Annotated in this window: 140 protein-coding genes; 54 read left to right on the top strand and 86 right to left on the bottom strand. The window is 53.9% G+C overall.

Going from position 1 to position 168,676, the window contains the following annotated elements; translation table 11 throughout:
• The first annotated feature begins 268 nt into the window (after positions 1-268).
• Positions 269-1,027, top strand: coding sequence for a substrate-binding periplasmic protein (locus tag IE092_RS08360; RefSeq protein ID WP_189356595.1), 759 nt, complete (start codon positions 269-271; stop codon positions 1,025-1,027).
• A 15-nt stretch (positions 1,028-1,042) separates the two neighbouring features.
• Here the strand turns inward: IE092_RS08360 and dinB are convergent, their stop codons facing one another.
• Positions 1,043-2,110 (bottom strand): DNA polymerase IV, encoded by a 1,068-nt coding sequence (gene dinB / locus IE092_RS08365; RefSeq protein WP_189356596.1) that lies wholly within the window; start codon positions 2,108-2,110, stop codon positions 1,043-1,045.
• 168 nt (positions 2,111-2,278) lie between these two features.
• On the opposite strand from dinB, the gene IE092_RS08370 reads away from it, so the two are divergent.
• On the top strand, positions 2,279-2,743 hold the full coding sequence (locus IE092_RS08370) for a thioredoxin family protein (RefSeq protein ID WP_189356597.1): 465 nt from the start codon (positions 2,279-2,281) through the stop codon (positions 2,741-2,743).
• Here the strand turns inward: IE092_RS08370 and IE092_RS08375 are convergent, their stop codons facing one another.
• Positions 2,744-3,754: an AraC family transcriptional regulator ligand-binding domain-containing protein gene (locus IE092_RS08375; protein ID WP_189356598.1), complete on the bottom strand. Its 1,011-nt coding sequence runs from the start codon at positions 3,752-3,754 to the stop codon at positions 2,744-2,746.
• 120 nt (positions 3,755-3,874) lie between these two features.
• Between IE092_RS08375 and IE092_RS08380 the strand changes: the two genes are divergently transcribed.
• A complete protein-coding gene (locus tag IE092_RS08380) occupies positions 3,875-5,467 on the top strand; it encodes a GMC family oxidoreductase (protein ID WP_189356599.1) in 1,593 nt (530 codons plus the stop codon).
• On the opposite strand, the gene IE092_RS08385 is transcribed toward IE092_RS08380, so the two are convergent.
• Complete coding sequence (locus IE092_RS08385; RefSeq protein WP_229793101.1) at positions 5,461-7,005, bottom strand: amidase; 1,545 nt, start codon at positions 7,003-7,005, stop codon at positions 5,461-5,463. The genes IE092_RS08380 and IE092_RS08385 overlap by 7 nt on opposite strands.
• Before the next feature lie 50 nt (positions 7,006-7,055).
• Positions 7,056-7,445, bottom strand: coding sequence for a SirB2 family protein (locus IE092_RS08390; RefSeq protein WP_189356601.1), 390 nt, complete (start codon positions 7,443-7,445; stop codon positions 7,056-7,058).
• A gap of 177 nt (positions 7,446-7,622) precedes the next feature.
• On the opposite strand from IE092_RS08390, the gene IE092_RS08395 reads away from it, so the two are divergent.
• Complete coding sequence (locus tag IE092_RS08395) at positions 7,623-8,456, top strand: D-hexose-6-phosphate mutarotase (RefSeq protein ID WP_189356602.1); 834 nt, start codon at positions 7,623-7,625, stop codon at positions 8,454-8,456.
• A gap of 103 nt (positions 8,457-8,559) precedes the next feature.
• Entirely contained in the window at positions 8,560-11,313 is a 2,754-nt protein-coding gene (locus IE092_RS08400) for a M16 family metallopeptidase (RefSeq protein ID WP_189356603.1), read from the top strand.
• A 219-nt stretch (positions 11,314-11,532) separates the two neighbouring features.
• Here IE092_RS08400 and IE092_RS08405 read toward each other — a convergent pair whose 3' ends face one another.
• The gene (locus IE092_RS08405; RefSeq protein WP_189356839.1) at positions 11,533-12,162 is read right to left on the bottom strand and encodes a YcbK family protein; all 630 of its coding nucleotides are present in this window, start codon (positions 12,160-12,162) and stop codon (positions 11,533-11,535) included.
• Between the two features lie 273 nt (positions 12,163-12,435).
• Between IE092_RS08405 and IE092_RS08410 the strand changes: the two genes are divergently transcribed.
• Together IE092_RS08410 and IE092_RS08415 are read left to right on the top strand one after the other, a co-directional pair.
• Complete coding sequence (locus IE092_RS08410; protein ID WP_189356604.1) at positions 12,436-13,638, top strand: head GIN domain-containing protein; 1,203 nt, start codon at positions 12,436-12,438, stop codon at positions 13,636-13,638.
• 238 nt (positions 13,639-13,876) lie between these two features.
• A complete protein-coding gene (locus tag IE092_RS08415; protein WP_189356605.1) occupies positions 13,877-14,683 on the top strand; it encodes a substrate-binding periplasmic protein in 807 nt (268 codons plus the stop codon).
• On the opposite strand, the gene IE092_RS08420 is transcribed toward IE092_RS08415, so the two are convergent.
• From IE092_RS08420 to IE092_RS08430, 3 genes are read right to left on the bottom strand one after another with little or no spacing between them, the layout of a single operon-like run.
• The gene (locus IE092_RS08420; RefSeq protein WP_189356606.1) at positions 14,680-15,090 is read right to left on the bottom strand and encodes a hypothetical protein; all 411 of its coding nucleotides are present in this window, start codon (positions 15,088-15,090) and stop codon (positions 14,680-14,682) included. The genes IE092_RS08415 and IE092_RS08420 overlap by 4 nt on opposite strands.
• A gap of 1 nt (position 15,091) precedes the next feature.
• Positions 15,092-15,988: a TraB/GumN family protein gene (locus tag IE092_RS08425; protein ID WP_189356607.1), complete on the bottom strand. Its 897-nt coding sequence runs from the start codon at positions 15,986-15,988 to the stop codon at positions 15,092-15,094.
• Positions 15,988-18,033 carry a UvrD-helicase domain-containing protein gene (locus tag IE092_RS08430; RefSeq protein ID WP_189356608.1) on the bottom strand — a complete coding sequence of 682 codons (2,046 nt, stop codon included), beginning with the start codon at positions 18,031-18,033 and terminating at the stop codon, positions 15,988-15,990. The genes IE092_RS08425 and IE092_RS08430 overlap by 1 nt, the downstream gene beginning before the upstream one ends.
• A gap of 121 nt (positions 18,034-18,154) precedes the next feature.
• On the opposite strand from IE092_RS08430, the gene IE092_RS08435 reads away from it, so the two are divergent.
• The 3 genes from IE092_RS08435 to IE092_RS08445 all read left to right on the top strand — a co-directional run bounded on the left by IE092_RS08435 (position 18,155) and on the right by IE092_RS08445 (position 21,453).
• A complete protein-coding gene (locus tag IE092_RS08435; protein WP_189356609.1) occupies positions 18,155-19,618 on the top strand; it encodes a M20/M25/M40 family metallo-hydrolase in 1,464 nt (487 codons plus the stop codon).
• A gap of 83 nt (positions 19,619-19,701) precedes the next feature.
• Complete coding sequence (locus tag IE092_RS08440) at positions 19,702-20,187, top strand: SRPBCC family protein (protein ID WP_189356610.1); 486 nt, start codon at positions 19,702-19,704, stop codon at positions 20,185-20,187.
• A gap of 111 nt (positions 20,188-20,298) precedes the next feature.
• Positions 20,299-21,453: a polymer-forming cytoskeletal protein gene (locus IE092_RS08445; protein ID WP_189356611.1), complete on the top strand. Its 1,155-nt coding sequence runs from the start codon at positions 20,299-20,301 to the stop codon at positions 21,451-21,453.
• A gap of 410 nt (positions 21,454-21,863) precedes the next feature.
• Here IE092_RS08445 and IE092_RS08450 read toward each other — a convergent pair whose 3' ends face one another.
• On the bottom strand, positions 21,864-22,412 hold the full coding sequence (locus tag IE092_RS08450; RefSeq protein WP_189356612.1) for a hypothetical protein: 549 nt from the start codon (positions 22,410-22,412) through the stop codon (positions 21,864-21,866).
• A 573-nt stretch (positions 22,413-22,985) separates the two neighbouring features.
• Here IE092_RS08450 and IE092_RS08455 point away from each other — a divergent pair.
• Both IE092_RS08455 and IE092_RS08460 read left to right on the top strand, forming a co-directional pair.
• Positions 22,986-25,127, top strand: a complete 2,142-nt coding sequence (locus tag IE092_RS08455) for a S46 family peptidase (RefSeq protein ID WP_373295324.1) — start codon at positions 22,986-22,988, stop codon at positions 25,125-25,127.
• Positions 25,128-25,307: 180 nt separating this feature from the next.
• On the top strand, positions 25,308-25,658 hold the full coding sequence (locus tag IE092_RS08460; protein ID WP_189356613.1) for a hypothetical protein: 351 nt from the start codon (positions 25,308-25,310) through the stop codon (positions 25,656-25,658).
• A gap of 3 nt (positions 25,659-25,661) precedes the next feature.
• Here IE092_RS08460 and IE092_RS08465 read toward each other — a convergent pair whose 3' ends face one another.
• Positions 25,662-27,695: a primosomal protein N' gene (locus IE092_RS08465; RefSeq protein WP_189356614.1), complete on the bottom strand. Its 2,034-nt coding sequence runs from the start codon at positions 27,693-27,695 to the stop codon at positions 25,662-25,664.
• 481 nt (positions 27,696-28,176) lie between these two features.
• Positions 28,177-29,268, bottom strand: a complete 1,092-nt coding sequence (gene hemE / locus IE092_RS08470) for a uroporphyrinogen decarboxylase (RefSeq protein WP_189356616.1) — start codon at positions 29,266-29,268, stop codon at positions 28,177-28,179.
• Between hemE and IE092_RS08475 the strand changes: the two genes are divergently transcribed.
• Positions 29,267-29,446 (top strand): hypothetical protein, encoded by a 180-nt coding sequence (locus tag IE092_RS08475; protein WP_189356618.1) that lies wholly within the window; start codon positions 29,267-29,269, stop codon positions 29,444-29,446. The genes hemE and IE092_RS08475 overlap by 2 nt on opposite strands.
• Positions 29,447-29,751: 305 nt before the next feature.
• Here the strand turns inward: IE092_RS08475 and IE092_RS08480 are convergent, their stop codons facing one another.
• From IE092_RS08480 to IE092_RS08605, 26 genes are all read right to left on the bottom strand, one after another.
• Positions 29,752-30,579: a PPK2 family polyphosphate kinase gene (locus tag IE092_RS08480; protein WP_189356619.1), complete on the bottom strand. Its 828-nt coding sequence runs from the start codon at positions 30,577-30,579 to the stop codon at positions 29,752-29,754.
• Positions 30,576-31,043 (bottom strand): CoA-binding protein, encoded by a 468-nt coding sequence (locus tag IE092_RS08485; protein ID WP_189356621.1) that lies wholly within the window; start codon positions 31,041-31,043, stop codon positions 30,576-30,578. The genes IE092_RS08480 and IE092_RS08485 overlap by 4 nt, the downstream gene beginning before the upstream one ends.
• A gap of 60 nt (positions 31,044-31,103) precedes the next feature.
• On the bottom strand, positions 31,104-31,523 hold the full coding sequence (locus IE092_RS08490; RefSeq protein ID WP_189356622.1) for a F0F1 ATP synthase subunit epsilon: 420 nt from the start codon (positions 31,521-31,523) through the stop codon (positions 31,104-31,106).
• A 205-nt stretch (positions 31,524-31,728) separates the two neighbouring features.
• Positions 31,729-32,151 carry a F0F1 ATP synthase subunit epsilon gene (locus tag IE092_RS08495; protein ID WP_189356624.1) on the bottom strand — a complete coding sequence of 141 codons (423 nt, stop codon included), beginning with the start codon at positions 32,149-32,151 and terminating at the stop codon, positions 31,729-31,731.
• A 70-nt stretch (positions 32,152-32,221) separates the two neighbouring features.
• A complete protein-coding gene (atpD, locus tag IE092_RS08500) occupies positions 32,222-33,625 on the bottom strand; it encodes a F0F1 ATP synthase subunit beta (RefSeq protein ID WP_189356626.1) in 1,404 nt (467 codons plus the stop codon).
• Positions 33,626-33,655: 30 nt separating this feature from the next.
• Entirely contained in the window at positions 33,656-34,525 is an 870-nt protein-coding gene (gene atpG, locus IE092_RS08505; protein WP_189356627.1) for a F0F1 ATP synthase subunit gamma, read from the bottom strand.
• 29 nt (positions 34,526-34,554) lie between these two features.
• On the bottom strand, positions 34,555-36,096 hold the full coding sequence (gene atpA, locus IE092_RS08510; protein WP_189356629.1) for a F0F1 ATP synthase subunit alpha: 1,542 nt from the start codon (positions 36,094-36,096) through the stop codon (positions 34,555-34,557).
• A 26-nt stretch (positions 36,097-36,122) separates the two neighbouring features.
• The gene (locus tag IE092_RS08515) at positions 36,123-36,656 is read right to left on the bottom strand and encodes a F0F1 ATP synthase subunit delta (protein ID WP_189356630.1); all 534 of its coding nucleotides are present in this window, start codon (positions 36,654-36,656) and stop codon (positions 36,123-36,125) included.
• Positions 36,657-36,658: 2 nt separating this feature from the next.
• Positions 36,659-37,129, bottom strand: coding sequence for a F0F1 ATP synthase subunit B (locus IE092_RS08520; RefSeq protein ID WP_189356631.1), 471 nt, complete (start codon positions 37,127-37,129; stop codon positions 36,659-36,661).
• A gap of 70 nt (positions 37,130-37,199) precedes the next feature.
• The gene (gene atpE / locus IE092_RS08525; protein ID WP_212688824.1) at positions 37,200-37,445 is read right to left on the bottom strand and encodes a F0F1 ATP synthase subunit C; all 246 of its coding nucleotides are present in this window, start codon (positions 37,443-37,445) and stop codon (positions 37,200-37,202) included.
• A gap of 83 nt (positions 37,446-37,528) precedes the next feature.
• Positions 37,529-38,350, bottom strand: coding sequence for a F0F1 ATP synthase subunit A (gene atpB, locus IE092_RS08530; protein WP_189356636.1), 822 nt, complete (start codon positions 38,348-38,350; stop codon positions 37,529-37,531).
• Entirely contained in the window at positions 38,347-38,691 is a 345-nt protein-coding gene (locus tag IE092_RS08535; RefSeq protein ID WP_189356637.1) for an ATP synthase subunit I, read from the bottom strand. The genes atpB and IE092_RS08535 overlap by 4 nt, the downstream gene beginning before the upstream one ends.
• A gap of 121 nt (positions 38,692-38,812) precedes the next feature.
• A complete protein-coding gene (locus tag IE092_RS08540) occupies positions 38,813-39,409 on the bottom strand; it encodes an RBBP9/YdeN family alpha/beta hydrolase (protein WP_189356639.1) in 597 nt (198 codons plus the stop codon).
• Positions 39,410-39,414: 5 nt separating this feature from the next.
• Positions 39,415-40,308: a ParB/RepB/Spo0J family partition protein gene (locus IE092_RS08545; RefSeq protein WP_189356641.1), complete on the bottom strand. Its 894-nt coding sequence runs from the start codon at positions 40,306-40,308 to the stop codon at positions 39,415-39,417.
• Positions 40,309-40,310: 2 nt separating this feature from the next.
• Entirely contained in the window at positions 40,311-41,087 is a 777-nt protein-coding gene (locus tag IE092_RS08550) for a ParA family protein (RefSeq protein ID WP_189356642.1), read from the bottom strand.
• 49 nt (positions 41,088-41,136) lie between these two features.
• Positions 41,137-41,787, bottom strand: a complete 651-nt coding sequence (gene rsmG / locus IE092_RS08555) for a 16S rRNA (guanine(527)-N(7))-methyltransferase RsmG (RefSeq protein WP_189356644.1) — start codon at positions 41,785-41,787, stop codon at positions 41,137-41,139.
• The gene (mnmG, locus tag IE092_RS08560; protein WP_189356645.1) at positions 41,784-43,730 is read right to left on the bottom strand and encodes a tRNA uridine-5-carboxymethylaminomethyl(34) synthesis enzyme MnmG; all 1,947 of its coding nucleotides are present in this window, start codon (positions 43,728-43,730) and stop codon (positions 41,784-41,786) included. The genes rsmG and mnmG overlap by 4 nt, the downstream gene beginning before the upstream one ends.
• A 229-nt stretch (positions 43,731-43,959) precedes the next feature.
• Positions 43,960-44,718 (bottom strand): TSUP family transporter, encoded by a 759-nt coding sequence (locus IE092_RS08565; protein ID WP_268249273.1) that lies wholly within the window; start codon positions 44,716-44,718, stop codon positions 43,960-43,962.
• A gap of 340 nt (positions 44,719-45,058) precedes the next feature.
• A complete protein-coding gene (locus IE092_RS08570) occupies positions 45,059-46,039 on the bottom strand; it encodes a branched-chain amino acid ABC transporter permease (protein ID WP_189356649.1) in 981 nt (326 codons plus the stop codon).
• A 10-nt stretch (positions 46,040-46,049) separates the two neighbouring features.
• Complete coding sequence (locus tag IE092_RS08575) at positions 46,050-46,934, bottom strand: branched-chain amino acid ABC transporter permease (protein ID WP_189356650.1); 885 nt, start codon at positions 46,932-46,934, stop codon at positions 46,050-46,052.
• 131 nt (positions 46,935-47,065) lie between these two features.
• Positions 47,066-48,274 carry an ABC transporter substrate-binding protein gene (locus tag IE092_RS08580; protein WP_189356652.1) on the bottom strand — a complete coding sequence of 403 codons (1,209 nt, stop codon included), beginning with the start codon at positions 48,272-48,274 and terminating at the stop codon, positions 47,066-47,068.
• 86 nt (positions 48,275-48,360) lie between these two features.
• Entirely contained in the window at positions 48,361-49,068 is a 708-nt protein-coding gene (locus IE092_RS08585; protein WP_189356654.1) for an ABC transporter ATP-binding protein, read from the bottom strand.
• Entirely contained in the window at positions 49,065-49,838 is a 774-nt protein-coding gene (locus IE092_RS08590; RefSeq protein WP_189356655.1) for an ABC transporter ATP-binding protein, read from the bottom strand. The genes IE092_RS08585 and IE092_RS08590 overlap by 4 nt, the downstream gene beginning before the upstream one ends.
• Before the next feature lie 272 nt (positions 49,839-50,110).
• The gene (locus IE092_RS08595; RefSeq protein ID WP_189356657.1) at positions 50,111-51,745 is read right to left on the bottom strand and encodes a GMC family oxidoreductase; all 1,635 of its coding nucleotides are present in this window, start codon (positions 51,743-51,745) and stop codon (positions 50,111-50,113) included.
• Between the two features lie 19 nt (positions 51,746-51,764).
• Positions 51,765-52,799: an NAD(P)H-dependent flavin oxidoreductase gene (locus tag IE092_RS08600; RefSeq protein WP_189356658.1), complete on the bottom strand. Its 1,035-nt coding sequence runs from the start codon at positions 52,797-52,799 to the stop codon at positions 51,765-51,767.
• 53 nt (positions 52,800-52,852) lie between these two features.
• Positions 52,853-54,340: a CoA-acylating methylmalonate-semialdehyde dehydrogenase gene (locus tag IE092_RS08605; protein WP_189356660.1), complete on the bottom strand. Its 1,488-nt coding sequence runs from the start codon at positions 54,338-54,340 to the stop codon at positions 52,853-52,855.
• A gap of 127 nt (positions 54,341-54,467) precedes the next feature.
• On the opposite strand from IE092_RS08605, the gene IE092_RS08610 reads away from it, so the two are divergent.
• The 3 genes from IE092_RS08610 (at position 54,468) to IE092_RS18815 (ending at position 56,832) form a co-directional block, all read left to right on the top strand.
• Positions 54,468-55,376, top strand: coding sequence for a LysR family transcriptional regulator (locus tag IE092_RS08610; RefSeq protein ID WP_189356661.1), 909 nt, complete (start codon positions 54,468-54,470; stop codon positions 55,374-55,376).
• Between the two features lie 201 nt (positions 55,377-55,577).
• Positions 55,578-56,309 carry a substrate-binding periplasmic protein gene (locus tag IE092_RS08615; protein ID WP_189356664.1) on the top strand — a complete coding sequence of 244 codons (732 nt, stop codon included), beginning with the start codon at positions 55,578-55,580 and terminating at the stop codon, positions 56,307-56,309.
• A gap of 79 nt (positions 56,310-56,388) precedes the next feature.
• Positions 56,389-56,832: an FKBP-type peptidyl-prolyl cis-trans isomerase gene (locus IE092_RS18815; RefSeq protein WP_308427122.1), complete on the top strand. Its 444-nt coding sequence runs from the start codon at positions 56,389-56,391 to the stop codon at positions 56,830-56,832.
• 160 nt (positions 56,833-56,992) lie between these two features.
• Here the strand turns inward: IE092_RS18815 and IE092_RS08625 are convergent, their stop codons facing one another.
• The gene (locus IE092_RS08625) at positions 56,993-57,238 is read right to left on the bottom strand and encodes a hypothetical protein (protein ID WP_229793102.1); all 246 of its coding nucleotides are present in this window, start codon (positions 57,236-57,238) and stop codon (positions 56,993-56,995) included.
• Positions 57,239-57,495: 257 nt separating this feature from the next.
• Here IE092_RS08625 and glpK point away from each other — a divergent pair, with 257 nt between their 5' ends.
• The 6 genes from glpK to IE092_RS08655 all read left to right on the top strand — a co-directional run bounded on the left by glpK (position 57,496) and on the right by IE092_RS08655 (position 63,856).
• A complete protein-coding gene (glpK, locus tag IE092_RS08630) occupies positions 57,496-58,971 on the top strand; it encodes a glycerol kinase GlpK (RefSeq protein WP_189356667.1) in 1,476 nt (491 codons plus the stop codon).
• A complete protein-coding gene (locus tag IE092_RS08635) occupies positions 58,968-59,513 on the top strand; it encodes an SRPBCC family protein (RefSeq protein WP_189356669.1) in 546 nt (181 codons plus the stop codon). Before glpK ends, IE092_RS08635 begins: the two co-directional genes overlap by 4 nt.
• 52 nt (positions 59,514-59,565) lie before the next feature.
• Positions 59,566-59,922, top strand: a complete 357-nt coding sequence (locus IE092_RS08640) for a hypothetical protein (protein ID WP_189356671.1) — start codon at positions 59,566-59,568, stop codon at positions 59,920-59,922.
• A 119-nt stretch (positions 59,923-60,041) separates the two neighbouring features.
• Entirely contained in the window at positions 60,042-61,256 is a 1,215-nt protein-coding gene (locus tag IE092_RS08645) for a BtaA family protein (protein ID WP_189356673.1), read from the top strand.
• 17 nt (positions 61,257-61,273) lie between these two features.
• On the top strand, positions 61,274-62,404 hold the full coding sequence (locus tag IE092_RS08650; protein WP_189356675.1) for a GNAT family N-acetyltransferase: 1,131 nt from the start codon (positions 61,274-61,276) through the stop codon (positions 62,402-62,404).
• Between the two features lie 1,014 nt (positions 62,405-63,418).
• Positions 63,419-63,856 (top strand): hypothetical protein, encoded by a 438-nt coding sequence (locus IE092_RS08655; RefSeq protein ID WP_189356677.1) that lies wholly within the window; start codon positions 63,419-63,421, stop codon positions 63,854-63,856.
• Positions 63,857-63,976: 120 nt separating this feature from the next.
• On the opposite strand, the gene IE092_RS08660 is transcribed toward IE092_RS08655, so the two are convergent.
• The gene (locus IE092_RS08660) at positions 63,977-64,960 is read right to left on the bottom strand and encodes a D-2-hydroxyacid dehydrogenase family protein (RefSeq protein ID WP_189356678.1); all 984 of its coding nucleotides are present in this window, start codon (positions 64,958-64,960) and stop codon (positions 63,977-63,979) included.
• Between the two features lie 414 nt (positions 64,961-65,374).
• On the opposite strand from IE092_RS08660, the gene IE092_RS08665 reads away from it, so the two are divergent.
• A complete protein-coding gene (locus IE092_RS08665) occupies positions 65,375-67,231 on the top strand; it encodes a phosphoenolpyruvate carboxykinase (GTP) (protein WP_189356680.1) in 1,857 nt (618 codons plus the stop codon).
• A 631-nt stretch (positions 67,232-67,862) separates the two neighbouring features.
• Here the strand turns inward: IE092_RS08665 and IE092_RS08670 are convergent.
• A complete protein-coding gene (locus tag IE092_RS08670; RefSeq protein WP_189356682.1) occupies positions 67,863-68,180 on the bottom strand; it encodes a hypothetical protein in 318 nt (105 codons plus the stop codon).
• Positions 68,181-68,372: 192 nt separating this feature from the next.
• Between IE092_RS08670 and IE092_RS08675 the strand changes: the two genes are divergently transcribed.
• From IE092_RS08675 to IE092_RS08685, 3 genes are all read left to right on the top strand, one after another.
• Positions 68,373-69,353, top strand: a complete 981-nt coding sequence (locus IE092_RS08675; protein ID WP_189356683.1) for a LysR family transcriptional regulator — start codon at positions 68,373-68,375, stop codon at positions 69,351-69,353.
• 66 nt (positions 69,354-69,419) lie between these two features.
• Complete coding sequence (locus tag IE092_RS08680) at positions 69,420-70,121, top strand: riboflavin synthase subunit alpha (protein ID WP_189356685.1); 702 nt, start codon at positions 69,420-69,422, stop codon at positions 70,119-70,121.
• 181 nt (positions 70,122-70,302) lie between these two features.
• Complete coding sequence (locus IE092_RS08685; RefSeq protein WP_189356687.1) at positions 70,303-71,814, top strand: HD domain-containing phosphohydrolase; 1,512 nt, start codon at positions 70,303-70,305, stop codon at positions 71,812-71,814.
• 11 nt (positions 71,815-71,825) lie between these two features.
• Here the strand turns inward: IE092_RS08685 and IE092_RS08690 are convergent, their stop codons facing one another.
• Together IE092_RS08690 and IE092_RS08695 are read right to left on the bottom strand one after the other, a co-directional pair.
• On the bottom strand, positions 71,826-73,745 hold the full coding sequence (locus IE092_RS08690; protein WP_189356689.1) for an ATP-binding protein: 1,920 nt from the start codon (positions 73,743-73,745) through the stop codon (positions 71,826-71,828).
• A 6-nt stretch (positions 73,746-73,751) separates the two neighbouring features.
• Positions 73,752-74,210 carry an Lrp/AsnC ligand binding domain-containing protein gene (locus tag IE092_RS08695; protein WP_189356690.1) on the bottom strand — a complete coding sequence of 153 codons (459 nt, stop codon included), beginning with the start codon at positions 74,208-74,210 and terminating at the stop codon, positions 73,752-73,754.
• 156 nt (positions 74,211-74,366) lie between these two features.
• Between IE092_RS08695 and putA the strand changes: the two genes are divergently transcribed.
• A complete protein-coding gene (putA, locus tag IE092_RS08700; RefSeq protein ID WP_189356692.1) occupies positions 74,367-78,020 on the top strand; it encodes a trifunctional transcriptional regulator/proline dehydrogenase/L-glutamate gamma-semialdehyde dehydrogenase in 3,654 nt (1,217 codons plus the stop codon).
• 394 nt (positions 78,021-78,414) lie between these two features.
• Positions 78,415-80,478: an NHL domain-containing protein gene (locus tag IE092_RS08705; RefSeq protein ID WP_189356694.1), complete on the top strand. Its 2,064-nt coding sequence runs from the start codon at positions 78,415-78,417 to the stop codon at positions 80,476-80,478.
• A gap of 346 nt (positions 80,479-80,824) precedes the next feature.
• Here IE092_RS08705 and IE092_RS08710 read toward each other — a convergent pair whose 3' ends face one another.
• Positions 80,825-81,598: an L-asparaginase gene (locus IE092_RS08710; RefSeq protein WP_229793103.1), complete on the bottom strand. Its 774-nt coding sequence runs from the start codon at positions 81,596-81,598 to the stop codon at positions 80,825-80,827.
• Positions 81,599-81,805: 207 nt separating this feature from the next.
• Here IE092_RS08710 and IE092_RS08715 point away from each other — a divergent pair, with 207 nt between their 5' ends.
• Both IE092_RS08715 and IE092_RS08720 read left to right on the top strand, forming a co-directional pair.
• Positions 81,806-82,291 carry an asparaginase domain-containing protein gene (locus IE092_RS08715; protein ID WP_189356695.1) on the top strand — a complete coding sequence of 162 codons (486 nt, stop codon included), beginning with the start codon at positions 81,806-81,808 and terminating at the stop codon, positions 82,289-82,291.
• A 27-nt stretch (positions 82,292-82,318) separates the two neighbouring features.
• Positions 82,319-82,813, top strand: coding sequence for a hypothetical protein (locus tag IE092_RS08720; RefSeq protein WP_189356697.1), 495 nt, complete (start codon positions 82,319-82,321; stop codon positions 82,811-82,813).
• 45 nt (positions 82,814-82,858) lie between these two features.
• Here the strand turns inward: IE092_RS08720 and IE092_RS08725 are convergent, their stop codons facing one another.
• From IE092_RS08725 to IE092_RS08740, 4 genes are all read right to left on the bottom strand, one after another.
• Positions 82,859-83,398: a hypothetical protein gene (locus IE092_RS08725; RefSeq protein ID WP_189356699.1), complete on the bottom strand. Its 540-nt coding sequence runs from the start codon at positions 83,396-83,398 to the stop codon at positions 82,859-82,861.
• 130 nt (positions 83,399-83,528) lie between these two features.
• Complete coding sequence (locus IE092_RS08730) at positions 83,529-84,512, bottom strand: DUF6929 family protein (RefSeq protein WP_189356701.1); 984 nt, start codon at positions 84,510-84,512, stop codon at positions 83,529-83,531.
• A gap of 130 nt (positions 84,513-84,642) precedes the next feature.
• Positions 84,643-85,629 (bottom strand): phosphate/phosphite/phosphonate ABC transporter substrate-binding protein, encoded by a 987-nt coding sequence (gene phnD / locus IE092_RS08735; RefSeq protein WP_189356702.1) that lies wholly within the window; start codon positions 85,627-85,629, stop codon positions 84,643-84,645.
• A gap of 224 nt (positions 85,630-85,853) precedes the next feature.
• Entirely contained in the window at positions 85,854-86,366 is a 513-nt protein-coding gene (locus tag IE092_RS08740; protein WP_189356704.1) for a hypothetical protein, read from the bottom strand.
• Positions 86,367-86,578: 212 nt separating this feature from the next.
• Here IE092_RS08740 and IE092_RS08745 point away from each other — a divergent pair, with 212 nt between their 5' ends.
• Entirely contained in the window at positions 86,579-87,424 is an 846-nt protein-coding gene (locus tag IE092_RS08745) for a Dyp-type peroxidase (RefSeq protein WP_189356706.1), read from the top strand.
• Between the two features lie 34 nt (positions 87,425-87,458).
• On the opposite strand, the gene IE092_RS08750 is transcribed toward IE092_RS08745, so the two are convergent.
• From IE092_RS08750 to IE092_RS08770, 5 genes are all read right to left on the bottom strand, one after another.
• Positions 87,459-90,437 carry a bifunctional diguanylate cyclase/phosphodiesterase gene (locus IE092_RS08750; protein ID WP_189356708.1) on the bottom strand — a complete coding sequence of 993 codons (2,979 nt, stop codon included), beginning with the start codon at positions 90,435-90,437 and terminating at the stop codon, positions 87,459-87,461.
• A 403-nt stretch (positions 90,438-90,840) separates the two neighbouring features.
• Positions 90,841-91,905 carry an ABC transporter ATP-binding protein gene (locus tag IE092_RS08755; protein ID WP_189356709.1) on the bottom strand — a complete coding sequence of 355 codons (1,065 nt, stop codon included), beginning with the start codon at positions 91,903-91,905 and terminating at the stop codon, positions 90,841-90,843.
• A gap of 41 nt (positions 91,906-91,946) precedes the next feature.
• A complete protein-coding gene (locus IE092_RS08760) occupies positions 91,947-93,725 on the bottom strand; it encodes an ABC transporter permease (RefSeq protein WP_189356711.1) in 1,779 nt (592 codons plus the stop codon).
• A 76-nt stretch (positions 93,726-93,801) separates the two neighbouring features.
• Positions 93,802-94,896 carry an ABC transporter substrate-binding protein gene (locus IE092_RS08765; RefSeq protein ID WP_189356713.1) on the bottom strand — a complete coding sequence of 365 codons (1,095 nt, stop codon included), beginning with the start codon at positions 94,894-94,896 and terminating at the stop codon, positions 93,802-93,804.
• A 51-nt stretch (positions 94,897-94,947) separates the two neighbouring features.
• A complete protein-coding gene (locus IE092_RS08770) occupies positions 94,948-95,919 on the bottom strand; it encodes a Bug family tripartite tricarboxylate transporter substrate binding protein (protein ID WP_189356715.1) in 972 nt (323 codons plus the stop codon).
• Between the two features lie 402 nt (positions 95,920-96,321).
• Between IE092_RS08770 and IE092_RS08775 the strand changes: the two genes are divergently transcribed.
• From IE092_RS08775 to IE092_RS08790, 4 genes are read left to right on the top strand one after another with little or no spacing between them, the layout of a single operon-like run.
• Positions 96,322-96,999: a response regulator gene (locus IE092_RS08775; protein ID WP_189356716.1), complete on the top strand. Its 678-nt coding sequence runs from the start codon at positions 96,322-96,324 to the stop codon at positions 96,997-96,999.
• Complete coding sequence (locus tag IE092_RS08780) at positions 96,996-98,486, top strand: sensor histidine kinase (protein ID WP_189356718.1); 1,491 nt, start codon at positions 96,996-96,998, stop codon at positions 98,484-98,486. Before IE092_RS08775 ends, IE092_RS08780 begins: the two co-directional genes overlap by 4 nt.
• A complete protein-coding gene (locus IE092_RS08785) occupies positions 98,476-98,787 on the top strand; it encodes a metal-sensing transcriptional repressor (RefSeq protein WP_189356720.1) in 312 nt (103 codons plus the stop codon). Before IE092_RS08780 ends, IE092_RS08785 begins: the two co-directional genes overlap by 11 nt.
• Positions 98,787-99,593, top strand: a complete 807-nt coding sequence (locus IE092_RS08790; protein WP_189356722.1) for a substrate-binding periplasmic protein — start codon at positions 98,787-98,789, stop codon at positions 99,591-99,593. Before IE092_RS08785 ends, IE092_RS08790 begins: the two co-directional genes overlap by 1 nt.
• Before the next feature lie 633 nt (positions 99,594-100,226).
• Here IE092_RS08790 and IE092_RS08795 read toward each other — a convergent pair.
• Positions 100,227-101,753, bottom strand: coding sequence for a B12-binding domain-containing radical SAM protein (locus tag IE092_RS08795; protein ID WP_189356845.1), 1,527 nt, complete (start codon positions 101,751-101,753; stop codon positions 100,227-100,229).
• A gap of 791 nt (positions 101,754-102,544) precedes the next feature.
• Between IE092_RS08795 and IE092_RS08800 the strand changes: the two genes are divergently transcribed.
• On the top strand, positions 102,545-103,183 hold the full coding sequence (locus tag IE092_RS08800) for a LysE family translocator (RefSeq protein ID WP_229793104.1): 639 nt from the start codon (positions 102,545-102,547) through the stop codon (positions 103,181-103,183).
• A gap of 122 nt (positions 103,184-103,305) precedes the next feature.
• Here IE092_RS08800 and IE092_RS19010 read toward each other — a convergent pair whose 3' ends face one another.
• From IE092_RS19010 to IE092_RS08810, 3 genes are read right to left on the bottom strand one after another with little or no spacing between them, the layout of a single operon-like run.
• Complete coding sequence (locus IE092_RS19010) at positions 103,306-103,533, bottom strand: hypothetical protein (RefSeq protein WP_308427123.1); 228 nt, start codon at positions 103,531-103,533, stop codon at positions 103,306-103,308.
• A complete protein-coding gene (locus IE092_RS19015) occupies positions 103,524-104,996 on the bottom strand; it encodes a methyl-accepting chemotaxis protein (protein ID WP_308427124.1) in 1,473 nt (490 codons plus the stop codon). Before IE092_RS19015 ends, IE092_RS19010 begins: the two co-directional genes overlap by 10 nt.
• A 38-nt stretch (positions 104,997-105,034) precedes the next feature.
• Entirely contained in the window at positions 105,035-105,547 is a 513-nt protein-coding gene (locus IE092_RS08810) for a chemotaxis protein CheW (protein WP_189356726.1), read from the bottom strand.
• Positions 105,548-105,863: 316 nt separating this feature from the next.
• Between IE092_RS08810 and IE092_RS08815 the strand changes: the two genes are divergently transcribed.
• Positions 105,864-106,172, top strand: coding sequence for a hypothetical protein (locus IE092_RS08815; RefSeq protein ID WP_189356727.1), 309 nt, complete (start codon positions 105,864-105,866; stop codon positions 106,170-106,172).
• Between the two features lie 115 nt (positions 106,173-106,287).
• On the opposite strand, the gene IE092_RS08820 is transcribed toward IE092_RS08815, so the two are convergent.
• Together IE092_RS08820 and IE092_RS08825 are read right to left on the bottom strand one after the other, a co-directional pair.
• On the bottom strand, positions 106,288-107,322 hold the full coding sequence (locus IE092_RS08820; protein ID WP_189356729.1) for an HDOD domain-containing protein: 1,035 nt from the start codon (positions 107,320-107,322) through the stop codon (positions 106,288-106,290).
• Between the two features lie 93 nt (positions 107,323-107,415).
• Positions 107,416-108,717 carry a glycoside hydrolase family 18 protein gene (locus tag IE092_RS08825; RefSeq protein WP_189356731.1) on the bottom strand — a complete coding sequence of 434 codons (1,302 nt, stop codon included), beginning with the start codon at positions 108,715-108,717 and terminating at the stop codon, positions 107,416-107,418.
• 178 nt (positions 108,718-108,895) lie between these two features.
• Here IE092_RS08825 and IE092_RS08830 point away from each other — a divergent pair, with 178 nt between their 5' ends.
• A complete protein-coding gene (locus IE092_RS08830; protein WP_189356733.1) occupies positions 108,896-109,111 on the top strand; it encodes a SlyX family protein in 216 nt (71 codons plus the stop codon).
• A gap of 14 nt (positions 109,112-109,125) precedes the next feature.
• On the opposite strand, the gene IE092_RS08835 is transcribed toward IE092_RS08830, so the two are convergent.
• Positions 109,126-110,094 carry an MBL fold metallo-hydrolase gene (locus IE092_RS08835; RefSeq protein ID WP_189356735.1) on the bottom strand — a complete coding sequence of 323 codons (969 nt, stop codon included), beginning with the start codon at positions 110,092-110,094 and terminating at the stop codon, positions 109,126-109,128.
• Between the two features lie 250 nt (positions 110,095-110,344).
• Positions 110,345-111,886: a methyl-accepting chemotaxis protein gene (locus IE092_RS19020; RefSeq protein WP_189356736.1), complete on the bottom strand. Its 1,542-nt coding sequence runs from the start codon at positions 111,884-111,886 to the stop codon at positions 110,345-110,347.
• A gap of 425 nt (positions 111,887-112,311) precedes the next feature.
• On the opposite strand from IE092_RS19020, the gene IE092_RS08845 reads away from it, so the two are divergent.
• Positions 112,312-113,694, top strand: coding sequence for a hypothetical protein (locus IE092_RS08845; RefSeq protein ID WP_189356737.1), 1,383 nt, complete (start codon positions 112,312-112,314; stop codon positions 113,692-113,694).
• Positions 113,695-113,922: 228 nt separating this feature from the next.
• Here the strand turns inward: IE092_RS08845 and IE092_RS08850 are convergent, their stop codons facing one another.
• From IE092_RS08850 to IE092_RS08860, 3 genes are all read right to left on the bottom strand, one after another.
• Positions 113,923-114,393 (bottom strand): DUF2721 domain-containing protein, encoded by a 471-nt coding sequence (locus IE092_RS08850; protein ID WP_308427125.1) that lies wholly within the window; start codon positions 114,391-114,393, stop codon positions 113,923-113,925.
• Positions 114,394-114,564: 171 nt separating this feature from the next.
• On the bottom strand, positions 114,565-115,905 hold the full coding sequence (locus IE092_RS08855) for an ATP-binding protein (protein ID WP_308427126.1): 1,341 nt from the start codon (positions 115,903-115,905) through the stop codon (positions 114,565-114,567).
• Entirely contained in the window at positions 115,902-116,621 is a 720-nt protein-coding gene (locus IE092_RS08860; RefSeq protein WP_189356738.1) for a response regulator, read from the bottom strand. The genes IE092_RS08855 and IE092_RS08860 overlap by 4 nt, the downstream gene beginning before the upstream one ends.
• A 285-nt stretch (positions 116,622-116,906) precedes the next feature.
• On the opposite strand from IE092_RS08860, the gene IE092_RS08865 reads away from it, so the two are divergent.
• Positions 116,907-117,431, top strand: a complete 525-nt coding sequence (locus tag IE092_RS08865) for a Spy/CpxP family protein refolding chaperone (protein ID WP_189356739.1) — start codon at positions 116,907-116,909, stop codon at positions 117,429-117,431.
• A 25-nt stretch (positions 117,432-117,456) separates the two neighbouring features.
• On the opposite strand, the gene IE092_RS08870 is transcribed toward IE092_RS08865, so the two are convergent.
• The 3 genes from IE092_RS08870 to paeA form a co-directional block, all read right to left on the bottom strand.
• A complete protein-coding gene (locus IE092_RS08870; protein ID WP_189356740.1) occupies positions 117,457-119,682 on the bottom strand; it encodes a bifunctional diguanylate cyclase/phosphodiesterase in 2,226 nt (741 codons plus the stop codon).
• A 102-nt stretch (positions 119,683-119,784) separates the two neighbouring features.
• Positions 119,785-121,059 (bottom strand): Hsp70 family protein, encoded by a 1,275-nt coding sequence (locus IE092_RS08875; RefSeq protein WP_189356742.1) that lies wholly within the window; start codon positions 121,057-121,059, stop codon positions 119,785-119,787.
• Between the two features lie 59 nt (positions 121,060-121,118).
• Positions 121,119-122,426: a polyamine export protein PaeA gene (gene paeA, locus IE092_RS08880; RefSeq protein ID WP_229793105.1), complete on the bottom strand. Its 1,308-nt coding sequence runs from the start codon at positions 122,424-122,426 to the stop codon at positions 121,119-121,121.
• Positions 122,427-122,585: 159 nt separating this feature from the next.
• On the opposite strand from paeA, the gene IE092_RS08885 reads away from it, so the two are divergent.
• A complete protein-coding gene (locus tag IE092_RS08885; protein WP_189356745.1) occupies positions 122,586-123,833 on the top strand; it encodes a TCR/Tet family MFS transporter in 1,248 nt (415 codons plus the stop codon).
• An 88-nt stretch (positions 123,834-123,921) separates the two neighbouring features.
• On the opposite strand, the gene IE092_RS08890 is transcribed toward IE092_RS08885, so the two are convergent.
• Complete coding sequence (locus IE092_RS08890; RefSeq protein ID WP_189356747.1) at positions 123,922-125,220, bottom strand: dicarboxylate/amino acid:cation symporter; 1,299 nt, start codon at positions 125,218-125,220, stop codon at positions 123,922-123,924.
• A gap of 546 nt (positions 125,221-125,766) precedes the next feature.
• On the opposite strand from IE092_RS08890, the gene IE092_RS08895 reads away from it, so the two are divergent.
• Positions 125,767-128,457, top strand: coding sequence for a TonB-dependent receptor plug domain-containing protein (locus IE092_RS08895; RefSeq protein ID WP_189356749.1), 2,691 nt, complete (start codon positions 125,767-125,769; stop codon positions 128,455-128,457).
• A 299-nt stretch (positions 128,458-128,756) separates the two neighbouring features.
• Here IE092_RS08895 and IE092_RS08900 read toward each other — a convergent pair whose 3' ends face one another.
• Together IE092_RS08900 and IE092_RS08905 are read right to left on the bottom strand one after the other, a co-directional pair.
• Positions 128,757-129,395, bottom strand: a complete 639-nt coding sequence (locus IE092_RS08900) for a hypothetical protein (RefSeq protein ID WP_189356750.1) — start codon at positions 129,393-129,395, stop codon at positions 128,757-128,759.
• A 355-nt stretch (positions 129,396-129,750) separates the two neighbouring features.
• Positions 129,751-131,199: an aminotransferase-like domain-containing protein gene (locus tag IE092_RS08905; protein WP_189356752.1), complete on the bottom strand. Its 1,449-nt coding sequence runs from the start codon at positions 131,197-131,199 to the stop codon at positions 129,751-129,753.
• A 177-nt stretch (positions 131,200-131,376) separates the two neighbouring features.
• Here IE092_RS08905 and IE092_RS08910 point away from each other — a divergent pair, with 177 nt between their 5' ends.
• Complete coding sequence (locus IE092_RS08910; RefSeq protein ID WP_189356754.1) at positions 131,377-131,706, top strand: hypothetical protein; 330 nt, start codon at positions 131,377-131,379, stop codon at positions 131,704-131,706.
• On the opposite strand, the gene IE092_RS08915 is transcribed toward IE092_RS08910, so the two are convergent.
• On the bottom strand, positions 131,703-132,560 hold the full coding sequence (locus tag IE092_RS08915) for a hypothetical protein (RefSeq protein WP_189356756.1): 858 nt from the start codon (positions 132,558-132,560) through the stop codon (positions 131,703-131,705). The two genes, IE092_RS08910 and IE092_RS08915, sit on opposite strands and share 4 nt — an antisense overlap.
• Before the next feature lie 362 nt (positions 132,561-132,922).
• Between IE092_RS08915 and IE092_RS08920 the strand changes: the two genes are divergently transcribed.
• Positions 132,923-134,623, top strand: a complete 1,701-nt coding sequence (locus IE092_RS08920) for a DUF1800 domain-containing protein (protein ID WP_229793106.1) — start codon at positions 132,923-132,925, stop codon at positions 134,621-134,623.
• A 23-nt stretch (positions 134,624-134,646) separates the two neighbouring features.
• Entirely contained in the window at positions 134,647-136,029 is a 1,383-nt protein-coding gene (locus tag IE092_RS08925) for a DUF1501 domain-containing protein (RefSeq protein WP_229793107.1), read from the top strand.
• Between the two features lies 1 nt (position 136,030).
• Here the strand turns inward: IE092_RS08925 and IE092_RS08930 are convergent, their stop codons facing one another.
• The 3 genes from IE092_RS08930 to IE092_RS08940 form a co-directional block, all read right to left on the bottom strand.
• Positions 136,031-136,624: a chromate transporter gene (locus tag IE092_RS08930; protein WP_189356758.1), complete on the bottom strand. Its 594-nt coding sequence runs from the start codon at positions 136,622-136,624 to the stop codon at positions 136,031-136,033.
• Positions 136,621-137,193: a chromate transporter gene (locus tag IE092_RS08935; RefSeq protein ID WP_189356760.1), complete on the bottom strand. Its 573-nt coding sequence runs from the start codon at positions 137,191-137,193 to the stop codon at positions 136,621-136,623. The genes IE092_RS08930 and IE092_RS08935 overlap by 4 nt, the downstream gene beginning before the upstream one ends.
• Positions 137,194-137,268: 75 nt before the next feature.
• Positions 137,269-137,757, bottom strand: a complete 489-nt coding sequence (locus tag IE092_RS08940) for a phage regulatory CII family protein (RefSeq protein ID WP_189356762.1) — start codon at positions 137,755-137,757, stop codon at positions 137,269-137,271.
• Between the two features lie 397 nt (positions 137,758-138,154).
• Here IE092_RS08940 and IE092_RS08945 point away from each other — a divergent pair, with 397 nt between their 5' ends.
• Positions 138,155-138,928, top strand: a complete 774-nt coding sequence (locus IE092_RS08945) for a tetratricopeptide repeat protein (RefSeq protein WP_189356764.1) — start codon at positions 138,155-138,157, stop codon at positions 138,926-138,928.
• Between the two features lie 16 nt (positions 138,929-138,944).
• On the opposite strand, the gene IE092_RS08950 is transcribed toward IE092_RS08945, so the two are convergent.
• The 5 genes from IE092_RS08950 to IE092_RS08970 all read right to left on the bottom strand — a co-directional run bounded on the left by IE092_RS08950 (position 138,945) and on the right by IE092_RS08970 (position 145,829).
• Complete coding sequence (locus IE092_RS08950; RefSeq protein WP_229793108.1) at positions 138,945-141,344, bottom strand: sensor domain-containing protein; 2,400 nt, start codon at positions 141,342-141,344, stop codon at positions 138,945-138,947.
• Positions 141,341-142,612 carry an HD-GYP domain-containing protein gene (locus tag IE092_RS08955; RefSeq protein WP_189356766.1) on the bottom strand — a complete coding sequence of 424 codons (1,272 nt, stop codon included), beginning with the start codon at positions 142,610-142,612 and terminating at the stop codon, positions 141,341-141,343. The genes IE092_RS08950 and IE092_RS08955 overlap by 4 nt, the downstream gene beginning before the upstream one ends.
• 299 nt (positions 142,613-142,911) lie before the next feature.
• Positions 142,912-143,925, bottom strand: a complete 1,014-nt coding sequence (locus IE092_RS08960) for a transporter (protein WP_189356768.1) — start codon at positions 143,923-143,925, stop codon at positions 142,912-142,914.
• A 66-nt stretch (positions 143,926-143,991) separates the two neighbouring features.
• Positions 143,992-144,852 carry a hypothetical protein gene (locus IE092_RS08965; protein WP_189356770.1) on the bottom strand — a complete coding sequence of 287 codons (861 nt, stop codon included), beginning with the start codon at positions 144,850-144,852 and terminating at the stop codon, positions 143,992-143,994.
• 116 nt (positions 144,853-144,968) lie between these two features.
• Positions 144,969-145,829, bottom strand: coding sequence for a hypothetical protein (locus tag IE092_RS08970; RefSeq protein WP_189356772.1), 861 nt, complete (start codon positions 145,827-145,829; stop codon positions 144,969-144,971).
• Between the two features lie 171 nt (positions 145,830-146,000).
• Here IE092_RS08970 and IE092_RS08975 point away from each other — a divergent pair, with 171 nt between their 5' ends.
• Positions 146,001-148,322 (top strand): S9 family peptidase, encoded by a 2,322-nt coding sequence (locus IE092_RS08975; RefSeq protein WP_189356774.1) that lies wholly within the window; start codon positions 146,001-146,003, stop codon positions 148,320-148,322.
• Positions 148,323-148,606: 284 nt separating this feature from the next.
• Here the strand turns inward: IE092_RS08975 and metH are convergent, their stop codons facing one another.
• From metH to IE092_RS08990, 3 genes are all read right to left on the bottom strand, one after another.
• A complete protein-coding gene (metH, locus tag IE092_RS08980) occupies positions 148,607-152,344 on the bottom strand; it encodes a methionine synthase (RefSeq protein WP_189356776.1) in 3,738 nt (1,245 codons plus the stop codon).
• Between the two features lie 338 nt (positions 152,345-152,682).
• On the bottom strand, positions 152,683-153,636 hold the full coding sequence (locus IE092_RS08985; protein WP_229793109.1) for a TerC family protein: 954 nt from the start codon (positions 153,634-153,636) through the stop codon (positions 152,683-152,685).
• 4 nt (positions 153,637-153,640) lie between these two features.
• A complete protein-coding gene (locus IE092_RS08990; RefSeq protein WP_189356778.1) occupies positions 153,641-154,327 on the bottom strand; it encodes a Bax inhibitor-1/YccA family protein in 687 nt (228 codons plus the stop codon).
• 150 nt (positions 154,328-154,477) lie between these two features.
• Between IE092_RS08990 and nhaR the strand changes: the two genes are divergently transcribed.
• The gene (nhaR, locus tag IE092_RS08995; RefSeq protein ID WP_189356781.1) at positions 154,478-155,386 is read left to right on the top strand and encodes a transcriptional activator NhaR; all 909 of its coding nucleotides are present in this window, start codon (positions 154,478-154,480) and stop codon (positions 155,384-155,386) included.
• Here nhaR and IE092_RS09000 read toward each other — a convergent pair.
• A complete protein-coding gene (locus IE092_RS09000; protein WP_229793110.1) occupies positions 155,371-156,300 on the bottom strand; it encodes a LysR family transcriptional regulator in 930 nt (309 codons plus the stop codon). The genes nhaR and IE092_RS09000 overlap by 16 nt on opposite strands.
• A gap of 99 nt (positions 156,301-156,399) precedes the next feature.
• Here IE092_RS09000 and IE092_RS09005 point away from each other — a divergent pair, with 99 nt between their 5' ends.
• Complete coding sequence (locus IE092_RS09005) at positions 156,400-157,287, top strand: EamA family transporter (protein WP_189356783.1); 888 nt, start codon at positions 156,400-156,402, stop codon at positions 157,285-157,287.
• 264 nt (positions 157,288-157,551) lie between these two features.
• Here the strand turns inward: IE092_RS09005 and IE092_RS09010 are convergent, their stop codons facing one another.
• The 4 genes from IE092_RS09010 to def all read right to left on the bottom strand — a co-directional run bounded on the left by IE092_RS09010 (position 157,552) and on the right by def (position 160,408).
• Positions 157,552-158,121 (bottom strand): FlgO family outer membrane protein, encoded by a 570-nt coding sequence (locus IE092_RS09010; protein ID WP_189356785.1) that lies wholly within the window; start codon positions 158,119-158,121, stop codon positions 157,552-157,554.
• The gene (locus IE092_RS09015) at positions 158,118-158,693 is read right to left on the bottom strand and encodes a hypothetical protein (protein ID WP_189356787.1); all 576 of its coding nucleotides are present in this window, start codon (positions 158,691-158,693) and stop codon (positions 158,118-158,120) included. The genes IE092_RS09010 and IE092_RS09015 overlap by 4 nt, the downstream gene beginning before the upstream one ends.
• Before the next feature lie 240 nt (positions 158,694-158,933).
• Positions 158,934-159,887 carry a methionyl-tRNA formyltransferase gene (gene fmt / locus IE092_RS09020; protein WP_189356789.1) on the bottom strand — a complete coding sequence of 318 codons (954 nt, stop codon included), beginning with the start codon at positions 159,885-159,887 and terminating at the stop codon, positions 158,934-158,936.
• Positions 159,887-160,408, bottom strand: a complete 522-nt coding sequence (gene def / locus IE092_RS09025) for a peptide deformylase (RefSeq protein WP_189356790.1) — start codon at positions 160,406-160,408, stop codon at positions 159,887-159,889. The genes fmt and def overlap by 1 nt, the downstream gene beginning before the upstream one ends.
• 154 nt (positions 160,409-160,562) lie before the next feature.
• Between def and IE092_RS09030 the strand changes: the two genes are divergently transcribed.
• The 5 genes from IE092_RS09030 (at position 160,563) to IE092_RS09050 (ending at position 168,536) form a co-directional block, all read left to right on the top strand.
• Entirely contained in the window at positions 160,563-161,687 is a 1,125-nt protein-coding gene (locus tag IE092_RS09030) for a LysM peptidoglycan-binding domain-containing protein (RefSeq protein ID WP_189356793.1), read from the top strand.
• Positions 161,688-161,701: 14 nt separating this feature from the next.
• Positions 161,702-162,796, top strand: a complete 1,095-nt coding sequence (dprA, locus tag IE092_RS09035; protein WP_189356795.1) for a DNA-processing protein DprA — start codon at positions 161,702-161,704, stop codon at positions 162,794-162,796.
• Between the two features lie 57 nt (positions 162,797-162,853).
• Complete coding sequence (locus IE092_RS09040) at positions 162,854-163,318, top strand: Smg family protein (protein ID WP_189356797.1); 465 nt, start codon at positions 162,854-162,856, stop codon at positions 163,316-163,318.
• Positions 163,319-163,480: 162 nt separating this feature from the next.
• On the top strand, positions 163,481-166,054 hold the full coding sequence (locus tag IE092_RS09045; protein WP_189356799.1) for a DNA topoisomerase III: 2,574 nt from the start codon (positions 163,481-163,483) through the stop codon (positions 166,052-166,054).
• A gap of 97 nt (positions 166,055-166,151) precedes the next feature.
• Complete coding sequence (locus IE092_RS09050; RefSeq protein WP_189356801.1) at positions 166,152-168,536, top strand: DUF1631 family protein; 2,385 nt, start codon at positions 166,152-166,154, stop codon at positions 168,534-168,536.
• Positions 168,537-168,676 lie beyond the last annotated feature (140 nt).

A 168,676-nucleotide genomic window follows, 5' to 3' on the forward strand; every position in this document is an offset into this window, starting at 1 on the left:
CTCTGCTGATCTCTTCTATTCCCTGTCTGCCTATTGCACGATCACCACAGTCGTCGCCGGTTCTCCCGCTGAACGCTGCTTTCCAATGTCAACAATTGTCTCCGCTGCACGGAATCAGGTCCGTCCGTCTGGAAGCACAGGCGGGTTTGTCACTAAAATGACATGAAGTCACCCTAAAATCTGGCAAACTTTTTTCAACGGAGCATGTTCTCAGCTCCGCCGGTACAGGCAAGGATCTGCCTGCACACCGGTCAGCTCAGTTACCCATATGAGTACACGGCGTTTTTTGTTGCATCTGATCGGCGGATTCCTGTTCACAGGCAGTTTACTGCCTGCTCTGGCGCAACCGGTGCAATTGCAGCTGGTCAGCGAAAATCTGCCGCCGCTGAATTATGAAGAAAATGGCGTAGCGCAGGGCTATACCGTAGAAGTGGTGCACGCACTGATGAAACAGGCAGGGCTGAACACGCCAATACAGTTTTTTCCGTGGGCACGTGCCTATCAGCAGGCTTTAAACCAGCCGAATACGCTGATTTTTTCTATTGTCAGAAATCCTGAACGCGAAGATTTATTTGAGTGGATAGGTCCGGTTTCACCGCGTCTGATTTATGTCTACAAACTGAAAAGCCGCAGCGATATCGTGGTCCGGTCGCTGGCCGATTGCAGTCGCTACCGGATCGGCGCAGTACGGGAAATGGCTTCCACCAAAGCCTTTGTCAGAGACGCTGCCGTGCCGGAAGCGCAAATGGAACTGGCGCCCAGCGTGGAATCGAATTTCCGGAAATTCCTGATGGGCAGAGCCGACCTGATTATTTCTCAGGACTGGAGTGCCGCATTTATGATGAAGGCGCTGGAAAGATCACCTGACGAACTGGAGCCCGTCCTGTTGCTGGAACAAAATGCCCAGTACTATCTGGCACTGAATAAGCAAAGTGATCCGGCCCTGCTGCTGAAGTTACGCCAGGCTTTCGACAAGGTTCAGCAATCCGGCCAGATGGAAAAATTACGCAATAAATACATGCGCTGACCAGACCCGGTCTGCCTAAAACAAAGGCATCTGCCCTTGCGGCAATTTATCCTGCAAACGCAGTCCCAGACCAATCAGGCGTACCGGACGGTGGCGACGGGCAAAGCCGGTTTGCAGTAATTCCTGATACTGCTGCAAATCCGGCGCACTGCCCACGCATTCGACAGTCGTTATTTTGAAATCCGAAAAGCGCAGCTTGATGTAAAGCTTATGCACATGCGGCAAGGCCTGACAACGTTCCGCACGTGCGATCAGCGCTTCGTACAGCACCGGTAATTCCTGCAGGCAGCTGGCGACATCCGGCAAATCTTCCGCATAGGTTTCTTCCACACTCACCGATTTACGTTCGCTGTCCGGCTCCACGGCACGCTCGTCCTGACCGCGCGACAGTAAATACAGACTGCGCCCCATTTTGCCGAATTGCTGCAACAACTCCGGCAGACTGCGGGTGCGTAAATCGGCGCAGGTGCGGATGCCGAGCTGATGCAGGCGTGCCGCAGTGACTTTGCCGACACCGAACAGGCGTTCCACCGGCAAATCCGCCACAAATGCATCGACCTGCGCCGGCAAAATCACAAACATGCCGTCGGGCTTTTGCCAGTCGCTGGCGATTTTGGCGAGAAACTTATTCGGCGCAACGCCGGCAGACACCGTCACGCCCACTTCATCCCTTACCCGCTGCCGGATTTCCTGCGCAATGCGGGTGGCACTGCCCTGCAAACGTTCGCAGGCGCTGACATCCAGATAGGCTTCATCCAGTGATAAGGGTTCCACCAGCGCGGTGTAATCGCGGTAGATCGCCATAATCTGACGCGATACCGCGCGGTATTTTTCCATGGCAGGCGGCAGGATCAGTAAATCCGGACAGCGCCGCACCGCCTGCGACATCGGCATCGCTGAACGGATGCCAAAGGCACGTGCTTCGTAATTGCAGGTTGCCACCACACCGCGCTGATCCGGTTTGCCACCGATCGCCAGCGGACGACCGCGTAATGCGGGATCGTCGCGCATTTCAACCGATGCATAGAAACAATCGCAGTCGCAGTGGATAATCTTTTTCAACGCAGGCTTTCGGGTTGCCATCGGCAAAACTGTGTATTTATACAGTATTTTATGCAAAAACCATGGTCAGCGGCAATGCGCAACAGCAGATCCGTCAGGCAAACTCTTCCGGCTTGTGGCACTATGATTAACGAAAACGGCACAAACTGAAATGACCGTCCCAATTTCCCTGCCAGAAAAGGAACTTTGATGAAAAAACGTCACTTTTTAGCGGCTGTTACCAGCCTTGGTTTATTACTCGCTTCCGGCTTCAGTCAGGCCGCCGATAAACCGTATGATGAAACGGCCGATGCGCCGGCAGCCGTTGCACAGGCACGCAAACAGGCAGCAGCAGAACGTAAAAATGTGCTGGTGATTTTCGGTGCGAACTGGTGCAAGGATTGCCTGGAACTGGATAAATCCATGCATGGCAAAAGTGCTGAACTGATCAGCAAAAAATTCGTGCTGGTGAAAGTGGATGTCGGTCAGTTCGATAAAAACAAAGATCTGGCTGAAGCCTACGGCAATCCGATCAAAAAAGGTATTCCGGCAGCTGTGGTACTGAAACCGGACAACACCGTGCTGTTTGCTTCCAAAGGCGGTGAATTGTCGAACGCACGCCGTATGAGCGAACAAGGTGTGTACGACTTCTTTAATCAGATCGTCAGCCAGTAATCAGTTCGCCGCAGCCGCCGCCTGACGGCGGCGGTATTGTGCCGGGCTGAGCCCGTGTACACGCTGAAAAGCGCGGCGGAAGCTGCGCTCGTCCGCATAGCCGAGCCGCTCTGCCAGCAGCTCACTGCTTTCTCCGGCCAGCAATGCGGCGCGGGCCTTCTGCATTCTCAGTTGCTCCGTCTGCACTGCAAAGCGCACGCCTTCACGCGCTAAAGCACGGTGAAATGCACGCTCACTCATGTGCACGGACTCTGCTGCCGCTGCCGCAGTCATCCCATCCCAGTGCTCACTGCTGATACGCTGCAACAGCGTCGGCTTTTGTACGCTGTCCAGTTCCCGTATCGCCATTTCACAGCGCTGCTTCGCCTGTGCAGCAGGTGCCGGCGCATTTTTCCGGATTTCCTGTGCGGCAATGCCGGCCGGTAGAACGATACGGTTTTCATCGGCACCGAAAACAATACGGCAGCCAAACAGCTGTTCCAGCGCCGATTGCTCACTCAGTCCGCGACAACGCAACTCCAGCCGCTGCGCAGTCACTGCCGCACCGCCAAGCTGGCGTGCTGTCATCAGTGCTGTCGTCAGATGATCGAGCGCCAGAAAATCTTCCAGCTCCGGATCAGCGAACAAGGCTTCAGCACGGATGATCAGATGTTGTCCGCTGAGTCCGGCATGCAATCCGGTCATGGCACCGGCTACGCGCTGAAACTGCATTGCAAACTGCAGGGCTTCGCCCAGCGTTGCCTGCGCCAGCAAACCTTCGGCCAGATAACTCAGCTGCGGCAAAGCTTTCCTGCTGCCGGACCACAGCGCCAGCCCCCGTCCGTAGCGGGCTTGCAGCATAGTAAGCACTTCCCTCGCCTGCTGATAGCTGATACGTGCCGTACCGTTTCCGGAGTCCGCCGGTAACTGAAACTGCCAGCCCTGTTCACGCGACAAAGCCTGCAAGCCGGCAAAGGCATGCACGGGAAATACCGGATCACTGACAGAAAGCCACGGAGCAAGGCTGGGCATGATGCTGAAATTGGCAGAAATTGTCCTGTTTTTGGCCGCATACGGCCGCTAAGATCAGACACTACACGCGAGACCGGCGCACAGCAAGCCGGCTGAAGGCAAACAGCAACAGGAGACAAAATGGAAGTATGTGATTATCTGATCGTCGGCGGCGGTTCCGGCGGCTGTGCAGTGGCAGGCCGGCTGAGTGAAGATGCGGACAGCCGGGTCACCGTGCTGGAAGCCGGTGGCAACGGCAATAGCTGGATCGTGAATACGCCGGCTGCGGTCATCGGCATGCTGCCGACCCGCATCAATAACTGGGCATTTGAAACCGTACCGCAAGCCGGTCTGAACGGCAGACGCGGATATCAGCCGCGCGGCAAAATGCTGGGCGGCTCCTCCGGCCTGAACGCTATGGTGTATATCCGTGGTCATCGCTGGGATTATGATCACTGGGCAGCGCTGGGGAATGAAGGCTGGTCGTTTGACGAGGTTCTGCCCTACTTCATCCGTTCCGAAAACAATCAGCGTCTGGGCGGGGCTTACCACGGGCAGTCCGGCCCGCTGCATGTCAGCGATCTGGTCAGCGATAACCCGTTCCAGCAGCATTTTGTGCAGGCAGCGCAGGAAGCCGGTTTTCCGCTGAATGACGATTTCAACGGTGCAGAGCAGGAAGGTCTGGGCGTGTATCAGGTCACGCAGTATCAGGGCCAGCGCTGGACTGCGGCGCATGCGTATCTGCGGCCGCATCTGCCACAACGCCGCAATCTGCGGGTGGAAACCGGCAGTACCGTCACCCGTATTCTGTTTGAAAACCAGCGCGCGACCGGTGTCGAATATCTGCAAAACGGTCAGCGCAAAATCCTGAAAGCACAGTGTGAAGTGATACTCGCTGCGGGTGCATTCCAGACCCCCCAATTACTGCAACTCTCAGGCATCGGTGACGCGACGCATCTGCAGGCTATGGGCATTCCGGTACAACAGCATTTACCGGGCGTGGGCGAAAACCTGCAGGATCATCCGGATTTCGTGTTCCAGTACCGTTCACGCAGTCTGGATTTACTCGGCATTTCTGCAGGTGGCACGGTCAGGCTGACCAAAGAAGCGCTGCGTTATCAGCGCGAACGGCGCGGTATGCTGAGTTCCAACGGCGCGGAATCCGGTGGCTTTCTGAAAACCGATCCGGCTTTGCCTGCACCCGACATCCAGCTGCACTTCGTGATTGCGATGCTGGATGACCATGCGCGTAAGCTGCATACCGGTCACGGTTTCTCCTGCCATATGTGTCTGCTGCGTCCGAAAAGCCGTGGCAGCGTGCGCCTGCAAAGCAAAGATCCGCTGGCAGCGCCACTGATCGATCCGGCATTTCTGGCAGAAGAGGAGGATCTGGAAGCGATGGTCAAAGGTTTCCGGCTCACGCAAAAACTGATGCAGGCACCTTCATTACGCATGTGGGCAGACAAAGATCTGCGCACTGCCAATGCTACGAGCGATGACGCTATCCGTGCTTTGCTGCGCGCGCATACCGACACCGTGTATCACCCGGTCGGTAGTTGCCGTATGGGACGGGATGCAATGGCGGTAGTTGACCCGCAGTTACGGGTGCACGGCATCCAGGGCTTGCGGATTGCGGATGCTTCGGTGATGCCGACCCTGATCGGCGGCAACACCAATGCCCCGACCATGATGATCGGGGAAAAGCTGGCTGACTTACTGAAAACCGGTCACTGAGCTGTGACTTTCGCTTCCGGCAGTACCGGTGCCGGAAGCGCCGGTCTGGCGCGTTCAAACGCCGCGCCCAGTTGCAGTAAGCGGTGTTCTGTCCACGCACCGGCGAAGAAAGACAAGCCAACCGGCAAACCGCGCACCAGTCCCATTGGCACCGTCAGATGCGGATAACCGGCCACTGCCGCCGGTGTGCTGGCACTGCCTTCGATCACATCGCCGTTCGCATAATCAATCGGCCATGCCGGACCCGTGGTTGGCGCAATCAGCGCATCGAGCTGATGCCGTTTCAGCAGCGCATCAATGCCCTGCTTACCGGCCAGACGTTTGGCACGCGCCAGTGCCTGACGATAAGCCGGATCACGTAAGCCCGCTGTCGCCTGCGCCTGCTCCATCAGATCCTGCGTAAAGTGCGGCATCACTTTTGCTGCATTCTGCTGATTAAAGGCAATCACATCCGCCATCGTCCGCGGCTTCACGGCAGATGGTGTGGTCGCCAGATAGGCATTCAGACCGGCTTTAAAGTCGGTCAGCAATACTGGTAATTCATCTTTTTCGATGGCTTCCATATGCGGCATTTCCACTGCCACCAGCACTGCCCCCTGTGCCTTTAACAGACTCAGGGTTTGTTCAAATAATGCTTTCGTATCGGTATCGTAACCCTGTGACAGATTGGTCACGATGCCGAGCCGTTTACCTTTCAGCGTGGCTTTATCCAGTCCTTTGGTGTAATCCGCACTGCGACGGCGGTCGGCCTGACGTGTCACCGGATCCTGCGGATCACTGCCTGCCATCGCGTTCAGCAATAAGGCATTGTCCAGCACCGTTAATGTCATCGGCCCCGCTGTATCCTGATTGTGGCTGATTGGCACAATACCGGTACGGCTGACCAGCCCTATGGTCGGCTTCAGACCGACCAGCCCGTTCACTGAAGCCGGACACACCACGGAACCATCAGTTTCTGTACCAATGGCAGCCGGAATCATGCGGGCCGCCACCGCTGCGCCGGAACCGGAACTGGAACCGCAGGCGCTGCGTGCGGGGTCATACGGATTACGCACCTGTGCACCGGCACTGCTCCAGCCACTGGTGGAGCGTGTGGAGCGCAGATTCGCCCATTCGCTGAGATTGGTTTTACCGGCGATGATGGCACCGGCTTTACGCAAACGCGCCACTACCGGCGCATCCTGCTGTTTCAGATTTTCTGCCAGCGCCAGCGAACCGGCGGTGGTAATCGTGCCTTGCGCATCGATATTATCTTTAATCAGCAAAGGCAAACCGGCCAGCGGCAGACGGAAATTTTTCTGCTGATCCGCCAGCAGCGCGGCTTGTTTTGCCTGCGGGTCCAGACTGATCACCGCACCGGTTTGCGGATTCTTTTGCGCGATTTGCTGTGTGTACCATTGCAGCAATTGCTGTGCGCTGAGGCTGCCGTTACGCAATGCCTGTTGTTGTTCCGCCAGTGTGGATGGTGGTGTCTGTGCTGCGGCATGGCCTGCCGTGAAAGCCATCAGCATCAGGCTGGCCAGTAAGCGGGTTTGCATACTTCCTCCGTTCAGAAAAATCAGCGAAGCCGGACCGACCGGCATTCAGATCAGTGCAGAAACAGCCACGGCATCGCAGAATGAAAATGCGCTGCCGCCAGAATATACAGATAACAAACAATCGCGGTGATACTGGCCAACAAGCGGCCTGCCACGGTTTTCGCACGGCGCAATGCCATCGCACCGGCCACGATATAAATGATCAGCGCCAGCACTTTGGCTGTCAGCCAGTGTTGCTGCAGCGGATATAAACCGGATAAATATGCCAGCGTGAGCGCCGATGCCAGCAAGACCGTATCAATCAGATGTGGCAATACCCTGACCCAGCGACGGTTTAAACGTGCGGGCTGCGTCCAGCGCCACCATAAACGCAGAAAAAACAGCAGGCCGGTCAGCACGGCGCAGCTCATATGAAGATGTTTGACAGCGAGGTAAGACATAAGCTCCCGTTTCAGAAATCAGACACGTCCGGATCGGTTCAGATCAACAGCGCGCCTAGCATACTCTGAAACCTGCACGCTTGCTGCCGTGGTTTTGGGACTTGTGGCTTTGCTGTCATACAATAGCCGCTCAGAAAAATGCGTGACGATTTCAACACACAAAGGAAGCGGTTTTCTATGGAAAAAATCACAGTACGCGCTGCCGACGGTGCCAGCGTACAAATGACAGCACAAGGTGCCCACGTCTGCTCGTGGATACCGGCCGGTGGTCAGGAACAATTGTTTCTGAGCAAAACCAGCGAATGGCGCGAAGGCGTTGCGATACGTGGCGGTGTGCCGGTGATTTTTCCGCAATTCGGCGGACTGGGAAACCTGCCAAAGCACGGCTTTGCCCGCACTGCACACTGGACACTGCAATCCTGCAGCAACGATGCGCAGGGTAAAGGCATTGCGGTATTTGTACTGCAGGACAACGAAGCAAGCCGTACTGTGTGGCCGCATGCATTTACGGCGCAGCTGCGCGTGACGGTGCATGCAGATCAGCTGAACATTGCACTGGATATCCGCAATACCGGAACCGACACCTTCTCCTTTACCGCTGCGCTGCATACCTATTTTGCGGTACAGGATATCGCTGCCGCCCGTCTGCACGGCTTACAGCATTGCCAGTACCGTGACAGCATGAACGGCGGCCAGTTATGCACAGAAACTGCTGACAGCCTGCACATCACGGCAGAAACCGACAGGATTTACCTGAATACCCCTTCTGAATTACGTCTGCAGCAGCCGCAGCAAGTGATGCAAATCAGATCCGAAGGCTTTGCCGATACCGTTGTATGGAACCCGGGAGCCACCGGCGCTGTCAAACTCAGCGATCTGGAGCCGGAAGGCCATCAGCGGATGTTATGTGTGGAAGCAGCAGCCATCGGTCAGCCGGTTATTCTGGCAGCCGGACAAAGCTGGTGCGGACAGCAGCAACTGCGGGTATTACCGGCTGCAGACCAGAACTGACCGTCGCTGCAGGTGTAACAGGGACGACGGAACGATCCATTCCGATAATAAAGAAAGCGCAGACCACAAATCTGCCAGTCACAGACCAATACCAAGGACGAGTATGAAATTTTCGAATCTTTCTCTGAGCCCGGTGCTGCGCGCCATGGTGCTCGGCGGCGCCATTTTGTTCACCACCCCGTACAGCCTGGCAGAAAACCTGCCGAAAGGCGTGACGCAGGTCACCACCGTGGAAGGCATTACCGAATACCGTCTGGCTAACGGCCTGCGTGTGTTGCTGATGCCGGATGACAGCAAACCGACGGTGACCGTGAACATGACGTATCTGGTTGGCTCGCGCCACGAAAATTACGGCGAAACCGGGATGGCGCACTTGCTGGAACACTTACTGTTCAAAGGCACACCGAAGAACCAGCATATCGACGATGATTTCAACAAACGCGGCATGCGTTCCAACGGCACCACCAATCTGGACCGCACCAATTACTTTGAACTGTTTCAGGCCAGCGATGACAATCTGAAATGGGCGATTGAAATGGAAGCCGACCGCATGGTCAATTCCTACATCGCCAAGAAAGATCTGGACACCGAAATGACGGTGGTGCGTAATGAATACGAACGCGGCGAAAACTCGCCATTCGGCGTTCTGATGAAGCGCATGCAAAGCGTGGCTTACGACTGGCATAACTACGGCAATTCCACCATCGGTAACCGCAGCGATATCGAAAACGTCAAAATCGAAAACCTGCAAGCGTTTTACCGCACTTACTACCAGCCGGACAATGCTGTGCTGCTGGTTGCCGGTAAATTCCAGACTGCCAAAGTGCTGAACTGGATTTCGGATGCCTTCAGCAAAATTCCTAAACCAACCCGCGTGTTGCCGAAACTGTGGACTGTAGAGCCAACCCAGGATGGCGAACGCAGTGTGATCGTGCGTCGTAAGGGAGATATTCAGATTGTGATGGTCGGCTATAAAGTGCCGTCCACACTGCATGAAGACCGCGATGCCATCGGCTTCGCCAACAGTGTGCTGACCAGCACACCGCATGGCCGTCTGCATAAGCAACTGGTGGAAACCGGCAAAGTAGCGCAGATTTTCTCGACCTCGGTCGGCAATGTGGATGGTGGTCTGAGCCTGATCGCCGCCGTTGTGAAAAAAGGCGAATCGGTGGAAGCAGCACGCGATGCACTGCTGGCCGGTATTGAAGATTTCAAATCTAATCCGCCGACCAAAGAAGAAATCGACCGTATCAAACGCGATTCGCTGAACGGCTTTGAAAAAATGCTGAATAACCACGAGTCGATCGGCGTGGCGATGTCAGAATACATTTCCACCGGCGACTGGCGCACACTGTTCAAAGACCGTGACGACACTGAAAAAGTGACGGCAGAACAAGTTAATGCCGCCGTGAAAAAATACTATGTGCGCGATAACCGCACCGTCGGTATGTTTATTCCGGAAGATAAACTGCAGCGTGCCGATATTCCGGCTGCACCGGCGATTGCCGATGTGATGAAAGACTTCAAGCCAAAAGCCGCTGCACTGAGTGGCGAAGCGTTTGATCCGTCTCCGGCGAATATTGATAAGCGTACCGAAATCACGAACATCGGCCCGCTGAAAGTGGCGCTGCTGCCGAAGAAAAACCGTGGCGAAACCGTGAACGTGTCGATTAACCTGCACTGGGGTAATCAACAAAGCCTGCAGGGCAAATCCACTGTGGCATCGATGACCGGCAGCCTGCTGACCACCGGCACCAGCAAATACAGCCGTGCGCAATTGTCGGATGAAATGTCGCGCCTGAAAATGAGCGGCGGCCTGTATTCATTCCAGACCACCAAAGAAAACCTGAGCAAGGCGCTGGAACTGGTGTCGCATGTACTGCGTGAAGCAAACTTCCCAGAGAATGAATTCGAGCAAGCGAAAAAACGCGCGATTGTGAATCTGGAAGCGTCTGCGAATGAGCCATCCAGCATTGTCAGCCGCGCCATCAATCAGCATTTCAATCCGTATCCGAAAGGTGATATCCGCGCCTTCCGCTCGCTGGAAGAATCGCTGGCCGATATCAAAGCTCTGACCGTGGAACAGGTACGTGAGTATCACAAAGCCTTCTACGGCGCGTCTGCCGGTCAGATCAGTGTGGTCGGTGATATGGATGTGGCAGCCACCAAAGCAGCGATTGCCAGCGCCTTCGGTAACTGGGAAAGCAAAGCACCGTACCAGCGTCTGGTCTCCAAACTGCCGGAAGTGCAAACCGTCCGCAAAACCTTCAACACACCGGATAAAGAAAACGGTGTGGTCTCCGGCTCCATGAGCTTTGCGATGAATGAAGACCATCCTGACTACGCTGCACTGCGTGTCGCCAATTACATCTTCGGCGGCGCCGGTCTGAATTCGCGTCTGATGGAACGTATCCGCCAGAAAGACGGCTTGTCTTACGGCGGCGGTACTGGTGTCAGCGTGGATGAATATGAACCGGTGGCACGCTTCTCCTTGTCCGCAACCGCTGCGCCGCAAAATCTGGCCAAGCTGGAAGCCGCGATCAAGGAAGAGCTGCAAAAAGCACTGAAAGATGGTTTCACAGCGGAAGAACTGGCGAAAGCCAAATCCGGCATGCTGCAGCAACGTGTTCAGGGTCGCACGACAGATGGCGCGCTGGCCGGTGGCTGGAACGGCAATCTGGAACTGGGCCGCACCTGGGCATGGTCGAAAGCCATGGATGACAAGATTGCGGCGCTGACGCTGGAACAGGTCAACGCAGCCTTCCGTCGTTATATCCAGCCGGAACGTATCAGCTTCTTCATCGCCGGTGACGAAGCTAAAGCCGCAGCAGCAGCGACGGCAGCACCGGCAAAATAAGCCGGACGACGGATGCCGGCTGTGCAGAAATGCGCATCCGGCATTTCCTGAGGCCCGGACTTTCTGCCGACGACCGCCGGATCGCTGTGCTGAACACCGCATTTGGGGTGTTTTCGGAGGCTGGCAGGCAGTTGCAGGACATAAAAAAACCGCGATGTCATTATCGCGGTTTTTTTATTGCTGATGCCGGCAACGGCAGGATCAGCAGCAGCCTCAGACTCAGCCTTTCCAGCTGCGCTGCAAACCGGTATCGGTATGAATCCAGCCACCGTTGGCGGTGGCGCGGTAGTAAAAGCCGACGCCGCCCTGACGGAAACTCTGAATCAGTTCGCCCAGCACTTCTTCATGCAGATTCGCAATCCGGATATCTGCCGCCTTGCCATCCATATGCAGCGATTTCCGTGCCGCCGGTACACCCTGTTCAATCAGATGGCGGTTCGATTCCGGTGTACGGTAACCGGACAGAATTTCCAGCGGTTTGGTCATGCCGAAACGGGCGATATACGCTTGCGTCGCCCATAAGGTTTCCAGCAGTTTGGGATCAATCGGCGCGGATTTTTTGCCATTCACATCGCGCAGGATATGACACAGTTCCTGATACGCACTGTCGATCACTTGGCCGTCTTTCCAGTACAGCAGCTTGCTGCGTTCACCGGATTGCGGACGGATCAGATCCAGTGTGCGCGGCTTGACCCAGAAATCAATATCCAGCGCCTGAGAATCAAATAAATCCGGCGGCGGTGCAAGTTCACCGTTTTTGGGTTTGTCACCGGCAAACACGCGGGTTGTGAATAAACCGGCGGCGGTCAGTGTCAGCGTCTGACGAAGAATCTGGCGTCGTGATGGCATAGCAATCTGAAAGTAAAACGAAATCCGTAAATGGCCGGTGTCAGCCTCAGCCTGTGCACCGGTCTGATGCAAAAAGTATACACGGACAATGCCACTGCTGCTGCGCGCTGGCAAGCGCGCAGCCCGTATTTTGCCGGTTTTTCTCTGTGCGGCAAGCTTATCGGCGCTATTTGCAGCTGAGTCTGCAGTTTTTGCAATCTGTCGCAAGCCTCTATGCCTGTGCAGCTTTTGTCCTTACACTGCAGGCATTAAATTATTATGAAAAGAGTCATCATGTTCAGACCTGCCTCTCTCATCGCCGTCATGCTGGTTTCCCTGCTGACCGCCTGCGAAGTCAAAATCAATGGCGAAGAATTAAAGACCAGCGGCAAAACCGTCACCCAGCCCCTGCAAGCCACCGGTTTCACCAGCGTACGCAATGAAACCTTTTTTGATGTCCGCATCACGCAGGGTACGGAAACCAAAGTCGATATTACCGGTGATGAATTACTGGTACCGGAACTGGAAGTCAGCGTGGAAAACAATCAGTTACGTCTGCGTCTGAAAAAGAAAAATTACTCTTTCCACTGGAAACAGCGTCCGGGCACCATCAACGTGACGATGCCGGATATCCGCAGTCTGGTACAAGCCGGTTCCGGCGATATGGATCTGCGCAGCCTGAAAAATGACAAACTGGAAGTCCGTACCGAAGGTTCAGGCGATGTGCGCCTGAGCGGTGAAACTGCAGAACTGGTGCTGACCCATGACAGTAGCAGCGACGTCGATGCCGATACGCTGGCAGTCAAAAAACTGGTGCTGGACAACAATGGTTCCGGCGATATGAGTCTGGGTACGGTTTCAGCCTCGCTGGAAGTGCGCAACAGCGGCAGCGGCGATATCACAATCCGCGACGCGCGTGAAATTCCGGCACGTATCACCATTAACGGTTCCGGCAAAGTGGAAGTGCGCGGCCCGCTGCGTACACTGGAATCCGAAACCAATGGCTCGGGTGATCTGCATCTGAACAATGTAAAACTGGACAGCGCACGGGTGCAAATGAACAGTTCCGGCGAAAGCTTTATCTCCGGCAATATCGCTCAGCTGCAACTGACAGTCAGCGGTTCCGGTGATTTCCGCACTGAACAATCCGTGCTGCAGACTGCCAGTGTCACCATCAACGGTTCCGGCAATGTGCAGCTGGGTAATGTGCAAAGTAAGCTGAACGCCAACATGCATGGTTCCGGCGATTTCACCAGCGCTGCCGATACCAGCAGCGAACTGGATCTGACGCTAACCGGCCCCGGTAACGCCCATCTGCAAGGGCAGGCAAAAATTCTGAAGGCACAAATCAGCGGCAGCGGTGATCTGATCGCCAGCGACCTGCTGCTGAATACCGCGAATGTGCGCGTTACCGGCAGCAGTGAAGCGCGCGTCAAAGTCCGTCAGGCCAATGGTGACAGCCGCAATGTCACCGTGACCCGCGACGGCGCAGTCTGATTTCTTTCCGTTCTGCCATACCACGCGCAAATCCGGCCGGATTTGCGCGTCCTTCCTGCAACAAACCCCGCCACTGCTCCGCTTCCTGCGCCATTTGTGCTGATTTTCTTCTACACTGGAACTGATTCAGCGCCCATTATCAGGACAAATCGTTGTCCGTATACAGCACAGTCAGCGCATGCGGAAATTCAGGTCAGCACCCTGCAGCAATCCCGGTGACAGCACCCGCACAAAGTCTTTGTGTCGTGCTGTGCGGCTGGTATTACGTTCCGGTATTGCAGTGGCTACCGGCATCGCTGCTTTTTCTGCAGTGACCGGCTTGTACAGTGCGCCTGCCAGCGCAGGCAATCCGCCGGTGACGCTGCTGATCAGTGAAGAAGTCGATTTACAGGGCAGACCCTTACCCACCTCACCGGCCACGGCGCAGTTATTCCGTCGCCTCAGCGAAACCACCGGTCTGCAATTCCGCATTCAGCCGTATCCGTGGAAACGCGCGCTGGAACAGGCGTACGAAGGAGAAGGATTGCTGTTCGGCGCCTCACCGACACCGGAGCGCGAGCGCAAGCTGCTGTTCTCTGATCCGGTCTACACCGAACGGGTTTCTATCATCACCCTGTGCGATAAAACCTTTCCGTTCCGCCAGATGCGCGATCTGAAAGGCAAAACACTGGGCGTGGTCAACGGTACCAGTTACGGCACAGAATTTGACCGGCTGAGTCACAGTCTGTTCCGGGTGGAAAACGATACCAGCCGCTTGCCGGGCCGCCTGATGAAACTGACGCAGGGCCGCATGGACGGGCTGGTGATTTACACCTACAGTCAGGATCAGCAAACCATCGCGAAACAAATCAATCAGCAGTTTCTGCGCGCATTTCCGGCAGAGCCTGCGCAACCGCCACGGTTCTGCGTGTTACCGAATCCGGTGTCGTCCGTCAGCATTCATTTTGCGATTCGTTATGAATCGGATCACGGACTGATCCGTGACATCAATCAGGGTTTGAAAAAAATGCAGCAGCAGGGTGTGCTGCAACAAATTTATCCTTAACAGCGCATGCCGCGTGCGCGGTAGCTGTGTGCCAGCACTAAACGGGTACTGGCGATCAGGCTGTTCAAGCCCATCAGCAAAGGCATCAGCTGATCACCGGCCACCAGCCAGATTTGTCCCGCCGGGGCATTCTGACGCGTAACGGCAGTCAGTACCGGTTGCACCCATGCGGCTTCCGGTGTCACATCCAGCAGGATATCGCCGTCGCCATTGGTATGCAGATACAGTTCGCCGCCGTGCACCAGCGTAAAGCAAACACCCTGCCCTTCCGATTGTCGTCCTTCCAGCGCCTGCTGCAATTCACGGTTATACAAATCCAGCCAGGCTTCGGCTTCGTTCCAGTCTTCCAGCGGCTGCCAGCGGATATCAGGGAATACTTTTTGTTGCAGGTTTTCAGGCAAAGTCATCTTATTTCACACGGGTAATACGATAGCCGCGCTGACGCAGCAAATCCGGAATGCTGCGCGCACCGACCAGATGTCCGGCACCGACCACCACCAGTACCTGACGGCCGGACTGCACCAGCTGTTCAATTTTTTCTGTCATCGTGACATTGCGGTCATCCAGCAAACGCTTCAGCATTTTGCGCGAACCGGCATCACGTGCGGCACTGGCGGCAAAAATCTGCGCCAGCTTTTGTTCATCACCGCGCACCCAGGCGGTCAGCAATTGTTCGGTTTCGCGCTTTGCACTGCCGTCACGCACACTGTCCAGCGTCTGACTCAGCATCGCATCGGCTTCCGCATCGCTCAGATCGACCAGCTGCTGGATCTGAAACGCCATGGTTTCCAGTTGCTGCAAATCTTTTTTATCTTCACGGGCACGGCGTATCACAAACAAATCGATACCTTGTGCTGCGCTGTACTGATCTGAACTGAATAATTGAGAAATCAGTGCGGTCGCCACGACCGGTGCACGCATCATCTGAAAACCGGCCGTCTGCCCGCCGGTATGCTGCTGCAGCTTTTTCCAGGTTGCCGGACGCAGATGCTGTTCCAGTTTTTCATTGCCCGGATACACCATCATCGGCGCGGCCTGCATCATTGCCTGTGTATCAGACGGATCCGTTTCCACAACGATGGTATCGGCAGTGCGGTAAGCCTGTTCAAAACTGTCCGGCAAAGGGTAAAAACTTTCACGCGCCAGATGCACGGAGCCAAATAAATACAGGGTTTTGTCGCCGGACTGCGCTTTGAACAGCACGCCTTTGGCGGGTGTATCCGGCACCGCAGCCTGCGCTGCGCTGAGCCATAAAAACGTCAGTAAAACAAAGCTGCGGCGGATGGTTTGCCAGACAGGAGACATCAGTTTTCCTTTCCTTCAGGACGGGGTTGCGCCAGCAGCGCTTTCAGATTGGCAAGCCGCTGTTGCGGACTCAGCACTTCACTTTCTTTCGGGATGGCATCGCCTTCATTCAGGCGCATTTCTTTGATGAAGCGCGAAGGATCACAATTGATGGTAGTACCGGCGCGCTTACGCCGCTTGCACCAGCTGACATGCAAAGAACGCTGCGCACGGGTAATGCCGACATACATCAGCCTGCGTTCTTCTTCGATACGCGCCGCCAGTTTTTCCACCGGCTCATCTTCATCGCCTTTATGCGGCAGTATGCCTTCTTCCACACCGACTAAAAACACATGCGGATATTCCAGCCCTTTGGAGGCATGCAGCGTCGACATGCGCACTGCGTCCAGCTCTTCATCTTTACCGTCCAGCATGGTCATCAGCGCCACCATCTGGGTCAGATCCAGCAGACTGCGGTGATCTTCATCGCCGTCACGTCCACCGCTTCCCTTGGTTTTCAGCCACTGTGTGAAATCCAGTACGTTCTGCCATTTGTTTTGCGCCGCGCGGTCATCGCCGTTATCGTACAGATGCGCTTCGTAATCAATCGCTTCCAGCATCTGATCCAGCAATTCACCGGCATGACCTTCGCGGTGCGCATGCGCTTCGATACGGTTGATAAATTCACAGAATTCGCGCAAAGGCCGCAACTGACGTTCATTCAGCTTCGCTTCCAGCCCGCCTTTCATAGCAGCAGCGAACAGCGAGCACTGCCATTGCCCGGCAAATTCACCGAGCACTTCCAGCGTGGCTTGTCCGACACCGCGTTTCGGCGTGGTAATCGCACGGATGAACGCAGGATCATCATCTTCATTGGCAATCAGACGCAGATAAGCAATGATGTCTTTGATTTCAGCGCGGTCAAAAAAACTCTGTCCGCCGGAAATCGTGTAAGGAATACGCTCACGGCGCAGCGCCTGTTCTATCACCCGCGCCTGATGATTGCCGCGATACAGAATCGCGTAATCAGAAAAATTCGCACGGCGTTCAAATTTATGTGCGGACAACAGCATCGCGATGGTTTCCGCTTCTGCTTCATCATCATGCATGGACAAGACTTTGATCGGATCGCCGAGACCGTGTTCTGACCACAGTGATTTTTCAAACAGTTTCGGGTTATTGCCGATGACTGCATTTGCCGCCTGCAGAATGCGCGTGGTGGAACGGTAATTCTGTTCCAGTTTGATGATGCGCAGGTCGGGAAAATCCACCTGCAGGGTTTTCAGGTTTTCGATGGTCGCGCCGCGCCACGCGTAAATCGCCTGATCATCGTCGCCAACGGCGGTGAACATCGGTTTTTTACCGATGCCGGTGACCAGCAGTTTCACCAGTTCATACTGGCAGGTATTGGTGTCCTGATATTCATCGACCAGCAGATAACGCAGACGGCGCTGCCATTTATCGCGCACCGCTTCATTGTGGCGGAACAGTTCCACCGGCAGCCGGATCAGATCATCAAAATCCACCGCCTGATACGCCGCCAGCGTCGCCACATAGCTGCGGTAGATACGGGCCGCGCTGTCATCGTCCTGACTGGTCGCTTCGCGCAGTGCGCGTTCCGGATCAATCATCGCGTTTTTCCACAGCGAAATCTGATTCTGGATGCCGCGTATCACTTGCTTATCGGTGGTGAATGCCAGATCCTGCACCAGCGAAAAACAGTCATCGCTCGCCATAATCGAAAAGCGGTCTTTCAGACCGAGTGCCTGCGCTTCCTGCCGCAAAATTTTCACGCCCAGCGAGTGAAACGTGGACACAGTTAACTGCTTGGCCTGACGCGGCTCCGCCAGCAGTTTCGCCACCCTTTCCTGCATTTCGCGCGCGGCTTTATTGGTGAAGGTCAGCGCCGCAATATTGCGCGCATCGTAACCGTGCTTTTCGATCAGATCAGCGATTTTCTGCGTGATCACCCGCGTTTTACCCGAACCGGCGCCAGCCAGCACCAGGCAGGGGCCATCCATATACTGTACTGCTTCGCGTTGCGGGGGATTGAGTCCGTGTGACATGCGTTTTCTCTCTGACAAGCGGCCTATTCTAGCCCATCCTCTGCGTTTCTCTGCAAAGCATTACAGCCGGCGGGAACTTGGCTGCGATCACAGGGACTAATGCAGCAATAAAGGAGACACCATGACCCGCACCCCGTTCACCCGCCGCCGTCTGTTGCAGAGCCTGAGCGCCGGCCTCGTACTCAGCCCGCTGGCCAGCCTGTCCGCGCTGGCACAAAAACCGACGCCGCCTGCCCCGCCCAGCCTGCGCGGCTTGTTCACAACTGAAGAAATGCAGACAGCGCACAAACTGCGCGATCTGGCCCTGCGCGATAACCGCAGCTATGAAATGCTGGAACGTCTGACCACCGAAGTCGGTGCGCGTCTGGCCGGCAGTGAAGCGGATTTACGGGCGGTGAACTGGGCGGTTGCCTTCATGCAGAGTCTGAAGCTGGATAAAGTCTGGAAAGAACCGGTGCAGTATCCGGTCTGGGAACGCATCAGCGAAAGCGCCAGTGTCATCAGCCCGTTCCCGCACAAGTTGCAGATCACTGCGCTCGGGCACAGCATTTCCACGCCGGAACAAGGCATACAGGCGGAAATCCTGCGCGTTGCCGATCTGGCGGCGCTGAAAGCTTTGCCTGCCGGTGCAGCGCAGGGCAAGATCGTGTTTATCGACCATAAGCTGCGCAAATCGGCGGAATACGGTGATGTGGCTTCCGGCCGTTCACGCGGCGCCTCTGAAGCGGCCCGCAAAGGTGCTGTGGCGCTGGTTATCCGTTCGGTCGGCACCGACAGCCACCGCCTGCCGCATACCGGCGTCATGCACTACGACGATGGCGCGCCGCAAATTCCGGCGGCAGCCATGTCGAATCCGGATGCCGATTTGCTGAACCGCATGCTGCAGCGCGGCCAGCCGGTGAAACTGGATCTGCGCCTGCAAACCCGCAGTGCACCGGACTTTACTTCTTACAATGTGATCGGCGAATGGAGCGGTACCGAATTACCGGATGAGTATGTGCTGATCGGCGGCCATCTGGATTCCTGGGACCCAGGCACCGGCGCGCTGGATGACGGTGCCGGTTGCATGATTACCGCCGGCGCACTGGATTGCCTGATACGGCAAGGCTTGCGTCCGCGCCGCAGTATCCGTCTGGTGTTTTATGCCAACGAAGAACAGGGCTTGCTCGGCGGCAAGGCTTACCACACGGCGCATCAACAGGAAATCAGCCGGATTCAGGCAGCATCGGAAGCGGATTCCGGTCAGGGACCGGTCAAAAGGCTGGATTCCCGCGTGCGTCCGGAAGCACTGGGTATCGTGCGGCAAATGCAGGAAGTGCTGGCACCGCTGGGCGTTGCTGCCGGTGGCAATCAGGCGCATCCCGGGCCGGACATGGGCGTGCTGCACGATGCCGGCGCCGCGAGCTTCGGTCTGAGTATGCAGGCCGATGACTATTTCGATTACCACCACACCGCCGACGATACTTTCGACAAAGTCGAACCGGCGCGTATCCGCCAGTCCTGCGCTGCGTACGCGGTATTTGCATGGATGGCAGCGCAATCACCGCTGCATTTCGGTTCCGGCCCGGCACTGAAGAAAAGCTGAACTGCGCAGACGGCAGCCAACAGAGTAAACTAGCGTCTTTACGGGTGCCGCGCTCAGGCGCACCCGCACTCTGAAAGGCTTTTATGAAATTCGAACATCTGGTCGCCATTAACGACCTCAGCAATCCTGCGATTCCGGTCATCAGCCGCGCCGAACTGTGGCGCGGTCTGGTGCTGCGTGCGGAAATGCCGAAACTGTTTATTCCGTATCTGGATGATGCACTGATCGAAGACCGCACCGAAGTCAGCATGCAGCGCCGTCTGCGTTACGGCGAACTGGTGGTCAGCGATACCGTCACGCTGACGCATCAGCAGCATGTGCATTACGATGTCCCGGCACAGGGCGAAATTCCGCCATCCACCATGCGCATGACCATTGAAGAACCGCAGCCACTGGCACTGTTTGTGCGCTTTGTGTACGACGACCATTTGCCGGACAGCGATGATGCGGAACAGAAAATGATGAATGATTACCGTCGTTCCGCGTATCAGGCAGCGGATGTCGATACGGTATCGCAGATTCGCCAGCTGGCGGAAAGCGGTCAGTTAGACGGTCATTTCAACGGTTAAGCCTGCGCGTTTCAGCGCAGCGATTTGCGGGTTTGCCTGCGTAAACCCGTGCCAGAGCGCAAGCGCTTCTGGGATAATGCACACACTTCCCCCCACAATCACAGGTGAGATATGGCACGCGCCTCTTCCAGTACCAAAACAGCAAAACCGGCCGCCACCGCGAAAACCGGTAAAACCGTGAAAGCCGCCGCACCACGCAAAACCAAAGCCGTGGCATTGCCTGCGGCGCCGGAACCGTTTCAGGCCGGCAGCTTAAAGCGTAAACAATTTGCCACCACCGGTGACGCGCACATCCTCGGCGATGTGACCATCGCTACACAGTTAGTGGTCGGTGGCGATTTGCTGATTGACGGTGATCTGATCGCAGAAGAAGTGTTTTGCTTAGGCAAACTGACCGTCACCGGCGACATTCAGGTGCAATCGCTGTACATCGGTCAGGCGCTGGATGCCGGTGGCCATGTGGATGTGGAATTTCTGCTGAAAACCGGTTGCCAGCCGGAATGGATGGCGAATCTGCTGGCAGCCGAAGACAGTGATGACAGCGCGGAACACTTGCTGGAAAAACTGGTGCATCCGGCGATTCTGGCGCGTCACAGCCATGCCGATGTGATCGGCGGTTTCGGCGATATTCAGTGTCTCGGTTATCTGACCTGCGGCGATCTGGATTGTCAGGGCAGCGTGCAGCTGGATGAAGATCTGGAAGCCGGTGAAGTGCTGTTTATCGGTGGCCATCTGGCGGCCAGCGCCGTGCATGTGCGTGGTGACTGCAATGTACAGGGCGAACTGTTTTCGGAATCTGATCTGGATGTGACAGGCAGTCTGTATGCCGCTGAACTGCAGGCTCAGGGCAATATCCGCGCCGGCAGCATCGGCACTCAGGGCGATGTGATTGCCTGGGGTTATATCCGCGCAGAAAACGAACTGAGCAGCCTGTTCGGTGAAATCCATGCCGGTCGCTGGATCGGCACCCGTGGCAATCTGTACGCCGCTAAATACATCAAAGCCGGTGAAGCAGTCGTGGCGGAAAAAGGCATGACCTGCGGCAGCGATTACGGCATTTTCGCGGGCTCCATCCTGCCGCGTTCCAAATGGGAAAAACAAGGCTTTATCTCCGCCAGCAGCAAACCGAAGCTGGTACTGTCCGGCGCATGGGTGGAAAGCAAGAAACTGCGTCAGTTAGATACTGCCGAGAAAAAACGTGCGCCGGAACTGGACTGGGAAATCGCCCGTCAGGCCCGTCACGATATGCTGCAACAGGCGGACTAAGGCCGCGCCGGCTGGTGGCTGAGCAGCCTTCAGGCTGATTCACAGCAAATCGCTACCCGCCGGAACTGCAGGACAACAACACCGTTTGCACCCTGTGCAGCGGTGTTTTTTTATTGGCAGCCTCTCAGACTGACAGAGACATCCCTCGCAACACTGTTTTTTGCCTGAAAATGCCTGAAATGCGGACTTGCGCACAGCCATGCGGCGCTCGCCGGCAGAAAGTCCGGACTTCCGGAAATGACGGATGACGATCTTGGCACAGACTCAGGTACGGGCTGTTGTGTTTTCCCTCAGATAATCAGGCTGCCTGCTATCGCCTGTGAACAGAAGCACACTTACACACAGGCAAACAACGCCATCAGCATGACAGGCTGACGACCGCAGCAAACCGCCGCGCTATTCAGGGGAACTCAGCGCAGCCGGTTGGCGCGGATCGCTTTGCGCAGACGCGGGTTGTACAGCAAGGCGGGACAATGCCAGACCGCATCGCCGTTTTGCCAGAAGCGCAGTTCCGGCTGGTCTGCGGGTAACACAGCCCACAGGCTGTTATCCTGCAAAATTAGCAGCTCACCATTCGGTGCAATGTTTTGCAGCCAGTAACCGGGACGGCAGTCTGCCGGTGTTTCGGCATCGGCCGATGGCCGGTAACCAAGCGGTTTGCTGTCCCAGATACGGCAGCGCTGGTCTTCATTCGGCAGCACGATTTCCGCACCGGGCGTCAGAAACGGGCCCGGCGACTGAATCATGACCGGACGACCGCGATACCGCCACAGCCCCGCGCAACCGGTACCGTGCTCAATCTGAAACGCTTCATGATTCTGGCGCACGATCACCAGCTTGTTTTCCCCCTGCGCCGCACTGTTCAGCGTGACCCATTCTTCACCGGCCTGCGCAGAACCGGCCAGCATCAGCAGCGCAAGAAAAAGCACGATTAAAGAATGCAGGCTGATAGCGGGCATAGTGGGTCAGCGTGAAAAGTATGCGGAAAGGTAAAGCAACGGTGCCATGCTAACGCAGTGCAGACCGCGACGGTTGACCATTTCCCGCATCGCCGACAAACACTGAATCTCTGCAACAGTTCACCACCACCAACCCGCAAGACCTGAAAACACCGGAAGTCGCCTGCAAACCACCCAAAATGCGGCATTCCGCACAGTTTTTCAGTGACGTCCGCAGAAACACTGGCGCTCAGGGCAGGTGCTCTGACGAGAACAGCACAGTGGGTGGCTGACTGATGAGGCGGTGACCACCATCAGCAAACATGGGCTGTGATCGTGTCTGTCAGTGAAACCCTGGGATGTAACTGCCATTGGCTGCAGCTTGCAAGCCTGGGTGTGCGAGCCTGATTAATTTGAAAATTTTTTTTCTTTATTTTGCGGTTGACGGAAAATCAACGTATCATTTTTGCGAAAATTCGGGAACTTTCTGCGGTTTTCTTTCGTCTGTAGCAGGAAATCAGCGTAAAGTACCTGACATGGCATACGGGCAACAGGTTTCTGCCCTGGCCTTTGCATTCTGCTCCGGAGACAAGATTGAACAAATTTCTGACTATTCCCGTGTTGCTGGCCGGTATGACCGGTGCGGCAGTCAGCCACGCCGATGAGGGCCAGTGGCAACCGCATCAGTTGCTGCAACTGAAAGCTGAACTGAAAAAGACCGGTATCAGCATTCCGGCAGAAAAACTGGCGGATCTGCGTAAGCATCCGATGTCGGCGATTGTGTCGCTGGGCGGCTGTTCCGCTTCGTTTGTCTCGCCGCAGGGTCTGGTCGTCACCAACCATCACTGCGCTTACGGCGCGGTGCAGCGCAACTCCAGCGCGACGCAAAACTATATTGCGGACGGTTTTCTGGCGAAAACCATGGCAGATGAGCTGCCTGCCGGCGCGGATTCGCGCATGTATATCACCGATAAGCTGGAAAACGTGACCGACCGTATCAATGCCGGTATCACCAAGGGCATGAGCGGCAAGCAGCGTCATCAGCATATCGAGAAAAAAATCAAAGAACTGATCGCGGAATGTGAACAGGACAAGGCTTACCGTTGTTCGGTGCCGAGCTTCCACCGTGGTCTGGAGTATTACCGTATCCGCCAGATGATGATCCGCGATGTGCGTCTGGTGTACGCGCCGTCGGACAAAATCGGCAATTACGGCGGCGAAACGGATAACTTCGAGTTCCCGCGTCATACCGGCGACTTTGCTTTCCTGCGCGCTTACGTTGGCAAGGATGGCAAACCGGCCGATCCGTCTGCCGACAATGTGCCTTACCAGTCGAAAGATTTTCTGGTGGTGTCGGCGCAGGGTCTGAAAAACGGTGATCCGATTCTGCTGGCCGGTTATCCTGGCCGCACCAGCCGCTATAAGCTGCCGGAGGAAATCCGTTTTGCACGCGATATCAGCTATCCGGCACTGGTAGCAGAAGCGAATGCGGATATTGCCACTATCCGCAGTGCGAGCGAAAGCAATCCGGAATGGCAGGTACGTTACGCCAGCGTGGTCAAAGGCATACAAAACCGCCTGAAGAAAACCCAGGGCTTGCTGGATGGCTTCATGCGCAAGGATATTGCAGCGATCAAAGATACGCAGGATGCCGAGTTCCGCAGCTGGATTGCGCAAAACAAGCGTGATGATGCGTTTATCAAAGAGCTGGAAAATGTGATCGCTGCCGATATGCGTTTGTCGGAACGTGAATTCGGCTGGTCAGTTGCGACCAACAGCGATTTGCTGCGTACTGCGCGCACGCTGTACCGCCTCGCACTGGAAAATGAAAAGCCGGATGCAGAGCGCAAAGCCGGTTATCAGCAGCGTGACCGCAGCACGATTGCCGGCCGTATGAGCCGTCTGCAGCAATCCTTCGCACCGGAAATCGATCTGGCCCGCTTCAGTGCCGGTCTGAACCGTTATGCGGCACTCGGCGCTGCCAGCCATCCTGCCGGTCTGGATAATCTGCTGCCGAAAGTCAGTGAACTGCCGGTGATGTACACGCAAACCGGTTTGCTGCGTGCCGATGAACGTCTGGCATGGATGACACGTCCGGTCGCGGAATTCCGCAACAGCGATGATCCGTTTATCCGTCTGGCAGTACGTCTGCACGAAACCGGTATGGCGCTGGAAAATGAGCGCGAAGAAAACGATGGCAATCAGTCGCGCATCATTCCGCAATACATGCAGGCAGTGATCGACTGGAAAAAGTCGCTGGGTAAGCCAGTGTATCCGGATGCGAATTCGACGCTGCGCGTGACTTACGGCACAGTCGCGCCGTACAGCCCGCGTGACGGCGTGATCAAAGGTCCGTTCACGACGGTGGAAGGCATTGTTGAGAAACATACCGGCAAAGCGCCGTTCAACGCACCGCAGGCATTGCTGCAGGCGGTACGCGAAAAACGTTACGGCGAATTCCGTGATCCGGTGCTGGGCACCGTGCCTGTCGATTTCTTATCGAGTGCAGATACCACCGGTGGTAATTCCGGTTCTGCTGTCATGAACAAAAATGGTGAGCTGATCGGTCTGAACTTTGATTCGACTTACGAGTCTATTACCAAAGACTGGTATTTCGATCCGGCAATTACCCGCGCGATTCACGTCGACATCCGCTATATGCTGTGGGTGATGAAAGAAGTGGATCATGCAGATAATCTGCTGAAAGAAATGACGATCCGTTTCCCTAAGCGGTGAGTTTGTCGTTCCTGAGTACTTAGTCTGTTACTGCTATTTCAGCGGAGCCCTTGTGGCTCCGTTTTTTTATGCCGGGAAATCCGGTGTATTCCGCGCTTCCGGATTATGAAAACTGCATAGCAGAGCCTGCCTGTATGCATTATCGTCATCGTCTTTGCCTGTTTCCGGTGGAGACGCTGCATGCACCCCCGCTTTTTTCATTTCCGCACGCTGCATGATCAGCTGGTCCTGCTGTTTGTCCTGCTTTGCGCCGCCGTCTGCACGATATTTCTGACGGCATGGGAATTCAGTTTTCCGTTTGTGATGAGTCTGGATCAGCACGGTAACCCGAATGCTTTTTTCGGATTGCTTTATCTGTATTTACTGATTGCCGCACTGCTGAGGCCATTGCTGTGGCAAATGGGTGGCCACAGCCAGCCCGGCCTGCTGTTCTCTTTGCTGATTTCTGCAATCCTCAGCTATTTATGCGGCTGGACCGGCATCTGCGTGACGGTGATTGTGCTGAGCCGCTATCTGATCGGACGCCGCTGACCGTCAGATATCCACAGGATCGACTTCCACCGACCACTTCACACGGCTGCGCAAAGTACGCAGCGCCGGCAACCATTCGCGCAGAAACGCCTGCAACGCCGGACGCGCCGCCGATTCGATCAGTAACTGCGCACGCTCACGGTTCGCCAGCCGGGTCAGCGTCATCGGTACCGGATCATGCACTATCACTTGCGGATGGCTGAGCAATTCCGAAGCCTCTTTTAAAAAGGCAACTGCCTGCGCCAGCTCAGCAGCTTCAGCACGTAATAAAGCCTGATACACATACGGCGGGAAGCCGGCTTGCTGACGTTCCAGTAAGATGTCTCTGGCAAAACCCGGATAATCATGGCGCATCAGTGCGTGGTAGAGCGGATGGTCAGGATAGCGGGTTTGCACCAGCACTTCCGCCGGTGTCAGATTCCCGCCGGCACGCCCTGCCCGTCCGGCCACCTGCATCAGCTGCGCAAACAGACGTTCACTGGCGCGGTAATCCTGCGAAAACAGCGCTGCGTCCGGATTCAGTGCAGTCACCATGGTCAGACGTTTAAAGTCATGGCCTTTTGCCACCATCTGGGTACCGACCAGAATATCCACCTCACCGTCATGCACCTTGTCAAACGCAGCTTCGGCGCTGCCCTTCAGTCGGGTCGAATCCGCATCAATACGGAATACGCGGGCATCCGGAAACAAGGTCGCCAGCACTTCTTCCAGCCGCTGTGTACCGCGTCCCAGCGGCTGTAAGTCGATATTGCCGCAATCCGGACAGGTGTGCGGAATGCGTTGCTCCAGCCCGCAATGGTGACAGCGCAAACGGTGATCGCGCTTATGCAGCACCAGATTCGCACTGCAGCGCGGACAGGGGCTGACCCAGCCACAGGCTTCGCAGCTGAGCACCGGCGCATAGCCGCGCCGGTTCAGGAACAGCAGCGATTGTTCACCAGCTTCCAGTCGCTTGGTGATCGCCGCAATTACACGCGGACTCAGGCCATCACTCGGGCGCTCGCGCTCCAGGTTCACAATCCGGATCAGCGGCAGCGTCGCATCTTCGACCGCTCGCTTCGTCAGCGTACGCAGTTGATAGCGCCCCTGCTGCGCGGCATACCAGCTTTCCAGCGAAGGTGTGGCAGATCCCAGCAAAACCGGAATCGCACGCTGGCGTGCACGCCAGATCGCCAGATCACGAGCGCTGTAGCGCAAGCCTTCCTGCTGTTTGTACGACACGTCATGCTCTTCATCGATGATGATCAGACGCAGCTTCGGTAGCGAAGCCAGCACCGCCAGCCGCGTTCCCAGCAGAATCCGTGCATGTCCCAGATGCGCGTTCAGCCAGTGCAGGGTACGTTCACCTTCCGACAAACCGCTGTGCAGCGTAGCCACCGGCATCCCCGGAAAACGGGCGCGTAAATGGTTTTCCAGTTGCGGCGTCAGATTAATTTCCGGCACCAGTATCAGAATCTGTGCATCCGGTTCCTGTGCCAGCAAGCGGGCTGCACTCTGTAAATACACTTCGGTTTTACCGCTGCCGGTCACACCGAACAGTAAATGGGTGGCAAAACCATTGCCCTGACACACCGCGTCGACGACCGCCGTCTGCTCTTCATTCAGCACTGGCGCACTGCTGACCTGCCAGACCGGTTGTGCCGGCTGCTTACTGATTTTTTTGAGTGCTTTGTCCAGCGCGACTGTTTTCAGGGCTTTCAGATTTTTCGGCAGGGCCGGCAACATCACTTCACCTGCGGGGCGATGATAGTAAGCGGCGGCGAAACCAGCCAGTGCCAGCCATTCCGGGTTCAATGCCGGTAATTGCGGACGGGTGGCCAGTACATCACGGATTTTTTCCGGTGGCACATCGGTTTCCTGCAAAACTTCCAGCACCATCGCGGCGACTTGCTGACGTCCGAACGGCACTAACACCAGCTGGCCGGGTTGCGGCAGTACCTGCTGTTCCGGTGGCAGTACGCCGGGGTCAAAGCGGTAATCAAACAAACTGGCCAGCGGCGTATCAAGCGCCACGCGCAGATAAATTGCAGAATTCATGCTGGATTTCAGGACAGTTTTTCACTGTCAGATCAGGGATTGCAGAGGATTGTAAGGAAAAGCCGTACATCTGTGGATAACTTTGTGAAAAAAGAGCGCTTGACAGTGGCAAAAGTCAAGCGGGACGCGGCTTTTGTGCGATTTCCGCGTAACTTCGCTTATTTTTTTCTTCTTTAAAATCAAATACTTATAATTTTTACGCAGAAGCAACGTCGTTTTTCTGCCGAATATTCACAGCGCACGGATTTTGTGCATAAGTCACTTATGCACAGTATTGTGACGCACTGCAAAAACCCAGTACTCATGCGGCTTTCCAGCCATTTTCCGTGTAAAAACCGCAATCCTGCTGGGTGTTGCCATGCAACATACCGTATCGGTGTGCTGTCATGCCGGATTTACAAAAAAACAGCCCGCTGTCCGGACGGAACAACGGGCTGCAGATGCTGAATTCTGGTGCAGCTGCACCACGCCGCACAAGGAATCAGGCAGCTGTCTGACGCTGACGACGGCTGTATTCGTGTACGGTTTCCACCAGCACGCTGACCGCTTCCGGCGGGGTATGCTGGGAAATTCCATGTCCGAGATTAAAGACATGACCATGACCTGCAGACGGCGTGCCATAGGCGTCCAGCGTCGCAATCACCTGTTCACGAATCTGCGCAGGTTCTGCAAACAGGACCGCCGGGTCAATATTGCCCTGCAGAGCGACTTTATCACCGGCGCGACGACGTGCATCACCCAGATTCACTGTCCAGTCCAGTCCAATCGCATCCGCGCCACTGTCGGCAATTTGCTCCAGCCACAGGCCACCGCCTTTGGTGAACACGATCGCCGGAATACGCTGACCATCTTTCTCACGCTGCAGACCGCTGACGATACGGCGCATGTAGTCCAGTGAGAATGTCTGGTATGCCCCGTCTGCCAGCGCACCACCCCAGCTGTCAAAAATCATCACGGCCTGGGCACCGGCGTCAATCTGTGCATTCAGATAGGTGGTAACGGCCTGTGCATTCAGCTCCAGAATACGGTGCATCAGATCCGGACGGCTGTACATCATTTTCTTCACTGTATGGAACTCGCGGGAGCCTTCGCCTTCGACCATGTAGCAGGCAAGCGTCCACGGACTGCCGGAGAAGCCAATCAGTGGTACGCGACCATTCAGTGCACGGCGAATCGATGTGACCGCGTCATACACATATTGCAGGCTGCCCTCTTCCGGTACACGCAGGTTCTGCACATCGGTTTCGGTCGCCAGACGACGTTCAAATTTCGGCCCCTCTCCGTCCGCAAAGTACAGACCCAGTCCCATTGCGTCCGGCACTGTCAGGATATCGGAGAACAGAATCGCCGCGTCCAGCGGATAACGGTCTATCGGTTGCAGCGTCACTTCGGTGGCGAAATCCGGATTTTTCGCGAGTCCCATGAACGAACCGGCGACTTTACGAGTGGCACGGTACTCCGGCAGATAACGGCCGGCCTGACGCATCAGCCACAGTGGTGTGTAGTCGGTTTCCTGACGCAGCAGAGCACGCAGAAAAGTGTCGTTTTGAAGCGGAGCAAATTGTGAAGACATGGTATTCCGTCTGGGTTTTCTGGGAAAAATGGCCGGCAAATCCAGTGCTGGCGCGGATCAGCGTACATTATCGCTGATGATGGGGCTATCCACATCTGATCTGACGCAATTTGCCGGAAAAACACTGTCCACAAACCGGCAAATTTCTGTGGATAACTTTGTGGAGATTTTTTTTTGAAAACAGTGTTTTTTACGAACTGTTAACCACTGTTAACAGAAATTTTACGTAACACATTGTTTTTAAAAAGATTTTTTTTAAAGTTACGGTTAACAAAAATATTTCGCCTGTTTTTTAAGCACTCAAATCTGTGCATAAGTCCGCAATCCTGATGAAAAAACCACTGAGCGTTTACACAGCAGGTAAGTGATTGCTACGCGCCGGAATGCCGTTAATACAGACAAGCCTGTTCGCATCGTTCCACTTGCGGGAGAACTGGTCTGCCGTACCTGCATTGCCGTATTGACAGGCCTGACAGAATGTTGTCAGGCAGGGACGCGCAAACTCGCATATTCAGGGTGTGGTGCCGGATACTGCAGTTGCAGGTTATCCAGAATCTCTCTGACAATATGCGCTATCACCAGATTGCGTTGCGTTTTCGAATCAGCAGGTATCACGAACCAGGGCGCATGTGGCGTATTCGTCGCCCGTATAGCGTTTTCATACGCCCGCTGGTATGTATCCCAGTATTCTCGCTCCGCAAGGTCTGAGGGATCGAATTTCCAGTGTTTCTGCGGATCTTTCAATCGCTCTTCCAGCCGCTGTTTTTGCTCCGCTTTGGAGATATGCAGGAAAAACTTCAGAATCACCGTTCCGGTATCTGCCAGCATGCGCTCGAAGTCACGGATATGACCGTAGCGCTGTTCACATTCCTGCGCAGAAATCCAGTCGTGGACACGGGTGATGAGTACGTCTTCGTAATGACTGCGGTTAAAAATCACAATCTCACCGGCACCCGGCACAGCCTGATGAATGCGCCACAGATAATCGTGGTCTTTTTCCTGCTGCGTCGGTGCTTTGAATGCCACCGTCCGTGCACCCAGCGGATTAATATCACCAAATACGGCTTTGACCGTACCGTCTTTGCCTGAGGTATCCATTCCCTGCAGGATGATCAGCAGCTTTTTACTGCGGGAAGCGGTAAACACATCCTGCCATTCCGCAATCTGCTGTGCCAGCTCACGGGTCAGTTCTTTATCCAGTTGTTTTGCATCCGGCACGCCTGCTGCTGCTGCACCCAGTCTGCGCAATGCGGCGTCCTCTTCCCTCAGCGTCAGGTTGTCGGGTGCCCGGAACATCTCAGCGTATTTCATACATGGCTCCTGTTGTTGCGTATTTGCGCAGCGCGCAGACGATGCTCCACCATCAGGCAGGCATCCATCACGACCAGCATACCGGCGGCGCGCGCCGCTTCTGCAGCCGCAGCATGCACAATACCAGATTGCAGCCACAGGCAGCCTCCGCCGCAGGCAATCGCCGCGTCGGTGATCGCGGGTACAGCATCCGGCTGACGGAAAACATCGACAATATCCACAGGGCCTTCCGCAAACGCCGCTACCAGATCCGCCACGATTATTTGCCCGCGCCAGACTTGTCCTGCCAGTCCCGGATTCACCGGTATCACCTTATAACCCTGATCAGCCAGATACGCTGCAACATAATGGGAGGGCCGTTCAGGATTTGCGGAAAAACCCACCACAGCGATGGTTACGGCACGCTGCAGGCAGCACAGTACCGGATCCGGCGACGTGCGGCAGTGACGAATATGGTCGGACATGGGGTATTCCTCAATCAATATGCATTGCAGACCGTAAATCCCTGCATGCCACAGAGTCGGTTATTTTTTCAGATAACGGTGTATGGTGGCCAGCTGCGCAATCGCCGAAGCCAGCTCCGCATGAACTTTGCTGTGATCCACACTGGCATCCCGGCGCGCCAGTTCACGTTCGGCGTGATGACGAGCTTCATTCGCGCGCGCCTCATCGAGGTCACGCCCGCGGATCGCTGTATTCGCAAGAACAATCACTTTACCGGGCTGTACTTCAAGAAATCCTCCGGCGACGAATACCAGTTCTTCGCCTTGCTGCTGCGGCAAGCGTATCCTTACAGCTCCGGGACGAATACGGGTCATCAGCGGCGTATGCTGTGGATAAATGCCCAGTTCTCCGCTCTCACCGGGTAAAACAACAAATTCTGCCTCGCCGGAAAAAATCGCTTCTTCGGCGGAAACCACTTCCACCTGTAATATCTGACGCATGAAAACTCCGTTTATGAAGTATGCCGCGGAAAATGATGGGAATCATCACTGATACGATGCATGAATCATAACGTTCTTTCCTGCATTTCCGGCGAGGTCCGCGCCGGAATTTGCTGCGTGGGAGCGCAAATGCTGTATCTGTTGCGTCAGCCCAAAAGCAAAAGGCAGCCAGAGGCTGCCTTTTGACGTCTTACTCACTGAAAAATCAGCGTTTCTGACGTAATTTCTGAATTGCTGCGAGCTGCGCCACCGCTGCTGCCAGTTCCGCCTGTGCTTTCGCATAGTCGATTTTGGAGTCACGGTTCGCCAGCGCCTGCTCAGCCAGTTTCTTGGCTTCTGCTGCTTTTGCTTCGTCCAGATCATGTCCGCGAATCGCGGTATCTGCCAACACAGTTACGCCATCTGGCTGCACTTCAAGAATACCGCCGGCCACGAAAACAAATTCTTCGTCAGCACGGCCGCTGATCTTGATGCGCACTGCGCCCGGTTTGATACGGGTGATCAGTGGTGTGTGTTTCGGATAAATACCTAATTCACCGGACTCACCTGGCAACGCGACGAATTCAGCCTCTCCGGAAAAAATCGATTCTTCCGCAGAAACCACGTCAACGTGAATTGTGTGTGCCATGTTAGACCCTTTGTATACGCTTGAAAAAGCTTATGCTGCGGTCACGGGTACCGCAGCATGTCTCACTGCATTAAGCAGCCAGTTTTTTCGCTTTTTCGATTGCTTCGTCAATCGTACCTACCATGTAGAACGCTTGTTCTGGCAGGTGATCCAGTTCGCCGGAAGCGATCATACGGAAGCCGCGGATAGTTTCTTTCAGTGGAACGTATTTACCAGGTGCGCCGGTAAACACTTCAGCAACGTGGAAAGGCTGAGACAGGAAACGTTGCATTTTACGTGCACGTGCAACGATCAGTTTGTCTTCAGGAGCCAGTTCGTCCATACCCAGAATCGCGATAATGTCACGCAGTTCTTTGTAGCGCTGCAGAGTACCTTGTACGGAACGTGCAGTTTCGTAGTGCTCAGCACCAACAACTTGCGGATCCAGCTGACGGGATGTGGAATCCAGCGGATCAACCGCAGGATAAATACCCAGCGCAGCGATATCACGGGACAGAACAACGGTGGAATCCAAGTGAGCGAAAGTTGTTGCAGGAGAAGGGTCAGTCAAGTCATCCGCTGGAACATAAACAGCCTGGATCGAAGTAATCGAACCGGTTTTTGTGGATGTAATACGCTCTTGCAGACGGCCCATTTCTTCTGCCAGTGTAGGCTGATAACCTACCGCAGACGGCATACGACCCAGCAGCGCGGATACTTCAGTACCGGCCAGAGTGTAACGGTAGATGTTATCTACGAAGAACAGAACGTCACGGCCTTCGTCACGGAAAGATTCCGCAATGGTCAGACCTGTCAGCGCAACGCGCAGACGGTTACCAGGCGGTTCATTCATCTGACCGTAAACCATCGCTACTTTGGAGTTTGGCAGGTTGTCGAGATCAACAACTTTTGCGTCAGCCATTTCGTGATAGAAGTCGTTACCTTCACGGGTACGCTCACCAACACCGGCAAACACGGACAGACCACTGTGTGCTTTAGCGATGTTGTTAATCAGTTCCATCATGTTAACGGTTTTACCTACACCCGCACCACCGAACAGACCAACTTTACCACCCTTCGCGAACGGACAAACCAGGTCAATAACTTTGATACCGGTTTCCAGCAGTTCCTGGGAAGGAGACAGTTCGTCGTAAGCAGGTGCTTTACGGTGGATAGATGCAACGTGTTCCTGGCTAACAGGACCGCGTTCATCGATAGGGTTACCCAGTACGTCCATAATACGGCCCAGTGTTGCAGGACCGGTAGGAACCATAATAGGTTTGCCAGTGTTAGTAATGATCATGCCACGACGCAGACCATCGGAAGAACCCAGCGCAATCGTACGGACCAGACCGTCACCCAATTGCTGCTGAACTTCCAGAGTCAGCTCGGAGCCTTCCATTTTCAAGGCATCGTAAACCTTAGGCATCGCGTCGCGTGGGAATTCAACGTCCACCACCGCGCCGATACACTGAACGATTTTGCCAGTTGCCATGTTCGTTCCTTCAATAATTTTAGATTCAGTTTAGACCGCTGCCGCACCGGCGACGATCTCGGAGAGCTCTTTGGTAATCGCAGCCTGACGGGTCTTGTTGTAGACCAGCTTCAGTTCTTTGATCACATTACCCGCATTTTCACTTGCTGCCTTCATCGCCACCATACGGGCCGACTGTTCGGACGCCATGTTTTCAGCGACAGCCTGATAAATCAGTGCTTCAACATAACGAATCAGCAATTCATCAATCACGGTAGGTGCATCCGGCTCATAGATGTAATCCCATGAATGGGAAGACTCATCCGCCTTCAGCTTGTCAGAACTCAGCGGCAGCAATTGCTCCAGCACCGGTTCTTGTTTCATCGTGTTGATAAAACGGGTATATGTCAGGTAAACCGCGTCGAGCTTGCCTTCCTGATATGCATCCAGCAATACTTTTACCGGACCAATCAGTTTATCGAGGTGCGGTGTGTCGCCCAGTTGCACAACCTGAGAAACCACTGGTGCACCGATACGATTCAGGAAGCCGAGGCCTTTATTACCAATCGCAACCGTTTCAACTTGTAAGCCTTTGCCTTCGAGTTCACGCAGCTTCTGGGTAACCAGACGCAGGACGTTGGTGTTCAAGCCACCGCACAGACCTTTGTCTGTAGTCACCACGATCAGGCCAACTTTTTTGGCCTGATCTTGCTGAATCATGAAAGGATGCGTGTACTCTGGATTGGCTTGTGACAGGTTCGCAGCGATATTACGAATCTTCTCACTGTATGGACGTGCAGCTCGCATACGATCCTGCGCTTTACGCATTTTCGATGCTGCTACCATTTCCATCGCTTTGGTGATCTTCTTCGTATTTTCTACGCTTTTGATCTTGCCACGTATCTCTTTGCCTGCAGCCATGAGTATTGACTCCTTCTAGCTACAGTCGATTAATAGGCGCCGGATTTTTTGAAATCAGCAATTGCGGCAGCCATGGCAGCTTCGCCATCTTTGTCCAGTTGCTTGGTTTCTTCGATCTTAGCGAGCAGCGCAGCGTGGCTGGTCTTCAGGAAGTTATGCAGACCGGATTCGAACGCCAGAACGCTCGAAACAGCTACATCATCCAGATAACCTTTGTTTGCAGCAAACAGACTCGCTGCCATCAGAGAGATGGACAGTGGAGAGTATTGTGCCTGTTTGAGCAATTCAGTAACGCGTGCACCACGGTCCAGCTGCTTGCGGGTTGCTTCGTCCAGATCGGAAGCAAACTGCGCAAACGCTGCCAGTTCACGATACTGCGCCAGATCGGTACGGATACCGCCGGACAGATTTTTAATAACTTTAGTCTGTGCAGCACCACCAACACGGGAAACAGAAATACCCGCGTTAATCGCCGGACGAATACCGGAGTTAAACAGGTTAGTTTCCAGGAAGATCTGGCCGTCAGTAATCGAAATTACGTTGGTCGGAACGAACGCAGAAACGTCACCAGCCTGGGTTTCGATAATTGGCAACGCAGTCAGGGAACCGGTTTTACCTTTTACTTCACCTTTGGTGAATGCTTCAACGTAGTCAGCATTAACACGTGCAGCACGTTCCAGCAGACGGGAGTGCAGATAGAATACGTCACCCGGGTATGCTTCACGGCCTGGTGGGCGGCGCAGCAGCAGGGAAACCTGACGGTAAGCAACCGCTTGTTTGGACAGATCATCATAAATGATCAGTGCATCTTCACCACGGTCACGGAAGTATTCACCCATCGCGCAACCGGAGTATGCAGCAACGTATTGCATCGCTGCAGATTCAGATGCAGTCGCAGCAACAACAATGGTGTATTCCATCGCGCCGTGTGCTTCCAGAGCGCGTACCACGTTTTTGATCGAAGAAGCTTTCTGACCGATCGCAACGTAGATACAGGTCATATTCTGACCTTTTTGATTGATGATGGCATCAATCGCTACAGCTGTTTTACCAGTTTGACGGTCACCGATGATCAGCTCACGCTGACCACGACCAACCGGAACCATCGCGTCAATCGCTTTCAGACCTGTTTGCATAGGCTGAGAAACGGATTCACGGGCGATAACACCCGGAGCGATTTTTTCGATCGGTGCAGACAGAGCTGCATTGATCGGGCCTTTGCCGTCGATAGGCTGACCCAGTGCGTTTACAACGCGGCCGCACAGTTCAGGACCAATCGGCACTTCCAGAATACGACCGGTACATTTAACGGTATCGCCTTCGGAAATGTGCTCGTAGTCACCCAGAATAACGGCACCAACGGAGTCACGCTCCAGATTCAGCGCCAGACCAAATGTGTTACCAGGGAATTCCAGCATCTCACCTTGCATCGCGTCAGACAGACCGTGGATGCGGCAGATGCCGTCGGTGACGGAAATGACCGTACCTTGATTACGGATCTCAGCGGAATCACCAAGGCCTTGGATCCGGCTCTTGATCAGCTCGCTGATTTCAGATGGGTTGAGTTGCATACTAACTCCTAATATGTATTACGTTCTTACGCTGTCAGAGCGGCCTGCATTTTCTGCAGCTTTGCGCGAACCGACGTATCGAGCACCTGATCACCAACCACTACACGCACGCCGCCGATCAGAGAAGAATCCACTGTGACGGTTGGGTGCAGCTTGCGGCCAAATTTCTTTTCCAGTGTCGCAGCCAGCTCATTGACCTGTTCTGCTGTCATTTCGAAAGCGCTGGTTACTTCTGCATCTGCTGCACCTTCGTGTGCGTTTTTCAGAGCATGGAACTGGAAAGCGATTTCCGGCAGCAAAGTCAGGCGGTCATAGTCAGCAATAGTGTTGATGAAGTTTTTCACTTCAGCGTTTGCTGGCGTTTTGAGCGCAGACAGGAAAATCTCAGCACGCTGTGCGGCCGAGACTTTGGGGTTGTGTGCAAGAGCTTGTACATCGGGATGCGCAGCTACCTGTGCTATTTCAGAAACCAGTTCTGCCCATGCGGACAGATCACCGGCCTGAGCAACACGAAACAGCGCTTCAGCGTAAGGACGAGCGATCGTTGCGAGTTCGGCCATGATTACAGCTCGGTTTTGAGTTGAGTCAACAGATCTGCGTGAGCGGATGCATTGATTTCACGCTTCAGAATCTGCTCTGCGCCTTTCACTGCCAGTACGGCAACCTGGTCGCGCAGCTCTGCACGTGCTTTAGTAACTTGATTGTCAGCGTCTGCTTTAGCAGCAGCGATGATGCGGGCAGCTTCAGCAGCCGCTGCATTTTTCGCTTCTTCGATGATCGCCAGTGCACGCTTTTCTGCGTCGCCAACACGTTTCTGACCTTCTTGCGCTGCTGTTGCCAGCTCAGCCTGAACACGTTTTTCTGCAGCCTGCATTTCTGCACGGCCACGGTCAGCAGCTGCCAGACCGTCCGCGATTTTATTGCGGCGTTCATCAAGTGCAGCGATGATTGGCGGCCATACGAACTTCATGGTGACCAATGCCAAAACAAAGAATACTATGCACTGATAAAATAAAGTTGCATTTAAGTTCACGGTATTTCCTTATCTAAATGGATCAAGCCGGAAGCGAAAACCACTTCCGGCACAGAAAGGAAAAATCGTATTACGCGCCGAATGGTTTCGCGAAAACGAACAACATTGCAATACCAACACCGATCAGGAACGCAGCGTCGATCAGACCTGCCAGCAGGAACATCTTGGTTTGCAGAGTGTTCATCAGTTCTGGTTGGCGAGCAGAAGCTTCCAGATACTTACCACCCATCAGAGCGATACCGATACATGCACCGATCGCGCCCAGACCGATAATCAGACCGCAAGCCAAAGCAACTAAACCCAGAGTTGTCATGATATTTCCTCAAAAAAAATTAAAATGAACCAAAAAACAAAAACACAAGAATGAAATCGCGCTTGCCGCTTATTCTAACCAGATGCTTAGTGCGCATCATGAGCCTGACCAATGTATACCAGGGTCAGCATCATGAAAATAAACGCTTGTAAGAACACGATCAGAATATGGAAAATCGCCCAGGCAGAACCTGCAATCACCTGGCCGATACCGCCACCGATACCAACCATACCGCCAAGCAGTGCGATCAGCAGGAACAGCAGTTCGCCGGCAAACATGTTACCGAACAACCGCATACCCAGGGAAACCGTTTTTGCAGCGAACTCGATCAATTGCAGCAGCAAATTGAAAGGCGCCATTTTAATGCCAAACGGAGCGGACAATAATTCGTGAATAAAACCACCCAGACCTTTGATTTTGACGCTGTAGTACAGCATCAGCAGCAATACGCCGAGGGAAATACCAATCGCGCCGTTCAGATCAGCGGTTGGCACTACGCGGTGGTGCATCTCTGCAGAAATACCCAGCAGAGGGAAAATCAGACCGGAGAACAGATCAACCGGCAGGAAATCGAGGGAGTTCATCAGGGAAACCCAGACGAACACGGTCAGCGCCAGCGGAGCGATGAAACTGCGGTCGCCGTGAACAATCGATTTAGACTGCTCTTCCACCATTTCCACCAGCATCTCAACAGCCGCCTGGAAGCGGGTTGGTACACCGGAAGTTGCCTTGCGGGCTGCAAGACGCATAATAATCAGTCCGAGAATACCGCAGAAAATGGACCAGAACAGCGTGTCCATATTCACGATAGAAAAATCTACGATGTTTTCCTGATGCTTGGTCGATAAATGTCCTAAGTGATGGACAATATATTCCGACGCGGATGGTGCGTGCTCAGTTGCGCTCATGGTCGTTGTTTAAACAATAAAATGAAATAACTTTTCAGTACCAGAATGAAGGCGATCACAAATGCCGCCCAGTTCACTCCCGGATACCAGATCACCACTGCCCCCATCAGGGCCAGGGTCATTGCAATCTTTACAAATTCACCGATGAAAAATGTTACCGGTGATGCTCCGTCCACACGTTTGGTGCCGACATAAAGCCGCAACGCAAAAAACGCATTCGGAACCGCACAGCAAACGCCGCCTGCCAGAGCAGAATACGCTGCTGAAGTATCACTGACGAGTCCGGCCAGCACTGCCACGATGAGGGCTGTTGCCAGCTGCAACAGGACGATCCTGGCCATACACCTTCCTCTTATTCACTAACGAAAGTTGTTTTCGCCGCCGTGTTGCAGAATTATTTTTGGCAGGGAAAATTCTCGTCAACTAAAACCACGGAATTATACGTGTTAGTTCGTAGCAACGTCAAACTTTCGTTACATCGGAATTCGGGGCCGAAATCGGCGTTTTTGCGTCAGTTAACCGAAAATCCAGCCATTCCTGCACAATCTGCCATCCGGCATCCCAATTTCCGAGTCCGGATTCGCTGTTGATATGTCCGCAGTTACCCACATCCCATACCGGCAATTGCCATTTTTCAGCCCATTGCATGGCTTTCTCTGCATCACACCACGGATCATCACGCGAAATAAGCACTTTACCCGGCACTTGCAGCGGAATTTGTGGCACTGGCGCAAAATCCGCTGCCGGAAAACCACGACGCTCAGCGTCTGGCGGTGCAACCAATAGTACACCGCGTATCTGCAGGGATGCATTAAGTCCGGGACAACCTGCACGTAACCAGTGCAACAGCAGAATACATCCCAGACTATGCGCGACGAAAATGACATCCTGCAGACAAAGGCTGACACGCTGGCTCAGCGTCGCCAGCCATTGTGTCAGTTGTGGCTGATCCCAGTTATCCTGCATCACCCTCTGCACTTGCGGGTGCTGCTGTTCCCAGCGGGTTTGCCAGTGTTCAGGGCCTGAGTTGTACAGACCGGGTAATGTCAGAATATGCATGTTGTTTATTGGCCACGGATTTTGAGCAGAATCCCATCCAGCGTGTCCAGATCAGCAAAATCAATGATCAACTGACCTTTTCCGCGCTGGCCCATTTTCAATACCACCTGCGTTGCCAGCAGATCGGCGATCTCTTCTTCCAGGCGCTTTATGTCGCGGGACTTTTCCGGTTTTTCACGGCCTTTCGGCGTACCCGTTTGCTCCGCTGTGGTTTTCGCGACCAGTTTTTCCGCTTCGCGTACCGACATGCGCTTGGCCACAATCTGATTCGCCAGCTGAATCTGGGTTGCCGCATCGGTCGCCAGCAGGGATCGGGCGTGGCCCATATCAATATCCCCTGCCATCAGCATGGTTTGCACCGGTTTGGCCAGATTCATCAGGCGCAACAGATTCGATACGGCGCTGCGTGAACGTCCGACTGACTGGGCGGCCTGTTCGTGCGTAAAGTTGAAGTCGGTAATCAGGCGATGTATGCCCTGGGCTTCTTCTAGCGGATTTAAGTCTTCACGCTGCATGTTTTCGATCAGTGCCATTGCAGCGGCAGCCTGATCATCCACATCTTTCACCAGTACCGGAACTTCTTCCATACCGGCCAGTTGCGAAGCACGGAAGCGGCGCTCACCGGCAATGATTTCGTAGCGCGTTTTGCCACCTTCATTGCCTATCGGTCTGACCAGAATCGGTTGCATCAGACCCTGTGCCTTTATCGACGCGGCCAGTTCCGCCAGCGCACCTTCATCCATGCGGGTACGTGGCTGATATTTACCTGCCTGCATTTGCGAAACTGCAAGCGTAGTCGGGGCTCCGGAGACAGTAGGTACTGACTCAGCAAAGTCCGATGCACCACCGAGCAGGGCATCCAGCCCGCGTCCCAGTCCTTTTTGTTTTTTCACTACCATGTTCAGTTATCCAGCTTTTTAATACGTTCTACCATCTCTGCACCGAATGCGATGTAAGCCTGCGCGCCCTTAGAGGACGGGTCAAACACCACACCGGGCATACCGTAAGAAGGGGCTTCAGCCAGCCGCACATTGCGCGGGATGACGGTACGGAATACCTTGTCGCCGAAATGCTGTTCCAGCTGATCTGAAACCTGTTGCGACAGCGTCATACGCGGATCAAACATCACACGCAGCAATCCGACAATCTTCAGATCCGGGTTCAGACTGGCGGAGACTTTTTTGATGGTATTCGCCAGATCCGACAGACCTTCGAGTGCGTAGTATTCGCACTGCATAGGAATAATCACACCGTGCGCGGCACATAAGCCATTCAGTGTCAGCATCGATAATGCCGGCGGGCAGTCGATCAGTACGAAATCGTAGTCTTTATCGACCGCCGCAATTGCATTGCGCAGACGTTTGTCGCGGTTTTCCAGTTCCACCATTTCGACTTCGGCACCGGCCAGTTCGCGATTTGCCGGCAGTACATCGAAATGTCCGGTTTCTGAACGCTGGCGCGCAGCGCCAATGTCTGCCATACCGAGCAGGACCTCGTAGACCGATGCTGTCAGACGGGCTTTGTTGATGCCCGCGCCCATGGTGGCATTGCCCTGCGGATCGAGATCGATCAGCAGTACACGCTGTTCCAGCTTGGCCAGACCGGCAGCCAGATTGACGGTGGTGGTGGTTTTACCCACCCCACCCTTTTGATTGGCAACGCAAAAGATTTTTGCCATAAAAACCATCCTATGGTGAATTTGTTATTTCCTGCTCATTGTCCCATGATCAGGCAGCAGTTTTCTGTATAAAAATCAGATGTCGTTCTGCGTCCAGCCCCGGAACGGTCAGCGGCCGCACCTCTTTGACTTCCCAGCCTTCCGGTAAGCGCTCCATTTCACCCTGCGGATGTACACCTTTCATTGCGATAAAGCGCCCGCCCTCTGCCAGCAAGTGCTGCGACCAGTTGACGAAATTGTTCAGCTCAGAGAAGGCACGCGAGGTAATCACGTCAAACGGCTGATTCACTTGCAGGGATTCAACACGGGCGCTGTAGACCGTGACATTGTTCAGACCCAGTTCTGCTTTGGCCTGATTCAGAAAGGCGGTTTTCTTACTGACCGTATCAATCATGGAGATTTTCTTGTCAGGATAGCAAATTGCCAGAATCATTCCCGGCAAACCGCCACCGGAACCGACATCCAGCACATTCTGCGCTTCGGTGAAGGCTGGAACTGCGGACAAAGAATCGAGGACATGATGCGTCATCATTTCTTTCGGATCGCGGATGGCGGTCAGGTTGTACACAGAATTCCATTTAGACAATATTATCAAATAGTTAATAATCTTATCTTGTTGTTCTTTTGTTAACTTTATGCAAAGTGCATCTAATCCTGACTCGAGCACGGGTCTCAGATTTTCGATATGGCTTGCTGTCATGCGTCGACTCCGCTTGCAGATGTTTCACGTGAAGCAGACTCAAATTCTTTGAAACCATGCTTCTTCAAATGGATCAGTAATAAGGACATTGCGGCAGGGGTCACGCCGGAAATGCGGCTGCACTGCCCCAGTGTCTCTGGTTGATGTTTGTTCAGTTTTTGCTGAACTTCGATCGACAAGCCTTGCACTTGCAAATAGTCAAAGCCGACCGGCATACGCAAATGTTCGTAGTGCGCCTGACGTTCCACCTCTTTGGCCTGACGGTCGATATAGCCGGCATACTTGATCTGAATCTCAACTTGTTCGCGCACCGCCGGATCTTCTACCGCCGGCAAAGCCAGTTCCTGCCCTTCGGTTCCACGCAGGCTCATCAGGCTGTCGTAAGTCACTTGCGGACGACGCAGCAAATCGGCCAGCGAATATTCGCGTTCCAGTGCCTTACCTGCCACACGTTCTGCTTCAGCTGCACTGACGATGCGCGGGTTCACCCAGGTCGAGCGCAGGCGCTGCATTTCACGTGAAACAGTCTCACGTTTGGTTTCAAACGCTTCCCACTGTGCCTGTGTGACACAGCCCAGCTTGTAACCGGTTTCGGTCAGGCGCATGTCCGCATTGTCTTCACGCAGACTCAGACGGAACTCAGCACGTGACGTGAACATACGGTAAGGCTCTTGCACGCCTTTGGTAATCAGGTCGTCCACCAGTACGCCGAGGTAAGCTTCGTCGCGACGTGGTGTCCACGACTCTTTACCCTGCGTTTGCAATGCCGCATTCAGACCCGCGAGCAAACCTTGCGCCGCTGCTTCTTCATAGCCGGTTGTACCGTTGATCTGACCTGCAAAGAACAAGCCATCAATCTGACGTGTTTCCAGTGATGCTTTTAAGCCGCGCGGATCGAAGTAATCGTATTCAATCGCATAACCCGGACGCAGGATGTAAGCGTTTTCCAGACCACGCATAGAGCGCACCAGCTCCAGCTGCACATCAAATGGCAGACTGGTAGAGATACCGTTCGGATAGAACTCATTGGTGGTCAGACCTTCCGGTTCCAGGAAAATCTGATGCGATTCTTTGCTGGCAAAACGGTGAATTTTGTCTTCAATCGAAGGGCAATAGCGCGGCCCCACCCCTTCAATTACCCCTGTGTACATCGGGCTGCGATCCAGTCCGGCGCGGATAATGTCATGGGTTTTTTCATTGGTATGGGTAATCCAGCACGGCACCTGACGCGGATGCATCGCCGTATTGCCCATATAAGAGAACACCGGCACCGGATCCAGATCGCCCGGTTGCTCGGACAATTGCGAAAAATCGATACTGCGGCCATCGATCCGTGGCGGGGTACCGGTTTTTAAACGCCCCTGCGGCAACGCCATTTCTTTCAAACGGGCAGATAGGGAGATCGCCGGCGGGTCGCCAGCACGGCCAGCAGCATACTGATTCAGGCCTACGTGGATTTTTCCATCAAGGAAAGTACCCGCTGTCAGCACCACCGCGCGGGCTTTGAAACGGATACCCACCTGCGTTACGGCACCGACCACACGGTTACCTTCGAGGATTAAATCATCCACCGCCTGCTGGAAAATCCACAGATTCGGCTGATTTTCAAGGCGACTGCGGATCGCTTGTTTGTACAAAATCCGGTCTGCCTGTGCACGGGTTGCACGCACTGCCGGACCTTTGGAGGAGTTCAGAATTCGGAACTGAATACCGGATTCATCGGTTGCGATAGCCATCGCACCGCCGAGTGCATCGACCTCTTTGACCAGATGACCCTTGCCGATACCACCGATGGATGGGTTGCAGGACATCTGTCCGAGGGTCTCAATATTGTGGGTCAGCAGCAAAGTTGCCTGCCCCATACGGGCGGAAACCAGGGCGGCTTCTGTACCCGCGTGACCGCCGCCAACGACGATCACATCAAATTCTTTTGGATAATACATAGCGCATTCAAACTACTTTTGACGAAAGGAATTTCGATTATAGTTTGTTTTAATTCGCGACCATGTGAAATCAGGAAAAATTAAAGGGTATGTTTCACGTGAAACATACCCTTTATCATGCGTCTGAATGTCTGACCGGAGGTCGGCACCCCGAAAAATCTGACTAAATTTTAAGCAGAATATTGCTGCTTTTACTCCTATGTTTCACGTGAAACATTGCCTTAACTGTTTAACGAAAGAAGGCATCATAGCTGTTTTTTATTATCAAACAAACAACTACCAGTAAGAAGATTTTACGGACAAAACCACTGCCATGACGGATTGCCAGGCGACTGCCGAGCAAGGAACCACCCACCTGACAGGCCGCCATCAGCGCACCAAGTGCCCAGATCACATGTCCGCTGACGCCGAATAACAACAAGGCTGAGGCATTGGTCGCCACATTCAGCACCTTAGAAACCGCCGATGCGCGCAGGAAATCGTAGCCGAAAAAACGGACAAAACAGAACACAAAGAAGCTGCCGGTGCCGGGGCCGAAGAAGCCATCATAGAAACCAATCACCGCCGCCACCGCGGCAGCCAGCAGGATTTCCTGCCGTCCGGCGAAGCGGGGCTTATCGTTCACACCCAGATCTTTTTTGACGAAAGTGTACAAAGCCACCGCGCCGAGGATAAAAGGCAGTGCCTTACGCAGATAGGTTGGCGGCACGATAGTGACCAGCCAGGCGCCGAAAAACGAGCAGACAAACGCTGCCAGCGCACCGCTGAGTAACAGCGCAGGACGGATTCTGACGGTGCGCAGATAGTTTTGCGCAGCCACCATCGTGCCCCAGATGCTGGCAAGTTTATTGGTGCCCAGCAGGGTTGCCGGCACAGAACCTGGCATCACAGAGAACAGCGCCGGAACCTGAATTAGCCCGCCGCCGCCCACCATTGCATCCACAAATCCGGCAAAAAACGCCGCACCGCCTAATACCAGCCATTCGATTCCCACACCCGTTCTCCCTGCAAATGTATGCTGTTGTGTAGTCTGCCCTGTTGCAGACCAGCCTGTCAGCATAACAAGCTGCGCCAGCCTGTCCAGATACAGATAGCCCCGCCGGATCTGCGACAGTGCTGCGAAGCGCTGAAAACACCGGAAAATGGACTGAAATGCGGATTCCGGTCACAAAAAAAGCAGACGTCCGCGAATTCTCTGGCTGAGCGGGCAGGTACCAAATCGCAATCGGCACAATCACAGGCATACAGATGCCGGTCGGTCACAACTGTTCAGGCATAAAAAAACCGCCGGACACAGGCCGGCGGTTGCAGACGAATCAGCGGAACAATCAGCCGGATGCGGCCGTTCTGCGAGACTGCCACCAGGCGACCAGCTCGCCCACCAGCCCGCGCCGGAACAGCAGCACGCACAGTACGAAGATCAGACCGAGCACCATGGTCACCGAATCACCAAGGCTGCGGAACCATTCGATGCGGGTAAGATCTGCCAGCGCCATACCGATTTCGCCCATCTTGTCTTCCAGCGCAATGATCAGGATTGCACCGACCACCGGCCCGGTCAGCGTGCCGACACCACCAACCAGCGTCATCAGCACTACCAGTCCGGACATCGTCCAGTGCACATCACTGAGCGTCGCAAAGCCGAGCACCAGCGCTTTCAGCGCCCCTGCCAGCCCTGCCAGTGCCGCCGACAATACAAAGGCCAGCAGCTTGATCTGATCGGCATGAAAGCCCAGCGAAACCGCCCTCGCCTCGTTATCGCGCACTGCCTTCAGGACTTGCCCGAACGGCGAATGTACGATGCGCACGACCAGCAGAAATCCAGCCACCGTCAGCGCCAGCACCAGATAATACAAATGCAAATCCTGACCCAGATCGATGAAGCCGAGCAGACGGCCACGCGGTATGCCCTGCAAACCATCTTCGCCACCAGTGAACTTCGCCTGCAGAAACACGAAATACAGCATCTGTGCCAGCGCCAGCGTAATCATGGTGAAGTAAATCCCCTGCCGCCGTATCGCCAGCCAGCCGACCACCAGCCCGGTCAGCGCCGCAAACAACACTGCCAGTACCAGCCCTGCCTCTACCGGTAATCCGGCATCGCGCATTGCCCAGCCAGCCACATAGGCCGCGCCGCCAAAGAATGCTGCGTGTCCAAACGAGTTCAGTCCGGTAAAACCCAGCAGTAAATTGAAAGCACAGGCGAACAGGCAGAAGCACAGCACCTTCATCAGAAACACCGGATACAGCAGCAAAGGCGCCAGCAACAAGCCACCCACAACCAGAACAGCAAAAAGTTTTTGTCGCATGGTGGTCTCCTTATTTCTCTTTGCCGAACAAACCGGCAGGCCGCACCAGCAACACCAGCGCCATGATGATGAAGACCACGGTCGAGGAAATTTCCGGATAAAAGACTTTGGTCAGACCTTCAATAACACCGAGCGCCAGACCGGTCAGCACCGATCCGAGGATGGAACCCATGCCACCGATCACCACCACCGCGAATACCGTGATGATCAGATTCGAGCCCATCAGCGGCGATACCTGAATCACCGGCGCTGCCAGCACACCGGCCAGCGCCGCCAGCGAGACGCCGAAACCATAGGTCAGCGTCACCATCAGCGGCACATTAATGCCGAAGGCTTCCACCAGCCGCGGGTTTTCCGTACCGGCGCGCAGATAAGCACCGAGCCGGGTTTTCTCGATCAGGAACCAGGTGGAAAAGCAGACCACCAGCGATGCCACCACCACCCAGGCGCGGTAGTTCGGCAGAATCATGAAGCCGAGATTGGTCGCGCCGCTCAGCGCTTCCGGCACCGAGTAAGGCTGACCGGAGACGCCGTACACCGAACGGAATGCGCCTTCCAGCATCAGCGTTAGACCAAAGGTCAGCAACAGGCCGTATAAATGATCCAGCTGATACAGGCGGCGCAGCATGGTGCGTTCGATCAGCATGCCGAAGGCGCCGACCAGCAGCGGTGCCAGCACCAGCATCAGCCAGTAATTCAGTCCCAGATATTCCAGCCCCATCCAAGCCAGAAATGCACCGGCCATGTACAGAGCACCGTGCGCAAAGTTAATGACATTCAGCAAGCCAAAGATCACGGCCAGCCCGAGTGACAGCATCGCGTAAAACGAGCCATTGACCAGACCGAGCAATAACTGGCTCAGCAAAGCCTGTAAGGGAATCCCGAACAAATCCATTGATGCACCATCTCCGTCGTGCACAATCTGCGACTTGTACACAGCCGCAGATTGTCAGATTAAAAACACTCTCAGATCAGCCGCTTCTCCCCGCCGCACTGCGTTTCACGGCGCAACGGGGATAAGCCGGATTATTTCCACAGGCTGCATTTGGATTCTGCTTTGGTGGTGAACGCCTGTTCACCCGGAATGGTCTGGATCACTTTGTAGTAATCCCACGGTTCTTTGGATTCTGATTGCGGTTTCACCTGCATCAGATACATATCCTTGATCACACTGCCGTCGGCGCGCAGATATCCATCGCGGATATAAAAGTCTTTGAATTTCATGCTGCGCAGTTTGGCCATCACTTTCTCCGTATCATCCGAACCGGCCGCTTTAACGGCGTTCAGGTATTGCATGGTGGCGGAGTAATCAGCAGCCTGCAGACTGGATGGCATTTTTTTCATCTTTTCGAAATAACGGCGCGCCCAAGCGCGGGCTTCCGGTGTCTGGTTCCAGTACCAGCTGTCGGTCAGATACATGCCCTGCGTTGCGTTCAGCCCTAAGGAACGGATATCGTTAATGAACATCAGCAAACCGGCCAGCTTCATGGTTTTGGTCACGCCGAATTCATTTGCCGCTTTGACTGCATTGATCGTGTCACCACCGGCATTGGCGAGACCCAGAATCTGGGCTTTGGATGCCTGCGCCTGTAACAGGAAGGACGAAAAATCTGAAGCAGACAAAGGATGTTTGACGGTGCCGGACACTGTGCCGCCGTTCGCTTTGACAACTTTCGCAGTATCCGATTCCAGCGCCGCACCAAACGCGTAATCCGCGGTCAGGAAATACCAGGACTTACCGCCCTGCTTCACCACCGCAGCACCCGTGCCCTTAGCCAGTGCGACAGTGTCGTAGGCGTAATGCAGGGTGTAAGGCGAACACTCTTCATTGGTCAGCACCGCAGTACCGGCACCGATGGAAATGAACGGACGTTTTTTCTCGGCCGCGATTTTTGCCATCGACAAAGCTGCACCCGAGTTGGTACCGCCGATCAGCATATCCACACCTTCGCGGTCAAACCATTCACGCGCTTTGGATGCCGCGATATCGGCTTTGTTCTGGTGGTCGGCTGTGACTAATTCAATCTTTTTCCCCAGCACCGTACCGCCAAAATCTGCAATCGCCATGCGGATCGCTTCTGCGCCGCCCTTACCGTCAATATCGGAATACACGCCGGATACGTCGGTGATAAAGCCGATTTTCACCACATCACCGGATACCTGCGCCTGTGTGCTGGCATGCACACTGAGAGTGGCCGCGACGGCCAGGCTGAGAACTTTCCATTGCAGTTTCATTTGCTGACTCCAGACTGGGTTAAACAAGAATGTGCACAAGCTGTGCGTTATGCACAGTTGCCGCCGGCGGCAACTGCTTCAAAAATTCAGACGCCGAGTAACTGATGCAGGACGGGCATTTTTTCACTGAGCGCAGTTGCGGCAAACTGTTCGACGATGGTGCCGTGTTCCATCACATAAAAATGATCAGCCAGCGGCGCGGCAAAGCGGAAGTTCTGTTCCACCATCACAATGGTGTAACCCTGCTGCTTGAGCGTGGTGATCATGCGTGCCAGTGCCTGCACAATCACCGGCGCCAGCCCTTCCGAGATTTCATCCAGCAACAGCAAACGCGCTCCGGTACGCAGAATCCGCGCGACTGCCAGCATTTGCTGTTCTCCGCCGGACAAGCGCGTTCCCTGACTCTGACGTCGTTCGTACAGGTTAGGGAACATTGCATAAATTTCATCTAATGACATACCGGCCGTTTCACGTGAAACCCGTGGCGGCAGTAACAGATTTTCTTCAGCGGATAAGGATGAAAATATGCCGCGCTCTTCGGGGCAGTAGCCCACACCCAGATGCGCGATTTTGTGGGTCGCCAGATGGATGGCTTCCTGTCCGTGTATACGTACTGATCCGCTGCGGCGTCCGGTCAGCCCCATCACGGCACGTAAGCTGGTGGTGCGGCCCGCACCATTGCGCCCGAGCAGTGTTACCACCTGCCCGGCTTTTACCTGCATATTCACGCCATGCAGAATATGCGATTCACCATACCATGCCTGCAGATCGCGGATTTCCAGTGCATAGCTCATCCGTGTGCTCCCTGCAGTTCTGTATCGCTGCTGCCCATATACGCTTCCATCACACGCGGGTCAGCGGATACCTCGGCATAGCTGCCTTCCGCCAGTAATGCGCCGCGCTGCAATACCGAGATACGGTCACAGATACCGGACACCACCTGCATATTGTGTTCCACCATCAGGATGGTGCGGCCTTTGGACACGCGCTGTATCAGCTCAGTGACGCGGTGTACATCTTCATGTCCCATGCCCTGCGTCGGTTCATCAAGCAGCATCAGTTCCGGCTCCATCGCCAGCGTGGTCGCGATTTCCAGCGCTCGCTTGCGGCCATACGGTAAGTCCACGGTTTTCACACCTGCCAGTGCCGCCAGATCCACGGTTTCCAGCAATGCCATCGCCTGTGCATCCCATTGTTTCAGCACGTGGTCGCTGCGCCAGAACTGGAAGCTGCTGCCAAAGCGGCGCTGCAAACCGATACGCACATTCTCGAGCACGCTCAGATGCGGAAATACTGCCGAAATCTGAAATGAACGGATAATGCCCAGCCGCGCCACCTGTACCGGTGTCAGCCCGGTGATGTCACGTCCGTTGAATAAGATCTGGCCGGAAGTCGGTGCCAGAAAGCGGGTCAGTAAGTTGAAACAAGTCGTTTTACCGGCGCCGTTGGGGCCGATCAGCGCATGAATATGTCCGCGCCGGACTTGCAGATTGACTTCACTGACGGCGGTGAATCCCTTGAATTCACGCGTCAGCTGACGGGTCTCCAGGATGACATCAGTCATCTTGTCTCCTTGTTGCGAACCACGAATGACAGCACTGAACAGCGCTCAGACATCCTCAGTGCCTACCCACAACAATCACTCTCTGCGGAGTGTCCGGCATTCCGCGCAAAGCGGGAATGCCCTCAGTAAGAAGTTTGAAACCTGAAGCAAACGCCACACCCTTTACTGCCCCTGTACGCCGGAACAATCTGGGATGTGGCGTGAAAACCTTTGTTGATTATCCGGCATGTCACCGCATGCCGGTGCTGGTATTGCGTCAGAAACAACAATTTCTATGCGCCGGACAACACATCCTGCAACATCATTTGTGCGGCTTTTTCCGCAATCATCAGCGTCGGTGAATTGGTGTTACCGGAAGTAATCTGCGGCATTACCGATGCATCCGCGATACGCAAACCACGCAAGCCGCGCACCCTTAAGCGACTGTCAGTGACCGCCTGCGCATCATCTGCTTTGCCCATGCGGCAGGTGCCGGACGGATGAAAAATCGTCGTGCCGATCTCACCGGCGGCATGCTGCAATTCCTGCTCAGTCTGACAATGCAGACCGGGGCGTATCTCTTCCGGCTGATATGCCTGCAATGCCGGTGCTGCAACAATACGGCGCGTCAGACGTAATGCCTGTGCCGCCACCTGCCGGTCATATTCAGTACCCAAATAATTCGGCGCAATCTGCGGTGCCTGCTGCGGATCAGGGCTGCTGATCTGCACCGTCCCGCGTGACGTCGGACGCAAATGGCAAACGCTGGCGGTGAAGGCCGGAAACGGATGTAAAGGATCACCGAATTTATCCAGCGATAAAGGCTGCACATGATATTGCAAATCCGGTGTGGCTACCGATGCATCTGAACGGGTGAACAAACCCAGCTGCGACGGTGCCATCGCCATCGGTCCGCTCTGGCGCAACAGATATTCCAGACCAATCGCCGCTTTATTCCACCAGTGCTGCGTTAATCCATTCAGGGTTGGCACGCCCTGCACCTTGTACACAGAACGCAATTGCAAATGATCCTGCAGGTTTTTCCCGACGCCCGGCAGCGTATGCAGCGGCGTAACACCCGCCGCTTGCAGATGTGCCGGATCGCCGATACCGGATAATTGCAACAGTGCCGGACTGCCAATCGCGCCTGCTGCCAGCACGGTTTCGCGCCGTGCCTGCGCCTGCCAGCGTGTACCGCCGCCGGTGAACTGCACACCGGTACAACGGGTGGCATCGTTGACGTCATCGAACAATAAACGCTCTGCCTGACAGCCGGTCATGATGGTCAGATTCGGCCGGCGCGATGCTTCGCGCAAATAGGCTTTGGTGGTGTTCCAGCGTATACCGCGTTTCTGGTTCACTTCAAAATACGCACTGCCTTCGTTATCGCCACGGTTAAAGTCTTCGGTGTAGGGAATACCGGTTTCAGCTGCCGCAGCACGGAAAGCATCGAGAATTTTCCACGACAGACGCTGCTTTTCCACGCGCCACGGCCCGCCGCTGCCATGCCAGCGATCTTCGCCACCATGATAATCTTCACTGAGACGGAACCATTCCAGTACCTTATCCCAGCGCCAGCTGTCATCACCGCAAACATCTGCCCAGTGGTCGTAATCACTGGCTTGTCCGCGCATATAAATCATGCCGTTAATCGAGGAGCAGCCACCCAGCACTTTACCGCGCGGATATAACAGACTGCGCCCGTGTAAGCCCGGTTCAGCGGCGGTACGGTACATCCAGTCCGTGCGCGGATTGTTAATGCAGTACAGATAGCCGACCGGCACATGTATCCACAGATAATCATCCTTACCACCCGCTTCGATCAGCAATACTTCATGCTGCGGACTGGCGGATAAACGATGCGCCAGCGCACAGCCGGCGGTACCGCCACCGACCACAATAAAGTCATAAATTCCGGCAGACTGCATACAGTTATCTCCCATTGCATCAGGACGACGGATGCATCAGTTGCTGCACCAGTTCTGCCGCCGGCAATCGCTGACAACGGGCGACACCCTGCCCCGCCCACAAGGACATCAGCTCCGGATTGTCATGACGTGCCGCCTCGGCGCGAATCGCGGTGGTCAGCGCATTCTGTACCGGATAAGCCGGAACCTGATCCGCATGCTTATCCAGCAAACGCATCAGCCGGTTATCCAGCCCGCGTGCCAGCCGACCGGAAATCGCGCGGGTCTGGCGTGTGGTATCGCTGCTGGCAGCCAGCAGGCGCTCTTTATACACTTCCGGAATACCGGACTCCTGACAGCACAGAAACGCCGTTCCGAGCTGCGCCAGCGCAGCGCCTTCCGCACGGATCTGCGCGATATCCTGTGCGGACATCAGGCCACCGGCGGCAATCAGCGGTATGCGGATATGCGGCAGACACTGCGCCAGTAATTCGTGCAAGCCCAGCGTTGCGGCTTCCTGCCTTCCGATAAACGTACCGCGATGTCCGCCCGCCTCCGTGCCTTGCAGACACACCGCATCAGCCCCCATCGCCTGCCAGACCTGCGCTTCCGCCAGCGTCGTGGCGGTTCCCACCACCAGAATACCGGCATCATGCAAACGCTGAATCTGACTGCCATGCAGCACATCAAAGGTAAAACTGGCGACGGCTGGTCGCGCGGTAATCACCGCTTCCAGCTGCTCTTCAAAATCCAGACACCAGCGCGCTGGTACCGGTACGCTGTCCCAACCAAGTTCATGACAAAACGGACGCAACAGGGCGCGCGCAGCTTCCACATCCTCGTCTGCCGGACGCGGGCGACAGAGGACGAATAAATTAATGGCGAAAGGCTTATCCGTCAGGCGACGAATCAGTTCTGCCTGCTCGATAATCGCCAGCGGCGGCAGCAATGCAGCCGCCAGCGAGCCCAGCCCGCCAGCCTGTGATACTGCCGCCACCAGCTCCGGTGTGGTTGCACCACCCGCCATCGGTGCCTGAATCAGCGGCAGCGGGCACAGCGAAAGAAAGTCCTGCATGATGTCTCCGAATTGTTAGGATTGTGGTTAAGCCATGCAAACGACAAGAACAATTACTTCGCCACCGGCATCGTAAATTCTGCCCCTTTTGCGATGCTGTCCGGCCAGCGCTGCATCACCGATTTATAGCGGGTATAAAAGCGCACACCGTCTTCGCCGTAAGCATGCAGATCACCGAACAGCGAGCGTTTCCAGCCACCAAAGGAATGCCATGCCATCGGCACCGGAATAGGGACATTCACACCCACCATACCGACCTGTACACGGCGGCTGAATTCACGAGCGGTATTACCATCCGAGGTAAATAAAGAAACGCCGTTACCAAACTCGTGCAGGTTAATCAGTTCCAGCGCAGCGGCAAAATCCGGTACACGTACCACGCACAATACCGGTCCGAAAATTTCTTCACGGTGGATGGTCATGCCTTCTCTGACATGATCAAACAAGGTGCCGCCGAGGAAAAATCCCTGCTCATGTCCGGCGACAGTCAGTTCGCTGCCATCCACCAGACATTGCGCACCTTCTTCTTTTCCTTTCTGAATATACGACTTAATTTTTTCTTTATGTGCAGCTGTAATGACAGGTCCCATTTCGGATTGTTCATCCATGCCATTACCGATGCGTAAGGCTTTTACGCGCGGAATCAGCGCCTGTACCAGATCATCGGCAACAGCGCCGACAGCCACTGCCACCGAGATCGCCATACAGCGTTCACCGGCAGAACCGTAAGCTGCACCCATCAGTGCATCGACTGCCTGTTCCAGATTCGCATCCGGCATCACGACCAGATGGTTTTTCGCGCCGCCAAGTGCCTGTACCCGTTTTCCGTGACGTGTTCCTTCTGAATAAATATATTCAGCAATCGGTGTGGAACCGACGAAGGATAAGGCCGCCACCTGCGGATGACTGATCAAACGGTCAACTGCGGTTTTATCGCCCTGCACTACATTGAACACACCGTCCGGTAAGCCAGCCTGTTTCAGCAAGCGGGCAATCAGTAAAGAACAGGAAGGATCACGTTCGGATGGTTTCAGAATAAAACTGTTACCGGTGGCCAGCGCCAGCGGTGCCATCCACATCGGTACCATGAAAGGAAAATTAAACGGCGTGATACCCGCCGTCACCCCCAGCGGCTGGCGCAGGTTGTAGTTATCAATACCACCGCCGATATTGTCGGAAAACTGGGTTTTCAGCAGTTGCGGCATACCGCAGGCAAATTCCACCACTTCGATGCCGCGCGTCACTTCACCCATCGCATCAGAAAATACCTTGCCGTGTTCTGCGGTAATCAGTGCCGCAATTTCGCGGTGATGCTGATCGAGTAATTCTTTAAAACGGAACATCACCCGTGCACGACGCAGCGGCGCGGTTTCTGCCCATTCCGGTGCAGCAGCTGCCGCTGCCGCAATCGCCTGATCAACGATGGCGGTGTCTGCCAGTACCACCTGTTCTGTGACCTGACCGGTGGCCGGGTTATACACAGGCTGGCAGCGGCTGCCTTCCGGTACCAGTGTTTGTCCGTTAATCCAGTGTCCTATCATCCGAGTTCTCCTTGCTGTTATCCGGTTGAGCTTACGCAAAGGCTTAACAGAAATCCAATCAGTCTTTATCAATGAACATATAAAACATGCTTATAATTACCAAAAAGATACTTTTAACAGGATAACAATGGATCTGATTCAGTTACGTGCTTTTGCCGCCGTTGCCCGTGAAGGCAATCTGACCCGTGCAGCGGAAAAACTGCATGTGACCCAGCCAGCAGTCAGTCTGCAGCTGAAAGCACTGCAGGAAGAATTGCAATTGCAGTTATTCACACGCGGCGGCAGCGGTATGACGCTGACAGAGCATGGTGCGAAGTTACAACCGTTTGCCGAGAGGGCACTGGCCAGCGCACAGGAATTCCGGCAGGCGGCGCTGGCGCTGTGCTCCACTGTTTCCGGCGAACTGGCGATCGGCACCATCCTCGATCCGGAATTCACGCGGCTGGGCATGTTCCTGAAACGGCTGGTAGAAAGTTATCCGCAGTTATCCACAAGACTGCAGCACGGCATGTCGGGTCAGGTGCTGCAAGCTCTGCGACAAGGCCAGCTGGACGTCGGCTTTTATCTCGGCGAATTACCTGTGGATTGCGCGGAGGCTATCCACAGCGTGACGCTGACGCAATTCACTTACCGTGTGCTGGCACCGGCAGGGTGGCAACAACGGGTACAGGGAAAAAACTGGGAACAACTGGCGCAATTGCCATGGATATGGACACCGCCGGAGTCTGTGCATTCGCGTCTGCTGTTACCGATTTTTGCACAAGCCGGCGTACAACCGCATCAGGTGGCACTGGTAGATCAGGAACCGAGCATGCTGGATCTGGTGAAATCCGGTGTCGGATTGAGCTTAATCCGCGAATCGATCGCGGTGCGCGAAGCACAAACCCATGATCTGGTGATTGCCGACAGCGTGAGTCTGCAAACCGGTATGCATTTCATCTGCGATCAGAAACGCGCCGAAGAACCGGTAATCGCTGCGGCGCTGCATCTGATTCAGCAGTGCTGGCACAGCGTTCCCAGCCTGCCTGACCTGTAAGCTTGTGGATTTCTGCCAACATGATCCGCGAATGACTGTGGCTATTTCTGATGAAATACAATGCAAACTGATTCCTCTCAGCAATGCAATTCGCATACACCGCTATAATAATTGCCCGCTTCCGGCGCGCCGCATCCGTCCGGGCAGCGATACCGCGTCGCGCAGTCTGCTGTTCACCGTTACTCAACTATCAGGTATACCGTGCTGAAAGTATTGTCGATTCCCCTTCTCGCCGTTTCCCTGTCTGCCAGCGCCGGCGCACAGGCGCAAAGCATACAACTGTATATTCAGGAATACGGGCCGTTCACTCATACGGATCCGCAAAGCGGTGAAATCCGGGGATTTCTGACGGAAAAAGTCGCGGAAATCATGAAGCGTTCCAAAGAAACACCGGTGTTCACCAGTACCTCACTGGCGCGCGGACTGAATGCTGCGCTGACTGAATCAAATGCCTGTCTGTTCGGTTTCCGGCGCACACCGGAACGCGAAAAATTCTTTCAGTGGGTAGGCCCGCTGACCACAGACACCTGGGTACTGTACAAACGCCGCGACGACCCGCGCATGCTGAAGCAATTTGAAGATGCAAAGCCCTACAGCATAGGCTCGTACAAAAATGCCGCCACCGGCCTGCAACTGACCGAACAGGGTTACAACATTCAATTTGCCAGCACCGATGAAGATAATCCGCGTCTGCTGATTAACAAACGTCTGGATTACTGGATTGTGTCCGAACTGCACGGTATGTTTCTGGCGCAACAGCAAGGCATCGGCAATGACATCGTCCGCGCCGTCAAATACCGCCAGATCGAGTTATACATGCTGTGCTATCCGGGCATGGATAAACAGCGCATCGAGAATTTCAACCGTATCAATAAAGAGCTGGACCACGAAGGCCTGACTGAAAAACTGCAACGTAAATACGGCATACGCTGACGCAATGCTGCTTTTTGCTTTTTGATGGCAGCCGCCTTTTGTACAATGCCGACCTGACCTTCTCTCTGAACGAAAGACCATGATGTACAAATTTGTTGCTCCGTTTGTGCTGGCGCTGGCCAGTCTGTCTGCTCTGCCTGCCAACGCCCAAAGCACCGCACCGGATGCGGCGGCACAGGCCAGTGGTTTGCAAAAGATTGATGTAAAAACCGGTGAAGGCCGCGAACTGCAGCCGGGCCAGACTGCCGTGGTGCATTACAGCGGCTGGCTGTATGACTCATTCGCACCGAGAGAACGCGGACAACTGTTCGACAGCTCATCCGGACGCACACCGCTGACTTTCCGTGTCGGTGCCGGTCAGGTGATTAAAGGCTGGGATCTGGGCGTTGCAGGTATGAAAATCGGTGGCAAACGCACGCTGGTGATTCCGTCTGAACTCGGCTACGGTGCACGCGGTGCCGGTAACATGATCCCGCCGCACTCGACGCTGATTTTTGATGTGGAACTGATTGATATCCGCTGAGCGGATCCTGAGTTCAGCGCTATTGCCAAGACGGTCCGGTAAGCGCTGATTGTGCAGAAGTCCGCATCTGACATTTACGGAGAGCCGGACTTTCTGCCGACGACCGCCGGATTGCTATGCAAAAATCCGCATTCGGGGTCAAAAATGGCTTATCCGGGGCTCAGAGCGATTCTTTCTGATGATCGCTGGTGTACATCACATAGAAAAAGCCGGATAACACCAGTGCCGTTACCAGCGTGCCGAGAATAAAAATCCACTGCTGGGATGCCGGAAAAATGAACACATACCAGCCGTAAATACACTGTCCCATCAGCAGCATGGCCGCAATCCACCAGATCCGTGCTGAACGGCGCAAACGGGCCACGCTCAGCAACAGCAGCGCCAGCAATGCGCTGCCAAAAAACATCAAGCCATCCAATTCCGCCTCCCCCTGCCGGTGAACTTCACCGCCGGACGGACTGCTTACCGCTACAGTCAGCCTGCTACCGGTTGTTCACACTCAAAATTTAACAATAAGTAAATTATCATAAATTCATGACAATCTGGTAAAGCATGTGTAACAAGTGCAAACAGCTGCTTCCTTGCTTGCATTTGCGACGCGCCCTGTTCAGCCGTACAACGGAGCGCTAACATACAAAGTACAAGCAACTTTTTCAGACTGCCATGCCATATCTGTTAGCCCTTGATCAGGGCACCTCCAGCTCCCGCAGCATCCTGTTTAACCTGCAAGGCGAGATCGTTGCCTCCGCACAACGTGAATTCCGCCAGCTGTTTCCGCAACCCGGCTGGGTGGAACACGACCCGCTGGAAATCTGGGAAAGCCAGCTCGCCACCTGTCATACCGTGATACGGCAGGCGGGCATTCAGGCATCCGAGATTCTGGCAATCGGTATCACCAATCAGCGCGAAACCACCATCGTCTGGGATAAACAAACCGGTCAGCCGCTGGCGAATGCGATTGTCTGGCAAGACCGCCGTACCGCAGATCAGTGCGAACAATTACGCGCTGCCGGCCACACAGACATGCTGCGCAACAAAACCGGACTGGTGCCCGATCCGTATTTTTCTGCGACCAAACTGAGTTATTTACTGCATCAGATTCCCGATGGCCATGCACGCGCTGCCCGCGGTGAAATCGCTTTTGGTACCGTTGACAGCTGGCTCTGCTATCAGCTCAGCGAAAAACAGCTGCATATCACCGATGTCAGCAATGCCTCACGCACGATGTTGTTTAATTTACATACTGGACAGTGGGACTCCGAATTACTGGATTTGTTCAACATTCCGGCAGCGGTCTTGCCGGAAATCGTCCCGTCCGCCCACAAAGCCGGAAGCACCCGCCTGTTCGGTGCAGAAATTCCCTTGTGCGGGATTGCCGGTGATCAGCAGGCGGCCTTGTTCGGACAAGCCTGTCTGCGTCCCGGCATGGCAAAAAATACTTATGGCACCGGCTGCTTTATGCTGATGCATACCGGTCAGCGCGCCGCCCTGTCTTCCAATGGACTGATCACTACCGCAGCCTGCAGTGCTGATGGCAATCCGGCGTATGCAATGGAAGGCAGCGTGTTTATCGGTGGCGCGGTGGTGCAATGGCTGCGCGATGGCTTGCAGGCTATCCGTTCATCACCGGATGTGGAATTGCTGGCAGCGACCGTACCGGATTCCGGCGGCGTGGTGTTTGTCCCCGCCTTCACCGGCCTCGGCGCACCTTACTGGGATGCCAGTGCCAAAGGCGCGATACTCGGACTGAGCCGTGGTACCACGGTCGCCCACATCGCCCGCGCCGCGCTGGAATCCATCGCCTTTCAGAGCACCGTGGTATTGCAGGCGATGATGCGCGATGCCGTTGCGCCGCTGGCTGAATTACGGGTCGATGGCGGTGCTGCTGCAAATCAGTTATTGCTGCAGTTTCAGGCCAATCTGCTCGGTATTCCGGTGATACGTCCGAAAGTGACAGAAACCACCGCGCTTGGCGCGGCATTGCTGGCCGGACTCGGCGCGGGCATTTTTGCATCAGAGCAGGAATGTGCAAGCCTGTGGCAACAAGACCGTCAGTTCCTGCCAACCATGAGCCGCGATCAGGCCGGACAACTGATGCATGACTGGGAAACCGCCATCCGCCAGGTGCGCTGCCCATGAAACTCCTGACCCGGATGTTGCTGCTGACCATCCTGCTGCTGAGCATCGCAGCAGGACTGATCGCATTGCAGCCGGATCACTTTCAGGTCAGACGCAGTATCCGTATCCAGGCAACGCCGGCGGCGATTTTTCCGCTGATTTCACGGCCGCGCGCATGGCCGGCATGGACTTACTGGCACCGCGCCGATCCCGAAATGCAACGTCAGTACAAAGGGCCGGATCAGGGTAAAGATGCCGAATGGGAATGGCAAAGCCGTACACAGGGCAATGGTGGCATCCGCTTCACCGAGGTCTATGCAGATCAGGCGGTGTATTACGATATGCATCTGGAAGGTTTGCTGCGTCAGGCCAAAGGCAGTCTGGTGCTGATTCCCGACGGAGACGCCACCACTGTCGTCTGGGAAATGCAGGCCAGCACCGGCGAACGCTGGCTGCTGCGGGCGCTGGTCCCGTTTGCTGACCGGCTGATCGGCAATGATTTCGAAACCGGCCTGCAAAAACTGAAAGTTCTGGCAGAACAAACGCCTGTGCCGGCACACTAAGCGGCTGGCATCCGTTACACTGTGCACTCTGTCCGAACGAAGTATTCCCCCGATGAAATCCAAGCTGATCCTGACGCTGGCGCTGTGCTGCACCAGCCTGACCGCCGCTGCGCAATCCAAGCCTGCCCAGGCAACGGCAACCCAACCGGTATTCGTTGTCACGCAGGAAGATGTCCCTGCATCTGCGGTCAAAATCAATGTGCCGACCATGCCGGAAGCGGAACCTGCAAAACCGGTCAAAGAAGTGACGGCGAAAGATGTCTGGAGCGGTCCGGTCGGCGTACACGGCATACCGCTGCTGCTGATTATGTCGATGCCGGTGATCGCTTCGATGTATTTCGCTTATCAGATCTTTTTATTTTTCCGTAACCGCCGCCGCAAACTGGCGATTCGTCATCAGGAAAGATAAGCATCACCTGTAGCCTGTCCGTTGTGACTGACAGGCTTCACACAATCTTCACCAAACTGTCACCAGATTGTCATTCTGATCTCCTATTGTGTTTTCACACAACAAACAGGAGACTTCCCATGACAAGCAAAGCCCTGATCGACAGCGCCGTCATCAATTCCACTACCGCAGGCAGTAAAGGTCTGGCAGACCGTCTGTTCGCACACTGGTTCAGTCGCCTCGTCTACGCACAGATTTGGGAAGATCCGCAATCGGATATCGATGCGCTGCAACTGGAACCCGGTTCGCGCATTCTGACCATTTCTTCCGGCGGCTGTAATGCCCTGGCTTACCTGAGCACACGCCCGTCGGTCGTGCACGCAGTGGATCTGAATGCCGCCCATCTTGCCATGCTGAACATCAAACAGCAGGCGATCCGCCATCTGCCGGATTACCAGTCAGTACTGAGTTTTCTCGGCGATGCCGGTCAGGAAGATAATCTGAAACGGTATCAGCGCCATATCCGCGAACATCTGGACAGCAATGCCCGTGCATTCTGGGAGAAGCGCAGCATGAATGGGAAACCACGTTATCATTATTTCACCCGTCAGACTTATCAGCACGGTCTGCTCGGCGAATTTATCGGTTTGTCGCACTGGCTGGCACGCCGGCTTGGCGGTGATCTGAGCAAAATGATGGAAGCACGTGATCTGCAGGATCAGGCAAGATTGTTCGATCAGTATGTGGCACCGGTATTCGACACCGCCTTTTTCCGCTGGATTGCACGTCAGCCTGTAGCCTTGTACAGCCTCGGTATTCCGCCATCGCAGTTTGAAGAATTACGCAAAGATGCACCGGACGGTCTGCATTTACTGTTCCGTGAGCGCATGCGTCATCTGGCCTGCGATTTCCCGCTGAACGAAAACTGCTTTGCACATCAGGCATTCGCACGCCGCTATGACACCAGCTGCCAGACCGCATTGCCGCTGTATCTGCAGGAACAGCATTTCCAGGCAATCCGCAGCCATATCGACCGCGTGCATGGCCATCACACCACGCTGACCGCCTTCCTGCAACACCAGCCGAATAACAGTCTGGATGCATATCTGTTTCTGGATGCGCAGGACTGGATGGATCAGGGCCAGCTGACCGGTTTATGGCGCGAAGTCACCCGTACCGCCACACAAGGCGCCCGTGTCGTGTTCCGCACCGGTGGCAGCCAGTCACCGCTGGAAGAAAAACTGCCGTCGGGGATTCTGCAGCAATGGGAAACCGATCCGGAACATAACCGCCGCCTGTACGCGACCGACCGCTCTGCCATCTACGGCGGTATGCATCTGTACCGCAAACGCTGACCCCGACAGGTGCCGAGTTGAATTCGCCTTTACCATCTTCACAGGTGGCGGAGGCTCTGTGGCTGATGACCGCGAAAGCCCGCGGCGGCAGCCACTGGGTCAGTAATGCCGCGTGTCAGATCGATCAGCTGGAATGGGCCGGGCAGCATTTGCCGGTCAGCCTGCTGCAGAAATCTGATGCGGTTACCGCTTATACCTGCAGTCCGTATTCCGCCTGGATACGCTACCCCCGTGACGAACTGCGCCAGCACGTTGCAGCACCTTGGCAAACTCTGGCATCGTTCGCTGCTTCCGTCGCCTTATCACCACTGGCTGCCATGATGTGGCGCTGCAAACTGGATCAGGCGGCAATCATCGGTAACCATCTGGTGTCTACCAATCTGTATCAGCCCTGGCAAGCCGAACAGATTGCCTGTCTGCCAGCAGCCTTGCGACGTCAGTTTCCTGAACGGCCATGGATGATACGGAATCTGTGCCACAGTCTGCATCACGACACCATGCAGCATCTGCAACAGCAAGGCTGGCTGATGCTGCCTGCGCGCCGTATCTATCTGTGCGATCCGTCCGATCCTGCAGTCTGGAAACATAACCATGTAAAACAGGATGCCAAATTACTGAAACGTGCGGAAGTCAGCCTGATACATCATGATCAGTTGCAACCTGCCGACATTCCAGCCCTGCGCCAGCTGTTTCGTCAGGTGTTTATCCACAAGCATTCCGCACTGAACCCGGATTTCAGTGAAGATTTTTTCGCGCTGTGTCTGGAAACCCGCTTCCTGCAGCTTTTCGCCCTGCGTTATGAAGGAAAATTATGCGGCGTACTGGGCTTACAAACCGAACCGCATTCCGGCTGGATAACGACACCACTGATCGGCTATGACACCAGTCTGCCGGCAAAACTGGGCTTATACCGTCATCTGATGGCTTTATTGCTGGATCAGGCCAGAGAACAGCAACTGCGCCTGCATTACAGTTCCGGTGCTGCCAGTTTCAAACTGGCGCGCGGTGGTAAAGGTGAAACAGAATACACCGCCATCCATCTGGCGCATCTGCCGGGTTGCCGCCAACTGACTAGCCATCTGATGCATCGCGTATTACAACAATGTGCACCGGCATTGCTGGAAAAAGCCGACACCATCCACCGCTGAACGTCAGGCAGGCTATCGTACGGCCTGCCTGAAACTGCCCTCATCTCACCAAAAACTCTCCTGAAACCCGCTAAAAAAACAGTCTGTTTTCCTGTGGAAAAGCACTGGCTTTATCCACGGAAAATTTGGGGACAACACTGCATCTTTTCAGGCTGCATATTTTTATCCCGAAACTGCCAGCAATTCTTACATGGCTTATCAATAGCTCTGTACAGGCACTAAGTGACTGTAAACGTGGATGTTTACGTACTTATCCACAACAAACCACCTGCGTTAACTATCTCTACTACAGATATATATATCTATTAAATTCATACAAAAGCATCGGGAAAATTTTTGCAGACAAATGTCTTTTCCAAAAAATCCAACTCAGTCACTTTTAAAACCAGACGGTCTTTTTTTTTATTTTTTCAGCTTGTCTCCAAACTTTCCTTTTTTGAAAAGTTCAGCAATGCACTTTTGATCACTCCTCACCCTGAAATACCGGTTTTTTTTCTGAAGACCATCGCAAAACACCAAAAATGACCGTTCAACATCGTAAACGCGACAAAAAAACGGGCTGGTGAAAAATATTTTTGTGGATAACCCTGCTCATATCCCCTGCAATCTTTGTGATCAACTACTGGTTTACGCAAAACCGGATTTTTTGTTCAGTTAACGTCCGCCCTTTTTACAGACTTTCTGCAAAACCTTATCCTGAAAGTAAACATTTGATTTTGTGGATGTTTACCAAGTTATCCACAAAAAGAACGCCCGTTAACCATTACTACCATTTTTGTATACAGTTATTCATTCTTAAGCTATCCACAGCCATTTTTCAGGCACTCGCTTTTTGCAAAAAAGGGCTTTAGAATCCGTGACTTAGAAAAGCCAGCACGCTAAATGACGATGCATCAGGCAGTATTGGGAGTACTGCGTCTGCAGCTTTTACGTGAATAAACTTGAACTTTTCCACCGGTGAACTAGGTTTTCTCTGTTTGCATTTTTGATTCCTCATCAGGAACGGAGAAAACCATGAAGAAATGGCTGTTTTGTTGTTTGCTGAGTCCCTTATCGGTATTTGCCTGTGATTTTTCGGCCGGAAAATTTCAGAAAATCACCGAATCAGAGTTTTCTGCTGAGCTGCAACTGGCAAAAAACGGGACTTTTACGCTGACACGCGAAAGCTGGATGCCTGGTCAGCATCCTTTTCGGGAGTCACATACCTGGCGTGGCACATGGGAATGCTCAAAAAATAAGCTGACACTTCACTATGCCGGACAAAGTGTCGAAGGTTACTGGGCTGAAGAAAGTTTATCCGGTGCGGGGCTGGCACAAACACCCAAATCTCTGCACTTTTCTGCACAAAATACGCAGGATGGTTTATTTGACGGGACCAGTTTCTGGCCAGAAGCGATCAACCGTCGTTTTGCAGCAATGCAGGCAAAGTTGTCACTCGGTCAGAAAAGCTGAAACAGCAGAAATGCCTGATGCATTTGCCGTGCATTGTGTATCGGAAGAATACTGTAGGAAGAACTGTACTGTGGATATGCGGGCATCTGTCCACAGTACAGTTGCAGTTAGGCTGGAAAATCAGCGACCTGCCGGTGTCAGCAGATTTTCAGGCTGTCCGGCGGCAAACGCCAGAATATTGCTGAAAGCTGCGCGGAAATACAGCTCGTAACTGTCTTGCTCAACATAACCCAGATGCGGGGTCAGCAATACGTTTTCACGGCGCATGAGCGCATCCTGCAATGGCAAAGGTTCGGTTTCAAAGACATCCAGTGCAGCAAAACCGGGGTGTCCTGCATCCAGAGCAGTAAGTAGTGCGCCGGGCGCAATCAGTTCTGCCCGGCTGGTATTGACCAGCAATGCATCACTTTTCATTGCTTGTAAGTCGTCGGTCGTTACGATATGCCGGGTCTGTTCATTCAGGCGCAGATGCAATGTCACCACATCGGATTCTGCAAAAAAAGTCCGCCGGTCCGGCGCGGTTTCCAGGCCATCCGCCTGTGCACGCTGACGGCCGGCTTCGCTGCCCCAGATCCAGACCGGCATACCGAAAGCCCGTGCATAGCCGGCAATCAGTTTGCCGATTTTGCCGTAACCCCAGATGCCGAGCCGGCGTCCTTTCAGAACGCGACCGAGTCCGTTCAGTTCAGGTTTGATCGCAGAACTTTGCCATAAGCCTTGCTGCAGCAGATTGGCATAGTTCGGAATACGGCGGCTGGCCGCCATGATCAGCGCCCAGGTCAGTTCGGCTGGTGCAGTCGGATCACCGACACCTTCCGCGATTGCAATACCCAGTTCACGTGCCGCTTCTACATCAATATTGCCGGATACCTTGCCGGTTTGTGAAATCAGTTTCAGATTCGGCAGTTTATTCAGCACAGCGCGGGTCAGGCGTGTGCGTTCCCGTATCAGGACAACGGCATCAAACGGCGCCAGCCGGATCGCCAGTTGCCCCGCGCCGCTGGCGCTGTGCTGAAACACTTTGACTTCGTGTTCTTTCAGTAAATCAAAGCAGCGTAATTGTCTGACGACATCCTGATAATCATCCAGAATCGCGATTTTCATTGGAGTTTTCCCTCAGTTTGATGGCACATGCACCACAGATGAAAGCATTTCACTTTCAAAAAGCATAGTCGTATGCTAACGAAATTGACATAAAAAAGGTTCTCAAGCGTAGCGACGGGTGTACAATAGCCTGTTAAGTAGCTTTTGATTCTTCTGCCAGCTCCCCAGCAGGTGCTGGTTCGCCGCCCGGATTACCCGTCCGTCCGGTTTATTATCCGACAGAACCGCCGCTAGGTTTCTGCATGCTGGAGCTGGAAAACCCCCGGTTTTCATTGTGCTCGCATCTGACCAACGACGATCCTGCCGTGCCGCTACACAGGTTTTTTATTAAACAGGACTTGCAGGCGTGAACCCTGACCGGTTCTCCGGCCCGTGCTTACGCTGAAAAGTCCGAATGGCATTGGAGGTAGTATCGTGAATAACCCTATCATGGAAGGCGTGGTAGCGCTGAACGCACCCGCATACGTTAAGCACCAGAAACTGTTGAACTGGATCGCTGAAATCGCCGCTCTGACAAAACCGGACAGCATCTACTGGTGCGACGGTTCCCAGGAAGAATACGATCGTCTGTGCGCACAGATGGTTGCTGCAGGCACCATGAAAAAACTCAGTCAGGAAAAACGTCCGAACAGCTATCTGGCCTGTTCCGATCCGACTGACGTTGCCCGTGTGGAAGACCGCACTTATATCTGCTCCGCGAAAAAAGAAGATGCAGGTCCGACCAATAACTGGATGGACCCTGCAGAAATGCGCGCTACCCTGAACCCGCTGTTCGACGGTTGTATGAAAGGCCGTACCATGTACGTGGTGCCTTTCTCTATGGGTCCGCTGGGTTCCCCGATTGCACATATCGGCGTGGAACTGTCTGACTCTCCGTATGTAGCCGTCAACATGCGCATCATGACCCGTATGGGCAAAGCGGTGTACGACGTGCTGGGCGCGGACGGTGACTTCGTTCCTTGCGTACACACTGTCGGTAAGCCACTGGCAGCCGGTGAGCAGGACGTTGCTTGGCCATGCAATAACACCAAATACATCGTTCACTACCCTGAAACCCGCGAAATCTGGTCTTTCGGTTCCGGTTACGGTGGCAATGCGCTGCTGGGTAAAAAATGCTTCGCGCTGCGTATCGCTTCCACCATGGGCCGCGATCAGGGCTGGCTGGCAGAACACATGCTGATTCTGGGCGTGGAATCTCCGGAAGGCAAAAAACACTATGTGGCAGCGGCATTCCCGTCTGCCTGCGGTAAAACCAACTTTGCGATGCTGATTCCGGCAATCAAAGGCTGGAAAGTCACCACCATCGGCGACGACATCGCATGGATCAAACCGGGCAAAGATGGTCGTTTGTACGCGATCAACCCTGAAGCCGGTTACTTCGGCGTGGCACCGGGCACCAATACCGCAACCAACTCCAACTGCATGGCGTCCCTGACCGGCAACACCATCTTCACTAACGTCGGTTACACCGATGACGGCGATGTCTGGTGGGAAGGTATGACCAAAGAAGCGCCTGCGCATCTGATCGACTGGCAGGGTAAGGACTGGACACCGGAAATCGCGAAAGAAACCGGCCGTAAAGCCGCGCATCCGAATGCACGTTTCACCGTGTCTGCAACCCAGAATCCGGTGCTGGACGCGGCATGGGATGATCCTGCAGGCGTACCGATCTCTGCCTTCATTTTCGGCGGCCGTCGTTCCACCACCGTACCGCTGGTAACAGAAGCCCGTAACTGGGTGGAAGGCGTGTACATGGCTGCAACCATGGGTTCGGAAACCACTGCTGCGGCAGCGGGTCAGCAAGGCGTGGTCCGTCGTGATCCGTTCGCGATGCTGCCGTTCATGGGTTACAACATGAGTGACTACTTCCAGCACTGGCTGAACGTCGGCAAAAAACTGGAAGAAGCAGGCGGCACACTGCCGGCAATTTACTGCGTCAACTGGTTCCGTACAGATGAAAATGGTAAGTTCGTATGGCCAGGCTTCGGCGACAATATGCGCGTACTGAAATGGATGCTGGATCGTATCGAGGGCAAAGCAGCGGCAGGTAAAGAACACCTGTTCGGTACCAGCCCTGAATACGGCGATCTGAACTGGGAAGGTCTGAACTTCACTGAACAGCAATTCGCACAAATCACTTCCATCGACAAAGCCGCATGGGAAGCTGAGCTGAAACTGCATGCTGAACTGTTCGACAAGCTGGCTTACAATCTGCCGGCAGAACTGGAACAGCACCGCCAGAAACTGGAAAGCGGTCTGGCATCGCTGTAATCCGCAACACGGTGCCTGCGATTCTGATCGCAGGCCTTGTGAATAAAACCCCTGACAGTGCGAACTGCAGGGGTTTTTTGCTGGATGAATGAAAACGCCGTGGAATGCCTGCGCCCTGCACAAGATATGAATGCCAGTTCAGGAATCCGCAATAGCACTGCAGCAGCCGTGTTCCTGCCGTTTTAAGTCGATCCGGACGGCGAAATTCGTCCATCGTGCGACGCCAGCGCTTATCCCCCTCCCAGTCCGTCCACGCCTGATCAGACAAGCTCAGCGTCAACACATCATGCAGATATCGTCATTTCACAAAAACGGAGAGCCGCACTTTCTGCCGACGACCGCCGGATCGCTGTGCAGAACACCGCATTTCGGTCATTTTCAGCCGGTTTTGGCTTCCCACAGGGCTGGCGCAGGCTGGCACGCTTTGCAGCTAGCGATATACATCCCCGGTAAGCCCCGTGAATTGCGCGTGCTGTTGTCTCTGACTTAGCCAGTGCCATCCTGCCGGCGCATGTTTGTCGCCAGAAAAACAAAAAAGCACCATTTCCCGTTGGGATGATGGTGCTTTTCACTGAATATCTGCACGGCGGCAAGTGGCACGCCGTTCAGATTTTCGTGTTGCGATGCAGTATCAGGTACGTGCGCCCATTGCCTGCAGTTCAGCGGCCATGGCAGGCGAGCTCAGTTCGCTGTCATTTGCCAGACGACGCAGGGTCAGACGGGTGCGCAGCAAACGTTCTGCTGTTTCCTGTGCGCGGGTACGTGCCGGGAACAGGCTGACCCAGAAAGCGCGGGCGATACCGGACAACAGAGGACGGAAAGTGAAAAACACGCTGGTCAGCAATACCAGGCAGGCAAACAGTTGCAGGGTAGTGGTAACGCCGCTGACAACAACATCGGAAGTGGCCCAGCTGGCTGTGGTTGGGAGTGCAATATTCAGGAAAGACATGATGAAATCCGCTTGTATCGTAAGATAATGGGTGCATAATATTGCAACGCAACATAACATTCCAATTCCGATTTCTGATAAATGCTATACGGTTTGTGAATGGAATAAAAAACATCCCCGCAGGACAGTGATAAGAACGGGGAATAACGGTGCCCTCGCTGGCATCACCATTTGAGTGAGCGGAGACTACGCATGAATTTTCTTACCCTGGATCTGAATTTGCTGCGGGTGTTTGATGCGGTCATGATTGAACAGAATCTGACCCGCGCCGCAGACAAACTGGCTATGACCCAGCCGGCTGTATCGAATGCCTTAAAGCGCCTGCGCTATTCGCTGAACGATGAATTGCTGATCCGCACCGCCTATGGTGTGAAGCCGACGCCGCGTGCCGAAGCGCTGTGGCCTGTCATACGGCAGGCTTTATCCACGCTGGAATCGGCGCTGGCGCCGGGGGCCTTCGATGTCTCGCAGGCCGCAGTGACTTTCCGTATGGCGATGGCGGATGCAACGGCCGCCTTGTGGATGCCGACCCTGATGCGGGCGATTCAGACCGAAGCACCGGGCGTCAAAGTGCGCATGATGCCACTGACCACGCGCGAACCGCGTCCCATGCTGTTGCGTGGTGATATTGATATCGCGGTCGGTTTTTTCCCCGGCGTGGTCGCGCAACTGACTGGCGGGCAAGCTGCCGGTAACAGTGCAATCCGCCATGAACGCTTATACACCGGTCATTATGTCTGCGTGATGCGCAAAGACCATCCGCTGGCGCACAGCAAACTCACGGTCGATGATTACTGCAATGCGAATCACTTGCTGGTCAGTTTTTCCGGTCGTGCCCACGGTCTGATCGATGAAATTCTGGCTGCCAGCGGCCGCGAGCGCCGCATTCTGCTGACCGTGAATCAATTCTTCACCGCGGGCCGGGTGGTCGCAAATTCGGATCTGATCACGGTACTGCCGCGCCATCTGATTTCCGCGACCGGTATGACCGATGCGCTGATCTGCAAAGAACTGCCGTTTGAAACGCCGGAAGTCCACGTCGATATGCTGTGGCATGAACGCGATGGCCGCAATCCGGCGCATAAATGGCTGCGTGATAATCTGGTCAACATGACCCATTCGAATCTGGTACCGGAACTGGAACAGGACGTTGCGCCACTGGAAGACGACTGAGGCCGCGCAGAACGGGCGCTCCGATTCCAGTTACAATCGCGGCTGGACTTAACAGGCAGACGAATTATGTTTACAGGAATTGTTCAGGGCGTGGCCCGTATTGCAGAAATCCGCGATGTACCCGGTTTGCGTACTTTCCGCATCGCTTTCCCGGCGGGCTTTGCTGCCGGTCTGGAAATTGGTGCCAGCGTTGCGGTAGACGGCGTCTGCCTGACCGTCACAACCCTGCATGGCGGCGATGCGGCTTCGTTTGACGTGATGCAGCAAACCCTGAATATCACCACGCTGGGGCAGTATCAGACTGGCCAGGAAGTGAATGTGGAGCGGGCCGCGCGCGATGGTGCAGAAATCGGTGGTCATCCTTTGTCCGGCCATGTTGATTTTGCCGCCAGTGTTGCTGCGGTGCGCGAACTGGAAAACAATTACGTGCTGCGTATTGCCGTGCCGCAACAATGGCTGCCATATTTGTTTGCGAAGGGTTATGTCGCCATCAATGGTGCCAGCCTGACAATCGCCGAAGTCAATGTGGCGGAAAGCTGGTTTGAAGTCTGGCTGATTCCGGAAACCCTGCGCATGACGGTGTTCCGTCAGAAGCAAGCCGGTGCGGCGCTGAATATTGAAATCGAACGCAGCACGCAAGTGATTGTCGACACTGTACGCCGCCAGCTGGCCGATACACTGGCGCCATTGCTGCCGGCACTGGAACAGGTGTTGCAACAACAGGGCGGCGCAGATGCGTTGCGCATTCTGACCGGCAAACTGCGCTGATCTTTTGTCCGGAAACTATTGGCTGGCGCTGAACACCATGACATGTCCGCCAGCCAGCATATTGCTTGATACAAATTGTCAAATCAGCAGCGAAAAACTGCACAGTCTTACTTTCCGGAACTAGAATGAAACTGCCCTGATGCCGTCGCAATGATGTGCATCCAGATCTGAGGAGTTTCCTATGCAATTCCTGCAAGCTGAAGAACCGTCTCTGCCACCGTGGAAAGTGCTGGTGGTGGATGATGAGCCGGACGTGCACACCGTGACACGGCTGACGCTCAGCCGTTTCCGGCTGGACGGCCGCAGCCTGCAGTTTCTGAATGCTTACAGTGGTGCCGAAGCCCGCAAAATCCTCGGCGAACATCAGGACATCGCGCTGATCTTTCTGGATGTGGTGATGGAAACCGAAACCGCCGGACTGGATGTGGTGCGCTGGTTACGGGGTGAAGTAGGGAATACTTTCACCCGCATCGTATTACGTACCGGTCAGCCGGGACAGGCGCCGGAAGAAAGTGTGATCGTTGAATACGATATCAATGATTACAAAGAAAAAACCGAACTCGACCGCAAAAAACTCTTCACTACAACTTTTGCCGCGCTGCGTGCTTACCGCGACATCATGGAAGTGGAACAGGCGCACCGTTTCCAGCTCTCTTACCGCGAGGGTCTGGAGCGCGTGATTGATGCGTCCGCTCTTATTTTCCGGCAAAGAAACTTACACGATTTTGCGCAGGGCTTGCTGCAGCAAGTCGTTGCACTGCTGCAGCTGGAACACAGTATGTTGTTGCGGGTACGCGGTGCAAGCGGCATTCAGGGCGCAGACCGCTATGAAATTCTGGCGCGGCTTGGCGATGAAGAACAGGCAACCGAAGCGTTCGACACTGTATTGCTGGAACAGCTGGACGCCACCTGCGTCAATAAAATATCCCATTTATACGGCGACACCTTTATCGGATATTTTCCCAATCGCAGCGGGAAAACATCCTTACTGGTATTGCAGGGTGTGCATGATGTTTCGGAAATTGATGCGAAGCTGCTGGAAGTGTTTTCGTCCGGAGTGGCAATTGCGTTTGATAATATTTTACTGAATCAGGAAATTTCTGATACCCAGGGCGAACTGATTATGCGTCTGGGCGATGTGGTCGAATCACGTTCACATGAAGCGGGCAACCATGTGCGTCGTATGTCAGAAATCAGTTACATGATTGCACTGCAATCCGGCATGGATCCGGAAGAGGCGATGATTTTACGGCAGGCAGCGCCGATGCACGACATCGGAAAAATCGCAACGCCGGATGCAGTTTTGCTGAAACCGGGAAAGCTGGATGTGGAGGAATGGGAAATCATGAAACAGCATCCGGAAGTCGGTATGTCGATACTGGCCGGATCGCAGCGCCCGATATTAAAAGCATCCGCCATTATCGCGCACCAGCATCACGAACGTTATGACGGACATGGTTATCCGCAAGGTCTGGCCGGCGAAGATATTCATCCGTTTGCGCGTATCGTCGCTGTTGCTGATGTATTCGATGCCCTGATACAAAAGCGTGTCTACAAACCGGCATGGCCTGTCGATCAGGTACTGCAGCATCTGGAATCCGCTGCCGGATCGCACCTTGATCCTTACTATGTGAATATTCTGATTAAGAATGTGGATAAAGCGCTGGAAATCAACAGTCGCTATCCGGACTGAGCACTATGGAATCAGGCTTGCGTGCCGGTAACCGACTTGTGAATTTTCGGAAAGCGGATTTCGTAGCGTAAACCCTGATCAGGTGCACTGTGCGCACGAATCTGGCCACCCAGTAAGCCAGTCACGAGGTTATACACAATATGTGCGCCGAGGCCGCTACCACCCTGCCCGCGTCGCGTTGTGAAAAACGGTTCAAACAAATGCTGTAAATTTTCAGCGGACATCCCGCTGCCATTATCTTCGTACTCAAGAAACACCGTTTCCTGATCATGTCTGACCAGCACGCTGATACGCGCATCACTGGTACTTTCCAGACCATGTGTCAGCGAATTCATGACCAGATTGGTCAGTATCTGCGACAGCGCACCAGGATACGTATGTAATTGCAGATTTTCCGGACAATCCAGCATCACTTTTACCTGACGCAGCCGGAGTTTGGGCTGCAATGCCAGCAGGGTTTCATCCAGATAACGCTTCAGATCAAAGTGGCGTGCCGCATCATGCGACTGATCCACCGCAACTTGTTTAAAACTGCGCACCAGCGCTGCACCGCGCTGGCTGTTGGTAGTCAGAATACGCAGCGACTCATCGCAGATTTCGAAAAACTCTTCCAGCATTTTCTGCGTCAGGGTTCCCTGTTGCAGGGCCTGACGTGTCAGCTGCACTTCCTCTGCCAGATGACTGGTCGCCGTCACAACAATCCCCAGCGGCGTATTGATTTCATGCGCGACGCCGGCCACAAGACGGCCCAGCGACGCCAGCTTTTCCTGATGTATCAATTCAGATTGCGCAGTGGTCAGCGCCTGCAGGGTTTCTGTTAATTCGCGGTTGGATTTTCCCAGCGCTTCACTGGCTTGCAAACGCGCCAGTGCCGCTGCCACATGGCTTGCAACAAAGCTCAGTAATTCCAGATCAGCATCGGTGTAGCTGAGATCCGGATGATAGCTCTGGATGATAATCACGCCGAATAAATGCTCGTCGGCGAGCAAAGGCGCGCCCATCCAGCTGTAGGCAGACAAATTGCCGAGAATTTCAATTTCACCGCTGGCAGACATCCGTTCCAGCCGTTCGCGGCTGAATAATTGTGCCTGACGGGACTGCACCACATATGAAGTCAGACCGCGTCCCAGCGGAAAACGGATGCCGGTCTGGTCACCATCAATTTCATCGACAAAATACGCGATGCGGAACTCAGATGTGGCAGGTTCAAATAAAGCCACCATGAAATTCGGTACCGGAATCAGTTGCCCGATAATCTGATGCAGCCGCGCAAATTTGCGGTCACCGACGGAAGTGACGATAGATAATTCCGCGATCTGATACAGCACGCGCTGCAGGGTTTCTGCGCGTTGTTTTTCTTCGATTTGCTGATGCAGGGCCGCTGTGCGCTCGCGCACCAGATGTTCCAGCTGATCCACACTGCGCAGACTTTGCAGCGTGGCGGAAACATGCGCAGCGATCAGGCCGAATAAAGCCTGATCTTCTTCTGTGTATAACTGATCAGCACGGTAACTCTGTATCACCATTGCACCGAATGCATTGCGGAACTGATCGAGTAAAGGATAACCAACCCAGTGTTCAGAACGGGTGCCGTAACCCCAGGCTTTGTGTGAATCCTGTTCCGCTGTCATGACCAGCGGTTTGCGGTTCAGAATCACGGAAGCGGTCGGTGATTCTTCTGCTGACTGCAGTGTGAACCGCTTTTCCGGATCGAGTGGCGCATCGACTTCATCGACTTCATACACGAAGCGGATGGTGTTATCTGTTGCATCGTACAGCGCCACATAAAAATTGGCCGCATACATGATGCGGCCAATGATCTGATGTACCTCGCGCAGAAAACCGGAAATGTCGTTGCCACTGGCAGAGATTCTGCTGATTGCCAGTATTGCGTCCTGAACAGCTTCCAGTCTTTCCAGGCGGGCTTGCATGATCGTTTATTTGATCGGCAGGCAGGTCGTGTTTTTGACCTCTTCCATCACTGCGTAGGTATGGGTTTCGCGCACACCGTTTAACTGCAGCAGGGATTTGCCGAGGAAATCACGGTAAGCGTTCATGTCTTTGACACGGGCTTTGACCAGATAGTCAAAACCACCTGCCACCATATGACATTCCAGCACTTCCGGAATTGCCTGCACACCACGGCGGAAAGCGTCGAACACGTCCGGTGTGGTACGGTCTAATACCACTTCGATGAACACCAGCAGCGCCACATCCAGCAGATGCGGATTCAGTTGCGCGGTGTAACCGAGGATGTAACCGGCTTCCTGCAGCTTGCGCACACGCTCCAGACAGGCGGCCGGAGACAGGTTGACGCGGTTTGCCAGTTCAACGTTGCTGATACGGCCGTCATTTTGTAATTCGGCCAGAATTCTTTTGCTGATTTTGTCTAACATAGAAGGCGATGAAGATGGATCGGATTGGTTTTTAATATTATTTGGTGAGATTTTCTCACAAAAGACAAAATTTTGATATATCCGAAGATTTCCAGAATTAATCCTTGGCGAGCATCTATACAATGAAACGATATTCGTTTTCATGGTTAATTTAAAATGCCCACCAATTTGCCAGTCAATTCTCAGCCGTTTGCTGCGCTGCGCGCAGAGCTGTTGTCTAGTCAGACTTCCCTGCGTCAGGCCATTACTGCTGCATACCGCCGTGATGAAGGTGAAACAGTTCAGTGGTTGTTATCTCAGGTAAATCCGCATACCAGTTTGCAACCGGATGTTGAAAAACTGGCACACCGTCTGGTCAGCTCGGTACGTCAGCAACGTACCCGTGCATCCGGCGTGGATGCGCTGATGCATGAATTCTCGCTGTCTTCCGAAGAAGGCGTGGCACTGATGTGTCTGGCGGAAGCGCTGCTGCGTATTCCTGACAGCCAGACCGCGGACCGTCTGATCGCTGACAAAATCAGTAAAGGTGACTGGGCCAAACATCTGGGCGAATCCCCTTCCCTGTTCGTTAATGCAGCGACCTGGGGTCTGCTGATTACCGGCAAGCTGGTCAGCTCTTCCAGCCAGAATGGTCTGGGCGCAGCGCTGACCCGTCTGATCGCCAAAGGCGGCGAACCGCTGATCCGCAAAGGCGTAGATCTGGCGATGCGTATGCTCGGTAACCAGTTCGTGACCGGTCAGACCATTGAAGAAGCCTTGCGTAACAGCGTTGATAATGAAAAACGCGGTTACCGTTATTCTTACGACATGCTCGGTGAAGCGGCGCTGACTGCCAAAGATGCTGAGTTCTATTACAAAGCCTACGAAACCGCGATCCATGCGATCGGTAAAGCGTCTGCCGGTCGTGGTATCAAAAACGGTCCCGGCATTTCCGTGAAACTGTCCGCACTGCATCCGCGTTATTCGCGAGCACAGCGTGAACGCACGATGACGGAACTGCTGCCATTGTTGAAAAAACTGCTGGTACTGGCAAAGCAATACAACATTGGTCTGAATATTGATGCGGAAGAAACCGACCGTCTGGAACTGTCGCTGGATCTGATGGAAGCGCTGGCATACGACGCGGATCTGAAAGGCTTTGAAGGTATCGGTTTCGTGGTGCAGGCTTACCAGAAACGCTGCCCGTTCGTAATCGATTATCTGGTTGATCTGGCACGCCGCAGCGGCAGCAAATTCATGATCCGTCTGGTCAAAGGTGCTTACTGGGATGCGGAAATCAAACGTGCTCAGGTTGATGGCCAGACCGGCTTCCCTGTGTATACACGCAAGGTCTACACCGATCTGTCTTATCTGACCTGCGCGCAGAAACTGCTGGCTGCCACCGATGTGATTTACCCGCAGTTCGCCACGCATAACGCGATGACACTGTCCACGATTTACACATGGGCGAATGCCGCCGGCGTCACCGATTACGAATTCCAGTGCCTGCACGGTATGGGCGAAACTTTGTACGATCAGGTGGTCGGCAAAGACAATCTGAACAAACCTTGCCGTGTGTATGCACCGGTCGGTTCGCATCAGACCCTGCTCGCGTATCTGGTACGCCGTCTGCTGGAAAACGGCGCGAACTCTTCGTTCGTGAATCAGATCGTCGATGAAGCGGTGCCGATTGAACAATTGCTGGCAGATCCGATCACCGTATCGCGCGAGCTGGGCGGCAAAATGCATTCCGGTATTGCGATGCCGGTCGCAATGTTCGGCAAAGAACGTAAAAACTCCAAAGGTCTGGACTTATCGAACGAGCAAACGCTGGCTGAAATCACCGCGCATTTTGAAGCGGTGGCTGCTCAGCCTCAGCATGCTAAACCATTGCTGCTGAACGCGGTCAGCGCAACGGCCAGCCGTCCGGTCAGCAATCCGGCCAATCTGGCAGATGTGGTCGGCAGTGTGACCGAAGCCGATGCGCAGGATGTACAGCACGCCTTGCAAGCCGCTGCAGAACACGCGCCGGAATGGGCTGCCGTAGCACCGGCACAGCGCGCTGCTGCGTTGTTTGCTGCTGCAGACCGTATGGAAGAACGCATGCTGGACTTCATGGCGCTGGCGGTACGTGAAGCCGGTAAGAGCCTTCCGAATGCCATCGCTGAAGTCCGTGAAGCGATCGATTTCCTGCGCTACTACGCCGCACAAGTAGAACATCAGGCACCGGTGCAGCCGCTGGGCCCTGTGGTCTGTATCAGCCCGTGGAATTTCCCGCTGGCGATTTTCATCGGTGAAGTCAGTGCTGCACTGGCCGCCGGTAACGTGGTGCTGGCAAAACCAGCAGAACAGACTCCGCTGATCGCTTTCCGCGCGGTGGAACTGATGCACGAAGCCGGTATTCCGCGCGCTGCACTGCAATTCCTGCCGGGCACCGGTGAAGTCGTCGGTGCGCAACTGGTGGCAGATTCCCGCGTACGCGGCGTGATCTTCACCGGTTCTACCGAAGTTGCACAAATTATCAACCGCACACTGGCACGCCGTTCTGTGGAAGAAGGTATCGATATTCCGCTGATCGCTGAAACCGGTGGTCAGAATGCGATGATCGTCGACAGCAGCGCCTTGCCGGAACAAGTTGTGAATGATGTGGTGTCATCGGCATTCGACAGCGCCGGTCAGCGTTGTTCCGCACTGCGTATTCTGTGTCTGCAGGAAGATATCGCCGACCGCACCATCGAAATGCTGCACGGCGCGATGAAAGAATTACGCATCGGCGTGACTGACAGACTGGTCACCGATATCGGCCCTGTCATCGATGCAGAAGCGCAGCGTAATCTGCAGGCGCATATCGATCAGATGCGCAGCAAAGCACGCAATTTCCACAGCCTGACGCTGGATGCACAATGCAGCAACGGTACTTTCGTGGCACCGACCGTCATGGAAATCAAAGACCTGTCGGAACTGAAAAAAGAAGTGTTCGGCCCGGTACTGCACGTACTGCGCTATCACCGCGACCAGCTCGGTTCCCTGATCGATCAGATCAACGGCACCGGTTTCGGCCTGACACTGGGCGTGCATTCCCGTATCGATGAAACCATCGACTTCATCGTCAACCGTGCGCATGTCGGCAATATCTACATCAACCGTAATATCGTCGGTGCGGTGGTCGGTGTACAACCGTTCGGTGGTGAAGGTAAATCCGGTACCGGTCCGAAAGCCGGTGGTCCGCTGTACCTGAAACGCCTGCAGCGTCAGCCGCAGATCGGTGTTGGCGGTAATACCGTGTTTGAACGTCAGACTCCGCAGGCACTGAACGCACTGCTGGTCTGGGCCAAAGCACAGAAACTGCCGGTTGTGGCGCTGGGTGAGCAATACGCACACCACAGTCCGTATCAGGTCACCATGCTGTTGCCCGGCCCGACCGGCGAACGCAATACCCTGAGCTTCGTACCGCGTGGTCAGATTTTCTGCGCCGCCAGCAACACCAACACCCTGCTGAACCAGATCGCGGCTGTTCTGGCGACCGGTAATCAGGCCGTGCTGCCACCGCAAACCGCTGCGCTGTTGCCAGCCAATCTGCCGGCAGAAGTGAAGGCGCAGATCGTACAGGCCGACGTTGCCCAGACCAGCGCACAAATCGCACTGGTCGCCAGCGACCTGCTGCGCCAGTACCGTCAGCCATTTGCGGATAAAGACGGCGCGATTGTGTCCCTGATCGACACCAACGAACAGGACACCATCCCGCTGTGGCGTCTGGTCGCGGAACGTGCACTGTGCGTCAACACCACCGCCGCCGGTGGTAACGCCAGCCTGATGGCAATGGCCGCCTGAGGCAGTTCAGCTTCAACCCGAAAGCGCCGGCGTAATCCGGCGTTTTTTTATGTCTGCACCCTCCCCGCTGCAAACTTTCTTCCAACAATACATCAGCGGCAACACCCGCCGTACCTTGCCAGTCACCCTCACATTACTGCTTCAGCCGGTACAGGCCAAAATCCGGCCAAAAAATACCCCCGGGGGTATCTGAAAACCCCCAGTATTCATGCCGACTACCAGCCGGTTTTATCCAAAACAGGGGGAGTATCTGCTTTTCAGTCAGGAAGCATTTAAATTCAGCGAAACAACGATGTTTAAAACACATCAATGTTTCATGTGAAACATTCTTGCTTGTTTTTCACATTGTTAAAAAAGTTTACAATGTTTCTTTTTTGTACAACTCATACACAACATGAATTCCCTGATCAAAACGGCAGTGTGCAGTGCAATCGCAGGTATCTTTCTGGCCGCGTGCGGTGGCGGCGGTGGCGGATCCGCAGACGCAGGAAACAGTGGTTCGGGCAGCGGCAGCGGAACAGGCGGGCCGGTAACGCCACCCGTTGTCACAGCTCGGGCAGACATACTGATGGGTGAAACAGGAGGTGCTGCATATCTTGACGGACAAGGAGACACGGCTCGCTTCTTCTATCTGAAAGATATTACCGCTGACAGCAAAGGTAATATCTATGTGGCTGACGGAAGTACGATCCGGAAAATTACCGCTGACGGCGTGGTAACGACATTAGCAGGCAAGTCTGGAGAGTACGGATATCAGGACGGTACTGGTAGCGACGCACGCTTTAAGGCAGCTTTTTCTGTTGTAGTTGACAGTCAGGATAATGTTTTTGTCTATGACCTGGATTCAATCCGGAAAATTACTCCCGCAGGTATTGTAACGACACTGATAAGCTTTAAAGTAAGTGATCCGAACAGCCCTCTTAATTACTACAAAGAAGACCTTTATACCCAGCCGCCTAATATGGTGATTGATAGTAAAGACAATTTGTATTTTCAAAACTTACATCAACGCGTTATAAAAAAGGTAAGTCCCAGCGGGGCTGTTAGCGACTTTGCCGGACCGGGAAATACATTCATCGGTGGTAAGCCAAACAATATAGGGACAGACTATCTGAGCTACATTGGCCGCCTGAATATCGATAACAATGACAAAATTTATGTGAAAGATTTGCAATACAGTGTCGAGATTTGTATCTCTCAGGATCGTACTTTAACTATCAATAGTGATTTAGATAGAAATCTTTCTTACGATACGCAGGGCTTTCAACGATACGACAAGAAGGGAAATGTTTATCGTACAGAGGGGCACGCGATATTGATGCAGAGTACCGATAACATTCTTAAATTTGTTGCCGGACGGCCGGGTGATGAAGCATCTTCCGATGGTATCGGTATCAATGCTACCCTGCAGAAGCCACTTGCGATGTTTCCAGATGCAAAAGGCAACTTATTTTTTATTGATGGAAATACAATACGAAAGGCTGATACAGCAGGCAATGTATCGACTATCGCAGGTAAAAATATCTTTATTCCTGAACGAAATATACCGTTTGAATCGGCACTGCCAATAGTTCGTTTGACCGGATTGGTAGCTGGCCCTGACCAGTCACTGTATGTTGCCGACATCAGTCCAAGCACTGAGCGGGTACGTAAGTATGATCTTAAAAATAAAGTGTTTACAACGACATACCAAAGTTACGAATGGGAAGACGGGCCAAATAATGTTATTTTCAAGCGCCCTGTCATAAAAATGAGTAACGATCCTTCTGGCAATACCTATCTTGTCCACAATAACAAAAATAGTATTTATCTCTTAGATAAATCGGGAGCTCTATCCCGGATTTCCGGAAAAAATCCGAATGTACAGGACTTGCCTGAAATTAATGATGTAACAGTATCGAAATCCGGAAAGGTATATATTCAATATTCCGGAAATGCGATAGCGCAGTTCAATGCTGATGGAACATATACTGAAATCGCTGGTAATACTGCTTACGCAGCAAGGGTTGATGGTGCCGGGAAAAATGCACGGTTTTCGTCTATCACGGATTTGGTAGCAGACTCTCAGGGGAACGTATTTGTTCTTGAAAATCAAATGGCCGCAATCCGTAAAGTGTCCAGTAACGGACAAACCACTCTGTACGCTGGCTCTTACACGAAAAAAGGTCATAAGGACGGTGTGCTGACAGATGCAGCCTTTCAGTGTCCTGCCAGTATTACGGTTGATGATCAGGACAATCTGTATGTCGCCGACACGTGTGATAACGCTATCCGTAAAATCAGTACAGACGGAAAAGTCAGCACGATTGAGCCGCAATGGACAACGGCTTCCGGCTTGAAGTCTCGTGTGATTCCTGCGCCGCGCCGTGTATTCTGGGTTAACGGCAAACTACATGTATTTGCAGGCGGGGATGCGCGCGAAATTGGTGGTGCCATTTTCCAGTTAACGCTGAACTGATTTCACGCAACTCATTGTTCGCCCGTCATCCCCAACGGTCGGTTACTTTGCTCTCCCTTACAACCCCGCACGCTGTTGCGGGGTTTTTTATTCACAAAGCGTCCAACGTTCTCATAACGGTCATTTTTTGCCCGAAAAATACCCCCGGGGGTATTTTGTGGAGCCCAGTATTCATGCCGACAAGCAGCCGGTTTTGTTAAAAATCGGGGGGAGTATCTGTTTTGTCGTCTGAGTGACGCAGATTTGCGGTGGATATATGTGTATTTGCGCACAGTTCATCCGGTATGGCTGAGCGGAATTCCCGTGCTGATCATGTGCGGAAAGAAGCCGGAAATCTGCGCCCTGCTTACCATTCCATCGGCAGATTCCAGCCGTGGCCGGCGATGTCGTGGCGGACGGTGGCGGCTTGTTGCAGGTGGGTGGACAGATCGCGGGCGGGCCAGCTTTCTTTCCAGCCCGGTGGATAAGTCAGACGATGTGCACAGTCCGGCAGGCGGGCGCGTACCGGCATGGTCGGTAAATACAGCGGAAACGGCAATGTCGCATCGCCGCTGCCAAGGCTGAATGCGTAATCGGGCAAAAGTTGTTCACAGACTTGTGCAAACCACGCTGCGTAGTCTTCATCGCGACCAAGCGCCAGCGCGAGGCCTTCCGGATCAAACCGCGCCAGCGCGTCGATCAGTTCTTCGGTACCGGCGCCGGGCGCATCGCCCCAGCCCATAACGGGATTAAAAATGTAATCGGCACCGCTGCCATACCAGCCCTGCCGTAGCGGACGGTGCAGCCACTGGCGCGGTCCGGCGAACAGATGCCAGCGCCAGTGCAGGCCGGACGCAACCGGAAAGCTGTACAGATACAGGCGCTGATAACCGGCGCTGTGCAAGGCCCGCACCATCGCCATCAGGCGCGCATGCGGCATGCGTTCCGGTGGTTGCAGGCGGAAGCGGATCGCTTCGCCATCCGCATGTTGTAACTGATCGGTGGATAAGTTCAGATCCAGACAGCGTTGTTCCGCACCAAAGCGTGCGCTGACCCAGCCTGTCATCAGGTTAACGGCAGTCAGCACACCAAATCCGCGGTGGCGGTGAAAAATAACGGTTCCGGGGGCAATCGGCTTCATACATCATTCAAAAAAAACCGCAGCGGTCGCAAAAACGACCGCTGCGTGGTGCCGTGTGCCGGAAAATGCCGCTGACTGCGTTCTGAGACAGCGGGCCGGTGCACGGGCGTGGCTCAGCACAGTGTAGCAGCTTTCGGCAAAAGCGCAGGCAGGCTACAATCAGCATCAATTTGCATGACTTTCGACTTATCCACAGACAGGACGATTATGAGCTTACGTATTCTCGCCACCGGCGGCACTTTTGATAAACATTACAATGAAATCGCAGGCAAACTGGATTTTGCGGAAAGCCATTTGCCGGAAGTGCTGCAGCGCGCGCGTCTGACCGTACCGGCGACACTGGAAGTCTGCATGCTGATTGATTCACTGGACATGGATGACAGCCACCGCCAGACCATCCTGAAGGCTTGCCAGAATGCACCGGAAAAAGCGATCGTGATTATTCACGGCACCGATACCATGCGCGAAACCGCAGAAGTGCTGGGCGCGGCGAATCTGGACAAAACTATCGTGTTTACCGGCGCGATGATTCCTTACGAAGTCGCAGGTTCGGATGCGTTTTTTAACCTCGGTTTTGCCTGCGCTGCGGCACAATTATTGCCACCGGGTTGTCATGTCGCAATGAATGGCAAGATCTTTCCGTGGCATGATGTGAAAAAAGACCGTCAGGCTGGCGTGTTTATCAATAAATAAACCGGTATCAATAAAAAGGAGAAACGGATGAAATCGCTGCTGGCTGCCCTCTTACTCAGCTGCTGCACACTGGTGCAGGCAGCAGAAGTCCGTTTTGATAATTTTTATTTTTATCAGTCCGAAGCCGTGATGAACAAAAAAGGCATCACGGTGGATAATCTGGGACGTTATTCACGCGGCGTGCAAAGCGCTGTTTATAAGGCACTGAAAAGCGCCAAACTCTCACCCAGTGCAGGTTATCTGGTAATTGCTGTCCGTTCCGACGGTGACGTTGCCACCTGGCTGGATATGAAACCGGCAGTACACGAGTACTACGACAACCAGATCTACGAAACTGTGCGCCGTCTGCAGCCACCGCTGATCAAAGAAGGTATTTTCGTATTCGCGATCAAAATGGCGATCGATACACCGGTGCACACCAAAAAGGCAGTACCGAATCCGCCGGGCTTTGATGAAGCGCGTAAAAAACTGGCAGACCCGAACAGCATAGAACATCTGGTGCTGTCCATGTGGCCTGAATAACGCCGGACTTATCCACGCCGCGCTGAACAGATCAGCGCAAAAATTTCAGGGCCAGACCAGCGGTTCGCTGCAGTTATCCACCAGTGTTTTTTGCGCACGTGCATCATTCGCGACATACACCTGATTCGTTGCGGATGCCGGTAATACTTCACCACTGGCGCATTGCGCGCTCTGCCCCGGCCCGATCACCACACGCACACCCGGTTTCAGGGTACAGGTTGCTGCCGCATTCAGCGGGCTCCATTCCGGACAAATCGCATTCTCAGCTGCATACTGCGTCCGTGGCCCCACCGGCACTTGCAAAGACCACCAGCGGCCATATAAAGATGCCGGCTGCGCAGCGTTATATACGCGGAACAAGCGCACTGGTTTGTCCACTTCAAACACTTTGGCAGTGCATAAACTGCCTTTACCGGGTTCACCGAGCGTCGCTTTCAGTAAGCTCTCATCCTGTACTTCATGCATACCTTCCGGCGTGCTGATCACCTGACCGGTACAGACTTGTGCAAATGCCGGCAAGGCAGCAAGGCTGAGCAAGGTACTGAGGCAAATCTGTACTGGTGAAAAGAAAAATGGTTTCATCATTAAATAGATAAAAATGTCATTAAGATACAATAACATTGAAAGTAAAAAAGGTGTGCACAGAGCACACCTTTTTACAGCCGTTGTTGCAGCCGGCATCACTGCTGGTTGCGAACAAACCGCAGTGCTGATCTTAGTCTTTGCGACGCAGGCGGAACCCGAAAAATTCGCTCGCACCCTGATCGTTATCACTGACCAGCGCACCGCGCACTTCATGCTCATCTGCTTTCTGGAAAGCAATCGATTCGATTTTGGTCAGGACTGGTTTGCCATTCACTATCACGGGTGCCGCGCTGCGGCTCAGGTCCAGCGTCTGGCCTTCGCGCAACTGGTGCAGCGGAATCACGCCGACGAAACTGCCGAGAATCGCGCCGTCGCCATACGCATCACCGGTGGCTTCCACGGAAGCGGTGTAGACCAGTGCGCGCGCTTCGGGCCAGTAATCGGCGCCGGATAAGCCAGCTTCAAATTTGTCGATGACCGGCAGTTTCACATCGAATTTTTTAACTTCGGCAACCTGTGTGACTTTGCCTGCCAGATAGTCCGACATATCGGACAATTTCACGCGGAAAATCATATTGCTCGCAGAGTTGCCACGGTTCAGGAAGTACATGTACTGGTGGTCAACCGTCAGGCCTTCAATATTGATGGTCTGGGTTGGTGTGAGACCACCCGCCACAAAAAACTGTTTGTACAAATTGGTCAGACGGAATTCGACTTTTTGTTTGCCGTCATAGGACAGCAAAAAGCCATATTCGCGTAAATCCGGTTTGCTGCCGGAACCGATCACCATGCTCCACAATTGCTTGTTCCAGACCAGCGGTGTCATCGCTTCAAAATCTGGTTTGACTTTCTTATCGATGCGGCCTTGCGCATTGACCGGATAGTCTTTGATCAGGGTTTTCTTGACGACCTGAAATTTTGCATCTACTTCGAACAGATACGGCGAATCGTCTCCCACCACCAGATAACGGTGATTAAAGGTCGGGCTCATGCCGGAGCCGGACGGAATGGCAGTATTCAGTACCGGTGCGCCTACTTGTAACTGATAGGTCGGGCCGGCAGCGATGGCCAGACCGCTGAAGGCGAGACTGATCAGTCCTGTTAATAACTTCATGGTTTTCCTCGTGGTCAAGAAGCAGTATCGCAACGTGACGGTATGGTTTTCTGTTGCGGTCTGCTGTGGTGATACCAATCCGGTACGTTTGCCGGATCGGGCTGGCACGGTCTGGCGGATGGCTGCCGTGTTATTGCGCCGCAGCGTCGAGTTTCAGTTTCAGATCGAGTTTGCTGAAGCGGGCAATCAGGTTGTCATAGGTTTTTTTACGTTCGTCGGCAGAGCGGCTGGTGTCCAGTTCATTGGTGCGCAGCAAGTGAAACAGCTCCAGATCCGCAATCGGAATCAGTTGGGCATTGGTGGAACTGCGAAAGCCGGACCAGCCGGATAGTTCATCCAGAATCCGCGCCTGCTTAGGATTGTTTTTTCCGAACTGAAGGAAAAATTTCTCAAGTTTATTTTTGATATTTTCGGGAAGATCGTTGCGCATAATCACCGGATCATTCGGCAGCTGCGGAGATTTCCAGATGACTTTGATTTTTTTCGCATCCAGCGGGCGCTCGGTCTGCATCTTTTCGATGTATTCGCTGCTGTTGGTGGCGACGTCCGTTTCGTTTTTCAGAATAGCATCAAAATTTTTCTGGTGATTGCCAGTCGCGACTGATTTGAACAATTGCTGCGGCGAAGTTTTGTTTTTGGAAAAGACATGAAATGCCGGTACCAGCGATCCGGATGTGGATTTCGGATCACCGTTCATAAACCGGTACTGACCACGCTGCGCCAGTAAATCCGGCAGACTGTTAAGCGGAGTGTCTGCACGGGTGATCAGAACGGAGTGATAGCCGCGTTCGCCATTTTTTTTGACGACTTGCGCAAATACTTTACAAATGCCGCTTTCCACCAGTTCCAGCGACAGCTTATTGCCCATCGAAATCTGAGCTTTGCCCTGACGCATCGCTTCCACCAGTTCGCTGTGTTTGTCAGATACCAGTGCCTGCACCGGAATGCCGGTGCGTTGTGACATTTCCTGCAGAAACGGCTCCCAGTCGCGCTTTACCTGATCCGGATGGCCGGAAGCGATAATGGCAAATGTCAGCGTGGCAGGTTCACTGGCAAGCGAAGGCAGGCACAGGGCAGAAAGCGCAATTGCGCAGAAGTGACGTCGGAACCGGTTCATAGCGATCAGTATTGGGTATGCAGGCAGCCTGTGTATAAACGGGACATCGTCCACAGGCTGAATCACTGGTAATTAAAATACTGATGATATATTTATTGATTGATGAAAGACATGGCAGCGAAGGAAACCCCTAAGTTGTGGTGGATTGCCTTGTTTTTGCGCATGTTTTGTGCACAGGAATGTTGTTATCCACAAACGCAATTTGCTTGCGGAATCGTGCGGCATTATTTCTTCTGATTCTTTTTCTTGTAACGTCCGAGTGTCAGAAAATTCAGCAGCGGCATCAGCAGTAATACCGCGCAGAAAACTTCCATCAGCCAGAACAGCCAGTGATCCGCACCGCTTTCCGCAAAACGCAGACCGGTTTGCGCCGCCATCAGAAATCCCGCCGCGAGGCTCATGGTTTCCAGCCACACCACCAGCGGCGCGCCGGCCGCGATTGCACCCTGCTTCAGATCCAGGATGGTGGTTTTACGTACCGAGAAAATACGCCAGCCGATATAGCCGAACTGTGCGCAGGACGCCAGTGTGTATAAGTCAGTCCATTGCTCCGGCGATTCCTGCATCGCCAGAAAAAAGAACACGGCCAGCAGACTGGCATTTGCACCCAGCAGCCATGGTAACCAGCGCTGGTAATGCAGCCAGTCCACCACGCGGATATAACGCCGGGCCGGTGAAATCAGAAATGGAAAAAACGGGTTAATCCCCGCACCCTCGCGGGTCAAAATCAGAACCATAGACAAACCTTTTGCTTCCCTGAGCAGCGGATGCTGCAGCACTGTCAGTGAACCCGTGGCAGTGCGGGTCAACGGCAGGCAATTCATACGAGTATAGCGGTTTTCCGTCTGCCCTGTTCCGGCTGGCCTGTCCGACACCGGCGTCTTTCTGAGGCATAATGAGCATCTGCCCGCAGCACCATGCGCGGATAACCGATGAAGGAGAGTAAGCAATGTCGTATCAGCCAGCGATTCTGCAGGCCATTCCTGCCCATGCCAGTTATCTGACCTGGACTATCCGTTCCGGTGCCGACCGGACATCTGTGCAGCAAAGTCTGCACGCCTTACTGGCGCTGACCGATGGTGATCGAATTGTTACCGGTATCGGTGCAGCGCTTGCAAAGGTACTGGATTTATCCGTCAGCGGTTTACAGGAATTTACCGGTATTGCGGGCAGTCAGGTCAGTATTCCGGCAACGCCGGCAGCGTTGTGGATCTGGCTGCGTGCCGAAGAGCGCGGAGAACTGGTGCATCAGCAATTGCGTATCGCGGAAGTGCTGACTCCGGCATTTGAGTTGCAGTACCAGACCGGCGCTTTCCGGTACGCAGAAGGCCGTGATTTGTCCGGTTACGAAGACGGCACGGAAAATCCACAGGACGATGAGGCGCTGGCGGTGGCAGTCACGGAAGCCGGTGGCAGCTTTGTGGCGGTTCAGCAATGGCAGCATGATTTCGCCGCACTGGCAGCAATGGCGCAACCGGCGAAAGATCACGCGATTGGTCGTCGTCTTTCCGATAATGAAGAACTGGAAGATGCGCCGGAATCAGCGCATGTGAAACGCACTGCGCAGGAAGATTTTGAGCCGCCGGCGTTTATGCTGCGCCGTTCTATGCCGTGGTCAGAAGGCATGCACGGCGGCTTGTATTTCGTGGCATTTGCGCGCAGCTATCAGGCGTTTGAAGCGCAGTTGCGCCGTATGTCCGGCGCGGAGGACGGTGTAACCGATGCCCTGTTCCGTTTCAGCCAGCCGCAGACTACTGCGTATTTCTGGTGCCCGCCGCTGGGCTGGACCGTCTGAATGTCACTGTGCCGGCATTTGCCGGCACAGATGGTCATAACTTAGGAAGCATTGCAGTACGCCGCTCCCGCACCAGTTTTTCAAATTCCGGTAACGGTAATGGACGTGAGAACAGATAACCCTGAAACGCATTGCAATGATGCGACATCAGGAATTCGCGCTGCGCATCGGTTTCCACACCTTCCGCAATCACGTCCAGTCCCAGATTCACCCCCAGAGAAATGATGGCCCGCACAATCGTTGCGTCGCTCTCATCTTCACTCAGATCGCGCACAAACGACTGATCGATCTTTAACTGTGTCAGTGGCAGCTTTTGCAGATATGCGAGTGAAGAATAACCGGTGCCGAAATCGTCCATCGAAAAGCCGACGCCAAGTTTTCGCAAATCCTGCATGGTACGGATGGTGGTATCAACGTCATCAAGGACGGTGCTTTCTGTCAGTTCGATCTTCAGGCGGTCCGGCGGGAAAGCATATTGCTGAATCATCGAGCGCACTTGCTCTACAAAATCAGACTGACGGAACTGGCGCGCGCTGACATTGACGGCGAGTGTCAGATCGGCAGTCAGCGGATCATGCTGCCACTGGTGTAACTGCGCGCATGCAGTTTCCAGCACCCAGCGGCCGATAGGAATGATCAGACCAGCCTCTTCCGCGACCGGGATGAATTCACCCGGCGAAATAAAACCGCGGTCCGGGTGATACCAGCGCAGCAGTGCTTCTGCACCCAGCAAATCCCCCGCAGCATTGACCTGCACCTGATAGTAAAGCTGGAACTGATCCTGACTCAGCGCTACCCGCAGATTGGATTCCAGCAGCATGCGCACCAGCAGAATGGCCTGCATCGCCGGATCAAAAAAGCGTACTGCATTTTTACCGGCAGTCTTGGCTTCATACATTGCCGTGTCTGCACGTTTAAACAAGTCTTTCACGGTGATGTCCTGATCATTGAACAGACAGACTCCGATACTGCAGGACGCATGGTGTTCAAAATCAGTGAACTGGAAGGGCTGGTTCAGCACGCTCCGGATTTTTTCAGAAATGCGGTCGGTTTGCTGCGCAGCTTCTTCGCGGCTTTCGCTCAGACTTTCCAGTACCACCACAAATTCATCACCACCCAGACGCGCAACGGTATCGCTGTCACGTACCGATTCGCGCAGTCTGCGTGCCGCTTCGATCAGCAGTAAATCACCGGCATCATGGCCACGGGTATCATTCAGGGTTTTGAAGTTATCCAGGTCAATAAACAGAACGGCACTGTGTGCATGGCTGCGCTGGTGCTGGCGCAGTAAATGATCCAGCCGGTCCGTCAGCAAACGGCGGTTAGGTAATTGCGTCAGCGAATCATAAAACGCCAGATTCCGGATTTCCGCTTCATAGCCTTTATGTTTGCTGATATCTGTAAAAGAGCCGACATAATGACTGAGGCGTCCATGGTGGTCATGCAGGGCAGTCAGTGTGATCATGACGGGAAAGCGCTCACCGTTGCAGCGCGTATGCCATAACTCACCGTGCCAGAAGTGCTGGATTGCCAGTGTTTGAACTAACTCAGGCAAGATGTCCTCTGACTGCGCACTGGGTTCCAGTAACGGTGATTTTTCGCCGATCAGATCTGCCGGTGTAAAGCCGGTAATACGGCTGAAAGCGTGGTTGATACGTAAAATACGCCAATCAGGTCCGGCTACGAAAATTGCTTCCTGTGATTCAAAGGTACAGGCGGCGATCATCAGGTCGCTTTCAGCCTGTTTGCGATCTGTGATGTCTGTAATAAAACAATGCCACAGCATGGATCCGTCTTCTTCCGCCTCCGGTAAGCCGTCCAGGTATAACCAGCGTTCACTGCCATCTTTGCGGAAGTAGCGAATCTCACATTGCCACGGCGTCAGATGTCGTGTCGCTTCACGCAACAAAGCTCTGCCAGCTTCGAAATCTTCCGGATGTGCTCTGGCCAGCAAGCGTGTGCCGTCATGCTGGACTTCTTCGTAACTGAGTTCAAACATTTCGGGCAAAGCATCGCTTGCATACGGAACAGTAATACGCTGATCAGCATGAATGCGCCATTGTATTGCCAGTCCAGGTAAGCGCGACGCCAGTTTTTGCAACCTGTTGTACGCCTCATGCATCTGATAACTGAGCGCCTGATGTTCTTTGCGCAGTGCGGTCGTGATCAGGCTGATCATGGTCAGTATGAAAATAAAGCCCCAGCGGGTCAGCAAGCTGATGCCGGTGTATCTTTCAAATACGCCGCTGCCGATAGACGATGCATAAGTAGCGGCAATAACCACCATCAGATTCAGCGTCGCGGTCACCGCAATTTCAAACCGCATTGCAGGCCAGATCATCAGACTTATTATCAGAAATGGTAAATGCAATTCGGGGAACGGCGAGAAAAACACAGCCCAGCTGGTAATGGCAATGACGGACAGTAAACTCAGTAATTCCCGCTTCTGATGGCGCAGAGGCTCGATCGCCAGACGTGTCATGGTCAGAAAAACCGGAGCCGTCAGCATGGCACCGAGCGCATCTCCGCCCCACCAGACCAGCAGCGCGGACAGCGGCGGTATTTCCAGTCCGTTACCGGCATGCCACATGCTGCCGGTAATCGCGGACACTGCGGATCCGGCTGCAGCACCGGCCATCAGGGTCAGTACCTGACGCCGGTTTTGTAAAGCGGGGTCAAAGCCGTAATACTGCAGCAGGCGGCAACCCAGCCAGGGGCCCAGTGTACTGCCTGCAGTCAGTACGGCCACTGCCAGCGGAGAATGTCCCAGATACAAATTCATGATCAGCGCGCCGGCGATAACCGCAGGCAGCATTGCCGTACCCCATCGCAGCAGGGCACCGAAGGCAATGCCGACCGGTAACCAGATCAGGCTGATGCCGGCGTTTTGAAACGGCACAGAAAAACTGTAAAAGCCAGACAGCGCATATAAACCCGTCACCAGCAGTAAGCGTCCGGCCACAGAGCCGGGCGGGGTGGTGGCAGGAAACAGGCGCCGGAAAAAATTCAGCATGGATGTTCCTGTCAAAATGAACCAGACTTCAGACGTGTACACCTGCCTCCGGGTTCCGGCAGACTTTCAGATATCGCATACAGCCGGCTGGTTTTTGCGCATTATGCGGTATTCCGGTTTGCAGAGACAGAGAATTGCAACACACTGAAGATATTTCACCGGAGATGGTACTGCGCCGGTGCGCAGCAAGGTCCGTGAAATACGTCCTTGTATGATAGGTCAGAGATATGACAGCGCAAATATGCATTGCTGTGTAGCAGGTAAGGCATGCATGTGCTGACCCTGATGATATAGTCAGCTTCAGTCTGTGTCCCCATAACACCGTGCGCGGAAAGTACAGCGGCGGTTTGCTGCTGTACGCATGCAAACCGCCGTCAGACTGCTGTGTACAACGCTGGCGTGATCAGTACAGCCAGAGTTTGTCTGCATCCAGTTGCAGCCAGTAGTTACCGGCTTCCAGACGCTGAGGCGCGTAGGCGCGGATCCCTTCACCTGCGTGACCGAACAGGCATTCCCAGCGGTTACCCAGATACATGCAAGTGGTCAGCGGCAATTCGATCGCATTCGCAGAAGGCGTCTGGCTGATACGGACTTTTTCGACACGGATAATCGCTGTTGCATCCTGTGCCATACTCGCACCACGCACTGTGGCATTCAGCTGGCGACCGTTAACTTCGATCACAGCATTGTCGCCGTCGCGCTGCAGTACACGTCCGCGCAGTTTATTGTTGCTGCCCATGAATTCTGCTGTGAACAGGGTATGCGGTGTTTCATACATACTTTGCGGTGTACCTTGCTGCTCAATCACACCATTGTTCAGCAACAGAATCCGGTCAGAGATCGCCATTGCTTCATCCTGATCATGAGTCACCATCAGCGCAGACAGATTCAGACGCACGATCAGTTCACGTAAGAATGCACGGGCTTCTTCACGCAGCTTGGCATCCAGATTCGACAGCGGCTCATCGAGCAGAATCACCGGCGGGTTGTACACCAGTGCGCGGGCAATCGCCACCCGTTGTTGCTGACCACCGGATAACTGATGCGGATAGCGTTCACCCAGATGGCCGAGGCCGAGTTGTCCCAGCACTTCTTTCACGCGGGTAGCGATTTCCGCTGCCGGCATTTTGCGCAGCTTCAGGCCGTAAGCCACATTTTCGTTCACGGTTTTGTGTGGCCACAGCGCATACGACTGAAACACCAGGCCGAGGTTGCGGTGTTCCGCCGGGATTTCAATGTTTTTTGCGCCGTCAAAAATCACACGGTCACCGATTTGTATCATCCCGGTCTTCGGCGATTCCAGACCAGCCACAGCACGCAGCAGCGTGGTTTTGCCGGAGCCGGACGGGCCCAGCAGCGCGACCACTTCGCCACGCTGCAATTCCATCGATACGCCTTTCAGAATCGGGTTGGCGCTGGCGCCGCTGCCATATTCCAGAGTCAGGTTTTTTACACTTAAATCAGACATGATGCTTCTCTCTTTTTCGGTAATGAACAGGCAGCGCTGTATCAGTGATTGAGTTTGACGCCAAAGCGCAGCGCAATGCCGAGGCCGATGGCAACCAGTGTAATATTAATAAACGATAAGGCAGCAACCAGATCAACCGAGCCGCCTGCCCACAGGGAAACGATCAGCGCACCGATCACTTCAGTACCCGGTGACAACAGATACACGCCGGTGGAATATTCGCGTTCGAAAATCAGGAAGATCATCAGCCATGCGCCGAGCAGACCGTATTTGATCAATGGCAGGGTCACATCGCGTGTCACCTGACCACGGCGCGCACCGACTGCACGTGCGGCTTCTTCCAGTTCCGGTCCGACCTGCAGCAATGCAGAAGAAATCAGGCGCAGGCCATATGCCATCCAGACCACGGTGTAAGCGATCCAGACCGATACGATGGTGGAGCGCAGCGCACGCAGTTGCGGAATCAGATTTTCCTGCAGCCAGACGGAAATGCTGCTGTCACTGCCGCGCAGCAGATTTTCCAGACCGCTCGGAACAAACAGGAAGACCCACAGGAAAGCCAGACCAGCCAGCAAGCCCGGTACCGCGCGCGGTACCAGTACGGAGTAATCCAGAATGCGGCTGACCATGTCCGGTTTGCGGTGCATTGCCAGAGCAATTGCGCTGTAGCAAATCACTGCCAGTGCACCACCGATAATGCCGATCAGCACAGTATTCAGAATGCCGCGCATCAGCGATGGCTGTTCCAGAATGTCACGGAAATGCTGCAGCGTCAGCACTTCGCCCAGCGGCACACCTTCGCCCCAGTACGAGACAAACGAACGCAGCGCAATACCGGACAAAGGCAGAATGATGGTGAACAGCAGCCAGGAAGCGATCACACCGAAAGCCAGCCACTTCCATTTACCCAGAGGCAGCGGTTTCTGACGTGAACCTTTACCTTTGATAGAAACATATTTATTCGCGGATTTCAGTAACCAGCGCTGCACCATCACCAGCGGCATCGTTACTGCCACCAGACAGACGGCTGTCGCTGCCATCAGGTGGTAAGACGGTGTGCCGAGTTTGTTGGTCAGTTTATACAGATAGGTCGGCAGCACCAGATGCCCTTCCGGATCACCGAGTACCAGTACCAGTCCGAAGACTTCAAAGCCGAGGAAAAACACCAGCACACCGGCGAATGATAAGGCCGGCATGATCATCGGCAGTGATACATTCAGCGCCACGCGGAATGGCGAGGCACCGGTGACGCGTGCAGCTTCTTCCACATCCGAACCCAGACTTTTCAGTGCGGAGGAAGAATACAGATACACATGCGGTACGTGCGTTAAACCGGCAATGATCACGATGCTGGTGAAGGAATAAATATTCCACGGTTCCACGCCGATAAACTGTTTCGCCCACAGGGTATAGAAACCGACAGGGCCCATCGCCACGACATAGCCGAAGGCCATTACCATCGGCGAGACAAAAATCGGTACCAGAATCAGCGGTTCCAGCCAGCTGCGTCCCGGCAAATCAGTGCGCGTCATCAGGAATGCCAGCATGCCGCCCAGCGGAACCGCAATGGCGGTCAGACCTGTGGCCAGAATCAGGCCGTTGGTGAAGGCCTGACGGAAATCAGGATCGTCGAAAATAAAGCGGAACGAATCCAGCCCCAGTTCTTTGACTGGTGCGAAAAACGGTGCATTTAAAAAGCTCTGATAAAAAATCAGCGACAGCGGTGTCAGGATAGCGATCAGTGTCAGCGTAACGACAAGCGCACGCGTCCAGTGAAAACGCTGCCACCATTGGGGTGCAGTCAGCCCGGGCGTGTTCATAAGCGACCCTTAATATACAAATTAACAGAAAAGATGCCGGGTCAGGACGACCCGGATCATCGGAAATGCATCCGGTTTATTTTTTACCGGCAGTTTCTTTCCATTGCTTCAGGAAGGACAAGCGTTTCGCCTGATCCAGATACTGCAGCAACATAGGATTGACCGGCAGCGGTTTCAGACCGGTACCGATGACTTTGGCCAGTTCAGAAGATGTGGTTTCACCTTTGACATCGGATCGGATTGCATACAGTTTTGCTTCGTTCGCAATCATGGTCTGACCACGCTTGGACAGGGTGTAATCCAGCCACAGCTTAGCGGCGTTCGGATGCTTGGCGCCTTTGCTGATAAACATCACGCGTGACATCACCAGTGTGTAATCTTTCGGAATCTGTACGCCGATGGACGGATCTTTGGCGGCACGCACCAGTGCATACGAACCAAGAATGTTATAGCCAAGCAGGTTTTCACCGGAAGAAATACGTTCCAGCATGGTGCCGGTAGAGGACTGGACGCGCAGCGCAACACTGCCGAAGGCTTTAGCCAGTTCCCAGAACTGTTGATTTTCGCGGCTGTCCTGTGTGATGAACATGAAGCCGACACCGGATTTTTCGATATCGTAAGCGGTGACTTTATTACGGAATTTGTCGCCTTTGGTCGTCAGCAGCTTTGCGAATTCAGCATGGGTTTTCGGTACTTCATCGGCAGCAACCAGACGTTTGTTGTAGACAAAGACCGCCGGTTCGAAGGTTGTGCCGTAAGCGGCGTTATTCCAGACGGCCCATTGCGGCATGGCCGGAATTTCCGGCGATGCATATGTCAGGCCATAACCGTCGGAAACCAGTTTCACTTGCAGATCCATTGCGGAAGACCACATCAGATCAGCGCTGTTACCACCGGCCGCCATTTCGGAAATATAGCGGTTATACACTTCGGTGGAATTCATATCATTGTATTCCACCTGCACATCCGGATACATGGCACGGAAATCCTTGATCATCGGTTCCACGGCTTTCGTATCGGTGGCGCTGTAAATGACCAGCTTGCCTTCCTTTTTCGCACCGTCGATGATTTTCTGGTAGTCCGCAGGGTAGCCGGCCGGAACTTGCGCAATCGCTGCACCGGAAACGCTGATTGCAGCCAGTAAGCCTGTCATAAAGTGGCGTCGTTGCATTTGTCTTCTCCTGTTATTTTCTGGTTTGGTTTTTTCCGGGGTGTTCAGTCTTTATCTGACCATCCCCAGTTCTTTGGCCTGCACCCGGTAACGCTCCACCGTTTGCATCACATAGTCAGTTAAGGCTTTGCCTGTCATTGAAAACGGGTATAAACCCATTGCCTTACGCTGCTCTGTAAAGGCAGGGTTTTCCATCGCTTTTTCGAACTGGTTGACCCAGAACTGGTATTCGTTGTCGCTGATGCCCGGGCTCATATACACGCCGCGGATAATCGGCCAGGTCACGTCATAGCCCTGCTCACGTGCCGTCGGAATATGTTCGAGTGCACCCGGTAAGCGGGAATCTGCCAGTACTGCCAGTACCCGTATTTCACCGGCTTTTGCATGCAGGCTGGCTTCCGAGACATCACCGGACACAATCTGTACATGGTTTGCCAGCAAGGCAGTGAAAGATTCCCCGCCGCCCTCGAAGGCCACCAGTTTCAGCGCCTTCGGATCAATATCTGCGATGCGGGCAATCTGTGCCATTTTCAGCCAGTCCTGGCTGCCCACCGTGCCACCGGCACCGATAGAAAAACGTGCCGGTTGCTTGCGCAGTGCATCAATCAGTTCGCGCAGATTTTTGTATGGTGAATCTTTGCGTACCGCGATCATGCCGTAGTCGGCACCGATTGCTGCGACCCAGCGTACCTGCGTTGCATCCGCCTTACCGAATTTGCCCTCGGCAATATTCAGCAGAGACCCACCGGAAAACGCGACCATGGTGTTCGGCACGGCTTTACGCTGACTCAGCAGCGTGGTCCATGCGACTGCACCAACACCGCCCGGCAGATAGCTAATCTGAAACTGTTGCGATGGCATCGCTTTTTGTACCAGCTTGCAGCTCAGATCCATACCGCCACCGGGTTTCGCCGGAACAATGCAGCGCGGGCGCACTGCATCCGGCGTCTGGAACACGCTGGCGCTGACAGCCGGAACACTGGCTGTCAGCAAGATGCTGCAAATAAGGTGGCGCATGGTCATAAGCGGTCCGGTTTTTTCACATTCAGAGGAATGATGCACAGATCTTAAAAGGGGGAGACTTTCAGCAAGCTTTCAGCATCTGAAAGTCCAGCAAAACAAATAAAACAAGCAACAAAGGAACGTGGCAGCCGGAAACACATTGATCAACAGGAGAAAGATTCGGTGCCGGTTGCCGGTTTCAGTATAGCTGCTGAAAACGCAGGCGCAGCCTGCAATGTGATAGAAACGACAAAACCGCAAACAGATCAGGCTTTCAAATCGCTTTCATTGACCATGCGGATTTCCGAATTGTTTGAATCATGCAAAATCGGTGCTGCGCAGTCGCAATTCCCGATAAAGTGTGCCATTCTGAAACTGCGTTTTACGCAGATAAAATGAGTTCTGACAGATAAGAGAGACGCTATGCGGATATTACTGGTTGAAGATCATCAGGAACTGTCGCACTGGGTGGCGCGTGCCTTGCGGGATGCGCGGCTGACAGTGGAGACAGCGGGTAATGGTGCGGATGCGGATGCCTTGTTGCTGACGCAGGAATATGGTCTGGTGATACTGGATCTGAGTCTGCCGAAAATGGACGGACTGGAAGTGCTGAAACGTATGCGTGCGCGCGGCAGTAAATGTCCGGTGCTGATTTTAACGGCGCGCGGCGGCTTGCAGGATAAGGTACAGGGACTGAATCTCGGCGCCGACGATTATCTCGCCAAACCGTTTGAACTGGCGGAACTGGAAGCGCGGGTCAAAGCCTTGCTGCGGCGCTCACAGGGTAATGAAGCGGTGATATTGCAATGTGGAAAATTAAGTTTTGACACTGTGCTGCGGCAATTCTTTTATGACGGGGCGGCGCTGTCGCTGACTCCGCGTGAATATGCGGTGCTGGAAGTGCTGATCTCGCGTCCCGGGCAAGCGGTGCCGAAAGAGAAATTATTCGATCAGGTGTTTGCGCTGGATGACGATGCGAATGTCGATGCGATTGAAATTTATATTCACCGACTGCGTAAAAAGCTGGAGGCGGTCAGTCAGGGACAGGTCGCGATTGTCACCCTGCGCGGCATCGGCTATCTGCTGGAAGCGCGTGCATGAGTAAGCCAGCACAGCCGGGCAGTCTGCATGGTCAGTTTTTACGCTGGCTGCTGATTCCGCTGGTTATGCTGGTGGTGGTGAATGCGTTTTCTGTTTACAACAATGCTTTAGAAGCCGCCGATCTGGCCTATGACCGTTCTTTGTTGTCTTCTGCACGGGCACTGGGCGAACGGGTCGCGATTGTGGACGGCAAAGTCACGGTCGATGTGCCGTATGTGGCGCTCGACAGTTTTGAAACCGATACGCTGGGACGTTTGTATTACCGCGTCACCGGCGTGCAGGGCGAGTTTGTCTCCGGTTATGAAGACTTGCCGGACTTGCCGCGCAATGCTGCGCGTTCCGATGTGTATCCGGCGCTGGTCCATTTTTTTCATGCTGAATATCAGGGGCAACCGGTGCGTGTGGCGGCGCTGCATCAGCCAGTGTATGACGACCAGATGCGCGGTATTGCGCTGGTGGAAGTGGCGGAAACACTGGATGCACGCCGTGGCTTATCGCGCAAAATTCTGATTGATACATTGATGCGGCAAGCTTTGCTGGTGCTGGCGGTGGCCGGTCTGGTGTGGCTGGCGCTGCACTTTGTGCTGCAGCCTTTGCTGGAACTCAGTCAGCGTGTGGCGGAACGTGAACCGACGGATTTGTCCGGTTTTTCACCGGATCTGGTGCACCACGAAGTGCGCCCGCTGATACTGGCAATGAATGGTTATATGCAAAGGCTGGATCAGTTAATCAGCAGCCAGAAGCGCTTCATCGCCGATGCATCACACCAGTTGCGCACACCGCTGACGGTACTGAAAACCCAGGCTGAACTGGCTTTGCGTGAACAGGATCCGGAAGCGATGCGCCGGATTGTCGAAAGCATTGCCACCACCACCGATACCACCGTGCATCTGGCGAATCGCTTGCTGACACTGGCGCGTACCGGACACGGTATTGCGGCGGCAGAAATGGCGACGCTGAATCTGGCGGATCTGGCCCGCACAGTCTGTCTGGAACTGGCCTTGCCCGCAGTGCGCAAGCAAGTCGATCTGGAACTGGACGCGCCGCCTGCGCTGCATCTGCACGGACATGCGTTGCTGCTGCAGGAAATGCTGAGCAATCTTGTGGATAACGCGATTCGTTATACACCGGCCGGCGGCGCGGTGACGGTCAGGCTGCAACAGGAAGGATTGCAGGCCAGACTGACAGTCTGCGATACCGGCCCCGGTCTCAGTGCTGCCGATCAGGAAAAAGCGTTTGAACCGTTTTTCCGCGCCAGCAGCGCCCAGCATGCCAATCCGGGCGGCAGCGGTCTGGGGCTGGCGATTGTGCACGATATCGTGATCCTGCATCACGGAAAAATCCGTTTATCGGATGCCTGTCCGCAGGACAACAGTCAGGCGCGCGGTTTGTGCGTGACGATACACATCGCTTGCCTGCCAGCGCCGGATTCTGCGATACTCCCCCCAGGTATCACCCCGAAGCCCACAGAACATCATGACATCTGAGCACACCCCCTCCCCGGTATCGGAAATATCAGGCGCGTTGCAAGCGACGCAGCGTAAAGATTTACTGCACCGGCTGGCGCGTGTCGAAGGCCAGATACGCGGCATACAAAAACTGATTGCGCAGGAACAGCCTGCCGATCAGGAACTGGTGGCACAGCAAATGCTGGCAGCGCGTAAAGCACTGGACAAATCTTATGCTCTGCTGCTCAGCTATGCGGTGCAGAATGCCTGCCCGGACGATGCAGACAGCTGGCAGCAACAGCAACAGCGGATTGCCCGCCTGCTCGAAAAGTTTGCGTGATGAACGGGCCGCGCCGCAGCTTGCTTTGTACCTTGCTGGCGCTGACCGGAGTAGTTGTCGCGCGCGAGCAAACGCTGTTGCAAAGCACGCCGCAACCTTTGCTGAAACCTGTCCTGTTTATTCGTGAAAACCGGAATGAAGCCGGGCAAATGCTGCCGCTGCGCGATGAAGTGCGCCGCCTGCTGGATCTGATCGAACAGCGTGCCGGTTTGCAGTTCAGCATTGAACGTTACCCGTATCCGCGCTTACTCGAAAAAACCCGTAACCACGAAGGGATTGCTTTCGGCCTCAGCCTGAATCGCAATCTGAATGAACTGATTCTCAGCGAACCGTTTATGAGCAATCAGGTCTGGATGGTGGTGCGCAGCGATGCAGTGTTTCCTTTCCGCAGCATCGAAGACTTACGCGGTAAAACCATCGGCGTGGTACGTGGTTCCAGTTACGGCGATGAATTCGATGCGCGTCGCAACAGTCTGTTTAAGATAGAAGAAGATGTCAGCTCGCACACCGCGCGCCTGCGCAAGCTGATGAACCGCCGCATGGATGTGATGCTGTTCGGCGATTTCCACACCCGCGCTGAAGACGTCAGCCTGTATCTGCATCAGTTACTGGCTGAGGAAAAATCAGCGCTGAAACCCGGTGAAAATTTCGTGGTACTGGAGCGTCCCTTGCTGATTGATGAACTCTGCTTCGCTGCCACACCGAAACATGAAGAAATCCTGCGCCGCCTGAATCTGGCGATCACTCAGTTACGCCGCAGCGGCGAGCTGCAGCGGGCATTGCTGCCACTGCGTAAACCCACCTGAATTTTATCCACTGGCTGTACAGGATTTATACAGCACTTATCCCTGCGTTTATCCACTGAAAATCAAGCAGTTATACAAACTTGTCCATTACTTATTCACTGCAGATATCGCTTTTTTCACAGGTTTATCCACAACGAGAGTTCGTCCTTTTTTGTGGCGGCTGATCTGTTTGAACACTGTGGATAAGGCTGTGAAAGGAAACTGCCGGCACATGCTTGCTGAAAAAGTCAGCAGCAGGAACGGGATTTTTCCGCTTGTGAAAAACGCTGAGAATATTCACAGTGTGAAGGTGAGATGCCGGATTTTTCCGGAAACAGCACCGGATTCGGGCTGGGTACAGATGCACTCATCAGCTGATTTTCGACTTATCCCGTGCTTATCCCCTGTTTATCCCAATGGCTTTCAACAGAAAATATGGCGTTTGTTCACATACTTATCCACAGTGTGTTCAGGTCTTGTCAGCCGGTGCTGTCTGCGGATACGCAAAATGGCCCGAAAATGGCCTGAATGCGGCGTTCAGCACAGCGATCCGGCGGTCGTCGGCAGAAAGTCCGGGCCTCAGGAAATGCCTGATGCGGACTTCTGCACAATGATGAAGGGAAAAAACAGCCAGCGGGCGCTGGCTGCGGGGACTCAGGCTGCCAGATGCTGGCGCTGGCGTTGCGGTGTGGATTTGCCTTTGGCTTCTTTGGCTTGCTGACCTTTGTGGCTGGCCCCTTGCTGATGCTGGGCACTGCCGGCGTAATCGCCTGCCAGCAAGGCTTTGACTTCCTCGGCCGGCATGTTGTCATGCTGTTGCAGCCACTGGCTGACCAGCGCCGCCAGACGATCAAGCGCGATGCGGTGGGTGGCATCGGTATTCGCAAAAATCCAGTCAGAAAACGCCATGAAGCGCGCAAACGGTGCATCGCCCAGCATCACCGGCAGCGTGTTGGCAAAACGGCCGGAGTTCGCCACCATGTCCCAGTAACGCGCAAAACGCACCAGACGCTGCATGTCAGCAAACGGAATGTCGCGGTTTTCCAGAATCGTGTACGGCGGTTGCGGATCAAAACGCAGCGCGTATTCATCGGTATGGCGGATGATCGGTGTGCCGCGCAAACGCTTCAGAATCCCGAACTGAATTTCATGCGGCCCGACCGCAACCAGATGATCAAAACCCTTGCCGAAGCTTTCCATGGTTTCACCCGGCAAACCGGCAATCAGATCCACATGCAAATGCGCATGGGATTCGGTACACAGCCAGCGGATATTTTCAGCGGCTTTCTGATTATTCTGCTTACGACTGATCAGGCTCTGCACTTCCGGATTAAAACTCTGAATCCCGATTTCAAACTGCAGCGTGCCTTCCGGGAACTTGCGTATGCCTTCTTTCAGCGCATCCGGCAAATGATCCGGTACTACTTCAAAGTGGGCAAACACCGGATCAGCAGGATTGGCTTCCAGCTTATCGAGGAAGAACTGCATGATCTTCAGACTGGTCTTAATATTCAGATTAAAAGTCCGGTCGACAAATTTAAACAGACGCGCACCGCGCTGATACAGCGATTCCATTTCCGCCAGAAACTGGTCAATATCAAATGGCCACGCAGTTTTATCCAGCGAAGACAAACAGAATTCGCACTTGAACGGACAACCGCGCGACGCTTCCACATACAGCGTGCGGTGGCGGATGTCGGTGTCAGAATACAGCTGATAAGGCAGTTTCAGTTCGGTCAGCGGCGGCTGCGCACCGGCATGGACTTTCATCAGCGGTTTCGGGCCGTTCAGAATCTGGCGGCACAGATCCGCAAACGTAATATCGCCCCAGCCGGTAATCACATAATCAGCGAGGCGGATAATTTCCTGCTTGTCGGTTTCATGCGAGACTTCTGGCCCGCCGAGGATGATCACCACTTCCGGTGCCACCTGCTTCAGTATTGCCACGATTTGCGTGATCTCGATCACATTCCAGATATACACGCCGAACCCGACGATCAGTTTCTGATCCGGCTGACGGTGCGCCAGAATTTTTTCCACGATATCGGTCGGACGCAAGCCGATCACGAATTCCTGTATCGTGGTCTGCTCCGTCAGTTCGCCCATATTCGCGAGCAGGTAACGCAAGCCCAGTGCGGCGTGGGCATAGCGGGCATTCAGGGTAGTCAGCAAAATAGTCATGGTACGGCCATCAGAATCATTCAGCCGGTATTGTACGCTGACACAGGCAGCGATCACGCGCTGACACAGAATTTGACCCTGTGTCACGGCGAACGCAAAGCAGGCCACAGCACAAAAACTCGGTGAGAACAGAAAACGCGCGCAAATGCGGTGTGAAAAGCTGGAAAGCTACAGCGCGGGGAAAGAGTCAGAAAGAGGGAAAAACTGCCGGACAACTTGTCACCGGTGCGGAAAGGATGTGACACACATCGCACCAGGATCTTGCTTACAACGCCGCCGCTGTGGACGGGCAACTCTCCGGCGGGAGTCGCTGAACTGAACGAACGTTCAGTGGAAGACAGGAAGTACTACAAACAATAAAGCCAATGTTGCGGTGCAATAATCAGTCAGCCAGAGCAGCAGTCAGAATAGCAATACTTGCAACGATTTGAGCCAGAATCATCAGACTAATCATGGTGTTTTCTCCTTAAAGGGTTGGTTGATTCGATGTGCGTATGATAGAGAGTGGCCGGAACTGAATCCAATGACATATTCAAATAATCAGATATACGTTTTTTGAATGTCATTAGAATTTCACATTTCATATGCTTATTTTTAAATTGTGCACTGCAAAATGCGCACACTGCCGTATTTCCTTCGATAAAGTCTGGTGTTGACTGAATGGAATCATTTTGTAAGTATCTGTTACGGGCAGATTGTTTTATGTCTGTCAGCCTTCGCATGACGAAAAATGCCGCATGATAGGAGGTGAAAAATGCTTACCCTCCACAGACTCGTACAGAAAGTTTCGATTGATACTGCAAACCTTTTCCACTGTTGCACTGATGCACTGGATCATACTGCTTACTCCGGGCGCCAATTTTTTTCTGGTCAGTCAGCTGGCCGCCAGCGGTCAGCGCCGCACTGCCCTGCAGGCATCGCTGGGTATTTGCACGGTAACGCTGATCTGGGCCAGCCTGGCGGTACTTGGCATAGGCTGGGTGTTTCATACCTATCCGTGGCTGCGTATTGCGATGCAGCTGGGGGGCGGTGGTTATTTACTGTGGCTGGCGTGGAAGCTGTGGCCATCGGCTGCGCCGGCTGGGCAGACGGAATCCGCCGCACCTCTGCGTTACAGCGGCTGGCAAGCTTACCGTACCGGTTTTCTGACAAATATTCTGAACCCGAAAACCGCCCTGTTTTTCGGCAGTGTGTTTGCCACCGCATTACCGCATCAGCCTCCGGTCTGGTTGATTGCCTGTACGGTATTGCTGGCATGGATCAATGCGATGACCTGGCATATTTTCATTTCGCTGGCATTTTCGCAGACGCTGATTCAGCGCTGGTACGCACGTTCTGCAATACAAATGACGCGGCTGGCTGCACTGGTGATTGGCGGTTTCGGAATAAAGTTGCTGTGGACAAGTCTGGCGTGGTTCACAGGTGGCTGACAAATCTGAACCTGAACCTTGTTCAGCGTATTCAGCAAAAAGAAAAAGCGCGTCATCTTCCGGTGACGCGCTTTTTTTCAGCATATGCAGAACGCTGATCTGCATGGATGGCAGGGGGCGACTCAGAACTCTTCCCAGTCTCCTGCATCATTATCTTTGGGTTTTGCACGTGCAGGTGCCGGTGCCCGTGGTGCCGGAACGGCTTTTAAGGCAGGTCTGGCAGCCGGTTTGCGTGCTGCAGGTGCCGGTGATGCCTGTGCCACCGCCGGATGGCCAGCACCCGCGCTGAATCCGGCCGTCGCGTTGCCGCTTTGCGGGCTGACTTTGAAACCATCCACAATCACAGACAAGGCATGCGCCTGATCCTGCAGGGCGGATGCTGCCGCTGCTGCCTGTTCCACCAATGCCGCATTTTGCTGCGTTGTCTCGTCCATCTGGGTAACTGCAACATTGATCTGATCAATACCGGCAGTCTGTTCCTGACTGGCAGCAGAGATTTCACTGACCACATCCGATACATGCTGCCCGCCTGACTGACCAGTTCGGTACCGCGCTGCACTTTGCCGACAGAATCATCGATCAGCACTTTGATTTCTTTGGCAGCCGTGGCGCTGCGCTGCGCAAGACTGCGCACTTCAGCTGCCACTACTGCGAAGCCGCGACCCTGTTCACCGGCACGGGCTGCTTCCACCGCAGCGTTCAGCGCCAGAATATTAGTCTGGAAAGCAATACCGTCAATTACGCCGATGATGTCCACAATCTTGCGCGCAGAGTCATTGATTTCATTCATGGTTTCGACGACTTCGCTAACCACGGTACCGCCCTTGCGTGCTGTCTCAGACGCATTGGAGGCCAGCTGATTGGCCTGACGCGCATTGTCTGCATTCTGTTTAACAGTACTGGTCAGTTCTTCCAGCGACGAAGCGGTTTCTTCGAGTGAGCTGGCCTGACTTTCAGTGCGGGACGACAAATCCATATTGCCGGTGGCGATTTCGGTGGAAGCGGCATTGATGCTGTCCGTGCTGACGCGGACGCTGCTGACCAGCGTTGCCAGCGAGCTGTTCATGGTTTTCAGCGAACTGAGCAGTTGTCCGACTTCATCATTACTGCTGACATCAATATTGCGGGACAGATCCCCTTTGGCAACTGTTTCAGCAATATCCACAGCGTATTCGAGCGACGAAACAATTTTCCGTATCAGTGATATACCCATGAACAGGATCAGCGCAATCGCTATAACAGAAACTCCAACGGCAATGCTGGTTGCGCTACCGACAGTGGAACGGGCGGAGTCCGCGCTCTCTTTTCCCAGCTTCACGTTGTAGTCATGACTGGCTTTAAATGCCGCACTCATTTTTTCAGCGATCGCCTGATTCGCCAGAATGTAGTCGCGCGCCTCATCCAATTTTCCTTCTTTTGCCAGCGCTACCGTTTTCTTGCGAAGCTCAGAAAAGTCAGCGTAGGTTTTTCTGATGTCGGCAATCAATTGTTTGTCGGTGTCATCCGACAAGTTTTCTTTCTCATAATGACTAATAGCATTGTCGACAGCTTTATCGTTCTCCGCCATCATCGCTATTATTTTGTCGCGAGTGGCCGCGTCATCCACCGCCATGAATTGCCAGACCCGTAATCTCGTGAGAGCACTGTTGTTCATTGCATCATTCAAATCAATCAGACTTGGTATCGTGTTCACATTGCCATAATTGGCAGCACTGAACACTTTGTTAATCTGAATTATTCCTGCTGCTGTAACAATCAGTAGGCTGGCCAAGCTGGCTGCCATCAGCAGATACAAACGTTTTGCAATAGACATCGTTGTGCTCCCCCGGGTTGCAAGAGCCTGATGCGGGCTTATTTTTGTCCGAACTGTAGTCCCATATCAGGTGTTTTCATGAGTAATGCGATATCGATCAGGATCACCATACGCTGATCCAGTGGTGCCAAACCACGAAGGAAGCTGGAATCAATGGTGGAGCCCAGTTCCGGTGCTGGCTTGATTTGTGTTTCATTCAGGTTGATCACATCAGAGACGCTGTCCACCACGATGCCGACGATGGTATTTTCAATGTGCAGAATGATCACCACGGTGAAGGAATCGTAGGTTGGTTCGCCGAGTTCAAATTTAATACGCAGGTCAATAATCGGCACGATGACGCCGCGCAGGTTCATCACACCTTTCATAAATTCCGGTGCATTTGCGATGCGGGTGACGGATTCATAGCCTCTGATTTCCTGCACAAGCTGAATATCAATCCCGTATTCTTCCTTACCTAAGCGAAAAGCCAGATACTCGGAAGTCTTTAAGCTGGCAGCGTGGTGGTCGTCATTATGTGAATTGGCGGTGGATACAGTGCTGTTCAGCATGAAAATTACCTTTTGAATAATCAAATTGAAGAAAAAAGCGAGCCGGCCTGAGCAGAGTCAGGCCACGCAATCATGATAGTGCTGTCAATTCGGAAATGCCAGCCTGTCAAAGACGAAGCTTGCTCGCAAGCAACGATCCGTGCATTCAGAATAGTGCAAAATACATCAAATGCTTGTTACCTTCACAAAAGTTCACACTCATGCCGCTTTCCCGCACTTCACGCCGCGAAATCTGCACTTTGTCGCAATGCGGTAGATAGACATCCGGTGCTCCTCTACAGTACAGCTATCCGATCACTCAACAAGGAGAACTGAAATGAACACCACTACACTGAAATCCCGTCTGATTCTGAGCGTTGCCGGTTTTGCCGGTCTGATGGCAGTAGCACAGGCATGGACCACACCGGTGCAGACAATGCATACAGCACCGGTCGCTGAACAGGTTGTCACGATCACCGCAAAACGTTTGACGACAGAAGAGAAAATCGCGTTTGACACACAAGGTCAGGTGCCACAGCAAGTGATCATCAGCGCACGCAAGCTGACAGAGCAGGAAAAACTGGCGTTTGATCAGGCACATCCGGCTGAAGTTGCTCAGGCATACCGCGCAAATGATCCGAGCTGACAGGGATTTTTCTGATGTTAAGAAAACAGATTGATAAAAATCGCGTCACGCATATCAGTACCGGGACCAGTGGCAGCACGGAAGGCAGCGCGGGGGATCAGAACACAGTGCTTCGTCAGCGCGGAACATTTTGTTGTGATTCTTCGCCATTCTGCTCCAGTGCATCCATCGCCACCCAGCAACGGTTCAGCGTCGGATAAGGGCTGATCTGGAACAGACATTCGTCACGTTCCATAACACCCGATCCGCACAACTGATGCATACGCGCCAGTTGCTGTGCCTGATGCAGGCAAAGTGACAGGCCTTCCAGGGCATGTTCTGCTGCATCCTGCGCGAGTACAGCTTCTGACACATGTTCAGGAAAATGCCATTGCTGTCCGATTTGTGCGGACAGCAATGATGCTTTCTCATTTAACTGATTCAGAAACTGTGCGGAACCGGGCAGAGTTGCCGTAACACCGGTACGGTCGATCGCACGGCAACAGGCAATCAGTCCGACATTCAGTAGCATGCCTGCCAGAAAGCCATTGAAACTGTCATGTCCCTGCTGTGTGTACAGCAAACTGGTGGCGATACTGGTGCGTTCACTGTGCGCCCAGACCAGCGGTGCGAGCTGACTGGTCAGCAAGCCCTGATCTGACTGGATCAAAGGGCGGAACGCCGTGCGTGCAATCAGAATGCGCAAACCTTGTAAGCCCAGCAAGGTTACCGCTTTATCCAGACTGCGTATGGGCGTCGCCGGACTGTAATACGAAGAATTGACTTCGCTGAGCAAAGCACCGACCAGCACCACATCTTTGGCGATCTGTTGCGCCAGCCCCTGTGCTGTGGCATCAGGATTACGTAAGTCTTTCAGCAATTGCGGCAGGATTGCCGGCACGCGCGGAATCAGTTCCGAACTCTGGCTGTCGGTCAGCAATTTATCAATGGCCGCATTCAGTGTCCGTTCTATATACGGACTTGGCGGCCCCAGCTTATCGCTAAGCAGCCATTGCTGATAGCGTGCGCGTAAGCGTGGTCCGGCGTCCCATTCAAAGCTGACCGTCGGCGTTGCTTCCAGTGCGCCCATGACAGTATGACCGGACTCCGGGGGACCAGTTTCCTGCCTGTTTTTTTGCAGGCCGAGTAAGCGTAAAAGCAGAGATTTCAATCGTTCAGGCTGAGAAAAGGCGCAGGAAAATAAACATTCTGTGCCGGTATGCATACCGGCACCTCTGCACACATCTTAGCTGAAAGCCGGAATTCAGGGGAAGGCTTTCTGCGACAGTCCTTCTGACATCACTTGCAGCAGACTTTCCTGCGGATGATCGCCGCCCAGTTGCCATGCCATTGCACCGGCCAGCCCGTGTTCACGGATATAACGCATTTTGCGTTGAACCACCCGGGCACTGTCGTATGTGATGAATACACGCCGTTCAGGATGCCAGATCCAGCTTGCCTGACTGGCATCTGAAAACAGTGCCTGATAGCCCTGCTTGCTGCGCAGCAGACTGACCAGATCCGCATAATCCGGAATACGCGGATCGCCGCTGCGGGCGCAACTGACGCATCCGGGCAGCAAATCTTTGGGGCCGGTGTAATGATCTCCGGCCTGCGTCACAAATGGCTGAAACAATCCCTGGTTTGCGCTGCCGGTCTGATAAAACGCGCGACCGTAAAACGGAATACCCATCACCAGCTTGTGTGCAGGCACACCACCGGTAAGGTATTGCTGAACCGCAGCGTCGATGGTCATCGCAAACATCGGCGGATACAGACGGTCTTTGTCCGCTGCACTTAAACTTGCCGGTGCCAGCGCACGCAGCGGATGGTGGAACAGCGCCTCATCTTTTTCTGCAAATAAATGCGCCTGATGATGGGTTTGCTGATCCCAGGGGCCGTGTAAGTCATAGGTCATCAGTTGCAGATAATCTGCCTGCTGCGCGATATCGCGCAGATGTGTGTAAATGCGCGATAAACCGAAAGCAGAACCCGGAACTGCAATCGTGATCTGATATGAAGGCATGTTTTTCGCAGGCTGACGTTCCATTTCTGTACGCACTGCGCGCAACAGTTTCGCGAAGTTCAGACTGTCTTCCGGACGCGGATATTCCCAGTCAATATCCAGTCCCTGCAAACCGAACTGCCGCACCATGCGCATACAGGACTGCGCAAAGCGGCGACGCCCTTCTTCTGAAGCAGCGGCATTGCGAAAAAATGCCGCTTCTTTGCTGTCATCGTTGCTGTGTGCCCAGCCACCCACTGACAGTAATATCCGCAGTGATGGATTATCGCGACGCGCTGCCTGCCAGGCTGTTTGCTGTGCTTGCAGGTCTTTTTTGCTCAGCGGCGTTTCTGTCACGCATTCGCCCTGCGCATTCAGGGTCAGAAATGCCATGTTCAGATGGCTTAATTGTTTCGCCTGCTGTGTCGTCAGGCGAAACGCCGGTTTGCCCGGTTCCGGCATAAGTCCGTAAGCCATCACCACATGCGCAGGCGGTGTTGCGGCGGCAGAGAGTTGCGGGATCAGCGTAAGGCTGAATAACAGGGGCAGAAGTCGTTTCATCGCAGACAATCGGGAAGCAGAATCGTAGCTTATGCTCTGTTGTGCGGGACGGGATGGTCAAGACATTTTTCTGCCTGAGCAGACCAGCCATGATTTGCCCTGCGCAGTGAACGATGCCAGTGTTGTACCGCAACGGCACTGGTATGGCATACTGCGCCGCTATCACAGGAGGAATACTATGAAAACGACTGAAGAACGCCTGATTGATCTGGAAAGCCGACTGACGTTTCAGGAAGATTTAATTGATACGCTGAACACAACCGTATTCAGGCAACAGCAGCAGATCGATGAGCTGGAATTACTGTGTACCCGACTCGCGCAGCGTCTGCGCGAAGTGGCGGATCAGGCAGCATTGCGGCCGGCGATCGTTGATGAACGCCCGCCGCATTACTGATTAAAGCGCGCAGCTTATGGTTTAACCGGCGAATAATTGACCGGTGTGAATGCGTAAGCTTTTTTATCGCCGCGAACATAGCCGAGACCGGGGAACGATAAATGTGCTGCACCGATCATGGCACCTGAACCGGCTGCGCTGGCATAGGCTTTTTTGCGCTCGGCTGCAGCGGCTTTATTATCGGTATCAAACTGTATTGTTACCGATGGTTCTGCAAACTGCACAGCAGCCACATGCATCAGATCACCCCACAGCACCAGTTGCTGATTCTGGCTGCTGATCTGGTAAATCGTATGACCGGCAGTATGGCCGTGGCTGGCAATGGCACGGATGCCCGGTTGCAATTCGGTGTCACCTTCAAAGGCCTTGAATTTACCGGCTTTGATATAAGGGTTCAGTGATGCCATTGCCCCCTGAAAGAAGCCTTTCGCATCTGCCGGTGCTTTCTCCAGGTTCGCCTGACTCAGCCAGAAATCCACGTCGTGCTGATCGGCACGTACTACTGCATTCGGGAATACCATCGTTTCGCCATTGATCAGACCGCCAACATGGTCAGGATGCATGTGCGTGATGTAAATTTCATCCACCTGTTCCGGGCTGTAGCCAGCGGCTTTCAGGTTACTCAGCATTTTTCCCAGTGTCGGACCGAACAGGCTGCCGGCACCGGCATCGATCAGTACCAGTTTGTTGCCGGTGTTAATCAGGTAAGCATTGACGCTGGTTTCCAGCGGACTGTGCTGGTGGGCTTTGTGCAATGCCTTCCCGACTTTTTCCGGTGTGGTATTGGTCAGCAATTTATCGACCGGTAATTCCACCGTGCCATCCGACAGTGCAGTCACTTCAAACTGACCCAGTATGACGCGGTAAAAACCGGGAGCACTGGTTTTGACTTGTGGTGCGGCGGCAAAACTCTGGGTGGCCGGAATCGCCAGAGCCGTCAGTGCGGCGAATAATACGGAACGCAGAGAGAGTGTGGTTCGCATCAATATTTCCTTTCACAGAAAAACCGAAAACCGGATTATGCGCCGGTTCAAAAAATGCTGCTGACGGTGAAAAAACACTTGAAGGCTGAAGTAACCGCTTTAACGGCAGGCCTCAGGCAATACAAATAACGACAAACGTCAGGCGTGAACTCCGGAATATGCGCGTATAAAAAAAGGGAAGTCACTGCAGCAGTGCTTCCCCTGACGGATACGAAGTGGATACTGGAAAATGTTCGCGACGGATGCAGCCTCACAGTTTGAATGCAGACACAACCCTAGCCAGCCCTGCCGCCTGTTCTTCCAGACTTTCCGCAGCTGCCGCCGCCTGTTCAACCAGTGCGGCATTTTGCTGTGTCATTTCATCCATTTGTGTAATGGCGCGGTTAACTTCTTCAATGCCTGCACTCTGTTCCTGACCGGCTGCGGTAATTTCCGACATGATATCGGCGACGTGGCGGACGGATTTGACGATTTCTTCCATTGTCTGTCCAGCGCCGTTTACCAGTGCACTGCCGGTATCCACTTTATCAACAGAATTGTGAATTAAAATCTTAATTTCTTTCGCCGCAGAAGCACTGCGCTGGGCCAGACTGCGGACTTCTGATGCCACCACCGCAAAGCCGCGTCCCTGTTCACCGGCCCTTGCTGCTTCAACGGCGGCATTCAGCGCAAGGATATTGGTCTGGAAAGCGATACCGTCAATCACGCTGATGATGTCCACAATTTTGCGTGAACTTTCTTTGATTTCATTCATGGTCTCCACGACCTTGCTGACTTCTTCACCACCTTTTACTGCGAACTGAGAAGCAGAAGTGACCAGCGTATTTGCCTGACGTGCATTGTCTGCATTCTGACGCACAGTTGCCGTGATTTGCTCCATCGAGCTGGCGGTTTCTTCCAGCGCACCGGCCTGATGTTCGGTACGTGACGACAAATCCGCATTGCCCAGCGAAATTTCGCTGGATGCGGTCGCGATGGCATCGGTACCGGTACGCACTTCGCGCACAATGCGGTACAGATTGTCATTCATTTCCTTCAGCGCATTCAGCAGTTCACTGATTTCGTCGCGACCATCACTTTCTTTCAGGTGAGCGAGTTCACCTGCGGCCACCTGTTTTGCAATGCCCACGGCGTCACGCAATGGCCGGGTGATACTGCGTGTCACGAATAAAGAAAACGCGGCACCGGCACCGATCACGATTAAGGATAAAACGATAATGGTGACGCTGAGTTTACGGTCGCTGCTTTCGGCCTGTTCAGCAGCGGCTGCGGTTGCCTGATCCTGAATATCAACCAGGCGGTTCAGTTCGACCAGCGCTTTTTGCTGCAAAGGATCAATTTGCGTCGAGATCAGTTTGACAGCTTCTTCACCATTGAAAGAAGACAGCATTTTGAAGGCTTCTTTCAGCGGCGCATCGGTTTGCTGTGACAGCGAAACGACTTGTGCAATCAGCTTTTTCTCATCATCGCTGATGTCCAGCTGTTCGAGTTTTTCGCGTGCTTCGTTGAAACGACCCTGATAGGTTTTCACCAGATTTTTTTGTTTTTCGATTTCGCCGATATCGGATTGCAGGCCGATATTGCGAATCGCCAGACCACCTTCCAGCAGACTGGTCTTCATGCTGGCCGCCAGCGCCGTTTTGGTTTTGGAGAGATTAAGACCCGTCATCATTTGCTGGCGATTTCGGGTACTCAGGGTATTGCTGACCAGAATCATGATAAACATGCCTGCAAGCACTACCGAAAATCCGGCAACAAGGCGTGAACCAATGCGTAACTGACGTAAATTCATACTCAATTCCTCATCAAAGCTGAATCATGGCGAGTGCAATGAACATACTGGCCAGCTGACACGGTATTGGCCCGGAATACTGAACCCGGACTTCAGAATGCCCGCTGTAGCCTGCAGTGTTTGCATGCGCCCTTAATGCATTATGCGGGTAGTATGCTCATACTATGCCAGTTTGACGGGTGTGCCTAGTTGTTAAAGAGCAACTTATGAGTATGCAATAAATGTTCACAAATTTTTAACGATTGCATTTTCGTTCAGACATGGACGCATGAAAAAACCTCTCGCAAAAATAGTATTTTCACAATTCTGTTTTGGGCTGGCTCGCTTACAATGAGTGATAGTTTTTATTTCATACCTTTCCGAACTGATGCAGTAACAGTCGTTATCAGTCGTAATTTTTTATGATGAATTTGTCAGGAGGTACTGTGTCAACATTATTGCGAGTTGCAGCCGGTGTGGCTGTTGTGGGATTACTGAGTGCCTGTGGCGGCGGTGGTGGCGGAAGTACGACAAGCGCAACGACATCGCCGGTCAGTCTGAATGTTCCGGTGCCGCAAACGGTGTCTACCAGCGATGCGCTGACGTTTACCGCGAAAGCATCCAGCAGCGCCGGTACCATCACCAAAATGTTCTGGCAGATTGAAACCCAGACGCTGGGTGCGAATCCTTTAACCGGTGTGACCAATGCTGACTGCAAAACCGTGACCACCGACAGTTCCGGCACCACGTGTGCATTGCAGCTGTCGCCACCGGCAACACTGACTGCGGATTACACCTACAAAATCAGCTTTTTTGCGTATGACAGCGCTGGTAACAGCAATACCGGCGCAACCACGCTGAAAGTGCTGCAATCAGCGTCAACGACGAATAATCCGGTTGCTAAAACCGGTGCGGATGCCACCGTGACTTCCGGCGATAAAGTCAGCCTGACCTGCGCCGGTAGTGGAGGCACACCGGCCAGTTCCGGCACGCCGTACGCGTATCAGTGGGTGGTCAGCGATGCCGCCGGCCTGACCCTGACACTGGCAAATGCGGGTGCTGCCAGCGCCAGTTTTGTGGCACCGGTGGTCACACAGGCGACGGCGGTGAAACTGCAGTGCCGTGTCACCGATGATAAGCAGCGCACCGGTACTGCGACCCAGACGATTACGATTAATCCGGTGGTGAAACCTACTGTGGTACCGATCTCTTACAGCGGCGGCACAGTGCAGCCGGGTACCGTGGGTACGCTGGATGGCAGCAAATCGGCGATGTATGACGCTAACGGTAATCTGACGACCGGCACGCTGTATTTCCTGTGGCAGTACAAATCCGGTCCGAGCGGCAGCACACCGCTGAGTGTGAATAATGCAGGCAGCGCTGTCGCCAGCGTGCTGTTCCCGAGCGTGGTGACGACCACGTCCACTTATGTGTTTACGCTGAATGTTTCCACTGCGCCGATTGCGCCGGACGGTACGTCAAAAGATGTGGTGAAGCAGCTGGATGTGTTGTTTTATGTCAGCGCCCTGCCGCAGATTACGCTGACACCGGTGCAGCAGATTATTCAGGTGCGTTCCGGTGATGCGGTGCAGATGCAGGTGAATGCAAGCGCATCGAGCAGCGTGCCGGTGTATTACGCGTGGACCCAGATTTCCGGTTCTCCGCTGGTGACACTGGTGGGGGCGAGTTCCTCGAAGGCAGGATTTATCGCGCCGGCCGTCAGCGCCACTACCACCATGATGTTCCGCGCTTCAGCCTCGTATCAGCCAGTGACGGTGTCGAATCCGGGTGATGCCAGCGCTGATCTGATCGTGCAGATTCAGCCCTGAGTCTGCATCGCCGAAACACCGATAAAAAACACCGGCCTGCGTTTGCAGAGCCGGTGTTTTTATTTTCAGAAGCCGGAGCAGGTCTGACATTGCCTGAAACTGCCTGAAATTGCCCCAAATGCGGTGTTCAGCACAGCGATCCGGCGGTCGTCGGCAGAAAGTCCGGGCCTCCGCAAATGTCAGATGACGATATTTGCACAGCCAGTGGTGCTGGCGGGCATCTGCAGGTCAGCGCGACAGGCGGCGGATGCGGTCGCGCGCATGCTGGCGGTGCAGGGTGCGGGTCGCTACGAAGATTTCCCGCATGAAGTAAATGAAGCTGCCGATCAGCGATAACACACCGCAGACGAACAGTGACGCAATCCATTTATCCAGCCCCAGGCCGGTCGCGTCGCCCATGAACAGCAGCGCAATCACCAGACACACAAACAAACCGCAACTGGTGCTTAAGGTGATCGCGCGGTTGATCAGATACGAGCGCTGATACAACTCGTCGAGTTCGGCTTCCAGATTGTCGCGGTCGCGCGGATTGTCTTCATCCAGCAAAGATTCCACGGCCCGCGCACGGTCGATGATGCGTGCCAGACGGCTGGTTAATACCGATAACTTGGTACCGACACCGGTGAGCAGAAATACCGGTGCAATCGACAATTGAATAATGTGGCTGACATCACCAAGCTGCAGGTTGATCAGGCTCATGCAATTTCCTTATACGTACGCTTACTTGCTTTCAATAATGCCGTTGCCTGTCAGGCAAAACGACGAACGGTCTTCACCATAACGTAAAGCAAGTTGGCATTCAAGCACAAGGCTGTGCAGCAGACCGTAAAAAGGCAGCAGAAGCCGCAGATTCTGCGGCAGGAAAAGGAATCAGGCCGTGTGGCGCGGTAAAGTCAGGCGTACTTCCAGTCCGCCGCCTTCGAGGTTTTTCAGACGCAGCTGGCCACCGTGCTGCTGGGTGATGTTTTGCGCAATGGTCAGCCCCAGACCGGTGCCGCCGGAATCGCGCGAACGGGAAGACTCCAGCCGGAAGAAGGGTTCCAGCACCTGTTGCAGGTATTCGGCCGGAATGCCCGGCCCCTGATCCCGCACATAAATATGTACCAGATGCGCTTCCGCCTGTTCACCGGCTTTCAGCCTGACGAATGCAGACTGACCATACTTCACGGCGTTATCCATCAGATTCGTCAGGCAGCGGCGCAGTGCTTGCGGTCTGCCCATGATTTGCAGACCGGCTTGCCCTTCAAAGCGGACGGTCTGGCCTGCATCCTGCGCATCTTCACACAGGCTGTGCAGCAGCGATTCCAGATCGACCTGCACCACCGGTTCCGATGAATCCATACTGCGTGCCAGATCCAGCCCTTCACGTATCATCATCTGCATCGCAGACAAATCGCCGATCAGCTTGTCACGCAATTCGGTGTCCTGCACTTTCTCCAGTCGCAAACGCAAACGCGTGACCGGCGTCTGCAAATCATGCGTAATCGCCGCCAGCATATTGGTGCGCTGACTGATGTGCTGACGGATGCGCGCCTGCATTGCATTCAGTGCATGCGTTGCCTGGCGGATTTCGATACTGCCCTGCTCCCTGACCGGCGGACGGTTAATATCCAGCCCGAGTTCGGCTGCAGACTGCGCCAGATGCTGCAGCGGACGCATCGTCATTTTTGCAATCAGATACGCCAGCACGCCGATGGACACCAGCAACAGCAGCAGGATTTGCATAAAGTCTTGCCGGAACGGTGGCAGCGGTGAGCGCGGTGGTAACACGGTCATGCGCAGATTGGTCCCGTCGTGCAGCGTGATACCGAGTGCCTCGCAGTTTTTGCCTTCCGCGCTGGGCGGACACAGCAAATGATCGTTGTCACTGAGCGAAACCACACGGAAGCGCTTACCGAGCCGCTGGCTGACGGCACGTGCGTATTCCGAATGGGCGCCGCCATTGCTGGCAACCAGTGGCAGCGTCGTGACCTCCAGACCGAGCTTGGGCGCAGTCGCCAGAAACTGTGCACGGTTATCTGCCGGTAATACATCCAGTGCGCGTACCAGCTGTTCTATGCGGTCTATCGCATGGTTTTCACGAAACTGGGTCAGGGTTTTTTCGCGCTCGCCGAATGCCAGCCAGCCGGTCAGGCTTGCGCTGAGAATCACGCCGAGTAAGAGCAGGGAAAACACCCTGCCCCACATCGAAGAAAGAACCGGAATGCTCACTCTTCCGTGCTGACGATCACAGACAGCACATAGCCGCCGTTACGCACAGTCTTGATGATTTGCGGAGAACGCGCATCTTCGCCCAGTTTCTGACGCAGACGGCTGATCTGAATATCAATCGAGCGGTCAAACGGATCGGCATCGCGGCCATGTGTCATGTTCAGTAACTGATCGCGGTTCAGAATCTGGTTCGGATGCTCAAGGAAAATCGTCAGCATTTTGTATTCCGCGCCGGACAGCGACACAATGGTGTTGTCCGGGCTGACCAGATGGCGTGCAGTCGTATCCAGCACCCAGTCACCAAAGCGGAATTTACGCGGTTGTGCGGTTTCCGGATTTTTTGCTGCCTGCGTACGGCGCAACACACTGCGAATACGTGCCAGCAATTCACGCGGTTCAAACGGCTTCGGTACATAATCATCCGCACCCATTTCCAGACCGAGAATGCGGTCCAGCGGTTCCGAGCGTGCGGTCAGCATAATCACCGGCGTGGCAGACTTGCCGCGCAAAGTACGGCACAGACTCAGGCCATCTTCACCCGGTAAATTCAGATCCAGTACGATCAGTGCGAAACTTTGTTGCTGCAGCGCAGCCCACATGGCTTTGCCATCGGCTGCGGTGGTCGCTTTAAAACCATTACCGTCCAGATACTCGCCCAGCAGGGAGCGAATATCGCGATCATCATCAACGATCAGAATGTGTGTAGAAGTATCCATGCAAATATTATGCGTTGGCAGCAGGCGGTTAAGTGGAGGCGGTTTGTATCGCTTTGTTATGATAACGCGTTGTCAGGAAAACTGTGAAACATGGCATTCCGCAAGCCCTGCCAGCTTGTTACTTAGGGATACAATGTCCTGCAAAAATGATATGTTCCGGCGCGATAAAAAAGGCAAACTTCTTTCTGTCACAGCGGAAATGGCCTGATCCCGGAAAACGCCGCGCAGACGCAAACAGTTTCTGACAACCCGGTATGTGCCGGCGTTTATTAAGGAGTGAGGATTATGAAACGTCATCAACAATGGATTATCAGCACTTTGCTGGCCGCAGTCTGCAGCAGCGCAGCATGGGCACAAACGCCACCACCACCACCGCCTGCTGAGCCGGGTCATCCGCATCATCCTGCCGGTCATATGGATATGGAAAAATGGCAGGAAAAAGCCCGTGAACGCATGGCAAAACGTCAGGCAGAACTGCATGATCAGCTGAAAATCACTGCTGCGCAGGAAGGTGTCTGGAAAGCGTTTATCCAGAGCATGGAACCGAAGATGCCGCCGAAGCCGCGTGATCCGCAGGAAATGGAGAAGCTGAATTCGGTTGAGCGTATGGAAAAAAATCTGGACGGTATGCGTGAACATCAGGCGCAGATGCAAACCCGTCTGACAGCCATGAAAAATCTGTACGCGGCACTGAATCCTGAGCAACAGAAAATTTTTGACGAGCAGCACAAGCGTGTCAAAAAAGAAATGCAGGACCGCATGGCAAAACAAATGATGCGTCGTGATCCCCCCGCGCCGGATCGTCCGTAATGTCTGACCATGGCTTCCCGTAGTCTCAGCCGCGGGAAGCTATCCATTGCATCAGATCGTTCTCCAGCATCGGCATTCCGATAAAATAGCCCTGCCCCTCCTGACAACCTGCTGCGCGCAGATAGTCCCAGTGTTTCTGGCTTTCTATGCCTTCGGCAATCACTGCCAGATTCAGTTTTTTTCCCAGCTGTATGATCAGTTCTGCGATACGCGGACCGGCAGCGCTGTCAATTTGCGTGACAAAGGCGCGGTCAATTTTCAGGCGGTCAGCGGGTAATTTATCCAGATAACTGAGCGAAGAAAAACCGGTACCGAAATCATCAATCGCAATGCTGACGCCGAGTTGTTTGAGTTCAGCCAGACGCTGTTCAAACAATGCACTGCCTGCCATCGTGACGGACTCTGTGATTTCGAGTTCCAGACAGGCTGGTTCCAGTCCGCTGTCCTGCAAGGCTTTACGCACGGTCGCGACAAAATCATCCTGCCGGAACTGCACTGCGGAAACGTTGACACCCATACGCTTCGGCGCACATTGCTGTTTTTTCAGACTGGCCATGAAAAAACAGGCGGTACGCATCACCCACGCACCGAGACTGACAATCAGTCCGGAATATTCAGCGAGCGGAATAAATTCGACCGGCGGTATCATCGCGCCGTTGTCGCTGCGCCAGCGTATCAGTGCTTCCAGTCCGGTGAACTGACCGGTACTCAGCTCAATTTGCGGCTGATACATCAGGAATAGCCGCTCCGCATCAAAAGCTTTGTGCAGGTGCTGCATCAGCGTGGCACGTTCGCGGATTTCCGTACCCATTTGCCGCGTGAATACGGTATAGCTGCCGCGCTGCGTGGATTTGCTGCGTTTTAAAGCAATGCTCGCATCTTTCAGCATATCGGCGCCGCCTGTGCTGCCTTCGTAAAGGCTGACCATGCCGATGGAACAGGTAACGGTATGCTGGGTTTCTTCAATCGGGAACGGTTGCGCAAACAATTGCCGCAGACTTTCCGGCTGCAGCAATTCTGCAGGCCCGAGCAGACCAAAGACGTCGCCGGAAATGCGTGCCAGAAAGACCTGTTCGCCGAGTTCATTGCCTAATCTGCGTGCAATGGATTGCAGCAGCAAATCGCCGTAGTGATGGCCAAGCACATCATTCATCTCGGCAAAATCATCAATGTCTAGCAAGGCAACCACTTGCGCAGCCGTTCCTTCTTTCAGCACGGTATCAATCTGTTCAATAAAGCGCAGCCGGTTTGGCAGGCTGAGTAACTGATCGCGGTAAGCATGGTTTTTCAGCTGGCTGACCAGATTCAGATTATCCAGACAGACACCGAGATTGGAGCAAAACACTTCCAGCAGATGACGGTTAATTTCCGACAGTGCAAACGGCAGATCAATATAGGCTGCCAGCGGGCGATTACCCCGACCCGAGAAAAACAGGGTCATATTTTTTTCCTGATACAACGGTTCACGCCGTGTCAGCACATGCAGTAAAGCGTCGCGAATCACAGGATTACTGATATCGGTGATACTTTTATGCATCAGATCGCGGTACTGACCGGCGGAGGCAATCACATTAAACTGTTGCTCATGCACGCCGTCAGCGCTTTCGCCCTGCGCACACAGCAAGCCTTCCGGCGGTACACCGCACAGTGCGGAAATCTGGGTAATCACGCCGGCAGCAAACGCCTGAATACCGTGATCGAACGTAAATGAGGCACTGGATTCGATGATCTGATGCAGGCCGCGCCGGCTCGCATCGATGGTGCGGATCTGATCGTAAGAGCGTATCGCTGCAGTTAATGAAGTCAGCAGCTTTTTGCGGGTGAGCTCGCTTTTGGTTTTGTAATCATTGATATCGAAGTCGCGGATCGCGTCTTCTTCGGGGGCATAACCGGGTTGTCCGGTACGCAGGATAATCCGGGTATCGGACCAGCGTAATTCATCGCGGATGAAGCTGACCAGTTCCAGACCGGCATGTTCGGTTTCCATCACCACATCCAGCAGAATCACGGCAACATCATTCAGTGACGGGAATAACTGGCGGGTTTCGGCTTTGGAGTAAGTGTGGATAAATTCCAGTGGCCGGTTCAGGATGGTGGTTTGCTGCAGCGCGAAGCGGGTGGAACGGTGGACATCTTCATCGTCGTCCACAATCGCGATTTTCCACGGCGGTAAGCCGGATGCATGCGCATTGTCCGGCTGTTTATCGTCGTCATCATCAATAAACAACGTGTCATCTTCTTGCTCAGCCATCTTACCTCCGGTAATGAACTGCACCAGGAATCTTATTCCCAGTATAACCGAAGGTCAGAGGCTGTCATTCCGGAAAACACGGTGCGCAGGCACCGTTGTTGTTTATCCGAAATGTTGTTGCGCCTGACGGGCCAGACCCGCGCCGATGCTGCCGAACAGGTCGCCTTCCACCGCACGTGCCTGCGGTACCAGTGCATGGATATGACGGCGCAAACCGTGGACACCGCTGGCACCACCGGTGAAGTACACCGTATCGACTTGTTCCGGCCGCACACCGGCTTGCTGAATGACCGTGCCGACCGCGGCAGCAATCTGATTACACAGTGTCAGCGTACTCAGATCAAAGCCTTCACGGCTCAGGTTCAGTGCCGGTGCACTGGTTTCCTGCGGCAGCTTCAGGCGGTCCAGTGCTAATTGCAGATTTTCCTGTTCCGACAATGCGATTTTGCTGTGTTCTGCCTGAATCGCCAGCCAGTGACCATCGCGGTATTCCACCAGTTGCAGCAAACGTGCAAATGCCTGTTTATCGGGGCCTGCGGCCAGATCACGCGCTACGTCCTGCAGTTCGCGCCAGACTTTCTGGGTGTAGGCCAGATTAATCGTATGCCAGGTCGCCAGATTGAAATAATACGCAGACGGAATCGCATTGCCGTTGGCCAGTTGTCCGCCGTAACCCAGCATAGGCATCAGGTGTGCAAGGCTTAAGGTTTTATCAAAATCCGTACCGCCCAGATGCACACCGGCATTCGCCAGAATATCCTGCGAACGGTCTTCGCGTTTTGCGGCTTCCGGTGATAAACGGATCAGCGAAAAGTCTGAAGTACCACCGCCGATATCGGCGACCAGTACCAGTTCTTCTTTAGTGATACCGGCTTCGTAATCCAGCGCAGCAGCAATCGGCTCAAACTGAAACAGCACTTCCTGAAAACCGGCTGCGCGGGCGATGTCTGCCAGCGTATCCTGTGCCAGCTGATCCGCCTTGCTGTCATCATCAATAAAATGCACAGGACGGCCAAACACCGCATGGGTCAGCGACTGGCCGCTGGCGCGTTCTGCACGCTGGCGCAGTTCATGAATAAACTGACTGAGCAGCGCACGGAAAGGCAAAGCCCTGCCCTGCACTTCTGTCTGCCCTTCGATTAAAGGCGTACCGAGCAGGCTTTTCATTGAGCGCATTAAGCGGCCTTCATCACCGCTCAGATAACCGGCCAGCGCCGCACGGCCATAACTGACCTGATCTTCATCGGCATTAAAAAATACCGCCGACGGCAGTGTTTGTTTATCCTGCTCCAGCGGCAGCAAATGCGCTGCCGCGCCGCGCATCACGCCGACGGTTGAGTTAGAGGTACCGAAATCCACACCACAGGCATGCACCATGTTTTTCCTTCTTCAAAACAAAAACGCCGCCAGCAGGCGCTGACGGCGCGGTTTTCCGCTTACTGACCGGATGCCGGCGGGCTTTGGCGCACCACCAGTAACTGATCAATCCGGAAATGATCAATATCCACGACTTCAAACTTGTAGTCGCCGACCATCACAAAGTCGGTACGCTTAGGTATCCGCTTGAGCATGGTCATCATAAAACCGGCTATCGTCTCATAGCTGCCCTGCTCCGGCAAGTGATCCAGCCCGAGAGCGCGGCAGACATCTTCAGCGGAAGTCGCACCGTCAATCAGCCAGCTTTGCTGATCACGCTGCACGATCTGGTCTTCTGAGAACGGATGCACCAGATTGCCCATCAGGGTATTCAGTACGTCGCTGATGGTAATCACGCCCACCACCAGTGCATATTCATTCATCACCACCGCAAAATCTTCGCGTCCGGTTTTGAATTGTTCCAGCACATCCGACAAGGTCAGTGTGTCCGGAATCGCCAGCACGGTACGCACTGACAATTCATTCAGGCGGGTGAATGATTGTCCGGTGAGCACACGGCGCAGAATCTCTTTGGACTCGACATAACCGACGACCTGATCAATCTGTCCGTCACACACCAGAAACTTGGTATGCGGATGCTCAGCCACTTTCTGACGCACCACATCTTCACTGTCCTGCATGCTCAGATAAATGATGCTGTCGCGCACGGTCATTGCGGACGGCACCGTACGGCTGTCCAGTTCAAACACATTGCCGATCACATGCTGTTCATGCTCCAGCAGCACGCCGGCTTCTGCACCGGCATCCACCATTGCCACGATTTCATCCGAAGTAATTTGTTCATCGCGGGTTTGCGGTAATTGAAACAGCCGGAAAAATAAATCAGCGAGGCTGTTAAATAACCAGACCAGCGGTTTGAATGCACGCAGACACAGCAGCATCGGACTGACCACCAGTAACGCGACTTTTTCCGGTGCAATCATTGCGAGCCGTTTCGGAATCAGGTCAGCAAATAAGATGAAGATAGACGTTACCGTCATGAAAGAACTGACAAAACTCAGCGTCGGTATCCAGCTCTGATTACCGGCCAGCCAGTAAATGCTTTGTTCGATGTAAGGCGTCAGCGCCTGTTCGCCGAGGATACCGCCGAGTATCGCAACGCCGTTCAGGCCGATCTGCACTACCGTGAAAAAATGGCCGGGCGCTTGCTGCAAGGCCAGCACCCGCGCCGCACGCAGATCACCTTCCGCCTCCAGCATTTGCAGCTTCATTTTGCGCGCTGCCGCCAGCGAAATTTCAGACATGGAAAAAAATGCACTGATCGCGACCAGCAGGCCGATGATCAGTAAATGGTCGATAAATGCCACGGGACAAACTCCTTTCTCATATGCGCAGGCACGCATATGCTTGTCTGCATCATAACGTACTCTTATGACTGCAGAATGGCAAGCAAGAGCAAGACAGCGTATGTGCAGGCAAAGGCGTACTGGCGCATACTGTCAGTTTTTTGCTGACCCTGAAAACCTATGCAAGCCAATCAAGCAGCGACTGACGGGCAAAGCCCGCCGCCTTTACCAAGCTCCGTGCGCTTTGTTTTACTGACCGTGTTTCTGGATATTCTCGGCGTCGGGCTGATCATTCCGGTGCTGCCTTCGCTGGTCGGTGCTTTCGGGCTGAATGCTTCCGATCAGGCGCACTGGTATGGCTGGGTGATTGCGATTTACGGCGTGATGCAATTCTTCTTTGCGCCGCTGATCGGTGCTTTGAGTGACCGCTATGGCCGCCGCCCGGTATTGCTGACCTGTGTGGCCGGACTGGGGCTGAATTTTCTGGCGATGCCGTTTGCCCCCGGCGTGCTCTGGTTACTGGTGATACGCGCCGTCGGCGGTATCACGGCGGGTAATTTATCGGTGGCGAATGCGTATATCGCCGATGTGTCGCCACCGGCGCAGCGCAGTCAGGCACTTGGCAAAATTGGTGCGATGTTTGGTCTCGGCTTTATCTGCGGGCCGGTACTCGGCGGCTTGCTCGGTGAAGTGGATCTGCATTATCCGTTTTATCTGGCGGCGGCCGTATCGCTGGGGAATTTTATTTACGGCTGTATCTCGCTGCCGGAATCGCTGACGCCGGAACACCGCAAGCCACTGCGTCTGGCTGCGGCGAATCCGTTCACCGGCCTGACCGGTCTGGCACATTTGCGCGGTGTCGGGCAACTGGTGTGGGTGTATGCGCTGACCATGTTTGCGCAGTTTATTATTCAGACCAGCTGGGTGTTATCGACCACGCTGCGCTTTGGCTGGACGCCGTTGCAGAATGGTTTTTCACTGTTTCTGGTCGGCGTTTCCAGTGTTGTTATGCAAGGCTTACTGCTCGGCCCGTACATCAAACGGGTGGGGGATGCCGGTGCTGTCACCATCGGGCTGGCATCGTCTGCGCTGACCTTGCTGTGTTACGCGGTCGCACCGCAAGGCTGGATGATGTATGTGCTGATCATTTGTAATCTGCTGGCTTTCGGTACTGGCCCGGCGTTGCAGGCTTACTTTTCGCGCGCGGTGGATGCCCGTTCGCAAGGCGCGGCGATGGGTTCGCTGAGTTCGCTGGCCAGCCTGATGAGTGTGGCCGCTACGCTGACCGGCACGTCTTTGCTGGCGCAGGTCAGCCATTTTCCGGCAGGCAGTATCTGGCTGGGCGCACCGTTTTTTCTGGCATCTGCGATGCAGGTTGCCGCCTTACTGCTCGCACGTCATACCCTGCGCCGCCTGAATCCCGTCTGAATTTTGCCTGAGTCTGTCCGCGCTGCAGACGAAAAAAAACCTCACTGCCGCATTGCCGGGAGTGAGGTAACCAGGGGGAAACTGTTAATCAGCGACCGTCTGTGCCTTCGTTGTAGTCATCACTGTGGGCGACGCGGCCGTTGATCTCCCGGTCGAACACCGCGTGATCCACATCCTTGCCCCACTTACCAACCACAATCGTTGCCACGCCGTTACCGATCAGATTGGTCAGTGCGCGTGCTTCCGACATAAAGCGGTCAATACCCAGAATCAGCGCCAGACCGGCAACCGGTACACCTTTGACCGCGGATAAGGTGGCTGCCAGTACGATGAAGCCGCTACCGGTAATGCCTGCCGCACCTTTGGACGTCAGCAACAGCACCGCCAGCAAAGTCAGCTGCTGACTGATACTCATCGGTGTGTCGGTTGCCTGCGCAATAAACACCGCTGCCATGGTCAGATAAATCGAGGTGCCGTCGAGATTGAATGAGTAACCGGTAGGGATCACCAGACCAACCACAGATTTCTTCACGCCCAGACGTTCCAGTTTTGCCATGATGCCCGGCAGTGCGGATTCCGAAGACGAAGTACCAAGTACGATCAGCAATTCTTCTTTGATGTAGCGGATAAACTTGGTCACGCTGAAGCCGTGCAGGCGTGCAATCGTACCCAGCACCACGAAGATAAAGATCAGGCAGGTTGCGTAGAACGTACCCATCAGGAATGCCAGCGACGACAGGGACTTCACACCGTATTTACCGATGGTGAACGCCATTGCGCCGAATGCACCAATCGGCGCCACTTTCATGATGTAGCCAACCATGGTGAACAGCACGTGCGAGAATTTATCGATCATCAGGAAGACCGGATTATCGCGGCCACCTAAGCGGTGCAGTGCAAAACCGAATAACAGTGCGATCAGCAGCACTTGCAGAATTTCACCTTTGGCAAACGCATCGACGAACTGACTTGGAATCACGCCCAGCAGGAAATCGGTGGTGGTTTGCATTTTGCCCGGTGCGGCGTAGTTGTTAACTTCTTTGGTATCCAGCGTGGTCACGTCGATATGCATACCGGCGCCGGGCTGAATCACATTCACCATCACCAGACCAACGATCAGTGCCAGCGTACTCACGATTTCAAAATACAGCAGCGCCATCCCGCCGGTTTTACCGACCTTCTTCATATCTTCCATACCCGCGATACCGGTGACCACGGTACAGAAAATAATCGGGGCAATCATCATCTTAATCAGTTTGATGAAGCCATCGCCGAGCGGCTTCATCGCAGCGCCGGATTCCGGATAGTAGTGACCGAGGCCGACCCCGATGAGGATGGCGACAATCACCTGAAAATACAGGGATTTATAAATGGGCTGCGCTGACATAGGCGTCTCCGGTTGTTGGTTTTAGTCAGAATAGTAAAAAAGGGATTTATCCACAGGAGATTATTGAAAAATGTTTGCATCAGAACCATTGGTGTTTTCCACAGCTGTGGAAAACACGTAGGCAGGAAAGGAGGGAAAAAGCAGGAAAAAACTGAAAAGTTCCCGCGGGAGATGCGCCGATATGCGCACAGAAAGCCAGAAAAGCGCGAAATAGAATGTTGCGTTGAACAAAATTTACGCACTTATCGGTTTATCAGTGATTTGTTCGATTCAGGTTTGAATTTAAACGATATATCCTTGATCTGCTTTTATCCTCAGAAGTTTTTTGTATATCAGTTTCTTTTTAGAAATATTCATTCTGCATCGCATATAATCCATTTCCCCTGAAATTTAGTGATAAATCTGCATATCTGAGAACATCTTTTTTGTTCTTTCCGGTTTGCCGCTGAAGCAGGGGAAAACAGGCCGGCCGGCGGCACTGAGCGGGGCATCCGTACAACAGTGTTGTTCAGCAGGCCACACAGCAAACACTGAGGATAAGCAAGAATGAAAACAATTCAGGAGAAATCCTGCGCCCGTGCAGTCCGTATCGCTTGCGGTCTGCTGGCTGGCGCAACCCTGCTGACGGCGCATGCGCAGGAAGCAGAAAAAGCACAACGTGTTGTGATTACCGGTTCCAACATTTCCCGTATCGACGTGGAAGGCCCGACCCCGGTAGAAGTGATCAAACGTGATGCGATCGAAAAAACCGGTGCAGGCACCGTCGCTGAACTGCTCAGCAAAATCCCTTCGATGTCGATTGCACTGGACGGTACATCGACTTCCACTTTCGCCGGTGGTGCAGCCTCTGCGCAATTGCGCGGTCTGGATGCGAAATACGTGCTGGTTCTGCTGAATGGTCGCCGTCTGGCGAACTACGGCTTTGCTGATGGCGCAGAAAACACTTTCGTGGATCTGAACAGCCTGCCGCTGGCAGCGATTGAATCGGTAGAGATTCTGCGTGACGGCGCGTCCGCGATTTACGGTTCTGACGCTGTTGCCGGTGTGATCAACTTCAAAACCCGCAAAAACTATCAGGGCGCAGAAGTCAGCGCCAACGTCGGCCAGAATGAAAAAGGCGACGGCGGTTCTTACAACGTCAGCCTGACAGCCGGTTTCGGTGACATCGATAAAGATGGCCAGAACCTGTTGCTGACGATTGATGCATTCAAACGTACCCCGCTGTGGAGCAACAAACACGCTTACTACGCGAATCCGGATCACCGTCAGTACGGCGGTTCCGACGGTCGCAGCACCAGCCTGTATCTGGGCAGTGTGCGTGACTTCGACAATGGCGAACCGGGTTATGCCATTCCGGGTTGCCGTGGCACCGTGGGCACCAGCGCCGGTACCGGCGATCAGGTTTGCTTCACCAGCCCTGTGAACCAGATTTCTCCGCATATCGAACGTCTGGGCGTTTCCGCGATTTACACCAAACAATTAAGCAACGGTAACGAACTGTTTGCGGAAGCCGGTATCACCACCAGCAAAACCACCGTACAGCAAAGCTTCCCGCGCTTTAACAGCGGCTTCCTCGGCAACACCGCCGGTTCGACCAACCCTGGTCTGGCAGGTTTGCCGGGTCCTAGCGCAGACGGCAGTCTGGCAGGCTTCACCATGGGTGACCGTCTGCAGGTTTTCCGTGATATCTACGAAGCAGGCCGTTCTGAACAAGTGCTGGCCAGCGACACCGTACGCTTCGTCGGCGGCTGGCGCGGTACGATCGGTAAATGGGACAGTGAAGCAGCGATCAGCCTGAATCAGAACCATGTCACCGACACCACCAGCAAACAAGTACTGAAAGATGTGTCCAGTGCTTCCCTGCAGGCAGGCTTGCTCGGTCAGGCCGGTGGTTACGATCCGTTTGCATACTGGAATCCTGCCAGCGTTGTGAACCCGATGCTGACCACCACCGTGCGCAGCGCGACTTCGCGTCTGGGCATGCTGGAATGGAAAATGTCCAACCCTGAACTGTTTAACCTGGCTGGCGCACCGGTCGGTTTTGCATGGGGCGCACAATTCAGCCGCGAAACCATCAACGACGTACCTGATCCGGTAATGGCAGCAGGCAATATCGCCAACTACGGTGCGGTATCGTCCAAAGCCAGCCGCAGTGTGGTTTCTGCTTACGGTGAATTCAATATTCCTGTTGGCAAAACCATCGAAATGCAGGCTGCGCTGCGCGGTGACCACTACAACGATTTCGGTAACTCCGTGAATCCTAAGCTGGCGATTGCATGGCGTCCGACCAACACCATCATGCTGCGTGCTGCTGCAACAACCTCGTTCAAAGCACCAACGCTGCCGGAAATCAATTCCACCACCACCGCTTATGTGACAGTGGCTGACTGGGCACGCTGCGGTCCGCTCGGTTACGTTGGCCCTAACTGCTCTTACAGCCCGAAAGCTTACCTGAAAGGTAATCCGGATCTGAAAGCAGAAAAAGCGAACAACTTCTCTGCCGGTATCGTTCTGCAACCGGTCAAAGATTTGTCCGTGGCGCTGGACTGGTATGCGATTAATCAGCGTGACACCATTCAGGCACTGGATGCACAGTACCTGCTGGATAACGAAGACAAAATCGCCGGCTTCGCAGCCCTGATCGGCCGTGATCCGCGCAATGCAGCGCTGGAAGCGAAATACCCTGGCCTGAACAAAGGTCGTATCAACAACGTGACTCTGCCGTACATGAACGTTGGTAAGACACAGATTCAGGGTCTGGATCTGGATGCGAACTACACGCTGAAACTGGCGGAATTCGGTAAAGTGAAATTCCGTGAAACCCACAGCCACTTCCTGAGCTACAAGCAAAGCATCGCTCCGGGTCAGGAACCGACTTCCCGTCTGGACGGTGTGTATCATCCGAAGTGGAGCAACTCCTTCCGCGTTGCGTATGAATACAAACAATATGAAGGTGGCCTGACAGCACGTACTTACGCCAGCACCAAAAATATTGATGATCCTACGCACAGCCAGGACCCTGCTGTTACTAACAAACGCATTCCTTCTTACACCGTATGGGATATGAACTTCAGTACCCGTCTGCGTGCAGGCTGGAGTGTTAACGTCGGTGTTAACAACCTGTTCGACAAAGGTGTTGTGTACGCAAACGCAGCCAGCATCGATGCACCGGTACAATCGAAGAGCGATCTGGTTGGCCGTTACATCTACGCGAACATGCGTTATGCATTCAAATAATCCTGTCTGAAAAAAACGGGATGATTTGATGCGGTGACACACTGCGCAGCGCTGGCAACCAGCGTTTGCGCAGTCTCACCGGAAAATAAAAAGGGATGCTGTCACGGCATCCCTTTTTGTTTTTTCGCACGATTTTTCCGCAAATTTTGCCACGCATTGTGCAGAGATCCGCATCCGCTGTTTTCCGAGCCCCGGACTTTCTGCCGACGACAGGCGCATCGCTGTGCAGAACACCGCATTTGCGGCTAAAAACGGCTTTCAGAGGCTGATACGCAGCCTGCGGGTCATATCTTGCTCAGTCAGTGCAATTGCGGTGCTTTCACACCATGTGTCATGGAAAAATGCTGTAACTGATCAACGATGTGCGGGTTGGAGACCGGTACGCTGATCACGCTGTTCTGGGTATGTTTCAGCCAGAATTTCACATGGCCGTTTTCCTTTGGACTGAATACCAGATTGCGCAGCAGGCCGAATACAGTGGTGCCGGTGGCGAGGCCGATGGCGGCTTTTTTTGCCAGTGCGGCGGCATCGCCCTGCCCTTGTAAAACTTTGACCAGCTGACTGGCCGGATAGTGCATTTCCCAGTGCAGGATATCGTCCGGTGTGGCCGTGGTGCGGCGTTGGCCGTCGATCAGGTAAATGGTTTTCTGCGCGTAGTTCAGTGCAATCGCGCTGCCGTCGCAGACATCGACACAGGTTTCGTCGCTGACTTGTGAAAACTGGCTGATTTCCGTCAGCATTTGCCGGCGCTCCCGCTGGCGCGTGGTCAGGGCGCGATACACGAAATACACAAAGCCGAAGAAAAACGGGTAAGACAAAAAGTTCAGCACGGATTGCGGCAAAGGCAGCCAGTTCAGCAGCCAGTAGACGGCAATTGCGATCAGTATCACGCGTAACAGCGGACGTTTGGCCAGGGCATTTTGCAGAGTGGTGATCATGAGCAGCTCGCGGGGTCAGGTTGTCACTACAACCAGTCATGATAGAACGGAATGCCGATATGTCAGCGGAATATGATGTCGAAATTGTAATGAGACGTTACGGCTGATACAGAGCAGATGCACGCGGGCTGAATGCTGGTGTTCGGGTAGCTGAGGTGCAGGCCGCTGAGGGCCGCAGAAGGGCATTTTCCGGCTCAAATGCGGTGTTCTGCACAGCGATCCGGCGCTCGTCGGCAGAAAGTCCGGTCCTCAGAAATCATCAGATGACGATATTTGCACAGTGGATAATGTCGGCGTTGTCCACAGCGACGTTTCCGCCGCTGTGGTTCCGCTTTCATCGTTTATTCGCCGAGGCTCAGGCGGCGCGGCGTTTTTGCTGATTCGCGATGATGTGGCCCAGCGTGCGCATTGCATCGTCCAGTTTGTCGGAATACGGTGCGCCGCAATTGATGCGCAGGAAGTGATCGAAGCGGTTGGAGTTTGAATACAGCAGGCCGGGCGAGATCAGGATATCGCGCTCCAGTGCTGCATCAAACACGGCCTGCGATGAGCATTCCGGTGGCATTTCCACCCACAGCGATACGCCGCCGTCCGGCATGCTGAGGCGGGTCTCCGGCGGAAAATATGCAGCCACGGCTTCGGCCATTTTTTCGCGCTGCTGCTGCAAATGCTGACGCAGGCGGCGCATATGGCGCTCGTAATGGGTCGACTGTAAAAAGCTCGCCATCATGCGCTGCGATAACTCTTCGTTGTAACGGGTTTGCGCGTATTTGAACATGCTGACCCGCGCTTGCCAGCGCCCTGCCAGCATCCAGCCGATACGCAGACCGGGCGCGATGATTTTGTGCAGCGAGGCGCAGTAAATCACATTGCCGGTTTTATCCCAGTGCTTGATCGCGGTCGGAATTTTGTCGCCATTGGTCAGCGCGCTGTACGAATCATCTTCAATCAGCGGAATCTGATGCTGCTCGCACAGATGCAGTAAGCGTTGCTTATGGCTGTCCGGCATGATGCTGCCGAGCGGATTCTGCAAATGCGGCACCACCACTACCGCTTTGATATTCGGATAGGTTTGCATCGCCAGTTCCAGCGCTTCAATCGAAATGCCGGTATGCGGACTGGTCGGAATTTCCAGCGCCTTCAGCCCCAGACTTTCCAGCACTTGCAGCAAGCCGTAAAAGGTCGGCGATTCCACCGCGATCACATCGCCCGGATGCGCAACCGCGCGCAGCGCCAGATTCAGCGCTTCGATACAGCCATGCGTAATCACCACTTCACTGGCGGCGGTACTGATGCCGACATCCAGCGCACGTTTGGCCAGCGCCGCGCGTAATTCCGGATTGCCGCCCGGCGAAATTGCCTTGGTCAGCAGCGTAGGATGCTGGCGCAGCAGACTGGTGGCTAACTGACGCAATTGCTGATGCGGGTACAGTTCCGGCGCACCGGTCGCACGCGCCAGATTGACACTGACTTTGCGCTGCCCTTTGGCGATGATGGCCGAGACTTTTTCATGGATGCCGACATACTGGGCCGGATCAATCTGGCGCACCGTGGCCGGTTCCGCTGCCGGTGCCAGCACCGTTAAACGGCGCGGAGTGCGGATGAAATAGCCGGAACGCGGTCGCGCTTCCAGCCAGCCCTGGGCTTCCAGCCAGCGGCACAGTTGCAGGGCGGTCGACAGGCTGACTTCATGCTGCTGCATCAGTCTGCGTACCGATGGCATGCGCTCGCCGGGACGCAGGGTGCCGGACTGGATCGCACTCAGATAATGTTCCGCTAACTGGCGGTATAAAGGCGTGTTCATGCGTGTATCTTGCTCCTGCCGGGTCAGACTCACCAAGATACAGTTATCACAAAAAAAAGCAATAACAGATGCAAAATCCCGGATGTGCTGCGATACAGAGCCTGAAGCTCTGTGCCTGTTGTGGTGGCTTGGAGGCTTCTATCATGTGCTGCATACAGGCTCACCGGGAGAAACCACATGGAGCAATTGCAGCTGGGGCCACGCCAGTGCTGGTATGGCTATCTGGAAAAAGGCTGTCTGATCCGCGCAGGGCAGGGCGTTTGCCGTCTGCGCAATCTGAGTGCAGAAACCGACGGCATGGCGTATTTTGCCTGCATACGGCCGGATCAGCCGCATCTGGTATTCCGTTCCGGCTGGATGATGCTGGAGCCGGATGGTGAGCAGCGCTGCCAGCTGACGATGCGTTATCCGTGCGCTTTCTGGCTGCGCTGGTCACCGCTGGTCTGGCTCAGAGCCCGTTTGCAGCAATGCCGCCTGCGCTGGCGCTTAAAGCAGCAGCGGACTTAACCGAAGAATTCTTTGATCAGGAAGGCTTCCAGTTGTGCGCTGTCTTCCTTACGGGCCGACAGCGTGATGACTTTCCCCATGCGGCGCGATTCCCAGCGGAAGTCACCCTGATAGTGTTCACGGATCAGATCAATCATACGGCGTACCATCGCCAGTTCCACATTGCCGCCCAGACCGGCATCGACTTCAATCACTTGCTGAATCTTACGGTTGGAATTCGCTTTCCAGCCGTTAAATGCAAAGCGGCCGACGCGGGTGGATTTGTCCAGCACCTGAAACACGCCGCTGGTACCGTCATCACCGGCAGCCTGACGCATGCTGCGGCGGATATTTGCTTCCGCAATTTCCTGTGCTGACATCGGGCGCGAACCCTGGCTGGCAGCCTGATTTTCTTTGGCGGCGCTGTCTTCAGCGGCTTTCCGTTTTTCACGCGCCGCATTCAGCATTGCCAGCATATCGGTGGCCGGTGCCGGTTCTGCCGGCGGTGGCGGCGGTGCCTGCACGACGGAAGGCTGCTCAGTGACGGCAGGTACCGGTGATGGCTTGGTGACGGATGGTGTGCGCGGTGCCGGTTTCGGCGCTTTCGGACGCGGTGCGGCTTTCTGCTTTTCCGGCTGGCTGAGTTTCGCCATGGTTTGCTTGTCCAGCAGCAGGGTTACGGCGCGGGAACCGGCGTCGTCGCCTTTTTTCTTCATCTGTTCCAGATGCTGATTCAGTAAAAAGTACAGCAGGACCGCATGCATCAGCACGACCAGCAGAATGCCGCTCAGGTTCGCCGGGCGAAAACGGATATGCAGATGAACTTCACCCGGAAGTGCTACTTCCTGTTCGTTTTTTTCAATACTGAACTTCATGTACGGGTTTCAAAAAGACGCATCAGATTACGCAAAGCCACAGGCCGGTGCAAAGACGATAAGGATACTGCATCCGCTGCCTGCCTCTGTAACAAAGCGTGGATTCCGCATAAAAAAAAGTGCAGGGCAGCAAGTTGCCGCTTTAGTATCTTCTTACGCTACTTTTTGTCACTGCCGGGTTTGAAATGTGTAACAAATGTTTACCAGTGTAATATGATAAGTCATTGTTTTTAAACGATAAAGAGAAATTTTACAGGATATTCAGAGACAGCTTTCCGGCTTCTGCTACAGAGCCGTCATAGGAATAGCAGGGTATTTCCTCTATGCTCTGTTCTCATCCGGTATGCATATTTATTGAGGCAATGATGGAAACAGAAGCAGAGCGCCCGCAGGCGCAGGATCAACAGGCCGCTTCCGTCCGCGGCGCGCTGGCGGTTGCTGCAGCGACCGCCGCACTGGCGGCATGCGGTGGCGGCGGTGGTGGTGCGGGTGACAGCACCAGTGGCAGCGGTGGTGGTGTTACGCCGCCCAAAGCCCCTTCCGAAAACGAAGCAGCACGCTTTCTGAGTCAGGCAGCTGTCGGGATTACCCGCGCCCAGATTGCCCGTGTACAGGCCATCGGTTACTCAGCATGGATTGATGAGCAAATGACGATGGCTGGCTCCGGTACGCGCTGGGACTGGCTGAAGGCGAAAGGCTATGACGCCGCTGCAAATATCTTTACGCAGAATGGCTTTGACAGCGTGGTCTGGAGCAAACTGATCAGTTCGCAGGATACGCTGCGTCAGCGCGTAACCCAGGCTTTGTCTGAAATTATTGTGGTCGGTATTGATGGTCTGGTCGGCGCCGGCTGGCAACCATTTTCCGCCGCCGCTTTTCTGGATTTACTGGAAACCAATTGCTTCGGTAATTTCCGCACGCTGCTGGAAGGCGTTTCCACCAGTGCCGCGATGGGGCAGTACCTGACTTTCCGTGGCAATGTGAAGTTCAATGCCAAAACCGGTGCACTGCCGGACGAAAACTATGCACGCGAAATCATGCAATTGTTTTCGATCGGTCTGATCCAGCTGAATCTCGATGGCACGCCGAAACTGCAAAACGGCGTGCAGCAGGAAACTTATACCAATGATGATATCGGTGGACTGGCCCGTATCTTCACCGGCTGGGATTTTGATCTGAGCACCAGCGACACCACCACACCGGAATTTTTGCGCCGTCCGATGACGCAGGTGGCCGCGCGCCATGAAACCGGCGCATCGACTTTCCTCGGCAGTACCGTGCCTGCCGGTGCGGATGGTGTCGCGCATCTGAAAGCAGCACTGGATATTATTTTTGCGCATCCGAATGTTGCGCCGTTTATTTCACGCCAGTTGATTCAGCGTCTGGTCACCAGTAATCCGAGTCCTGCGTATGTACAGCGTGTGGCGACGGTATTTAATGCAGATAGTAAAGGTGTCAAAGGTAATCTTGCGGCGGTGGTGAAAGCGATTCTGCTGGATGATGAAGCGCGTAATATGGCCAATGTCGTCAATCCGCAGTTTGGTAAGCTGCGTGAACCGATTTTCCGTTTCCTCGCCTGGGCGCGGGCATTTAACGTTCAGTCTCCCAGCGGTTTATGGAATGTGGGGAATACCAGCAATCCAGCCAATAGCCTGGGGCAAAGTCCGTCGCGCTCCGGTTCGGTATTTAATTTCTTCCGTCCCGGTTATGTACCTCCGAACAGTGCAATTGCCGGCGCGTCTCTGGTTGCACCGGAATTTCAGATCGTGAATGAATCGACGGTAGTGGCATACGTGAATTTTATGCAGCGTATCGTTACCGGGGGCAATACCGATCTGGTACCTGATTACAGCAGCCTGATTCCTATGGCAACCACCAGCAAAACTCTGCTGAATGAACTGAATATTCTGCTGGCAGCCGGCCAGCTCAGCGATGTCACGATCAATACAATTACCGCGGCAATCGACAGCATGCCTTCGGATACCGATGCCCGCAAATTAAGCCGGATTTATGCAGCACTGTTACTGGTGCTGGCATCGCCGGAATTTATCGTCAGTAAATAAGGAATAAGATGATGGATAAGACGATGAATGTATCCCGTCGCGCATTTTTGCAAAAGGCCGCCAGCCTGTCTGTGGCCGGTGTTGCGACACCGTGGGCAGTTAATCTGGCTGCGTTGTCAGAAGCTTCTGCTGCGACGGCCACCGACTACAAAGCCATCGTATGTGTATTTTTATATGGTGGAAATGATTATGCCAATACCCTGGTGCCTTACGATACCAGCGGTTACAACGCTTACGCTGCACTGCGCCCGTCACTGGCATTTACCCGTGATGCACTGACGCCAACTGCGCTGAAGGTTGCCACCGATCCGCGCGACAGTGCCGGTTTTCCGCACCAGTATGCGCTGGCACCGAATCTGGCGCCGCTGCTGCCATTGTTTGATGCCGGTAAGCTGGCACCGGTGCTGAATGTCGGCACCCTGATTCAGCCGACCACCAAGGCGCAGTATCAGGCGAAGTCCGTCAAGCTGCCGCCGAAACTGTTTTCACACAATGATCAGCAATCGGTCTGGCAATCTTCCGCGCCGGAAGGTGCGCGCTCCGGCTGGGGCGGCCGCATGGGAGATTTGTTCCAGTCAGGGAATGGTAACGCTACATTCACTTGCGTGAATGTGACTGGTAATGCAGTGTTTTTGTCCGGTGCAACGTCAGTGCAGTATCAGGTGACTACATCCGGCTCGATTCCGTTTTCCGGTTTGCAATCGAATTTATTCGGATCATCCGCCTGCTCCGCGGCTTTGCGCACACTGATTACGCAAAACCGTAGTCATTTGATGGAAGCAGAATACACCCGTGTGACCCAGCGTGCGATTGATGCGAATGTGACGCTGAGTGCTGCGCTGGCCAGTGCACCGGCTTTCCAGACCGTGTATCCGACCAAGAACAGCCTCGGTGACCAGCTAAAAATGGTTGCAAAAATGATTGCAACGGCGGACACGCTGAAGGTCAAACGACAAGTGTACTTCGTGGGTATCGGCGGCTTTGATACGCATGACGGACTGGTCAGCAACCATCCGGTGCTGATGAAAACCGTGGCGGATGCAATGGCTGCGTTCTACAACACGACAGTCGAACTGGGTGTGGCGAATCAGGTCACGACATTCACAGCTTCCGATTTCGGACGTACCCTGAGCGGCAATAACGACGGCTCTGATCACGGCTGGGGCAGTATGCATTTTGTGATGGGCGGTGCGGTGAATGGTCAGCGTTTCTACGGTACGCCGCCAGTCGTCGCAGCGAATGGCCCTGATGATGTCGGGCAGGGGCGTTTGCTGCCGACCACGTCGGTAGACCAGTATGCAGCAACGCTGGGTAAATGGCTGGGTGTATCGGATTCCGATTTGCTGATGCTGTTGCCGAATCTGGTGAATTACAACGCCAGTGTGCGTACGCTGGGTTTTGTCTGATTCAGATCCAGCCCAGAATACCCGCCAGTGCGCCTGCACCGAGCAGCCACAACAGGTGCAGGCGGGTATGCCAGACCACCAGTGCGCTGATCGCTGTGATCAGCCATAAAGGCCAGTCGCTGCGCAGATTCTGATGCGCAGCGGCCATAATCCATCCGGTTGAGACCAGCAGACCAATCACCACCGGTGCCATGCCGAGCTTGAAACTGCGCACCACCAGTAAATCCCGGTTGCGATGTCCCCAGCTGGCTGCAAGATACGTCAGCGTTGTACTTGGCAACAGGATACCGGTCATGGTGACCAGAACACCGAGCAGCCCCAGCCATGCGCTGCCGCAATTCATGCCGATATTCCATCCCATCAGCGCAATGAACAGGACGTTCGGCCCCGGTGCCGCCTGCGCTATGGCGACGGAGGCATTGAACTGTGCATCGGTCAGCCAGTGCTGGCGCTCCACCAGATAGCGGTGCATGTCGGGTAAGGTGGAAATCGCGCCGCCGATCGACAATAAAGACAGCATCATGTAGTGCAGCAGCAAGGCCAGCCAGTCGCTGAACTCAAGATGAATATTCAGAAAATGTTCGTGCCCGTTCATCGCAGTCTCCGGGCAACCCAGATCCAGCAACCACCGCCGAGTACCGGTAAGACATAAAACAGAGGAATACGGAATACACCGACCGCAATGAAGCATAAGGCGGCGACACCCAGCGCTACGGGCTTACCCAGCGGATGCTGGTCCAGTGCAGAAATCAGCCGGAGACCAGTCGCAATAATCAGACCTGCAGTGACTGCGCCCATGCCGCGCAGTGCGGCAGCAACTTGCGGATGTCCGGCATACTGCGCGTAGACAACGGCCAGTAACAAAACCAGAATCAGCGGAATCGTCAGCATGCCGGCCAGCGCAACAACTGCGCCGCGTACGCCGAAGTAACGGCTGCCGATAATCATGCACAGATTGATCACATTCGGACCCGGCATGATTTGCGCCACCGCCCATTCTTCCACGAATTCTTCCGGGGTCAGCCAGCGTTTTTTCTCAACGATTTCGCGCTGCGCAACTGCCAGCACGCCGCCGAAGCCCTGTAGTGCCAGCCAGGTGAAAGAGAGAAATAAATCGGTGAGAGAGGCCGGACGCGGGCGGTCGGGAACAGATTCGGCATTCATGGCAGGCTCTGATGCAGACAGAAGCCTGTCATTGTAAAGCACTGCCTGTGATTTGTCCGGCGCAGCTTTGGTGGCTTAATCCTGTGCCTGACGGTGTGCGCGGATACGCGCACGCCATTCACCTAGCGCGGTCAGGGCTGCCTGAAATTCCCGTTCGATCAGGTCGGCCTCAGCGGCCGTGATCACGCCGTCGAGCAGGGCTTCCGAAACTGCTTCAGCAACGTCGCCAACCTGACTCATGACTTTACACACTGTTTGCGACAGGTCATCTTTACTGACTTCGGACGGTTCCGGTACCACGAACGCTGCCAGGCCATGACGTCCGAGCAGTGCATGCAGTGGCAGATGCGCATCTTTGACGCCTGCCTGATGGCACAGCTCGATAATCACGGACAATTCTTCAAACGACGGATAGTGCGATTCAATCGCCGGTGCCAGCTTGTTTCGTAAAACATTGACGGACATTCCCATCTTGGTGGCCAGCGCTTCCAGTCCGCCCGGGTAAGCCCGTGCAACTTTGTACAGTGCGTCGTGCTGGTTCATATCAGAATATTTACGGGTCATGTTCTGTCCTTGATCGTTTGTTAGTGCCGGCAACTTCTGTTGTCTCTGCTGCCGCAATGCAGCACGCATTGTACCGATTTGACAATTATTTGACAGCAGAAGCGACGGGTTTTGCCCGGAGTGTGGCGAAAACCGGTGCGTACATTGTAATCCGCGTTACTGCAGCTGCACATAGCTGAAGCAGGTTTCGCATATATCGCTGTCAGTTCTGTTTTCGTGCGCTCAGGAAAGAAATTTGTAAGCAGGTTAAAATCGTTTCTGAACCCATTGCCCTGTTGCAATGTCTTAAGACGAAACAAGTTCTACAATTCGTTACCTGAGAAGAAAGCAAAGAAACATGCACAGGGGATTCAGCGATTAACATGTGTCCGTCTGAAGCTGTATTTTCATCCATGCCATGATCACGAGTAAAACATTACGCCGCATTGTGCTTGCCTGCAGTATCGCCGCTGTGGCACTGACTGCCAGCGGGGATGATGATCTGGCAGATGATGCAATGTTGCTGCAGCACTGGGCGCTGCAGGGCGATATGCAGGCACAGCATACACTGGGCATGCTGTACCTGAACGGTGAACTCGGTATTCAGAGTTTTGATGAGGCCCGCTACTGGTTGCAGCGGGCTGCAGATCAGGGACATGCAGGAGCGCGTACGAATCTCGCGCTGATGTATCTGACCGGCGAGGGCGATGTGCATGATGTGCCGACCGGCAGTACTTATCTGGCGCAGGCAGTCAGTCAGCATTTCGCACCGGCTGCATTTCTGATGGGATATTTATACGAAACCGGCGAAATCGTCGAACGTGATTATCAGCGTGCCAGCCAGTATTATCACGAAGCAGCCAGTCACGGAAATGCGAGCGCACAATTTCATCTGGCGATGATGTATCGCGACGGACACGGCGTTCAGCAGAATCCGGCGCAAACCGTTTACTGGCTGAAGCAGGCCAGCGAACAGGGGGTGGTGTCTGCCGAGTTTCAGCTGGGTCTGCATTATCTGTACGGAGATGGTACGGAAAAAGATGTATGGCAGGCCTACCAGCATTTACTCCACGCCAGCCTGAATGCCGGACTGAAAGCCATGGACAGTAAAGAACTGGTGAGCACCAGTCTTACTGCAGAGCAAATTGAAGATATTCAGAATCAATCCGGTTTATGGCGCGAAGCCGGCTGACGCTTGTAATTATTCATTAAGCAGGTGTCAGCATTGCACCGATCTGTTCGGGCGGTAACGCTGCGGAATACAGATACCCCTGTACTTCATCGCATCCCAGTTGCAATAACAAATCGCGCTGACCGGCTGTTTCCACCCCTTCCGCAATGACGCGCATTTTCATCGCGTGAGCAAGATGAATGATGGCGGTGACGATCGCGATATCGCTTTCATCCAGCGGCAGGTCTTCCACAAAAGAGCGGTCTATTTTCAGCTTGCGAATCGGAAAGCGCTTCAGATAACTGAGGCTGGAGTATCCGGTGCCGAAATCGTCAATCGATAAGCTGACGCCGAGTTGCGACAAGGCTTCCAGTTTCTTCAGGGTTTCTTCGGCATCCCGGATCAGCACGGATTCGGTCAGTTCCAGTTCAATCAGATCCGGCGGAATTCCTGCTTCACGTATCGCTTCGGCCACACCGTCAACAAAATTGGTTTGCTGAAACTGCAGTGCAGACACATTGAAACTCATACGCAGTGGTTGTCCTGCGGCGTACCAGCAAGCTGCCTGCGCAATAGCAGTACGCATCACCCATTGCCCGATCGGAACAATCGCACCGGATTCTTCTGCAATCGGAATAAAGCGGGCTGGACTGATGTCACCCAGTTCTTCATCGCGCCAGCGTATCAGCGCTTCCACCCCGAAAATCTGACCGGTGTTCAGATCAATCTGCGGCTGATAGTGCAGCCGGAATAATTGTTTATCCAGTGCCTGCCGCATCGCATGATCCATTTTCATGCGGGACAGCAAGCCGATATTCATTTGCTTCTGATAAAAACGGAAGTCAGAGCGACCGCGTTCTTTCACGTAATACATGGCGCTGTCTGCATTTTTAATCAGATCATCCATGTTATTGCCGTCAGCCGGATACAGCGCAATACCGATACTGGAGGTGATGGTGAATTGCATACCATCCAGATCGACCGGAGCCGACAATTCATCCAGTACCCGGCGCGCGCAGATTTCAGCACCCTCCGCATCTGCTTCGTGCAACAGCAGCACAAACTCATCACCGCCGTGGCGCGCCGCCGTATCGACCTGACGTATGCATTTTTTCAGGCGTCGTGTTACTTCCAGCAGCACACGGTCGCCGAACGGATGGCCGAGCGCATCATTAATCTGCTTGAAATGATCCAGATCGAGGAACAGCAGTGCAAAACTGCCATGACGGCGGCTTGCCACGCTGATGGCTTGCTTGATACGTTCAGCCAGTAATAAGCGGTTCGGTAATCCGGTCAGCGCATCACTGAATGCCAGCTGTTCAATCTTCTGTTTTGCGGCATGCGATTCCGTGCGGTCTTTACAAAAGCCGATGAAGTGAACGGTTTGTCCCTGTGCATCCGTCACTTTGACCAGTGTGACCATGCTCAGATACGCATGGCCTTCTTTATTACGATTCCACAGTTCCCCTTCCCAGCATGCGTTTTGTTCAAGCTGGCGCAGAATCTGATCGAGTTGGGCTGCTGGTGTTTCGTGATCGAATACCTCGCGCAGTGAGCGTCCTTTCATTTCATCTTCTGAAAATTTGCTCAGTGATGAAAAGCTGGGGTTGACGGTAATAATGCGCTGGTCTTTATCGGTAATAAAAATTGCGTCGGTACTGGATTCAAACACCTTTGCCGCCAGCTGCAGACGCGCTTCATCTTCGAGTTTTTGCGTGATATCGCGATAGGAATAGACGCGCCCGATCGGGCGTCCGCGCGCATACTGCGGCAGCGTAACACGTTCCAGAATTTTGCCGGAACGCAGCACCAGCACATCAGTGGCTTCCATCAGCGGTGAACGGGTAATCGTTCCCAGACGCTCTGCATACCGTTCGGCATCGACGATTGCCTTATCCATCCAGCGGTAAATCGCACCGTCATCGCGCTGGGTCAGCAATTCGTCCGGCAGACCCCACAGCTCGGCAAACAAATGGTTATAGCTGCGGATGCCGCCTTCCAGGTCCGTGACCAGAATACCATCTGCGGTGGATTCCAGTGTGGCGCGTAATTCTGCAATCAGTTTTTCCAGTTCCTGTTCAACCTGACGCTGGTTGGTGTGATCGCGGATGGCGACGACAAATACCGCGCTGTCGAGGCCGGTTTTCACCAGCGTTACCTGACGCTCAACATGGATCACAATATTGTCTGAACGTCGTAACAGTGTTTCCGAATGAATGTTATCGGATAAACCCGCCGCCACGTCTTCCCAGAAAAAAACATCTTCCGGTGCGGCTGCCAGATCAATCATCGCCTTTCCGGGCAGACTGCCTGCAGGCAGTCGCAACAGACCGTGCATGGTGCGGTTCGCTGCAATGATCTGCAGGGAAATCGGATCGACAATCAGTACAGCATCCAGCATGCCTTCAATCAGGCTGTGCAATTGTTGCGGACTCACTGATCACCTCCGCGTTCCGGACTCAGTTCCAGCCCGCGCTCAAAGAAATAGCAGAGCCTTTTGCGGGGTGACAGATAGTCAAATGCTGCTTTCGGTAACTGCAGGGGTTTCAGACTTTTGTGTATGCCCAGATGCGGTTCGTGTTCCAGATTGATAACCAGTGCCTCTTCGCGCGGTACAGAGGTGTCGTGAATCACGACACGTGGTTTAATTGGCCGGCTGGAATTGACCGAGACAACCATGGCAAAACGCTCATCGGTCAGCTGAACGACGGAACCCGGCGGATAAATACCCATCATGCGGATAAAAGCCGTCATGGTCGGTGCATGAAAACGTGCTTTGTACTGCGTGAAGATTTGTGACAGCGCTTCATGCGGTGTGATCGCCAGTGCCGGATTGGCCGGGTTACACAGGTTATCGTAATAATTTACGAGGCTCAGTATGCGGCTCGGCAAATTCAGACGATCACCACTGGCATGGCTGGGATAGCCGCTGCCATCAAAATATTCATGATGCTGACCAATCAGTAATTGTACCGGCGCAGGCAAGCCCATTTTGCGTGCCAGTTGCACGCCATGCGCAACGTGCTCCTGAAATAATTGTTTTTCAGAATGATTGAAGTGTTCATCAACCCAGCGCAGACGGTCCGGCAGCATCATTTTTCCCAGATCGTGCAGCAGAGCGCCGATTCCGAGATGCAGCATGTCTGATTTACCGAGTCCGAGCGCCTTTCCCAGTAACAGAGAAATCACCACAACATTAATTGCATGCAGTGAGGTTTTTTCTCCGGCTTTTTCGGACAGCAAACGAATCGCTGCTTCATCTTCCGTCAGAATATCACCGAGAAAGCCTTCAATCAGGCTTTCTGCCAGTTCCCGTGCGGAACCGGGCTGCGCATGCATTTGTTCATGAATGCTGCGAAAAGTTTGGGCAGCGTGACTGAATTGTTTTTCACAATGCTGGAGGCTGGCGGCCTGTGAAGCCAGCAGTTCGCGGCGCTCGCGCGCTGCACGCGTTGCCGGATTTTCCGGCTGAACTGGTTCAGGCGTGCCGGAAGTAATGACAGCGACCGGTTCCGGATCACTTTTGGCCGGTGCATAACGAATGCGCTCAAGTCCCAGCGAGCGGATTTTATCGATTTGTTCCTGATGGCTGATACGGAAATTGCTGACAGGAAAAGGATGCTCCATCCACCCCATATCGAGGTAGACAAACATCCCGATACGCAGCTGGGAAGTGTCAATAAATTGCGTGTGAATATCTGTCATGCTGTTGTTTTGCTTACCCGGTATTTGCCGGGGAGGGAACCTGTGTTTCCTCTGTCAGAAAAAATCGTATCAACATGCTACCGGAAACTGCGGTAAAAGCCAGCCATCACTAATCGGGAAATCCGGTTTTTATGACAAAAATCATGCATCCCGTCTTGTCTGTCCGCAATTCCGGTATTCGCAACTGCATCGTTTTTCATCATAGGATGGAAACACAGCTTTGACGGTTTGTGTTGAGAAAAAGTCTTTGAATGTGGTTTTCAACGCAAGCCACAGACGGTGTTGCATGACAGTACCAGTCAGGCATCCGGATCGCGGCGGCGAAACGCCAGCCAGGCTGCGATACCGGTAGCTATTGCCAGCATCAGCACCACGATCCAGAAACCGTATTCATTCTGCGCAAACGGGATACCACCCACATTCATTCCCATCAGGCCCGCGGTCAGATTGATCGGTAATGCCAGTACAGTAACGATGGTCAGCACAAACAGAGAACGGTTATTCTGTTCATTGACGACAGTTGCCAGTTCTTCCTGCAGCAACTTAATCCGCTCCTGCAGCGAATGCATATCGCGCAGAACTTCCGCGAATTCCTCGGTCGCCTGACGTAATTCCTGCCGCGCATCATCACTCATCCAGCGCGGGGGTTTTTGCAGCAGACGGAATAAAGCCGCTGGCTCCGGTGCCAGTAAGCGCTGCAGCCTGACCAGCACGCGCCGCTTCTGTCCGAGACGGGCGCGTTTATGATTCAGCCGGCCTGCCAGCAGCGCATCTTCCGTATCATCGACCTGCCGGTTTAACTGACGCACAATACCAGTCAGCACATCGGCCTGATCGTGCAGTAAGTGGCTGAGTAATTCTGCGGTTGACTGCAGTTGTGCTCCCTGATTCACTGCTTGTCGCAGGCGGTCAACTGACTTCAGAAATGTGCGCCGGACAGTAACAATCAGATTTTCGCTTGCGCAAACCCACAGCGTGGAGATATCACTGGCTTCGTAGGAAAAATCATGGACCACGTCATTGATGATCGCAATCAGATGCTGATCCGCATGTTCGATGCGTGTTGAGCGTGAACCTTCGTGCAGCGCTTCATAAAACTCGACCGGCAACTGCAGGTGCTCACGCAGCCATTTTTCGGTCGCAACATGACTGAGGTTCAGATGCAGCCAGACAAACCCGTTCGATTCGTCATGCTGAAGACAATGCAGTGCTTGCGTGCCGGAAACCTGCCGCGCAGGAGAGTCCGGGCAAAACTGATACGCGCAGATGAGGCCGGACGCATCTGCGCCATACGATTCAGGAGGATTCAGCATACAAGACGGTTATTCTGAATCCGGCAGAATAACAGTTTTGTTGCTGCCGAACATGACAGTTTGATGTCAGGCGCGGGAATCGTAATTCACGCGGTGGGTGACGCTGCGGAGTCCACGGATTTCACTGTATTTATTCAGCGAACTACTGACTGTGCCGGTGACGTAATTTGTCCATGTGAAGTCAATTGTGCAGGTGGATACCAGTGCAGTATTCGGATTGTTATTATTTTTTGCCTGACTGCGTGCGTTCAGTACGGCATCCAGATCCAGCGTATCAATGCGGTAAGCATCCGGATCCAGTTTGTGATTAATATCCGTGCTGTCTGTGAAACTGCTGCCGTCGGTACGGTTGCAGTTTACAGACATCGATGCATACACGTAACCCGGCATGGCGCGGCTGAACTGTACGCGCATTTTGACCGCACTGCGCGGCAGATTTGATACGGCGGCAGGAGTTGTAATGCTGAATGCAGAAGGGATGGTTACAGTAGCCGGATAATTGTCTGCACCGCGCTGCAGGCTGACAGTCACCACAGGTTGTGCGCTGTTGTCATTGAACTGGCCGCTGTATTTTGTGCGCATACCGCCACTGTTGTCCGATAACACGATACTCTGCCCGTTACCGCTGGCGGTGATTCTGTCATTGCCGCTGGGACGTACTGTGGTGAATACATTGGCGCTTTGTCCCAGCCCGGCGTCAACTTGCACCACACCATTATTCTGACTGACGGAAAAGCGGGTCGAAATGTCAGTAAGTGCCAGATCAGATGATTCTTTACAATTAAGTACACCGCAGACTAAACCCTGCCCAATCGCATTGCCAATGTCTTCGCCGGGATTGCCACCGCCGCCGCATCCGCTGAGGATGAAAACACCCATCGCACTGATCAGTTGCAGCGTACGTGAATTTCGGAATCCGGGTTTCATCTTCAGCTCCTTAATTTTAGGGTGGCAATGGCATGAAGTTGGCATGATAGCAAAAAAATATGTGCAGGATGACAGTATTTTCGCCGCCGATGCGCATCAGAAATGACTAGTCAACGTCAGGCACGGGCATCGTAATAGACGCGCTGGGTGACTGCGTACTGACCGCGGACAGAGCTGTATTTGTTCAGTGCGTTGCTGACATTGCCGCGCACATAGTTTGTCCAGTCCATATCGATGTCACAGTTTGCGACCGCTGCAGTCTCCGGCTTCTGATTGTTTTTTGTGCGGCTGCGTTCGTTGAGTAGCAGATCCAGCTCGGCGGTATCAATCCGGTAAGCATCGTTATCCAGTCTTGGGTTGAAATCTGTGACGTCGGTAAAACTGCTTCCGTCCGTACGCCGGCATTGAAGAGAAAGGCTGATATAAACACCATTGCTGACATCGCGGCTGAGTTGTACGCGCAGCTTTCCTGCGCTGCGGTTCAAATTCACCGGGCCGGAAGGCGACAGTATGCTGAAGGGCGCAGGTAACGTAACGCTGGCAGGAAAATATTCGTTGCCACGCTGAAATTGAATATTAGCCAGTGCTTGCGTACTGGCATCCGTCAGCAAACCGCTGAACTTCAGTCGTTCCCCCTGACTGATATCGCTCAGGGGAATATTTCTGCCATTCAGACTCACTGTGATGCCATCTGTTTGACTGAGGCGTACTGCTGTGAACACATTCAGACTCTTATGAAGTGTTGCAGTGACGCTGATTCCGTTCATTTTTTGCGTGACATTCACATCAATTGCAATTTCACCGGGGCTTAATTCTGCGGATTCCTTGCAATTCGTCAGACCGCAGCTAATCCCTTCGGCAAACCCTTTAGCGATTCCGTCAAACGGATCGTAACTGCCACCACAGGCAGTGAGCAACAGAACGCCGGCCAGTCCGGATACAGAAACCGCGCGTAAAGAATTGGTGCTGAAGATCATTGTCGATTCTCCGAAAAGAAAGATACATTCAAAGAGTTATTATCTTAGCAAATAATGCTGTTTGCATAACAATATTATTTGGAAGTTAACTTCTTTTAAGCGACGGGAACTTTTTTCTTCTGCTAATATCCACTAGATATATTTAAAGAATATTTTTCAGGAGATATCAGATTGAAACAGACAACCAGAACAAGTGTCGTGTTGCTCAGTACGGCGTTGTGGTTCAGCCCGCAACTCAGCGCTGCCACACAGACTGCATCGCCAACCGCACAGCAATATGCGCTGGCAGAGCGCTATCTGCCGGAAAATATAGCGAAACTGGCTTACCGCCTGCATATACAGCCGCAGTGGGTGCAGGGCAAAAGCGGGGTGTTCTGGTATTACCGTGATGATGCGGAGCAGCCGCGTTACGAACTGGTGTTTGCGGCCGATAAAAAGCGCGAAGTCTTGTTTGATCATGCAGCGCTGACGCAGGCGCTGGCTGCGGCCAGCGGTAAGCCGCAGGAGAATCTGCACTGGCGGCTTGCTGCGCTGAAAGTGGCGGATGACTTGCAAACCCTGGAATTTCGTTATCAGGGCAAGCGCTGGGAATGGCAGCGCAAAGAAGGCAAGCTGAAAGAAATTTCCGATACGCCAGCCGCCGCACTGGCGACCCGTTCACCGGATGGCAAATGGGATGTGGTGGTGAAGGCCGGGAATTTGTGGCTGAAAGAAGTCAGCAGCGGTAATGAACGTCAGCTGACCACCGACGGCACGCCGGAAATGCCGTATGCGCAACCGCTGATGGACCCGAAACTGATTATCGACGGCAAACACAAACAGGCGTCTGACGTGACGGATCTGAGCTGGTCACCGGATTCCACCCGCATCGCCACCTTCCGCATGGATTTGCGCGATGCGGCAACGCTGACGCTGATGCAATCCAGCCCGCCGGATGGCAGTCTGCGTCCGAAGACATTTACTTATCCGTATGCACTCAGCGGTGACACCCGCACCGCGACGGCGGCGCTGACGATCATCCGTATCGCGGATGGTCAGCAAATAACCCCGCAGTTAGCGCCACAAGCCATGCTGTATTACGGCGATCCGGATTACCGCTGGAGCGCTGACAGCCGCCACCTGCTGCATTTCCGTCCGGCACGCGGATACGCCAGCATCGACCTGTTCAAAATCGATGCAGACACCGGCGCCGCGACCTTGCTGGTGCAGGAAAAAGCTGAACCATATGCCGACTATTACGGCCATCGTTACTGGCTGCGCGAACAGCAGAATGAAATTTACTGGACCAGCGATGCCGGCGGCTGGAAGCACTATTATCTGTACGATGCGCAGAGTGGCAAACAACTGGCGGCGCTGACCAGTGGTAACTGGCGCGCCGGTGACATCCTGCAGTTTGATGATGCAAACAAACAGGTGATACTGACCGGCATGGGCCGTGAACCGGCGCGCGATCCTTATCTGCGTCATGTGTACCGCGTCGGTAAAGACGGTTCAAAACTGCGCTTGCTGACACCGGAAGCACTGGACCACGATGTCAGCGTGTCGCCGGATACACGCTATCTGGTCGATAACATGTCAGCCGTCAATCAGCCCACCCGCACCGTGCTGCGTGACGGCGACAGCGGCAAAATTCTGATGGAGCTGGAGCAGTCCGATATCAGCCGCCTGCTGGCCACTGGTTTCCGCTTGCCGGAACCATTCAGCGCCACGGCGGCTGACGGCAAAACACCTCTGTACGGCGTGCTGTACTACCCGGTTCGCGCCAGACAGGGAAACCGTTATCCGGTGATTGATAATATTTATACCGGACCGCACACCACCTATGCACCGAAGTCGTTCGTGCGTGCTTTGCGCAGCAGTGCACTACCGCTGACTGCACTGGATTTTGCTATTGTGTATGTCGATGGTCGCGGTACCACGCGCCGCAGCCGTGAATTTCTGAATTACGCATTTAATAATCTTGGCGCCAATGGCTACGAAGATCATGAAGTCGCGATCCGTGCACTGGCTGCACAGAAGCCTTTACTGGATGTAAACCGCGTCGGTATCTTCGGATTTTCTGCCGGTGGCTACGATACGGCACGTGCGATGTTCACCCGTCCGGATTTTTACAAAGTCGGCTGGGCGGCATCCGGTAACCATGATCACCGTTCCGATAAAGCCGTCTGGAATGAACAGTGGATGGGCGGCCCGACGCTGGGTGCACACTATGACCGTGATTCCAACCTGAGCGCCGCAAAAAATCTGAAAGGCCGCCTGATGATTGCGCATGGTGAGCTGGATAACAACGTGAACCCGATGGCCTCACTGCAACTGGTGAATGCCCTGATCAAAGCCGGAAAAGATTTCGATATGCTGATTGTGCCGAACGGCGATCACTTCCTCGATGACAGCGCGTATTACAACCGCCGCCGCTGGGATTATTTCATCCGCCATTTGCAACAGCGTGAGCCTTTGCCACTGAATACACCGGATACAGTCAGCGTTAAGTAATTCTTCATTCTGATTTGCAAGTTGTCTTCAGCCGTGTTTTGCCAGCACTCCGGTGCTGGCTTTTTTATTTCTGCGCGGCAGCTGAGATTGCGGATGACGAATGCCGGTGAACGACGAAAAGCAGTGATGCGTCGTCTGACATGCCGGAAAGATGCGAAACGCATGCAAAATGCGGAGTTCCGCACAGAAAAAAGCCGTTTTTCACGGACGTCCGCGAATTTGCTGGCTGAGCGGGCAGGGCAGAAATCGTGCGATGACGATTTCTGCCGCATGAGGGAAGGGAATTACAGGTTCGGTGCGAGCCAGCGTTCGACTTGTTCTTTGCTGACGCCGCGACGGTCGGCCATGTCGCTGACCTGATCATTGCCGATTTTGCCGACGCTGAAGTATTTCGATTGCGGATGGGCGAAGTAGAAGCCGGATACGGCGGCGCCCGGAATCATGGCGAACGATTCGGTGACCTGCATCTCGATTTCTTCACACTGCATGACGCGGAACATATCGGCTTTCACGGTATGTTCCGGGCAAGCCGGATAACCCGGTGCCGGACGAATACCGCTGTAGCTTTCAGCGATCAGCGCTTCATTGCTCAGTTGTTCATCGGCGGCGTAGCCCCACAAATCTTTACGCACACGTTCGTGCAGATATTCCGCAAACGCTTCTGCCAGACGGTCCGCCAGCGACTTCAGCATGATGCTGCTGTAGTCATCGTGCGCCGCTTCAAAACGCTGTTCGTGTTTTTCGATCCCCAGACCGGCGGTGACCGCAAACATACCGATGTAATCCTGTACGCCACTGTCTTTCGGTGCGATGAAATCGGCCAGACACTGATTCGGACGCTGCACGCCGTCGATCACCGGTTTTTCAGTTTGCTGGCGCACACCGTAATACGTGAACGCGACTTCGCTGCGGCTTTCATCGGTGTAAATTTCGATATCGTCGTGACGCACGCTGTTTGCCGGTAACAGCGCAACCACGCCGTTCGCCGTCAGCCAGCGGCCTTCTATGATTTTCTTCAGCATGGCCTGACCTTCGGCAAACACTTTCGTTGCCGCTTCACCGACGACTTCATCGGTCAGAATCGCCGGGAAAGGACCGGCCAGATCCCAGGTCTGGAAGAACGGGCCCCAGTCGATGTAATTCGCCAGCAAGCCCAGATCCACATTTTTGAATACGCGGCGGCCGATGAATTTCGGACGCACCGGCGCGGCATCACCGCTGAAGCTGACTTGCATGCGGTTCGCGCGCGCCTGCTCCAGCGTCAGCATCGCAGCGGCTTTTTTACCGGCATGCTGTACGCGGATGCGTTCGTAATCGTTCTGCATTTCCTGAATGTACTGCTCGCGTGATTCCGGTGTCAGCAAAGACTGCGCAACCGAGACCGAGCGCGATGCATCCGGCACGTACACTACCGGCCCTTCGTAATTCGGTGCGATTTTGACGGCAGTGTGGGCGCGGCTGGTGGTGGCGCCGCCGATCAGCAGCGGGATTTTCATCATGCGGAAATGCGGGTCACGCTGCATTTCTTTGGCGACATACGCCATTTCTTCCAGCGATGGTGTGATCAGACCGGACAAGCCGATGATGTCAGCATTTTCCGCTTTGGCTTTGGCCAGAATTTCGGAACACGGCACCATTACACCCATGTTCACCACTTCAAAGTTATTACACTGCAGCACGACAGAGACGATGTTTTTACCGATGTCATGCACATCGCCTTTGACGGTGGCGATCACGATCTTGCCTTTGGACTTGGTGTCGCCGCTGCGCTTTTTCTCTTCTTCAATAAACGGCACCAGATGCGCAACTGCCTGCTTCATCACACGCGCAGATTTCACCACTTGCGGTAAGAACATTTTGCCCTGACCGAACAGATCTCCGACGATATTCATACCGTCCATCAGTGGGCCTTCGATGACCTGAATCGGACGTTCAAACTGCTGACGTGCTTCTTCGGTATCTTCCACAATCCATTGCGTGATGCCGTGAACCAGCGCATGCGCTAAACGCTTTTGCACCGGGTCGTTACGCCATTCCAGCGAAACTTCCTGTTTCTTGTCACCGGCTTTCAGGCTGGCGGCAAATTCAATCATGCGCTCGGTGGCATCGTCGCGGCGGTTCAGAACCACGTCTTCCACACGCTCACGCAGTTCCGGGCTCAGTTCACTGTAAACACCGATCATGCCGGCGTTCACAATGCCCATGGTCATACCGGCCTGAATCGCGTGATACAGGAAAACCGTGTGAATGGCTTCGCGTGCCGGATCATTGCCACGGAAAGAGAAGCTGACGTTCGACACACCGCCGCTGATTTTTGCGCCCGGCAGGTTGTTGTGTATCCAGCGGGTGGCTTCGATGAAATCGACGGCGTAATTATTGTGTTCTTCAATACCGGTCGCGACTGCGAAAATATTCGGATCGAAAATAATGTCCTGTGGATCAAAACCGACTTTATCCACCAGCGTGCGGTAAGCGCGTTCGCAGATTTCGATTTTGCGCGCATAGGTATCCGCCTGACCGGTTTCGTCAAAAGCCATCACAATCACCGCTGCGCCGTAACGTTTGCACAGCGTGGCCTGACGCAGGAATTCCGCTTCGCCTTCTTTCAGCGAAATCGAGTTCACAATCGCTTTACCCTGCACGCATTTCAGACCGGCTTCAATCACGCTCCATTTGGAGGAATCGATCATGACAGGGACGCGTGCGATATCCGGTTCCGATGCAATCAGATTCAGGAAGCGCGTCATCGCTGCCTGCGAATCCAGCATCGCTTCATCCATATTGATATCGATGATCTGCGCACCGTTTTCTACCTGCTGACGCGCGACGCTCAGCGCTTCATCGTATTGCTCGTTCAGAATAAGACGCGCAAAGGCTTTGGAACCGGTGACGTTGGTACGCTCACCGACGTTCACAAACAGTGATTCCTGATCAACGATGAAGGGTTCCAGACCGGACAGGCGCATCGCCGGTGCGATTTCCGGAATCTGACGCGGACGCTGGGAGCTGAGGATATCGGCGATTGCGCGGATATGGTCCGGCGTGGTGCCGCAGCAGCCACCGGCCACGTTAATGAAACCGGCTTCGGCAAATTCTTTCAGCAATGCAGAGGTATCGGCTGGCAACTCATCGAAACCGGTATCGCTCATCGGGTTAGGCAAACCGGCGTTCGGGTAAATACAGACGAAGGTGTCGGCGATTTTGGATAATTCTTCTGCGTACGGACGCATCAGCGCCGCGCCCAGCGCGCAGTTCAGACCGATGGTCAGCGGTTTGGCATGGCGTACGGAATGCCAGAACGCGGTAACCGTCTGACCGGACAGAATACGGCCGGACGCATCGGTCACGGTACCGGAAATCATAATCGGCAGGCGCTGACCGGTTTCTTCGAAATACTGGTCAATCGCGAACAGTGCGGCTTTGGCGTTCAGCGTATCGAAAATGGTTTCGACCAGCAGCACATCAGAACCGCCATCCACCAGACCGCGTACCTGTTCATGGTAGCCCGCGACTAACTGATCGAAGCTCACGTTACGTGCACCGGGATCATTCACATCCGGCGAAATCGACGCAGTTTTCGGGGTCGGGCCCAGAGCGCCGGCCACGAAGCGTGGTTTATCCGCTGTGCTGTATTTGTCACAGGCGGCACGTGCGATACGCGCCGACGCCAGATTCATTTCATAGGCCAGATGCGCCATATGGTAATCCTCCTGCGCGACCGACGTCGCACCGAAGGTATTGGTTTCGATCAGGTCGGCACCGGCGGCCAGATACTGTTCATGGATTTCCGAAATCACATCCGGACGTACCAGCGACAGCAATTCATTATTCCCTTTCAGAAATAATTCGCGTTGCGTGTCCGGGCCACGGAAGTCAGCAAAGCGTTCGCCACGGTAATCTTCTTCGGTCAGTTTGTAGCGCTGGATCATGGTACCCATCGCGCCGTCCAGTATCAGAATACGTTGTTGCAGCAGGCTGCGCAGGCGTTGTTCGGTATCAGAAACGGGGAGGGATGCATTCATGGTGTTGGCTCACTTCGGCAGGGACAGCGGGCATATTGTCTGTCCGGATAACAAAAAACCCGATCGGCTTATGCATGCAAGCGGATCGGGCGTGGTCCTTTTAGCAGCATTTATTACGCGCCCGCAATCTGAATCTCAAATCGGCGCTGATGTGCTTAATTATACGGCAAACGCTGGATGAAAACTGGCCTCAGCTTGTCGTGGTCTGACAATATTTATACATTTTCGTCAGATCGATATGACATTTTTGCAGAGCAGAAATAAAAAAAGGCGTCAGCTGTAACCAGACTGACGCCCAAAGGGAATACCAGAGAACTCCGGTACACGAGTGAAATATTTCAGTGCTTCTTCGGTTTGGTAAGCAGGCTGGCAACAATCGAACTGCCCAGCACTAAACCGATGACCATCAGCGAGACATTGGTCGGTACATGCATCCATTCCACGATGAGCATCTTGATACCGACAAACATCAGCACAAATGCCAGACCAAACTTCAGCAGATGGAAACGGTCTGCCATGTCAGCCAGCAGGAAATACAGTGCGCGCAAACCCATGATCGCGAAGATATTCGAGGTGAACACGATGAAAGGATCGGTGGTCACTGCGAAGATCGCCGGAATCGAGTCCACAGCAAAAATCACATCCGAGATTTCAATCAGAATCAGCACCAGCAGCAGCGGGGTGAATACCCGTTTGCCGTTTTGGATGATGCTGAACTTCTCGCCATGAAACTCTTTGGTGAACGGTAAAACTTTTTTCGCCAGTTTCAGAACTGGATTGGCTTCGATATCCGGTTCCTGTTCATTTGCTACCAGCATGCGCAGACCGGTGATCAGCAGGAAGATGCCGAACAGGTACAGCACCCATGAGAATTGCGAGACCACCCAGCTGCCCGCCAGCACCATGATGATGCGCATGACAATGGCACCCAGTACGCCGTACAGCAGCACTTTGCGCTGATACTGCGGCTGCACGCCGAAGTGGCTGAAGATCATCAGGAACACGAATACATTGTCGACAGACAGCGATTTCTCAATCACATAGCCGGTCAGGAATTCCATGGCTTTGGCAGTGGCTGCTTCGCGGCCGATGGTTTCGGTCAGGTAAATCCACAGACCGTAATCGAAGCCGAGTGCCAGCAATACCCAGACAATCGACCATGCCGCCGCTTCCCTGACGCTGACTTTGTGGGCGCGCGAACCACCCAGAGCGAGCACGTCCACGGCCAGCATTGCGAGCACAAATCCGATAAAAACTGCCCACATCCAGGGTTGAGCGACGGTATGGATCATGTCTTTACTCCTTATCCATCACACCCAGCAGATGCAGCAGGCTGGTGAACAGGTTGAAGATGGTCACGTACAGGCTGACGGTCGCCATGATGTAGTTGGTTTCGCCGCCATTGATGATGTTGCTGGTTTCAAACAGGATCATGCCTGCCATCAGCAATACCATCACTGCAGAAACAGCCAGTGCCAGTGCCGGAATTTCAAAGAACATCGCACCGAGGCTGGCCAGCAGCGCAACGATCATGCCCGCCATCAGGAAGCCGCCCATGAAGCTGAAATCTTTTTTTGTGATCAGCACAAATGCCGACAGCGACATAAAGATCAGACCGGTCATGCCCATCGCCATCATTACGATGGAAGAACCGCCCGGCATGCTCAGGTAACGGGTCAGTATCGGGCCCAGCGTGTAACCCATGAAGCCGGTCAGCGCAAACACGCTGACGATGCCCCAGCCGGAATTACGCAGCTTGGTGGTGGCAAACAGCAAACCGAAATACACCACCATGGTGATCAGGATGCCCGGACCCGGCACAGCGAACATCACGCTCAGGCCTGCGGTCAGTGCAGAAAATAATAAAGTCATCGACAGCAGCATGTAGGTATTACGCAGCACCTTGTGGCGTGCGATACCGAAGCTGTGTCCGAACCCGAACGATTCAGCGTTCTGAGTCTGGTTACGGTCGAGGTAGTTCATAGCGATCTCCTTAAAAAACTGTTTCAGTCTGCAAATACTGCTTTGCATCCCTTTACAGGATGCCTGCAGTGTAGTTGCAAGCCTTTTGAAAGAAAAGTCGAATATACTTGATGGAAATATCGAAAAAACCGATGATTTAAGGCAACCCGTATGGCAGCACTGAACTACAAGCATTTGTACTATTTCTGGGTGGTGGCGAAGGCTGGCAGCATTGCGCGTGCCAGCGAACAATTGCATCTGACACCGCAAACCATCAGCGGTCAGCTGACGTTGTTTGAAGAAATGCAGGGGGAAGCGCTGTTCCGCAAACAGGGCAGAAATCTGGAGCTGACCGAAGCCGGACGGCTGGTGCTCAGTTATGCCGATGATATTTTTGCACTGGGGCGCGAACTGGAAGAAGTGCTGCATCACCGCCCCGGCGAACGCACTCTGCAATTCCGTGTGGGGGTGCTGGATGCCTTGCCGAAAGCGGTGGCTTACCATTTGCTGGAACCGGCACTGACCATGCCGCAAACCCTGCGCATCAATTGCCGTGAAGGCAAACTGGAATTGCTGCTGGCGGAATTGTCGATGCATAAACTGGATATCGTGCTGTCAGACAGTCCGATGCCGGTGACGGCGAATGTGCGCGGCTACAGCCATTTACTCGGCGAGTCAGGCATCAGTTTTTTTGCGACCGATAGTTTGCGTGATCAGTTGCAGCCCGGTTTTCCGCAATTGCTGGAGGGTGCGCCCATGCTGTTGCCCGGTGAAGATGCCGCCTTACGCAGCCGTTTGCTGCAATGGCTGGACAAACAAAAGCTGCGGCCGAAAATCGTCGGTGAATTTGATGACAGCGCACTGATGAGCGCCTTCGGGCAGGCCGGTGCCGGTGTGTTCGCCGCACCGAGCGTGATCAGCGAACGCTTGCGCCGCCAGTATGAGGTCGAAGAAATCGGACGTACGGACACGATCCGCGAACAGTTTTATGCGATTTCGATACAACGCAAACTGACGCATCCGGCGGTGCTGGCGATCAGCGATGCCGCCCGTTTATTTTCCGTTCAGACTTCGGTCTGATTATTCTGATGCGTCTGATGGTAGGGATGGGCGCTCAGATAATCGATGAAGACCCGCGCCTTCAGTGGCAGGTGGCGGGTAGGATGCCAGGCAGCGACAATATTGCGCGGCGCGTAACTGTGCTCAAATTCCCAGTCGTTCAGTAATTGCTGCACTTTGCCGGACGCCAGTGAGTCGGCGGCGATGTAATCCGGCAGCAGACTAATCCCGCAGCCCTGTTCTGCAATCGTCAGCATCGCCAGACTGTTATTCACCGTCATGCGCGGCTCCACCTGCACTTTGACTTTCTCCCCGCTGGCAGAGCGCAGCAGCCAGTCACCACCGAATTCGCCGTAACCGAACAGAATGAACTGATGCGCCGCTAACCCGGAAGGATGCTGCGGTACGCCTGCCTGCGCCAGATAATCCGGTGCAGCAATCAGGATGTAGCGCACCGGCTGCAGCGGTCGCACCGCCAGTCCGGGAGGTAAGTCGCGGCTGATGCGCAGGACCAGATCGTAATCTTCCTCAATCATATCCACGAAGCGGTCCAGCAGATTCAGCACCACAGTGACTTCCGGATATGCACGTGAAAAACCGGCCAGCAGCGGTGCAACCCAGCGCTGACCGAGTGATACCGGTGCGGAAATCGTCAGCCGCCCTTGCGGGGTCTGGCGATACTGGTTGCTGAGTCCTTCAATATCGCGCGCTTCCTCGACGATGCGCTGACACAGTTGCGCGACCTGTTGCCCGAGTTCGGTCGGTGCCAGCTGGCGCGTGGTGCGTACCAGTAAGCGACCGCCCAGATGTTGTTCCAGCCTTTGCACATGCCGACTGACCGCCGAGGTGGTCAGCCCCAGTTCTCTGGCGGCGGCGCTGAAACCACGGGTTTGTACCACTTTGGCGAATACCGCCATTTCATTCAGCAGATACATTGTTGCTCCTGCTTCAAAGATGATTTGAAATTTCACTATATTGTTGCGTATATGTGCGGGGATCACAATACAGGGCATCTATCTGAACGGAGTGACATCATGCGAATTTCTCATCTTGCACTTGCCCTGCTGGTCACCATGATCTGGGGCAGTAATTTTTCTGTGATTAAGTGGAGCCTTGCCGGCACCGATCCTTTGCTGATGGCGGCATTGCGCTTTACCCTGTGCGCGCTGCCGGCAGTGTTTTTCATACCGCGTCCGCAAGTCCGCTGGTCATATCTGATGACTTACGGCGTGTTGTTCGGTGCCATGGTCTGGGGCCTGTGTAATCTGGGGATTGCGGCCGGATTGTCAGCCGGACTGACCTCGCTGGTGGTGCAGGCCTCGGCATTTTTTTCAGTTGGCCTGAGTGCTTACCTGTACCGCGAAACACTGGGCTGGCATCAGAAGCTTGGTGGTGTGCTGGCGGCAGCCGGTTTGCTGCTGATTTTTCTGGTGACAGATGGCAGCGTCACGGTGAAGGGAGTGTTGCTGGCGCTGGCGGGGGCATTTTGCTGGGCGCTGTCGAATTTTGTGGTGAAAGAAGCCCGTACGCCGCAGATGCTGGGTTTTCTGGTCTGGTCCTGTCTGTTCGCGCCCTTGCCGCTGTTCGGCATCAGTTACTGTCAGCATGATGCTGTGTATATCGTGAGTCAGATTCAGCAATTGCGTACGCCGGTCTGGCTGGCGCTGATGTATCAGGTATATGTCGCGACGTTGTTTGGCTATACGGTGTGGAATGCGCTGATGCGGCGCTATTCCGTCAGTCAGGTTGCCCCCTTATCACTGATGGTGCCGGTGTTCGGCATGAGCTTGTCGGCATGGCTGTTTTCGGAAGCGCTGGGAGCACAGAAATTGCTGGCGGCAACGCTGGTATTGCTGGGTTTGCTGATCAACGTGTTCGGCCCGCGCTTGCTGAACCGTCTGCTGCAGCCGCGCAGCGTCTGAAATTGTCCGAAAATGCCTGTTTTGCGGAGTTCTGCACAGCGATCCGGCGGTCGTCGGCAGAAAGTTCGGGCCTCCGTAAATGACTGATGCGGATATCTGCACAGTCAGGCTGGCCGGGTGAGCTGCGCTGCGCCTGAGAAATCGTCGGGCTGAGTCAGATATATATAAAGTGAGCGCCCAGCAAAAAAGCCATTCTCCGGGGGGGACGAATGGCTTTTTTGCCTTACACGCCACCGTTGCAGGCAACGATGGTGTTTCAGAGGATTAACGACGACCCAGCAGTGATTTCACAGTGCGGTCCATCGGAACAGCGTAGTCGTAGGTGCTCAGCACGATGTTGTCACCCGGGCGGATCAGCTTCAGGTTCACAAACACCATTTTTTCGCTTTCCGCGTAAGTGCCGACGATCACAGCCTGTGCATTGTGGGTTTGTGCCACGTCTTTGATTTCACGGGTCAGCAGCAATTCGCCGACGTTTTGTTTGATGAAGACGCGGTCACGGAATTTCATTTCCACCATCGCATAACCGGAGCGGGTGAACTGACCCGATACCTGTTCAGCCACGATACGGCCGAATGGCGAAGATTCTTCCAGCGCATTGATATTCGCCAGTGTCGCCACGATGATCGGACGGTTTTTATCCAGTGCGCTGCCCGCGCCGGTAATCAGCGCATTCGCTGCTTTCTGATTGGTCGGGATGAATTCGTTGCTTTCCGCATCTTTCCACGACATCGCAGTCGAAGAACTGACGGTGTTGCTGCCACCCAGATTCAGGCTGGTGGCGCAGGCACTCAGTAACAGGCCGCAGCCAATTGCCAATGCTAATCTTTTCATGATGGACTCCCGGTAACTTTAAAGTTGTAATCGGTTCCTGCACTGTACAGGGAACTGTCGCCGTCACTGACTTTGAAGGTATCGGTGCGGCGGGTGACGTACTGAGAATTCTTGATCAGCGACGTGGTGATGATCAGTTCAGACACCGGTGCGGCTTCCGGCGCAGAGCGGAAGAAGCTGCGGGTGGCCGGCTTATCGTCACCAAATCGGACCAGGTCAGCACTGATTTCAACAACCTGTGTTGTGCGGTCATTCATACTGCGCACCAGCACACCCTGACTGACCAGTGCGGTCACGATCTGAGTATGCAATGCCTTACTGAAATGGCTGGGTTTGCTCACCGGTGCAACATAAACCGGTGCACCAATGGTATCGGTCGCGGCCTTAATCTGTGTTGCGATCGTGTTCGCAATCTGTATCCAGCTGGTAGTGCCCGGTGCCGGTGCAGCAACAGGAACAACGGCTGGCGGAACAGGCTGTGCTGACCCGCCGGACAAGGATATTTTGCTGCCTAAGCCTGAACAACCGGCCATCAGTGCTGCGGCGATAGCCACTGGAACGATGCTCTTCATTCGTTAACCCTAATTTCAGATGACATGGTGTTGAATCTGCGCTTCCGGACCCCCGGTCCGGCTCAGAGAATCAGCGTCAGAGAATACAACAAGTATTAAAGTAAGCGTAAGATTTTGCGCCGGACGGTGGCGCAGTCGGAGTATTTTCACAGGAGATCCGTGGAAATCGCACCGGATTGATCAAAGCTTGTCGCTTTTTTGCTGCAACCGGTGCGAATTTTGCGGTTTTTACGCCGTTTTTCAGCTGAACAACAGCTCAGAACGGAACTGAAAACCCTTCAGGAAATCACCTGCCGGTAAGCGTTTGCCGCCCGGTTTCTGCAATTCCAGTAAGTCCAGTGCCCCTTCACCGCAGGCAACCCGCACACCGCTGGCATCTGCCGATAACAGCGTGCCGGCCGGTTTGCCATGCGCCAGCGCGACGGCGCGTGCGGCAGAAACCTTCAGCATTTGTCCGTCATACTGAACCTGTGTACCGGGAAATGGTGAAAAAGCCCGTACTTTGCGCGCCAGCACAGCTGCCGGCTGGCTGAAGTCGAGTTTCGATTCTTCTTTAGTGATTTTGGCGGCGTAGCACACGCCTTGCTCAGGCTGCGGTGTCGCCGCCAGCGGACCTTGCTGTAAAGCCTGCAGTGTGCGCACGATCATATCCGCCCCCTGCGCCGCCAGCTTGTCATGCAGACTGCCGGTGGTATCGGTATCGCTGATGGCCTGCGCTTCCATCATCAGCATGTCGCCGGTATCCAGACCTTCATCCATTTGCATGATGGTAATGCCGGTTTCCGCATCACCGGCTTCAATCGCACGGTGTATCGGTGCCGCACCGCGCCAGCGCGGTAACAGCGAACCGTGAATATTCAGGCAACCCAGGCGCGGAATGCTCAGAACAGATAAAGGCAGAATCAGGCCGTAGGCGGCGACCACCATCACATCATGTTCCGTTGCCTGTAATAAAGCGTGCGCCTCGGCTGCCACTTCAGGATATTTTCCGTTCAGGCGCAGCGACACCGGCTGTGCCACCGGAATACCGTGTTCCAGCGCCACCTGTTTGACGGCGGAGGCCTGCAGTTGCATACCGCGTCCGGCCGGACGATCCGGCTGAGTCAGTACCAGCGGTACTTCAAAGCCGGCTTTCAGTATCGCAGTCAGGGCCGTTGCGGCAAATTCCGGCGTACCGGCAAAAATCACCTTCATTAACGACCTGCCTTGCGTTGCTGTTCGCGTTCTTCTTTCTGCAGCTTGGTTTTGATACGGTTGCGTTTCAGTGGCGACAGATATTCCACAAACACTTTACCGTTCAGGTGATCAATTTCATGCTGTATACATACAGCCAGCAAATCTTTGCAGTGCATTTCAAACGGCTGACCGTTCGCATCCAGTGCGCGGACTTTCACTTCGGACGGACGTTCAACGCCGTCGTAGATGCCTGGTACAGATAAACAGCCTTCATCATAGACGCGCTTTTCTTCGCTGGACCAGATGATTTCCGGATTAATAAAGGCGATCAGCTGATTACCTTCTTCGGAGACGTCGATGACGACCAGACGTTCATGGACATCCACCTGCGTGGCGGCCAGACCGACGCCCGGTGCGTCATACATAGTTTCTGCCATATCGGCGATCAGCGTTTTCAGGCGCTCATCAAAAACAGTGACAGGTTTCGCGATTTTGTGCAGACGCGCATCGGGATAGCGCAATATATTCAGTTTTGACATAAGACATTTCACAACAAGCCCGAATGACGTTCGCGCTGTTTTTCTTGCTAGTTCAGGGAATTGTGGGCAGAATTTGCTTCAATTTGGCAAGTTTTGCAAGCTGAAAAACGCCTGCTGCCCTGCTGTTTGCTGCTATTTGCAACGGATCTGATTCATGAAAAAGTTTAGCACAATCGCCGCACTGATCGCTGCCGGCCTCTCTTCTGCCAGCCTGACGGCTGCAGCCGCTCCCGCTGATGCCACCATCGCGCAGGCTCAGGCCATCGCTGAAAAGTCGCAGTGTGCTTTCCGTGCGGATGCTCCGGACAAGCATGTGGTAGTGCGCGGTGACACACTGTGGGGTATCTCTGCGGTATTCCTGCAAAACCCGTGGTGCTGGCCAAAAGTCTGGGGCATGAACCGCGAAGATATTCGCAATCCGCACTGGATTTACCCGGGCCAGATCGTGTATTTCGATCGTGCCAACGGTCGTCTGCGTCTGGCGAATGTGGCCGGTAACGGCACCGCCAGCGGCGGTGTCCCGACGGTCAAACTGTCTCCGCGTTCCCGTGTGGAAGGCCTTGGCGCTGAAGCGATCCGTTCGATACCGGCTTCTGCGATTGAACCTTTCCTCGCACAACCGATGGTCGTGGACGTGAATACTCTGGAACGTACGCCGCGCATCGTATCTGCGACAGAAAACCGGGTTAATCTCGGACAGAATGAAAAAGCGTATGTACGTGGCGAGCTGGAAGGCAGTACCTCATTCCAGGTTTTCCGTCCGGGCGTGCCGCTGAAAGATCCGGAAACCGGCAATGTCATCGGCTACGAAGCGCGTTTTGTCGGTACGGTGAAGCTGGAACGTGAGGGCGATGAAAATAATGATGTCCATACTTTCTCCGTGGTCAATACCAAGGAAGAAATGTCGGTTGGTGATCGCTTACTGCCGGTTCCGCCTACGCCGATTATGAGCTATGTTCCGCATCCTCCTTATGATGATGTGAAAGCCCGCGTGGTCAGTATTTACGGTGGTGTATCCGTCGCCGGTCAGAATCAGATCATTTCGATTAACCGTGGTCGTGAACACGGACTGGATCTGGGAACCGTCTTGTCGCTGCAGCGTTACGGCGAAACTGTGAAAGATCGTACGGATAACAATCGCCTTATTAAGCTGCCAGACGAAAAATACGGCTATGTCTTTATTTTCCGTGTGTTTGATACCATTTCTTACGGACTGGTCATGGAAGTGACGGACATCGTAAAAGTTGGCGATAACGTCATTTCGCCGATTCAGCAGTAACAATTTGCTCAGGCATGCACGAGTTCGCGAACTGGTTGCGCCTGATGGAAACGCCGGGGGTAGGGAATGAAACTGCCCGCCGGCTGCTAAAGGCTTTCGGATTACCGGAAGCCATTTTTTCTTCCTCGCTGCAATCATTGCAGCAAGTCGTCAGCCCGCGTATTGCACAAGCCTTGCTGCAACCTGTTTCCCCCGGATTGCAGAACCTGATCAGTAAAACTGCTGACTGGCTGCAGCAGCCACAATGTCACTTACTGACACTGGCAGATAGCCGTTACCCTCCCATATTGCTGAATATTCCCGATCCACCAGTATTACTGTATGCAATCGGCGATTTGCAGTTTCTGAATCAGACAATGATCGGTGTAGTGGGCAGCCGGCACGCAACCAGTCAGGGCATGCGTCATGCACATGATTTTTCAGCTGCGCTGAGTCAGGCGGGCATCACCGTCAGCTCAGGTCTTGCGGCCGGGATTGATGCTGCTGCGCACCAAGGCGCGCTGACCGGCTCTGGCAGTACAGTCGCCGTCGTCGGTACCGGGCTTGATAAAGTGTATCCGGCAAGGCACAGAGAACTGGCGCACCGTATTGCTGCAGAGGGTTGCATCATCAGTGAGTACTCACTCGGCACTTCGCCGGTTGCCGCCAATTTTCCGCGCCGCAACCGGTTGATTTCGGGTCTGGCGACAGGCGTGCTGGTGGTGGAGGCTGCAGCGCAATCCGGTTCACTGATTACAGCGCGTATGGCGGCAGAGCAGGGGCGTGATGTTTTTGCGATTCCCGGTTCAATTCATGCACCATTATCAAAAGGTTGCCATCAGTTGATACGTCAGGGTGCCAAGCTGGTGGAATCTGCAGCAGATATTCTGGAAGATTTACCGCAGCTTTCCCGGCCTGACGTCAATGCGCAGCCCGGTACAGACAATCGCCATCATGATTCCTCTGAAGAAGCATGGGCCGGGCTACTGGGATATGACCCTGTTCCGCTCGACATACTGGCGCAGCAGGCGAGATTGAGCATTGCGGACTTGCAGGCACAACTCCTGATGATGGAGCTGTCAGGGCAACTTGAAATGTTGCCGGGTGGTTATGTACGTCGCCTGGCCTGAATGTTTGCCGGGGTAAAAAGGCTTGTATCTGCACGGACCTGACGGTACAGTAGGGGCATGTTTGATATTCTTGTTTATCTTTACCAGACGTATTACCGTCCTGATGCATGTCCGGAACCCCCTGTTTTGATGAAAAAACTGGCGGCTGTCGGTTTTGATCAGGAAGATATCTCTGATGCACTGACGTGGCTGAGTGGCTTATCTGAGCCCGTTACTGTCGTACAGGCGCCATCCGCACGGCATCCTTCCCAACGTGTTTATGCTGAGCCGGAGGCGCATGCGCTCGGTGAACAGGCGATTGGCTTCATTCAGTTCCTGGAGCTGGCGGGTTTGCTGGGTTTTGCAGAACGCGAAATTGTGATTGAACGGGCACTTGCCGTAAATGAATCACCGCTACCCCTTGATAAGCTCAAAATCATCGTACTGATGGTGTTGTGGAGTCAGGGGCTGGAGCCCGATATGCTGATGCTGGATGAACTACTGTTGTCTGAGGACGACAATCAGCCCCGTATCCTGCATTAAAACTTGTCAGAACAAAGAATCCCTGACTGAATCAATATCACGTTGCGGTTTTTACCCGGCAACGTATATCATTCCGCGCTAATTTGATTACTCTTATAATTAGTTTGCTAGAATTGTTGACAATTAAACATTTCTGGACCTTCAAAGCCCGAGAATTCTGAAATGACCAAAACGCTCATCATTGCTGAAAAACCATCTGTCGCCGCTGACATTGCCAAAGCACTGGGTGGCTTCACCAAGCATGATGACTATTTTGAGTCAGATGAATATGTGCTTTCATCCGCTGTCGGCCATCTGGTGGAAATTACTGTGCCGGAAGAGTACGACGTCAAGCGTGGTAAATGGAGTTTTACTCATTTGCCGATGATTCCTCCTCACTTTGCGCTGAATCCGATTGCAAAGACAGAATCACGCCTGAAAGTGCTTGCTAAGCTGATTAAGCGAAAAGATGTCAGTGCACTCATCAATGCATGTGACGCGGGCCGCGAAGGTGAACTGATTTTCCGTCTGATTGCACAATACGCAAAAGCGAAGCAGCCAGTGCAGCGTCTCTGGCTGCAATCGATGACGCCCGCAGCGATACGTGATGGCTTTCACAAACTGCGTTCGGATGCCGACATGCTGCCACTGGCGGATGCGGCGCGTTGCCGCTCCGAAGCGGACTGGCTGATCGGTATTAACGGTACCCGCGCCATGACGGCGTTTAATTCCAAAGACGGTGGCTTTTATCTGACAACGGTCGGGCGTGTACAAACGCCGACACTGTCGATTGTGGTCGAACGTGAAGAAAAGATTAAAAAATTCGTTTCACGTGATTTCTGGGAAGTGCGCGCTGAGTTCGTTTGTGCCGGGGGTATCTACGAGGGCCGCTGGTTTGATCCGAAATTCCGTAAAGACGAAACGGATCCTGAAAAGAAAGCTGAACGTCTGTGGAGTAAAGCGGCAGCCGAGTCCGTGGTTGCCGCTTGCCGTAGCCGTCAGGGGACTGTCTCCGAGGAATCAAAGCCGTCGACACAAATGTCGCCAGCATTGTTTGATCTGACCAGCCTCCAGCGCGAAGCGAATGCTAAGTTCGGTTTCTCCGCTAAAAACACCTTGGGGCTGGCGCAGGCGTTGTATGAAAAGCACAAAGTCCTGACGTATCCGCGTACGGATTCGCGTCATTTGCCGGAAGATTACCTGGCAACGACAATGCAGACTCTGGACAGTATCTCCGCAATTCCGGCATTCCAGCCGCATGCACGTCAGATTCTGAATCAGCAATGGGTGCGCCCGAATAAGCGTGTCTTTGATAACAGCAAAATCAGCGATCACTTTGCGATTATTCCTACGGGTCAGGTACCGAAAAACCTGTCTGAGCCTGAACAGAAGTTATACGATCTGGTGACGCGCCGATTTATGGCAGTGTTTTTCCCGGCAGCAGAATTTCTGGTAACAACACGTATTACAGAGGTATCCGGTCATCAGTTCCGTACGGAAGGAAAAGTGCTGGTTAATCCGGGATGGCTGGCTGTTTATGGACGTGATGCGCTGGAAGAAAAAGACGGAGAAGGCCGCGGTACGCTGGCCCCAGTTGCAAAAGATGAAAAAGTACTGGCTGACCAGGTCGCCGTTCATGAGTTGGTAACGAAACCGCCTGCCCGCTATTCTGAAGCGACTTTGTTATCTGCAATGGAAGGTGCTGGCAAGCTGGTTGATGATGAAGAGTTGCGTGAAGCAATGGCCGGTAAAGGGCTTGGGACACCTGCGACACGTGCAGCGATCATTGAAGGCTTACTCACCGAGAAGTATTTACTGCGAGAAGGTCGCGAACTGATTCCGACTGCAAAAGCGTTTCAGCTGATGACTTTACTGCGCGGACTTGGTGTTGATGAACTGACATCTCCGGAACTGACCGGTGAGTGGGAGCATAAGCTTTCATTAATGGAAAAAGGTGGTATCAGTCGCGAAGCTTTCATGCGTGAAATCGCACAGATGACACAAATCATCGTAAAACGTGCGAAAGAGTACGACAACGATACAATTCCCGGTGACTATGCGACGCTGGAGACACCATGTCCTCATTGTGGTGGCAAAGTGAAAGAAAATTATCGTCGCTTTGCCTGTACACAGTGTGAATTCTCATTGCCAAAAACACCGGGCAGCCGTCAGTTTGAGGTTGCCGAGGTGGAAGAGTTATTACAGAAGCGCGAAATCGGACCTTTACAGGGCTTCCGCTCAAAAATGGGACGTCCGTTTGCCGCAATGCTGAAAATTGTGCCTGATACGGAGCACAATAATCTGAAGCTCGAGTTTGATTTCGGACAGGCGCAGGAAAGTGATGAGGATGGGGAGGAACCCGACTTCAGTCAGCAATCGTCACTCGGCCCTTGCCCGAAATGTGGCAGTAATGTTTATGAATTGCCGCTCGCATATATTTGCGAGAAAACGGCAGCAAAACCGAAAGCTTGTGATTTCCGCAGCGGCAGAATTATTTTGCAGCAGGAAATTAGTCCGGAACAGATGCGTAAATTATTGGTCGAATCGAAAACTGATTTATTGCCGGGCTTTATTTCTCAGCGTACCCGTCGTCCGTTTAAGGCTTTTCTGGTACGTGGTAAAGACGGAAAAATCGGATTTGAATTCGAGGAAAGAAAAGCCAAAGCTCCTGCGGCAGGTAAAACCGCCAAGAAAGATGCCGCAGTGCAGGCCGATGCGCCCAAGAAAACCGCCGGCAGAAAAAAAGCGACTACCTGAACTCGCCGGCTAGCATCCTTTTAGGATGCCCTTGTGTGCGCGTCAGCTTGTTCCTGCAATTTACTGGAACCCAGTTATGACACCGCGTGAGGTTTTATTGCTTGCCCGTCAGACGTTTGAGCGGGCTGTCGAAGAGCATTTGCCAGCCTTGTTTCCTACGGCGACGGAATGGCTTTTTGCCAAGGCAAATCAGTCTGATAATAAGCCAGAGCAAATTGCTGCACATCAGGCACGCTATTATTTGCAGGAGCGTAAAGAGCTCCTGTCTCCCAAAATCATGTTCTTTTTACGAGGCTTGCTTGATCGCAGCCTCGACACCGCATATCAGCAGTTTCAGACAAAGTCTGCATTGCAGTCGACAGGGTTGTCTTTGCTCGGAGAGTCTGAGTTTGAAGGCACACTGAGTTTTATGAACATGATTCAGCGCTTGCGCGACTGTGGTGGTCAGGAGCTAAACGAACTGAATCTAAGGATTACCGGATTATTCGGGCAGAGCGAAATTAAAGAACGCGAAAACCCATTTCGCCCCTATATTCTTGCCAATAGCCTTTCCGAGGCGGTGGAAACCATGCGGTTTGAGCCGCTTGTTTCCAAAATATTGAAATTTGCGCTGGCAGAGTCGATGGCGCAACATGTCTCGTCTATATACAGGCATACCAACCATATCCTGCAAGCGCAAGGTGTCGAAGCAAAACTCAGCCTGCGTATCGCCAAACAGGCAAAAGCATCAGCTGGCAGTGGTGTAGTTTCTGTGGCGCACTATAAAAATCAGAGTGAAGCTGCTTTCACAGGGGTGCGCGAATTGCATTTACATGACTGGCTGGCTGCTATCGGTTCGGATCAGATTTCGGACACAGAGAAACAGTTACCGGCACCGTTGATGTGGCTGTCACCCCATGCAACACTTGGAGAGGCAGTGCGCAAAGCATTCGGTAAGGCTGACATTAAATTTTCCGACGGTAATGCACAGTCATTTTTAAGATCAGACGCTGCGTCTGCTGGTGGTGCTCAGGCTTTGCCGGAGCGGCTGATGCCATATTTACGGGAACTGCAATCGCAAGGTGCTTTTACTTCTATGACGCCGGCGCTTGTCAGTCGTTCTGTCTTGGTCAAACTTCTCGGGAAGTTGCATAAAAAAAATTCAGCAGAGGGAAGTTCACGTATTCGCAAGCTCAGGGAATATCGTGATGACCTGACGTTATTGTGTGAGCGATCTGAACAAAAAATGGCGCTGGATGTTGTGATTGCGCTGAGTGAAGCCTGGCAGAGAGATCTCAGAATTCCGGAGTTGTTGCGTGAGAAACTGAATACCTGTGACTTCCTGATTGCTCAGCTCGCGCTGATGGATAACAGCTGGTTTCTTGCTGCCCGGCATCCGGCACGTTTGATGCTGAACCGGATCGCGTCAGTATTGACCGGTGTTCGTGGCCTGTCAGGACCGGAAACCTATTTTCAGGACGAGGTAAGTAAAATATTTAAGACGCTGGCACGTCATGATTGTGAGGTTCCGGGGTTGTTTGAGCGAATATTCGCTCGTCTGGATGCATCTCTTGAAAAGGATTTACGTAATCTTGATCGCCTTAGCCGGCGTTCTGTCAGAGTGCTTTCAGAAGCGCAGCTGCGTTTTTCTGACAGTCAGCGCCTTCGTCAGGAAATCGCTGATGTGCTAAACGCTGTACCTGGCTTTTCGCAGCAGTTCCGCAGTTTTCTTGAGAGCGAATGGGTGCGGGCGATTGTGATTGCCTCACGTAAAGATACAGAATTATTACGAAGCTTTTGTGAGTTTGTTCCCTGGATTATCTGGGCTATTCAGCCAAAATCAGATGATGCACAGCGAGAGACTTCCCGATCGTATTTTCCGGATTTGATGCACATCTTGCGGCAGGGATTCGGCCTGCTTGAGTTAAACACCTTCCGTCAGAACGCGTTATATAGCTGGCTGAATGATATCCATGAGCGTAATGGGCAGCAGCTTGACAGTGCAGCATTAACCTTTGATGACTGGCAGTTGCGGTTCACTGCCGTCAGAGAGTTTCAGGCGCACCTGCGGAACGAAACAGATCTCAGGCTGCATTTTTCTGACGTGCAGCCATTTATTCAGGTGGCTGCAGATGAAATTGAGTTACCGGTCCGGTACTTATCAGAAGAAAATCAGCAGTCTCAGCAAATGACACAATCGCCCTTTATGAAAACGAAGAAGGCCGCAGAGGCTGAAATATGGCTTGATCGATTGCAGCCTGGCTGCAGCTTTGAGTTATTCCAGGCTGGTGAGTGGCGTCGTATGTGTGTCATCTGGAGAGATCAATTATCTTGCGCCTGGCTTGTAGTGGAAGCTCTGCAGCCTCATCCGTGTCTGGCAGATTTTGCGTTGATTCAATCGGCATTTCAGCGTGGAGCTGCCAGGCTGACAGAGCCGGAGGAAATGATGGAGCGCTCTATTCAGAGGATCATTAGTGCCGCAGATACTGCAGAGTCGACATAACTTGCCGTCAGAGGGTGTTGACAAAATCCGTGCGCTTCTTCATAATCTCGCTTCTCTGCTGCTGACGAACACAACGCTTCGCAGCGATAGCAGAAAAGAATACAGTTCTTTAACAATCAACAGCCAATAAATGTGGGCAC

Origin of the sequence: Cognatundibacterium squillarum (assembly GCF_014652435.1) — a bacterium.
GTDB lineage: Bacteria > Pseudomonadota > Gammaproteobacteria > Burkholderiales > Burkholderiaceae_D > Undibacterium > Undibacterium squillarum.

Coding starts and splice junctions, on each gene's coding strand:
- IE092_RS08360 (WP_189356595.1), top strand. CDS start 269: ATGAGTACACGGCGTTTTTTGTTGCATCTGATCGGCGGATTCCTGTTC.
- dinB (WP_189356596.1), bottom strand. CDS start 2,110: ATGGCAACCCGAAAGCCTGCGTTGAAAAAGATTATCCACTGCGACTGC.
- IE092_RS08370 (WP_189356597.1), top strand. CDS start 2,279: ATGAAAAAACGTCACTTTTTAGCGGCTGTTACCAGCCTTGGTTTATTA.
- IE092_RS08375 (WP_189356598.1), bottom strand. CDS start 3,754: ATGCCCAGCCTTGCTCCGTGGCTTTCTGTCAGTGATCCGGTATTTCCC.
- IE092_RS08380 (WP_189356599.1), top strand. CDS start 3,875: ATGGAAGTATGTGATTATCTGATCGTCGGCGGCGGTTCCGGCGGCTGT.
- IE092_RS08385 (WP_229793101.1), bottom strand. CDS start 7,005: ATGCAAACCCGCTTACTGGCCAGCCTGATGCTGATGGCTTTCACGGCA.
- IE092_RS08390 (WP_189356601.1), bottom strand. CDS start 7,445: ATGTCTTACCTCGCTGTCAAACATCTTCATATGAGCTGCGCCGTGCTG.
- IE092_RS08395 (WP_189356602.1), top strand. CDS start 7,623: ATGGAAAAAATCACAGTACGCGCTGCCGACGGTGCCAGCGTACAAATG.
- IE092_RS08400 (WP_189356603.1), top strand. CDS start 8,560: ATGAAATTTTCGAATCTTTCTCTGAGCCCGGTGCTGCGCGCCATGGTG.
- IE092_RS08405 (WP_189356839.1), bottom strand. CDS start 12,162: ATGCCATCACGACGCCAGATTCTTCGTCAGACGCTGACACTGACCGCC.
- IE092_RS08410 (WP_189356604.1), top strand. CDS start 12,436: ATGTTCAGACCTGCCTCTCTCATCGCCGTCATGCTGGTTTCCCTGCTG.
- IE092_RS08420 (WP_189356606.1), bottom strand. CDS start 15,090: ATGACTTTGCCTGAAAACCTGCAACAAAAAGTATTCCCTGATATCCGC.
- IE092_RS08425 (WP_189356607.1), bottom strand. CDS start 15,988: ATGTCTCCTGTCTGGCAAACCATCCGCCGCAGCTTTGTTTTACTGACG.
- IE092_RS08430 (WP_189356608.1), bottom strand. CDS start 18,033: ATGTCACACGGACTCAATCCCCCGCAACGCGAAGCAGTACAGTATATG.
- IE092_RS08435 (WP_189356609.1), top strand. CDS start 18,155: ATGACCCGCACCCCGTTCACCCGCCGCCGTCTGTTGCAGAGCCTGAGC.
- IE092_RS08440 (WP_189356610.1), top strand. CDS start 19,702: ATGAAATTCGAACATCTGGTCGCCATTAACGACCTCAGCAATCCTGCG.
- IE092_RS08445 (WP_189356611.1), top strand. CDS start 20,299: ATGGCACGCGCCTCTTCCAGTACCAAAACAGCAAAACCGGCCGCCACC.
- IE092_RS08450 (WP_189356612.1), bottom strand. CDS start 22,412: ATGCCCGCTATCAGCCTGCATTCTTTAATCGTGCTTTTTCTTGCGCTG.
- IE092_RS08460 (WP_189356613.1), top strand. CDS start 25,308: ATGCACCCCCGCTTTTTTCATTTCCGCACGCTGCATGATCAGCTGGTC.
- IE092_RS08465 (WP_189356614.1), bottom strand. CDS start 27,695: ATGAATTCTGCAATTTATCTGCGCGTGGCGCTTGATACGCCGCTGGCC.
- IE092_RS08475 (WP_189356618.1), top strand. CDS start 29,267: ATGGTATTCCGTCTGGGTTTTCTGGGAAAAATGGCCGGCAAATCCAGT.
- hemE (WP_189356616.1), bottom strand. CDS start 29,268: ATGTCTTCACAATTTGCTCCGCTTCAAAACGACACTTTTCTGCGTGCT.
- IE092_RS08480 (WP_189356619.1), bottom strand. CDS start 30,579: ATGAAATACGCTGAGATGTTCCGGGCACCCGACAACCTGACGCTGAGG.
- IE092_RS08485 (WP_189356621.1), bottom strand. CDS start 31,043: ATGTCCGACCATATTCGTCACTGCCGCACGTCGCCGGATCCGGTACTG.
- IE092_RS08490 (WP_189356622.1), bottom strand. CDS start 31,523: ATGCGTCAGATATTACAGGTGGAAGTGGTTTCCGCCGAAGAAGCGATT.
- IE092_RS08495 (WP_189356624.1), bottom strand. CDS start 32,151: ATGGCACACACAATTCACGTTGACGTGGTTTCTGCGGAAGAATCGATT.
- atpD (WP_189356626.1), bottom strand. CDS start 33,625: ATGGCAACTGGCAAAATCGTTCAGTGTATCGGCGCGGTGGTGGACGTT.
- atpG (WP_189356627.1), bottom strand. CDS start 34,525: ATGGCTGCAGGCAAAGAGATACGTGGCAAGATCAAAAGCGTAGAAAAT.
- atpA (WP_189356629.1), bottom strand. CDS start 36,096: ATGCAACTCAACCCATCTGAAATCAGCGAGCTGATCAAGAGCCGGATC.
- IE092_RS08515 (WP_189356630.1), bottom strand. CDS start 36,656: ATGGCCGAACTCGCAACGATCGCTCGTCCTTACGCTGAAGCGCTGTTT.
- atpB (WP_189356636.1), bottom strand. CDS start 38,350: ATGAGCGCAACTGAGCACGCACCATCCGCGTCGGAATATATTGTCCAT.
- IE092_RS08535 (WP_189356637.1), bottom strand. CDS start 38,691: ATGGCCAGGATCGTCCTGTTGCAGCTGGCAACAGCCCTCATCGTGGCA.
- IE092_RS08540 (WP_189356639.1), bottom strand. CDS start 39,409: ATGCATATTCTGACATTACCCGGTCTGTACAACTCAGGCCCTGAACAC.
- IE092_RS08545 (WP_189356641.1), bottom strand. CDS start 40,308: ATGGTAGTGAAAAAACAAAAAGGACTGGGACGCGGGCTGGATGCCCTG.
- IE092_RS08550 (WP_189356642.1), bottom strand. CDS start 41,087: ATGGCAAAAATCTTTTGCGTTGCCAATCAAAAGGGTGGGGTGGGTAAA.
- rsmG (WP_189356644.1), bottom strand. CDS start 41,787: ATGACAGCAAGCCATATCGAAAATCTGAGACCCGTGCTCGAGTCAGGA.
- mnmG (WP_189356645.1), bottom strand. CDS start 43,730: ATGTATTATCCAAAAGAATTTGATGTGATCGTCGTTGGCGGCGGTCAC.
- IE092_RS08570 (WP_189356649.1), bottom strand. CDS start 46,039: ATGCGACAAAAACTTTTTGCTGTTCTGGTTGTGGGTGGCTTGTTGCTG.
- IE092_RS08575 (WP_189356650.1), bottom strand. CDS start 46,934: ATGGATTTGTTCGGGATTCCCTTACAGGCTTTGCTGAGCCAGTTATTG.
- IE092_RS08580 (WP_189356652.1), bottom strand. CDS start 48,274: ATGAAACTGCAATGGAAAGTTCTCAGCCTGGCCGTCGCGGCCACTCTC.
- IE092_RS08585 (WP_189356654.1), bottom strand. CDS start 49,068: ATGAGCTATGCACTGGAAATCCGCGATCTGCAGGCATGGTATGGTGAA.
- IE092_RS08590 (WP_189356655.1), bottom strand. CDS start 49,838: ATGACTGATGTCATCCTGGAGACCCGTCAGCTGACGCGTGAATTCAAG.
- IE092_RS08595 (WP_189356657.1), bottom strand. CDS start 51,745: ATGCAGTCTGCCGGAATTTATGACTTTATTGTGGTCGGTGGCGGTACC.
- IE092_RS08600 (WP_189356658.1), bottom strand. CDS start 52,799: ATGCAGGACTTTCTTTCGCTGTGCCCGCTGCCGCTGATTCAGGCACCG.
- IE092_RS08605 (WP_189356660.1), bottom strand. CDS start 54,340: ATGATAGGACACTGGATTAACGGACAAACACTGGTACCGGAAGGCAGC.
- IE092_RS08610 (WP_189356661.1), top strand. CDS start 54,468: ATGGATCTGATTCAGTTACGTGCTTTTGCCGCCGTTGCCCGTGAAGGC.
- IE092_RS18815 (WP_308427122.1), top strand. CDS start 56,389: ATGATGTACAAATTTGTTGCTCCGTTTGTGCTGGCGCTGGCCAGTCTG.
- IE092_RS08625 (WP_229793102.1), bottom strand. CDS start 57,238: ATGTTTTTTGGCAGCGCATTGCTGGCGCTGCTGTTGCTGAGCGTGGCC.
- glpK (WP_189356667.1), top strand. CDS start 57,496: ATGCCATATCTGTTAGCCCTTGATCAGGGCACCTCCAGCTCCCGCAGC.
- IE092_RS08635 (WP_189356669.1), top strand. CDS start 58,968: ATGAAACTCCTGACCCGGATGTTGCTGCTGACCATCCTGCTGCTGAGC.
- IE092_RS08640 (WP_189356671.1), top strand. CDS start 59,566: ATGAAATCCAAGCTGATCCTGACGCTGGCGCTGTGCTGCACCAGCCTG.
- IE092_RS08645 (WP_189356673.1), top strand. CDS start 60,042: ATGACAAGCAAAGCCCTGATCGACAGCGCCGTCATCAATTCCACTACC.
- IE092_RS08655 (WP_189356677.1), top strand. CDS start 63,419: ATGAAGAAATGGCTGTTTTGTTGTTTGCTGAGTCCCTTATCGGTATTT.
- IE092_RS08660 (WP_189356678.1), bottom strand. CDS start 64,960: ATGAAAATCGCGATTCTGGATGATTATCAGGATGTCGTCAGACAATTA.
- IE092_RS08670 (WP_189356682.1), bottom strand. CDS start 68,180: ATGTCTTTCCTGAATATTGCACTCCCAACCACAGCCAGCTGGGCCACT.
- IE092_RS08675 (WP_189356683.1), top strand. CDS start 68,373: ATGAATTTTCTTACCCTGGATCTGAATTTGCTGCGGGTGTTTGATGCG.
- IE092_RS08680 (WP_189356685.1), top strand. CDS start 69,420: ATGTTTACAGGAATTGTTCAGGGCGTGGCCCGTATTGCAGAAATCCGC.
- IE092_RS08685 (WP_189356687.1), top strand. CDS start 70,303: ATGCAATTCCTGCAAGCTGAAGAACCGTCTCTGCCACCGTGGAAAGTG.
- IE092_RS08690 (WP_189356689.1), bottom strand. CDS start 73,745: ATGCAAGCCCGCCTGGAAAGACTGGAAGCTGTTCAGGACGCAATACTG.
- IE092_RS08695 (WP_189356690.1), bottom strand. CDS start 74,210: ATGTTAGACAAAATCAGCAAAAGAATTCTGGCCGAATTACAAAATGAC.
- putA (WP_189356692.1), top strand. CDS start 74,367: ATGCCCACCAATTTGCCAGTCAATTCTCAGCCGTTTGCTGCGCTGCGC.
- IE092_RS08705 (WP_189356694.1), top strand. CDS start 78,415: ATGAATTCCCTGATCAAAACGGCAGTGTGCAGTGCAATCGCAGGTATC.
- IE092_RS08710 (WP_229793103.1), bottom strand. CDS start 81,598: ATGAAGCCGATTGCCCCCGGAACCGTTATTTTTCACCGCCACCGCGGA.
- IE092_RS08715 (WP_189356695.1), top strand. CDS start 81,806: ATGAGCTTACGTATTCTCGCCACCGGCGGCACTTTTGATAAACATTAC.
- IE092_RS08720 (WP_189356697.1), top strand. CDS start 82,319: ATGAAATCGCTGCTGGCTGCCCTCTTACTCAGCTGCTGCACACTGGTG.
- IE092_RS08725 (WP_189356699.1), bottom strand. CDS start 83,398: ATGATGAAACCATTTTTCTTTTCACCAGTACAGATTTGCCTCAGTACC.
- IE092_RS08730 (WP_189356701.1), bottom strand. CDS start 84,512: ATGAAGTTATTAACAGGACTGATCAGTCTCGCCTTCAGCGGTCTGGCC.
- phnD (WP_189356702.1), bottom strand. CDS start 85,629: ATGAACCGGTTCCGACGTCACTTCTGCGCAATTGCGCTTTCTGCCCTG.
- IE092_RS08740 (WP_189356704.1), bottom strand. CDS start 86,366: ATGGTTCTGATTTTGACCCGCGAGGGTGCGGGGATTAACCCGTTTTTT.
- IE092_RS08745 (WP_189356706.1), top strand. CDS start 86,579: ATGTCGTATCAGCCAGCGATTCTGCAGGCCATTCCTGCCCATGCCAGT.
- IE092_RS08750 (WP_189356708.1), bottom strand. CDS start 90,437: ATGCTGAATTTTTTCCGGCGCCTGTTTCCTGCCACCACCCCGCCCGGC.
- IE092_RS08755 (WP_189356709.1), bottom strand. CDS start 91,905: ATGTCTGATTTAAGTGTAAAAAACCTGACTCTGGAATATGGCAGCGGC.
- IE092_RS08760 (WP_189356711.1), bottom strand. CDS start 93,725: ATGAACACGCCCGGGCTGACTGCACCCCAATGGTGGCAGCGTTTTCAC.
- IE092_RS08765 (WP_189356713.1), bottom strand. CDS start 94,896: ATGCAACGACGCCACTTTATGACAGGCTTACTGGCTGCAATCAGCGTT.
- IE092_RS08770 (WP_189356715.1), bottom strand. CDS start 95,919: ATGACCATGCGCCACCTTATTTGCAGCATCTTGCTGACAGCCAGTGTT.
- IE092_RS08775 (WP_189356716.1), top strand. CDS start 96,322: ATGCGGATATTACTGGTTGAAGATCATCAGGAACTGTCGCACTGGGTG.
- IE092_RS08780 (WP_189356718.1), top strand. CDS start 96,996: ATGAGTAAGCCAGCACAGCCGGGCAGTCTGCATGGTCAGTTTTTACGC.
- IE092_RS08785 (WP_189356720.1), top strand. CDS start 98,476: ATGACATCTGAGCACACCCCCTCCCCGGTATCGGAAATATCAGGCGCG.
- IE092_RS08790 (WP_189356722.1), top strand. CDS start 98,787: ATGAACGGGCCGCGCCGCAGCTTGCTTTGTACCTTGCTGGCGCTGACC.
- IE092_RS08795 (WP_189356845.1), bottom strand. CDS start 101,753: ATGACTATTTTGCTGACTACCCTGAATGCCCGCTATGCCCACGCCGCA.
- IE092_RS19015 (WP_308427124.1), bottom strand. CDS start 104,996: ATGTCTATTGCAAAACGTTTGTATCTGCTGATGGCAGCCAGCTTGGCC.
- IE092_RS08810 (WP_189356726.1), bottom strand. CDS start 105,547: ATGCTGAACAGCACTGTATCCACCGCCAATTCACATAATGACGACCAC.
- IE092_RS08815 (WP_189356727.1), top strand. CDS start 105,864: ATGAACACCACTACACTGAAATCCCGTCTGATTCTGAGCGTTGCCGGT.
- IE092_RS08825 (WP_189356731.1), bottom strand. CDS start 108,717: ATGAAACGACTTCTGCCCCTGTTATTCAGCCTTACGCTGATCCCGCAA.
- IE092_RS08830 (WP_189356733.1), top strand. CDS start 108,896: ATGAAAACGACTGAAGAACGCCTGATTGATCTGGAAAGCCGACTGACG.
- IE092_RS08835 (WP_189356735.1), bottom strand. CDS start 110,094: ATGCGAACCACACTCTCTCTGCGTTCCGTATTATTCGCCGCACTGACG.
- IE092_RS19020 (WP_189356736.1), bottom strand. CDS start 111,886: ATGAATTTACGTCAGTTACGCATTGGTTCACGCCTTGTTGCCGGATTT.
- IE092_RS08850 (WP_308427125.1), bottom strand. CDS start 114,393: ATGAGCCTGATCAACCTGCAGCTTGGTGATGTCAGCCACATTATTCAA.
- IE092_RS08860 (WP_189356738.1), bottom strand. CDS start 116,621: ATGGATACTTCTACACACATTCTGATCGTTGATGATGATCGCGATATT.
- IE092_RS08865 (WP_189356739.1), top strand. CDS start 116,907: ATGAAACGTCATCAACAATGGATTATCAGCACTTTGCTGGCCGCAGTC.
- IE092_RS08870 (WP_189356740.1), bottom strand. CDS start 119,682: ATGGCTGAGCAAGAAGATGACACGTTGTTTATTGATGATGACGACGAT.
- IE092_RS08875 (WP_189356742.1), bottom strand. CDS start 121,059: ATGGTGCATGCCTGTGGTGTGGATTTCGGTACCTCTAACTCAACCGTC.
- IE092_RS08885 (WP_189356745.1), top strand. CDS start 122,586: ATGCAAGCCAATCAAGCAGCGACTGACGGGCAAAGCCCGCCGCCTTTA.
- IE092_RS08890 (WP_189356747.1), bottom strand. CDS start 125,220: ATGTCAGCGCAGCCCATTTATAAATCCCTGTATTTTCAGGTGATTGTC.
- IE092_RS08895 (WP_189356749.1), top strand. CDS start 125,767: ATGAAAACAATTCAGGAGAAATCCTGCGCCCGTGCAGTCCGTATCGCT.
- IE092_RS08900 (WP_189356750.1), bottom strand. CDS start 129,395: ATGATCACCACTCTGCAAAATGCCCTGGCCAAACGTCCGCTGTTACGC.
- IE092_RS08905 (WP_189356752.1), bottom strand. CDS start 131,199: ATGAACACGCCTTTATACCGCCAGTTAGCGGAACATTATCTGAGTGCG.
- IE092_RS08910 (WP_189356754.1), top strand. CDS start 131,377: ATGGAGCAATTGCAGCTGGGGCCACGCCAGTGCTGGTATGGCTATCTG.
- IE092_RS08915 (WP_189356756.1), bottom strand. CDS start 132,560: ATGAAGTTCAGTATTGAAAAAAACGAACAGGAAGTAGCACTTCCGGGT.
- IE092_RS08920 (WP_229793106.1), top strand. CDS start 132,923: ATGATGGAAACAGAAGCAGAGCGCCCGCAGGCGCAGGATCAACAGGCC.
- IE092_RS08925 (WP_229793107.1), top strand. CDS start 134,647: ATGAATGTATCCCGTCGCGCATTTTTGCAAAAGGCCGCCAGCCTGTCT.
- IE092_RS08930 (WP_189356758.1), bottom strand. CDS start 136,624: ATGAACGGGCACGAACATTTTCTGAATATTCATCTTGAGTTCAGCGAC.
- IE092_RS08935 (WP_189356760.1), bottom strand. CDS start 137,193: ATGAATGCCGAATCTGTTCCCGACCGCCCGCGTCCGGCCTCTCTCACC.
- IE092_RS08940 (WP_189356762.1), bottom strand. CDS start 137,757: ATGACCCGTAAATATTCTGATATGAACCAGCACGACGCACTGTACAAA.
- IE092_RS08945 (WP_189356764.1), top strand. CDS start 138,155: ATGATCACGAGTAAAACATTACGCCGCATTGTGCTTGCCTGCAGTATC.
- IE092_RS08955 (WP_189356766.1), bottom strand. CDS start 142,612: ATGACAGATATTCACACGCAATTTATTGACACTTCCCAGCTGCGTATC.
- IE092_RS08960 (WP_189356768.1), bottom strand. CDS start 143,925: ATGCTGAATCCTCCTGAATCGTATGGCGCAGATGCGTCCGGCCTCATC.
- IE092_RS08965 (WP_189356770.1), bottom strand. CDS start 144,852: ATGAAACCCGGATTCCGAAATTCACGTACGCTGCAACTGATCAGTGCG.
- IE092_RS08970 (WP_189356772.1), bottom strand. CDS start 145,829: ATGATCTTCAGCACCAATTCTTTACGCGCGGTTTCTGTATCCGGACTG.
- metH (WP_189356776.1), bottom strand. CDS start 152,344: ATGAATGCATCCCTCCCCGTTTCTGATACCGAACAACGCCTGCGCAGC.
- IE092_RS08985 (WP_229793109.1), bottom strand. CDS start 153,636: ATGATCCATACCGTCGCTCAACCCTGGATGTGGGCAGTTTTTATCGGA.
- IE092_RS08990 (WP_189356778.1), bottom strand. CDS start 154,327: ATGAACTACCTCGACCGTAACCAGACTCAGAACGCTGAATCGTTCGGG.
- nhaR (WP_189356781.1), top strand. CDS start 154,478: ATGGCAGCACTGAACTACAAGCATTTGTACTATTTCTGGGTGGTGGCG.
- IE092_RS09000 (WP_229793110.1), bottom strand. CDS start 156,300: ATGTATCTGCTGAATGAAATGGCGGTATTCGCCAAAGTGGTACAAACC.
- IE092_RS09005 (WP_189356783.1), top strand. CDS start 156,400: ATGCGAATTTCTCATCTTGCACTTGCCCTGCTGGTCACCATGATCTGG.
- IE092_RS09010 (WP_189356785.1), bottom strand. CDS start 158,121: ATGAAAAGATTAGCATTGGCAATTGGCTGCGGCCTGTTACTGAGTGCC.
- IE092_RS09015 (WP_189356787.1), bottom strand. CDS start 158,693: ATGAAGAGCATCGTTCCAGTGGCTATCGCCGCAGCACTGATGGCCGGT.
- fmt (WP_189356789.1), bottom strand. CDS start 159,887: ATGAAGGTGATTTTTGCCGGTACGCCGGAATTTGCCGCAACGGCCCTG.
- def (WP_189356790.1), bottom strand. CDS start 160,408: ATGTCAAAACTGAATATATTGCGCTATCCCGATGCGCGTCTGCACAAA.
- IE092_RS09030 (WP_189356793.1), top strand. CDS start 160,563: ATGAAAAAGTTTAGCACAATCGCCGCACTGATCGCTGCCGGCCTCTCT.
- dprA (WP_189356795.1), top strand. CDS start 161,702: ATGCACGAGTTCGCGAACTGGTTGCGCCTGATGGAAACGCCGGGGGTA.
- IE092_RS09040 (WP_189356797.1), top strand. CDS start 162,854: ATGTTTGATATTCTTGTTTATCTTTACCAGACGTATTACCGTCCTGAT.
- IE092_RS09045 (WP_189356799.1), top strand. CDS start 163,481: ATGACCAAAACGCTCATCATTGCTGAAAAACCATCTGTCGCCGCTGAC.